The sequence below is a fragment of the Arthrobacter sp. efr-133-TYG-118 genome (genome assembly GCF_030209755.1).
Classification (GTDB): Bacteria; Actinomycetota; Actinomycetes; order Actinomycetales; family Micrococcaceae; genus Arthrobacter.
The window spans coordinates 1-230686 of record NZ_JARVRH010000010.1; the positions used below are offsets into that span (position 1 = coordinate 1).

Below are 230686 nucleotides of genomic sequence, written 5' to 3' on the forward strand. Positions count from 1 at the left end.
CATCACGGTCCGCGAACAGGTCTCGGTCTGGCCCGTCGAAAGCAACTGGCGGGACCGCCAATCGGACCAGCAGCAGTGATGCGTCACGCTGTGGTGCCGGAGCAGGATTCATTAATCGTCACAACGCAGGACCCGAAGGAGGCACAGCCCCATGCTGAGCCGTATTGCTGAATCGCTTTTCTGGATCGGCCGTTACGTGGAGCGGGCCGATGGAACGGCCAGGATCCTGGACGTCCATCTCGAACGCCTGAACCACTTGCCGCTCGAGGAGCAACGCAGCGTGGCAAGGGAACTCCTGGCTGTCATGGGAGCGAGGCCGCAGAGTGAGGAATTCGGCTTGCCGGAGCTGCTCCACGCCCTCGCCTACGACAAGACGAGCGCCACGTCCATTGCCGGCTCCTTGGGGGCTGCGCGTGAGAATGCGCGGCGGGCGCGCGAGACCGTGTCCTCGTCATTGTGGGAGAGCCTCAACACGACGTACTACGGGCTGAACCAGCACCGAAAGGACGTCGTGGGTACGTACCGTTTCTGCAACTGGGTGCTTGAACGCACCGCCATGGTCAGGGGCCTCGCGGACACCACGGTGAGCCACGACGAAAGCTGGCTTTTCCTGGTCCTCGGCCGCTCGCTTGAACGTGCCGACATGACCGCGCGGATGCTGTCCACCCGGGATGTCCTCTCCGCCGGAATGTCCTGGGTGAACATGTTGCGGTGCGCCGGCGCCTACGAGTCATTCCTCCGGACCCGCCGTGCGGCCTTCGGAGACCAGCACGCTGCCGAGTTCCTGCTCCTGGACCGTTTGTTCCCGCGCTCCATTGTTTTCGCCCTGCGTGACGCTGACGAGTGCCTCGCCAAGTTGGATCCTTCCGCGCAGCGGGTGGGCTTCATCAATGACGCCCGCCGGATCGTCGGCCAGGCCCGTACCTTCCTTGAGTTCCATCGCACGGACGATCTCATGTCCGAGCTGCCCGAGCATATGGACCGGGTACAGAAGGCCGTCACGCAGGCCTCCGACGCGATTTCCCGTAAGTACTTCAATCAGGCGGATGAACTGGCCTGGGTGGGAGAAGTTTCATGACCCGGCTGAGCATCGTCCACAAGACGGCCTACAAATACAACCGCCGCGTGACACTGTCGTATAACGAGGCACGCATGACGCCGTTGACCGATCCGCAACAGGTGGTCCTTGAATCCTCGCTGAAGATCACGCCGTCGCAAGCTGCCGTGAGCACCTACCGTGACTATTGGGGCACCCGCGTGACCGCCTTCGATATGCAGATGCCGCACGAACGCCTCGAAGTGGTGGCCACCACCACCGTTGAGGTCCACCGGGTAGAACGGGTGGCCCTGGACGAAGAGATTGTCGGCTGGGAGGTGATGGCTTCCGACGAGATCCGGGACCAGTTCAGCGACTGGTTGCCGCAGTCGCAGCTCAGCGGTCCGGGTGAGGAAGTCCTCGGCATCATTCCCGCCGTCGTCGCCGGCAAGAACCCGCACGAGACTGCCATGGCCATTTTCGAATGGATGCGCGGCGAAATGAGCTATGTGAAAGGCACTACGGGCGTCACGACCAACGCCGAGGAAGCCTGGAACCAGCGTCAAGGAGTCTGCCAGGACCTGGCCCACTTGGCCATCGGTTCGCTTCGCAGCTGCGGAATTCCGGCCCGGTACGTGTCCGGTTACATCCATCCGCGGCCCACGGCCGAAATCGGTGAAACGGTCGCAGGCCAATCCCACGCCTGGCTGGAATGGTGGGACGGCGAATGGCGCAGCTGGGATCCCACCAACCACAAACCTGCCGGAGATCTCCACGTCACCGTGGCGCGGGGCCGGGACTACCGGGATGTTCCTCCCCTGAAGGGCATCCTGTCCGGCGGCGGCGGCTCGGGCCTCACCGTGACCGTCGAGATCACGCGACTCACCTAACGGGCCCGCGGCCCTCCGCCTGGATTTACCAGGGGGAGGGCTTGTAGTCCTTGAGGAAGACGCCGTACTGGTCCTCGCCGTTTTCGCCCATGACGATGGGATCGTAGACACGCGCCGCCCCATCCACCAGGTCGAGCGGTGCGTGGAAGCCTTCCTCCATGAGCCTGACTTTGGTGTAATGCGGGCGTTCGTCAGTGATCCATCCGGTGTCGACGGCGGTCATCAGGATCCCGTCATTGTCCAGCATCTCTTGTGCGCTCGTCCGGGTCATCATGTTCAACGCGGCCTTTGCCATGTTGGTATGCGGGTGCCCGGGGCCTTTGTAGGCGCGGGAGAACTGCCCCTCCATGGCCGAGACATTCACGATGTACTTCCTGTGGGCGGTTGACCGCTTCATCGCCCCGCGAAGCCGGCTGACCAGGAGGAACGGCGCCGTGACGTTGCAGAGTTGAACTTCGAGCATCTCCAGCGGATCAACTTCGTCCACCACTTGGGTCCAGCTGTTGATGGCCGCGAGGTCGGGAACCAGGCCGCCGGCGTCGATCGCGGTGCCCGTCGCGATCCGCGCCAAGGACGCGGAGCCGGTGGACAAAGCGAGCGAGGTAATCGCATCACCCGCCAGGACAGGATGATCGGTGACGCTTTGGGTGATGGCCAGGGGGTGCTTGTCGTGGGCATGTCCGAACGTGACGAGCTCCGGGCCGCCGTTGGCTGCCTGCAGGGCCTCCGGGAGCGGTTCGTCCTCGGCATCCACCAACGGTTTGTACGCATTCCCCGAACGCCGGACTGTTTGGGCGGCGTTGTTGATGATGATGTCGAGGGGGCCGGCTTCGTTGAGGGAGTCGGTGAGGGCCATGACCTGTGAGGGGTCGCGGAGGTCGATGCCCACAATCCTGAGCCGGTGCAACCAGTCCGCGCTGTCCTCCATGGCGGCAAAGCGGCGTGCCGCGTCCTTGGGGAAGCGAGTGGTGATGGTGGTGTGTGCGCCGTCGCGGAGCAAGCGGAGGGCGATGTACATGCCGATCTTGGCTCGCCCACCCGTCAGGAGGGCTCGGCGTCCGCTGAGGTCGGTGCGGGCATCGCGCTTACTGTGGCTGAAGGCCGCGCATTCCGGGCACAACTGGTGGTAGAACGCGTCTACTTGCGTGTAGTGCTGCTTACAGATGTAGCAGGGCCTGGAACGGATGAGGTGACCGGCGATTTCGCCCGTGGCAGAGGTGGCCAGCTTGTTGCCGCGGGTCTCGTCGTCGATCCTGTCAGGGGCTGCAGTCGCCGTCAGTGCGATGACAGCGCGGTCGGCTTCCGCGATCTCGTCCCGTTTGGTGACCCGGCGATGGCGCTTGACGGCCTTGAACATCTTTCCCGTGGCGCGACGGATGGCGACGTAGTCCGGGTGCTCCTCGTCATAGGCGTGGATGGTGTTCAAGACCTTGAGGCAGGCCTGGATCTCTTCAGGCGTCAAATCGGCGGGGCTCATTGGGTCAATTTTACAGGGTCGGACACAGCAAAGCCTCCCGGGCGGCAGAGGCTGGAGGCCTGCTGTCGCCCGGGAGGCGGGGAGCTGCACTGGTTCAGGGGTTTCGGGTCAGACCTCTACCGAGGAAGCCTGGATTTTCGTGACCTGCTCCGCGGAGTCCCTGATGTCGGGGAACTTCTCCGTCGCCGCCTTGATCGCCTCCGGCACTGAGCGCCGGTATTCGGCCGCAAGGGATAGCTCGGAAGCATCCGGCTCCGGCACCACCTGGTCCTTGGCGAGTACGGTGATTCCGGATTCGGTGACCTTGAAGCCGCGGGCCCGGTCGAGGTCGGGATCCAAGCCGATGGTAGCCCCGGCAGGGACTTTCACGTTTTTGTCGATGATGGCTCGTTTGATTACGGCACCTGCACCGATGCGCACCTTGTCCATCAGCACCGAGTCCTGGACCCTGGTGGCCGGTCCCACGTAGACATCGTTGGAGAGCACGGACCCTTCCACGATTCCTCCGGAGATCACAGAGCCACTGGCAACGATGGAATCCAAAGCGGTGCCGACCGTGTTGTTGTCACCCCGGACAAACTTGGCCGGCGGTGAAATGCTCTGCCGCGTGTAGATGGGCCATTCCGAGTTGTACAGGTTGAACACGGGGACCGGCGAAATCAGGTCCATGTGGGCGTCATAGAACGAATCGATCGTTCCAACGTCGCGCCAATAGGTGCGGTCGCGTTCGGTGGAACCGGGAATGTCATTGAGCGTGAAGTCGTAGACCCCGGCCTCACCCTGGGACACGAAGTAAGGGATGATGTCACCGCCCATGTCGTGCTTGGTGTCGAGGCGCTCGGCATCGATGCGAAGCGCTTCCACCAGGGCGTCGGCGTCAAAGACATAGTTGCCCATGGAGGCGAGGAACTGTGTGGGATCGGCGGCGAGGCCTTCCGTTTCAGCGGGCTTCTCCACAAACGCCGAAATCTTCTGGGGATCGTTCTTGTCGACCTCGATCACGCCGAACTGGTTGGCCATGTTCAGTGGCTGGCGGACGGCCGCAACTGTGGCCTTGGCTCCGCTGGCCACATGCTGTTGGACCATCTGCTGGAAGTCCATGCGGTAGACGTGGTCCGCTCCGACAACGACAACAATGTCGGGGTTGGCGTCGTGAATCAGGTTCAGGGACTGGTAAATGGCATTCGCGCTGCCGAGGAACCAGCTCTTGCCCACGCGCTGCTGGGCGGGAACCGAGGCCACATATCTGCCCAGCTGGGTGGACATCCGCCAGGTCTCGGAAATGTGGCGGTCAAGACTGTGCGACTTGTACTGGGTCAACACCACGATCTGGAGGTACCCGGAATTGACCAGATTCGAGAGAGCGAAATCGATCAATCGATACCCCCCCGCAAACGGCACCGCAGGTTTGGCCCTGTCTGCCGTCAATGGCATGAGGCGGTTTCCTTCGCCGCCAGCCAACACAATTGACAATACTTTCTTCAACGCCATGGTGTTTGCTCTCCCTGTACGTCTTTGTAGCCCCCGAAAAAAGCCCGGGTTGCCGGACCCTTTCACACTAGAACACATACTCCGGAAGGACTACGTTAGGTAGCGTGCGCGTAGACATTGTGACTAAAGAGTTTCCACCCGAAATCTATGGCGGGGCCGGTGTGCATGTTGCCGAGCTCAGCCGCGTCTTGGCGAAGCACGTGGATCTGCAGGTGCGGGCCTTTGGCGCGCCCCGTGATGCGGACTTCCACGGGGCAACCGTGACGTCGTATTCCACACCGGATGATCTGGGGGCGGCCAATGCCGCTGTCCAGACCCTCGGGGTGGATTTGCGGATTGTGCCGGACATCGCCGGAGCGGACCTGGTCCATTCCCATACCTGGTACGCCAACATGGCCGGCCACCTGGCGTCGCTGTTGCATGGGATACCCCATGTGCTCAGCGCCCACAGCCTCGAACCGTTGCGGCCATGGAAAGCGGAGCAGCTGGGTGGTGGCTACGCGTTGTCCTCATGGGTTGAAAAGACCGCCTATGAGGCCGCCGCGGCTATCATCGCCGTCTCGGACGGCATGCGGAAGGACATCCTGCGCAGCTATCCGAACGTGGATCCCGCCAAGGTCCGGGTGGTCCACAACGGCATCGACGTCGACATGTGGCAGCCGGACGAAGGCGAAGACGCCATTCGCGCCCTCGGCATCGACCCCGCCAAGCCCAGTGTGGTCTTCGTCGGGCGGAACACCCGCCAGAAGGGCGTCCCCTACCTCCTGAAGGCTGCGGCCAGCTTGCCGGAAGATGTGCAGCTTGTGCTGTGCCTGGGAGCGGCGGATACCCCGGAACTCGCAGCGGAAACGGCCCGGCTCATCGAGGACCTGCAGAGCAAACGCCAAGGTGTCCTGGTCATCGAACGCATGCTTCCGAGGCATGAGCTCATCCAGGTCCTCAGCCATGCCACGGCCTTCGCTTGCCCGTCGATCTACGAGCCCCTCGGCATCGTCAATCTCGAGGCCATGGCGTGTGGCGCAGCCGTGGTGGCAAGCGCCACTGGCGGCATCCCCGAAGTGGTTCAACACGGTGAAACAGGACTGCTGGTGGAACTGGAGCAGGTCACGGACGGTACCGGCACCCCGCTGGATCCCGAAAAGTTCGTCGCGGATTTCGCCGCCGCCCTCAACGAGGTTGTGTCCGATCCCGCGCGGGCCAAGGTCATGGGTGCCGCGGGCCGCGTCCGGGCGGAGGAACACTTTTCCTGGGAGTCGATCACCGAAACAACCCTTGAGGTCTATCGCTCGGTCCTCGCCTCCTGACCCACCAACCAACGAGCCCAACTGACTCGCAGTAAGTGTCGTTTTGACGCCTCATAACGACAACAACTGCGAGTCAGTTGGGAAAGAACCACGACGGCGCCGCACCCCTCAGGAGGAATGCGGCGCCGTCGTCGTTAAAGGATTCGGCAATTGTTCACCGGCCTGTTACGGCAGGATGCTAGCTGGAGTTCCTCCCCTTCAAGGCGAGGAGGGTCTTCTCCTCGGCGGGGGCCGCGCCGCTTGCCCGTTGCGCCCGGAAGTGGCCGCGGGCTTCGCCCTGGCGTTCCTTCTCGGCGCCCGAGGCGATGGACGCCCGTAAGTGCTCCGGACCGTAGCCGAAGGAATCGACCAGGTCCAGGGCGTGGGGACGGATCTTGATGAGCAGCCTGTTGATGTAGGCCCCCACCGTGCGTCCGCGCTGCATGGAAAGGCGGCCGTTCATGAGGTACCAGGACAAGTGCTTTTCGATGAGCGAGAGGCCAAACAGGTCACGGAGCCATGTCAGCACCTTCAAGGTGCCCGGATCACCGACCTTGCTGAGAGCTTCCGTGAACGCTTCCCATTGCAGGAGCTCGGCGTGGGCCTGGGCGGCTTCAATCAAATCGTCCTGATGCTGGTTGAACAGTGCGGCGCCCTGATGCTGCGGAAGCTTGTTTGCGCCCTTGAGCGCAGAGCCCACCTCAGCCACCATGGACTGCACCCGGTCCGTCAGCAGCGTGCGTTGGCCTTCTTCGTCCCTCAGGGCCAAGGCAGCTTTCTGCACTGATCCCGTGTCTGCCACGAATTGCGCCACTTGCCGCAGGCCTGTGCGGTTGATGGCGACGTCCGCCGCCTGGGCCGCAACGAAGCGGGCCAGCACGCCAAAGTCGACGTTGCGGAACTCCTTGGCGTAGTCGGCCAGCAGGCGCTTGGCGACGAGCTGGAGAAGCACGGTGTTGTCACCCTCGAACGTGGCGTACACGTCCAGGTCCGCACGGAGCGAGGCGAAACGGTTTTCGATGAGGAATCCAGCGCCGCCGCAGGCCTCGCGGCACTCTTGCAGCGTGTCGAGGGCGTGCCAGGTGCTCATGGGCTTGAGGGCCGCGGCGAGGGTCTCGAGGTCCTGGCGGTCGGCGTCGGTGTCGTGCCGGCCGGAGAAGACGTCGTCGAATTTTTCGAGCAGCTGCTCGTGCGCGAAGCTCGCGGCAAAGGTGGTGGCAAGCCGGGTGAACAAGCGGCGCTGATGCCGTTGGTAGTCCAGCAGGACTTCCTCGTCCGTGGGAGAGGAGGCGTTGAACTGGCGCCGTTCGGCGGCGTAGCGGATGGCGGTCGTCAAGGCCACCTTGCTTGCGGCGACTGCGGCGCCGTCGAGGGAGACACGGCCCTGCACCAAAGTGCCGAGCATCGTGAAGAAGCGCCGTCCCGGGCTGGCGATCGGCGAGGTGTACTCGCCTTCGGGGGAGACGTTGCCGTAGCGGTTGAGCAGGTTGGCGCGGGGGACACGGACCTCGGTGAAGTGCAGGCGGCCGTTGTCGATGCCGTTGAGCCCGCCCTTGATGCCGTCGTCTTCGCCGCCGATCCCGGGCAGGAATTCTTTGGTGTCCGGGTCCCTCAGCTCGACATAGAACGCGTGGACGCCATGGTTCACGTTGCGGGTCACCAGTTGGGCGAACACGACGGCGGCCAGGCCGTCCTCGGCTGCGTTGCCGATGTAGTCCTTCCATGCGGCACGGAACGGAGTGTTGATGACGAACTCCTGGGTGGCCTCGTCATACGTGGCCGTGGTGGCGATGCTCGCAACATCGGAGCCGTGTCCGGTTTCGGTCATGGCGAAGCAGCCGGGGATTTCCAGGCTCATGATTCCGGGCAGCCATTTGTTCTGGTGCTCCTCCGTGCCGAGGTGCATCACCGCTGAACCGAAGAGACCCCACTGGACGCCCGCCTTGATCTGCAGTGATGGATCGGCAGTGACGAGTTCCTCGAAGCCGGCGATGTTGCCGCCGTGGTCATCCGAGCCGCCCAAGCTGGCGGGGAAAGCCCGGTGCACGGCGTTGTTGTCCACGAGGTACTTGAGCTGTCCGAAAACACGCCTGCGGTGCTCCGTATGCGTCAAGCCTTCGATCTTGTGTACCTCGGGGCGGCCGGCGAGGTCGCGCGCCGTGTGCCGGATGTGGGCCCACTTGCCGAGCAGCAGTTCGCCAAGAGCCGCTACGTCCACCGCAGGGGCGGGTGCGGCAGGCTGTGTGGTTGCAGCCGTTCCCGCGGCCGCCCGGTTGCTGGAGGAGGTGCGGTCCACTACTTCAGTCATGGTGATTCCTTCTTTGGTTCCGAACAACGTGGAGTCATTGCTGATATTCAGAGGAGTTGATCTTGAGTTCCGGGGCGATACCCACGCACAGCCAATCGGTGATTTGGGCCGCCATGGTTTCCTGGTCGGGCTTTGCGGGGGAGGCGGGACTGCCGAGCCACCTCTCGCCGGCGTTGCGGACCAGCCCGATGGCAGCGGTGGGCCAGTAGTCGATCAGTGCTTCCTTGTCCGCCCCCAGGTGTTCCCGCATGGGCCGGGCGATCATGGCACTGATCGACTCGAAGAAGTGGCCAAGGGCTCCCGAGGCGGCGATGGCGTCTTGCGCCGAGGGTTCCCCTTGCGAGAGCCGCGTGATGAACGCGTAGACGGCGGGGCTGGACTCCGCCATCTGAAGGTATGCGGAGACCATCGCGAACAAGCCTTCGCGTGGAGTCTGCGCGCTTTCTGCCGCTTCCTTCATCCGCCGTTGCATTTGGCCCAGCACTACTTCGCCCATTGCCTGTTGCAAGCCGGCTTTGTCCCCGAAATAGCGGTAATACACAGACTTCGAAGTACTGGCCGCGGTGGCGATGTCCTCCATGGACGCTTCGCTGCCCAGCGTATGGACAGCCTTGCGGGCGGCCTTGATGAGGTCGCGCCGGCGTTCTTCGCGGTGGACCTGCCAGCGGGCGGCACGGCCGTCGACGGCGGGAGCCTCGCCGTCCGCAGGCGGCGTGGTCCCGGCGTCGCGCTCGGCAGGAAGTCCTGGGCTGGGGATGTTCACGATACTCAGCGTATCAGGTACGCTGGGTATCAGTAACCCGATGTGATCATAAGGAGAACCGCATGCCTGCAGCAGCACATTCCGCGAGCGCACCACATGAATCCCCCGTAACCCAGGGCACATTCCGCAGGGCCGTGGTGGTTGGCGGGAACAGGATCCCCTTTGCCCGGACCGGCGGCGCCTACACCAAATCATCGAACCAGGACATGCTGACGGCAGCACTGGACGGGCTGATCGCGCGCTTCGGCCTTCAAGAGGAGCGGATCGGCGAGGTCGCCGCGGGAGCTGTCCTGAAGCACTCCCGCGACTTCAACCTGACACGCGAAGCGGTGCTTGGCTCGGCCCTTTCCGCCGAGACGCCTGCCTACGATCTCCAACAGGCGTGCGCCACCGGCCTTGAGACCGTCCTGGGCCTCGCCAACAAGATCAAGCTGGGCCAAATCGACTCGGCCATCGCCGGCGGCGTCGACTCTGCCTCGGATGCCCCTATTGCCGTGAGCGAGGGCCTCCGCGAAGTCCTCCTTGACCTCAATCGCGCCAAGTCCCTGCCCGAGCGGCTCAAGGTCCTCTCGCGGCTGCGTCCCAAGGACCTCGCCCCGGATGCTCCGAACACCGGGGAACCGCGGACCGGCCTCTCCATGGGAGAGCACCAGGCGCTCACCACGGCCCAATGGAAGATCAGCCGGGAAGCCCAGGACGAGATTGCGTTCAATAGCCACCACAACCTCGCCGCAGCCTACGAACGTGGCTTCTTCGATGACCTCGTGACTCCGTACCGTGGGCTCAGCCGTGATTCGAACCTCCGGCCCGATACGTCCATGGAGAAGTTGGCCACCCTCAAACCCGTCTTCGGAAAGAGCCTTGGAGCTGAGGCCACCATGACGGCCGGCAACTCCACCCCGCTCACGGACGGCGCCTCCACGGTTCTCCTCGGCACTGAGGAATGGGCGGACGCCCGGGGCCTGCCCAAGCTGGCCGTCGTCGTCGACGGCGAGGCGGCCGCCGTCGATTTCGTCCATGGGAAAGACGGGCTCCTCATGGCGCCGGCCTTTGCGGTACCGCGACTCCTCGCACGCAACGGCCTCTCCTTCGAAGACATCGACTTCTTCGAAATCCACGAAGCCTTTGCGGGCACCGTCCTGAGTACGCTCGCTGCGTGGGAAGACGAGGAGTTCGGCCGTACCCGGCTGGGGCTGGATGGTGCCTTCGGCAAGATCGACCGCGCCAAGCTCAACGTCAACGGCTCGTCCCTCGCCGCCGGACATCCGTTTGCCGCCACCGGCGGACGGATCGTCGCCTCGCTGGCGAAGATGCTCCACGACAACGGCCCGGTGGACGGCCGTCCCGCGCGCGGACTCATCTCCATCTGCGCAGCCGGAGGGCAGGGCGTCGTCGCGATCCTTGAGGCCTACTCCGCTCCGGAAGGGCGGTAACCGGCATGACGGACAAATACACACAGTTTGTCAGCCACGGGATCGGCAAGGACCTGGCCAAAAAGCTCGGCCTGCCCCAACCTGCTGTGCTTCGGAGGTACAAAGCGGGAGAACCGCTGGTTCCGGGGCCGGTCCTTGTGCTCGGAAGCGGCAACGGCCGAACCGCCGGCTCCGACGAGTTGGCTGCCGCCCTCGTGGGCTGGGGCCTGGACGTTCGGCGTTCCGCCTTGCCCAAGGAAAAGCTGGGGGCGATCATCCTGGTGCTTGACGCCGTCGAGCACCCGGAGGAGCTTGCCGGCCCCGTTCTCACTGCGGCCCCATCGCTCCGCGACCTGGCCCCCGGCGCACGGGTCGTCACGATCTCCCGAACTTCCGCCTCTGCAGCCAACCCGGCTGTTGCCGCCGGTCGTCAAGGCGTCGACGGCCTGCTGCGTTCGCTGGCCAAGGAACTCCGGGCAGGTGCCACGGCCAACGGCGTTCTCCTCGGGGACGGTGCGGGCACCACAAGCCCCAGCACTCTGGGTGCGCTGCGCTTCTTCCTGTCCGGCAGGGCCGCGTTCGTGGACGGCCAGTTCCTGACTGTCACCTCAGGCGCCGGCCAGCTTCCCGCCGACGCCGACAAGCCCTTGGCCGGGAAGGTAGCCGTCGTCACGGGAGCGGCCCGTGGAATCGGCGCGGCGATCGCGCGGACCCTGCACCGGGACGGCGCCCGGCTGGTGGTGGTGGATATTCCCGCTGCGGGGGACCACCTCGCCGCCGTCGCGAACGAGGTGCACGGCACTGCCCTGCAATTGGACATCACGTCCGAGGACGCCGGGAAGCGGATCATCGACCACGCCGTGGAACGCCATGGCGGCCTCGACATCGTCATCCACAATGCCGGCATTACCCGGGACAAGCTTCTGGCCAACATGGATGAGGGCCGCTGGAATTCCGTCATCGGCGTGAACATCGCCTCGCAGTTGAGAATCAACGAGGCACTCCTTGGCTCGGACCAGCTCAACAAAACCCCACGGATCGTGTCGGTGGCCTCCACTAGTGGTATCGCCGGCAATCGCGGGCAGACCAACTACGCTGCTTCGAAAGGGGGAGTGATCGGCATGGTCAGGGCCACGGCGCCCTTGTTGGCAGAACGCGGCGGCTCCATCAACGCCGTCGCGCCCGGCTTCATCGAGACCGACATGACCGCACGGATCCCCTTCGCCACCCGCGAAGTGGCCCGCAGGCTGAATTCGCTGCAGCAGGGCGGCCTTCCCGGGGACGTGGCAGAGGCAATTGCTTTCCTGGCATCGGACGCGGCTGCTGGAATCACAGGAGAAGTGCTCAGGGTCTGCGGACAGAACCTGGTGGGTGCATGACGACGGAACAACCGCTCATCCTGGGGGAGCTGCCGTCCCTCTCGAAGCTGTACGTGAATGCGGCGGCGACGGCGGCACGGCGGAGGGTGCTGGGGTTCCAGGCTGCCTCTGCGCTGCCCCACGGGAGCCATGAGGTGCGGGGAGTGCGGGCCGACGTCGCGAACCTCACGGCTTACCAGCACCTGATCGGCGAGACTGCGAGTGACGCACTGCCGGCCGGCTTCATCCATGCCCTCGCGTTCCCGGTTGCCATGAGCGTGCTGAACCGGGACGACTTCCCGCTTCCGCTGTTGGGGATGATCCATTTGAAGAACCATGTGGGGCAGTTCCGGGCAGTTCAGTTCAGTGAGCCGCTCGACGTCCGGTCCTGGGCCGAGGACATGCGCGGCCACAGGGCGGGAACCCAGCTGGACGTCGTCGCCGAAGTTCGATCGAGCGACGACGGGGCCCTGCTCTGGCGGGGCGTGTCGACGTATTTGGCCAAAGGGGTCTTCCTCCCGGGAGTCGACAAGGCCGCCACGGCCCCCGCTCCGGCTGACTTCACGGCGCCCGCACCAACGGCCGTCTGGCAACTCGGCGTGGATACCGGCCGCCTGTACGCGGCCGTATCCGGCGACTTCAATCCGATCCACTTGAGCCTCCTCTCGGCCAAGGCGCTTGGCCTGCCGCGGTCAATCGCGCACGGCATGTACCTTGCATCCCGGGCCTTGGCCGACGTGGGCTCGGTGAAGTCGGAAGCGTTCCGATGGGACGTGATTTTCGAGGCACCGGTGTTCCTCCCGGCGCGGGTGGCCCTGGAGATCGGCACCATCCACTCCGCGTCGGGGTCGTGGGAGCGATCGGACTACGTCGCCTGGAACCCGCGGAGCGGCAGGAGGCACTTCAGCGGATCCGTGACGGCTCTGTAGGGCGCCGGTTTCGGGGTTCAGGGTTCAAGGTTCAGGAACGGCCACGACGACGGCGGCCACCCACGTGGGGGACCGCCGTCGTCGTCCATCGTGGAGCCGGTTGAGTGTCAGGTTCACTGCCGTGGGTGAATTGCCGGTAATGCAATTTAATAAATGTGATGAACGCCGCAAATTGCACGAAAAGGCAAATTCGGAGTTAAACAAACAAGGCCTGGAATTATCATAATTCCAGGCCTTGCAATTGTGCGCGGAGGGGGACTTGAACCCCCACCCCCTTTCGAGGACTAGCACCTCAAGCTAGCGCGTCTGCCATTCCGCCACCCGCGCAGGTGGTGTTCGGAGCCTTCGTTCTGCGCCTCTCGGCGCTTCTCTTTCCTCCGAAGCAGCGAGAAAAACTCTAACACGGATTCGGGGAAATAAAAAAACCGGAGCCGGAGGGGAGCCTGCCAACCGCAATTGGACCCTGCCATTCCGCGCCAAAACGCGGGAAAGCACGCGGCTAAACGAGCCTGCGGTGGGTAGGCTGAGGGAAGCGCGCGGGAGCGTCCGCACCATGTGCCCACCCGCGGGGTACGTCCATCCCAGCCAGCAAGGAGAGTTCCATGACTGATATCCGACCCGAGGACGAAGTAGTCCGGATCTGCCAGGAACTCATCCGCATAGACACCTCGAACTTCGGTGACGATTCCGGTCCCGGGGAACGCGCCGCAGCGGAATACACCGCGGCGCTTATTAATGAAGTCGGACTGGACGCCGAAATCTTTGAGTCGGCTCCGGGGCGGGCAAACGTCGTCACGCGCATGGCGGGGGAGGACCCCTCGGCCGGGGCCCTAGTCGTCCACGGCCACCTCGACGTCGTGCCGGCGCTCAAGGACCAGTGGTCCGTGGATCCCTTCAGCGGCGAACTCAAGGATGGACTCATCTGGGGACGCGGCGCCGTGGACATGAAGGACATGGACGCCATGATTCTCTCGGTCATGCGTGACTTCGCCCGCACGGGACGCAAGCCCAAGCGGGACATCATCTTCGCGTTCTTCGCCGACGAGGAAGCCGGAGGCAACCACGGCGCGCGCTACGCCGTCGAGCACCGCAGGGAACTCTTCGACGGCGCTACGGAAGCGATCTCCGAGGTAGGCGGCTTCTCGGCCACCATCGGAGGCCAGCGCACCTACTTGCTCCAGACCGCGGAGAAGGGCCTTTCCTGGCTGCGCCTCGTGGCCCACGGCCGTGCCGGGCACGGTTCGCAAATCAACACGGACAATGCGATCACCCGCCTGGCCGGGGCAGTCACCAGGATCGGCGAGTATCGATGGCCGATCGAGCTGACCCCCACCACCCGGCAGTTCCTCGAGGGGGTCACGGAACTGACCGGCGTCGAGTTCGATCCGGACAACCCCGAGACGCTCCTGAAGGAACTCGGCACCGTGGCGCGCTTCGTGGGGGCCACCCTCCAAAACACCTCGAACCCCACGCTGCTGAGCTCCGGATACAAGCACAACGTCATCCCCGAATCGGCGGAAGCACTGGTGGACTGCCGCACCCTGCCGGGCCAGCAGGAGTTGGTCTTCGAAACCGTCAAAAAACTTGCCGGAGACGGCGTGGACGTCAGCTACGTCAACAAGGACGTGTCCTTGGAAGTGCCGTTTGCCGGCAATCTGGTCGACGCGATGATCGACGCCTTGCACACGGAAGACCCCGGCGCCAAGGTGCTGCCGTACACCTTGTCCGGCGGCACCGACAACAAGTCGCTCAGCAAGATCGGCATCACAGGTTACGGGTTCGCCCCGCTGATGCTCCCCGAGGAACTCGACTTCACCGGGATGTTCCACGGGGTTGACGAACGCGTTCCGGCCGATTCGCTCAAGTTCGGATCCAGGGTGCTCAACACCCTGCTCAGCAACTACCAGGGAGAACGCCTTGATCCCTGAGGAGATCCTGCCGGACGAGCTGCTCGACCGCATGCGGGGCCGCGCCGCGGGCTACGACCAGGACAACTCGTTCTTCCACGAGGACCTTGAGGAGCTCGCTGCTGCGGGTTACCTGAAGATCTTTGTCCCCGAGTCCGACGGCGGACTGGGGCTCGGGCTCGAAGCCGCGGCGGCGCTTCAGCGCCGGCTTGCCACGGCTGCCCCGGCCACCGCGCTGGCCGTCAACATGCACCTTGTCTGGACCGGCGTCGCGCATGTCCTGGCGGCCCGCGGCGACGATTCGCTTGACTTTGTCCTCAAGGAGTCCGGGCAAGGCGAGGTCTTTGCCTTCGGGATTTCCGAGCCGGGCAATGACTCCATGCTCTTTGATTCAGGGACCACGGCGGAACCGCAGCGGGACGGCGGGTACAGCTTTACCGGGCGGAAGATCTTCACGAGCCTGTCGACGGCATGGACCCGCCTCGGCATCTTCGGCAAGGACGGCGGCGCGCGGGAGGGGAGTGGAGAGCTGGTTTTCGGCTTCATCCAACGCGACGCGCCCGGCCACGAGACACTAGGTGACTGGGACACCCTGGGCATGCGGGCCAGTCAATCGAACACCACGCTCTTGCAGGATGCCGCAGTGCCACCGGAACGGATCTTCCGGAAACTGCCCGTAGGACCCAACCAGGATCCGTTGGTCTTCGCGATCTTCGCGTGCTTCGAAACGCTGCTTGCCGCTGTCTACACGGGCATCGGGGAGCGGGCATTCGCCCTGGCGGTCGAGGCGGCCAAACGCCGTACCTCGGCCAAATACGGCGGCCGAAGCTTCTCGCAAGACCCGGACATCCGCTGGAAGATCGCCGACGCCGCCATGGCAATGGATTCCATCCAGCCCCAGTTGGCGTCAGTCGCCCGCGACGTGGATGGCCTGGTTGATCACGGGGCGCAGTGGTTCCCTAAGTTCGTGGGGCTCAAGGTGCGGGCCACGGAGAACGCCCGGACCATGGTGGATGTGGCAATCCGGGTTTCCGGAGGCTCAAGCTACTTCCGGGGCTCCGAACTCGAACGGCTGTATCGCGATGTGCTGGCCGGGATCTTCCATCCCTCCAATGACGAATCAGCGCACAACACGGTAGCCAACGCGTGGCTTGGCCCGCTCGAAAGCTGAAACGCTCGAAAGCTGGAGGGAGAACCCGGAATCGCGTCCGCTGCTACACGGTGCGCTGTACGTTGAGTACTCTGCGGCGCAGCCAGAACCGGCGACCGCCGCCGATATAGAGGATGCTCCGCTCCAGTTCCCACTTGCCATATTCGGAGTGTTCCACGAGCCGGCGTCGCGCCTCGGGCAAGGAATCGTCAGGGCTGACGGTCAGTACGAGATACTCGTACTGCCTCGCGTAGTCCCGCTGACGTTCCACTGAACTGCTCAGAAATTGTTCTCTCATCCCTCTCCATTTTCGTCTTTTTCGGGCTAACGTGAAGTCATGAGCATCGATCCGCGTGTCGCGCTTCAGTCATTGACAGCCGCCTTGGAAGAGCACCTGATTGCCGCTTCGGCCCGCAGGGGCGAAGGAGATCCCGCTGTGGAGGCAGCGTTTTTTGCCGTCGCAGATGCCTTTGAGGTGTATGAGGACTCACTATACGAGGCCTACTCGGAAGTCACACCACTTCAGGTGTTTGACGACGATGAAGAAGATGACGACGAGGACAACAGTGAACTCCTCGACGAAGACGAGCTGGAGATCCTCGACCAGTAGTGCGCGGTCAGTAATCGCGCGGCCACTCATGCCGCAGTGACAGCTGAGTCAGATCGTTGAAACGTCTTCCAGTGCCCGGGAAATCTCAGCAGGAAGAGGGGACAGCTGCGCGTCCAGCAACTCCTTGAGCTGGACCGCATTGCGTGCGCCCACCACGGCCGTGGATACGCCTGGGCGGGAGAGCACCCAGCTCAGTGAGACGTCGACGGCGGAACGTCCCAATCCGCGCGCGGCCATTGCCGCTGCTTCGACGATCCGCGCCCCCCGCGCGTCGAGGTACTTTTCGACGTAGCCGCTGAGGCGGCCCTGCGCCGCACGTGATTCAGAGGGAATCTGTCCACGGTATTTGCCGCTGAGCACCCCGCGGCCGAGGGGCCCCCACGCCATGAGGCCGAGGCCGGCATCCTCGATCGCGGGCACCAGTTCGTCTTCGGGCTTCCTGTGCAGGAGCGAGTATTCGGATTGGTTTGCCACCACGGTGAATCCCGCGATGGCCGCAGCCTTGGCGGTCTGCCAGCCGTTGTAGTTGGAGATGCCCACGTACCGTGCGCGTCCCGAGCGCAACGCAAGGTCAAGTGCGGAAAGCGTTTCGTCCAGCGGAACGTTGCCGTCCCAGGCATGCGCGAACCAAATGTCCACGTAGTCGGTTCCCAAGCGGGCAAGGCTGGCGTCGAGTGCGGACAGCATGGAACCGCGGGAGGCATCGACACTGCGCCGCCCGTCCGACGTCGAGACGCCCGCTTTCGTGGAGAGGACAACCTCCGAACGCGCCACGACGTCTCCCAGCATGGAGCCCAGGAGGGCCTCGGCTCGTCCGCCTGCGTAGGAGGCTGCGGTGTCGATCATGGTGCCGCCCGCTGCGATGAACGTATGGAGCAGCTCCCGTGCATCCTGTTCGTCCGTTTCTTCCGCCCAGGACATGGTGCCCAGGGAAAGGGTGGACACCCGAAACCCACTGTTGCCGACGTAACGCTGCTGCATAGCTGATAGCTTACGGGGAGATCGGGTAGATCATGACGTAGGGTCTATTCACGTGAACTGGATAGAAGCAGCCTTCCTCGGCCTCGTGCAGGGCCTGACAGAATTCCTTCCGATTTCTTCAAGCGCACACCTGCGAATTGTCGGCTCGTTCCTGCCCAATGCGGCGGATCCCGGAGCTGCTTTCACGGCTATTACCCAGCTGGGCACCGAGACGGCCGTGATCGTCTTCTTTTGGCGCGACATCGTCAGGATTGTGCGCGCTTGGTTCGGATCGCTGCGTGGCAAGGTCTCCAGGGACGATCCCGACGCGCGGATGGGTTGGCTGGTCATCCTCGGGAGCCTGCCCATCATCGTGCTCGGCCTGCTCTTCCAGGACCAGATCGAATCCGTGCTGCGCAGCCTGTGGATCGTCGCCACGATGCTCATCGTCTTCGGCATGATCCTCGCGGTGGCCGACGCCGTCGGCCGGCAGGAACGCGAGCTGAGCCAGTTGACCTTCAAGCACGGCATCCTTTACGGGCTGGCCCAGGCCATGGCGCTCATTCCGGGCGTCTCGCGTTCCGGCGGAACCATCACCGCCGGCCTCTTGATGGGGTACACGCGTGAAGCGGCCGCACGGTATTCGTTCCTGCTCGCCATACCCGCTGTCTTCGGCAGCGGCCTGTACCAGCTGTACAAGGTGGTGTCGAAGGAAGGAATCACCGGACCTTTCGGCCTGCCGGAAACAGCGCTGGCCACGGTCATCGCGTTCGTTGTGGGCTTCATCATCATTGGCTGGTTCCTCAAATTCATTTCCACCCACAGCTACCGTGTCTTCGTGTGGTACCGGATTCTCCTTGGACTCGCCCTCTATGTATTGCTCGGTTTCAATGTCATCAGCGCCTAGCACTATGGTTGAGGCTGTGAAATCGTGGATCTCCCGCCCTGTGCCTGAACTACCCGGCAGCATGCCCCCGTTGAGGCTGTTCGATACCGCCCTGAGGGCCCTCGTGGAGGTCGAGCCACGCGCGGAGCAATCCATGTACGTCTGCGGCATCACGCCCTACGACGCCACCCACATGGGCCACGCGGCCAGCTACGTCGCCTTCGACCTGCTCAACCGGGCATGGCGGGACAGCGGCCAGCGGGTTGCGTACGTCCAGAATGTCACCGACGTCGACGACCCCCTCCTGGAGCGCGCCACCGCCACCGGCGTTGACTGGCGGGAACTGGCAGCGAGCCAGATTGAGCTATTCCACACCGACATGGACGCCCTCAATGTGCTGGCTCCGAGTCACTACATCGGAGCCGTCGAGGCGATCCCGATGATTGTCCCGGCTATCGAGAAATTGATCGCGGACAAGCTCGCCTACCGCGTGCACGGCACCGGCGGCGAACCCGACGGAGACGTCTATTACGACGTCGAGGCGGCCGGCAAGGCTTCGGACAGCCCGGACGCGTGGACACTCGGTGACATCTCGGGGCTCGGCGAAGTGGAAATGTTGGAGCTTTTCGCCGAACGCGGCGGCGATCCCGGCCGGTCCGGCAAACGGAATCCCCTTGATCCCCTGCTATGGCGCGTAGCCCGCGACGGCGAGCCGGGCTGGCCCGGCGCAAGCCTCGGTGACGGACGTCCCGGCTGGCACATTGAATGTACCGTCATCGCCCAGAAATACCTGCCGGCCCCGTTCACTGTGCAGGGCGGCGGATCGGACCTCGTCTTCCCGCACCACGAAATGGGCGCCGGACACGCCTATTCGCTCAGCGGCATTCCCTTGGCACGCCACTATGCCCACGCTGGAATGGTGGGCCTGGACGGCGAAAAGATGAGCAAGTCCAAAGGAAACCTCGTGCTTGTGTCGAAGCTCCGTGCCGCGGGCGAAGAACCTGCAGCAATCCGCCTGGCGATCCTGGCCAACCACTACCGTTCGGATTGGTCCTGGACCGATGAAGGCTTCGCCCAGGCCAAGGAGCGCCTCAACACGTGGCGGGCCGCGCGGGACATTGCTCCCGAGGGAACAGCGGCGGAACTGCTGACGCGGATGCGTGCCGAACTGGCCAACGACCTCAACGCTCCCGGCGCGGTCGCCGCCGTCGACGCCTGGGCCGCAGCTGCCCTCAGCAACGCGTCCGACACCAATCCCAGTGCGCTGGATTCCGCCCTGGTGAGCGACGCGATCAACGGATTGCTCGGCGTCGAACTCTAATATCTAAACAACGCGGGGTCACTTACGGCCCATAATGTCCCCTTGGACGGGCCGTAAGTGACCCCGCGTTGGGTTCAATGCGCACCGCACCCCCGGAGACAGCCCGTCAGGGCTTGTCTTTGCCCCTGCGCTTGAGATAGCGCTCGAATTCGCGCGCGATGGATTCGCCACTGGCCTCCGGGAGGTCCGCCGTGTCCTTGGCCTCTTCGAGCTGCCGCACGTAGGCGGCGATTTCGGGGTCTTCAGTGGCCAGTTCGTCCACACCGCGCTCCCAAGCCTCCGATTCCTCGTTGAGGGCGTGGGTGTCCAGCGGCACTTGGAGCAGATCCTCGATCCTGTTCAGGATGGCCAGTTGCGCCTTGGGAGAGGGGGGCTGCGCGACATAGTGCGGTACGGCCGCCCACAGCGACACTGTAGGCAAGCCAGCGAGCAGCGCGAATTCCGCCAGTACCCCCACAATGCCTACCGGCCCCTCGTACTGCGACGCCTCCAGGTTCAAGCGCTGCCGCAATCCGCTGTCGTCCGAGGTGGTGCTGACGGGGATCGGGCGGCTGTGCGGGACATCGGCGAGGAGGGCGCCAATCAGGACAACGTAGTCGACTTTGAGCGTTTCGGCGTGGACCAGGAGTTCGGCCGTGTAGGCACGCCAGCGGTAGGAAGGCTCGGTGCCGAGCACGAACACCACATCGACGTTGCTGTCAGGGACGCTGGCCTTGTACAGGCGCGTGGAAGGCCATTTCACCTTGCGCGTTCCGGCCGCCGTGCGTCGTACCGTGGGCCTGGTGAACTGGAAGTCGTAGTAGTCGTCGGCATCAACGGATGCCACTTTCTTTCCTTGCCACAACTTGTTCAAGTAGTGAAGGGAATCACTGGCCGCCTCGCCGGCGTCGTTCCAACCCTCGAAAGCCGCCAGCATCACGGTGATGCGCTGGCCGTCGGCTACAGGCTGGAGAAGGCGCTCAGGCTCGGGTGTTGTGGCCTGTCCGTCAGGGGCTCCGTCCAAACTGTTCATTCACTCACCCTACGTCCAACACCGCCACCGATGCATGGCGTAAGCGGACCGGCGTGGCCAGACTTCGCCCCGGGCGTAGAGCGGCAATTGCCCTGCCTCCTTCCACGTAGACTTTAGGCATGCTTGCTTCAGCCACCCAGCCCCTGCTCAAAGCCGCGCTATGGGACATGGATGGCACCCTGGTGGACACGGAGCCGTACTGGATTGCGGCAGAGCGTACCCTCGTTGAGTCCCACGGCGGCGCCTGGAGCCATGAACAAGCCATGCAGCTCGTAGGGCAGTCGCTGATGCACTCGGCCGGCATTCTCCAAAGGGCTGGAGTGAACCTGGAAAAGCGCGAGATCGTTGACTCCTTGAGCGCCCGGGTCATCGACCGTCTCCGCGTTGAGGTGCCGTGGCGGCCCGGAGCCAGGGAATTGCTTGACGAGCTGTACCAATCGGGCGTCCGTTGTGCCCTCGTGACGATGTCCGAAGGCCCGATGGCGCGGGAAGTCGTGGCCAACCTCCCCAAGCCCTACTTCGAGTTCCTCATCACGGGGGACACCGTCAGCCACGGAAAGCCCCACCCGGAGGCTTACCTCGCCGCCGTCGAGCGGCTCCGGGACACCGACCCCGGGCTGACCGCGGACCACTGCGTAGCACTCGAGGATTCCGTCCCGGGAGTTGCGTCCGCGATCGCCTCCGGCGTGGTCACGGTCGGAATTCCGCACCAGATGCCACTGCCCGAGGACCCCCGCCGGGCAACCTGGGACACCCTCCAAGGACGGAAGGTCACCGACCTTGAAGCACTTGTTGCCGCCCGGGTGTCCGCCAGTATGCCGGCCGGGGCTTTCCATGGGCAGGCAAACTAGGTGAGTACTCCAGGAAACCGCGGCCATAGCACCCGTAGCGCTAAAAAGGACGGGATTCCACTCGGCCGCATCGCGGGAATCCCCGTGTACCTTGCCTACTCCTGGTTCATCATCGCGGCGTTTACGGTCATCGTCTATGGACCAGCGCTTCTCATCCGGAACCACTCCTTGGGAATCGGCGCCTACCTGGTTGCCCTTGCCTATGCGCTCCTGCTCGCCCTCTCGGTGCTCGTCCACGAGCTCGCCCATGCCTTGAGTGCCAAGGCCTTCAAATGGCCCACGGAGAAGATCGTTTTGAATCTTTGGGGCGGGCACACGCAGTTCGAGAGCTTCATCGCGTCCCCCGGCCGCTCGGTAGTTGTTGCCTTGGCAGGACCCGCGGCCAACTTTGTCCTCGCGGGCGGGGCCTGGCTGTTGCTGCAGGCCGGTGTCGTCACCGGGGTAGGGGATACCCTGACGAATATCCTCATGTGGGCCAATCTGCTGATCGGCATCTTCAATGTCCTCCCCGGACTGCCCCTTGACGGGGGCCGCTTGGTGGAGTCCGCGGTGTGGAAATTGACGGGCAGCCAGGAAAAGGGCACGGTGGCGGCTGGCTGGGCCGGACGGATTATTGTCATCGTCCTGGTCGTTTGGTTCGTCGTGCTGCCTTTGCTGAGTGGAGCCCCGGATCTCAGCTATATGCTCATCACCATCCTTGTCTGCAGCTTCCTCTGGATGGGCGCTTCGGGTGCGATCAAGCAGGCGACGCTCCGCGGCCGCCTCCCCTTGGTGAGTGCCGCAGCCTTGGCCGAACCCGCCGTCGGGATTCCGAATTCGGCCACCGTCGCGGACGTCTTGCGCGTGGCACCCTACGGCACTCCCGCCGTCGTGATCTGCGGACCGGATGGCCGGCCGCAGGGCCTTGTCGATCCGGCTGCCGCTGCGGCCGTACCTCCCGCCGAGGTATTCACAACCGTCGTGACGGCGGTTTCGACCCCGCTCGCCGAAGGCGCCTACGTCCCCTGGACCTCCAGCGGCCAGGAACTAATCCAGTATTTGGCGCAGCTCAGCGGCGCCGAATACGCCGTGGTGGACGAAGCCGGTACAGTCATGGGCCTGCTGCGCCAACAGGCCGTAGTGACAGCCATTACAGGTAAAGTAGCCCGACGGAGCGGACGCCCGTAGGACCTTCCCGGTAGAGTTACCTGCCGGCCGTGAATTAACCCGGCCGGCAGTGCGCACCACTAAGCAGTAACTGTGGCAACAAATGACGGCCCAGCCGTACAGGAGCGAGGAAACACCCATGAGCAGCGAAACCGCCGCCAACTACACGGCCACCGGCGCCACCACCGCGATTCAGCCGACTGGTGCAGCACGGCGCCGAGGGCCGTTCCGTGTGGGCGAACGGGTTCAACTCACGGACGAACGGGGCCGGATGAACACCATCACCCTGGAGGAAGGCGGCGCCTTCCATACGCACCGCGGGTTCCTGAACCACGATGAAATCATTGGCCAGGTTGACGGTTCCGTGGTGGCCAACAATATCGGCCAGCAGTACCAGACGCTCCGTCCGCTGCTCTCGGACTTCGTGTTGTCCATGCCCCGCGGTGCCGCGGTGGTGTACCCCAAGGATGCAGGCCAGATCGTCACCATGGCCGATATCTTCCCGGGTGCGCGGGTTGTGGAAGCCGGCGTTGGTTCCGGCGCCCTTTCGATCTCCCTGCTTCGCGCAGTGGGAGACAACGGTTACCTGCACTCTTTCGAGCGTCGCGAAGAATTCGCTGACATCGCCCGGGGTAACGTGGAAACCATTTTCGGCGGTCCGCACCCAGCCTGGAAGATCTCGCTGGGCGACTTCCAGGAGGAAGTTGTCCGCAGCGAGGAGCCCGGATCCGTGGACCGCGTGGTCCTGGACATGCTCGCTCCTTGGGAATGCCTCGACGCCGTAGCGACGGTCCTGGCCCCCGGCGGCGTGTGGATCAACTATGTGGCCACCGTGACCCAGCTCTCCCGTACCGCGGAGGCCATCCGCGCCGACGGCCGTTTCACGGAACCGGACGCGTGGGAGTCCATGGTCCGCGGCTGGCACCTTGAAGGCCTCGCTGTCCGTCCCGACCACCGCATGGTGGCCCACACCGGCTTCCTCTTGGTGACCCGTCGCCTCGCCGACGGCGTGACCGGGATTTCCGTCAAACGGCGTCCGTCCAAGACCGAGTTCAGCGAGGAAGACCTGAATGCCTGGACACCGGGAGCCGTAGGAGAGCGTGCGGTTTCGGACAAGAAACTGCGGCGGGCGGCACGGGATGCGATTGCCGGCACCAACGTCAAGGACGACCCCACGCCGGCTCCCTAAGGAAAGATCACAAACTGGTCCGCATTCCGGATGTCACAGGTTTCCCGACGCTTTTGAGGGCTAAGGTCTATTTATAGAAAGCGGGAAGGAGCTGATGCTTCGTGGATACGTCGAACAATGACTTCGGGCGAACGCCGGAGGAGCCATCGAACAAAGCTGTGGCTGAGGGAAAAGCGGGACACGGGGGTGGGGCAATCCAACCGGTGGACGAGTCCGGCGAACTCACTGTCGCGGAACGCCAGATAAACATCCTTCGAGACAAACTGCGCCACATCGACCGTCAGCTTGCCGCCGCCACCCAGAACAACACCAAGCTCGTGACCATGCTGGAAACGGCGAAGGCCGAAATCCTGCGGCTCAAAGGCGCCCTCGAGCAGGACGGCCAACCGCCGTATAGCTTCGGGACCATCTTGCAGATCAATCCCAGGCGCCAGCCAACGGCAGGCAGCACCGGCCAGGCCGCCACCGAGGAGTCGGTTGACATCTTCAATGCCGGCCGCAAGATGCGCGTCGGCGTCAGCCCGCTCGTGAACATCAACCAGCTGGCTGTTGGACAGGAAGTCCTCCTCAACGAGGCCCTGCTGGTGGTGACCGGCCTGGGCTATGAACGGGCAGGCGAACTCGTCACGCTCAAGGAAATGCTCGGCACCGACCGCGCCCTGGTAGTGGGCAGGGCAGATGAAGAGCGGGTGATCAGGCTTTCAGGCGCCTTGCAGAAGGTGCACCTGCGCGTCGGCGATGCTTTGTCGCTGGATTCCCGCACGGGCTACGCCCTGGAGAAGGTGCCCCGGGCAGAGGTCGAAAACCTTGTCCTCGAGGAAGTCCCTGATATTACCTACGAGGACATCGGCGGCCTGGGCCCGCAAATCGAACAGATCCGCGACGCCGTGGAACTCCCGTTCCTGCACCCGGACCTGTACCGCGAACACGGGCTCAAAGCGCCCAAGGGCATCCTGCTTTACGGCCCTCCGGGTTGTGGCAAGACGCTGATCGCGAAGGCCGTTGCCAACTCCCTTGCCGCCCGCGCCTCCGAACGGGCCGGCAACGTGGACCTGAAGAGCTACTTCCTGAACATCAAGGGACCTGAACTCCTTGACAAGTACGTCGGCGAAACAGAGCGGCACATCCGCCTGATTTTTGCGCGTGCCCGGGAGAAGGCATCCGATGGCAGCCCCGTGGTGGTGTTCTTCGACGAAATGGACTCACTGTTCCGCACCCGCGGCACCGGGGTGTCCTCCGACGTCGAAACAACCATCGTCCCGCAGCTCCTGAGCGAGATCGACGGCGTCGAACGTCTGGACAACGTCATCGTGATCGGCGCTTCGAACCGCGAGGACATGATCGATCCGGCTATTCTTCGTCCCGGCCGGCTTGACGTGAAGGTCAAGATCCAGCGGCCCGACGCCGAAGCGGCCGCCGACATTTTCGCCAAGTACATCACCACCGACCTTCCTTTCCACGCGACGGATCTGGCAGAACACGGCGGGGACGTCCAGGCCACAGTCGACGCCATCATCCAGCGGACCGTTGAAGCCATGTATTCGACGGAGAAATCCAACGAGTATCTCGAAGTGACCTACGCGAACGGCGATACCGAGATGCTCTACTTCAAGGACTTCAATTCCGGCGCGGTTGTCCAGAACGTCGTGGACCGTGCCAAGAAGTACGCCATCAAGGACCTCCTGCTGACCCAGCAGAAAGGCCTGCGGATCGACCACTTCCTGCGCGCCGTCGTCGACGAATTCCGCGAACACGAGGACATGCCCAACACCACCAACCCGGATGACTGGGCACGCATCTCAGGCAAGAAGGGCGAACGCATCACCTACATCCGCACAATCGTCCAGGGCAAGGCCGGCCAGGAGCCCGGGAAGTCGATCGAAACGACTCCAAACACCGGCCAGTACCTGTGACGGCCCGGCCGGAAGGCCTGCCTTCGGACAAGCTTCCCGTGGGCGGGGCCATGCGGGTCATGGGTTCGGAAACTGAATACGGCATCCACGCGCCTTCTGCGCCAGGGGCGAACGCCACGATGATGTCCGCGCGGATCATCCAGGCCTACGCCAACCTGACGCGACAACGGGCGGCGGGGGGCGCTGAAACCCGCTGGGACTACACGGACGAAGAACCCCTGCATGATGCACGCGGTTGGACAGTTGAGCGCAGCGCAGCAGATCCCAGCCAGCTGACCGACAGGCCTCCCGTGCTCGACGCCGAGGCCGTTGCGCTGGCGTACGGGCGGCAGGAGCTGGAAGCCGACGGTGGCGACGAGTCAGGGTCGTTGCTCATGAACATGGTCCTCGGCAACGGGGCCCGCCTGTACGTGGACCATGCCCATCCGGAATACTCCAGTCCCGAGGTCACGAATCCCCGTGACATCGTCGCGTGGGACGCGGCCGGCGACCTCGTCGCCCTGGCCACGGTTCGGAAGGTAGCCGCCGATCCTGACCTGCCGGCGATCAATCTGTATAAGAACAACACCGACAACAAATCGGTGTCCTACGGCTCCCACGAGAACTACCTCATGCCGCGCTCGGTACCTTTCGGAGACATCGTCCGCGGCCTGACGCCGTTCTTCGTCACACGCCAGGTCATCTGCGGCGCGGGGCGGCTCGGCAAGGGCCAGGACGGTTCAACTTCCGGATTCCAGATCAGTCAGCGTGCGGATTTCTTCGAAGCCGAGGTAGGGCTGGAAACCACCATCAGGCGTCCGATCATCAATACCCGGGATGAACCGCATGCCACCGCGGACAAATACCGGCGTCTGCATGTGATCATCGGCGACGCCAACCTGAGCCAGGTGTCGAACTACTTGAAGTTCGGCACGACAGCATTGGTCCTGAGCCTCATCGAAGCCGGCCAGGCTCCGAAGATCGAAGTACATGAACCCGTGGCGGGGCTGCAGGCAATCAGCCACGACACCTCCCTGACTGCCACGGTCAGGCTTCTTGACGGACGGCGCGTAACAGCGCTGGATATCCAGTGGATGTACTACGAGGCAGCGGCCAAACTTGGCCAGGAAACCGGGGTCTCCGATTCCTTCAGTGGCGACGGCCACACCCGGGATGTCCTGGAACGGTGGGAGTCGACGTTGGGGCTCTTGGGGAGCAACCCCGCGGGTGCCGCGTCTTCCGTCGAATGGCTGGCCAAAATGTCCCTGCTGGATGGCTACAGGAACCGTGACGGCCTTGAATGGAACGACGCCCGGCTGGGTCTCGTCGATTTGCAATGGTCCGACGTGAGGCCGGAAAAAGGCCTGTACTACCGCATGCTTTCCCGCGACCGGATGCAGACGATCGTCGACGACGCCACGATCAGCCGTGCTGTCGTCGAACCGCCGTCGGACACCCGCGCATTTTTCCGGGGGAAGTGTGTTTCCAGCTTTGGCAAGGACGTGGTCGGCGCCAGCTGGGATTCGGTCATCTTTGACGTTCCGGGCATCGGGAAACTACAGCGTGTGCCCACCCGGGAACCGCTCCGCGGCACGGAAGCACTCACCGGACAGCTGTTTCGGAAACACGCCACAGCCGGCGCATTCCTCCGTGAATTGCTCGGCCTGGACCCGGCCCCGCCCGCCTGAACGGGCAGTCGACTAAAGGCTGCCAAACGGGCCCTTAAAACCGCAGCGTCGCAGCCCGCCCCGTGGCAGTATGGCATTACAGGAAGTCCCCGTTGCCGGGGATGGACAGAATGGAGAAGGAAATGGCAGCTCAGGAGCAGCAGCAACCGCAGTCGCGGGACGTCGAGGCAGAGGCCGACGCCCCCGAGGCGCCGCCCGCAGCGCCGGAGGCACAGGCCTCGGTCGCCACGCAGGGCGTAGACGATCTCCTCGACGAAATCGACGGTGTTCTTGAATCGAACGCCGAAGAGTTCGTCAGGGCATTTGTGCAAAAGGGCGGCCAGTAGCCAGCCGCCAGCTAAGCCAAGGGCCCGGCCGGCGCGAGGCCGCCGGGCATCGGATGTCAGAGTCGAAGGAGCGCAGCAATGCAGGATCCATCAGCCGGCCACCTGGCCACCCAAGCAACGTCTTCGTTCATAGAGCATCTGCAACGCTCCAGGCCTGAACTCCTTCCCTTTAGTCAAACGCTGCCCGCGGGACAGATTCCGCCGGTGCCCCATGCCACAACAATCGTCGCCCTCAGCTACCCCGGCGGCGTCCTGATGGCGGGGGATAGGCGTGCCACCATGGGCAACGTGATCGCCAGCAGGCATATCGAGAAGGTCTTCCCGGCCGACGAATATTCCGTCCTGGGAATTGCCGGGACCGCGGGCCTGGCCATCGACATCACACGGTTGTTCCAGGTGGAACTGGAACATTATGAAAAGATCGAGGGCACGCTGCTGAGCCTGGACGGCAAAGCCAACAGGCTTGGAGCCATGATCCGGGGAAACCTGCCGATGGCCATGCAGGGTCTCGCGGTGATCCCGCTCTTCGCGGGCTTCGATCAGACAGCCGGCGTGGGACGGCTTTTCTCCTACGATGTCACCGGGGGACGGTACGAGGAATTGGAGCACCATTCGGTCGGCTCCGGTTCCGTCTTCGCACGTGGCGCCTTGAAGAAACTGTGGCGGCCGAACCTCACCGAAGACGAGGCTGTCGCCGTCGCGGTTGAGGCCCTCTATGACGCCGCCGACGACGACTCCGCCACGGGCGGTCCGGACCCGGTCCGGCAACTCTGGCCGGTGGTATATACCGTCAACCGCGCCGGTGCCCGCCGGGTGTCGGAACGGGAGTTGGCGGCGATCGCTGGATCCATTGTTGAATCACGCACAGTTGCCGGACGGGAGGCCTGAGATGACCCAGCAGTTTTATGTTTCGCCCGAACAACTGATGAAGGACCGCGCGGATTTCGCGCGGAAGGGGATCGCCCGCGGCCGTTCCGTCGTCGTGATCAGTTGCGCTGACGGCATCGCGCTGGTCGCTGAAAACCCGTCGCCGTCGCTCCACAAGATCGGTGAGATCTACGACAAGATCGCGTTCGCCGCCGTGGGCAAGTACAACGAGTTTGAGAGTCTTCGGCAAGCGGGTGTCCGCTACGCCGACGTCCGCGGCTATTCATACGATCGCGAGGACGTCACTGCCCGCGGGCTCGCCAGCGTCTACGCGCAGAGCCTTGGCGCGGTCTTCACCGCGGAACAAAAGCCGTTCGAAGTCGAGCTTGCCGTGGCCGAGGTCGGACACACGCAGGCCGACGACCATCTTTATCGGCTGACTTTCGACGGTTCGATTGCCGACGAGAACGGCTTTGTAGTGATGGGCGGCTTGGCCGAGCAAGTAGCCGAGACCGTGGCCCGCGGTTGGAAGGCTGATCTCGACCTGGCCGGCGCACTGCGACTGGCCGTCAAGGCGCTGGCCACGGACAAGGAAGTAGACGCCTTGCCCGGCACCGCGGTCGAGGCCGCCGTGTTGGACCGAAGCCCGGAAAGCGGGCGCGGATCCCGGCGGGCCTTCCGGCGGCTTAGGGCAGAAGAAATCACGCAGCTGCTGGCAGGGGAGGCCTGAGATGGACAAAAGGATATTCGGGATCGAAACGGAGTTCGGTATTTCGTACTCGAGCCCCGACTCACGGCCGTTGGCTCCCGAGGAAGTCGCCAGGTACCTCTTTCGCAAAGTGGTGAGCTGGGGACGTTCCTCGAACGTTTTCCTCACGAATGGCTCCCGCCTCTACCTGGATGTCGGCTCGCACCCGGAGTACGCCACCGCGGAATGCGACGACCTCGCGCAGCTGATCGCCCACGACCGGGCCGGGGAGCTGATTCTCGATGACCTCGTTGACGAAGCGCAGGCGCGGCTCGCGGCGGAGGGCTTCAACGGAACGGTCTACCTGTTCAAGAACAACACCGATTCCGCCGGCAATTCCTACGGCAGCCACGAAAACTACCTGATTCCGCGGCGGGGTGAGTTCTCGCGGCTCGCCGAGATCCTCATCCCCTTCCTCGTGACACGGCAGCTGATCGCCGGTGCGGGCAAGGTCCTGAAGACACCCCATGGGGCCACGTTCGCGTTCTCCCAACGTGCCGACCATATTTGGGAAGGCGTGTCTTCCGCGACGACGAGATCCCGCCCCATCATCAATACCCGTGATGAGCCCCACGCCGATGCCGAGTTCTTCCGCCGCCTGCACGTGATCGTCGGCGATTCCAACATGTCCGAGACCACCGCCCTGTTGAAGGTGGGAACGGTGGATCTGCTCCTGCGCATGATTGAGGCCGGAGTGATCATGCGGGACATGCGCATGGAGAACCCCATCCGGAGCATCCGTGAAATCTCCCACGATCTCAGCGGCAAGGCCTTGGTGCGCCTGGCCAACGGCAGGCAATTGACGGCCCTGGACATCCAGCGCGAATACCTTGCAAAGGTCAGTGCTTTTGTAGCATCGAACGGAGCCCACAATCCGCACGTACCCCTCATCCTGGATCTATGGGAACGGACGCTGGACGCCATCGATAGCGGCGATACCAGCGGAATAGACACGGAAGTGGACTGGGCGATCAAGAAGAAGCTGATGGATGGATACATGCGTCGCCATGGAATCGGCCTCGACTCCTCGCGGATCGCGCAATTGGATCTGACCTATCACGACATCTCGCGCAAGCGAGGGCTCTTCTTCCTGATCCAGTCCCGCGGCGCGGCGCGCCGCCTGGTTGCCGACACGGACATCAAGGATGCCGTGGATGCGCCGCCGCAGACCACCCGGGCAAAACTCCGCGGAGACTTCGTCCGGCGCGCACAGGAACTCGGCCGTGACTACACCGTGGACTGGGTCCATCTGAAGTTGAACGACCGCGCGCACCAGACGATTTTGTGCAAGGATCCCTTCCGCAGCGTCGACGAAAGAGTGGATGCCCTCCTGGACTCGATGAGCTGACTCCCAGCTTCACCGGCTACTCTGGAGGTTGGCCTTTTAACAGGCCTCTACGCGCATGGCCCGGCCATGCCCTCCTTTTGCCCCGACGAAAGTTCAATTTGTGCGACGTCTACTAGCAATTCTTATCCCCGGCCTCTTGCTGATCACCGCCTGCGGCGGAAGTCCGGCAACAACAGCGACCCCGGAGCCCACCAGTCAGTCCGCTGGCGAAGTAGCCAAGCTGGATTCCCTCAAGGTCTCCGACAATGGAGACAAGAAGGCGCCCGGCCTGGAATTCAACAAGCCGCTGGACGTAACGCAGCCGACCATCAAAATGGTCAGCGACGGCACCGGCGACAAGGTGAAAGCCGGACAGGTGGCCCAGATCACCTACATCGCCGTCGACGGCAAGGACGGCAAGACCCTCGAAGACACGTTCCCGACAGGCTCCCAGCCTGTCGAACTCAACGACCAGCTCAAGACCGGCAGCGCGGTGCTTTACAACGCGCTCGTCGGTGCGAAGGTGGGCGCTGACATCGCTTTCGCCGTCCCCGGAACTGCGGCGTCGGCTGAAGCAGCGGCATCGTCATCCCAGCTGGTGGTCTTCAAGATCACCGGCGTCAAGGACGCCGTCAAGCCCCTGGACAAGCCCGAGGGCGACACCGTCACTCCGCCCGCCGGCCTCCCGACGGTAAAGGTCGATGACAAGGGAATTCCGCAAATTTCCGTTGACGGCGCGAAGGCCCCGCAGGCCTTGGTTTCCCAGGACCTCATCAAGGGCAAGGGCGCAGTCGTCAAGGAAACGGACACCCTGACCGTCAACTATGTCGGCGTCACCTTGGCTGATGGCAAGAAGTTCGACTCCAGCTACGACAAGGGCCAGACTGCCAGCTTCGCGCTCAACGGCGTTATCAAGGGCTGGACGCAAGGCCTTGCGGGCAAGACGGTCGGCTCCCGTGTCCTCCTGGTTATCCCCAAGAGCCTCGCATATGGCGACGCCGCCGCAGCACAGGGCCAGCCCGCGGGCGACCTCGTCTTCGTCGTGGACATCCTGGGCGCCCAGTAGCCTTCCGTAAACTTCCATAACACCGTCCCTATCAAATTGAGGAGTACCCATGTCATTTGGTCAGCGTGATTACGACCGCACTAAGCCGGAGATCGACTTCCCGGAGGGCGACGTCCCGACGGAACTCGTTATCAAGGACATCGTCGTTGGTGACGGCGCCGAGGCCCAGGCCGGCGACACCGTCTCCACCCACTACGTTGGCGTTGCCTGGTCCACCGGCGAGGAATTCGACGCATCGTGGGGCCGTGGCGCACCGCTGGACTTCCGCGTGGGAGTCGGCCAGGTCATCCAGGGCTGGGACCAAGGACTCCTTGGCATGAAGGTCGGCGGTCGCCGTCGCCTTGAGATCCCCTCCGAGCTTGCCTACGGCTCCCGTGGCGCGGGCGGGGCCATCAAGCCCAACGAAGCCCTCATCTTCGTGGTGGACCTCGTGGCAGTCCGCTAGGTTTCACAGCATAGGAAGGCGCGCCTGCAGCCGGAGAAATCCGGCCGCAGACGCGCCTTCCGCCTTTGCCGGAGGAATTTAGTAACGTAGCAAGCGTGTCCGCATCACGTACCGAACGACTCCTGAACCTGCTGATCGCCCTTCTGAACACGAAATACGGGCTGTCCCGGGCTGTTCTCAGGCAGAAGGTCTATCACGACGCCGGCGACAGCGACGTCGCGTTCGGACGCATGTTTGAACGAGACAAGTCAGAGCTGAAGCGGTTTGGCTTCGACATCGAAACACTCCTTGACCACGGGTTCGGCTCGGACGACCCCGCGTCGACCCGCTACCGCATCGCCAAGGAATCCAATCGCCTGCCGTATGTGCACCTGACCCCGGCCGAGGGCACGGTCTTGCTCCTGGCTGCGCAGCTGTGGGAACGCGCGGCGCTCGGCTCGGCCGCTGCAAGCGCGCTACGGAAGCTGCAGGCTTCCGGCGACCTCGCCGCCGTCGAACTCCCCGCCGGCGTCCAGCCGCGCATCAAGCCCGCCGGCCAGGCTTTTGACGACATCATCGTGGCCATGAACGGCCAGCACCCCGTAAGTTTCGGCTACCGTGCCGCGAGCACCGGCAAAGACGAACGCCGCATGGTGGAGCCCTGGGGCCTCGGGAGCCGGTTCGGTCAGTGGTACTTGGTGGGCTTCGACCGGGGCCGGAACGCGAAACGCTTTTTCCGGCTGTCCCGGATGACGAGCGATGTCCATGTTGAGACCGGGTTTCATTGCGAGATACCCGCAGGGTTTGATACCCGCGCTGAACTGGACAGCCTCAATGAGCTTCCCCTGCAGGAGGCCCACCTCGACGTGGTCGAAGGCCGTTTGCTGGGTCTTCGCAAGCGCGCGGTGAGTGTCACCCGTGCCCCCGGCGCCAGCGGCCCCCAAGTGGGCAGGGACAGCCTCTCTGTGCCCTTCCGGGATAGTGAGCTGCTCGCCGAAGAACTTGCCTCCTACGGTCCCCACGTGCTCGTGGCCGGACCTCCCGAGCTGCGCGACGCCGTGATCCGCCGCCTAGAAGCTGCCGCTGCGTTCGCGTCGAGCCCCGCCGTCGAGGTCCGCTTCTCCGGCACGGGACCAGCGACGCGGACGCGCAAGCGGACTTCGGAAGACCAACTCAACCGCATGCTCCAACTGGTCCCCTTCCTTGTCCACAACCAGGGCCTGCCCATCCAGGAGGTGGCGGACCGTTTCGGGGTCACGCGTGAGGAACTCGTCGAGGACCTGAAGATCCTGATTTGCTCCGGCCGCCCCGAAGGCTATCCGGATGACTTGTTCGATATCGATTGGGAGAACGAGCACGTCTACATCCGCGAGCACCTGGAACTCAACCGGCCCATTGGCTTCAGCGTTGATGAGGCTTGCGCCCTGCTGACGGGCTTGGCGACCCTGGGCGGACTTCCCGCCCAGGCCGGAATGTCGGAGGATGAGCAAAGCGGAGCCCTGGAGTCCGTGACCCTGAAGCTCACCGGCGCCGCGGGGGAGGCAGGCCGCTTGGCGGCGGCCGTCGCCGGCCCGCCCGTGACCCCGGCCGACGCCGGGGCGTTCGACACCATCACCCGGGCGATCCAGTCGGGTCATCAACTGCGGCTTCGCTACCTCTCACGGCAACGCGATTCGGTTTCCGAACGTGACGTGGACCCTTTCCGGCTCTATTCCTTGGACAACACCTGGTACTTCGAGGCGTACTGCCACAGCAAAGCCGGACTGCGGAACTTCCGCCTCGACCGCATCGAGGAGATCGCGCCCAACGGCCGTCCGGTTTCCGAGAGCGCAGGCGCCGAGGAACGCGTCCCGGTGAAGCTGTACACGCCCAACGACGACGACGTCGTCGTGGTCCTCCAATTGACCCGGCAGGGCGTCGGGCTGGCGGACGACTATTACGCGGAGCGGACGGCTGTGCTCCCTGACGGCGGCTTGCTCGCCGAGGTCCGGTTCGGAAATGCGGACTGGTTGCCGATGTTCGTGGCGCAGCACGGCGGTGCGGCACGCATAGTGCAACCCGCAGGGTTAGCCGACGCCTCGGTAGCCTGGGTGGCTGCTGCACTTGCGCAGTACAAGAAATGAAGGCTGGTTAGACTACTCAAATGCCTTGGTGGTCCTGGATCCTTTTGTGGCTCGCGCTGATTGCGGTGTCGCTGCTCTGCTATGTCCTGCTGGGCATCCGGCTTTTCCGGAAGTTCATGGCCACAGTCCATGAACTGAGCGCGGCGGGGGACCGGCTGGGTCATCGCACGCACCTTCGCGAACATGCTGACGACGACGGCGAGGCGTCGCCGAAAGTGTTTGGCGCGGCCGTTTTTGCCTCACCGGAACAGATACGTCATGATTACGTGACGGCCAAGGCCTCCCGCCAGGAAGTGCGTCGCCAAAAGCGCGTTAAGCGCAAAGCAGAACGGGGCCAACCCCAGTCTCTGCACGACATCGAATTCAGTTAGACGTAGGATGTATTCCAACGAAAGGACTTCCCGTGGGACGACTATTTGATGGCCCTTGGCCAATTGTCATTATCATCATCGTGGCCCTGCTGCTGTTCGCGGCACCCAAGCTGCCCGCCATGGCCCGTAGCCTCGGCCAGTCGATGCGCATCATCAGATCCGAAGTCAAGGAAATGAAGAACGACGGAAAGCCGGCGGCCAAGGACGACTCGGACCCCGTTGAAGGCAAAGTGGTCAACCACCCCGAAGCCAACAAGAGCGGCAACGACACTGACGTTCCGCCTGCAACCCGTAGCTAAGCAGTAGTGGCAACGAAGACGGGCCGCAAAGCCAACCCCGAAGGGCGGATGGCGCTCCTAGACCACCTGAAGGAGCTCAAGAATCGGCTGATCAAGTCTGCCATCGGCGTTCTCGTAGGCGCCGTGGCAGGGTGGTTCCTCTATGAGCCGGTGGTCAACAGCCTGTCGGATCCGTTGATCAAGATCGCCCAGGAGACCAAACGGACCGCGGTCCTGAACTTCGCGAGCGTGGGGGATCCGTTCGACTTCAAGCTCCGTATTGCCATCCAGATCGGCTTGGTCCTCTCCAGCCCCATCTGGATCTATCAGGTCTGGGCGTTCATCACTCCGGGCCTGACCAAGAAGGAGCGCCGCTACACGCTCGGGTACATGGCCGCGGCGGTGCCGTTGTTCCTGGTTGGCGTGTATGTTGCATGGACGGTCATCCCGAACGTCGTGCGCGCGCTCCTGCAGTTCACGCCGCAAAACGGTGCCAACAACATCGACGCATCCCAGTACTTGACGTTTGCCACGCACATGCTTCTTTTCCTTGGCATCGCCTTCCTGGTGCCGGTGGTGTTGGTGGGCGTCAACATGGCAGGCGTCTTGAGCGGCAGGACCATCCTCAAGGCCTGGCGCATCACGGTCTTCCTCGTGTTTGTCCTTGCGGCGGTGGCCGCGCCCGGTGCGGACGCGCTGTCAATGTTCATGCTCGCCGGTCCCCTTTTGGTGCTGTTCTTCGCCGCGATCGGACTCTGCATGTTGAACGACAAACGGCGCGCGCGCCGGCAGTCGAAGATTACCGCCGAGACGGAAGCCACGGCAGACGTCGCCACACCTGCCTCCGATCTGGAGAATCTGTAGTCTCACGGCCACTAGGCTTGAAGCATGTCCTCCAATTCAGGGGCCCTTTCGCCCTCAGAAGCCTTTCAAGCCGCAGCGCAACGGAGTGCTGAGTCGAAAACCTATCTTGGCACCTTCGCCCGGACACTGGAGTTCGAGCTTGACGATTTCCAGCGGGACGCGTGCCATTCGCTCCAGGAGGGCAAGGGAGTGCTCGTGGCGGCGCCCACGGGCGCCGGGAAGACAATCGTTGGCGAGTTCGCCATCTATCTGGCGCTCGAACGCGGGCTCAAGGCGTTTTATACAACGCCGATCAAGGCACTAAGCAACCAGAAGTTCTCCGAGCTCTCGGCGAAGTACGGTGCCTCAAGCGTGGGACTGCTGACCGGTGACACCACCATCAACGGCGAGGCCCCGATTGTGGTGATGACCACTGAGGTCCTGAGGAACATGCTGTACGCGGACTCGGACACCCTGGGGGACCTTGGCTACGTCGTGATGGACGAGGTGCACTACTTGGCAGACCGCTTCCGCGGCGCCGTCTGGGAAGAGGTGATCATCCACCTGCCCAGCGAGGTGCAAGTGGTTTCCCTCAGCGCCACGGTGTCCAATGCGGAAGAGTTTGGCGCGTGGTTGGACACTGTGCGCGGACACACTGACGTGATTGTCTCCGAACACCGTCCCGTCCCCTTGTGGCAGCACGTCATGGTGGGGCGTGAGATCGTCGATCTGTTCGCCGGGGATACCGCGTTTGACGAGATCGCCCCAGGGGCACCAGACGGCGAAGCGCCCGCGCCGGAGGCAATACGGGAGCCGGAGCGCAATCCCCTGCAGAGGGAATTCGAGGTCAACCCGGAGCTACTGTCGATGGCCCGGGCGGAAAGCCAGATGAACTTCCGTGGCCGCTTTGGCCATGGCGGACGCAGCCGCCGCCGGCAGGACCGTCAGCGTGACAACACTGCCGGGGAGCAGCGCAGCCCGGTGCGCAAGGCCAGCCGGCCCCAGATCATTGCGAGCCTGGACCGCCAAGGACTGCTACCGGCCATTACGTTCATCTTTTCCCGTGCCGGCTGCGACGGGGCTGTCGCGCAGTGTGCCGCCGCCGGGCTGTGGCTCACGACGGAGCGCGAACAACAGATCATCGCGTCCCGGGTGGATGAGGCGAGCCGCGAGATTCCAGCCGACGACCTCGATGTCCTGGGTTTTTGGAGTTGGCGTGACGGCCTGCTCCGCGGGCTCGCGGCGCACCACGCCGGTTTGCTGCCGACCTTCAAGGAAGTCGTGGAGACGCTCTTCGCCGATGGCCTTGTGAAAGCCGTTTTTGCCACGGAGACCCTCGCCCTGGGCGTCAATATGCCGGCCCGCTGCGTTGTCCTGGAGAAGCTCGACAAGTTCAATGGCGAAGCGCACGTCAACATCACCGCGGGGGAGTACACCCAGTTGACCGGCCGTGCGGGAAGGCGAGGAATCGACGTCGAAGGCCACGCCGTGGTCCTCTGGCAACCGGGTACCGACCCTGCCGCCGTCGCCGGCCTCGCTTCGCGCCGCACCTACCCGCTCAACTCGAGCTTCCGCCCTACCTACAACATGAGCATCAACCTGATTGCGCAGTTCGGCCGGCCCAGGGCACGCCAAATCCTCGAATCCTCCTTCGCCCAATTTCAGGCTGACCGTTCCGTGGTCGGGCTGGCCCGGCAGGTTCGAAGCCGCGAAGAGTCGCTGGCCGGCTATGCGGAATCCATGAAGTGCCACCTGGGCGACTTCACCGAGTACGCAAAACTCCGGCGGGACCTCGGCGAGGCCGAGCAATTTGCCTCAAGGAGCACTTCGCGGGCCCGCAAATCATTGACCGTGGACTCGCTGGCCCGGCTCATGCCCGGCGACATAGTCAAGGTTCCGGGCGGACGCACGCCGGGTTACGCCGTCGTGCTCAACGCCGATCCCAACTCGCGGGAACCGCGCCCCGCGGTCCTCACGGAAGACAACCAGCTGCACAGGATCGGTGCCCACGAAGTCGAAGGTCCGGTCGCTCCCGTGTCCTGGATCCGGATTCCGAAGTCGTTCAACGCGAAGCTGCCCAAATCCCGTCGTGACCTGGCCTCTGCCATGCGGAATGCCGTGCGCGAGGGACGTCCGCCGGCCCGCGGCACGAACCGGAGCGAGGACTTTGGCCGGGCCCGCTACATGCCGGACCAGGAAAAGAAGATCGCAGACCTTCGCCGCGCACTGCGCGCCCATCCCTGCCACGGCTGCAGCGAACGCGAGGACCATGCCCGCTGGGCTGAGCGCTGGTGGAAATTACGCCATGAGACTGACGGGCTCGTCCGGCAGATCCAGGGCCGTACCAATACGATCGCGAAGACATTTGACCGCGTGTGCGATGTCCTCGCTGCCTACGGTTACCTCCAGACGTCCGACGCCGGCCATGTCACCATCAGCGCGGACGGCCAGCGCCTGCGCCGTATCTATGGCGAAAAAGACCTGCTGATCTCCCAATCCATACGCCAAGGGGCCATCAAGGACCTCGATGCCGCCGAGCTGGCTGCGCTGGCCAGCACGATGGTCTACCAAGCCAAACGGGACGATCGCGGCCTGCGACCCAAAATGCCGTCCGTAGCCCTCGAAACATCCGTGGACATCGTGGTGCGTGAGTGGTCTGCGCTGGAGGACGTCGAGGACAAAAACAGGCTGCCGTTGACCGCCGAGCCAGAGCTGGGACTTGTTTGGCCCATCTTCAAATGGGCGAAGGGCCGCCATTTGCAAGAGGTTCTCAGCGGCACCGACCTTGCCGCAGGCGACTTCGTGCGCTGGGCGAAGCAGGTCATCGACCTCCTGGACCAGATGGCAAAGATTCCAGGGCTTGAACGGCGCCAAACCAAGATGTGCCGCGAAGCGATCGATCTGGTCCGCCGCGGCGTCGTCGCGTACTCCAACGTCTCCTGACACACCACAGATTCCCAGCAAGGAGCATATCCATGACTCATCCAAGCGTGCCTGCCGATACCCGGCCCCGCAAGGTCACGATGTACCGGAACGGCTCCGTTTACACAGCCGCTGATCCCTTTGCGACGGCAATGCTGGTTGACGGAGACACTGTTGCCTGGGTTGGTTCGGAGCAGGCAGCCACGTCGATTGCCGATTCTTCGATGGAAATCATCGATCTCCGGGGAGCCTTGCTCGCGCCCGGTTTCGTGGACTCCCACATGCACCTCACGGAGACCGGAATTGCTTCCGATTCCGTCCAGCTCGCCGGGGTCCGCTCGGCACGGGAGCTGCTCGACGCCGTCGCCCTGGCCTCCAGGGCTCTTGGCACCACCGGTGCCGTGCTTGGCCACGGTTGGGATGACTCGCTATGGCACGAAAAGACGCTGCCCGCGCCGCAGGAGCTCGACCGGGCCGCGGGCGGGCGCAAGGTGTACCTGGCGCGCGTGGACGCGCACTCTGCCCTCGCTTCATCCTCTTTGGCATCCGCCGCGGGCCTGAACGGCCTGGACGGGTACGACGGTTCCGCCCGCGTCCTGAGGGCTGCCCACACCGCGGCGCGGCTGGTCGCCAGGCAGTTCCCCGACACCGAACGCCGCCGATACCAGGAACTGGCCCTCCGCGAGGCTGCGGCCAACGGTTATGTCGCCCTGGCCGAAATGGCGGCTCCGCACATTTGCAGCGTCGACGACCTTCGGATGTCTGCGTCGTGGAACTCCGCATCGTGGAACGACGGCAGCGCGGGCGTCCCCGGGATCCTTCCCTATTGGGGCGAACTAGCGACATCGGCCGAGCATGCCGCGGCCATCCTGGAAGGCTTGGGCGTTTCCGTTCTTGGCCTGGCCGGTGATTTGAACATCGATGGTTCCATCGGTTCGCGAACGGCTGCCCTCAGCGAAGACTACGCAGACGCGCCGGGCCATCGCGGAAGCCTCTATGTCTCCGTGGACGAAGCCGCCACCCACATTGCGGCCTGTTCAGTGCTCGGTATCCAGGCAGGCTTCCACGTCATTGGCGACGCGGGACTGAAGACGGTGCTGGATGCTTTGGACCTTGCCGCGTCGGAAGTGGGGGAGCAACGGGTCCGTGCCGCCGCGCACCGCCTCGAGCATGTGGAAATGGCGGATGCCGGCGATCTCGCCCGGCTTGCGAAGTATTCGATTACAGTGAGCGCACAGCCCGCCTTCGATGCCACCTGGGGCGGGGCGGGAAAACTGTACGAGCAGCGCCTGGGGGCGCGAAGCTTGGCCATGAACCCCTTCGCTTCCTACTACTCCACCGGCGTGCCTGTCTGCTTTGGAAGCGATAGCCCGGTCACCCCGTTGCGCCCATGGTCCAGTGTCAGGGCATGCTTGGAACACAGCAATCCGGATCAACGCATCTCGGCGCGGGCGGCGTTCCTCGGACACACCCGGGCTGGTTGGCGGGCCGGCAAAGAGCGCAATCCGCTCATGGGGCAATTGGTTCCCGGGGCCCCTGCAAGTTTCGCAGTGTGGGAAGTCGAAGAGCTGATGGTGCAGGTGGCCGATGACCGCGTCCAGTCCTGGTCTACCGATCCGCGCGCGCGAACGCCGCTCCTCCCCGCGCTGGACAGCGGTAGCGATCCCGCTTGCCTGCAGACCGTGAGCGAAGGCCAGGAGATCTTCGCGAGTGAAACTTTGCGGTCATAGTTGCAGATAGCTTTGCCGGTTCTGAGGGCCCCTGACCTGCGTGTATAGATAAAGCCCCAGCTCAGACGGCGCTTGACAGGATTTGTGAAGTCCGTAGCATTTAGGGTCAACAGGCTTCCACAGGGAACACCTGGTTGTCTGGCCGCGGTGGGGTCCGCTGCCAAAAACAGTTATCGGACCCGTTTTCCAAAACCGTGGCACTCGTAGTGGGCAGGTCCACTGTGCCGCAGAAAACGGTTCGGCCTCGAGTTCAACACGCGGGCCGGCACTGGACCTGGGCTAGTGGACCTGCCCGCGGCCAAGCACGACCCATGTGGCGGACGCCACAGGTGGCCGCAGGTACGTCAAGTTGTCGTCCTATAATGGAGAGTTGCGCCTGAATGCCAGCCACGCTGCTGCTCCGGCCCACTGACCGCTCCATCAAGGAAAGGCCTCTTCTTGCGTGTCCTGACGATCATCCCCACGTACAACGAGTTGGAATCGCTACCCAAGACCCTCGGACGGCTGCGCGCGGCTGTGCCCGCCTCCGACGTCCTGGTCGTCGACGACAACAGCCCTGACGGCACGGGACAGCTCGCCGACAGCATCGCCGCCGAGGACAGCCAGGTCCATGTGCTGCACCGCAAGGGCAAGGAAGGCCTCGGCGCGGCGTATATTGCCGGATTCAAGTGGGGCATGGCCGCCGGCTACGACGTCCTCGTTGAGATGGACGCCGATGGTTCGCACCAGCCCGAGCAATTGCCGTTGCTTCTGGAGGCGATCAACGACGGCGCCGACCTCGCCATGGGCTCACGCTGGGTTCCAGGTGGCGGCACGGTGAACTGGCCTCTCTACCGCCAGGCGATTTCACGCACGGGCAGCACCTATGCCCGGCTCATGCTTGGGTTGAAGATCAAAGACATCACCGGAGGCTACCGCGCGTTCCGTCGCAGCACCCTTGAGGCGCTCAAGCTTGACCAGGTCGAATCGGTTGGCTATGGCTTCCAAGTGGACCTGGCGTGGCGGGTCGCCAAGCTTGGCCTGAAGATCGTTGAACGCCCCATCACCTTCGTGGAGCGCGAGCTCGGGGCCTCCAAGATGAGCGGCAACATTGTTGTTGAGGCCATGATCAACGTCACCAAGTGGGGGCTCGCTTCCCGTTGGGCCGCGTTGACCGGGAAGAAGGCTCCGGCCTCGAAGTAAGCCAAACAGACAAAGGCCGGGTCCGCGCTCTGGGAAGAGAGACCCGGCCATTTCTGCGGTCCGGCGCTACTTGACGCCGCTATTTCGACCAGTTCGGCCATCTTTGGACGTCAGTGCTTTGTAGCCGCGCCTGCGAACTATAGAGGTTCGGCCCAGCCAGTTCCGGACCCGGCCCGGCTCCGCTTCGGCAGGGTCCGGCGCGGAGATTCCCGGTGCTGGTCCGGATGCCGCCGGCCGGCTCGGACACAGGTCCGTGATCAGTCCCATTCCCGCACATGCCCGCACTTCGCGGATTCCCACCACTGCAGCGCGTTTGGTCTCAAAATCTTTCGAGACCGCCATGACAGTCCCGTCCGCTGCCTTCAGCCGGAACCGGTACCGTTCGCGGGCATCGACAAACAGTTCAAACTTGCCCGCCATTCGCTGACCTCCCCAATAGATACATATGGTCCTCAATCGACCGTACCCGGCAGCCACCAAAAAGCAAAGCACCCTTACTGTTTTAAGTCATGTCCGCGGGGATGCCGATGCAGGCATGTGGTTGCCGGATGAGGTGCTGACGTGTAGTTTTGGCGATGCAAAGCAACCTTAGTAATACCCGCACCGCCGGGTCCGCGGTTCAGCAGGAGGTACAGCAGTGGGTATCGGATCATCCATCTTCCTTATCGCCATTGGCGCCATTCTGGCCTTCGCCGTCCCCGGGGATGTCGTGTCATTCATTGACCTGCATATGGTGGGCTACATCCTCATGGTCGTCGGCGTGATCGGCTTGATCGTTTCCCTCTTCGTGTTCGGCCCTCGCCGGACCCGTCGAATCAGCGAAAGCCGCGCCACAGTAGACCCCGCCACGGGGGAACGCATCGTGACCAGGGACACCCGCGACAGCGGGCTCTAACAACTACAGACAGGCTCAACCCGGACGGCAACCAAACGCGTCGTTGCCGTCCGGCCCGACCGTGGGGGACCCTTGAGGCATGACCAAATACCTCATTTCCTTCCCGAGCGCAGCCCTGGTGCTCACCGACGAGGAGTTCCCGGTTGTCTCCGCCGATGCCCACGCTGTGATCGAGGAGGCGAAGGCCGCAGGCGTCTACGTCTTCGGCGGTGGGATCGAAGAGGAAGTCGATCCCGTACTGGTTTCCGCCGACGGCTCGGTGAGCACCGATATCTATCCCGGCTCCGAACTCAAGGGCGGGTTCACCGTGCTGGAGCTTCCGACGCGCGGGGAGGCGGTCGAGTGGGCGAGGAAGATCGCGGTGGCCTGCCGTTGCCCGCAGGAGCTCCGCGAGTTCATGTACGACCCGCAAAGCTAGCGTTCGTCAGCCCAGGCCCAGGTTCCTAACCGCCATTTCCCTTGCCGTTGCCCTTGTGGCGCCCGGGGGCCGGTACCACAGGAACCGGCCCAACCGGCGTCGATGTCTCAATGCTCGGTGAGGGTGTTGGGGTTGACGTAGGGGCGCCGGGCGTGGGCGTTGCCGCGACGGACGGCTCCGGGGCGGCGGGAGCGGGCGGCTGGAAGGCGCTCACACCACCGACCACCAGGGCGCAGGTAAGAAGTGCGCCGCCGACAGCCCACGCCGATCTGCGCGCGCGGCTTAGCGGTTTCCCCCGCCATTGGCGCCTGCTTCGTACGGGCGGCACGACGACGGTACTCTCGCCTCCGCTTTCGCCCGACGTTGCCACAGGCTGAACGCGCGTCTGGATATTTGCTTTGGCCGTGCGGGGCGGGCGGTCGGGCATACGGGGAAGGGTCTGTGTGGCTCCGTTGGCGCCAACGGGCATCGCCGCAGGGACGCCGGAACTGAGGGCACCCCGGAGTGCCTGCTCAACGTCTCGCGCGCCGGGCCGTGCGGAAGGCTGAGTCGATGTCATCGCGGTGAGCAGGTCAACCCAGCGCGAACCGAGGGCCTCCGGTACACGGGGTGGGCGGTGCAGCCTCGCAACGGCCGACTCGACGCTCGTCCCCGGATATTCGAGCTTTCCGGTGAGGCATTCGAGGAGCAGAAGTCCGAGGGAGTAGATATCGCTTGCCGGTCCGAGGGTGGAGCCGGTGGCCTGTTCCGGGCTCAGGTATGCCGCGGTTCCCACCATGGTGCCCGTTGCTGTCAGGCGTGTTCCCTCGATGATGCGGGCGATTCCGAAGTCGGTGAGCTTGGGCCGGATGGGGGATCCTGCGGGACCATCAGCCAGGAGGACATTGGCGGGTTTGATATCGCGGTGGATGATCCCACGCCCATGGACGTATTCCAGGGCCGAAGCCAGATCCGCCCCGATATGGGCCACGTCCTGGTTCGCCAGCGCTCGGCTCCGCAATCTGGCATGCAGGTCCGGACCATGAATCAGTTCCATCGTGAGGAATGTCCGGGCATGCTCCGGGTCCCGATGGTCGGTACCCGCGTCGAAGAGAGTGACGAGGGACGGATGGTTGAATGTCGCCAGGAGCCGCATCTCGTTTTCATGCCGGGCAAGCTCGTCCGGCCCTCCCATCAGGGGAGCAAAGAGCTTCAGCGCCACATGGCGGCCGAGCCTCTCATCCTGCGCCCGGTACACTGACGCTGTCGCGCCGCGCCCGATCAGGGTTCCCAGCCTGTACCGACCTGCTACAAGGGCATCGCTGTCTCCAGTGACGGGGCCATCCGGCACGCTCACACCTCGCTTTCCTCGAACCGACGGAGCCCATATAGTCTAGGCCCCTTGCCTGGCCATGGACATTCGTCGCCTCTGGTCTGATGTCCCGCTACTTGCTTGTCCCGCTCCGCTCGTCCCTCCTCTCCGCATGGCGGGCCAGCTCAAGGGTTTTCGAAATGACGGCCACGCGCTGCTCCACGGTTGCGTGCGGAGGGGCGGCAACCTTGATTCCCCGAAAATTCCTGCCGCTCGCCGGACCTGCCGCGCGCAAGCATTCCCCCATGCGGTCCACCGTCAGGAGGGACGACGCCTCAAGGACATCCAGGCCCGCGACGGATTCGACGTACGGACCGGCGTGCCTCTCGGTACGGGGTGCAGGAGGAACATGTACATCAGACCAGGCCGGACCGTACCGGGTATCAACCCCTGCGCAGCCTGACAGCACCAACCCTCCGAGGAGGTCACCCCCGCGCAGGAAGTTGATGTGCTCCAGAGCGGCGTCCGGTCTGCGTTGCTCAATGACTGAACGGCCCCAGTTGACGGCAATGCCCATGGACCGGCCACTTGACTCGTTCACGCGGTGCATTGTTTCCGCTTCAACCTCGAGAGGGAGAAATCCCTTGGAGGGGGCCTGGCCGGGGACAAATGCATCACAGTGCTCAAGCACAATCTGCGCTCCGTTCCACTGCCAGTCGGATATTTCCTTCAGCGAGTCGGCCAAGGCGGCCGCAGAAGCCCGTTGTCCGTCTGCCCAAGGCGCCGAATGGATCTCGACGGCAACAACCGCGGCTCGACCAAGGCTCTCGTTGAGCCTTCCGGCGGCATTCAGCGCCTCTCGAATGAAGTCGAATGCCGCCTGGCGCCCGGCACTGGATCTTGAGGCCAGGCCGAAGCCGGGGTCTGAGCCAAGGCGGGCCATGGTCCCCGGAATGGTTGTCACGATGAACTCTGCTTGCCCGGGCAACTGCCGCAAGAACCAGGATTCGTCGTCCTTGTGCAGTTTCCCCGCGAAGGGGACTTCGAGGCCGGCAACGCCGTCCAGTTCCAGGACAGATTTGAGAAACCTGCCTTCAGCCGACGGATCCCATCCGCTCAAACTGGGTGCCGCCGCATAGGCCCCTACAAAGAATGTGCTCATCGGCTGACCGGTTCATGGTTGCCAAGGAGTGGCAGTTCATCGCGCCGGGGGAGCCCCTCCCAGTCGCCGGGTACGAGGCAAACAAAAGCGCCCGTGCTGACGGCTGTCTGAAGACGCTCCTCCGTGCCCATGCCCTCTACGAATTCGGCCAGGTAGCCGGAGACGAAAGCGTCGCCGGCGCCCACGGTATCGAGGGCTTCGATGACGAGTGCGTCCTGTCTGAAAACCTGGCCGTCGACGAATGCCAAGGCGCCGTCTGCGCCCAACTTGATAACCACCTGGCTGGGCCCCATGGCGGCGATGCGTCTGGCGGCCTCTTCGGCGTCGCAGACTGTCCCGACCGCGAGTTCGGCCTCTTCGAGGCCGGCGAACACGATGTCGACGTCCGGGATAATCTCGCGGTAGGCACTTCCGGCGGTTTCGGCGTTCCAGAGCTTGCTGCGGTAATTCAGGTCGAAGGAAACAGGAACACCGGATGCTTTGGCCGCAGCGATGGCAAAGCGAAAAGTGGACGCTGCCTGGGGAGAAAGCGCCGGGGTAATGCCGCTGACATGGAGCAACGCCGCCCCCGCAATCAGTTCATCGTCGACGTCGTCGGGGACAATCCGTGAGCCCGCACTGCCGGAGCGGTAATACGCAACTTTCTGGGCTGAGGGGGTCCGACGTTCCTTGATCATCAGGCCCGTGGGCGCGTCGTCGTCGACTATGGCGCGCACATCCACGCCCTCGGCGCGGATCTCCCGTTCTACAAGCTGGCCGAGGGAATCCGCCCCGATGCGGCCGCACCAGACGGCTTGGACACCCAAACGTTGCAGGCCGATGGCAACATTGGACTCAGACCCTCCGATACCGAGGCTCAAGGTGGACGCATGGGCCAGCGGGCCGGCCTTGTCCGACGCCATGAGCGCCATGGTTTCGCCGAGGGTGACGACATAAGGTTTGGTGGTCATCTCTTCTCGCCACCTGCCTCGTCGACGAGCGCGCGGACCCGCCGGGCCCGTGCGGTCAGTTCAGTCAAGCTCCCGCCTTCGAACGCGTCGCCGAGGAGCGGTCCTCCGAGGCTGACAGCCAATGCCCCTGCGCGAATCCATGCAGGTACGTCATCGATTTCGACGCCGCCGGAAGGGACCACTTGGATGTCGGGGAAGGGGCCGCGCAGTTGGGACACGTAGCCGGGGCCGACTGTGGAAGCGGGGAAGACTTTGACGGCGGTGGCGCCCAGCTTCCAACCGGTGTGGAGCTCGGTGGGGGTGAGCCCACCGGGAAAGACGGGCACGCCGCGTTGAGTGCAGGCGGTGATGACGTCCGGTTCGGTGATGGGCGTAACGATGTACGCGGCACCCAGGTCGAGTGCCGTTTCGGCCTCGCCAAGAGTGGTCACGGTGCCGACGCCGATTTCCACAGACCCGCCGAACCGCTCCTTTAGCAGGGGAAGTTCCTCGAATACCCCCGGCGTGCTCAGCGTCAGCTCGATACTGAGCACCCCGCCTTCCCGGAGGGCTTCGATCACAGGGCCGTAGTCCTTGGCGTGTCTGGCGCGCAGCACTGCAACGACCTTGGAGTCGCGGAGGATCGCGGACGGGGCCGGACGGGAGGCAGTGCCCGGGTTCTCGAGGCGGAGCATTGGATGTCCTTCGTATCTTGGTTGGCTGGCGGGCGTTCCCGACGGCGGCACGCGCCGCCGTCGGGAGACCTTCGGGTGCTATTGGACGTGCTGCGCTTCGGAGGTCACCGGAACAACCCTGCTTTTGCCCTGCGCGGCGTCCTCAGGATCCGTGAGGTCGCGGTTCAGGGTCTCCGGGGTCATCCGCGTGGCGATGAAGCTGATGAGCATGGTCACCGACATGTAGATCGCCACGGGAATCCAGGAGTTGCTGAACATGCCCAGCAGGGCAGCGCAGATCATCGGAGCGATGCCTCCGCCGATGATGGACGAGAATTCGCGGCCCAAGGTGACGCCTGCATAGCGGTAACGGCTGCCGAAGATCTCAGGGAAGTAGCTCATGTGCACGCCCACCACGCCTTGGCAGGCCAGCATGAAACCGATGATCATCACCAGCACGATGGCTACCGGGGAGCCGGTGGTCAGCAGCAGGAACGCGGGGGCAGGGAAGAGGATGAGTGCCCCGGTGATGAGTGAGACGACGCGCCGGCGCCCGATCTTGTCGGAAAGGATTCCGAAGGACACAGCCGCGACGCCGCCGCAGAGCGAACCGATGAGGAGTACTGGAGGAATGAACTTAGGGTCCGTTCCGATCACACTGATGAGGTAGGAGGCCATGAACACCTGGATGGTGTAGGACTGGGTGCTGACGCCGAAGTTCATCAGGATGACGCGCAGGACGTTGGCCTTGCCGTACTTGGCAACTTCCCGCAGGGGTGCCGGGGGTTCCGTGCGGGCCTGCTTGATCTCTTCGAAGACCGGTGATTCGTCCAGCTTGCGCCGGATGACCAGCGCGGCGATGGTGACGAAGATACTGGAGAGGAAGACGAGCCTCCAACCCCACGTGAGCATGTCGTTGGGTGCCAAGGACTGCGCCGCGATCCACACGAGTGCTCCGAGTGCCGTTCCGGCGGCGGCGCCGACCATGATGAGGGACGCCAGCTTGCCTCGGGTTCCAGGCGCGGCGGATTCGGTGAGCAGCGTTGCGCCGCCCGATTGTTCAGCACCGGCGCCGAAGCCCTGCGCTGCGCGGCAGACACAGAGCAGGATCGGGGCAAAGAGTCCGATCTGGCCAAAGGTCGGCAGGAGCCCGATCGCCAGCGTCGCCCCGCCCATGAGAAGCAGAGTGACTACCAGGACCCACTTGCGGCCGAGGCGGTCACCGAAGTGGGAGAAGAAAATCCCGCCGAGCGGACGGAACAGGAATCCGACGGCGAAGGTGCTGAAACTGGCCAGCAGCGCCGCCGCGGGGGAAATGTTGGGGAAGAAGAGCTTGCTGAACACGAGTGCGGACGCAGTGCCGTAGATGACAAAGTCGTAGAGCTCAAGGGTGGTGCCGATGAGTCCGGCGACGGCGGCCTTCCGGACCTTGCTTTGGTCCACCGGCGTGGGCGGGAGGTTTGCTGCTGTGGTCATTTCCATACTCCTTTGAATGGATGTCCGCTGGCCCGTACTTGGGCCGAGTCAGTAGGTGATGAGGACTTTGAGGTTGGTGGGGTCTGTCACCGGGGCCGTGAGTGCGGCCGCGGCGTTGGCGAGTGGATATGTTGCGGTGATGATTGACCGGAGGTCCACTACGCCTGAGGAGGCGAGCTGAATCGCCGTCGGGAACGCGTTGGCGTACCGGAATGCGGTCACCAGATCGATTTCATAACGTTGGAGGAATCCGAGCGGGATCCCGTCGACGGAGGGGCGGGCCTGGCCCACCACGGTGGCCCGGGCGGCCGGGGCAAGGGCATAGATGCCGTCGGCCAGTGCACGGGTATTGCCGGAGCACTCGATCAGGCGATCCAGGTCCTTCAACTCCAAGGCCGTCACTGCGGTGTTGATGGTCCGGGAGGCGCCGAACCGGGCGGCAACAGCCAGGCGGTCGTCGTTGACGTCGGTCACGACGATCTCCGACGCGCCACGGGAGGCCGCCACTTGCGCCACGAGCAGTCCGATCGGCCCCGCGCCCGTGATCAGCACCCGGTGGCCGGCCTTTACCTGTGCCCGTTCAACGGCCCAGACGGCGACGGCAAGCGGCTCGATCGCTGCCCCCACCTCGGCGGGGACGCTTTCCGGCAGAACGTGAAGGGCGGCTTCGGGCACCACTACGTGGCGGGCAAACAGCCCGTCGGTAGGCGGAGAACCGAAGCACGTCCCCGTCGGGCAGAGGTTGTAGCGTCCGGAGAGGCACGTGGGGCAGTTCCCGCACGGCAGCGCCGGTTCAATCACGACGGCGGTGCCCACGGCAATTCTGGCTGCCTCACCGCCCGCGACGACGACGCCCGCACCTTCATGGCCGAGAACCGTGGGCTGGCGAAGGACGTTGGTGCCATTGCGGCCGTCGGCGAAGTAGTGCATGTCGGAGCCGCAGATGCCGCCTGAGCGCATCTCGACCAGGACATCGTTCGGTCCGAGGGGCTTCAGCGATTTCTGTTCGATACGGAGATCTCCTGCGCCGTGCAGGACGGCCGCTTCCGTGCTCAGCGGGAGGGAGGATCCGTCGGCGCGGCGGACTGCTTGGGTGGTCATCGGATGCTCCGGGTCTGTGCGGGAAGTAGTGAGGGTGACTCGGCTGCCGCGTTTGCGGCGGCGAGGGGGCCTTGCCGATGGATGATGTCGATCAGTTCACCGGTGCGGCCGATGAAGTCTCCACGCGTCGCAAGCTCGTCTCCTAGGAGACGGTGTTCGCCGAGTACCTTGGCGGCGAGGTCCTGTCCGGAGGAGGATCCCGCTGCGAGCTCCTGGAGTGTCTTCCGGGCGGGGTCTTGCATCTCGTTGGCGTGGTTGCCGGGGTCGAATCCCCGAAGAGGTGCGATGCACGACAAGTACGCGGCGACGGTGAGTGCGAGGTAGTGGGGCATCGCACCTGTGTCGAGCATTTCCAAGGCTGGAATCGGGATCCGCTGGCGGAGCTTGACGGAACCATCGCTGCCCACCTGGCTGGTCCGGTGCCCCAATGCCGAGTTACGCCAACGCGAGAAGAGTTGCTCCTCGTAGGCCTCGACGTCGACTGCTGCGGGCACCGTCACGCTCGGCAGGTATTCATCACGGAGTACATGGCGGGCGGCGGCTTCGATGTAGTCGATGCCCGTGGCGTCCGGAATGGTGGCTGCACCGGACAGGGCTCCGAGGTAGGCGATCAGCGAATGGGTGCCGTTGAGGAGGCGGACCTTGAGCTGCTCGTACGCCGCGACGTCGTCCGTAAAGATGGCTCCCGCAGCCTCCCATGCCGGGCGGCCAGCGATGAAGTTGTCCTCCAGGATCCACATTGTGAAGGGCTCGGCAGGTACGGGGATCTGGTCGGCGTAACCGAGTTGCTCGGCGACAAGGCTACGGTAGTGGTCTGTCGTGGCGGGCACGATCCGGTCCACCATGGACGACGGGAAGGTGACGTTGGCACCGATCCAATGCAACGTCTCGGCGGCTTCAGCTGTCGGCAACAGTGAGGCGAATTCGCGGACCAGGCGCTGGGTGTGGTGCCCGTTGTCTGCGAGGTTGTCGCAACTGAGGACCGTCACTGCTTTGCCGTGGGTCCGTGCCCGCTGCTGGAGTCCGCGGACGATCTGCCCGATCGGCGTGCGGGGGGCCGAGCCGGTGGCGAGATCGTGCTGAACGTCGGGATCGGCAACGTTCAGGGAGCCTGTTGCCGGGCTGTAGGTGTAGCCGTTTTCCGTAACCGTGAGGGACACGATGCGCGTGCTCTCGTCGCCAATGGCGGCCACAACCCGCTGCGGGTCGTGTGCTGCAACGAAGGCGTCCGTATGCACGCGCGGCGTCGAGAACTTCGATCCGTCGGGCGAGATCTCGACGACGGTGTACAGCATGTCTTGTGCGTGCATGGCATCGGTGATGGCGCTTGAGCGGCTCGAGATTCCGATGATTCCCCAGTCTCCGCCGTGCGCCGCGACGGCTGCATCCGTGTAGACGGCCTGGTGTGCGCGGTGGAAGTTGCCGAAGCCGAGGTGCACGATGCCGGGGGCTGGCGCTGCGGTTCGGCTCAGGACTCCGGGAGTTCCTGCGTTCAGGGGCGGGAGAGTTGGAGTGACCACGATTCACCAGTCCTTCATGGAGCCGTCGAGTTCCCGGGCAATGGGTAGGTAGGCCTGCGTATAGGGGAACCGGGCTGCCGCGTCTTCATCCACGTGGACACCCAGGCCAGGCTCGTCACCGGGGTGCAGGTAGCCGTCTTCGAAGCGGAAGCTTGATTGGAAGACCTCGGACACCAGGGGGTCGTAGCCCATGTATTCCTGGATGGCGAAGTTGCTGGTGGCGAGGCCGAGGTGCAGTGATGCGGACAGGTTGATGGGGGAGACGTCGGAGGGGCCGTGGGGTGCGCCCTTGATCTGGTAAACCTCGGCGAGAGCCAGGATCTTGCGGACGTGGGAGATGCCTCCGGCATGCACGACGGCGGTGCGGATGTAGTCGATGAGCCGTTCAGTGATGAGCAACTCGGCATCCCAGACGGTGTTGAAGACTTCCCCGATAGCCAGCGGAATGGTGGTCTGCTGTCGCAGCGTGCGCAGCAGACGCTGGTTCTCCGCGGGGGTGACGTCCTCCAGCCAGAACAGGTCCACGTCTTCCAGGGAGCGGGCCAGCCGGGCGGCTTCGGTGGGGTTGAGGCGGTGGTGGACGTCGTGAAGCAACTTGAGCTCGGGTCCGACGTGCTCACGCACTGCGGAGAGGATCTTTGGTGCGTGGCGCAGGTAGGCGGAGGTGTCCCAGTCTTCTTCGACAGGTCCGGCGCCGCGTCCGGCGGGTTCGTAGCTCGCGGCTCCCTTGGTGACGCCGTAGACCTTGTCGAGCCCGGGGACACCGGACTGGGCACGGACGGCACGGAAGCCTTGTTCGCGGCGCTGGTCTACCGAGTCCAGCAGTTCCGGCAGGTCCCAGCCGGTGGCATGCGTGTAGGTGAGGATCTTGTCGCGGGCTGCGCCGCCCAGGAGCTGGTAGACCGGAACACCGAGGGCCTTGCCCTTGATGTCCCAGAGGGCGAGGTCGATCGCGCCGATCGCGGCCATGGTCACCGGGCCACGACGCCAGTACGCGCCTTTGTAAAAGTATTGCCAGGTGTCTTCGATGCGGTCTGCGTCCCTGCCCAGCAGGGCTGGGGCAAGGTGATCGCGGAGGTAGCTCGCGACGGAGAGTTCGCGGCCGTTGAGGGTGGCGTCACCCCAACCGACGATGCCGTCGTCGGTGGTGATCTTGAGGGTGACGAAGTTGCGGCTCGGGCTGGTTACCAGGACGTCGACGTCGACGATTTTTCGGGTCATCGGGAAATCACTACATTCTTCAGGGTTTCGTTTTTGGAAAGGCGGGTGATGTTTTCGGCGATCTCGAGTGCGCGGCTGCGGAAGGTCTTTGCGGTGACGCCGGAGGAGTGCGGGGTCATGATGATGTTGTCCAGCCGGCCGAACGGAAGGGCAGATGGTTCGCCGCGGCCGTCGGGGCCCGGGTATTGGTACCAGACGTCGATCGCGGCCCCCGCGATCCGCCGGTCTTTCAGGGCTTCGTAGAGTGCGGCTTCGTCGACGACGGGCCCGCGGGCAATGTTGACGAGCAAGCCGTCCGGGCCAAGGTCGTCGAGTTCAGCCGCGCTGATGATGCCGGTGGTTTGCTCCGAGAGGGGGATGCTGACCACGAGAATGTCCGATTCACTGAGTGCTTCGCCAAGCCGCTCGGTGGTGCCGGCCCAGCGCAGGGAGTTCGCTTCCGCGTCGACGCTGCCGCTGCGGGTGATGGAGATGCCTTCGGCGCCGAAAGCCTTAAGCAGTGCCCAGGCGGCACTGCCGATGTGTCCGAACCCGAGGAACGTCACCACGGCACCGCGGAGTGTTTCGGGCTGCCGGATCTCGGAGGAGTAGACCGAGGAAGACCAGACGCCGCTCCGAAGCGCCGCGTCTTGGCCGATCAGGTTGCGGCGGAGGGCCACCAAAACGGCGGCGATGTGTTCGGCAATGGAACTTTCGTGGTGGAAGGTGTTCGCGCAGACCGCACCGGAGGGCAACGCGGAGGCGTCGATGCCGTCGTAGCCGGCACCACCCACGTGCACGAGCCGCAGATTGCTGGCGGCCGCGCCCATGGCCTCGGTGAAGCGTGGCCCGACGTAGACGTCGGCATCTTTGAGGTCGGTGAGTACTGCATGCTCGCTCCAGCTGTCGTGCCAGGAGGTAAGGGCCCCCTCGGGGAGCGCGGCCTCGAAAGTGGAGCGGTGGGGCATCAGGTTGGGATCTGCGATGACGATTCTCATGGTTACTTTCCCTGGAGGGCTTGCTCTGCGGTGCGCGCAGCAAAAGTGGAGCCACGCACAATGAGTTGTGAGCTGAGGTGGACGGCTTCCGTTGCGGTGGGCTTTCCGGCCATCTGCTCCAGGAGGAGCTCAAGGCTGAGGGCGCCGCTTCGGTCAATGGGTACGCGGACAGAGGTGAGTCCGGGTTCTGCCGCTGCGGCAATGTCGAGGTCGTCGATGCCGACAACGCTGATGTCCTCCGGGCAGTGGTAGCCGAGGGTCCGGGCGCCGGCAAGCATGCCGATGGCGACTAGATCGTTGTATGCAATAACCGCGGTGGCGCCGCTGGCGACCACCGACGCCGCCGCGGCCAGTCCGCCGTCGACGGTTGCATTCTGGTTCCCCACGGTGACGAGTTCGATGCCCCAGTCGGCGCAGAAGCGGGTGATCGCTGCACGCCGCTGGCCGTTGGCCCATGAGGACGCGGGTCCGGGAATGTACGCGAGCTTGCGGTGGCCGAGGGCGTAGAGGTGCTCGACGGCTTGGCGGATTCCTTCGCCGGCCTCCATGAGCACGCGCGACGCATGCTCGGCCTCGCCATTGATGACCACCAGGGGAGCGCCACCGGCGAGATCGTGGATCTGATCGGAAGGCAGGCGGGGCGAGCAAAGGATGATGCCGTCCACGCCTGTCGAGAAGGACTCGAGGTGGGCACGTTCCCGCGAGGAGGATTCCGAGGTGTCAGCGAGGACCATCCGGTGGCGGCCATGCCATGCCTGATCCTGGATGGCCTTGATGAGGGCGGCGAACACCGCATTTGAAATGTCCGGGACGATGACGCCGAACGTCCGGCTGCCAGTTACTCCGGGCACGTCGTAACCCAATTGTTCGGCCGCGGCCATGACCTTCTGCCGCGTTTCGGCTGCCAGGCGGCCGGGGTCTCCGAATGCCCGCGACGCCGTTGCCAGGGACACCCCTGCCAGCTTTGCGACATCCGTGAGTTTTGCCGACATCTGTCCTCCAGTTGCTTCGTTGAAACCTTGTCCTGCAAGTATGGAAAGAGTTGTACAAGTTTGTCAATGGTTTGCACAAGGTCGTTGGGGCTGCCGGGTTGCCCGGACCCGTTGAGCGTCGCGAAGCCGCGGAGTAGGGTGGCCCCACCCACCTCGCACCACCTTTTTGAGGAGCGACCATGTCACATCGCAAACTCCGACTGGCCACCATGACGGCAGTACTCGCGCTGAGCGTGACGAGCGGCGCCGTCGCAAACCCCGCCTTCGCCGATACGCGCCAGACTGAAAAGACCGCCACCGCCACCGGATATGGCGGCGCGGTCAGCACCGTTGACCCCGAGGCATCCGCCGCAGCCATCGAGGTCCTCCGCAAGGGCGGCAACGCAGCAGACGCCGCCGTCGCCGCCGCCGCGACGCTGGGCGTGACCGAACCGTACAGTGCCGGGATCGGCGGTGGCGGCTACTTCGTGTTCTACAACGCGAAGACCGGCAAGATCGGCACCATCGACGGGCGCGAGACCGCTCCGGCTGCGATGCCGCACAATGCGTTCATCGATCCCGCCACGGGGAAGCCGTACAACTTCACGCCCGAGCTCGTCACGAGCGGCGTTTCCGTGGGCGTCCCCGGCACCGCGGCCACCTGGCAACGCGCGCTGGACCGCTGGGGCACCTTGAGCCTTGGCGACGCCCTGCAGCCTGCCATCAAAGTCGCGACCCGAGGCTTCGTCGTCGACCCGACTTTCCGTCAACAAACACTCGACAACAAGCTCCGCTTCGCGGCGTTCAGCTCCACGAGCAAGCTGTACCTACCGGGAGGCGACGCACCCGCCGTCGGCAGCATCTTCCAGAACCACGACCTCGCCGCAACATACCGGCTACTCGCGAAGCAGGGCACCAGCGCCTTCTACCGCGGTCCACTCGCCGCTGAGATCGCAGCAACAGTCCAGGCACCGCCGAAGACCGACACCACCAAGCTGCCCATCCCAGTGGGGCACATGACCCCGGCCGACCTGGCCGCATACGAGCCCCTGGACCAAGCGCCCACCCACGTCGACTACCGCGGCCTCGACGTCTACGGCATGGCGCCCTCGAGCAGCGGGGGTACCACGGTAGGCGAGGCGCTGAACATCCTGGACACCGTCAACCTTTCGGAGATGTCCAAGCCAGCTGCCCTGCACCACTACCTCGAGGCGAGCGCACTCGCTTTCGCGGACCGTGGGAAGTATGTTGGCGACCCTGCGTTCGTTGACGTTCCCACCGATGCGCTCACCGACCCGCTGTTCGGCAAGGAGCGCGCCTGCAAGATCGACCCCTTGCACGCGGCCACGAAGCCCGTCGCACCGGGAGATGTGTCCACGTACGACGGCGTGTGCCCGGCTTCCGCGGCGGCACTTGCGGACGAGAAGGACACCGAAAACATCTCGACGACCAACATGACAGTCGCCGACAAGTGGGGGAACGTGGTCGAATACACGCTCACCATCGAGCAAACCGGCGGATCAGGCATCGTAGTGCCGGGACGCGGGTTCCTGCTCAACAACGAGATGACCGATTTCTCTGCCGTCTACAGCGCGAGCGACCCCAACCGGATCGATCCCGGCAAGCGCCCACGCTCCTCGATGTCCCCGACCATCATCCTCAAGGATGGTAGGCCGTTCCTCGCTCTCGGCTCACCCGGCGGATCGACGATCATCACCACGGTGCTGCAGACCATCCTGAACAGGGTGGACCTGGGCATGAGCATTTCCGACGCGATCGCTGCACCGCGCGCCTCTCAACGGAACACGGCAACGGTCACGGCCGAACCGGCGTTCATCACGGCATACGGGAGCCAACTCACACCGTATGGCCACCAGTTCACGCCATCCGGTGACGCTTTCACTTCGGCGGCCGAGATCGGTGCCGCAACAGCGATCGAGTTCAGGCCCAACGGGCGCATGATCGCGGCCGCCGAGCCGGTCAGACGCGGCGGCGGCTCAGCGAGGGTATTGAACCCGTCCCCATGAGCCGGAACCACCGGACCAAGGTCCATTCGGTCCGCTGTAGTGCTGACGCCAAGGGTGGCCCTGGGGTAGCTTGTCCCCATGGCTACCGAAGCAACTACCCTCACCGTTGACGGGCCGAACGGTTCCCGGGAAATCCGGATCTCCAGTCCCGGCAGGGTTCTCTGGCCGGAGGTGGGCCTGACCAAGCTGGACCTCGCGCATTACATTGTTGATGTCGGGGAAGCATTCATGGCGGCGAACGGGGACCGGCCAGTCTCGCTGCAGCGCTTTTCGGACAACGTCGACGGAGAACAGTTCTTCTCCAAGAATCCGCCGAAGGGAACCCCGGACTTTGTCCGGTCGGTGAAGGTGGTCTATCCGAGTGCGCGCTCGCATCCCCAATTGGTCCTCGACGAGCCAGCCGCGGCCGTGTGGGCCGTCCAGATGAACACGGTGGTCTTCCATCCGTGGCCGTCACGCGCCGAAAACACGGACAACCCCGACCAGTTGCGGATCGACCTGGACCCGCAGCCCGGAACAGATTTCGACGATGCTATTCCCGCCGCGCTTGAACTGAAGAACGTACTTGCGGAGGCCGGGCTGACCACCTTTATCAAGACCTCAGGAAACCGGGGACTTCATGTCTACGCTCCGATTGAAGCCTCGCATGAGTTCCTGGACGTTCGGCATGCCGTGATTGCCGCCGCCCGGGAGCTAGAGCGGCGGATGCCGGACAAGGTCAGCACGGCTTGGTGGAAGGAAGAACGAGGCGAACGGGTGTTCGTGGACTTCAACCAGGCCAACCGCGACCGCACCATAGCCGGCGCGTACAGCCCGAGGGCGCTCGCCCATGCCCCGGTCTCTTGTCCAATCACTTGGGAGGAACTGGAAACTGCCGACCCGAAGAACTTCACCATCCTCACCGTGCCCGGAAGGCTGAAATCCGTGGGCGACCCGTGGGGTGACATGAACTCCAAAGCAGGGAAAATCGACGTCCTGCTTCAATGGTGGGAACGCGACCTCGGCGCCGGGCTCGGCGAGCTGCCGTTCCCGCCCGACTACCCGAAGATGCCAGGTGAACCGCCGCGTGTACAGCCAAGTCGAGCGCGCAAGCATGACTGACTAACTACGCCGTCCAAGCTGCGGCCCAAGGCTCATCGTGAAGATAGTCACGACGGGACAAAGGTGGGAGAATTAGGGCTGGACCAAAACGGCCGGCGGCGCATCTTGCCTGCTGAGACCCAGGTGAGTCCCCCAGTGCGCCGTCGGTCCTGACGTTGTCGGCCTCTTAGGCCGCGCCGGTCCATCTCGGCGCGGCTGACGCCCGCCGGAGTTCCTTTGCGCGGGCGCGGAATCCATCGACCGCCTCGCGCGGTTCGTGACATACCTGGGTACCCGCATTGTGGGGATCCGTGCTCTGACGAACGGTCGCGGCCGGATCGCGTATGACCGCCGCCGGGCAAAGGTCGGTAACCAGTCCCATGCCTGCGCACTCCCGCGCAGCGGCGATGCCGGCGACAACCGCGGGCTTGTCCTCGAACGGCGTCGAAACAGCGATGACCGCCCCTTCAGGTGACTTGATGCGGAACCTGAAAAAGGACTCCCCGTCAATAAACACTTCAAATATGCCGGCCACTGCTACCTCCCGGTCTGCGGACCCTGCTCGGTAGCGACTTCACTACGAGCGGGACGGAGCATCACTGCATTCCTGGTCCGCTGCTCTGGTTGAACAACCACCGTGAATCGTCTTTCACGTGATATTCAGTCTGTGCTGACTGCGTTGAGGCTAACAAGACCGCGTGAGTAAACCCTGTGTAAAACGTGTGCAACCCCCCGGGCGGCTCAGTTGCCGCTGGCCCGGTTCATCAAGTGCTCAAGCAGGGCCAGTTCCGGGAATCCGGGGTGTCGGGCAATGCTGGACCTGAGTTTTGCCCTGAGGTGTTCGCCGCTCGGTTCGGTTCCGCTGAGGACTTCGTCGATGATGCCCTGCGCTTGCTCACGCAGGCCCGCCAGGCTGTCACGGTCGTCCCCGGCAACCAGAACCGGTTCCGGTTCGACGAGCGGGTCTTGAGACTCCAAAGGTTCCGACATTGCCAGCTCCTGATATTTCATCCCGGCTAGCACCAGCTGAGTCCGGAATTCGCCCCCATCCATTCTAGATAGTAATGAGGGCGCCCGGATTGTTCATCGCTTGCGGATCAGAACGATGAATATGGCTTCGAAACGGCGGTTTGTGACGCGAACGCATTGCGGATGGCTGGACCTTTCCTTGGGGCGCCAGCCATCCTGCGTGGTCGGCTAGGAGAACCTGCCGGGGCGGAAGGTGGAGAGCATGGGGTGTTTGCTTCCTGTGAGGATTTCACCCGCCAGCAGTTCGCCTACGATGAGGCCAAGCGTAGCTCCGGAGTGCGTGAAGGCGACATAGCAGCCCGGCACTTGACCGAGTTCGCCGAGCACCGGTTCACCGTCGCCCGGAATGGGCTTGTAGCCGATCTTCCAGGACGCCGGTTTGAGCTCGGGGTTGCCGGCGATGAGTCTGGACCCTTCGTCAGCGAGTTCCTGGACTATGCCATCAGGGATGCTGAAGGAACCGTCCTCGTGCTCGGTGATGTGCTCTTCGTACCAGTCGTGGTCCAGGGCAAAAGTGTTTCCAGGGTTGGGCCGGATGGCTGCACGGGGGGTGTTCATGACGGCCCTCACCTCGTGGTCTACAGGCTTGGTGAGCACGAGCATGGAGACGGGGGAGTCGTTGGGGATGTCGACGCCGAGGGGTGCGACGACGGCAGGGGTGGCGGCACCGCAAGCCACCAGGACGGCATCGGCTTGGTAGGTTTCGCCGGCGACGGTCTCGACGCCGGTGGCACGGCCGCCGTCGACCGCGACGGAAGCCTTGCCGCAGTTCAGGACAAGCTGGCCACCGCGGGCGTGGAATTCTTCCATGAGGAAGTCGATCAGGTCCGGCAGGCTGACCCAGCCTTCGCCGGGGTTGAAAATGGCGCAATCCGGCACCGCGCTTGCATTGATGCCCGGGGTGGCGAATCCAATCTCTTCAGGGGTCAGCAGCTTGGAGTCGTACCCGACCGACTTCTCGTAAGCGTGGCGTGCTTCCGTGACGGCCTGCTCTCCGGCGGCGTTCCACATGAGGCCGCCGCCGAATTGCAGCCATTCACGGCCGGGATCCGCGGCGAACAATGTGCGGTAGCGGTCTACCCCGGTGAGGCGCAGCTGGTGGTACGGAGTGGACCGTTCTCCCGCGGAGTTGAGCCAGGACAGCGAGCGGCCGCTGGCTTCGCTCGCGAGGCCCTTTTCGGTCAGTAGGACAACGGACGCGCCTTCGCGGAGCAGGTGGACCGCAGTGGAGACTCCAAGGATGCCGCCGCCGATGACGACGACATGTTTGGTAGGGGGCGTGGAGGACATAGCTCTCCCTTTCTTTGGGTTGGTTGTTGGCCGCGCGGGGCGGACGATGGCACAGCTGGAAAGATCTGCTACGCGAAGGCGTGGATTCTTTCGATGACTTTGAGGGTTTCAAGTGATTCCGCGGGATCAACGGGCAACGGTCTATGCCCCCGAATGGCAGCCGCGAGTTCGGCATAGAACCGGGGGTAGGCGCCGGTGTGGGCAGGCACGGGCTCACGGTCTCCGTCAGTCCCCAGGACGCCCCATGAACTTACGGGGTCAACGCCATAGGCGGGATCCGACGGCGACAGGCCGGCTGCGAGCGCCGCCTCCTGGCTGTCCAGTCCCCACTTGGTGTAGCCGGCCTTCGAACCCAGGACGTGGAACCGCGGTCCTGCCTGGGCAGCCATGCCGTTCATCCACAGCCTGGTCCGCACTCCCGAGGTGTGGAGAAGGGACACGAAGGCCTCGGTATCGGCGCCCGCCGGGTATTGTCCGTGGTTTGCGGTCTCCCCGTAGCAATCTTCAACCGGACCGAAAAGCTGTACGGCCTGGTCGATCAAATGGGCACCGAGGTCATGGAGGATGCCCCCGCCTTCGGCCAGGGACGCGCTGTCCCGCCAATTGCCGAAGCCTCCGGGTCGCCACCACTCGAATCGCGATTCGAAGCTTCGGACCTCACCCAGGCCACCTTCCCGCAAGACCTTCCGCAGTGTCAGGAAATCGGCGTCCCACCGGCGGTTCTGGAACACCGTCAGCCGCACACCGGCGTCGGACGCTCTGGAGATGAGCTCTTCACCATGAGCGGACGTCGCGACGAAGGGCTTGTCCACCACCACGTCGAGACCGTGGGCGATCGCGGTCGCGGCGAGATCGAAGTGGGTAAGCGGGGGAGTGCCGAGGACCACAAGGTCCAGGTCCGGGGCCAGTGCGAAAAGCGCTTCCGGAGTGGGGACAATCCGCGCGCCGGGGTAAAGTCTTGCCGCTTCCGCGGCACGCTGCGGATCAGCCGTGACGATGACGTCGAGGGAGTAGCCGGGGTCCGCGGCGATCAGGGGCGCATGGAAGACCATTCCGGAAACGCCGAATCCGACGACGGCCGTGCGGATGGGTGCGGGGGCAGGGTTCGGCATTACAACACTTCCGAGAGGAATCGTTGGAGCCGTTCGCTGCGGGGGTTGTCGAAGAGTTCGGCAGGGGTGCCTGACTCCACGACTTCTCCTTCATCCATGAAGACCACCTGGTCGGCAACTTTCCGGGCGAAGCCCATTTCGTGGGTGACAACCAGCATGGTCATGCCGCGCCGTCCCAGGCCGGCCATGAGGTTCAACACGCCTTTGACGAGCTCGGGATCCAGTGCGCTCGTGGCTTCGTCGAAGAGCATGACCTCGGGTTCCATGGCCAGGGCCCGGGCGATGGCGACGCGCTGTTGCTGGCCACCGGAGAGATCGCGGGGGCGGTGGTCCGCGCGTTCGGCGAGCCCCACTTCGGCGAGGCTGTGGCGGGCACGTTCCCTGGCTGCGGCCTTGGACATTCCCTTCACGCTCCAGAGCGCCAGGGCCACGTTCTCGAGGGCGCTGTGGTCGGGGAAGAGGTTGAAGTGCTGGAAAACCATGCCGATGCGGCTGCGCAGGATGTCCGGCTTGACCGTGAGTGCGCTTTCACCGGCCAGGAGGACGTCGCCGCTCTTGGGTTCGTGAAGCCTGTTGACGCCACGGAGCAGCGTCGACTTGCCGGATCCGGAGGGGCCGATGATGCACGTGGTGGTGCCGGGCGCAACGTTCAGGCTGACGTTGCGCAGCACCTCGATGTCGCCGTACGCCATGGTCAGGTTTCTTAGCTCCAGGCTGGAACCGTGGAATGTCTGGACACCGGCGGCGGTGTTGTTGGTGCTCGTGCTGGCGCTCATGTGTTGCTCCCGGTGATCAGCGGCGATGCCGCGTCGAGTTCTGTGACTTCCTTCAGGCCGCTGCTCGGGGCGCTCGGACGACGGCGGCCCGTGCGGAAGCGGCTGTCGAAGTAGTTCACGAGGTGGGTCAGCGGGACGGTGATGACGAGGTAGAACACGCCGGCCATGACCAGCGGTGACAGGTTTCCGGAGAGCACGGCGGCATCCTGGCCCACCCGGAAGAGCTCGCGCTCGCTGACCAGCAGGCCGAGGAAATACACCAGCGAGGAGTCCTTGACAATGGCGATGAACTGGTTCACCAGAGCCGGCAGCACCCGGCGGATGCCTTGCGGCACTACCACGAGCCGCATCGACTTGGCGTAGCTCATGCCCAGGGCACGGCACGCCTCGCCCTGGCCTTTGTCGACGCTTTGGATACCGGCGCGGAAGATCTCACCGATGTAGGCGCTGGCAATAAGGCTCAGCGCGATAATGCCGAGCGGGTAGGGGGACGGGCCGAAGATCGACTGGCTTAGCCGGGCGAAGCCTTGGCCGATCAGCAGGATGGTGAGGATGGCCGGCAGGCCCCTGAACAGATCGGTGTAGATGCGGGCAGGGACTCGCAGCCAGGCGGAGGATGAAATCCCCATGACGGCAACTACCATGCCGAGTGCGACGCCAATGATCGTGGCGGAGATCGAAATGATCAGCGTGTTCAGCAGGCCAACGCCGATCAGTTGCGGCAAGACCTCGGCCATCGCGCCGAAATCGAAGAATGTACGTGTGATGGTGCTTAACCAGTCCATGGTTTGCTCTCAGACTTAGGTGGCTGTTGGGGCGGGCGGACCACGAGTGGACCGCCCGCCCGCTAGACGGTTGGGCTACTTGCTGGGGGCCGGGCTGGCGCTTTGCTCAGCCTTGGGCAGGTACTGCTCCGGCATCGGGGAGCCGGGGAACCACTTCTGGTAGAGCTTCTTCCAGGTGCCGTCTTCCATCGCCGCGGCCAGTCCCTTGTTCAGGGCATCTTTGAGCGCGGTCTTGTCCTTGGCCAGCGCGAAGCCGGCCGGCGCGTCGAAGGAGGGAATATCGGCGGCGCTGACTAGGCCGAACTGCTGTTCGTAGGACTTGGCGGCCTCGTAGTCAAGGAAGTGTGCGTCAGCCGAACCGCTGTTCACTGCCGAGATCGCGGAGTTGTTGTCCGGGAAGCGCACCAGGTTTGCGGTGGGGAAGTTCTTCACCGCGTATGCCTCCTGCAGGGTGCCCTGGACCACGCCGAGCCGCTTTCCAGCGAGGCCGCCGACATCCTTGATCCCTGAGGTCTTGGTCGTCAGGACGGTCAGGTATCCGGCGAGGTAGCCGTTGGAGAAGTCCACGGTCTGCTTGCGCTTGTCCGTGATGCCGATGGCCGCGACCCCGACGTCGAACTGGCCGTTGGCGACCGCCGGCAGGATCGCCGAGAAGTCCTGTCCGGTGAAGACGACCTTGTCCACTCCTGCGCGGTGCGCGACATCCTTGAACAGTTCGACGTCGAAACCGGTGAAGTTTCCGGTGGCGTCCGTGAACGTGTAGGGCTTCGCATCTCCCAGGCTGGCCACGCGGATCGTGGCGGGTTCGATGAGGCCATAAGGGTTTCCAGCGGTCGACGACGAGGCAGGGGTCGACCCGCCACACCCGCTCAGTGCCAGGAGGGCTGCGACAGCAGCCGCGACGATCACCCCTGGGCGGAAGTTCAGTCGTTTAGTCACAGCAAATTTCCAATCATGAGAAGCGGTAAGCGGCCTTGAAGCCTTTCGGGATTCCTCTTGTTGAGTCCGGTCTCAGTGGCTAGGATTGAGACCGGACTCACAAGGGGTTGCGAAAAATGTAACCCAAACCACACGGGCCGTCAAGGCCCCTTCGAAAGGCATCTATGAGCAGCAACAGTTCGAGGCGGCGAGAGATTACCGTTGCCGACGTCGCGAAAGCGGCACAGGTGTCCAAAGCCCAGGCCGCGCGGGCCCTGGGAAATTACGGGGCGGTGAGCGAAGAAGTGCGGGGGCGCGTTCTTGCGGCGGCGGAGGAGCTTTCCTATCGGCCCAACGAGCTGGCGCGCAGCATGAACACGGGGAAATCCAACACGATCGGGGTCGTCGTGGGCGACATCGAAAACCCGCACTTCGGACTGGCGACGAGGGGCATTACGGACACTGCCAAAAAGAGCGGCTACAACGTCATCCTGATCAACACCGACGAGGAAGTCAGTGCAGAGATCGAGGCGGTCCGCGTCTTGCTCGACAAGCGGGTGGACGGACTGATCGTCGCCCCTGCGTCGTCTATTGAAACAGAACATTTACAGCACGTTCACGAATCCGGACGGCCATTGGTGCTCCTCGACCGGAAGGCCGAGGGGCTGGATGTGGAGACCATCGCAGTGAGCATGGCCGAGATTTCCTTCGAATCCACGCGGTATCTCCTCCAGGCCGGCCACCGCCGGATCGCGTTCATCTCCACCCTCAAAACGGAAACCCCGTACCGGACCGGAATGGTGTTGGACTCCTCGCAGATCTCCGAACGTTTGGAGGGCATGCAGCGCGCCTTCACGGAAAGCGGACTGAGCTTTTCCGAAGACCAGGTGAGGCTCAACGCCGGCGACGCGGATTCCATCCGGACCATCACTCGCGGGCTTCTACTCGCGCCCGAGCCCGCCACAGCCATTGTGGCGTCCGACGGCCTCATAGCACTCAGCGTCGTCGAGGCAATCCAGGAGCTGGGCCTCTCAATCCCGGACGACATTTCGTTCCTGATGTATGACGACTTTTCCTGGACACGCTTGACCAGCCCCCCGCTGACCGTCATTGCCCAACCCGTGTACGAGATGGGCGTGGCCGCTGCCGGTGCGCTGATCCGGCAAATCGAGGGCCGGAAGCCCGCGGCCAACGGAGCTGGATTTTCCGCCCGCCTGATCCGGCGGGGATCGGTCGCAATGCCGCGCACCGCGAGGGTCTAGATTAGTTCAGCAACCGGCGACGGCGGCGTTCGGCTGTGCGGTGTTGGCGGTCGCGGTGTTGCGGCCTCAGTCCATGACCAGGTCGCGAGCGGCGGCGGCAATGTGGCGTGCGGAAATACCCGCGGCATTGAGCAAGTCCTTGGGTTCGCCGGAACCCGGCAGTTCCCTTACGGCAAGCAGTGCCAGATGGAGTTTCGGAGTGTTGGCACTCGCGAGGGCTTCGAGGACGGCCGAGCCTATGCCGCCTTGTGCGTAGTGGTCTTCGGCGACGACAATCCTGCCATCAGTTTCGAGGCACGTCCGGCGCAGGGTGTCGACGTCGATCGGTTTGATGGAGTAGAGGTCGATGACGCGGGCTTTGATTCCCGACTGGGCCAGTTGCTCGGCGGCTGCGAGGCATTCGTGGAGTGTGACGCCCGCGCCGATAAGCGCCACTTGGTCATCGGCGCTGGCTCTGTGGACCTTGCTTCCGCCAAGGGGGAACTGTTCGTCCGGCCCGTAAATCACGGGATAGGCTCCACGGGTGGCGCGCAGGTACGAGATTCCGGGCGTGTCTGCCATGGCGCTCACGAGCTGAGCTGTGGACGGAGCGTCAGCCGGATAGAGCACGGTGGAACTGTGCACGGCCCGCATGGCGGCAATGTCTTCCAATGCCATTTGCGATGGACCATCCTGCCCGATTTCAACGCCGGCATGCGTGCCGACGAGCCGGATATTCACTTCTGAGACTCCCGCCATGCGGATAAAGTCGAATGGCCGCGAAACCAGGAAAGCCGCGAAACTTGAGGCGAAAGCCACGTAGCCGCGGACCGAGAGGCCGATGGTGGCGGCGACGAGTTGCTGCTCGGCAATGAAAATTTCGAAATACCGCTCAGGGGCCACCTCCTTGAAGTCCCCGGCATGGGTCGAATTCCCGACTTCGCCATCCAGGACCACCACTTCGGGGCGGACCGCAAGCGCGGAGACGGCGGCACCGAAGGCGGCCCTGGTCGCCACTTTGTCGCCGACTTTCCACTGTGGCAGTGTGACCGCGGCTTCGGCGCTCGGCGTGACTGCTGGTGTGCCGGATTCCGGAAGAAGGGTGGTCACGTGGACACTGCTTGGCCCTCCAAGGGCCGCTATGGCCTTCTCGGCCATGTCCGCCGGGAGGGCTTTGCCATGCCAGCCGTTCTGGTCTTCGATCTCAGGTACCCCTTTGCCCTTGATCGTCTTGGCCAAAATGACCGTCGGCTTGTCAGGTTCGCTCCGGGCCCGGCTCAGGGCGTCGTCGATCTGGCCAAGGTCATGACCGTCGATGATGTTGGCCCGTGCCCCGAAAGCCTCAACCCTCCTGGCGTAGGCCTCCATATCCCACTGAAGTTCGGTAGGGCCGTCCTGGCCAAGCCGGTTGACGTCGACGACGGCGGTGAGGTTGCCGAGCTTGTAGTAAGCCGCCTTGTCGAGGGCCTCCCAGATGGACCCTTCAGCCAGTTCGCTGTCTCCGCACAACACCCAGGTATGGAAGGGCAGCTTGTCCAGGTAACGCCCTGCGAGGCTTACCCCGACGGCGACCGGCAGCCCCTGTCCCAGCGAACCGGTAGCCACATCGACCCAAGGCAGAACCGGGGTCGGGTGGCCCTGAAGCCGGGCACCGAACTGACGGTAGGTGTTTAGCAGCTCATCTTCCTCGACGACGCCCACGGCCCGATACATGGAGTACAGCAGCGGCGAAGCATGTCCCTTTGAGAAAATGAGGTGGTCGTTGTTGGGCAACGACGGTCGTTCCCAGTCGTAGCGAAGATGCCGCGTGAGGAGGACCGCCATGAGATCCGCGGCTGACAACGACGACGTGGGATGACCCGAGCCGGCGTTGGTACTGCACCTGATGGAATCCACACGCAATTGCGTCGCCAGGGCCCGGACGGAATCCGCTTCCTCGGCTTGCGTCGGCGCAGCCCGCATTTCTGGATCTTTCGACATCTCTATTGCCTTTCATACGCTCCGAGCGGACGGCCTGACCCGCGTGTCGGGCCTACAAGATCGTGAGGGGCGGCTCTTCGAAGGGCCGCGAAGGCGGGGAGGGAACGTCCGGGCCCGGTTCGGGGACCGGGGAAGGTCCCGGCTCGGGCAGTGGAACCGGTTCGGGGGTTCCTGGGCGCGGCCTGGGTCCGGGCTCCGGGCCAGGGGTCGGCACAGGTGTCGGTCCGGGCTCCGGCAACGGCACCGGCTCCGGCGTCGGGCTTGGCCCAGGCTCTCGGGTGGGGTCGGCGTCAGGGTCCCGGGTCGGATCGGGAGGGAACTCGCTCATTGTTTACTCCTCGAATCGTCAATCAAGTCTGGGCGGGCTTCCGTGGTGTAGTCGCCTTCAACCCGCTCGGCGGGGAGATCCGAGACGTGCTCCGTGCCGTAGTCGCCCTCGGTGTACTGGCCGACGCGAGTCGCATCACCGCCGCCGGCCGCCTCCGTAGCCGCTGGGGCCGTCAAGTCAGGATCGACGGCGGGCAGCTCCGAAGTGGCAGGGGCAGGGGAGGCTGCTGGCCCTGAGTCGTCGACATCGCCGGCGGCCACGGAGCCTCGCCAGCCGCCGGTCTCGTAGCCGCGCTCTTCGATGAATTTCTTGAACTTGTCGAGGTCGGCTGAAACCCGCAGATCGTCGATGCCCACCAGCGAGCCGGCCTTTTCGGCAAAGCTCTCCGGCTCCCATTCGATCTCCACACTCACGCGCGTACGGTCCGCGCCAAGCGGTTCGAAGCTTACGGCGCCCGCGTTCCTCGGTCCGTCAAAGCTGGCCCAGCTGACCAGTGAATCCGGGACCTGCTCAAGGATTTGGGCGTTGAAGTCGCGTTTGACGCCGCCGACGTTGGTTGAAAAATGCAGGGCGGTCTCGTCGATTTGTTCGACCGCTTCCACACCCTTCATGAATTCCGGGAAAGACTCGAATTGGGTCCATTGGTTGTAAGCCACGGAAACGGGAACTTCTACGTCGATTGTTCGGTTAACGGTAGCCATGTAAGTGCTCCTTGCTTGCGCTTGTACTTGCGGAGGTTGGTGGTCGTTGATGCGATCTAGCCAGCGTCGAATGTTTCGCCGTCGTCGTCCTTCGGGGACTTATCCTCGGGCAGTCCTGTCGCATCGCCCTTCGGCTCGGACGAGAAAGAACGCCCTTCCTTGCTTCCCTCGGAGTTCGAGTCATCCAGTTCGGCATCTGCCGATGGCACCGCGGCCGAACCGTCGTCGACTTCCGGTGTCGACGTGTCTTCCTTGGGCTGATCCGCTTGCTGGCCCCCGCGTCCTGGCATTTCTTGTTCGGGAGTCGGAGTTCCGTAGCCTCCGGCTTCCTCTTCCTCGGCTCTATGCTGCTCGTCCATGTCCATACTGTCCTTCCGTGTTGGTTGAACTTGTTGGTTGAACTTGTTGGTGGAATTCAAGAACCGGCTACTTAAGACGTCTTCCGTCGGCGACCGGGAGGAAGGCCCCAGAGAGGCTGGACCTTGGCCCCGGAAAAGAAGGACACTGACCTTCTTTCGACGGTCGCTTGAGCGTGCTTCCACATCGAAACTAGTAGGCCGGACGGCCCCTTGTCCATGGATTCCGGGAAATTGATCAGTAAACTTACTATGTTGATCGAAAGGGCCTACACTAGCTCGGTTTTTGGGCCGCGGCTTAGCGTTCCGGCTCTGCTTTACTACGCCGGGGAGACCAGGAAAGCAGCGGATACAGCAGCACGAGCGCCGCGAGGGCGACAAGAATACTGCCGCCGGCGGCGAGGCCAGCCTCGGGCCCCACGGCAACGCTGAAGATCAGCCCGGCGCATCCTGCGATCAGCAGGGATACACAGGCCACGACCGCCTTGACGACCATGTCCCCAGCAGCCACCAGCCGATACTTGACGTGATGCTGGAAGAGCCGACGGTGCAGGCTGACCGGAACCAGCATGAGGCCGGTGGTCATGGTCGCCAGGACAACGAGCAGGAGAAACCACCACTTTTGCAGCTCGGTCAGGGTGCCGAATCGCTGCTGGAACGGAAGGGTTAGCAGGAAGCCGCCGATAATTTGGACGCCTGTCTGAAGGACACGCATCTCTTGGAGCAGTTCATTCCAATTGCGGTCCATCCGCTGGTCCTCTGACTCATGCCTGGTGTTGGCAGCGGGCCCGGCGAGTAGGGGATCTTCCGGTTCGCTCACGACGGCCGCGGCAGTTCGCAGCCTGCCACAGGGTTCAGTCCCATGTAGTTCAGGGGGCCGGCAACAATATTCAGGCTAATCGTTGCGAATTGGGAGCACTGCGCGGGAACTGCGCTGAAGTAGCCTCGCTGTCCCGCGGCTACCGCTCCTACGACGAGCCAGATCACCACGATCAGCCCGAAAATCGATCCGAATCGCATGGCCTTCGACCAACCTCTCATCAATTCCGGATATCATCAGCTTACTTATTAAGTGACGTCGACCATAGGCTGGGCGAATGGGAACCCACGTTGGGACGTCGGGGTGGAGCTACGAGCATTGGGAGCACGTGCTCTATCCCGCCGGCACCCCGTCCCGCAACCGGCTCGCTTACTACGTGCAGCAGTTCAACAGCGTCGAGCTCAACGCGAGTTTCTATCGGTGGCCCCGCGACGCATCGTTCGCCAGCTGGCGACGCAGGCTACCTGAAGGCTTCGTGTTTTCGGTCAAAGCGCCCCGTGGGCTCACCCACGCAAAGCGCCTTTATGCCCCTGAAGCCTGGATCGGCAGGATCACTTCGGCGTGGCATGAACTCGGGGACAGGCGTGGAGTGCTCCTGGTCCAGCTGCCGCCGGGAATGGAGCGCGACGACGACCGGCTGGCCTATTTCCTGGACCTCCTCCCCGGGTGGATGAAGGTCGCCGTCGAATTCCGACATCACAGCTGGCATGAAGAGCCCGTCTACGAGCTGCTTGAAAAGCACCAAACGGCCTACTGCGTCATGAGCGGGGCGGATCTCCCTTGCGTCCTCCGAGCCACGGCGCCGTTTGTCTATATCAGGATGCACGGGCCGGATCACCATCACCTCTACGGAGGTTCATACTCCGAGCAGGACCTGCGCTGGTGGGCGGACCGAATTGCGGAATGGGAGACGGCGGGCAAGGAGGTCTTCGTCTATTTCAACAACGACGGCGGCGGCAATGCCGTCCGTAACGCCCACACCCTCCGTTCCTTCCTCGGCAAGCACTAGGCGTGGTCTCGACGGTTGTTGGGTACGGTAGGTTCCATGGTTGAAACCAAGAAGGTCAGGATGCCATCTTCATCCCTTACGACCGTGATCTTGGCTTTTGCGGCAAATATTCTTGTTGCCGCGGCAAAAACTGTCGCCGCCATACTTACCGGCTCCGCTTCGATGATCGCTGAGTCCGCCCACTCCTGGGCCGATACCGGAAACCAGGTCTTCCTGCTGGTGGCTGAGAGGAGATCCTCGAAGAAGCGGGATGTGGCCCATCCGATGGGCTACGGCAGGGAAGCGTACGTGTGGTCGATGTTTGCCGCGTTTGGCTTGTTCACTGCGGGTGCCGTTGTGTCCGTGATGCACGGTGTCCAGCAGCTTTTCGCACCGGAGCCCGCCGGCGATTTTGCGATCGCCTATGTTGTTTTGGCAATATCTTTCGTCCTCGAAGGTGGTTCGTTCGTCCAGGCGTTCCGGCAGGCTCGCAAGTCCGCACGGGAGCTTGAACGCCGCACTTTGGAGCAAGTGCTCAAGAGCTCGGATCCCACAATGCGTGCGGTCTTCGCAGAAGACAGTGCCGCCCTGATCGGCCTGACCCTTGCCTTCTTGGGGATCTTCCTGCACCAGCTCACTGGATCGCCACTTCCGGATGCGCTCGGATCCATATTTGTCGGCATCCTTCTCGGTGTCATCGCAGTGGTGTTGATAGATCGCAATCGTCGCTTCCTCGTCGGTCAAGGCGTTACCCCGGAACTCGAGAACTCGATGGCGATCAGGGTCATGGAACACCGGGAAATCGAGCGCTTGACGTATCTGCACCTGGAGTTTGTCGGTCCGCGCAAGTTGTACCTCGTGGCGGCTGTAGATATCAAAGGTGACCTTCGGGAACATGAAGTAGCCGTCGCCCTGCGCCGCGTCGAACGCGAACTTGAGGACGAGGAGACGGTCGAGGAAGCGGTACTCACCCTCGCCACCCCCGACGAACCGTCCTTGACCTTTGGCGTTCGGCAACCGTCGCCGGCCGTTGAGTAAAACAACATCGGCAATCCGGGGGCGCGGCCCCCACGAAAACAAGTACACGCCACTCGTGCCATGCTTCACGCAAAGTTGTTGACTCAAGTGACCAGCATCCGCGCACTGTCAGGGGACGCCGATCCCAGCTGGCCAACGGCAGGGTCGGTCGAACGATAGGACCGGCACGCCGGATGCACAGCCAAATTTCGAGGGGAGCTGCAGTGGACGGGCAACTATGGATTTGGATCGTAGTGGCGATTGTGATCATCGCGGTGATCGTCGCCGTCGTCGTTTTCGGGCGCCGTGCAAAGAACGCCGCTAACCGCAAGCGCGCTGCGGACCTCCGCGAGAAGGCACGTGCCGACGCCCTCGGAGCTCATGAGCGCAGCGCTGAGGCCGCTCGAGCGGCGGCCGACGCCGCCCGCGCCGAGAGCGAAGCGGAACGGTTGCACAAGGAGGCCACGGAGAAGCAGAGGGCTGCCGAGCGGGCCAACGAAGTCTCCCAGGACAGGTTGCGGCGGGCTGAAGAGCTGGACCCCGATGCGGGCAACCGTTCGGACCCGACGGGAGCGGAAAGCCGTCGGGACAGGGACGACGACGAAACCCGGCGGGAGAGGGACGACGATCAAGGCGACCAGGAGGGGCGCCGATCCCCGAGATCCTAGGCTGCCGTCACACCCCACCTGCGGTGGGTGCGGCTTGAGGTTGCTCTGCCAGTTCCTGCGTGGCGGCCCAGCTCGCGAGAAGGCGCAGGGCGTCTGCCGAGGGGGAACCAGGTTCCGCAGGGTAGATGAACAGGGAGAGGCCCGTGTCCGCTGACAATTCCATCGCCTCGAACAGCAGCCGGAGTTCGCCCACGACGGGGTGATGGAAATGCTTGAAACCGCTGTAGTGGCGGCGCACGTTGTGCGCGGCCCAGCGGGTGCGGAATTCGTCGCTGCGGGTCGAAAGCTCTCCTACGAGGTCGCTCAGTCCGCGGTCGAAGGGGTCGCGGCCAGCCTCGGTGCGCAGGATGGCCACCATGTTGTTGGCAGCGAGTTCCCAGTCCGGGAAAAACCGTCGGGCCCGTTCTTCATCCAGGAAAATGAAGCGCGCGTAGTTGGCCGGCCGGACCGGGTTGACGTACATCTCGGAGTGCAATGCGTGGCCGAGCCTGTTGGCGGCGAGGATGTCCATGCGTGCGTTGCGGACAAATGCCGGAGCGTCAGTGATGGCGTCGAGGGCAAATTGGACGCTCGGTCGAAGATGTTGGGGCGCAGATCGACGCTGCCGCTTGCTTGTTCCGGCGGCGCGGGCCAGATCGAACAGATGTGCACGCTCGGCTTCGTCAAGGTGCAACGCCCTGGCCAATGCTTCCAGGACGCTTTCAGACACTCCCGCAAGGTTTCCCCGTTCCAGCCGGGTGTAGTACTCAACGCTTACCCCGGCCAGGGCTGCGACTTCTCCGCGACGGAGCCCGGGTACTCGCCGGTTGCCGCCCGACGTCGGCAGCCCCGCCTGTTCGGGGGTGATCTTCGCACGCCGGGAAGCAAGGAAATCGCGGGCGTCGTTCCGGTTGTCCATGCGATCAACGATAGTGACCTTTCAGCGCCGTGAGGGAGTCCCTGCCAGTACCTCTATCAACGGAAACTTCCCGGCGGCGGTGATGGCCCCGATGCCGCGCTAAAGGCAACGCCGTCCTAGAAAATGCGGAAGTCGCCGGCGTCTGCGTTCGCGGACGGGTACACCACGGGTTCCCGCCCCAACTCAAGCAGGACGTCGTTGATGCTCATTTGCCCGTCGAGTTGGACGGCCGGGACGAAGGCGGTTTCGGATTCGACTTCAGCGGTCATGGATCGATCTTATGCGCGGCGGGCTCAACGGACAGGTTGAACACGCGGCCTTCCGGCTAAGACGCCGGGCGTCGCTTTGTGGTCAAGGATCACGGCTTCTGGGACGCGGCCGCGGAGGGGGAGAGGTCGGACAGGGTGAGCGGATGTGTCGGAGCCTCCGGGAAAGGCTTGCTTATAGTCACAGCCAGATCCGGATTGACGTGGACCAGCGCGCCGGCGGACAGCGCTCTCCACTCCGGGTTGTCATCCATCGGTTCGGTGGCGATGAGGACGTGTCCGGAACGGGCCAGGTCCTTGCTGTGGGCGCGGATGCGGGAGCTCCGTGCGTCGAGGGGAGCTCCATCGTCCGAGCGGGCAGCCAACCGTTCCAGAATGTGCAGCTCATGCGTGTCCGGGTACCTGACTGCCCAAAGCTCGGTGTCCGTCGTCAGGATGAGGTTCAAGCTGAACACCGGAAGCTCCTTGGCGATCCAGCTGATCGCTTGGGTGATACCTTCGCCGACGTCGCCATCTGCGCGCCGGCTCTCCGCGGTGATCAATGCGAAGAGGCGCTCACTGTCAGTCTGGCCCTTGACCAGATCCGCAACGCCGAACTCAGCCAGCCGCTGATCAAGCCGTTCAAGATCGCCAAAGGCGCCGTTGTGGGCGAACAACCTCCCGTCCTGCTCGAACGGGTGCGTGTTGACCATGGTGTGGGCCCCGGTACTGGCATACCGCACATGGGCCAGGAACGTCGTGCTCTTCAGGACCCGCGCCTCACGCGCAAAGGCGTGGTCCTCCCATGCGGCGAGTGGCTGTTTGGCCACGTGGGCCTTACCGTCACCGTCAAAGGTGCCTATGCCGGCGCCGTCGGGCTCGCGTCGGCTCTGGTCGGCGAGGCTGTCCGGCGCGTCCAAAAGCCAGAAAGTGGCGCGGACTGCCTGCGAACCGGCATGCAAGCCGAACAATCGGCACATGGCACACATCCTTCCTTGAAGCGGCTTGCGTTGAAGGTGCTGGCTAGTGATGGAACGCCTGGGTTTGCCCACCTGAGGGCATCGGTGACGTGAGGCCGTCCAGGTAGGCGACTTCCTTCTTGAGATCGGCCAGGAAACTGGATGCGAGGTCTCGCGTGAAACCGTTGCGGACAACGATTCTTTGGACTGTGATCTCGCTCAATCCCTCCGGCATGGGGTAGGCGGGGACGAGCCATCCATTCATCCGCAGCCGTTCGGACAAGTGATGAAGGTTCCAGTGCTCCGTGTAGCCGTCGGTGAGCTGCCAAGCAAAGACCGGGATGTCCGATCCGTCGCTCCACAAAGTAAACGGCACCATCGCCCCTATTTCACTCGATAGGTAGAGCGCTACGTCCCGGGAGGTTGCCTGAACGGATTTGTATCCCTCGTATCCGAGCCGGAGGAACAGATAGTACTGAAGGAGCACCTGGGCGCCCGGGCGTGAGAAGTTCAGGGCGAAGCTCGGCATGTTCCCACCCAGGTAGCTGACATGGAAGATCAGGTCCTCGGGGAGCGCTTGCTCGTCCCGCCAAATGATCCAGCCCAAGCCGGGATAGACCAAGCCGTACTTGTGGCCGGATGTGTTGATCGAGGCAACCCGCGGCAGACGGAAGTCCCAGACTGTCTCCCGTTGCAGGAAGGGCGCAACCATGGCTCCGGAGGCGCCGTCGACGTGGATCGGGACATCAAAGCCGTGCTTTTCCTGGATCTCGTCCAGAGCCGCCGAAATTTTTTCCACGGGTTCATAGACCCCCGTGTAGGTCACGCCCATGATGGCTACAACGCCAATGGTGTTCTCGTCCACGTACCTGTCCAGTTCGTAGCCGTCGAGCATTTGGTGTTCCTTCGACACCGGGACGTAGCGGGCCTCCACATCCCAGTAGTTGCAGAACTTCTCCCAGCACACCTGCACTGCCGAGCTGAGGACCAGGTTGGGTTTGTCTGTGGAAAGGCCGGCCGCGCGGCGGGCGTGCTGCCAGCGACGTTTCAAGGCCAGGCCGCCCAGCATGCATGCCTCGGAGGATCCGATCGTGGAGGTCCCAATGGACTTGGCGGGATCGGGCGCGTTCCACAAGTCGGCGAGCATCCGCCAGCAGCGGGTCTCGATCAGGGCCGTCTGGGGGTATTCGTCCTTGTCGATCATGTTCTTGTCGAACGTTTCGGCGTACAGTTTCGACGCTTCCGGTTCCATCCACGTCCCAACGAACGTGGCCAGGTTCAGGCGGGAGTTGCCGTCCAACATGGCTTCGTCGTGGACAACCTGATAGGCAGTCGAAGGAAGGGACTCACCGTCCGGAATGGTGAACCGTGGAAAAATACTGGATTCTCCCGGTCGGCTGAACACCGGGTTCAACTCAACTGCAGTGTCGGGTTCATGGGCTGATGTTCGGTGTGACCTATTGATGGTTCGCTCCTTTGACTCGCCGCCGCGCCGGCCGTTGCTGTGGCATGGCCCGCCAAGGGCCCACGCTACCGTGGGCGGCCGCCGTGCCCAAGCCCTTCAAGCCGTCATCGCTCGAGTCGGCGCCGGTGACCATTCCTCTTCCACGCCATGGTGCCAAAGTGGCTGCTGGTGCATAATCGCAGGGACGAAGCTCTCTCACAGCGAGCCTAGGAGGCACCAATGTCGATGCAGGACACTCCGGAAGATCGGCAGCCCGAGGAAACGCAAAGCGTTCCGCTGCCAGGATCAGACAGGGCTCCCGCTCCGGGCGTCCGGGACGTTCTCGGTCCCGTCGACCCTTATCGGCGGATCGAGGCGACGGTCATCCTTCGGCGCCAGGAAGAAATGCCCGAAGTTCCGTCCGCAACGCTTTCGCTGGACGAACTGGCCTCCCGATACGGCGCATCGGCCACAGACCTGGATTTGGCTGTACGCACTTTCGCCAGCCTCGGTCTCGACGTTGTGGAGTCGGACGCCGCCAGCCGCAGGATTCGGCTGGCTGGAACCGTGGAGCGGATGGGCAGCATCTTCGGGACGTCCCTTGACGAGCTGACGAGCCGCAGCCCGGACGGCACGGCTGTCACCCACAGGCATCGCACCGGAGGCCTCCAAGTACCTGCAGCCCTTGACGGCGTCGTGGTCGCCGTCCTCGGCCTAGACGACCGGCCGCAGGCCCGGGCCCAATTCCGCGCCATTCCCTTGGCCGCGGCCAGTATCAGCTACACTCCGCCCCAGCTGGGAAAGATCTACAACTTTCCTGAGGGAACGGACGGAACGGGCCAAACCGTTGCCATCCTTGAGCTGGGCGGCGGCTTCGGACAGCAAGACCTTGACACCTACTTCCAGGGCCTGGGTCTCGCCACACCGAGCGTCACCGCGGTGGGAGTCGATGGCGGGGCGAACCAGCCGGGACTGGATCCGGCTGGTGCCGACGGGGAAGTCCTGCTCGACATCGAAGTAGTCGGCGCCTTGGCGCCGAAGGCCAACATCGTGGTCTATTTCGCTCCCAATACCGACGCCGGGTTCCTGGATGCGATTGTCGCAGCCTCCCATGCAAATCCGACGCCGGCCGCGATCAGCATCAGTTGGGACCAGAGCGAAGACGCCTGGACCGCCCAAGCCCGGACGGCTTTCGACCAGGCCATGGCCGATGCTGCGGCCCTCGGGGTGACGGTGACAACCGCAGCAGGGGACAACGGAAGTGCGGACGGCGCAACGGACAACAAGGATCACGCCGATTTCCCGGCGTCGAGCCCGCATGTGCTGGCCTGCGGAGGAACACGGCTTCAAGCAGACACCGCGACAGGAGTCATCAACGCGGAAACTGTCTGGAACGACGGCCCAAACTCGGCTACCGGCGGAGGATTCAGCGACGTCTTTCCGGCTCCCTCGTGGCAGTCCGGCATCTCGGGACACGCCAAACACAAGCCTGCGCCCAAGAAGGCCGGAAGGGGCGTCCCCGATGTCAGCGGCGTCGCCGACCCGCAGACCGGTTACCGGGTGCGCGTCGACGGGAAAGACATGGTGATCGGCGGAACCAGTGCGGTCGCACCGCTCTGGGCGGCCCTGGTTGCCCGCCTCGCCCAGGCCACTAACAGGCGCTTCGGGCTGATCCAGCCGCTGCTCTACCAAAACGGCACCCAACCGGCGTCGGGCTTCCATGACATCACCACTGGCTCCAACGGAAGCTACCGTGCCGCGACTGGCTGGGATCCCTGCACGGGCCTGGGCAGTCCGGACGGCAGTGCCCTCCTCGCATTGCTCCAAGCCAAGCCCTAGCAGACCTACGGGAACCGTCGCAGTGTCCCAAATCCCGTCGCCCACATGGGTTTGGCTCGGTAGACTTGTTGGTGTCCTTTACAACCGCAGGTTTCAAAGGAGGCTACACAATGGCTGGATACTTTGAGCTGATCGACGGACCCAACGATGGGTACAGGATTGCATTACGCGACGGCGACGGCGACATTCTGGCGATGTCTACAACTTTTGCCACCAAACAGTCGGCTGTCCGCGGGATATCCACGCTCAGGGAGATCGCCGGAACCGCCCTGATCAAGGACAGAAGCCATGGCCGGTGGACCCCGTCCCTTGAGCGGCAGGCCCACCGCTTGCATTTGCTCCACCAACCGGCATGGCGGAAACACGAAGTGAGAAGCGCCGCAGGCCGCTTGTAGCCCCGCATTAGCGCGCGGGTTCGCGGACCGCACCACAGTCCAGACCCACGGTCCTCCCTATTACGGGTTGCACGGGTCGCAATAACGAATGCCAAAATAGCCGTCCGGCGCCGCGTCTCCTCGGCGAAAATCGGCACGCCCCCGCTTGCTTTGGCTGCCCCAGCCGGAGCGGATACGATGGACGATGGCTGGCTGTGGTCCCCGTACGCCACAAGCTATGAAGCCTTATCAATGAATAGGAGACACCCGTGTCAGATGCCCAGCAGATCACCCTCATCGTCGATGGCGAAGAGACCAAGGTGACGGAAGGGACCACCGGCGCGGAACTCTTCTTTGAGCGCCGCGACGTGGTAGTGGCCCGTGTCGATGGCGAGCTCAAGGACCTTGACCAGGTGCTGCCCGAGGGTGCCCAGGTTGATGGCATCACCATCGACTCGCCGGACGGCCTGAACGTCCTGCGCCACTCCACCGCACACGTTATGGCTCAGGCTGTGCAGCAGCTTCGTCCGGACGCCAAACTCGGAATCGGCCCCTACATTACGGACGGCTTCTACTTCGACTTCGAAGTTGCCGAGCCCTTCACCCCTGAAGACCTGCGTCAGCTCGAGAAGATGATGCAGAAGATCATCAACCAGAACCAGAAGTTCGTGCGCCGCGTCGTCACCGAAGATGAAGCCCGCGAAGCCATGAAGGGCGAGCCCTACAAGCTTGAGCTGTTGGGCAAGAAGAACGACGCCGCCGACGCCGGCGAGGGCGTCAACGTCGAGGTGGGCGCCGGGGACATCACCATTTACGACAACGTGGACCGCAAGAGCGGTGAAAGCGTCTGGTGCGACCTTTGCCGCGGCCCGCACCTGCCCAACACCAAACTGATCTCCAATGCCTTCGCCCTGACCCGCTCCTCGGCGGCATACTGGCTGGGCAACCAGAACAACCAGCAGCTGCAGCGTATCTACGGCACCGCCTGGCCCACCAAGGACGCACTGAAGGCTTACCAAGAGCGCATCGCCGAGGCCGAGCGCCGCGATCACCGCAAGCTCGGCGCGGAGCTGGACCTGTTTTCCTTCCCGGATGAGCTGGGCTCCGGCCTGCCGGTGTTCCACCCCAAGGGCGGGATTATCCGCAAAGCGATGGAGGACTATTCGCGCCAGCGTCACGTCGACGCCGGATACGAGTTCGTCTACACCCCGCACATCACCAAGGGACACCTCTACGAAGTCTCAGGCCACCTTGACTGGTACAAGGAAGGCATGTTCCCGGCGATGCACATCGACGCGGAATTGAACGACGACGGCACCGTGCGCAAGCCCGGCCAGGACTATTACCTGAAGCCGATGAACTGCCCCATGCACAACCTGATCTTCCGTTCACGCGGTCGCTCCTACCGGGAACTGCCCCTTCGGCTCTTCGAATTCGGCTCTGTGTACCGTTACGAGAAGTCCGGTGTTGTTCACGGGCTGACCCGCGTACGCGGCATGACACAGGACGATGCCCACATCTACTGCACCCGCGAGCAGATGAAGGACGAACTCACCACGACCCTGAACTTTGTCCTCGGCCTGCTCAAGGACTACGGACTGGACGACTTCTATCTTGAGCTGTCCACCAAGAACGAAGACAAGTTCGTCGGCGAGGACGCCGCTTGGGAGGAAGCCACCCGTACCTTGGCCGAAGTAGCCGAGGCCTCGGGGCTGGAACTCGTTCCGGATCCGGGCGGAGCCGCGTTCTACGGTCCCAAGATCTCGGTGCAGGCCAAGGACGCGCTGGGCCGCACCTGGCAGATGTCCACCATCCAACTGGACTTCAACCTGCCTGAGCGGTTCGAGCTGGAGTTCCAGGCCGCCGACGGCACCCGCCAGCGTCCGGTCATGATCCACCGTGCGTTGTTCGGCTCGGTTGAGCGTTTCATGGGCGTACTGACCGAACACTATGCGGGAGCTTTCCCCGCATGGCTTTCGCCCGTGCAGGTGGTCGGCATTCCGGTCGCCGAAGCGTTCAACGACTACATGTTCGACGTCGTCGGCCAGCTCAAAGCCGCGGGCATCCGTGCCGAGGTAGACATTTCCTCGGACCGTTTCCCGAAGAAGATCCGCACTGCGAGCAAGGACAAGATTCCCTTCGTCCTTATTGCCGGCGGGGAGGACGCGGAGGCCGGTGCGGTGTCGTTCCGCTTCCGTGACGGCAGCCAAGACAACGGTGTACCCGTTGCCGAGGCAGTCCGAAGGATTGTGGACGCCGTCAAGAACCGCGAGAGCTGACGAGTCGGACACCGCGGGGGGCAGGGAACAGTGCAGGAGAACACGGGCGTGACAGCTGATTATCCGGGCGATGCCGAAGTGACTGACGACTTCGGCCTGGCAGGTGTTCCCGATGCCTTCCAGCGCTTGTGGACTCCGCACCGACTGGCCTACATCAAGGGCGGGCAGAACCAGTTCGATAACGAGGACTGCCCTTTCTGCGTGGCTCCGAGCCGCACGGACGAGGAATCCCTCATCGTCCGCCGCGGCAAGACGTGCTACGTGGTGCTCAATCTGTTTCCTTACAACCCCGGTCATTTACTGGTGTGCCCGTACCGTCATGTTCCGGACTACACGGACATCACGGTGCAGGAAACAGCGGAAATGGCGGAACTTACGCAGACCGCAATGCGGGTGCTGCGAAAGGTGGCCAACCCGAGCGGCTTCAACCTGGGCATGAACCAAGGTGTGGCGGGCGGTGCGGGAATCGCCGCCCACCTGCATCAGCATGTGGTTCCGCGCTGGGGTGGGGACGGAAACTTCTTCCCCATCATCGCCCAGACGAAGGCCATCACGCAGACCCTCGGCGAGGTCCGCCAACAGGTGGCCGACGCCTGGCCTGAAGAGTCGGATCTGTCCGGGGAGACGGATGCTTAATCGGCACGCCCGCGGGTTTTTCACCGGGCTGTTCTCGCCCCTTGCCCGGTTCCTGCTCAAGGTGGGCGTCTCGCCCGACGCGGTTACCGTCGTCGGGACCGCCGGCGTAGTTCTCGGCGCCCTGATTCTCTACCCCCTGGGCCAGCTCTGGTGGGGTTCTCTGCTGATCGCCGTTTTCGCGCTGTCCGACGTCGTGGACGGCATCATGGCGAGGGAACAAGGACGCAGCGGCCCGTGGGGAAACTTCCTCGACTCCACGCTGGACCGGTTGGCAGACGGCGCCATATTTGCCGGCGTCGCAATCTGGTTCTTCACGGGCGGCGGGAACGGCGCGATTGCCGTAGCCTCCCTGGCCTGCCTGGTGCTCGGGATGGTGGTTTCGTACGCCCGCGCCAAGGCTGAATCGCTGGGCTTCTACGCCAATGTGGGCATCGCCGAACGCGCGGAGCGACTCATTTCCGTGCTCCTCGTCACCGGCCTGACCGGACTGGGGTTGCCTCCCGTCGTCTTGCTGGTGACCCTTGTCTTGCTCGCGGCCGCTACGGGCGTCACCGTCATCCAAAGGATGGCGGCCGTCCGCGAACAGGCGATGGCAGACGTCGACGGCGGGACACCCGCTTAAGCGGTCTGATCATTTTGCTGCCCCGGCGCGTTTCGTGTCGGGGCACGCTCATGTCCGGGTGGGTCTGAAGTGGCGGTTGCGTCGGGGTGTTTGGCGGGGGTCGAGGTGGGGCGGGGGTTTGAACCATGCGGTGCCGGAGTCGGTGGTGATGGTCCAGTGTTCTTTGTGGATGATGTGGTGGTGGTGGCTGCATTATGCCGATGTCCGGATTATGCCGATAAGGTGCGTCTGGGTGCTGGTCAGTGGGGTTTTGGCCGGGTTCTTATCGGCATAATCCGGGTCCGGGTGGACGCTGGACTTTCCATGGTGGAAAGGAAAGCGCGATGAGTGAAGCATCTGGAGTGGCGATGTCGGGTCCGTTGAGTGGGTCCGCTGAAGCGTTCAAGGAGTATCTGGCAGGGCTGGGTTATGCGCCCTTGTCGATCGTGCTGCGGCTGAGGCTGTTGGCGCATTTGAGCCGCTGGCTGCAGGGCGAGGGGCTTTTGGCGGGAGACTGCGATTCTGATGCCGTCGAACGCTTCGTGCTGGTTCGCCGTGCCACCCATAAGGATCTGGCGGGCCGCGGCGCGTTGGGGCCGCTGTTGACGTTTCTCCGGTCGGCCGGGTTGATCCCTGAGATCACCCCGCAGGGGCCCGCGCAGGATCCTGTGGAGGCGGTTCTTGAGCAATGGGGGGTTTATCTTGCGCGGGAACGTGGTCTGCATCCGGGGACGGTGCGGTACTACCGGTCTTTAGGCCGTCCGTTGATCGCTTCCCGGCTGCGCGGCGGTGAAGTGGATCTCGTGGGTCTTTGCGCCGGTGACGTCAGCGCCTTTGTCAGTGAATGGGTCCCCGGGTTGTCGGTCGGGACGGCGAAGCTGACGATTACCGCGTTGCGCTCTTTGCTCCGGTTCCTGCATGCCAGCGGGCAGGTTACGTCGCGTTTGGACGGGGTCGTTCCGGCGAGGGCCGGCTACCGCGATGCCGGACTGCCGCGCTGGCTGCTGGCGGATCAGGTTGCTTCGGTGATCGCCGCGTGTGATCCGTCGACCGTGGTCGGCCGACGGGACCGGGCGATGGTCCTGATCCTGGCCCGCTTGGGAGTGCGTGCCGCCGAGGTGGCCCGGATCTCTTTGGACGATGTTGACTGGCGTGCCGGAACGATCCGTATCACGGGAAAGGGCGGGTACATCGATCAGGTTCCGCTGCCGGTCGACGTCGGGGCGGCTCTGGCCGCCCACCTCTCGGACGTCCGGCCTGCGGGAGCTTCGGACAGGCGTGTATTCCTGCGGTCCCTGGCCCCGTATCGCGGTCTGAGTCCGGACGGGGTGGCTTCGGCCGTCTTTCATGCAGGAAAGCGTGCCGGCCTTGACCGCCTCGGGGCGCACGTGCTGCGTCATAGCGTGGCAACCGCGACGATCAATGCCGGGGCGTCGTTGGAGGAAACCGCCCAGCTCCTGCGGCACCGCTCGCTGGATTCAACAACGATCTATGCCAAGGTCGACCTCGCCCGGTTGGCAACAATCACCCGGCCCTGGCCATCCGCGTCCGATTCAGGGATTGCGGTCGTTCCCGGAGGCCGGCGATGACCGGCCTGGAGGACCGCATCCGGGAGTATCTGGAACTGAGGCGGGCGCTGGGGTTCAAACTCGAAGACGACGGACGGCTGCTGAACCAGTTCGCTGCCCACCTGGCGGGAAACGGCGCCGGCATCATCACTACCGAAGCCGCTCTGGCCTGGGCGGTGCTGCCCGGCGGCGCTCCTGGCTACCATGGCGCCCGGCTGAGTGTTCTGCGGACGTTCCTGAGATGGTTGAAGGCTTTCGAACCCTCAATCGAGGTCCCGCCCCACGGCCTCTTGCCGAAGGGTTCCGGGCGGGCCGTTCCCTACCATTACACCGATGACCAGGTGCGGGACCTGATGGCCCGTGCGGCCGGGCAGGCAAGATCCGCGCTGAAAGCCGCCACAGATGCGACCTTGATCGGATTGCTGGCCTGCACCGGGCTTCGCGTCGGTGAGGCGATCCGCGCCGATGTCGGCGACCTGGCGGATGGAGTGCTGACCATAGCGGACGCGAAGTTCGGCAAAACCAGACTCGTCCCGTTACACCCGAGCACCTGCAACGCTCTTGAGGGCTACCGGGAACTGGTCAACGCTGAACTGGGCACCGTGTCGACCCCGGCCCTGTTCGTCTCCACCGCCGGGACACGCCTGATCTATCAAAACGTCCAACGCCTGTTTCACCGGTTGGCCGCCCGGGCCGAGATCATGTCCAGCTCCGGGAACTGCCGCCCACGGATCCACGACCTGCGGCACACTTTCGCCATCAATACCATGAGTGACGCTTACCGGCGCGGAGAGGACCCCGCCCGTGTGCTGCCGGTGCTATCCACCTACCTCGGCCATGTCAGCCCCGCCAGCACCTACTGGTATCTCGACGCGACACCGGAACTTCTAGCTCAGGCCGCCGCCCGGCTGGAGCCGGGGAGGGCAGCCCCGGCACAGGACCTCCTTGCAGGAAAGGACCTGCCATGAGTGCGCTGGCGCCGACCCTGGAAAAGTACTTCATCAGCCACCTGCCACGTGTTCGCGGGGCCAGCGGCCACACGACAGCCGCCTACCGGGACACCTGGCGGCTGCTCATTATTCATACCGTGAACCTCACGGGAACCAGCGCCGACCGGCTGCAGATCGATCAGCTCGGCAGCGAGCACATCACCGGGTTCCTCGATCACCTGCAGCACGAGCGCGGCAACAGCATCCGCACCCGCAACGCCCGCCTGGCCGCGATCCATTCCTTCTTCGCCTACGCCGCCCACAGGCATCCCGAGCACGCCGACCTGATCAGCCGGGTGCTGGCCATTCCCGTCAAACGCAGCGAACGGACCGACATCACCTACCTCACCACCAACGAAGTCCAGGCACTGCTGAAGGCCCCGGACCGGACCAGCTGGACCGGCCGCCGCGACCACGCGTTGCTGCTCACCGCTGTCACCACCGGGATGCGGGTCTCGGAGCTGACCGGGCTGACCTGGGCCGACATCCACCTCGATACCGGCGCCCATGCCTGCTGCCAGGGCAAAGGCCGCAAAACCCGTGCCACCCCACTGAGCAAGGCCAACGTCACCGTCCTGCGGGAGTGGAAAAAAGAACAACAACCCGCTCCCGACCAGCCCGTGTTTCCAAGCCGCGCCGGAACCAGGATGAGCACCGACGCCGTCTCCCAACGTCTCACCCTGCATACCTCCGCCGCGGCCCGTGACTGCCCCACCCTGGCCCGGAAAAAGGTCAGCCCCCACGTCCTTCGCCACACCACAGCGATGCGGATGCTCCATGCCGGCATCGACACCTCAGTCATCGCGCTCTGGCTCGGCCACGAAAGCCCTGAAACCACCCAGATCTATCTCCACGCCGATCTTGGCATGAAAGAAGCCGCGCTTGAAAGAGTCCGCCCGCTCAACGTCCAGCCCGGACGCTTCCGGCCGAAACCATCGCTCCTCGCCTTCCTTGAAAGCCTGTGATTATGCCGATAAGAATCCCAGACAAGCCCGCCAAATCAGGCCACAACAGCAAACGTCGGCATAATCCGGACGTCGGCATAATGCGAATTATGCCGATGTCGGCATAATTCGCAGAGCAGGGTGCCGTTGTCGGTTGAGGTGGTGCCGCCGTTGGTCCAGTAGGTGATGTGGTGGGCTTCGCACCAGGGAGCGGGGATGGTGCAGTCGGGGAAGGTGCAGCCTTGGTCGCGGGCGATGATGGCTTTGCGGATGTGGGGCGGGAAGATCCTGGTGGTGCGGCCGATGTCCAGGACGCGGCCCTCGCTGCCGAGCAGGACGGGGATGATGTCGGCGTCGCAGGCGATTTTGCGGATGGCCGTGGGGTGGATCGGGCCGTGGAACGTGGAGGTTCCGGTGCCGGGCCGGGGGTTTGCTGCGCCGGGGTTTGTGGTGCTGGGATTTGTGGTGCCGGGGTTTGGGGTGCCGGGATTTGTGGTGCCGGGGTTTGGGGTGGCGGGGGTGTGGTGTTGGAGGCGGTTGAGCAGGTCTTGGTAGTCGATGGTGACCATGACCTGGGGGCGGAGGCCGCCGTTGGCCGGCAGTTCGCCGGTGGCCAGGGCGATACCGCAGGCGCCGACGAGTCCGTCGAGGAGTTTCTGGGGGCGGGAGCGGCGGTCCAGGCCGGGGTGCGCGCTGTCGCTGTTGCTGTCGCCGCCCGGGTCGGTGTCCCCTGAGTCCGTGCCCTGTGCTCCATCGGTGCCGGTGCCGGTGTGGTGTTGGAGGCGGGGGTTGGCGGCGGTGTTCATGGCGGTGGCAAGGGTTTCGAATTGTTCGGCGGTGGCGAAGATTTCCAGGTGGTGCAGGCCGTGGCGGGGTTTGCGGATGAATGCTCCTTGGCGGTGGCGGAGTTCTTCTTCGCTGGGTTCGGTTCCGTCCTGGTCGATGGCGTCGACCCAGCGTTTGGCCATCCGGTGCACGAAGTCGGGATCGCTTTCCAGGGCGGTCCGGGTCAGGGAGCGTTCCATCTGCCCGGCGGTGTCCGGGTCGGCGTGGTGCCGTATCTGATCCAGGGCCATGCTGATCACCGTGGCCGAACGGGACGGCACGGCGGCCGAGGACAGGGCGGCGGCGAGCACCTGGTGCCGGGCGGGGACGTCCTGCCCGGCGATCCCTGTCTGCGGGAGCACGCTTTCGGCCAGGGTGAGCCGGCGCCGTGCTTCGCTGATGCCGATCCGCAGCCTGGCGCGCAGGAATTCGGCGGCGTTCCGGTACCCGTCGTGGGCCCCGTCGGCGGCTTCGGCGAGGCCGGCCGCGGCTGCCGTGCCGCCTGCGGTGGGTTCGGTCCAGCCGGTCCTCCACCCCGGAGCCGGGGAGGTGTGCCGTGCGGCCTGGGCTTCGCGCCGTGTCCGTTCCACGGCCTGGGCCGCGACGATCTGCAGGAACTCCACCGTCCGGGCGATCTCCTCGACCCGGCCGGCGAAATCCGCGGCTTCAGGGAAACCGAACAGGCGGGTGTCGGCGAGAGCGGTTGAGCGCAGCGCATCCATTACCGCCACCGCCTGATCAAGACGGCCCGCGGGCAGTGGCCCGCGGGCAGTGGCCCGCGGGCGGCCGGGCTTTCGAACCGGGCCAGGCTTTCGAACCGGGCCAGGCTTTGAAACCGGGCGGGGTTTTGGTGCTGCGCAGGGCTTTCGAACCGGGCCAGGCTTTGAAACCGGGCCGGGTTTTGAAGCTGGGCTGCGTATTGGAGCTGGGCATTGCGGGCGGCGACGGGCTTCAGGCGGCGGGCAAGGCGCCCCGGCGACGGGATCCCGCCGTCGGGCGCGGCGGCCCGAGGTGCGGTGAGGTGACCGGTGCCTTCCATGACTAAACCCTGTCACGGGGCACTGACAATTAAGCCCCCACGCTGCCACCCGCCGTCGAGAAAAGCGAAAACAAGGAAAACACGTCCCAAGTACTAGCTGTTGAGGTCCCAATGAACCCGGATCGCCTCGGCGACCGGCCCGGTGTTGCCCTCACAATTGCCGAAGACAGATTCCTGCGCCTTTGCATCGTCAACCAATCCGCTGCCGTCAATGCACCTGAAGTATCCGCGACACGCGTGACCCATATCGCCCGGTGTGCGAAGCCCCGCCGCTCCCGGCGGAACTGCGTGGCCGAGGCTGGTAATCAAGTACGACGGGCACAGCGCAGGGGACTAGTATTGAAGTTACTTGGTCAATGTGACCTGGAAATCCGGTGTGCGCTGTGTGTGGCCCTGTCCGCCTGCGCCCCGGCCAAGGTCTTCTATCTACCCATAGGGGTTTTTGTGTCTACACCTGATGTAAGCAACGAAGCCGGTTCGTCCGCAGCCAGCGTTACGGGCAGCAACCGCGTCAAGCGCGGTATGGCCGAGATGCTCAAGGGCGGCGTAATCATGGACGTCGTCAACGTCGAGCAGGCCCGCATCGCCGAAGATGCCGGTGCCGTGGCCGTCATGGCGCTCGAGCGCGTTCCCGCCGACATCCGCGCCCAGGGCGGCGTGTCCCGCATGTCGGACCCGGACATGATCGATGCGATCATCGCCGCCGTGTCCATCCCCGTGATGGCCAAGGCCCGCATCGGCCACTTCGTCGAGGCACAGGTCCTGCAGTCCCTGGGCGTGGACTACATCGACGAGTCCGAGGTCCTGACCCCGGCCGACTACACCCACCACATCGACAAGTGGAACTTCACCGTTCCCTTCGTCTGCGGTGCCACCAACCTCGGCGAGGCGCTGCGCCGCATCAACGAAGGCGCGGCCATGATCCGCTCCAAGGGCGAGGCCGGCACCGGCGACGTCTCCAACGCCACCACCCACATGCGCCAGATCCGCGCCGAGATCCTCCGCCTCTCCACCCTGCCGGAGGACGAACTCTACGTCGCGGCCAAGGAACTGCAGGCCCCGTACGAGCTCGTCAAGGAAGTCGCCGCGACCGGCAAGCTTCCCGTGGTGCTGTTCACCGCCGGCGGCATCGCCACCCCGGCCGACGCTGCGATGATGATGCAGCTCGGCGCGGACGGCGTGTTCGTCGGTTCGGGCATCTTCAAGTCCGGCAACCCGGCACAGCGGGCCGCCGCCGTCGTGAAGGCCACCACCTTCTTCGATGACCCCGACGTCATCGCCAAGGTCTCACGCGGCCTGGGCGAAGCCATGGTGGGCATCAACGTCGAGGAAATCCCCGAACCCCACCGCCTCGCCGAGCGCGGCTGGTAATTCTCGCTTTGGGGGAGCGCGCCTGACGGCGCTGATCCTCTGCGCAATCTTCCCCGCTCCCGGTTGGCGGACCGGCAGGCCCCGATCCTCTGCGTGCTATTCCCCGCGATCCGCTGCCGCGGCTTTGCCGCGACCCGGGGCGGGGGCCCTTTTACGCACGCTGCGGGATCCGTGCCCGCCTCCATGTAGTGCGGCTTAGTGCGACGCCGGCCGGTCACCTTTCACGGTGACCGGCCGGCGTCGTGCGTTTACCCGAGTAGCTCGCACTTGTTGTCGTTATGAGGCTCCATAACGACAACAACTGCCAGTCAGTTGGGTCGGCCGGCCAGGCTACTCGAGCCCGCGGCGCTTGAGGAGCGGATCCAGGGAGGCATCGCGTCCGCGGAGTGTGCGGAAGGATTCCAACGGGTCCCGGCTATTGCCCCGGGAAAGCAGTTCCGAGCGGAATCGTTCGCCGTTCCCGCGCAGCAGCCCGCCGTTTTCCGTGAACCAGTCCACCGTTTCCGCGTCCAGCACTTCACTCCAGATGTACGAGTAGTACCCGGCTGCGTAGAAGTCCCCGGCGAAGATGTGCTGGAAGTACCCCGTGCGATACCGGGGCGGTATGAGGGAATGCGCCACGCCGGCCGCAGCTAATGCCTTGGCTTCGAAGTCCTGGGCATCCTGAGGAACGCCGTCTACCTCAAGCACGTGCCAGGCCAGGTCCAAAAGGGCCGCACCGAGGTACTCCGTGGTCGCGAAACCTTCGCCCCAGAGCTTGGACTCGTTGAGGCTTTCAACGATGTCGTGGGGGAGCGGTTCGCCAGTGGCGTGGTGCCTTGCGTAGTTGCCGATTATCTCGGGCCACATGATCCACATCTCGTTGACCTGTGACGGATACTCCACGAAGTCCCGGGGGACAGAAGTTCCGGAAAACCGTGGATACGTGACGTTGGAGAAGAGCCCGTGCAAGGCATGGCCGAACTCGTGGAAAGTGGTCCGGACCTCGTCCAGGGTGAGAAGGGTCGGTTCTCCAGCTGGCGGTTTGGAGATGTTCAGGTTGTTGATTACCACCGGCTTGGTACCAAGCAGCGCTGATTGTTCGACGAGCGAGTTCATCCAGGCACCGCCGCGCTTGGAGTCACGCGCGTAGTAGTCGCCAAGGAAAAGGCCAAGGTCGGAGCCGTCCTCGTTTCGCACCTCCCAGACGCGGACGTCGGGGTGGTACCCCTTAAGGTCTTGCCTCTCGTGGAAAGTAACGCCGAAGAGGCTCGTGGCTGCGAAGAACACGCCGTCCACCAGCACCCGGTCCAATTCGAAATAGGGCCGTAGCAGCTGCTCGTCCACCTCGTACCGCTCCCGCCGGACCTTCGAGGAGTAGTACGCCCAGTCCCACGCTTCCAGCGGGTGCCCTGCGCTCTGCGTCAAGGCAGCCGCTTCAGCGTCGGCGTTGCGGATGGCAGCAGGAGCGAGCCGGTTGAGCATCGCCTGAACGGCTGCGAAATCGGGTGCGGTCTGGCGGTCCATGACTAGTTCGGCGTAATTGCCGAACCCAAGAAGGGTCGCCTTCTCGGCCCTCAAACGCGCCATCGCCTTCGCCAGTTCCAGCACGTCCAGGCTGCCGCCGTCGCTGCCCCGCGCGATGGACGCCTCATAGAGGCGGCGCCGGAGCTCGCGGTTCTGCAATGAAGCCAGAGCGGGCTGGTTGCTCGGCTGTATGAGGGTCAGGACGTACTTCCCCTCGTGTCCGGCAGTGCGTGCTGCCTCGGCGGCACTGGCGATGTCGTCCGCTGGCAGGCCGGCAAGTTCCGTGGCGTCATCGACCACAAGCGCGGCGGCCTTCATGGCTTCCTTGACGCGTTGCCCGTACTCCGTTCCCAAACGGGAGAGCTCCGCATTGAGGCTCTTGAGCTTTTCCTGGTGATCTTGATCAAGCTGGATCCCCGACTGCCGGAATTCCCGGAGATACTCCTGCACCAGCCGCATGGATTCGTCGTCAAGTCCTGACGTGTCTATGGCTGCGAATCGCTCGTACAGTCCGCGGTTGAGGTAGACCGCGTCCTGGTGGCTCGCGAAACGGGGAGACAGCTCGGTTTCGAGTTCGCGGATGGCCTCCGAGGCATCGGCAGAAACCAACGTGAAGAAGGATGCCGCAGCCCGTTCCAGCAGTCGGCCGGAGCGTTCCATCTCAACCGCCGTGTTTTCGAAGGATGCGGGCTCCGGATTGTCCACGATGGAATGGATCTCGGCCAGGTGCTCAGCGAGGCCAGCATCTACTGCTTCGGCGTAGTGGCTGTCCTGGATCATTGCGAAGGGAGGCAATCCGAAGGGAAGGGTACTCGGCTCCAAGAGAGGGTTCGTCATGAAGCAACCCTTTCATGCAGGGCGCCCGCCCACAACGCCTTTGCTTGTGTTAGCGCGGCCGCCGCGCGGCATGTTCGCGCGCGAGGCGGGCAAAGCCGTCGTCGGGCGTTCCGGGGACGAAAGTGCCGTACTTGCGTTCGACGGCGGTCCGGATCAGGAAATCGGCGATGGCAGGATTCTTGGGCAGCAAAGAACCATGCAGGTAGCTGGCAACCACATTCCGGTGCCTGGCGCCTTCATGGTTGTCTTTGCTGTTGTTGCCGGCACCCTTGGATACGGTGCCGAGGGGCTCGACGCCGGGACCCAGGGCAGTCTGTCCGCTGTGGTTTTCGTAGCCCATGATTTCCCCGAACTCCGGCGAGGTGAGGGTGACGTTTCCGATGAGGCGTTCGTCGGTGCCGACGGTCTCGACATCCAGGATGCCGATGCCGGGGATGACAGGGCCGGCCTTGGTCTTGAAGAACTTGCCAAAGAGCTGGTAAAGCCCGCAAATAACCAGCATGGGGGTTCCGTCCTCGGCCATCTCGCGGAGCTGCTCGCCGCGTGCCTGGAGATCCTCCTGGATGACTACCTGTCCGCTGTCCTGGCCGCCGCCGCCCACAATGAGATCTACATCTTCGGGGAAGTCGTCGCCCACGTTGTATTCCAGGAGCTCAGGCGTGTAACCGTGCCAGAGCAAGCGCTGCCGCAGGACGAGCGCGTTGCCCCAGTCGCCGTAGATGTTCATGTCACGGGGATACAGCTGGAGGACCCGGATGGTGCCCTTGCTCGCGTGAACGGCGGCGTCGTCGGCCGGGATCATGAGACCACCTCTACTGTGGTGATTTTGGAGAGTTCGCGCCGGATGGCCAACATCGCGGTGTACGTGCAGAAGACGCGTTTCGGCTTGCCCGCCGACCCCCGGATGAATTCAGCAAGGGCGGCGGGGATATCCGTGTCCACCGAACCGAAGCGGACCTCGTCGTACTGGAGGCGCAGGGCCATGTCGTAGGCACGGACGCCGGTGAGGACTTCGACTCCGTCCTCGCGCAGCGATTCGAATTCCACGTCCCAGAGCCACGACATGTCACGGCCGTCGGCATAGTTGTCGTTGATGGCGATCATGGACGCGTAGCCCTTCGCCGGGAATGACTTCAGGCCAAGCCGGAAACCGCTCGGGTTCTTCACGAGCACCAACTCAAGGGGCTGGCCGTCCACCGTCAGGCTCTCCCCACGGCCGAATGCCGGAGCGACCTCGGAGAGCGCCTTGACCAGCTTGGCAGCGTCGCCGGGCCTTCCGCTTGCACCGGTGATGCTCCTGGCGAGCACCAATGCGGCGGCGGCATTGAAGATGTTGTAGACGCCCCGGAGTTTCATGTGCGTCGACACACGGGTTCCGTCGAACTCGAAGTCGGCGTCATCGGTACCGACGCGGCGGAGTACGACGTCGGCCGCCGGGGAGGCGGGAACGTCACCGCGGGGGCTGGTTCCCGGATCCGCGGTCCGCATGTCGTCGTCGTTCGGGAAGGTGCTCCGGAGCGATTCGTCCAATCCGAAGTAGAGCACCTCGGGGCCGCCAACGGCTCCGGCAATACGGGCGACCCGGGGGTCCTCGCGGTTCAGGACCACGGTGCCGGTGGTGCGCTCGGCGATGCGCTGGAGAAGCATCGCGGTGGCGTCGATTTCGCCGAAACGGTCCAGTTGGTCTCGCAGGACATTGAGGAGGAGGCAGTAGCGCGGCGGCACCTTGTTCACGAAATGCACGGCATGTGCTTCGTCGAGCTCCAATACCGCGACGTCGGCGTCCAGCTTGCCGCGCCAGTCCACCTCACCTAGGAGTGCAGCTGCGACGCCACGGGTGAAGTTGCTGCCCGTCCGGTTGGTGAAGACCTTCAGGCCCTGGCTTTCCAGGAGCTCCACCACCATTTTGGTGGTGGTCGTCTTGCCGTTTGTTCCGCTCACCACTGCCACGCCGTGGGGGAGCGAGGACAGCGTCCTCTGCATGAAGCCGGGGTCGATCTTCTCGACCACTAGGCCAGGTAAAGCCGAACCCCCGCCGCGCAGCCGGGACACAGCACGGACCAGCTTGCCGAGTGGAACGGTGAACGAAAACATGCTCTGTAATATATCCCAGTTGGTGCATAAACCACGTGTCGTATGCCTGCCATGGGTTGCCGGGGGAGAGTCCGGCAGCGGCAGCGCATTATGATGGTCGAATGACCAATCCCCCTTCCGAGGCGTCATCAAGCGTGGGCTCGGGCCTGCGCATCGGCGTCCTCGCACTACAAGGCGATTTTCGTGAGCACATCCACGCCGTCGAAGCGGCCGGTGCCACCGGCGTCGGCATCCGGCGTCCGGCGGAACTCGACGACATAGACGGCCTCATCATCCCCGGCGGTGAGTCGACCACCATCGACAAGCTCGCGCGCATCTTTGAACTCGCCGATCCCATCCGCAAGCAGATCGCGTCAGGCTTGCCGGTCTATGGATCCTGCGCCGGCATGATCCTGCTGGCGGACGACATCGCAGATCCCGCCACGGACCTCGCCGGAAATCCCCAGCAGACTTTCGGTGGATTGGACATCACGGTCCGTCGCAACGCCTTCGGCCGGCAGCGCGAGTCTTTCGAAACCGACCTTGATTTCAAAGGCCTCGAGTTCAGCGCAGGCGAGTCCGGCGTCGACCCCGTCCACGCCGTCTTCATCCGCGGACCGTGGGTGGAACGCGTTGGTCCCGGCGTCGAAATCCTTGCCCAGGTGGAACCGCGAAAAGCCACCCACACGGACACTTTGCACGGGTTGGCTAGAATTGTTGCAGTGCGCTCAGGTCGGTTGCTGGCCACCTCCTTCCACCCGGAAGTGACTGGGGAGAAGCGCGTGCATGAATTGTTTATTCGAATGATCAGAGGGGAAGTTTAAAGCATGTCAGGCCACTCCAAATGGGCGACGACCAAGCACAAGAAGGCCATCCTCGATAGCCGCCGGGCCAAGTCGTTCGCCAAACTGATCAAGAACATCGAAGTCGCGGCCCGCATGGGCGGACCGGACCTTGCCGGCAACCCCAGCCTGGAACTGGCTGTTACGAAAGCCAAGAAGACATCGGTCCCCGCTGACAACATCGACCGCGCCATCAAGCGCGGAGCCGGCCTGACCGGCGAAGTGGTCGACTACACGGAGATCATGTACGAAGCCCGCGGCCCGCAGGGTTCCGCTCTTTTGATCGAGTGCCTCACGGACAACAAGAACCGTGCTGCCTCCGAGGTCCGGCTGGCAATCTCCCGCAACGGCGGCACCATTGCCGACCCCGGCTCCGTGAGCTACCTCTTCACCCGCAAGGGCGTCGTCAACCTGCCCAAGAACGGGCTCAGCGAAGACGACATCCTGATGGCCGTCCTCGACGCCGGCGCCGAGGAAGTCAAGGACAGCGGCGAGAACTGGGAAATCCACTCGGAGCCCACCGACCTCCAGGCCATCCGCGAAGCCCTCAAGGAAGCCGGCATCGAATACGAGACGGACGAAGCTGAATTCGTCCCTTCAATGCAGGTGCCACTGGACCTCGACGGTGCAAAGAAGTTCATGAAGCTCGTCGATGCCCTTGAGGATCTCGACGACGTCCAAAACGTGTACACCAACGCGGACATGAGCGAGGAAGTCCAGGCTGCGCTCGAAGCCGAGTAGCGCCTCTTGCAACACAGCTTCATAACAAACAGGGAGGCCCGGACTTGACTCTTCGCGTATTGGGAGTCGATCCGGGCCTCACCCGTTGCGGCATCGGAGTGGTCGACGTCGAACGGAACCGCCGCGCCACGATGGTTGCGGTCTGCGTCGTGGGAACCTCCCCGGAACAATCATTGGACCAGCGCCTGCTGGTCATCGCCAAGGCCATTGATGAATGGCTGGACCTGTACAAACCCGACGTTCTCGCGGTCGAACGGGTGTTCTCCCAGTTGAACGTCAGTACCGTCATGGGCGTCGCACAGGCGTCCGGCGTGGTCATCGCGGCCGCTGCGCGGCGCGGCATCCCGGTGGCGCTCCACACGCCGTCGGAGGTCAAAGCTGCCGTCACGGGAAGCGGCACCTCCAACAAAGAAGCGGTGACAAAACTCATCACCAAGATCCTTCGTCTCGACGCCCCGCCGCGCCCGGCCGACGCCGCGGACGCTTTAGCCCTCGCAGTCACGCACGCCTGGCGGGCCGGCAGCGGTGCCGCAGTTGCTACCACCGGACCAGGGAGCAGTGCATTGACCCCCGCCCAGCGGGCGTGGGCTGAAGCCGAAGCGAAAGCGCGCCGCGCCCGGTAATTGTCCATGGCCCTTGCTAGGGTATTCGTAGATATGTTCGGATAGCCCGCGGCGCAGCATGCACGGGGCAGTACTTCAGGAGCCGGGTCTTGATCAGTTTTCTCCGCGGAACCGTGGCACACGTCAGTCTCTCCACGGCCGTCATCGATCTCAACGGTGCCGGAATGAGCGTCTACGCCACGCCCCAAACCCTCAGCCACCTGCATGTCGGCGAGGAAGCGAAGCTGTTCACCTCGTTGATCGTCAGGGAGGACTCCCTGACGCTTTTCGGTTTCTCGAACGACGACGAACGGGAAGTTTTCGATGTCCTGCTCAGTGTGAGCGGGGTGGGGCCGCGGCTGGCCCTCGCAGTCCTGGCCGTCCATGAGCCCGAAGCGATCCGGGTAGCCGCCCATTCCGGTGACGCCAAGTCATTCACCAAGGTCCCCGGCATTGGGCCGAAGGTCGCCGGCAGGATCGTCCTGGAGCTTGCGGGCAAACTCGTGCCTCACGGCACCGCCCCGGGGCCCGCCCCCGCTGTCGCGGCCGAGTCCGTCTGGAAGCCGCAGGTGGTCGCTGCAATGACGAGCCTCGGATGGTCGGAGAAGGACGCCGCCGGCAGCATCGACAAGGCAATGGCCGATTCCCCGGAACTTGCCGACGCCGGCAATGTCGCCCAGATCCTGCGTGCAACCCTTCGCTGGCTTGGGCAGGACGGCGCCCGCGCAGGAAACCGGGTAGGCAGCCGTGGCTGAGCAGTCCCTCGTTACCGGGGGAGAGGAACCCGAAGAGCGCATCATCGAGGCCGCACTGCGCCCGAAGAACCTGCACGACTTCGTAGGCCAGCACCGCGTCCGAAAGCAACTCTCGCTCGTGCTGGAAGCCTCGAGAATGCGTGGCCGCAGCGCGGACCACGTCCTGCTTTCAGGCCCCCCGGGGCTCGGCAAGACCACGCTCTCCATGATCATCGCCGCCGAGATGAACGCTCCCTTGCGCATCAGCAGCGGGCCGGCCATCCAGCATGCGGGCGATCTCGCTGCCATCCTCTCCTCGCTCTCCGAGGGCGAAGTGCTCTTCCTCGACGAAATCCACCGGATGTCCCGGCCTGCAGAGGAAATGCTGTACATGGCCATGGAAGATTTCCGGGTGGACATCGTGGTGGGCAAGGGTGCGGGCGCCACTGCTATTCCGCTTGAGCTGCCGCCGTTCACCCTCGTGGGCGCCACCACACGGGCTGGCCTGCTGCCTGGTCCGCTTCGTGACCGTTTTGGTTTTACCGGGCACTTGGAGTTCTATTCCGTGGCGGAGCTTGAATTGGTTCTGCGTCGCTCGGCCGGATTGCTTGATCTTAAGGTCAACTCGGCCGGGTTCAGCGAGATCGCGGGCCGTTCCCGTGGAACTCCGCGTATTGCCAACCGGCTGCTGCGCCGCGTCCGGGACTGGGCTTTGGTCCACGGCATCGAGCAGATCGATGCCCGTGCCGCGTCCGCGGCTTTGGACATGTATGAGGTGGACCAGCGTGGCTTGGACCGCCTCGACCGTGCCGTACTGGAGGCCTTGATCCTCAAGTTCAACGGGGGTCCCGTAGGGCTCTCCACCCTCGCGATCGCCGTCGGGGAGGAGCCGGAGACCGTCGAAACGGTCGCCGAGCCGTACCTGGTGCGCGAAGGCCTTTTGGGGCGGACGCCGCGCGGCAGGATTGCCATGGCGTCCGCATGGACCCACCTTGGATATGCGGTGCCGGCAGGAGTGTTCGGGCAGGACCCGCTGGCGTTGTTCGAGGACAGCCAAAACGGGGCCGAAATCATCGATACCGGCCGTTAGCACGATCCATTCAGCTTAACCCTCTAGACTGGTATGACACTCGGCACGTTCGAGTCCTTGGTTCTGTGCCCGCCCGTCGGAGCATTGTGCGGCCAAGTGGGCGAAAGCTCCACGGCCGCCGGATCCACCGGGCAGACATGGCCGTGAAACCAAAAACGTAAGTAAAGAACGGAACTTCCCTGTGGATCCAATGACAATCCTGCTGTTCGCCATGCTCGGCGTCTTCATCTTCATGATGTTCCGCCGCAACAAGAAGACGCAGCAACAGCAGGCCAAGCTGCAGTCCCAGTTCGCTCCCGGCGTTGACGTCATGACCAGTTTCGGACTGTTCGGCCGAATCGTCTCGATGGACGACGCGGAGAACAAGGTTGTCCTTGAACTGTCTCCGGGCAACCTCGCCACGGTGCACCGCCAGGCCGTTACCAAGATTGTTGAGCCCGTCGAGGAGGCCTCGGTTGACGTTCCGGACGACGCGTCGTCGCTGACGGCCGCAGATGCCGATGCATCGGCATCCATGGAGACCCCCGAGGAAACCCTCAGGCGCCTCAACGATGAAGGCAAGAAGGACAACTAGCCCGTACCCGCTCTACAAGCGGGAATAGTTCTACGGCAATGAATCGCCGCCGGCCTGCGCTCACCAGTGCACGTCGGCGGCTGTTCCGTCATCAACAGGAAGATCGAACATGGCACGAACCGGCCACAAAAATGCAGCCCGCAGGGTGCTGATCTGGCTTGTCGCAATATTCGCTGTACTGACAGCAGTCCTCGGTGGCGGCGTCATCACTGGTCACGCCAGCTGGGCCCCAAAGCTCGCGCTTGACCTCGAGGGCGGCACGCAAATGATTCTCGCGCCCAAGGTCGAAGGATCCACCGGCATCAACGAAGAACAGTTGAACCAGGCCGTCGCGATTATCCGCCAACGCGTTGACAGCTCCGGTGTCGCCGAAGCGGAAATCACCACGCAGTCCGGCCGTAACGTCGTGGTAAGCCTTCCCGGGACGCCAAGTTCGGAAACCCGTGCACTGATCCAGGCATCTGCCGACATGAACTTCCGCCCGGTGATCACCACGGGAGACCCTGCGGCCGTTCCGGTCGCATCGCGGACGCCTGACGCAAGCCTGCCCAAGCCCACGGCCGTGCCGACCAACGCCAGCGACAGCAACTGGGTCACAGCGGACGTCTACAAGGCGTTCGAAGCCCTGGACTGCGTCAATCCGGCCCAGGACAAGCAGCCGCGCTCAGATCCCGCCAAGCCGCTGGTGACCTGCGAACCTGCAACGGCCAAAACTCCTGCCGTTAAGTACATCCTTGGCCCGGTCGAGGTGAAAGGCCAGGACATCGTTTCGTCCTCCTTCGATCCCGTCCAGGGCGCACAAGGCTCGGTCACCAATGCGTGGGGCGTGACGATCACGTTCGATGCCAACGCCACCAAGACCTTCAAGGACGTTACCCAGAGGCTCAACCAGTTCTACGTGGCATCGCAGGCGCAGGGAGGTAACGACCCCAAGGCCCAGTTCGCCATCGTCCTGGATGACCAGGTCATTTCCGCGCCGCGTGCCCTCGCCGTCATCACCGATGGCAAGCCGCAGATCACCGGCAACTTCACGCAGGCGTCCGCGCAGGCCTTGTCGGACCAGCTCCGTTACGGCGCATTGCCCATCAGCTTCGATATCCAGTCCGAGGAACAGATTTCCGCCACCCTCGGTGGCGAGCAACTGCGTCTCGGCCTGCTGGCCGGTGTGATCGGGCTCCTGCTCGTGGTGGTCTATTCGCTCTTCCAGTACCGGGCCTTGGGCTTCGTCACGATCCTCTCGCTCGTGGTGGCCGGCGGACTGACGTACCTCGCCATCGCGATCCTTGGCTGGACTGAGAACTACCGGCTGTCCCTTGCCGGTGTGGCTGGTCTCATCGTGGCCATTGGCCAAACAGCCGACTCCTTCATCGTGTACTTCGAGCGCATCCGCGACGAACTTCGTGAGGGCAAGGGCCTCGTGTCCGCCGTCGCGAATGGTTGGAAGCGCGCCAAGCGCACGGTCCTTGCATCCAAGGCCGTCAACCTCCTCGCTGCCTTGGTGTTGTACTTCGTCGCTGTTGGCAACGTCCGCGGCTTCGCCTTCACCCTTGGGCTCACTGCACTGGCGGACCTCCTGGTCGTGTTCATGTTCACGCACCCCACGCTCCAGGTGCTGGCGCGGACCAAGTTCTTCGGGGAAGGGCACCGCTTCTCCGGCCTCGACCCTGAGCGCCTCGGCGCCGTGCCGCTGTACCGCGGTGCCGGCAGGCTCCGCACGCCGACGGAGAAGCCCGCCGTCGTGCGCGCCCGCAACACCGGTGCTGCCGCGGAGGCCGAGCGCCGCATGACCATCGCCGAACGTCGGCTTGCCGAGAAGCAAGCCCAGCTGGCTGGTTCTTCCAACGGCACCAAGGAGGAGAAGTAATGACCACGAGCTTCGCAAAGTTCGGCAACGAGCTCTACACGGGCAAGCGCTCTTACAACTTCGTATCCAGCAAGAAGATCTGGTTCATCATCGCTGCAGTGGCAGTGGCGATCTCCATCCTCCTGCCGGTGGTCAAGGGCGGCTACAACCTCGGAATCGACTTCCGGGGCGGTTCCGAGTTCACGGTGTCCAACGTGAAGACCACCGAGTCGGCCCCGGGCGAAAAGGCAGTCCACGACGTCGTTCCCGGTGCCGTTCCGCGCGTCGCCAACGTCGCTGGCAGCACCATGCGTATCCAGACCGACAAACTCAGCGATGACCAGACCATCAAGATCAAAACGGATCTCGCAAAGGCCTACGGCGTCACCGAAAACCAAGTCACCTCGACCTTCATCGGCCCCACCTGGGGGCAGGATGTCACCAAGCAGGCCCTGATCGGGCTCGCGGTGTTCGTGGGGCTTGCCGCTCTTTTGATGGCTTTGTACTTCCGTACTTGGAAGATGTCGGTTTCTGCGCTTGCCGGCATGCTCGTCACGATGTTCTGCACGGCCGGTATCTACTCCTTGAGCGACTTCGAGGTGACGCCCTCGGCCATCATCGGCTTCCTGACGGTTCTCAGTTACTCCCTGTACGACACCGTGGTGGTTTTCGACAAGATCCGTGAAAACACCTCGGACATCACCACTTCCAGCCGGCGCACTTTCGCCGAGGAGGTCAACCTTGCCGTCAACCAAACCCTGGTGCGTTCCATCAACACCATGATGGTGGCAGTATTGCCCGTCGCCGCGATTCTCTTCATCGGTGCAGGGCTGTTGGGCGCCGGCACGCTCCGGGACCTGTCACTGGCGTTGTTCGTCGGCATCCTGATCGGTACCGCGGCCACGATCTTCATCGCGGCTCCGCTTTACGCCTGGCTCCGCCAGAGCGAACCCGAGTTGCAGAAGCAGGCCAAGAAGGTAGCTACCCGACGCGCGGCAGCCGCCAGCGCGAACTCGGAAGCCGCCGCCGTTTAGCTTGGTTTCCCATTGAAGGGCCGGTCACCGCTGAAGAGCGCTGGCCGGCCCTTTCTGTTCCTGGCTCCGTCATCTGGGTACCGGTTCTTGGACAGGTCACCGGCGGGAATAGACTGGGAGAATTAAGTCAGTCGTGAGAGGTGCTTTTGTGGAGGAACGTACGACGTCGGCGCTGCCGGCGGGCGGAGAGGACGGCCTGAGCCGCGTGCCCGGCACCGCAACTGCAGCTACGGGAAGCACCGTTGATGGTGTTCCCGTGGACAGCCCGGGCGTGCGCCCGACGTTCCCCGGACGGCGCGAACGGACGCGCTCCAGGCTGGCGAAATTGACTGGACGGGGCACGGGCACCTATTCGCCCATCCTCGAACCGCTCCTGCGGACAGTCAGGGCAAACAACCCCAAGGAAGACCTCGATCTCATCCAGCGGGCCTTTACCGTAGCCGAGCGCAGCCATCAGGGGCAGAAGCGGAAGAGCGGCGATCCGTACATCACGCACCCCGTGGCTGTGGCCACGATCCTGGCTGAATTGGGGCTCACCGGCACAACCCTGGCTGCTGCGCTCCTGCACGACACTGTGGAGGACACTCCCTACACCCTCTCTGACCTGACGCGCGATTTCGGCCCGGAAGTCGCTATGCTCGTGGACGGCGTCACCAAGCTGGACAAGGTCCAATTCGGTGAGGCAGCACAGTCCGAGACTGTCCGCAAGATGGTCGTCGCCATGGCCAAGGACATCCGGGTGCTGATGATCAAGCTCGCGGACCGGCTGCACAATGCCCGTACGTGGCGCTTTGTTTCCGCTGAATCATCCGCACGCAAAGCGCGTGAAACGCTTGAGATCTTTGCGCCGCTGGCCCACCGCCTCGGCATGAACACTATCAAATGGGAACTTGAGGATCTCTCCTTCGCCGCCCTGTACCCCAAGGTGTATGAAGAAATCGTCCGGATGGTGGGGGACCGCACTCCGGAGCGCGAGAAGAGCCTCAGTGTCATCCGCAACCAGATTGCCGAAGACCTTCGCGTCGCCCGCATCAAGGCCACCATCACGGGCCGGCCGAAGCATTACTACTCGATTTACCAGAAGATGATCGTCCGGGACAAGGACTTCGACGACATCAACGACCTCATGGGCGTGCGAGTCCTCGTAGACTCCGTCCGGGACTGTTACGCGGCTCTTGGCACCTTGCATTCGCGCTGGAACCCCCTGCCAGGACGGTTCAAGGACTACATCGCCATGCCGAAGTTCAACATGTACCAGTCCTTGCACACCACCGTCATCGGGCCCGGGGGCAAGCCCGTCGAGATCCAGATCCGTACCCACGAAATGCACCGCCGGGCCGAGTATGGCGTGGCGGCGCACTGGAAGTACAAAGACCAGCCCAACCGGACCGCCGTTGGCCCGGGGAGTCCCAAGGACGGCGACATGGGTTGGCTTCGTTCGCTGGTCGACTGGCAGCAGGAAACGTCGGATCCGGGCGAATTCCTGGACTCGCTGCGTTTTGAGATCAACGCCCGAGAGGTGTTCGTCTTCACCCCCAAGGGCGAGGTCATGGCCCTTCCCGCAGGATCGACACCGGTGGACTTCGCCTACGCGGTCCACACCGAGGTGGGTCACCGGACCATCGGGGCTCGCGTCAACGGCAAACTGGTCCCGCTTAACAGCGAACTCAATCACGGCGACTGGGTGGAGATCTTCACCTCCAAGGCCGAGGGCGCAGGACCTAGCCAGGACTGGCAGCATTTCGTCAAGAGCGCCAGGGCCCGCAACAAGATCCGGCAGTGGTTCAGTAAGGAACGCCGCGAAGAGGCCATCGAACGTGGCAAGGACCAGCTGACCCGGGCCATGCGTAAGCAGAACCTGCCCCTGCAACGGCTTATGACACACGACGCCCTGTCCACGGTGGCGGAGGAATTCCATTACGTCGACATTTCCGGCCTGTATGCCGGCGTGGGCGATGGGCATACTTCGGCTCAATCCGTCATGGAAAAGCTCATGGAGCACCTTGGCGGCCATGAGACTCCCGATGAGGACCTGGACGAAGTCAGTATTCCCTCACAACTTCAAAAGACCCGGTACTCGGACTCCGGCGTCATTGTGCGTGGAGTAGGGGACGTGTGGGTGAAGCTGGCCCGCTGCTGCACGCCTGTACCGCCTGATCCTATCCTCGGGTTCGTGACACGCGGTTCGGGTGTGTCGGTACACCGCACGGACTGTACGAACGTCTCGGATCTCCGTGACCAGCCCGATCGCATCGTCGAGGTTGAATGGGCTCCGACCCAATCCAGCGTCTTCCTGGTTGAGATCCAGGTGGAAGCACTGGACCGGAAGTCGTTGCTCTCGGACGTCACCCGCGTGCTGTCGGAAAACCACGTCAACATCCTGGCTGCTTCCGTGCACACATCCAGCGACCGGGTGGCCATCTCCCGCTTCGCTTTCGAAATGGGCGATCCGAAGTACCTGCACCACGTGCTCAGTGCCGTTCGCAGGATCGACGGCGTTTTCGATGTCTACCGGACCACGGGGAACCGCAGGAGAAGCTGAGCTGCAGCAACTCAGGCGGCCGCCTCAGGTGGGAATACCTGGGCCTGCGGCGAGTCAGCGGTCGAAGCCAGCGCGGCGAGCTTGCGCAATGCAGCCTTCTTGTGGGGCACCCTCGCGGACGCCTCCACGGCGAGCGTCAAGAGCCGCAGCCGGACACCCAACTCATCGTTGGAAAGCAGCATTCGCAGCGCGGGAACGGCTCTGTCAGCTTCGACGTGAAGCGCCACGTCCACGGCTGTCCGGAGTGGACTGGTCACGAGCAGCCCGCCGATGCTGACCACATCCAGTTGGCCCAACCGGACTTCGTGCAGAATGCAGCCTCGGGCCGAGCGCAGGCTCGATATACGGTGTTTGGCGTCCACCAGGAGTGAAAGCCTCTCAGGGGCATCTGCGCAACCGTAGATCCAGGCGGCCGTCATGCGGCCCGCAATGACCTTCCTCCGAATGCGATCCGGAACCACCTGGGCGGCCGCGCGGGCGCGGAGCCGAGGCGTGACGTCCAGCCCGGGAGGGGTGAAGCTCCTCTCATAAAGCGGCGTGAGCACCCCGTCCGCGGCCATCGATTGCAGCTCGGCCCAAGTGAACATGGGGCTAGGCGCGTACAGCTCCTGGGAAGGGAAGTCCTGTTGTTGCGGGGGCGGGAATCCTGGGGCCATTCAGCAATCATCGCGTGGCCGTCGCAACGGGAACAGGCCCCGTCCCGGTTATGTGGATAACCGGGACGGAGCCTGTCAGCTCAGGTAGTACTGTCAGCCCATCCAGCGCTAGGCGAGATCACTCGCCGAGCGCTGGATCTGGTCAAGCCACGCCTCGCGGGCTTCCAGGGCCTCGCGGGCATTCTTGATGCGGCGCTGGTCTCCGGCCTTTTCGGCCTTTTCCAGGTCTTCCCTCAGGCCGGCGATGGCCGCTTCCAGCTGCGACAGGGCGCTGTTGGTGCGGGCCTTGGTCTCCGGGTTGCTCCGGCGCCACTTGTCCTCTTCGGCTTCGCGGACGGCGTCCTCAACCTTGCGCAGGCCGGCTTCGATCCTGCCCATGTCGGCGCGGGGGACCTTTCCGGCCTCTTCCCAGCGGTCACGGATCGACTGCAGGGCCTTCTTGGCAGCATTGAGGTCCGTGATCGGCAACAGGGCCTGGGCCTCGACAATGAGCTCTTCCTTGACGGAAAGGTTCGCTGTGTACTGCTGGTCGATCTCATCGTTCGCAGCCTGGCGGTTGCTGAAGAAGACGTCCTGCGCGGCACGGAACCGGAGCCAGAGGGCGTCGTCGTCCTTGCGGCTGGCGCGGGGCGTAGCCTTCCACTGATCCATGAGCCGGCGGTATTCTCCCGCCGCGAAACCCCAGTCCGTGGAACTGGAGAGGGCTTCGGCCTCGACGATCAGCTGTTCCTTGGCGACCTTCGCGGCCGAGTTGGTGCTGTCCAACTGGGAGAAGTAGGCACGGCGGTGGCGGTCGAAGACCGTACGGGCCGAGCGGAACCGCTTCCACAGTGCGTCCTCGTTGCTTCGTCCAAGCCGGATGCCGTTCTTCTGGGCTGTCTTCCAGCTCTCGAAGAGTTCGTTCATGCGGGCGCTCGACGTCTTCCACTGGACCTGGGACGGATCCTGGGAAGCGATGGATTCGGCTTCGGCAACGATCGCCTCGCGTGCCGCGAGCTCCGCGGAGCGGGCGGCGTCGTGCGCGGCCTTCTCGGACTTCTCCAATTCGGAAATCTGACCGGCCAAGGCGTCGAGACGGGCTTCCGCAGTGCGGATATCGCCCACCATGTTGCGCTCGGCCAGCTGCTCGCGCAAGTGCTCGACCGTCTTCTGCATGTCCGTGGCCGGGGCCTTGGACTCCACGCGGTGTTCCATCAAAACGATCTGCGCGACCACGTCGTCGTACTTCCGGGCGAAGTATGCCAGCGCTTCGTCAGTGCTCACGCCCGGGTACTGTCCCACCGGCTGCTCTTCGCCGTCGATGGTCAGGAAGACGTGGCCGTCACCCTCCGCTCGACCCCACTTGGCAGCTTCGGCCAAGGACACGGCCGTAGGCTGAGCCGCCGGCGCGGCCGGAATTACGCTGGCCGCGGCCTTCGGGCGGGCTGCAAATGCCGCGGGAGAAGGTGCATGCGAGGAGGCCGGACGTGGCGCCGGAGAAGCAGGCTTGGGTGCGGGCTCTGGCGCGTCGGCTACCGGGGCAGCGGGCTCTTCCGGGGCAGGTGCGGGCTCTGGCGCGTCGGCTACCGGGGCAGCGGGCTCTTCCGGGGCAGCGGCGGGCTCTGGCGCGTCGGCTACCGGGGCAGCTGCCTCGACGCCGGTTTGCTCAGTTACGGATGCCTGGATTTCTTCGTCGTTGGCCACTACTGCAGTTTCGTCGGATTTCTGACTGTCTGTCACCGCTAAAAGTCTTTCGCTTGGAGGGATTACTAAGGTAATGCGCCGTGGACCGTGGCCCGGGCTAGTTACTTCAGAGAAAACGAGTCTATCGTGACAGCTGCCACAGGGGCGCCGTCGGTGGCGCTGCTACCCGGATTAATACCTGCTTGGGCAATCTTCGTCACGACATCCATGCCACTCGTCACCTTGCCGACGATCGTGTATCCGCCGGCAGAATCCGGGGGGATGACCGTGTCCTTGTACACGATGAAGAATTGGTGTCCGTTGCCGTAGGCATTGTTGCCGGTCCTGGCGACGGCGATGGTTCCGGCCGGGTACGTGTTGTTGGCGGGGGTGTTCTCCAGCGGTCCCCAATGGAAGTTGGGGTCATCGGTGGTGTCCGTCCCCTTGGCTCCGCACTGCAGCACCGAGAAGTTGTCGGCAGTGGTCAGTCGAGGGCATTTGAGCCCGCTGTAATAACTCGCGTCAGTCAGGGATTTGAACACCGCTGCGGCCTGGGGAGCTGTTGTGCCATCCAGTTCGACGCCGACTGCCCCTCCGTTGAGGCTGAGCTGGCCGGTGAACGTCTTACCCGCGGCTGTGTCGGCTTTGGGAATGCCGGTGCTATTCGAGCCTGTCGCCGCGGCGGAAGCGGATGGGTTCGCAGAGGCCGACGGCGAACTCAGCCCGGCCTGCGCCGCTGCGAACTCCGATTCGCTCGGGTTCGAGTTGAACACCGTGAGTTGGAGCACGACGGCGGCAACCAGGGCGGCGGCGCCCACACCGACGGCGATCACATTGTCCCGGCGGCGGCGCTTGCCCTGTGCACGCCGAAGCTCGCGCTTGGCTTCCATCTGCCTGATGCGCCGTTTGGCTTCACGGTTGTCCCGCGGCCTTGTAGACAAGGGTCCTCCTGGTTGTCTGGACAAGCTTCCATCGCAGGCAAGCCAAACCCGGATGCCCGCATTAGATGTGCAGGCGCCGAAAGCATAAACTGGCTGCCGCACATAGTTTATGCATGACTGGCTGGACACCCGCCTAACCTGAGCCGAATCGGCCCGTGGTTCGGGGCCCCGGGTCCCGCCCGCGCAATCATTGAGGAGAAATTTCCACCATGGCCCGTACCGCCTCCCTGTCCGGATTCCCCGAGTGGCTTCCCCAGGAGCGGTTGGTGGAACTGCATGTGCTGGACACTTTGCGCAAGACGTTTGAACTCCATGGCTTCTCTTCAATCGAGACCCGGGCCGTGGAAACAGTCGGCCAACTCCTCCGCAAGGGCGAGATCGACAAAGAGGTGTACGGTCTCAGCCGCCTACAGGAAGACGAGGACGCCCCCGGCAGCGAAAACGGAAAGTCGGACAAGGCTGATCCCAACGCCTTGGCCCTCCACTTCGACCTCACAGTGCCGTTTGCCCGCTACGTCGTCGAGAACGCCGGCTACCTCGCCTTCCCGTTCCGGCGCTACCAGATCCAGAAGGTGTGGCGGGGGGAGCGGCCCCAGGAAGGCCGCGCCCGCGAATTCACCCAGGCTGACATCGACGTCGTTGGCGACGGCGAGCTGCCCTTCCGGTACGACGTCGAGATTGCCCTTGTCATTGCGGAAGCGCTGAGCGCCCTTCCCATCCCGGACTTCCGCCTGCGGATCAACAACCGCAAGCTGGCCGAGGGTTTCTACCGCGGCATCGGCCTCACGGACACCGCAGGGGTGCTGCGCAGCATCGACAAGCTCGAGAAGATCGGCGAAGCGAAAGTTGCCGAATTGCTCAGGACTGAGCTTGGCGCCACGGATGAGCAGGCGGCACTTGCCTTGAAGCTCGCAGGCATCCGCACCGAGGACACGTCCTTCGTGGCGCAGGTGCGAGCCCTCGGTGTCTCGGACGAGCTTCTTGAAGAAGGCCTCAGCGAGCTCGAACAAGTCATCGAGGCTGCCGTGCAGCGTGCCCCTGGCAAGGTTGTTGCCGACCTCAGCATCGCCCGCGGCCTCGACTACTACACCGGCACCGTCGTCGAAACCGTCCTGGTAGGGCACGAGCAACTCGGTTCCATCTGCTCCGGCGGCCGGTACGACGCCCTCGCCAGCAAGGGCAACCGCAAGTTCCCCGGCGTCGGGCTGTCGATCGGCGTGACCCGCCTCGTCTCCCGCATCCTGAGCCAGGAATTCGCGACCGCGTCACGCTCGGTGCCCACGGCAGTGCTTGTGGCCCTGAACAACGATGACAGTTGGTCCGCGGCCCAGGACGTCGCAGCCCAGCTGCGCGGACGGGGGATCGCAACCGAGGTTGCGGCGAAGGCCGAGAAGTTCGGCAAGCAGATCAAGTTCGCTGATCGCCGCGGCATCCCTTTCGTCTGGTTCACGGACGACGACGGCAAGCACCAGGTGAAGGACATCCGCACAGGAGAACAAGTCGACGCGGATCCGGCGAGCTGGGAGCCGTCACCGGAGGATCTCCACGTCCGCATCACCACGCGCTAGGCGTGGACCGGCGCCTCAAGGCGTCAGCCCTGCCGGCGTCAGGCGGGGGCGGGAGGCGCCTCATGGCGGCCACGCTTCAAGCTTGCGGGTAAACTCGAACGGGATCGTTTAGCCATGATCCGCTGAAAATCATTGAAAGGAATGCTGTGCTGCGCACACATGACCTCGGATCCTTGCGTTCCGAGCACATTGGACAGACCGTCACCCTGGCAGGCTGGGTAGGCCGCCGCCGAGATCACGGTGGCGTAGCCTTCGTCGATCTGCGTGACGCGTCCGGTGTCGCCCAGGTGGTTGTCCGCGAGGAAGAGGTCTTCCACGGCCTGCGCAATGAATACGTGCTGCAGATCGTGGGCACCGTAAGCAAGCGTCCCGAAGGCAACGAAAACCCGCACCTCGCCACCGGTGAGATCGAGGTCATTGCCGAGAAAGTGGTGATCCTCAACACCTCGGATCCCCTGCCGTTCCAGATCGATGAGCACGTGGAGGTCGGTGAGGAAGCGCGCCTCAAGCACCGCTACCTTGACCTGCGCCGCCCCGGCCCCGCCCGGAACCTGCGCCTGCGTTCCGAGGCGAACCGCGTGGCCCGCGAACTGCTTCACAGGCAGGGCTACGTGGAAATCGAGACTCCCACGCTGACGCGCTCGACGCCGGAAGGCGCCCGTGATTTTGTTGTTCCGGCGCGTTTGGCCCCGGGTTCCTGGTACGCGCTTCCGCAGTCGCCGCAGCTTTTCAAGCAGCTGCTCCAGGTTGGCGGTTTCGAAAAGTACTACCAGATCGCCCGTTGCTACCGCGACGAAGACTTCCGTGCGGACCGCCAGCCGGAATTCACCCAGCTCGACATCGAAGCCAGCTTCGTTGACCAGGACGACGTCATTGAGCTCGGCGAAGGCATCGTCAAGGCACTGTGGCAGCTGATCGACGTCGAAATCCCGACGCCGATCCGCCGCATGACCTACCACGAGGCCATGGCCAAGTACGGCTCCGACAAACCGGACCTGCGCTTCGGCCTGGAACTCACCGAATTGACGGAGTTCTTCAAGGACACGAACTTCGGAGTCTTCAAGGCGCCCTACGTGGGCGCCGTCGTCATGCCCGGCGGAGCCTCGCAGGCCCGCCGCGCGCTGGACGCCTGGCAGGAGTGGGCCAAGCAGCGTGGCGCCAAGGGCCTCGCCTACGTGCTGTTCAAGGAAGACGGCGAGCTCACGGGCCCCGTTGCCAAGAACCTCACGGACGCCGAGCGTGCCGGCCTGGCCGACGCCGTGGGCGCCAAGCCCGGCGACTGCATCTTCTTCGCCGCCGGCGAGAAATCTCCGTCCCGCGCTCTGCTGGGCGCCGCCCGCGTCGAGATCGGCCACCGCACCGGCCTGATCGATCCCAAGGACTGGGCTTTCGTCTGGATCGTGGACGCGCCGATGTTCGAACCCGCAGCCGCAGCCGTCGCCTCCGGTGACGTCGCGGTGGGTGGCGGACAGTGGACGGCCCTGCACCACGCCTTCACCTCCCCGAAACCGGAGTTCCTGGACTCCTTTGACAAGGACCCTGAATCGGCCCTGTCCTACGCCTACGACATCGTGTGCAACGGCAACGAAATCGGCGGCGGCTCTATCCGTATCCACGAGGCCGATGTCCAGGAGCGCGTTTTCGAACTCATGGGCTTGGACAAGGAAGACGCGCAGACCAAGTTCGGCTTCCTCCTTGAAGGATTCAAGTACGGTGCACCTCCCCACGGCGGCATGGCCTTCGGTTGGGACCGCGTCGTGGCCTTGCTGGCCGGCGTGGACTCGATCCGCGACGTCATCGCTTTCCCGAAGTCGGGCGGCGGCTACGACCCCCTGACCGCTGCTCCTGCGCCCATCACGGCGCAGCAGCGCAAGGAAGCCGGCGTCGACTTCAAGCCTGAGGCCAAAGCGCAGGCAGCCAAGTCAGAGTAGCTTGAAACCCTAGTAGTAGTAGCCGAAGGCCTCCGCAATTGCGGGGGCCTTCGGCGTAGCATGGCGGCGACTGATTTTGAGGAGGACGCGTGGCGCAGGAAATGAGCCTTGGATTGATTGAGGAGCTGATGGACCGGGCATGGCCCGCCCCGGACCGTGAGGACACCGAGGGATGGGTCATGCGGGCCGCAGGAGGTGTCACCCAGCGGGCAAACTCGGTCTGGCCGAGGGAACAGGCGCGAGACGAGGAGTCGGCAGTACGAGCCGCCACGTACTGGTACCGCGCCCGGCGCCTGCCGCTGATCGTCCAGGTTTTCGACGACGAGCGGAGCACGGGCCTCAACGCGGTGCTTGATGCGCAGCGATTCACCCGGCAGTCGGAGACCCTCATCATGGTCCGCCCGGGCGGCAGTCTACCCGGTGCCCCGCGCGATGGCTGGCCGAACGACGTCGAGATCTCCGACGAGCCTTCCGAAGAGTGGCTCAGGCTCTGGTGGTCGGTGGACGGGCGCGGGGGAGACACCGAGCTGGAGATTGCACGGAAGATCCTGGTGTCGTGTCCCTCGGTCTATGCCCTCGTCAGGGACAACGAGGGCGCCCCGGCCGCCGTCGGGCGCCTCGCCCTGGTTGACGGCAAGGGAGGCATCTACTGCATGGCAACCGCGGCCGGACACCGTCGGCAGGGCTTCGGGCGGCGGGTGCTGCGTGCGCTTTTGGAAGCGGGCGGCCACCGAGGCGCGGCCGAGTTCTGGCTACTTGTGATGGCCTCGAATACCGGCGCCCAGGCCCTGTACGAGGGCGCCGGTTTCGCAGAGCATGGCAGGTACCTATACCGGCAGGCACGGCCCCGACGGGCATTGTCCGGCTGCTAGCAAGCGTGGCCGCGTGCTGCCGGTCCCGGGGGCGTTCAGGGGCGTGGTCCCTGCGTTTCTTAGCGCCTGCGTCTCTTTTCCCGGGTTCTGCCCGGTCAGGCGTCTTGGTGCGCGGCGCATTCCGGGAAGGGGTCGTCCACGGGCACTGGCCAGTCCGGATCGTCCATGTCGTCGGCATCGTCGTCGGGGTCGGGCCATGGGTGTGCGGCGGTGAAGGAGTTCCAGTCGGGGAACGGATCCGGGGGCAGGTCGGGTTCGGGATATGCGGGCGATTCTTGGTCCGGCCGGGGGACCAGGTCCGGTGGGGTGCCGGTGTCCGTCTCGGTGATCGGGACATGGTCTGGCCAGCGGGGTGGTTCCCAGTCCTGGTGTTCGCCGGGGTAGTGCCGGTGTGAGGGGGAGGTCCATCCGGGCGGGTGGTTTTTGCCGGCCGGGGTGGGGGTCCATGCGGTGCGGTGTTTGAGGCGGTGGTGTTTGGGGCAGGGCTGGCCCAGGTTGGAGATGCCGGTGGTTCCTCCGTCGGCCCAGGCCAGGAGGTGGTCTGCGTCGTTGTCCAGGGAGTGGTTGTTGCAGCCGGGGAAGGGGCATTTGCCGTCGCGGAGCCGCAGCCATTGACGCATGGCTTTGGTGAGGCGGTAGCTGGTGCGTCCGATTTCCAGCGGCGCCCCGTCGCGGGGGTCGGTCAGGACGCGGTGGAAGGACTCGGCGCCCTCGGCGATGAGGCGCCGGGCCATGGACGGCGGGATCGGCCCGTACCCGTCCAGCATGGCCGGTTCGTCCGTGGCGCCGAGCAGGGACAGGACCGGGACGGTGACCAGGACCTGCGCCCTCGGGGACGGAACCCGCCCCGGTTCCAGACCGCCGTCGGGCAGGCCCCCGGCTCCTGCCCCGCCGCCGCCGTCGGGCGTTGCGGCGCTGGTGCCGGTGGTGTTGCTGGTGTTGGTGGTGGTGTTGGTGAGGAGCCAGGTGGCGGTGATGTCGGCGCGGAGCTGGGCGAGGGTCCGGGGTTCGGCGGGGCCTTGGAGGGCGCGGGCGGCGGCGGTGGTCCGGTCCCAGATCCCTGCCGCGGTCGCGGCGGGGAGGTGGGCGGAGAGCCAGGCCATGCCGTCGCGGTCCGGGAGGTATTCGACCCTCCGGTCCCGGGCTTTGGCGGTGTGGCGTTCTTCGATGCTGACCGGGTGGTGGCGTTCGCGCCAGGTGCGTGCTTTGGCCCGGAACCGGCCGGGGACGAGGTCCCCGGCCGGGCAGCCGCGGGCGGGGTCCGGTGCGTGGGGGTCCAGGAAGTGTGCTTCCAGGGCGGCTGCCGCGGCGGGGTCCAGGCCGGTTGTTTCGTCGACGATGATCCGGGCGTGCTGCCAGGAGATCGTGCCGGCCTCGAGGGCGGCCAGGGTCAGCGGCAGGCCCGTGGCCAGGGCCTGGGATGCGGTCAGGAACGCCGCGGCGGTGCGTTCGCTGACGGTCAGCACGCAGGCGACCTCGGCGATGAGGGCAAGCTCCTGGGCGGTGGCTTCCTGCGGTGAGGCCGCGGGGGAGGCCAGGGCCCTGGCCGCCTGGAGGTAGTCCGCGGCGAGTTTCGCTTTCAGCGCGGCGGTCCGGGCTTCCAGCCGGGCGATTTCGGCGAGGCCGTCCAGGCAACCATCCGCCAGGCCCCGCAGCGGATCGGAGTCATGGAGCGGATCGGTGTTTTCGGAGGAATCAGCGCCGCCGGCGACGGCGGTCAGCGCCGCAACGGACGCGGCCGCCACGGCCGCCCTGCTGTCCGCGCCGTTGTCCACACCCCAGGCTGTCCTTCCATCCATACCCACAGCATCGCAGGAGGCACCGACAATATAACGCCCTCGCCGGTGCACGACTCCGGCGAGGGCTTGGGGCAGCCTAGGGGAGGCGCATGGGCTTGAGTTCCTCGAAACGGTCGCCGGGGCCGGGGTTCTCCGCCGGGGATGAACCTCCGAGCTGGTTCATCACGCCCCACACGGCGTTGAGGCCCGTGGTCACGGCTCCGTCGGCCCAGCCTCCGGTCCAGGAAACGTCATCGCCTGCGAGGAAGATGCCGCGGTGTTCGGGCAGGTGGCCTTCCTGCATGAAGTGGGTGTAGAGCCGTTCCTGGTAGCGGTAGTGGCCTGGGAGGTTGTCGCTGAAGGCGCCCATGAAGTTGGGATCGTCTTCCCACGAGACAGTGATGGGGTCGCCGACGATGTGCGAGGCGATGTCCACCGTGGGGTAGATCTGTTTGAGGGAGTGCAGCATGAGCCGCACGCGCTCGTTGGCATCCAAGGGGAGCCACTTGAGTGCGTCGTCGTTCCAGGTGTAGGACAGGCAGATCAGCGCGGGCTGGTCCGGGCCGTTGTCCAGGAGATAGGTACCGCGGGTAAGCCGGTCCGTGAGAGTGGTGCTCATGACCTGGCGTCCGGTTTCGGGGTCGATGTCCTTCCAGAAAGGCCGGTCGACAACCACGAAGGTCTTGGACGACTGCATGTAGTGGCTGCGTTCGATCGCGGTCCAGAGCTTGTGGCTGAAGAGCGATTCGTCCACGTCGATGCGCGCCGAGAGCAACCAGCTCTGGCACGTGGCGATGACCGCCGGGTATTCCGTAGTCCGTCCCCAGCGGTCCGTGACGGCGATGTCGCCGGGGGCGCCGCCGTCGTTCTTCACGCGCGCGACGGCGGCAACGGCCCCGCGGGGATGGCCGCCATGCAGCGACGCGAGGCTGGTGCCGGCCGGCCAATGGTCCAGGTTTTCGGGAGTGTGGTTCCACAGCCGCTGCGGGAGAAGCTGGGCGCCGCCGATGATCCGGTGCTGTTCGGCGTCGGCGTCCACGTAGACCACGCGGAGGATTTCGAGGAACGAGTCCGGGAAGTTGGTGTCCCAGCCACCGGTGCCGAAGCCGACCTGGCCGAAGGCTTCCCGGTATTCGAACGGTAGCGCGGAGAAAGCCCTGGAGGTGGCGAGGTAGCCGGAGAAGGAGACGTCATCGAATTTCGGGACCAACTCGTTCCAGAGACGCTTGATGGTGGACAGCTCGCGGTTCCGGATGGCTTCCTGCATCGCCGTGAAGTGGGCGCGTTCTTCGAGGCAGTCGTCCCAGGCTGCGGCGACGTCGCCGAAGAACTGCGGAAGATCCGCCGCGGTCTCGGCGTAGTGCGCCTGGCCGCCGAGCTCTATGACGGTGCTGCCCGCTGCCCGGGTGAGCGGGTTGGGAAAGGGCTCGGTTTCGATCCCCACCTTGTCGGCATAGTGGAAGAAGGACCGTCCCGAGCGGGGGAAGCGCATGCCGCCGAGGTCCGCCACGGGGCCGGACTGCCCAGGCTGGGTCCCGCCGCGGAGGCGGCCGCCGATCCTGGAGGATTCGTAGATGACCGGTTTGAGGCCCATCTTCATGAGCTCGTAGGCGGCAACCAGTCCGGAAAGGCCGGCGCCGATGACGGCTACCTCGGTGCCGTGCATGGCCTCGGGGACGCTGCCGATCCCTGCCGGGTGCGCAAGGAAGTCATCGTAGGGGAACGGGAAATCCGGGTTGAGCATGGTGATGGGAGCGGCTGCGGCCGCGGGTGCAGTCGGAGTGCTTGTGGCTGCGATGGTCACTGGTGTCCTTTGTGGTTTGTTGCGGTGGGTTCGTTGGTCATGAAGCGGGCCAGGTAGCCAGTGTCCCGGCGGGCCTGGGCGTGGACCGCGAGGTCCACGTCGGCGAGGATCAGCTCACCTTCGACGGACGCCGTCGCAAGGTGCCGCCCATAGGGGTCGGCGATGGTGCTCAGCCCTGCGAAGTTCGGACCGGCATGGTTGGCGTAGGCGATGAAGAGCTGGCTTTCGAGCGCGCGGGTGGGGACCACCATGGAGGGGATCAGCCGCGTGTCGAGGGGCTGCTCGCCAGCGTCGTCCGCGGCGCGCAGCGGTACCGCCGTCGGCACGCACAGCAATTCGGCGCCCGCCAGGGCGGCGGACCGCACGAACTCGGGGAACTCGACGTCGAAGCAGATGCCGAGGGCGATCTGGACGCCGTTGAAGTCGACGACGGCGGGCGCCTCGGTTCCCGGCGTGAACACGTAGTTCTCGTCGGCGCCGAAGAGGTTCTGCTTCCGATAGCGGGTCAGTTCCGTGCCGTCGGGGCCGAACAGCGAGGCGCTGATGTAGTGCCGGTCTTCCTCGTGTTCCACGGTGGAGGCCACCAGTGCGATGCCATGTTCGACGGTGATGGCCGCGAGCTGCTCGCGCTGCGCGGCACCGTCGGTGCCGTGGACCATGCTTGGTGCGTAGCCGCTGGTGAACAGCTCCGGGGTGACCAGGAGCTGCGCGCCGCGTTGCCGGGCCTCGTTCGCGCCGACGGCGACTCGCCGGAGGTTTTCTGCCATCGAGTCAACAAGACCGGTGGCTTGAAGGACGGCAACACGCAGTCCAAGCTCGTCCGCAAGTGTCATTTCGCCCCGTCCAGGTCTCCACGGCAGAGGCGGGCCACGACTTCGGTGAGCATGTCCACTCCTGCGCAGGCGTCGTCGTCGTGCGTGAACTCGCGCTCATTGTGGGAGATGCCGTCCACGCTGGGGACGAACAGCATGACCGTGGGAACGATGTCCTTCATGTTGATCGAGTCGTGGCCGGCCAGGGTAAACACCGGCGTGTTGCTCAGTTCGAGCTTTTCCGCGCATTCCCGGGCCAGTTCGACGCCGGCAGGCTGGTACGGGTTGATGCCCCAGGCATGGGATTCCTCGACGGCGATCGAGACGTTCGTCTCGGCCTCGATGCGGGAGATTCCGGCCCGGAGCAGCGTTTTGGCTGCTGCCAGCACGTCCTCGTCGGCAGTGCGCATGTCCATGACTAGTTCCACCTTGGACGGAACCACCACAGGGGAGTTCGGGTAGACGGTCAGGTTCCCCACTGAAGTGTGCAGCACGGCTCCCGGGAAGTGGTCTGCGATCTCGCGCAGCAGGACGACGAGCCGCGATGCGCCAAGGAGCGCGTCCTTGCGGTCCGCGATGACTGCCGAGCCGGTGTGGGCTTGCTCGCCATGGACGGTGACGCTGTACTTTGCTGCGGCCCAGCAGGAGTGGACCAGGCCTATCGTGGTTCCGGAGTCCTCCAGGGAACGGCCTTGCTCGATGTGGATCTCGGCGTAGGCTGCGGCCTGGGGGCCGTTGCCGATGCCGAGCTGTCCGATGGCGCACAGCGCCTGGCGTACTGTGACGCCATCGACGTCGGTCATGGCGAGGGCGGTTTCGGCCGGTAGCTTTCCGGTGTAGACGGAGCTTCCCATCATGGAAGGCGCGAAGCGGCAGCCCTCTTCGTTGAACCAGTCCACCACGGCCAGGTTGTATTTGGGCTTCTCCCCGGGAACGGTGGACTCGGCCAGGCGCCGGCCGACGTGCAGTGCGGCAGCCACCCCATAGGCGCCGTCGTACTTTCCGGCTGTCGGCTGGCTGTCCAGGTGGGATCCAACCAGGACGTAGGGCGCGCCGGGTGTCCATTCCAGGAGCGCGTAGAGGTTGCCTACTTGGTCCGTTTCGGTGCGGAAGCCGTACTGGGCAGCCAGGGAGGTGAACCAGGTGCGGGCCTGTGCGTCGGCGGTAGTTGCTGCCTGCCGGTCTACGCCATGGCCTGGGGTCTCGCCAATCGCCGAGAGGCTGCGGAAGTCGCGGAGGAAGGCCTCGGAGGTGGTGACGCCGGCGTTTACGCCGATGGTAGGGGTGCTGCTCATGATGCGGAGCCTTCCGTTCCGTTCTTGGGAGCTGACGGGATGACCGGGAGGACATGGCTTCCGGGATTGATGATGGCCAGTTCGTGCACGCGTTTGCGGACGGCGTACCACCCGGCGATGAGCGCCGGGACAATAATGGCGAGCGATGCGACCGTGTACGTCCCCACCGGAAAGTCGAAGACCATGAGGACCATGACGGCGGCAAGGAAGGCCAAAGTGAGGTAGGACGTCCAGGGAGCGCCAAGCATACGGAACGCGGGCCGGAGCATGAGCCCCTTCTTGGACAGCTTGTAGAGCTTGAGCTGGCACAGGACGATGGTTCCCCAAGTGCACAGGATGGCCAAGGCCGTCGCGTTGAGGGCGATCTCAAAGGCCATGGCCGGAACCACGGCGTTCAGTCCGACACCCAGCAAGGTGATGGCCGCGGTGAAGAGGATCCCGCCGTAGGGAACCCCACCGCGGCTCATCCGTTCCATGAACTTGGGCGCCGTGCCGGTCTGGGCCATGGATCGGTAGATGCGTCCGGTCGAATACAGGCCCGCGTTCAGGCTGGACAACGCTGCGGTCAGGACCACGAAGTTCATGACGTCGCCTGCACCAGGGACCCCAATGGCGGCGAAGAAGGTCACGAACGGCGATTCGCCGGCCTTGTACGCGTTGAAGGGAAGCAGCAGGGCCAGCAGCGCCGAAGACCCGACGTAGAAGATGGCGATCCGGAAAATCACCGCGTTGACAGCCTTGGGCATGACTTTCGCCGGGTTCTTCGTTTCACCCGCTGCTACTCCGATCAGGTCGATCCCGGCGTAGGCGAAGACAATGCCCTGGACGATGATGACGGCCGGCAGGAGCCCGTTCGGCAACAGGCCGCCGTTTTCGGCGATCAGGGAGAAACCGGGGCTGTGGCCTGCGACGGGGAAGTTGCCGGCGAAGAATATGCCGCCCACGATCAGGAAGGCCACCAAGGCACCCACCTTGATGATGGCGAACCAGAACTCGAGTTCACCGAAGAGTTTGACCGAAATGAGGTTGACCCCGGTCACGACTGCCAGTGCGGCCAAGGCCAGGACCCACTGGGGGACGGAACTGAAGGCCGTCCAGTAGTGGAAGTACACGGCGATGGCGGTGATGTCCACGATCGCCGTGAGCGCCCAGGAGATCGCGTACACCCAGCCGGACACATAGGCAGCCTTTTCGCCGAAGAACTCCCTTGCGTATGAAACGAAGGAGCCCGACGACGGGCGGTGCAGGACGAGCTCGCCAAGGGCCCGCAGGACGAAGAAGGCGAAGACGCCGCAGATCGCATAGACAACGGGAAGGACGGGACCGGCCGAGGCAAGCCGGCCCCCGGCGCCAAGGAACAGTCCGGTGCCGATCGCACCGCCCATCCCGATCATCTGCACCTGCCTGTTGGACAGGCCCTTCTTATATCCGGACTGCTCGTCGGAGCGGACAGCCGTTGGCCGCTCCTCGACAGGGATGTTGGTGGTCATCGAAAACTCCTGGCCTAAGAAATGTGACTGCCGCCATGAAAACGGCTGACATCGATCGTCCCAAGCAACGGTGGCGCGGCCAATGACAACATCACCTCAAATCAGGGCCAATTAATGTACGAAGGTACAAGCGGCTTTTCCTCTTCGGGAGGCATGATGAAGGAGGACGGTGGAGGTGCCATGACGGACGATGAGAAATGGCGGGGCGTGGTTGCGGCATTGTCGGAACTGCTCCCTGGCATGGTGGATACATTCATCGGGAAAATCCTCCAGGATCCCGTGTACAGCGAGTCCGGGCTGACCATTGAGGACCTTCGCCGCAGCAGCCACGATTCCTTGGTGGCCATTCTCGACGTGCTGCGGGGCGGGGGAACCACCATGGACAGCCTTGAGTCCATCGCGGGAGAACTGGGCAAGCGTCGCGCAAGGCAAGGGCTCCCCCTGGACAGTCTGGTGCGCGCCATCAGGCTGGACTTTTCCGTGGTGTGGGATGCGTTGTCCGCATCCGCGCTGGCGGTGGATCCTGCGCTGCTGGTCAGCAGGACCGAACTCGTCTGGCGCACGGTGGACACCTTTGCCTCACGGGTCCAGGCACGGTACGTGGCCGAACTGGAGGATATCGAGCGGGCCAACGCCGATCTGCAGCACCAGTACCTCTCGCAACTATTGGCGCCCTCGGAACCGTCGGAGTCGGATCTCGCCCGGATCGCCGGAGCCCTGCGCGTCGACGTCGGCGCACGGTTCCTTGTGGCAGCGGTCAGCAGGGAAGACAGTCTGACTGTGCAACGCCGCCTGCGTCACCGGGCCAAGAGGTTGGCAGCCTTCTTTACCTTCGACCAAGAGCACCACACCTTGGTCGTCCACAAGCGGGGCGGGCAGGGTCACGCGGAGCATAGCGACGCGCTCAGCTATGACGAGTCAGTCCTCTTCGATGGCATGGCGGTAGCCGTGGCGCCACTGGCTGAAGGGCTCGGCAGTGTGAGAACCTCAGCTGCCGCCGCCCGCGAAGTCATGCGCGATTTGCCCATGGGAAGCGTTGGTGTCTTCACCCTCAGGGACAGGTGGTTGTCCATCACCAGGCACAGATTGTCCCAGCTCGGCTGCGATCCGGGACAGCTCGTGTTCCCCAGGCTGCAGGACTGTGCACCACAGGAACGGGCACGCATCCTCGAAGCGGCCACGACGTTCCTCGGGACAGGAAGCCTGGTGGAGACGGCGCGCAGGCTCTTTTGCCATCGGAACACGGTGGTGAACCGGTTGGCGGCTTTCGAACGGTACACCGGGCTGGACCTCCAGAAACCCACCGATCTTGCATTGGCGGTGTTGGCGCTGCACGCAACTACAACGGATCCGTGACCTCGATCCGCACGGCACAGGCATCTGTCGCAGCCCTGCGAAGCACGGTTGCGTTGGGGTCGTCAACTGCGAGGAACGCGAGCCTTATCCTCGACGCGTACGCCTTCAACGCCTTTTCTTCCAGGACCGCCGCGGACAGCGCGGCGTCGCCGCCCAGAACGAGATACTCAATACTGTGTCCGGCGAACACGCCGGCGGCATAACCCGCCACAGCTTCCGTCAGCGCGTTGGCCTGGTTCTCGCGGCGACGGGCAAAGCGCTGCTGCGAAGATCCACCTGCCGCCGAGCGTGACTGCACGTAGCGGGAACCCGATTTGGACGCGGACACTTTGCCGCCGCTCACGACCCCCACGGCATAGCCGCCCCGGCGCACCAAGATGATGCCGAGCCGCCGTTCCTGCGAAGCGAGCGACGCTAAACGCTCAACTGTGGTGGTGCCCTTTCCGGGCCGTCCATCGACGGGCCACGGGGCTCTCAGTAGCGCCGTCGCGCCGTCGGCCGCCCGTAAAAGGGTGCCGCCGTCGTCGAGCTCTTCCTGAACGGCGCCATGGCTCGCGGCGAAGCGGTCCACCCAGCCGGGCAGCCGCTCACCGGATATGAAGGCGGTACGCTGCTTTTCGTTGGGGCCGGACGGCCGGGTCTCCACGTCGATGTCTCCTTAGCTGGAATCATGAGTAGCCTATCCATGTGGAAGATCTCTTTGGTGCCGACGCGGACAACGACGACGATGCCGGCAGCCAGGCGGCGGATTCGGACCGTTCCGGGACGGGACGTGCGCGCACGGGACGTCCGTCGTCGCCGCGGAGCCCTTTGGCTGTCCGAATGAGGCCCCGGACCCTCGACGAGGTTGTGGGCCAGCAGCATTTGCTGGGCCAAGGGTCTCCTTTGCGGCAGCTTGCCGCGGGGGCCGACGCCGCCGGTCCTGCCGGCCCGAGCTCGGTCATCTTGTGGGGACCTCCGGGCACGGGCAAGACCACGCTGGCGCACGTCATCGCCCGGGGACCGGGCCGGAAGTTCGTTGAATTGTCCGCCATTACCGCGGGCGTCAAGGATGTCCGCCTGGTCATGGAAAACGCCTTGACTGCCCGGGATCTGTACCGGACCACAACAGTGCTGTTCCTGGATGAGATCCACCGCTTCAACAAGGCCCAACAGGACGCCCTGCTTCCCGGGGTCGAGAAGGGTTGGGTGGTCCTGGTGGCAGCTACTACCGAAAACCCTTCGTTCTCGGTGGTCTCCCCGCTGCTTTCCCGATCGCTGCTGCTTACCCTGAAACCGCTTACCGACAGCGACATCGAGGGGCTTCTGCAACGGGCGGTTGCCGATGCCCGCGGTTTGGCAGGGGGAGTGGAGCTCACCCCGGAAGCCCTTGAGCATTTGGTCCGCTTGTCCGGGGGAGATGCCCGCCGCGCGCTCACTGCGCTCGAGGCCGCTGCCGGTGTGGCCTACGGGGACCGGAATGACGACGGCGGAGACGCCTCCGAAGAGCCCGGGCTCGCGGGTGACGGGCCCCCGGAGGCTCCGGTCGTCGTCGAGCTCCGCCATACGGAACGGGCCCTGGACGCTGCCGCTGTCCGATACGACCGCGCGGGCGACCAGCACTACGACGTCGCCAGTGCGTTCATCAAATCGATCCGGGGTTCCGACGTCGACGCAGCCCTGCATTACCTGGCCCGCATGCTCGAAGCCGGCGAAGACCCGCGCTTCGTGGCCCGCCGGATCGTCATTTCGGCTGCCGAGGACATCGGCATGGCAGATCCGACCGCGCTACAGACCGCGGTCGCCGCGGCCCAGGCAGTGCAGTTGATCGGCATGCCCGAGGGCCGGATCATCCTCGCCGAAGCCGTGGTGCATTTGGCGACGGCGCCCAAATCCAATGCCGCCTACATGGGCATCAACAAGGCGATCGCCGATGTGCGTGCGGGGATGGGGGTCGGGATTCCCGCGCATTTGAGGGACGCGCACTACCAGGGAGCGAAGGGCCTTGGCCACGGCCAGGGCTATAAGTACGCCCACGATGCCCCGCACGGCGTGGCCACCCAGCAGTATGCCCCGGATGATCTGGTCGGAAGGGACTACTACGAGCCCACAGCAAACGGTGCTGAACGGGATATTGCTCCCAGGCTCGAGCGGCTGCGCAGGATCATCCGGGGCAAGTAGGCGTCATGGTAGGCTAGATGCTTGTCTGGCAAGGCCTGGCGCACAATCCATCAAAATCCAGGTTTTGATGCTGTGCCCTGCGCCCCGTAGCAAAAGGCAGCGGTTGGCCGATGCTCTCCCTCATGGAGGCCAGTAACACTGACACACCGCAGATATTGGAAGGACACAAGTGGCTAACAACACTCGTGCTCGCCGTACCGCACGCCTTTCGCGTGCACTCGGCATCGCTCTGACTCCCAAGGCCGCCAAGTACATGGAGCGCCGTCCGTACGGCCCCGGTGAGCATGGCCGCGCCCGCAAGAAGCAGGACTCTGACTACGCTGTACGTCTGCGCGAAAAGCAGCGTCTGCGCGCCCAGTACGGCATCCGCGAAGCCCAGATGACCCGTGCATTCGAAGAAGCACGGCGCACCAAGGGCCTGACCGGTGAAAACCTGATCGAACTGCTCGAAATGCGTCTCGACGCCCTCGTGCTGCGTGCCGGCTTTGCCCGCACGATCGCCCAGGCCCGCCAGCTGGTTGTGCACCGCCACATCCTCGTTGACGGTATCCGCGTGGACCGCCCGTCGTTCCGCGTTGCCGAAGGCCAGCTCATCCACGTTCACAGCCGTAGCGAAGTCATGGCTCCGTTCCAGGTTGCAGCTGCCGGCGCACACGTTCTGAACGTCGTTCCGGCTTACCTGGACGTCAAGATCGACGCCCTGCAGGCACGCCTGGTTCGTCGCCCGAAGCGCTCCGAGGTCCCCGTGACCTGCGAAGAGCAGCTCGTGGTCGAATTCTACGCTCGCTGATTTCCAGCAAGCACATACAAAGAAGCCCGTGGCACGCGCCGCGGGCTTCTTTGTATGTAAGGTACTTGGGGAAGCCACGCCGGGGTGCCTGTGTAGAACCACATGGCGCACCAGCGGCAACGCAACAAATGCTAGGAGATGAGAGTCCATGACTGGTGGCGATATTGCAGGCCTGATCGCGGCCGGAGTTTTCGCGCTCCTTGTGGTGCTGTTGGCTGTGCCGATCCTCAAACTCGGGCGCGTCTTCGATGAAGTCCGCACCTCCATCCGCTCCTTGAGCGACGGAGCGACGCCCCTCATGGACGAGGTCACCGCGACGGTTTCCACCACAAACCAGCAGCTGAAAAAGGTGGATGGGATCACCTCCAACGTTTCCGACGCCTCCGCCAACATCTCTGCTTTGTCCTCACTGGTGGCCGCAACAGTCGGTTCGCCGCTCATCAAGGTGGCAGCGTTCAGCTATGGAGTGCGCACGGCTTTTGCCGCCCGCCGCAAACCGGGCAGTGGCCGCCGCAGCCGCTGAGTCCATTCGTAAGCCACGATCGTCGTATGTCAGGAAAACTGTGAAAAGAATCGTCTGGATGGGGATCGGCGTGGCAATCGGCGTCATCGCCTTCCGCAAGATCACCCAAGCACAGGCCGCTATTGGTCCCGACGGCCTGAACCGCACCGTAGCGCGACTGGCCGATGGCGTGTACGACTTCGCCGACGCCGTGCGCGCCGGAATGAATGAACGCGAAGTCGACCTCAGGTCCGCGCTCGGCATCGCAGAGTCCGACGCCGGCAGCCGTTAGCAGCCGCGGTACAACGCGCCGCGGTTCGCCCAAGCGGCCGTCAACAGGGCAGAATTAGAAGCTGCGGCAATGGCACATGCCAAAACCGCGCACAAACTCATGTGCAGTGAATTGAGAAGGGTAAGTAATCAGCTAATGAAGTCGCAGGAGATCACCAAACGCTGGGTGGACTTTTTTGTCAGCAAGGGCCATACCGCCGTCCCCTCAGCGTCGCTCGTATCCAGCGACCCTTCCCTGCTCTTCACTGTGGCCGGCATGGTTCCCTTCATTCCGTACCTCACCGCCCGCGAGGAGCCGCCCTTCGACCGCGCCACGAGCGTCCAGAAATGCATCCGCACCGGCGACATCGAGGAAGTGGGCAAGACCGCCCGCCACGGGACGTTTTTCCAGATGTGCGGAAACTTCTCCTTCGGGGACTACTTCAAGGAAGACGCCATCAAGTTCGCGTTCGAACTGCTCACCAAGAGCGTCGACGACGGCGGCTACGGGCTCGACGTTGAGCGCCTCTGGGTGACCGTCTACGAGGAAGACGACGAAGCCCAGGATCTGTGGCTCAAGAACACCGGCATCCCCGCCTCGCGCATCCAGAGGATGGGGAAGGCGGACAACTACTGGTCCACCGGGCAGCCTGGTCCCGCCGGCCCATGCTCGGAAATCTACTACGACCGCGGCCCGGCCTATGGCGCCGAAGGCGGTCCCATCGCCGACGAAAACCGTTATGTCGAAATCTGGAACCTCGTATTCATGCAGTACCAGATCGAGAACGTCCGCTCGAAGGTGGACTTCGACATCGCTGGCGAGCTGCCTAAGAAGAACATCGACACCGGGCTCGGCATGGAGCGCCTCGCGATGATCCTGCAGGGCGTCGAGAACATGTACGAAACGGACCAGGTCCGTCCCGTCATCGACAAGGCTGCAGCCCTGTCCGGCAAGGAGTACACCTCCGCCGAGTCAGCTGATGACCCTCACCACACGGACGATGTCCGGATGCGCGTCGTTGCAGACCACATCCGTTCGGCCCTGATGCTGATCTCGGACGGCGTGTCCCCGTCCAACGAAGGCCGCGGCTACGTCCTGCGTAGGCTTATTCGCCGTGCCGTCCGCGCCATGCGCCTCCTCGGGGTCGAAGAAGCTTGCCTGCCGCAGTTGCTTCCGGCTTCCCGCGACGCCATGAAGGGCGTCTACCCCGTGGTGGAAACCGACTTCGACCGCATCAGCCGCATCGCCTATGCCGAAGAACGAGCCTTCCTGCGCACCATCGCCTCCGGCACTGCCCGCCTTGAAGAAGCCGTGGTGCTCTCCAAGGCGGCTGGCAAGCCGCTGTCAGGCGAAGATGCCTTCGCCTTGCACGACACTTACGGGTTCCCGATCGACCTCACCCTCGAAATGGCCGAGGAAGCCGGTTTGAAGGTTGACGAAGCTGAATTCCGCAGCCTCATGCTCGAACAGCGTCAGCGTGCCCAGGCGGATGCCAAGTCCAAGAAGGGTGGACACGCCGATGTCTCAGCCTTCCAGGAGCTCCTGGCCGAAGGCGAGACCGTCTTCACCGGCTACACCGAGCTGGAGGGCGAGGCCCGTGTCCGCGGCATCGTCAGCTCCGGCCGGCGTGTTGCCCACGCATCCACGGGCGATGAAATCGAGCTCGTGCTCAACGAGACGCCGTTCTACGCCGAAGCCGGTGGCCAGTCCGCAGACAAGGGCCTCATCACCGGTGACGGCTTCGTCGTCGAGGTCCTCGACGTCCAGCGCCCCGTGAAGGGCCTGAGCGTCCACAAGGCAATCGTCCGCGAAGGCGAGATCGCCTCGGACGCTTTGGTGCGCGCCGCCGTCGACCGCGAACGCCGCCACGCCGCAGAGCAGGCCCACACGGGCACGCACATCGTGCATGCCGCCCTGCACCAGATCCTCGGCCCGGAAGCCACCCAGCGTGGCTCTTTCAACAAGGCCGGCTACCTGCGCTTCGACTTCGCCTGGGGCGAGGGATTGAGTGCCGCCACGAAGTCCGAGATCGAAGAGGTCTCGAACATCGCCATCCGCAACAACTTCCGGGTGGACACCAAGGTGATGGGCCTTGCTGAAGCGAAGGCCCTCGGCGCCATGGCCCTCTTCGGCGAGAACTACGGCAGCGAAGTCCGCGTTGTGGAGATCGACGGCGCCTGGTCCCGCGAACTCTGCGGTGGCACCCATGTGGCGAACACCTCCCTCATCGGGAGCCTATCGCTGCTCGGCGAACAGTCCGTCGGTTCGGGAAACCGCCGCGTGGAAGCCTTCGTCGGCCTTGACGCCTTCCGGCACCTCGCAGCCGAGCGCGCCTTGGTCACCGAGCTCACGGAAATGCTCAAGGTCCCCTCGGGCCAGTTGGCAGACCGGATCTCCAGCACCTTGGCCAAGCTCAAGGCGACGGAAAAGGAACTCGACCGCCTCCGTAAGGAACAGCTGACGGCAGCCGCCGCGAACCTCGTTGCCACGGCCCGGGATGCCGCAGGCGTCCGGGTAGTGGCGCACGACGCCGGCCAGGTCGGGGGAGCGGACGACCTCCGCAGCCTCGCCATGGACCTGCGCAGCCGGCTCGGCTCCGACGCTTCCACGGTTGCCGTAGCCGGTGTCAGCAACGACCGTCCCGTCATCATCGTGGCCACCAACGAGGCAGCGCGTGAAGCGGGCGTCAAGGCAGGCGCCCTCGTCCGCGTGGCCGCGGGAATCCTCGGCGGCGGCGGTGGCGGCAAGGACGATGTCGCCCAAGGCGGCGGAACCGACGCCGCGAAGATCGCACCGGCCCTTGCGGCCGTTGTGGACGCGATCGCCAAGCGCTGATTTTGGAGGCCACTGCGAGCAACGACGACTACCCCCGGGGCATCAAACTGGGGGTGGACGTCGGCACCGTCCGTGTGGGAGTTGCCATCTGCGACCCGGACGGGATCCTGGCCACGCCGTTCAAGACGGTAAGCCGGGACGCCAAGAAGAATTCCGACGTCGGGGTCATTGTCCGGCACGTCGCGGAGCTCGCCGTAGTCCAGATCTTCGTCGGGCTGCCGCGCACGATGAAGGGTGAGGAACACGCTTCTGCCGTTATGGCTACCGACTACGCGGAGTTGCTGGCAACCCACTTGCAGCGCCGCGGACTCGACGTTCCAGTCAACATGGTGGACGAGCGGCTCAGTACCGTGACGGCCCACCGCAATCTCCATGAAGCTGGCATGAGCAGCAAGGATCATCGTAAAGTGGTGGATCAGGTTGCCGCTGCCGGAATTCTGCAGCACGCGATCGACATGCAAAAAGCCAGAGGTGCGGATGTGGGCAGGCGCGTGCAGGCGCCCATGCCACCCCAACACATTGACGGTGCCAGTGCGCCGCTGCCGGCCTCCGGCATTGATCCACACTCTCCAACGAGGGGAAGACAATTGTGAGCCCGGTCAACAACGACCCCTCCAACGACGCAGCAGAAGGCCGAAACCGGCCCCTGACTCGTCGTGAAATCCGTGCCAGGGAACGCTTCCTGGAGACGCAGAACCAGGAGGTACTGCCACCACCTGTGCCTGTCCACTTTGAACCTGTCGCAGTCCCGAAGCCACAGCCTGCATATGTCCCGGACTACGCATCGGCCGCCCCGGACGCGGGCATCCACGCTACTGACTTCCACGACGACGGCGTTCTCAACGAAACCGCTCCTTCGCATGCCGCGCCTTCGCACGGCGAAACGGTTCAGCCCGACGAGGACGTTCGGCAGCACGATGCTTCGCATGACGACCTCCTGCAGCACGCTGACACCGTGCAGCCAGACGTCGAGCACTACGACGTGGTGCATCCAGACATTGTTGAGCACGATGCTTTGCACGATGACTCTGTTCACAGCTACGACGTCGCCCACGGTGACGAGTTCCACGAACTGCAGGCCCATGCCGACGGTTTTGAGCACCACGATTCCCAGTTCGACTTCGAAGTCCATCATGAGCACGACGCCCATGACCTCATGGCAGCTGCGACTCCTGTGCCAAAGGTTCCCTCGAAGAAGGTCCGCAGGCGCCGTCGTCTTCTCGCGCTGCTGCTCACCCTCACAGTGTTCGTCGCGGCGGTTGCCGTTGGGGCGCAGTTCCTGAAGCCACTGCTCGGGATGGACAAGGTCAGCGACTACCCCGGCCCGGGTACGGGCTCGGTCACCATCACTGTGGCCCCGGGCTCCGGCCCCAAACTTGTCGCGACCAACCTTCAGAGCCAGCACGTCATTGCCGACGCGGATTCTTTCGTGGCGGCTTTCACTGCTGCCGGGGGTGAACTCTCACCCGGTGATTTCACCTTCAAAACGGAAATGAAGAACTCCGATGCGGTGAATGTGCTCCTCGGCAAGGATTCTTCCAAGGTCATGTATTTCGCGCTGAGTGCAGGATTGCGTATCGGTGAATCCCTTGATGCGATCTCCAAGGGCTCGGGCATACCTTTGTCCGAATTGAAGGCGCTCAGCGACTCGCCGGCCCAGTTTGGCATCCCTGCCCCGGCAAAGAACCTGGAAGGCTTCCTGGCACCGGGGGAGTACCGTTTCCCCCTTGGAACGCCTGCCAAGGACATCCTCCAGAAGCTCGTCACGGCCACCACCGACGAGCTCAAGGCCCAGGGCGTCACGGATCCCGCCAAGCAGTACCAGGCCATCACGGTGGCCAGCATCGTGCAGGCTGAAGGCGGCCAGGCCGACTACGGCAACGTGGCTGGCGCCATCTACAACAGGCTCAAGCCGGGCAACACCGAGACGAACGGGCTCATCCAGTCGGATGCCACGGTTACCTACGGCCTGGGCACCAAGACCTTCCACCTGACCGATGCCCAGAAGGCTGACAAGAGCAACCCCTACAACACCTACGCGAACGTGGGGCTTCCGGTCGGGCCCATTGGTTCACCAGGCAAGACGGCGATCGATGCTGCCGCGAAGCCGACAGCCAACAATTACCTTTACTGGGTAACCATCAACCTCGACACCAAGGAAACCAAGTTCTCCAGCACGCTGGCGGAACACCTCAAGTACGTTGACCAGTACAACGCGTGGTGTGCGGCCAACGCGGGACGGTGCGTGTGAGTAGACGTGCTGCCGTCCTGGGGCACCCCATCAGCCACTCGAAGTCACCAGCACTCCACCGCGCGGCCTATGCGAAGCTCGGGCTCGACATCGAATACTCGGCGATCGACGTAACAGTTGAGCGGCTCCCGGCCTTCATGGCGGGCCTTGAGGCCGGCGACGACTGGTGCGGTTTGTCGGTTACCATGCCGCTCAAGACCGCCATGGTGGACGAAGTCGACGAGGTCCGCGGAGCCGGCGCGTACTTGGGTGTCATCAACACGGTTGCGTTTGAAGACACCGGGCACGGCGTGCGGCGGGTCGGCCACAACACGGATGTGGCCGGCATCGTGGAAGCCGTGAGGAATGCAGGAGTCACAGAGCAGCCGAACTCCGCGATCCTTGGTGGCGGCGGGACATCCGCAGCGGCTATTGCAGCGCTCCGCGAGCTCGGCTCGAAACACGTTGACATCTTCGTGCGCGACGCCGGACGGGCCGCCGAGGCGAAAGCCGCGGCAGCCGCCGTCGGGCTTTCCATTCACCTCCGGCCGCTGGCCGAAGCCGCTGAAGGCATGGCGGGAGCCGATCTGGTGATCTCCACGCTTCCGCCGCGGGCAGCGGACGGCATCGCGGCGCAGCTCGAGCAGCTTCCCGACGCCGACAAAGTTCCCCACGATAACTGGGGTGTCCTGCTCGATGTCGCCTACGATCCTTGGCCCAGCCGCATTGCCGAAGCATGGCATTCGCGGGGTGGAGTAGTGGTTCCGGGACTGGAGATGTTGCTCTACCAAGCCGTGGAGCAGATCCGTTTGTTTTCCGGAACCGACGTCACCGCCGATGTCATAGATGTGATGTGTGACTCAGTCGGGCTTCCCCGGCGGGTCTAGTAAGGGCCTTACATGGCAGGATTGGATATATGTTGCGTTGGTTGACTGCCGGTGAATCCCATGGCCCGGCACTGCTCGGAATTATTGAAGGCGTCCCCGCCGGTGTGGAACTCACCAGCGAGGAAATACGCGACGCCTTGGCGCGTCGCCGTCTCGGCTATGGCCGCGGCGCCCGGATGAAGTTCGAGCAGGACGAAGTGAGCATCCTTGGCGGCGTCAGGCACGGCGTGACGCAGGGCGGTCCCGTCGCGGTCCAGATCGGCAACACCGAATGGCCCAAATGGGAGCAGATCATGTCTGCCGACCCCGTGGATCCCGCGCTTCTCGCAGACCAAGCCCGGAACGCGCCGTTGACCCGTCCGCGGCCCGGCCATGCAGATTTCACCGGCATGCAGAAGTACGGGTTCCCTGAGGCCCGCCCTGTCCTGGAACGCGCCAGCGCCCGGGAAACTGCCACGCGTGTCGCTTTGGGTACGGTTGCTTCGCAATTCCTGAAGCAGCTTGGCATCGAGCTCGTGAGCCACACGGTGTCCATCGCGAGCGTGACCGTGCCCGAGGGCCGTCCACTGCCTCTGCCGTCCGACGTCCTGGCCCTCGATGCCGATCCTTTGCGTTGCTTCGATCGAGAAACCTCGGACGCCATGGTGGCTGAGGTCGACGCGGCACACAAGGAAGGCGAGACCCTCGGCGGTGTTGTCGAAGTTCTGGCCTACGGTCTTCCCCCTGGACTCGGAAGCTACGTGCACTGGGACCGTCGCCTCGACTCCCGCCTGGCTGCTGCCCTGATGGGGATCCAGGCGATCAAGGGCGTCGAAGTCGGCGACGGCTTCTTGACCGCGGCACGCCGCGGCTCCGCCGCGCACGATGAGATCGTCAAGGACGAGACCGGCCGGATCGTCCGCAGGACCAACCGTGCCGGTGGCATTGAAGGTGGCATGAGCATCGGCGAAGTCCTGCGTGTCCGCGCCGCAATGAAGCCCATCGCCACCGTCCCGCGTGCATTGAAGACCATCGACGTCAGCACCGGTGAGGCGGCCAAGGCGCACCACCAGCGCTCCGACGTCTGTGCCGTTCCGGCGGCGGGTGTCGTGGCCGAGGCCATGGTCGCCCTGGTGTTGGCCGAGGCCGTTGCTGAGAAGTTCGGCGGTGACTCGGTCGCCGAGACGGCTCGGAACCTTCGGGGTTACCTGGACAGCATCCCGGCAACCCTGGACTCGGTCGGCCACTAGTGGTCCGCGGTACCTCGGGCGCCGGTCAAGGGCGCGCGATCGTTTTGGTGGGGCCGATGGCCGTTGGAAAATCGGTCATCGGCCAGCAGCTCGCCCAGCAATTGGGCGTGCCGTTCGTGGACACTGACGCCGTCATCGTTGAGCACCACGGCACTATCGCGGATATTTTCGCCGGTCGTGGAGAACATGCATTCCGGGAGATCGAGGCCAGAACGGTGGCACGCTCGGTTGAAGCTGCGGACATCAACGGAGCGGTGGTTTCGCTGGGTGGTGGCGCAGTGCTGGATTCCGGCACCCAGCAACTGCTGGGTGCCTGCACCGTGATCTACCTTGAGTGCGATGCGGAGACAGTCGCTGAGCGCATCGCCCGCAACACGGGCCGGCCACTGCTGGCCGGTGACGCCATGGCCCGCTGGGAGACCCTTTTTGCCGCCCGGCGTCCTGTCTATGAACGCCTTGCAGACATCACTGTCGACGTCCGGTCCGGGACCGTGGCGGAAATCGCCCTCCACGTGGAGGAAAGACTGCGTGAATACGCGGCCTTGAAAGAGGAAGTGCAAAAGTGAGCAACGAATCAACTGTCATCAAGGTCAGCGGCCAGTCCGCCAACGAGAACTATGACGTCGTCGTCGGGCGCGGCCTCTTGGAGACCCTTCCCTCGAAGCTGGGGGAGCGCGTCAGGCGGGTCCTCGTGGTCCATCCGCGTGCCCTCCGCCTCACGGGCGATACGGTCCGTGCCGAACTCGAGGCAGCCGGTTTCACCGCCCTAACCGCTGAGATCCCCGACGCCGAAGAAGGCAAGCACATCCAGGTTGCCGCTTTCTGCTGGCAAGTGCTTGGCCAGAACGACTTCACCCGCTCCGACGCCATCGTGGCGGTCGGCGGCGGCGCGGTCACCGACCTCGCCGGATTCGTCGCCGCCACGTGGCTGCGCGGCGTCAAGGTCATCCACATGCCTACGAGCCTCCTCGGCATGGTGGACGCTTCCGTGGGCGGAAAGACCGGCATCAACACGGCGGAAGGCAAGAACCTGGTGGGTTCCTTCCACCCGCCCGCGGCTGTCCTGGCGGACCTGGACACCCTCCAGACGCTGCCCAGGAACGAGCTGATCTCCGGAATGGCAGAGGTCATCAAGTGCGGCTTCATTGCCGATCCCGCCATCCTGGAACTCGTCGAAAACAAGCCGGAGGAAGTCACTGATCCAGGGTCGGCGGTGCTCCGCGAGCTCATCGAACGTGCCATCGCGGTGAAAGCGAAAGTGGTCTCCGAAGACCTCAAGGAATCCGGCCTTCGTGAAATCCTCAACTACGGGCACACGCTCGGCCACGCGATCGAACTCGTGGAACGCTACTCGTGGCGGCATGGCGCAGCGGTTTCTGTCGGCATGATGTTTGCCGCCGAACTCGCCCGCAGCGTCGGCCGGCTTTCCGACGTCGACGCCGACAGGCACCGCACCATCCTCGAGGGACTCGGGTTGCCTGTCACCTACCGCCGGGACCGCTGGCAGGGCCTGCTCGACGGCATGCGCCGCGACAAGAAGTCCCGCGGAGACCTCTTGCGTTTCGTGGTGCTCGACGGCGTGGCAAAGCCCGGAATACTCGACGTGCCGGACACCTCGTTGCTCTTCGCTGCCTACCAGGAGATCGCATCATGACCACCGAGACCTTCAGCAGCATCAGTGATTGGCCCACGGGTGGATTCCCCGGGGTGCGCACGAACCCGGATACTCTCCTGCCGGCCATCGTCAATGAGGAAGCCATGCAGTTGGCACTCGCTGAGTCCAGCGATCCCGCCGACCGCATCATGGCGCTCATGCTCGAAGGCCACCCGGGCGAAGCCGCGGAATTGTTGGCCGAGGCGCGCTACAACGATCCCGAGTCGTTCAAATTGCGGATCTTCGAAGCCGAACTGCACCGTGCCACCAACCGCTTTGACCGTGCGGTGGAGCTGTTCCGCCAGCTACTGGGCGAAGTCCACGGAACCGCCAAGGAACCGGTCGTCCACCAGTATTTGGGGCGGGCCCATTTTGTGGCCGGCAATCACGTCGCTGCGGCGGAGTCGTTCACCAAGGCCTTGGACCTGCGCGTGGCCTTGGCAGCCGACGCTTCGCTGATCTATTCCTCTGCTGTGGCCCTGCAACGCGCCCGGAACGTCCTCGAGTTCGTTTCCTGACAAGGGCGGGGGCAGGCACCCCGCATTTTGCCGGTAGAATGGACTTTGGATTTTTGATAAATACGCGCTGGCTGCCTTCAAGGCATGCCTGCTTGGCATAGTCGGCTGGAAGCTAAACCAGTAGCTAAAGCAGTAGCTAGCACCAGTGAGAGAAACCAGAGGATACTAGTGGCAACCACAAATGACATCAAGAACGGAACCGTGCTGAAGCTCGAGGGCCAGCTCTGGAACATCATTGAGTTCCAGCACGTCAAGCCGGGCAAGGGCGGCGCGTTCGTGCGCACGAAGATGCGCAACGTCATGTCGGGCAAGGTGGTCGACAAGACCTTCAACGCCGGCCTCAAGATCGAAACTGCCACGGTTGACCGCCGCGATTACCAGTACCTGTACCAGGACGGCGCGGACTTCGTCTTCATGGACACCCAGGACTTCGACCAGATCACGGTTTCCGGTGCCACGGTAGGCGACGCCACCAACTTCATGCTGGAAAACCAGATGGTCAACATTGCCATCCACGAGGGCACTCCGCTCTACATCGAACTGCCCCCGAGCGTTGTCCTTGAAATCACCTACACCGAGCCGGGCCTGCAGGGCGACCGCTCCTCGGCTGGAACCAAGCCAGCTACCCTTGAGACCGGCTACGAGATCCAGGTGCCCCTGTTCGTTGAGAACAACACCAAGGTCAAGGTAGACACTCGCGACGGCAGCTACCTGGGCCGGGTCAACGACTAGTGAGCGCCCGTGGTAAGGCCCGTAGCAGGGCCCTCGAGGTACTGTTCGAGGCGGAGCAGCGTTCCGCTTCCGCTTTCGAGGTCTTGAAGGCCCGCCGGGAAATGACCGACCTCGTGGTCAACCCGTACACGATGGACATCGTGGAGGGCGTGGTTGCCATGCAGCCCACCATCGACGAGTTCCTGCAGACCTACGCCCAAGGCTGGACCTTGGAGCGGATGCCTGCGGTCGACCGCATCATCCTGCGGATCGGCGCCTGGGAACTCCTCTACAACGACGACGTTCCGGACGGCGTAGCCGTCAGCGAAGCGGTGGCACTGGCCAAGGTCATGTCCACCGACGAATCTCCTGCGTTCATCAACGGCCTCCTTGGACGGTTGCAGACGTTGAAGCCTTCCCTGCTCGCGTAGGCGGCATTGGAAGGATCAGCCCAACTGACTGGCACTTAAGGTCGTTATGAGCCTTCATAACGACATCTGCTGCCAGTCAGTTGGGCTGAACTCAAGAGACCCCGGGGCAGCCGAACATCGCCTGCATGACTGTGAGCTAAAACGCATTGCCCTGGCCCGGAGCGCGCCAGCCGGGCGCCGCCCCTGTGGTAATTTTGAAGAGCAAATGTTCCTTTTTTAATTCCGTCCCGTGAGGCGGGGAAAGGGGAGACGAGCGATGACTGAAGTCACTGCGCCGGTGCCGTCCCGGGTTGTTCTCAACCACGCGGACATCGACCGTGCGCTCACTCGTATCGCCCACGAGATCCTCGAAGCCAACAAGGGTTCCCAGGATCTGGTTCTTTTGGGCATCCCACGCCGCGGTTATCCGCTAGCCGTGCGGCTGGCGGACAAAATCGCCGCCGCGGATCCGTCCGTCAACGCCTCCGCAATTGTCGGCCAGCTGGATGTCACCATGTTCCGTGACGATCTTTCCCATCAGCCCGCAAGGCCTCCTTACCCCACCAGGCTGCCGTTGTCCGGAATCGACAACAAGGTTGTTGTCCTCATCGATGACGTCCTGTACTCGGGCCGCACCATCCGGGCAGCCCTCGATGCGATCATCGACCTCGGCAGGCCGCGCATCGTCCGCCTGGCCGTCCTCGTGGACCGCGGGCACCGCGAGCTGCCGATCCGCGCGGACCACGTCGGCAAGAACCTGCCGACGTCCTCCTCGGAAAAAGTCCGGGTCCACCTTGAAGAATTCGATTCGGTGGACGGCCAGCCGATCAATGAAGTAGTTATCGAGGCAGGCGCATGAAACACCTGCTCTCCACCGAGAACCTGAGTGCCGCGAACGCCATCCGGATCCTGGACACCGCCGAAGAGATGGCGGCGGTAGGGGACCGGGAGGTCAAGAAGCTGCCCGCCCTGCGCGGCCGCACAGTGGTCAACCTCTTCTTCGAAGACTCCACCCGCACGCGCATTTCCTTCGAGGCCGCAGCGAAGCGGCTCTCCGCCGACGTGATCAACTTCGCCGCCAAGGGTTCATCGGTGTCGAAAGGCGAGTCCCTCAAGGACACCGCGCAGACCCTCGCAGCCATGGGGGCCGATGCGGTAGTCATCCGCCACTGGGCTTCCGGGGCGCCGCACCGCCTGGCTGCCACCGATTGGATCGACGCTGCCGTCATCAACGCCGGGGACGGCACCCATGAACACCCCACACAGGCCCTCCTGGACGCGTTCACCATGCGCAGACACTGGTCCAAGTTGCACGGCTCGGCGTCGACGGGCGCCGACCTCACGGGTATGCGCGTCGCTATCGCCGGCGACGTCCTGCACTCACGCGTCGCGCGCTCCAACGTGTGGCTACTGCGCACTCTTGGAGCGGAAGTAACGCTCGTGGCTCCGCCCACATTGCTGCCGATCGGCGTCGAACACTGGCCTTGCAAGGTCAGCTACAACCTCGACGAGACCCTCGAAGCCGGAGTGGATGCCATGATGATGCTGCGCGTCCAGGGTGAGCGTATGAACGCTTCCTTCTTCCCCTCCACCCGCGAGTATTCCCGGCGCTGGGGCTTCGACGATGCCCGCCTCCGCGCCCTCGACGAACTCGGGCTCAAGGACACCATCATCATGCACCCGGGCCCCATGAACCGCGGGCTGGAAATTTCTTCCGCCGCCGCCGATTCGCCGCGCTCCACTGTCCTGGCCCAGGTCCGGAACGGCGTGTCGGTCCGGATGGCCGCGCTGTACCTGCTGCTCTCGGGGGATTCCCGTGAAGCCGCCCCCACGCCGGGCTCCGCCCGTTCCGATAAGGAGAGCAACTGATGACCGAGACCGCAACAGGCACAGCAAGCGGTGTCTACTTGATCCGCGGCGCGGCCATCCTGGGTGGCGACGCCGAGGACCTGCTGATCCGCGACGGGGTCATCGCTGAGCGCGGCGCCGGCCTTTCCGCCGAAGGTGCCACCGTGATCGAGGCCGCCGGCCTCGTGGCACTTCCCGGCATGGTCGACATCCACACCCACTTGCGTGAACCCGGCCGCGAAGACGCGGAAACCGTGGAAACGGGTACCCGCGCCGCAGCCCTTGGCGGCTACACCGCGGTCCACGCCATGGCCAACAGCAACCCCGTGGCGGACACGGCCGGCGTCGTCGAGCAAGTCCACAGCCTGGGCCGCGCCGCCGGATGGGTGGATGTGCGTCCGGTGGGTGCCGTCACGGTCGGGCTCGCCGGCGAGCAGCTCGCCGAACTCGGCGCCATGGCCGACTCGCGCGCCCAGGTCAGGGTCTTCTCCGATGACGGTATCTGCGTCCACGATCCCGTGCTGATGCGCCGCGCCCTCGAGTACGTCAAAGCGTTCGACGGCGTCGTTGCCCAGCACGCCCAGGAACCCCGCCTCACCGCGGGAGCCCAGATGAACGAGGGCGCCGTTTCCGCGGTTCTCGGCCTGGCCGGTTGGCCCGCGGTCGCCGAGGAGAGCATCATCGCCAGGGACGTCCTCCTGGCCCAGCATGTCGGCTCGCGCCTCCACGTCTGCCATGTATCCACCGCCGGATCGGTGGAGATCGTCCGCTGGGCCAAGGAACGGGGGATCAACGTCACCGCCGAGGTCACCCCCCACCACTTGTTGCTCACCGACGAACTGGTCCGCAGCTACGACCCCGTCTACAAAGTCAACCCTCCCTTGCGTACCGACGCGGATGTCCAGGCGCTCCGTGCCGGGCTCGCAGACGGCACCATCGACGTCGTCGGCACGGACCACGCCCCGCATCCGAGCGAGCACAAGGAGTGCGAGTGGGCCCAGGCCGCGATGGGCATGACGGGGCTGGAGACTGCCTTGTCGGTAGTCCAGGAAACGATGATCGAAACCGGGCTCATGACGTGGGCCGACTTCGCCCGCGTCACATCCACAGTGCCCGCGGCCATTGGCCGCGTGGCAGACCAGGGACGTCCGCTCGACGCCGGCGAGCCTGCCAACGTGATCCTCGTGGACCCGGCTGCCCGGTGGACGGTGGATCCGCATAAGATGGCGACCATGGGCCGGAACTCACCCTTTGCGGGCAAAGAGCTGCCGGGCGCAGTCGTCGCCACCTTCTTCAAGGGCCACCCGACCGTACTGGACGGCAAGCTCAACACGCCGTACCGCTACGCAGCGGATCCTGCCGGCGCCGGCAGCAACTGATGGACAACAAACTTGCTTCCCTGCTCCTCGTTGTGGTCCTCGCCGCGTTCGCGGCCGGACTCATTGCGATAGGTTGGCGCGGCAGGCTCAAGCGCCAGGCAGGCCTCGGGCAGCTTCCGGGAGTGCCTGAAAAGCTCAGCCCGGCGGGCATCGTGGCTGAAGGCCAGTACGTGGCCACGACGACGGCGGGAGACTGGCTTGACCGGGTCGCCGTCCACGGGCTTGGCTTCCGCGGGAACGCGGAAATGAGCGTCCATCCGGAAGGCGTCCTCTTCGACCGGAAGGGGACTGCGCCATTGTTCGTTCCGGCGGAAGCCGTGACCGACTGCGGCAGCGCCAACGGCATGGCAGGCAAGTTCGTAGAGAAGGATGGACTCGTGGTCTTGAGCTGGATGCTCGGAGAACATGAACTCGATACCGGATTCAGGACCAGGCGCGCCGCCGACAAGCAACCGCTCCTCGAAGCACTTCAAGAATTGATCTCTGCAGCCCCCCAGGCAGATGCCGATAGTGGAAAGTAACAAAGTGACGGATAGCAATGCAGTAGCAGGCAATACCAACCCAGCAGAGTCCTCCGCGGCCGTGCTGGTCCTCGAAGACGGCCGCACGTTCCGTGGCCGCAGCTACGGCGCCACAGGCGTGGCCCTGGGCGAGGCGGTCTTCGCCACCGGCATGACCGGCTACCAGGAAACCATCACGGACCCCTCCTACGCCCGACAGCTGGTGGTCCAGACGGCTCCGCACATCGGGAACACCGGTGTGAACAAGGAAGACGCTGAGTCCCGCCGCATCTGGGTGGCCGGCTACGTGGTCCGCGACGCCGCCCGCCGCCCCTCGAACTGGCGCTCGGAGCGCAGCCTTGACGCTGAGCTCGTTGAACAGGGTATCGTCGGCATCCAGGCCGTGGACACCCGCGCCATCACCCGGCACCTGCGCGAACACAAGACCATGCGCGCAGGAATCTTCTCCGGCGAGGCAGCCAAGGCCACGGACAAGGAGCTCCTGGACACCGTCCTGGCCAGCGCTCCCATGGAAGGCGCCCGCTTGGCCGAGGAAGTGAGCATCGAAGAGGCCTACGTCGTCGAACCCGCGGACCACGGCTGGGAGGGCGAGCCGAAATTCAGCATCGCCGCGATCGACCTTGGCATCAAGGCCATGACCCCGGTCCGCTTTGCCGAACGCGGCGTACGCGTCCACGTCCTGCCGGCAACCGCAACGCTGGAAGACGTCAAGGCAGTCAATCCTGACGGCTTCTTCATGTCCAACGGCCCAGGCGACCCCGCCACGGCGGACGCGCAGGTGAAGCTGCTCCGCTCCGTGCTCGATGAGAAGATGCCGTACTTCGGGATCTGCTTCGGCAACCAGATCCTCGGCCGGGCCCTCGGCTTCGGTACCTACAAGCTCAAGTACGGCCACCGCGGGATCAACCAGCCGGTGATGGACCGCCGCACGGGCAAAGTCGAGATCACCTCGCAGAACCACGGCTTCGCCGTCGACGCTCCCATGGACGGCGCCACCATGGCTCCCGAAGAGCGCTTTGGCCGCGTGGAGGTCAGCCACGTGAGCCTCAACGACGACGTCGTCGAAGGACTCGCCTGCCTCGACATCCCGGCCTTCTCGGTCCAGTACCACCCCGAAGCCGCGGCCGGACCGCACGACGCCGCCTACCTCTTCGACCGCTTCATCGACCTGATGGAGAGCACGAAGAACGGCCAGGACTCCGCACAGGCCGCCGACACTCAGACATCGAACTCCGCGAAGAACGAGGACACCAAGTAATGCCAAAGCGTACAGATCTCAAGAGCGTCCTCGTTATCGGATCCGGCCCGATCGTCATCGGCCAGGCAGCCGAATTCGACTACTCCGGAACCCAGGCCCTGCGGGTGCTCAAAGAGGAGGGCCTGCGCGTCATCCTCGTGAACTCCAACCCGGCCACGATCATGACGGACCCCGAGTTCGCCGACGCCACCTACGTCGAGCCCATCACTCCCGAGGTGGTCGAAAAGATCATCGCCAAGGAGCGCCCGGACGCCGTCCTGCCCACCCTGGGTGGACAGACGGCCCTCAACACGGCCATCGCCCTCGACAAGAACGGCGTGCTCGAGAAGTACAACGTCGAACTCATCGGTGCCAACATTGCCGCGATCGAACTCGGTGAGGACCGCGAAAAGTTCAAGGGCGTCGTGGAACGCTGCGGCGCCGAGTCGGCCCGCAGCCACATCATCCACACCATGGATGAAGCACTGACCGCAGCGGAAGACCTCGGCTACCCGATGGTTGTCCGTCCGTCCTTCACCATGGGCGGCCTGGGCTCGGGCCTGGCGTACAACGAGGACGACCTGCGCCGCATCGTGGGCCAGGGCCTGCAGTACAGCCCCACCTCCGAGGTCCTGCTGGAAGAGAGCATCCTCGGCTGGAAAGAGTACGAGCTGGAGATGATGCGTGACAAGAACGACAACGTCGTTGTTGTCTGTTCCATCGAGAACTTCGATCCGGTAGGCGTCCACACGGGCGACTCCATCACCGTTGCCCCGGCCCTGACCCTGACTGACCGCGAATACCAGCGGCTGCGCGATATCTCCATCGCCGTCATCCGCGAAGTCGGCGTCGACACCGGTGGCTGCAACATCCAGTTCGCCATCGAACCGGACACCGGACGCGTCGTCGTCATCGAAATGAACCCGCGTGTTTCGCGTTCCTCGGCGCTGGCGTCCAAGGCCACCGGCTTCGCGATCGCCAAGATCGCCACCAAGCTCTCCCTGGGCTACACCCTGGACGAAATCCCCAACGACATCACGCAGAAGACGCCGGCTTCGTTCGAGCCGACGCTCGACTACGTCGTCGTCAAGGTTCCGCGCTTCGCGTTTGAGAAGTTCCCGGCCGCGGACAACACGCTGACCACCACCATGAAGTCCGTCGGTGAAGCCATGGCCATGGGCCGCAACTTCACGGAGGCCTTGCAGAAGGCCCTTCGCTCCCTTGAACAGAAGGGTTCGCAGCTGGACTTCAGCCACGTGCCCGAATGGGAAGTTCCGGAGCTCATCGAGAAGTCCAAGCGTCCGACGACGGACCGCCTCCACCAGGTCCAGCGCGCCTTGCTCGGCGGTGCTTCGGTTGAGGACCTCTACGCCGCGACCAAGATCGATCCGTGGTTCCTGGACCAGCTGCAGCTGCTCAACGAGATCTCCCACGAGATCCGCAAGGCCGGCGCGCTGACGGAAGACATGCTTCGCAACGCCAAGCGCCACGGCTTCTCGGACGAGCAGATCGGCGCCTTGACCCACAACCCGGAGGCAGTTGTCCGCGGCGTCCGCCAGGCCCTGGGCATCCGTCCGGTCTACAAGACGGTGGACACCTGTGCCGCCGAATTCGCCGCGTACACCCCGTACCACTACTCCTCATATGACGAAGAGGACGAGGTCGGCCTGCACGCCAAGCCGTCCGTCATCATCCTGGGTTCGGGCCCCAACCGCATCGGCCAGGGCATCGAGTTCGACTACTCGTGCGTCCACGCCTCCATGGCGTTGCGCAAGGCCGGCTACGAAACCGTCATGGTCAACTGCAACCCGGAAACCGTCTCCACGGACTACGACGTCTCCACCCGCCTGTACTTCGAACCGTTGACCCTCGAGGACGTCCTCGAAGTCATCGCGGCAGAGGAGCGCACGGGCGGCGTCATGGGCGTGTTCGTGCAGCTCGGCGGCCAGACCCCGCTCAAGCTCGCACAGCAGTTGGCGGACGCCGGTGTGCCGATCCTGGGCACCTCCCCGGAAGCGATCGACCTTGCCGAGCACCGCGGCATGTTCTCCCGCGTGCTTGACCAGGCCGGCCTGATCGCCCCGAAAAACGGCACTGCCGTGTCCTTCGAGGACGCCAAGAAGATCGCCGACGAAATCGGCTACCCAGTACTCGTCCGCCCGTCCTACGTGCTTGGCGGCCGCGGCATGGAAATCGTCTACGACGAAGCCAACCTCTCGCGCTACATCGCCAACGCCACGGAAATCACCCCGGACCACCCGGTGCTGATCGACCGCTTCCTCGAGGACGCCGTCGAAATCGACGTCGACGCGCTCTTCGATGGCACGGACATGTACCTCGGCGGCATCATGGAGCACATCGAGGAAGCCGGCATCCACTCCGGTGACTCCGCATGCGTCCTGCCTCCTATCACCCTTGGCAGCAACGTGATCGAACGAGTCCGCACGGCCACCCGGGCCATCGCTGAAGGCGTAGGCGTCCGTGGCCTCATCAACATCCAGTTCGCGCTGGCGTCCGACGTGCTCTACGTGCTCGAGGCCAACCCGCGCGCTTCCCGCACGGTTCCGTTCGTCTCCAAGGCAACGGGCGTGCAAATGGCCAAGGCTGCGGCCCTGATCGGTACGGGCGTCACCATCAACCAGCTGCGCAGCGCCTACAAGATGCTGCCGGAGACGGGCGACGGTTCAACCCTGCCGCTCGACGCGCCTGTCGCGGTGAAGGAAGCCGTGCTGCCGTTCAGCCGCTTCCGGACCCCGGAAGGCAAGGTAGTGGACTCGTTGCTCGGCCCGGAGATGCGCTCCACCGGTGAGGTCATGGGCATCGACAAGCACTTCGACACTGCTTTCGCCAAGAGCCAGGCCGCGGCCAACAACGCGCTGCCCACCGAAGGCAAGATCTTCGTTTCTGTCGCCAACCGCGACAAGCGCTCGGTGATCATGGGCGTCAAGCGCCTGTCCGACCTCGGCTTCGAGATTGTCTCCACGGGCGGTACCGCAGATGTCCTGCGCCGCAACGGCATCCAGGCCACCCCGGTCCGCAAGGTCGCAGAAGGCAGCAGCGCAGAAGGCGAAGGAACCATCGCGGACCTCATCATCGCCGGTGAGATCGACATGGTCTTCAACACGCCTTCCGGCGGCGAAGCCCGCAGCGACGGCTACGAACTCCGCGCGGCCGCTACGTCCATCGGCATCCCCTGCATCACTACCGTTGCGGAGTTCAACGCCGCCGTGCAGGCCATCGAGGCACTGCGCACCTACGAGTGGTCGGTGACGAGCCTGCAGGAGCACGCCGCGGCGCTGTCAGCTTCCAAGGCCGCGGCAGCCGAGGCCGTCAATGCCTGAGTCTGCCGCAGCCGGGCAGCGGGCTGTTCTTAGCTCGGGGCCCCGACAGCCGTTCGGTTCCCGCCTGGCTGCCGCGATGGCCGCCCGCGGCCCCTTGTGCGTCGGCATCGACCCGCACCCGGGGCTCTTGGCGGACTGGGGATTGAACGACGACGTCGCCGGCCTGGAGCGCTTTTCCCTCACCGTCCTGGAGGCCGTGGCGACGCTCGCTGCCGCGGTAAAGCCGCAGGTGGCCCTCTATGAGCGTCACGGCTCAGCAGGCATGGCGGTCTTGGAGCGGACCCTTGCGGCCGCATCCGATGCCGGAGTTTTGAGCATCGCCGACGCCAAACGCGGAGACATCGGCTCCACAATGGCTGCCTATGCCGACGCCTGGCTGCGGGATGGCTCCGCCTTGGCAGCAGACTCGGTCACGCTGAGCCCGTACCTCGGCTTCGAGTCGCTGCGCCCGGCGCTCGACTTGGCGGCCGAGTCCGGCCGCGGTGTTTTCGTGCTCGCCCTGACGTCCAACCCCGAGGGCAAGTCCGTGCAGCATGTTGGCGGTTCGGAATCGGTGGCTCGGCGGATTGCCGAGGCCGCGGCCGCGGAAAACCGCCGCTATTCCGGCACTCCGGGTTCGGGAGGCATGGGGCTTGCGGGGCTGGGCTCGGTTGGACTCGTGGTGGGCGCCACGATCGGGGGCGCCCTCGTGGAACTTGGGCTGGACCTCGATGCCGTTCATGGGCCCATCCTGGCGCCCGGCCTGGGCGCGCAAGGAGCCACTCCGGCGGATCTGCGTGCCACTTTCGGCGCGGCATACCCTGCGGTCCTGGCGACGTCGAGCCGGGGAATCCTCGCGGCCGGTCCGACGGTTGCCGGACTGCGTTCCGCCACCGAGGCAACCCGCGACGGCTTGCTGGAAGGCTGAGCCTGATCTTGGTGGGTCCAATGCATTGCGCTCCGCACTGACCACGCGATAGCTTCGGGATCAGTCCAATCCGCTACGCACTCGATGCCGGCCAAAGGGGGATGTGTCAGTGACCTTAAAGGCTCTGTCGCCAGAGGAACGTTCCGATGCCTTGGAAAAGGCAGCGAGAGCCCGGGCAAGACGGGCTCTCGCGAAGGAACAGCTCAGGTCGGGCGAACTCAGCATTGCCCGGCTGATCAAGTCGGCGCAGACTGACGAGGCCATCGCCCGCATGCGTGTTTCCGAGATGATCGAGGCTGTCCCGGGCATTGGCCCGGTCCGGGCAGCGGCCATCATGGTGGAGATCGGGATCGCCCCTTCACGCAGGCTCAGGGGCTTGGGAATTCACCAGTCCCGGTCGCTGATAGATTTTATGGAAGACAAATACAGCGTTTAAACGACGACAGCGTTTATGAAGAAATGCCGCGTTTAAGAAGAAATGCAGCGTATATAGAATCTCCACGAAGGACGATGTGAGCAAGAATCCGGGACTGACCGTCCTCGCAGGCCCCACTGCCGTTGGCAAGGGAACAGTATCCACGTATATCCGGGACAATTACCCCGAGGTCTGGCTGTCAGTTTCAGCCACCACCCGTGCTCCGCGGCCGGGGGAGAAGGACGGTGTCCACTACTACTTCAAGTCCGCCGAAGAATTCGACGCACTTGTTGAGGACGGCCAGTTGCTTGAGTGGGCCGTCGTCCACGGAAAGAACCGCTATGGCACGCTGCGCAGCACCGTGGACGCTGCCATCGCCGAAGGCAGGTCCGTGCTGTTGGAGATCGATTTGCAGGGCGCCCGCCAAGTCAAGGCGGCAGTTCCGGATGCCAACTTCGTGTTCCTCGCTCCGCCTAGCTGGGACGAAATGGTCCGCCGCCTGGTGGGGCGCGGCACCGAAACTCCGGAGGAACAGCAGCGACGGCTGGAAACCGCTAAACTGGAACTTGCCGCTGAACCGGAGTTTGACCACACCGTCATCAATGACGACGTACGCCGGGCAGCGGACGAGCTTGTTTCACTCATGGGGCTTACCCCGCACCAGCGCTAAGCGCTAGCACTTGTCAGCCCGTTAGAATTTGGAGAATTCGTGTCCACGAACCTTGAAGGCATCATCAACCCGCCGATCGACGAGCTGCTTGCTGCTGCCGATTCAAAGTACGGCCTGGTGATTTTCGGCGCCAAGCGCGCGCGCCAGATCAACGCGTACTACGCGCAGCTGCACGAGGGCCTCTTCGAGTACGTTGGCCCGCTGGTCGACACGAAGCTCAACGAGAAGTCGCTTTCCATCGCCCTGCGCGAGATCAACGAAGGCCTGCTGGTTTCCACTCCCATCGAGCCCGCAGAGTAAAACAGACTGCCTGTTGACGGAGGTCACGTGCGCATAGTCCTCGGAGTCGGGGGAGGGATCGCAGCCTACAAAGTTGCATCCCTCCTCCGGCTTTTTACTGAGGCCGGACACAACGTCACGGTCATTCCCACGGAGGCGGCCACCCGGTTTGTCGGCGTGGCTACGTGGGAGGCCCTCTCGGGCAATCCGGTAAGCAACAGCGTCTTTGACGACGTTGAGAAGGTCAATCATGTCCGTCTCGGTCATGAGGCGGATCTCATCGTGGTCGCCCCGGCGACGGCCGACCTGCTGGCCAAGGCAGCAACCGGCCAAGCAGGGGATCTGCTGACCAATACACTCCTCATGGCCCACGGTCCCGTGCTTTTCGCTCCCGCGATGCACACCGAAATGTGGCACAACCAAGCCACCCAGGCGAATGTGGAAACACTGCGCAGCCGGGGCATTACCGTCCTGGAACCCGCAGTGGGCAGGCTGACAGGCGCGGACTCCGGGCCAGGCAGACTGCCCGAGCCGGAAGCGATCTTCGCAGCCGCCATGGCTTTGGTCGATGCCTCAGCGCCCTCAACCCGGCTCCCTGGCCCGAAACCCCTGGCCGGGCGGACCATCACGATTTCCGCCGGCGGCACCCGGGAAGCCCTGGATCCGGTCCGGTTCCTCGGGAACAGGTCCTCCGGCAAGCAGGGTGTTGCGCTGGCCGCCGCGGCCCTTGACGCAGGCGCCCATGTCAGGTTCCTCGCTGCGCACATGGACGTCCAGGCACCCGCGGGCGTCGAATTGATCCAGGTTGAATCGGCATTGGAGCTCCGCGACGCCGCGCTGGAAGCCGCCGTCGGCTCCGACGTCGTGATCATGGCCGCGGCCGTGGCGGATTTCCGCCCCGCCGAGGTTTCAGGCACGAAAATCAAGAAGGTCAACGGCAACGACGCCCCCGTAGTGCGCCTTGTGCAAAACCCTGACATCCTGCATGAGCTGGTGGTGCGCCGCGACTCTGCGGCATCCACCCAGTTGATCGTCGGCTTTGCAGCCGAAACCGGAGACGAGGACGGCAACGTCCTGGAGCACGCCACCGCCAAGCTCAAACGCAAAGGCTGCGACCTTTTGGTGGTCAACCAGGTCGGCGTCGGGCGCGTGTTCGGCCAGGACCAGAATTCTGTGATCATTCTCTCCGGCCATGGCGCGGCGCCGCAGTCGGCGGCAGGTTCCAAATCCGACGTCGCCGCCGCCGTCATTGACCGTATCAGCACGGAACTGAGCCGAGTGCACCCGGCCACCTAGGCGCCGGGTGAGGCTCGTTCCTTAGCTGGTCCATCCTTAGCATAGGGACATACGGCGGAAGCCGGTCGCCCCCAACCGAGTAAGGTAGTCGAGTGACTTTACCGCTGCACCATGAATCCCACGGCATCCCGTCCAAGCTCCGGCTCTTCACCTCAGAGTCGGTTACGGAAGGGCACCCGGACAAGATCTGCGACCAGATCAGCGACGCCATCCTTGACGCGCTCCTGGCGGCAGACCCCGAGTCGCGCGTGGCTGTTGAGACCATGGCCACCACCGGATTGGTGCACGTGGCCGGTGAAGTCACCACGGATGCGTATGTTGAAATCCCGCAGATCGTCCGCGAGACCATCCTCGGAATCGGCTACGACTCGTCCGCCAACGGCTTCGACGGCGCCCGTTGCGGCGTGTCTGTTTCCATCGGACAGCAGTCCAACGACATCGCCGGCGGCGTCTTTAACTCGCTCGAAGCCCGCGAAGGCCGCCAGGAGGACGACTACGACCTCCAGGGCGCCGGCGACCAGGGCATCATGTTCGGCTATGCGAGCGACGAGACCCCCTCCTACATGCCGACGCCCATTTGGCTCGCCCACCGGCTCTCCGAGCGTCTCACCGAAGTCCGCAAGAGCGGCGAGCTGGCCTACTTGCGCCCTGATGGCAAGACCCAGGTGACGGTCGGGTACGACCGCGACCGTCCGGTTTCCGTTGAAACGGTGGTCATTTCCAGCCAGCACGCCGAAGGGACCCACCTCGATCGCTTGCGCGCCGATCTCGCCTCGCATGTGATCGACCCCGTCCTGGCTGTGTCCAACCTGGATATCTCCCACGTCGCGAATATCCTGAACCCTGCCGGTGCCTTCGTCATCGGCGGCCCCGTCGGCGACGCCGGGCTGACAGGCCGCAAGATCATCGTTGACACCTACGGCGGCATGGCCCGCCACGGCGGCGGCGCCTTCTCCGGCAAGGATCCGTCGAAGGTGGACCGTTCGGCGGCCTACGCGATGCGCTGGGTAGCGAAGAACGTCGTAGCAGCAGGCTTGGCCAAGCGGGCCGAAATCCAGATCGCCTATGCAATCGGCCAGGCGCGTCCGGTAGGCACGTACGTCGAAACCTTCGGTACCGAGACTGTTGACCCGGCCAAGATCAGCGAAGCGATTGCGGAGATCTTCGACCTCCGTCCGCGCGCCATCATCGACGCCCTCGACCTCAAGCGCCCCATCTACGCAAAGACCGCTGCGCATGGCCACTTCGGCCGCGAAGAGCCGGATTTCACGTGGGAACGATTGGACCGCGTGGACGAACTGAAGGAATTCTTCAACGCCTGACCGGGCTGCGCCAGGGCTTCGACTGCCGGGGGCGTGATTGTCGGTGGTGTGTGTTTGGCTTGACCCAAGAGCCGAACCAGGGAGGTGGCAAGCATGAGCGATGGTTCATTGCTTCCGTTTGCCATGGCGTCGCCGTCGGCGTCCCATCAGCCGTCCTTGTTGCAGGGCTTCCCTTCGCGCGGGAGCGACGCCGCCGGGCCACCCATGGCGGCCAGCGATCCGGTGGCCCGGGTCTTGATCGAATCATCCTTGCCGCATCTCGACAGGTCTTTCGACTACAGCGTCCCGGCCGAGTTCGACGGGACCGCTCTCCCAGGCGTCCGGGTCAAAGTCCGCTTCAGCGGCCAGGAACTCAACGGCTACGTTCTGGAGCGCATGGAATCGTCGGAAGCCGGGCATGCCCTGACTCCGCTTCTCAAGGTGGTCTCAGCCGTCCCGGTGCTGACTCCGGGGTTGCTGGAGCTTGCCTCCAGCGTCGCTGCCCGCTACGCCGGGACGCTCAGCGATGTCCTCCGTACCGCCATTCCGCCCCGTGTCGCGCGCCTGGAGAAGCAGTTCCTGTCCGGCGATTCCCTCCTGGACGAACCGGAAGGGCTGGACGAGCCGGACACGCTGGACGGGCACGGCGGGGCTGCCCGGGGCTCCGCGTCCACGGGCACCGCTTCGCGGGCCCAAGCGGCGTGGTCTTCCTACACCAACGGGGCGCCGTACTTGCAACACCTGGCCGGAGGTGGCTCACCCCGTGCCGTCTTGACTGCGACACAGGGTTTTGGATCCGCCGGCTGGCCCGGGCTTGTGGCGTCTGCGGTGGCGGCAGTCCGCTCCTCAGGGCGGGGCGCCGTCGTCGTCGTTCCCGACTATCGTGATCTCGACCGCATGGAAGCGGCCCTGCGCGCTGTGCTGCCGTCAGGCGACGTCGCGCGGTTGACGGCCGACGACGGCCCAACCCCGCGGTACCGAAGCTACCTCCGGCTCCTCAGCGGCGCCGCAAAGGTGGCCGTCGGCACTCGCTCCGCAGCTTACGCTCCCGTGCAGGACCTGGGGCTGGTGGTGTGCTGGGACGACGGCGACGACCTCCACATTGACCAGCGTGCTCCCTACGCCCACACCCGGGAAGTCCTGCTTTTGCGTTCGGAACAGGAATCGGCGGCATGCCTCATGGCTGCGCATAGCCGCAGCACCGAGCTTCAGCGGCTTGTCGAGGGCGGCTGGGCGGTGCCCGTGGAAGCACCCCGGCCGGTGGTCCGCGCCAGCACGCCGCGGGTGCTCAATACGGCTGACAGCTTCGAGCAGGAACGCGACCCGCTGGCAAGGATTGCACGATTGCCCGGCGCCGCTTGGCGGGCGGCCAAAGAGGGGCTGGAACGCGGACCTGTCCTGGTGCAGGTGGCCCGGGCCGGCTACGCCCCATCCCTTGTCTGCGAGGATTGCCGCGAAACCGCCAGGTGCAACAACTGCCAGGGGCCCCTCGCAATCCCAGGCCAATCGGCTGTGCCGCAGTGCCGTTGGTGCTCCACTCCCGCCCCGGAATGGCGTTGCCGTCATTGCGGCGGAGGCCGACTTCGCAGGGGGGCCGCTGGAGTGCTGCGGACCGCGGAAGAACTAGGCAGGGCTTTTCCAGGCAAAGCCGTCGTGACGTCTTCCGGGGACCAGGTCAAGGCCACGGTATCCGATGCCCGCGCACTGGTGGTGGCAACCGTGGGTGCTGAGCCGGTCGCAAGCGGCGGCTACGCGGCGGCGCTGCTCCTGGACGGCAATTCGCTCCTGCGGAGGGAAAACCTGCGTGCCGGTGAGGACACCGTACGGCGATGGTTCAACGCGGCAGCCCTCGTGCGGCCCGCGAATGAAGGCGGGCTCGTTGTCATCACTGCCGACGACACCACCGCGACGGGCGCGTTATTGCGCTGGGACCCCGCGGGACATGCCTCCCGCGAGCTGGCACTCCGGCAGGAACTCCAGTTACCGCCCGCAGTCCGGATCGCCTCAGTGACAGGCAAGCGCGCCGACGTCGTGCACTTCACCGAAAGCCTGGCCGAAACTATCCAGCTGCGCACCGCGGGCCCCGCGCCGGTCTCCCTCACGCTGTCTGCGCAGCGTGCGGGAGAACAGGAACGCGATCCGGACGTCCGGACACTGATCTTCATTCCCTACGCACAAGCAATTGCTGCCACCCGTTCCATGCGGGCCGTCAAAGCAGCCAGCGCGGCGAAGCGCACCTCGGGACCAGTGCAACTGCGGCTCGACGGCGTCGACGTCCTCTAGCGCCGCTTGCGGCTCCGCATCGCAACGATCTCTTCGGCCACGGCCAGCAGTTGGCGGGCCGATTCGTCCCAATTGAAATCAGCTGCGCGTTCCACAGAGCGGCGTGAGCGCGCCTGCCACAATTCCGCATCTTCAAGGGCTTTGACTGCCGCGGCGAATTCGCCCGGCGATTCGGCGTGCACATAGCTCGCGGCGTCCCCGCCGACCTCACGGAAGATGGGAGTGTCACTGGCGATCACGGGAGTGCCAAGTGCCATCGCCTCGACCAGGGGCAGGCCATAGCCTTCCGCTTTGGACAGGCTGACGAGGGCGGTGGCCCGGAGCAGGAGGGAATCGTATTCGGCATCCGTGACGCCGTTGTGGAACTCGACCCGTGCTCCCGGCGGGACCAAAGGCTCCAGCTCGGCGCGGCGCTGGGGGGTGATCCTGCTGAGCAGATGCAGCGTGAATCCGGGCAATTCGGCCATTCCCTGGATCATGGTTTCCACATTTTTGTAGGGCATGAACGAGCCCATGTAGAGCAGGGATCTCTCGGCGCCGGCTGCGGGATCTCGCGGCGTCTGGCCCGGCTGTGGCGCGTTGCCCACGATCCGGACCGGACGGCGGGTCAACTTGAACTTCGCCATGAGCGACTCGGTGGTGTGGCTGATGGTGGCAACGATGTCGGCCCGGTTGAGAAGCAATCGCTGCGGCCAGTAGGCCTTGTGGTAGAGCCGCCAGAGCAACCGGACCGGTGCGGGAAGGAAGCCCGGAGGGGCCGGGTGCTCATAGTAGATGAGGTCGTGCAGGGTCAGGACCAGTCCGTACTTGCGGCCCCAGGTGCCCATCGTCTGCATCGGGCAAACCACAACGTCGGCCCCGAGCTTATTGACTTCGCGAGCCACGAACAGTTCGCAGGGGGACAGCGGGCTGCTGATGTGAACGTAGGGGACATCCGGGAGGAGCGCCAACTGACGCTTGTCGCTAATGAGCATCGTGACATCCGCGATCTTGGACGTCGCCGCAATGAGGCTCGATCCGTAGCGGCTGATCCCGTCATGATGGTCCGTGCGGGTGAAGCGGGCATCTATGACGATTTTCACGCGGGGTGTTCCTCCAGGAAGCTGCGGATGGCGGCGGCGGCCGGCGCCGGTGTCTCGTAGTGGATCAAATGCCCGACGTCGGGAATCACTTCCAGCGCGCCGTCCGGCAACATCTCCAACAGCTTGTGCTGGTCCCGGAGCAGGGCGATCTCGTCTTTCTCGCCGGCCACCAACAACACCGGAAGGTCCAATTGCGCGGCGACCTCGGCCACATGGCTGGACACCGAAGCCCGGAACGACTCGAGGAGGCTCGCGCGGTCGGCGAACGCGGAGAAGTACGCATCGTGCTGGCCATGGACAAAGGCCCGGAGTTCCCTGTCCCGGGTCTTGGCCATCGCTGCGCTCATGACGCGGACAATGAGGCGGCTGCGCAAGACGGCGAGTCCCAGCCTGCGCGGGAGCTTGGCCGAGACCTGGTAATACAGCACTGCCAGCTTGGTCATGAGCCCTTTGGGGCCCTCAAGCGCGGGAGCGGCGATGGGATTGACCAGGATCAGCGGACGGATGGCTCCCGGGTTCGCGGCGGCGAAGTGGCTGGCGACAATGGATCCGAAGGAGTGCCCCAAGAGAACCGTGTCAGGTCCGAGGCCCAGGGCCGCCATGAAACCGGTGATGAACTTCCCATAGCGTTCCACGGTGTGGGGGTCTCCGGCGAAAGGCTCCGAGCTGCCAAAACCGGGAAGGTCAGGCATGATGACCCGCATTTCCGGCAGATGGTCCACGACGCGGAGCAGGCCGTGGTGGTCGCCGCGGAAACCGTGGATGACCAGTATGGTCCGGGTATCCGCGGTCACCGTGACTGGCTCGTAGCACCAATATGCGACGTTACTGCCGTCGAGGTCGATGTCTGAGGCACTCGTCCGGGCGGCCAAGGCCTTGCTGAAGAACTCCCGTGGGGAGGCTGGTGCGGGTTCGGGGGAGTGGTTGGTGTCCACTTGTTCCATTCGGCAGGTCCTAGTTGACGTTGTCCGGGTGTGACCCGGTGCGGTGGTGGCGTTCGAGGGCGGCCAAGCCGTCCATGTCGTCGGCATCCAGCTCAAAGCCGAAGACATTGAAGTTCTCCTGGATGCGTGCCGCGCTGCTCGCTTTCGGGATGACGATATTTCCCAGCTGGAGGTGCCAGCGGATGATGATTTGCGCAGGTGTCTTTCCATATTTGTCCGCGAGCGCCCGGACTGCCGGATCCTGAAGGACCTGGCCGCGGCCCAAAGGGCTCCACGCCTCGGTGCGGATGCGCAACTGCTCGTGGAGGGTCCGGAGCCGGGCCTGCTGCAACCATGGGTGCAGTTCAATCTGGTTCACCGCCGGAACCACTTCGGCTTTTTGCATGAGTGCTTCGAGATGGGCTGGCTGGAAGTTGGAGACTCCGATCGCGCGCACCCGGCCTTCGCGGTACAGGGTTTCCATTGCCCGGTAGCTTTCCTGGAACAATCCACGCCCTGCGCAAGGCCAGTGGATCAGGTACAGGTCGACGTAGTCGAGGCCGAGATTGGCCATGGATGCATCGAAGGCGCGGAGGGTGGAGTCGTAGCCTTGGTCGTCGTTCCAGAGCTTGGTGGTGACAAAGACGTCTTCGCGGGAGAGACCGTGAGTGCCCTCCCCGGAGCCTCCCGTGTTGCTGTCCACGCCGGGCGGGGGTATGACCGCACTGCCGATGCCGCGGCCGACCCCGGTCTCATTGCCATACATGGCGGCTGTATCGAAATGCCTGTAGCCGGCACCGAGCGCAGTGGCGACCAAAGACGTGGCATCCGCCGGTGCCACCTTGTAAAGCCCGAACCCCAACTGGTCAATCAAGACACCGTTGTTCAGACTGAGCCTAGGCGAGGGTTTCATAGCCAAGACTCTACCTACCTCGATGCCGGGAATGTTTCAGGGACCTCCAATTATTCAGGAAGGGCTGCCGAAACTGACCAGGCGCTTCGCCGTGGCCTCGTCCAGGATCAGGTCCGTTGCCAGCTTCGCTTCAAGTGCTCCGCGAAGTCCGTTGATCTTGGATGCACCCGACACGACGCAGATGCGGCGACGGACCTGCCTGAGTTGCTCGTGGCTTGGGCCGGTCGACCGCTCGTTGAGGGTGATCCCGTCGGAAGAGCCGTCGGCGCGGAAGAAGACGGTGGCAACATCGCCCACGACGTCCGAGCTGGCCAGCAGGTTCAAGTCCGTTTCATCGAGGTAGCCGCCTGCGTACACGTGGCTGGGGTAGTCCGAATGCACCGAGCCGACACCGAAGATGGCGATGCTCATCCTGGCTTGGAGGTCGAGCACGCGCTGGACGCTGCGCTCATTCCACATAGCGGTCTTCGTCGAGGCATGGTCGAAGAATGCGGGCACCGGGAACTGTTCCACCCGTGCACCGTAGGCGATGCCGAAACGGCGCATGATGTCGCTCGCGTAGGTGATGCCGGTGGTCTGCATGTTCCCCGCGCCGTTGAGCTGCACGATAGTGCTGCCGTGCGTGATCTTGCGCGTCAGGTGCCTGCTGACCGCGCTGATGGTCGCACCCCAGGCCACTCCGATGATGGCATTGGAATCGACCAGGGGACCTATGGTCCGTGCGGCCTGCGTCGCCACCCGGTCAAGGGTTTCCGCCTCGTTCAAGGTGTCCAGGACGGGCACCACATGGACATCGACGCCGTAGTGGTTGCGGATCATACGCTCCAGTTCGGGAGCGGAATCCAGTGGACTGCGGATCTGGATCTGGACCAATCCCGACTCGCGGGCCGAGGACAGCAAACGGGAGACCGTTGAACGCGAGGTCCGAAGTTCGCGGGCAATGGCGTCCATCGTGAGGTCCTGGAGGTAGTACATCTGTGCTGCCCGGAGGGCTTCTGAATGTCGTGATCGCGGCATCTCAATTCCATTCTGCACGTTTGTGCAAGTAGCTTGATTTCATTTTCCATTCCTTCGAAGAATAGTTGTGCAAGGTGCGACGTCAAGTGATGCAGCGCACACACCAAAGCCCAAGGGAGCAGTTTTGGGATACACCAGCAATTCCGGTTCCGCAGCAGGAGCACCACGTCGGACCCCGGTTTCGGCACTTCGCGAACGGCCGCACGCCCAGGTGCTGATCATCGGAGGCGGCATCAACGGCGTCGGAACCTTCCGTGATTTGGCACTGCAAGGCGTGGACGTCGCCCTCGTGGAACGCGGTGATTACTGCCAGGGCGCCAGCGGAGCCTCATCCCACATGATCCACGGCGGCATCCGCTATCTCGAGAACGGGGAATTCCGCCTCGTTCAGGAATCGGTGGTCGAGCGCAACCGGCTTTTGAAGATCGCTCCCCACTACGTCAAGCCCCTGCAGACAACGATCCCCATCTTCAGCACCTTCTCCGGCATACTTTCCGCACCCACACGCTTCCTCACGCACAAGCAAGGCAAGCCGAAAGAACGCGGCGCCTTCCTCATCAAGCTCGGACTGAGCATGTACGACTTCTTTTCCCGCGACGGCGGCAGCGTCCCCCGCCATCAGTTCCGTGGCAAGGCGAGGGCCTTGGCTGAGCTGCCGCGATTGCACCCAGGCATCAAATACGCGGCCACCTACTTTGACGCGTCCGTGCACAACCCGGAGCGCCTGACGCTCGATGTGCTGCAGGACGGCGAAAAGGCGGGCATCGGGAGCGGCTTGCCGGGCGGCAGCGCCCGAGCCAGCAACTACGTTTCCCTTCTCTCGACTGACCCCGCCGCCGAATCAGCTGGCCCAGCGGGCGCTGTTTTGCTGCGCGATGAACTCACAGGCGAGGAATTCAGCTTCCAGGCCGACGTGATCGTCAACACCACCGGTGCCTGGGTCGACCTCACCAACGCGGCAATGGGTGCCGAGAGCCGCTTCATGGGCGGAACCAAGGGCTCCCACATTGTTCTGGACCACCCGGAATTGCTCGCAGCGTGCGGCGGCCGCGAGATTTTCTTCGAACACACGGACGGGCGGATCGTGCTGATCTACCCGATGGGTGACCGTGTCCTGGTCGGCACCACCGACGTCGAGGCCGACATGGCCCAGGATGCCGTGTGCACCGAAGGCGAGATTGACTACTTCTTCGACCTCGTCGGTCACGTCTTCCCCTCCATCAAGGTCGAGCGCAGCCATATCGTCTACAGCTTCGCCGGCGTCCGGCCGCTTCCGCGCCACGATGACACCCAGCCGGGCTTCGTATCCCGCGACTACCGCATCGAGCGAAGCGAGCGGAAAGCCTCCGGCGTTTCGGCCGCCCAAGGCGGCAAGGCCGCCGTCGTACTTTCATTGATCGGCGGAAAGTGGACCACTTTCCGGGCCCTCGCCGAACACCTGAGCAACGACGTCCTCCGGGAGCTGGGCATGGAGCGGAAGACCTCGACGGCGAAGCTCGCCATCGGAGGCGGCCTGGGCTTCCCGGACAGCGAAGACGGAATCCAGGACTGGGTCAAGATGCACATGGCTCCCGGCCTCAGTGCCGATCGGGTCACCGGCTTGCTGACCCGCTACGGCACCCGCGCCGAGGACGTCATTGCCTACCTCGAGGCAGGCGAGGATCGGAAACTGCGCTCCACGAACGAGCTCAGCGTCCGGGAGCTCGAGTTCATGGCCGTCAACGAACAGCTCGGGCACCTTGTGGATGTCCTCATCCGCCGCACCTCGCTGGCCTTCCGGGGCCTCGTGACCGGGGAGCTTTTGAACGAAATCGCCGAAGTCCTCGCCGCCCAGCTTGGCTGGGATGCAACGAGGCATGAAGCGGAAATCCAGCATGCCCAGGAGGTGCTTCTGCGTTTTCATGGCGTGACTGTTCACAGCCTCGTCGCATGAACGTAATGTACGTCACATCAGCTTGATTGTTCCGGCCCAGAAGCCAGGACACAAGGGTTGCGGTGTTCCGCTCCGTAAGGGAAGACAGCAACCGGGACGGCCCTAACAGACGCCGGCCCAACGGCCCCAACAAAACCTGCAGGGCTGACAACAGAAGAAAATGAGGAGTCAAAGATGTCTCTCGGAATTGTTTTCCTTTCCGAAGTGTTCGGAACCGGCATGCTTACCCTGCTTGGCTGTGGCGTTGTGGCAAACGTCGCTCTCAAGGGCACGAAGGGTAACAGCGGCGGGTTCCTGATGGTGAATTTTGGCTGGGGCATCGCTGTATTTGCCGGCGTATACGTGGCGGCTATGTCCGGCGCGCACCTGAACCCGGCCGTCACGCTTGGTCTCTTGGTTGACGGCAAGGCCGAGTTCGCCCCGGGGGTGGCCGTGAGCGCGGCATCCACGTTCACCTACTTCGGTGGAGAACTGACCGGCGCCTTCCTCGGCGCCATCTTCGCGTGGCTCGCCCACAAGCAGCACTTCGACGCCGAGCCGCTGGCAGCCAGCAAACTCGCCGTATTCTCCACGGGACCGGCTATCCGCTCATACCCCTGGAACCTTGTCACCGAAGTCATCGGCACGTTTGTGCTGGTGTTCGTGATCCTGACCTTCGGCGGAACTCCCTCCGGCCTGGGACCGCTCGCGGTGGCATTACTCGTCGTCGGCATTGGTGCGTCCCTCGGCGGCCCTACGGGCTATGCGATCAACCCCGCCCGTGACCTCGGTCCGCGTATCGCGCACGCTATTCTGCCGATCAAGGGCAAGGGCTCCAGCGACTGGGCCTACTCCTGGGTTCCGATAGTCGGCCCGCTCCTGGGCGGAACCATCGCCGGACTCGTCGCCCACTCAGTGCCGATTATGGCAACCATCGCCAAGTAGTACACCGCCCACACACAGCTCGCATCCGCACATAAGCAACCAGACAAGGACGTCACACAATGTCGCAATACGTCATCGCCATTGACCAGGGAACCACCAGCTCGCGTGCCATCGTGTTCGATCACACGGGCAACATAGTCTCCTCGGGCCAGATGGAGCACGAGCAAATCTTCCCTCAAGCCGGCTGGGTAGAACACAACCCGGTGGAGATCTGGGACAACGTCCGTGAGGTCATTGGCTCGGCGCTCTCGAAAGCGAACCTGACCCGGCACGACATCGCCGCTGTCGGCATCACGAACCAGCGCGAAACCACCGTCGTGTGGGACAAGAACACGGGCGAACCCGTCTACAACGCCATCGTGTGGCAGGACACCCGCACGCAGCCCATCGTCGACGAGCTTGCCAGCGACGGCGGCCCGGAACGCTTCAAGCAGAAGGTCGGATTGCCCCTGGCGACCTACTTCTCCGGTACCAAGATCAAGTGGATCCTGGACAACGTAGAAGGCGCCCGCGCACGGGCCGAGGCGGGGGACCTGTTGTTCGGCAACACTGACTGCTGGGTCCTGTGGAACCTGACGGGCGGCGTCGACGGCGGCGTGCACGCCACTGACGTCACGAACGCCTCGCGAACCATGTTCATGGACCTCGACACACTGGCTTGGGACCAGGAGATCCTGGACGCGTTCGGCGTGCCGGCGTCCATGATGCCCGCCATCAAGTCCTCCTCCGAGGTCTACGGCACTGTGCACACCTCCCAACTGCTGCGCGAAGTGCCCGTCGCGGGCATCCTCGGTGACCAGCAAGCGGCAACCTTTGGCCAGGCGGCGTTTCAGGCCGGCGAAGCCAAGAACACCTACGGCACCGGCTGCTTCTTGATCTTCAACACGGGCGAGGAGATAGTCCACTCGAAGAACGGCCTCCTGACCACGCTCGGCTACAAGCTGGGCGATGCCAAACCGCACTACGCGCTGGAAGGTTCCATCGCCGTCACGGGTTCACTGATCCAGTGGCTGCGCGACAACCTTGGCTTGATCAGCTCCGCTCCTGAGGTGGAAACGCTGGCGGCCGGCGTCGAGGACAACGGCGGCGTGTACATCGTGCCCGCGTTCTCCGGCCTGTTCGCCCCGTACTGGCGCGCTGACGCCCGCGGCGCCATCGTTGGCCTGACCCGTTTTGCCAACAAGGGCCACATCGCCCGCGCGGCCCTGGAGGCCACCGCTTTCCAGACCCGCGAAGTGCTCGACGCCGTCAACGCGGACTCGGGCGTTCCGTTGACCGAGTTGAAGGTCGACGGCGGCATGGTCGCCAACGAGGCGCTCATGCAGTTCCAGGCCGATATCCTGGGCGTGCCCGTGGTCCGTCCGAAGGTCGTGGAAACCACGGCCCTGGGTGCTGCCTACGCGGCCGGACTCGCCGTCGGCTTCTGGAAAGACCTCGGCGAACTCAGCGCAAACTGGGGCGAGGACAAGCGCTGGGAGCCACAGCTTCCGGCCGAAGAGCAGGAGCGCCAGATGCGCCTGTGGAAGAAGGCTGTGACCAAGTCCATGGATTGGGTGGACGAGGACGTTAAGTAGGCCTCACCTCGGTTGAGGGAGGCCACCTCACCTAAGCTAGGGGCCGCCTCGCCTGTTTCGATGGGGCGGCCCCTGCCCCGCCCGCCGAGTTAGTTCTACTCGCCCCGAAAAGGGGCCGGTAACTCCCGCCCGCCCGTCCCCAGCTGCTCCCAAACGCTCGCAAGCTCGCGTCGGGACCCTCGCAGCTGTGGCCCCATCGCGGTGCCCGCCACACCATGGCGGGGAGTCACCGGCCCCTTTTCTAGTGCGCCTGCTCACCGGCGCGATGTGCGGCGTCTGTTGCGTGTTTGCACACTACACATAACAAAGCGGTAAGGTGGCTTTATGCGTGCGATCCTTCTGCTTAGCTAGCCGCCCGGTATACGTCGATCTAGAGCATCGCGAACCGAGCGGCCGCCCCTCCTTGCCGAGGGGCTTTTGTGTGTCCGGGACCTTCCGGGATCCGGAGCAGGAGGCAAAACCGTCATGGAAGAACAGAAGAGGGCAGCAGTGAGCGTTCAGCCGGAGACAGAAACCGGAGCACAGTCAACAGTGGCAGGCGAGACGCCCGAGGAGGGTGTCTACAGCTTCGCCTCCATGGAGGCCAAGTGGCCGCAGGTCTGGGAAGACCTCAAAGTCTTCACCCCTCTTGACGACGGCTCCCGCGAGCGGCGCTATGTGCTGGACATGTTCCCCTACCCTTCAGGCGACCTCCACATGGGCCACGCCGAGGCCTTCGCGATGGGCGACGTCGTGGCGCGGTACCTCCGCCAGAAGGGTTTCGACGTCCTGCACCCCATCGGTTGGGACTCCTTCGGCCTGCCGGCAGAGAATGCCGCCATCAAGCGCAACGCCCACCCCAGCGAGTGGACCTACGCCAACATCGATACGCAGGCCGCATCGTTCAAGCGTTACGCGATCTCTGCCGATTGGTCCCGCCGGCTACACACCTCGGACCCGGAGTACTACCGCTGGACGCAATGGCTGTTCAAGCGCTTCTACGAGCGCGGGCTGGCCTACCGCAAGGATTCCCCGGTCAACTGGTGCCCGAAGGACTTGACCGTCCTGGCGAACGAACAGGTAGTCAACGGCGCGTGCGAACGCTGCGGGACCCCTGTCACGAAGAAGTCCCTGAACCAGTGGTACTTCAAGATCACCGACTACGCCGACCGTTTGCTGGACGACATGTCCGAGCTCCAGGGGCACTGGCCCGAACGTGTGCTGGCAATGCAGCGCAACTGGATCGGCCGCTCCGAGGGCGCACACGTCCGTTTCGCGATCGAAGCCACGGACGGCCGCGCCGAGCGCGAAGTGACTGTCTTCACCACCCGCCCGGACACCCTGTATGGCGCAACGTTCTTCGTTGTCGCCGCGGACGCGCACCTGGCGCTGGACCTGGTCACGCCCGAACACCACGACTCCCTCATGGCCTACCGCGAAAAGGTCAAGGCCCTGTCGGACATCGAGCGCCAGTCCACTGAGCGCGAGAAGACCGGCGTGTTCACCGGCCGCTACGCCGTCAACCCGCTCAACGGAGAAAAACTGCCCGTATGGGCAGCCGACTACGTGCTCGCCGACTACGGTACGGGCGCCATCATGGCAGTGCCCGCGCACGACCAGCGCGACCTCGACTTCGCCCGCGCCTTTGACCTGCCCGTGCGTCCGGTCCTGAACACCGGAGGGGAAGACCCGGCGGAAACCGGTATCGCAACTGCCGGCGAGGGCACTCTGATGAACTCCGGCGAACTGGACGGTTTGTCCAAGGCCGAGGCCATCCCGGCAGCCATCGACATCCTGGAAAAGCTGGGCACAGGGGAGAAGTTCGTCAACTTCCGCCTGCGCGACTGGCTCCTGAGCCGCCAACGCTTCTGGGGTACCCCGATCCCGATCATCCACTGCGCCGAATGCGGCGAGGTGCCGGTGCCGGACGATCAACTGCCTGTGCGGCTGCCCGAAAACCTGCGCGGCGAGGCGCTGTCTCCCAGGGGCACGTCTCCTCTCGCCGCGGCACTGGAATGGGTCAACGTCGAGTGCCCGAACTGCGGACGGGCGGCCCAGCGCGACACGGACACTATGGACACGTTCGTTGACTCGTCCTGGTACTTCCTGCGCTTCGTTTCCCCGCACTACACCGAGGGACCGTTCGATCCGGCCAAGATCAACGACTGGATGCCGGTCGGCCAGTACGTGGGCGGCGTCGAGCACGCCATCCTGCACTTGCTCTACGCCCGCTTCTTTACCAAGGTCATCCACGACATGGGTCTGCTCGCCGCGGACGAGCCCTTCAGCGCCCTGCTCAACCAGGGGCAGGTCCTCAACGGCGGCAAGGCCATGAGCAAGTCCCTCGGCAACGGCGTGGACCTTGGCGAGCAACTGGACAAGTTCGGCGTCGACGCCGTCCGCTTGACCATGGTCTTTGCCTCCCCGCCCGAGGACGACGTGGACTGGGCAGACGTCTCGCCGTCCGGCTCCGCAAAATTCCTTGCCCGCGCCTGGCGCCTTGGCCAGGACGTCGCAAGCGAGCCCGGCGTCGATGTCTCCACCGGTGACCGCGCGCTGCGCACCGTGACCCACAGGACCATCGCCGACGCCGCTGAGCTGTTGGACAACAACAAGTTCAATGTCGTGGTGGCCAAGTTGATGGAGCTGGTCAACGCGACCCGCAAAACCATCGATTCCGGTGCCGGTGGCGCAGACCCTGCCGTCCGTGAAGCCGTCGAAGCCGTGGCTGTCATCCTGAGCCTCTTCGCGCCGTACACGGCCGAGGACTTGTGGAACCAGCTGGGCCACCCGGCCTCCGTGGCGAACGCCGGTTGGCCCTCCCACGATCCGTCGCTTCTTGTCCAGGACACCGTGACGGCCGTCGTGCAGGTCCAGGGCAAAGTCCGCGACCGCTTGGACGTCTCGCCGGACATCAGCGAGGACGCCCTGCGCGAACTTGCCCTGGCCAGCGAAAACGTACAGCGGGCGCTCGATGGCCGCGGCATCCGAACGGTGATCGTGCGCGCGCCTAAACTGGTGAACATCGTCCCGGCATAGCCGGGAAACGGCCGCCGGCGCTTGCCGGCGGCCGGCCACCAGCTCCAGGAGGCTCCCTTGACGGACCGCGAACCACCCGCTTGGTTGTGGCTCAAGGAACGTTTGGCCCGCCTGCGCCAGTCCACAACGCCGGGACGCACCGGAACTGAGCCGGCGCCCGTCGTCGTGCGCACCGCCGTCGTCACCGACTCGGCTGCCGCACTTCCGGCCGAATGGGTCAAGGCGTTCGTTGCCGACGGCCGCCTCGCCGTCGTGCCGATGCCCGTCATGGTGGGCGACGAGATCTACGGCGAGGGGGAGGACGACATCACCCAGACGCTCTCGCTTGCACTGGCCGCGGGATCGTCCGTGAAGACGTCGAGGCCCTCCCCGGGCCAGTTCGAACAGGCCTATCTCGCCGCCCAGCACCGCGGTTTCGAAGCTGTCGTCTCCATCCACATTTCCGCAGGGCTGTCCGGCACCGCGGACGCCGCAAGGCTGGCTGCGCAACGCGTCTCGATCCCCGTCGAAGTCATTGACTCCCGCACCGTGGGAATGGCGCAAGGCATGGGTGTCCAAAGCGCGCTGGTTGCCGCCGCAGACGGCCGTTCGGCAGCCGAAGTCCGTCGCTTTGCCGAGGAGCGATTGGGCCGCACCAAGGTCTACTTCTATGTGCCGAGCCTTGAGCAGCTCCGGCGCGGCGGCCGAATCGGCACTGCTGCGTCTTGGCTAGGGACAATGCTGTCCATCAAGCCGATCCTCGCGGTCGACGACGGCAAGATCGTTCCGCTCGAGAAGGTGCGCTCGGCCGCCAAAGCCGTTGCCCGGCTTGAAGAAATCGTTGCTGCCGACGTCAATTCCCGGCCAGTAGGGCAATCGCGGCTCGCCGTGCATCACTTCGGCAACCTGGCAGAGGCAGAGCGGCTCGCGGCCCGGCTGGGAGAGATCTGTCCCGGTTGCCCCCCGGCACAGATCAGCGCGCTGCCTGCCGTCCTCGCGGCCCACGCCGGGCTCGGCGTTTTGGCCGTGGTTGTCGGGGAAAGCAGTACCCCCGGCGCCACGACGCTCCTGCGTGACAGCGCGGATGCGACAACGGATCAGGCGAACACGAAGCGGAGCCACCCGTAGCCGCGGGCGCGGGACCGCCGGTCTGAGTTCGGTTAAATGTCGGAGCCTCCTGGCAGAGTGTTTCCATGGAAGCGATCGGATACTTCGACAAGCGGCAGGGCTTTGCGTCCCGCGGGCTTTCCGGGGTGTCCCGTCATGCCCGTTTTCCGCGCTTTGCCGCGGTCCCGGGCTCGGTTCCGGGCGGGCTGGCGTTGGTGGAGCCGGGGGATCGGGGCGGCCGGCAGGCCGTGTTGGACGGGGCCGTGGCGGCGCTGAGGTCGCTGGCCGATAAGGCGGCCGACGACGTCGGAGGCCCGGGTTTCCAGGAGGCCGTCGCGTTCGCGTCCGGGGTGGAGGAACTTTCCCGGACCCTGGATTATCTCCAGCTGCTCGCCGCAGCCGGGCTGGACACGGCCCGGAACGATGAACCCACGAGCCCGCCGGGCTGGACCACCGGCTGGGCAACCGACGCGGGGAGTGAGTCAGGTGCGGACACAGGCTCCGGCGCGGGCTGGACGTCCGGGACCACGGAGGGCCCCGCGGAGGCGCACGATGGTGCCTCCGGCGCGGTGCAGGGGAGCGCGCGGGGCGGGGAGTTCCGGTCCAGGGCCGAGCATCTGCGGTCCTTGCTGCGGATCAGTGCCGGCGAGGCCAGGCGCCGGCTGGCGCTGGCCCGGGAGCTGCTGCCGGGCCGCGGGCTCAGCGGGCAAACGGTCCCTGCCCGGCACGGGGAAACCGCAGCGGCGCTGGCGTCCGGGGTGATCGGCTCCGGTGCGGCCGGGATCATCACGATGGCCGTGGCGAAGGTGCGTCCGCTGTGCGCCCCGGAGAAAGCTGCGGAGATGGAACACGCCCTGGCCCGCACCGCGGCGGAAAACGACCAGGACTTCCTGGCCAGGGTGGCCCGGCGCTGGGTCGACGCGATCGACCAGGACGGCCCGGAACCGTCCGAAGAATCCCTCCGCCACCATCAAGGGGCGTTCCTGCGCCGCCCCAAGCACGGGCTCGCGCACGTGGAGATCTTCGCCACCACCGAGCAATACGAACACCTGCTCACGGTCATGAACACCGCCGCCAACCCCCGCACCCGCACACCACAAGGCACAACACCCAGCGAAACAGCACCCCAAGCCACGGTTCCTGCCTGCGTGGAACCTTCCGGCGGTTTCTCCGCCGATCTGTCCGGCGATCCGTCCGGCGATCCGTCCGGCGATCCGTCCGGCGGGGCGCCGGAGACTGCCGGGCCGCTGGACCGGCGCTCGAGGGCGCAGAAGCTCCTGGACGGGTTGGTCGGCGCCTGCCGGCTCGCCCTGGCCACGGGGTCCCTGCCCTCCACCGGCGGCCACCGCCCGCAGATCCTGGCCACCATCGACCACCGCGGACTCTTCCCCCAAGACAGCCCGGATCCGCAGTCCGGGCAAGTTTCACAGTCCGGGCGGCCTGACCTGTTCAACCGGCCCCGGCAGGGCAGCGGCACTGGGTCCTTCAGCGGCATGGGGTCCTTCACGTTCACCGGGCCCGTGCCGGCGGCGACGTTGCGGAAGATCGGCCGCGACGCCGATATCATCCCCGTGGTCCTGGGCGGCGAGGGCCAGGTCCTGGACATCGGACGGGCCTCACGGGTCTTCCCCGCCCACATCCGGAAGGCCATCACTGCCAGGGACAAAGGCTGCGCGTTTCCTTCGTGCACGATGCCGGCCCCGTGGTGCGAGGCCCACCACATCGAGTACTGGTCCCGGGGCGGACCCACCAGCACCGCGAACGGGACGTTGCTCTGCAGCCATCACCACCACCTGATCCACAAGGAAGACTGGCACATCCAGGTCCGCAACGGCATTCCCTGGTTTATCCCGCCACCCCATACCGACCCGCACCGGAAACCCCGAAGAAACCACTACTTCCAGATATGAGTCCGGAGTTGGCCCGATCCTGCGCCCACCGATCCTCCACAGGCACTCTGCTGCGGCTCTGTCCACATAGCGCCGTTCCGAGCTGCTGCCGCGGGTTCGGACGTTCTAGGCTCGTGGATATGCCACGCAGGAATCGAGCCTCACCCTCGGACGATGCTGCGAGTGCCGCCCGGCTCCGATTCGCTGTTCGTCTTGCACCGCCGTCGGGCCGGGAGGCCGCCAAGCAGCCGGGCCACGACAACACAATGGAACCTCTGCTTCCATTGCAAACCTTGATGACATCCGGCTCGGTTGTGGCCGTTGCGGGGGAGCAGTGCGGCACCGAAGACCTGTCCGAAGAGGCAGGCCATCCATCGAGGCTCCGGTGGCGCACCTCGTGGCGCGTAGCCGTGTTGTTGGCGGTGCCCTGTTTTTTGCTGGTCGTGTGGCTCTTCTGGCAGTCCTGGTCCGGGCAGCCGACGATTGAGCCACTCGTGCGAAGTTCACATGCGGGAGGAACTGCAGAAGCGGGTACGGGAAGTGGGAGAGGCGGTGTCAACGAGGCTCCGGAACCACAGAATGGAGGAGCCCAACTGCTTACTGTCCACGTTGCAGGTGCCGTGAAGAATCCCGGGATTGTCAGGGTGCCCGCCGGAGCACGGGTGTTTGACGCGATCGCTGCTGCCGGTGGTGCGGATCCTGCAGCCGAGCTGAACGGCCTTAACCTTGCGGCGGTGGTGCAGGATGCCGCGAAGATCCACGTTCCGCGGACAGGGGAGGAGGCTTCGTCGCAGCTTGCGGGGCCTGTCGGCGGTACTCCAACGGCCGGTAACACGGGAGCGGGGACTTCTGCTGGCGGAAAAGTGAATCTCAACACCGCCACGGCTGAGGAACTCGATGCCTTACCGAAGGTTGGCCCCGTCCTGGCAAAGCGGATCGTCGAATGGCGCCAGCAGCACGGTCCGTTCGCTTCGGTGGAGGACCTCGATGCGGTGGATGGTGTCGGTCCCAAGATGATGGAATCCTTGCTGCCTTTGGTGACGGTTTAAGGTGCATGTGGCCAAGGTGAGCCCGGGCCGCCTGGATCTTCGGCTGGCCCCCTCTGCCATTCTCACGTGGGCTGTTTCCCTTGGGGCCGCCTATCTGCCTCCGCTGTGGACGGGAGTTGTGTGCGCGGCTTTGGCCGTCGCCGCGTGTCTCCTTTTCGCCGCTCGGGCCGGGGTCCCTCGAAGCCGGAGGACGTTTCCTGCAACTCTGGCCGTTGCGTTTTTGTTCGGTGCGGCCGTGGCCGCCCACGCCGCAGCGGAAGCCGGACCGCGCCAGGACGGGCCGGTTGCCGACGCTGCGGCGGCGCGCGACTCGGTTGTCATCCACGTGCTGATCGTGGGTGATCCTCGCGAACTAGGCACGGACTCACGTGGATCGGGACGGTGGGCCGTACCGGCCGAAGTGATCGATATTGCGGCCGACGGCATGCTCATCCGTTCCCGCACAAGAATTCTGCTGACCGGAGGCGAAGGCTGGGACCGAGTCGTCACGGGACAGGAGGTAAGAACCGCCGGAAAACTGAAGCCGGCAAAACCAGGACAAGTCGAGGCCGGTGTTCTTGCCGCCGCCACCCCACCCATGCGGCCAGACTCGCGGCACAAGCCGGAAGCACTTGGCAACATTCCCCAGGGTCCAGCGCAGTTGAAAAAGCAATTCCGCACCGCCGCCGAATGGTTGCGGGGCGACGCAGCCGGACTCCTACCCGGAATGGTCACGGGCGACACCACCAGCTTGGACGAAGGCCTGGAGGCGGCGATGAAAACCACCGGCACAACCCACCTCACGGCGGTCAGCGGGGCGAACTATGAAGCCCCATATGGGTGAAACGCCAAATGTTGTGAGATGGGTGGGCGCCGGAATGTGCCGACAGCCATGGCACTTGCACCCCGGGCCCACGCCAAATTCCTGACGGGTCGTCCTGTTCGCTCCCGCGATGGGGACGTGGGTGCATTGGCCTATCGGAGCCCGAGCTCAAGGCTGAGTAGTGCTCAGCCAACCTCGGGCTCGTCGTCGCCCCACACCGGCACATCGCCGTCGAACGTGATGACTTCCTCGTCATCGTCAATGATGAGCGGCGTGAACCCTCCGAGAGCCGCGGGGGACAGGCACGTCACACAGCCGGGGAGTCCGAAGTGCACTGTCTCCAATAGCGTGTCCCGGTCGTGGCCCGTGTGCCAATCACCCGTGACAGCATCCGGACCTGGAATCACCCCGCAGTACGGCAGCAGGTCGCCGGCGTTGACGTACAGGTGATGCACGACATCGCGGGCAGTAGCAGGGGACGAGGGCGAAGAGGGCTGCTGCGCTGGCATCCCCTCATGGTGTCACTTTCGAGAGTTTTGCACTCGAATCCGAATCGAATCGCCTTTACCACGATTCGGGTGATCATGTCGACAGCAAATTCGAAGCTGTGTTTGAATGGACGCAGAAACGCACAAGACGCACACCGAACAGCAGGACGAATACCAGGGGGATACGGACCATGACCACCACGAACAAGCGACGCGGAACGCCCGCCCTGGCCATAGGTGCTGTCGCGCTGATGCTCGCACTGGCCGGCTGCAACGGTGGATCCGCAACCGGAAGCTCGAAGACAGAGTACGTCGCGTCGACGGGGAGTGGTGGCGGGGCGCTCGGAGTGATCACCGTCGACGGCAAGCAGGCTTCGATGCAGTTCTACTACTGCAATGGCACAACCCGAGTCGCCGGCGGCAGCTTGACACCTGGAACGGGTGAGCTCGACGACAGCCGCACCCACGTGACCTGGACGACAAAACCGAACATGGCAGACAACATGGTTGAAAGCATGACGGTCACCGATAACTCGGTCTCATATTCCGGCTCGGCATACGCCAAGCGCGGCAGCGACGCCGCCAAGGCTACAGAAGCCAATCTTGGCTGCAAGCTCTGAGCCAACAGAGCACAGCGCCAAAGAAGAACCCCCGGTGGAAAATCCACCGGGGGTTCTTCTGTATCGATTCTTAGAGTCAGCGCTTGCGGTCATCCTTCCGTGAAGGATCCTGGCGACGCGACTCACGCGTCGAAGTCACCTCCGCGACCTTGCCCCGCTGCACCGCTGCCGGCCTGCCGGTCGGCACCTTGCCAGGGATCGCTGGCAGTGCCTGCTGCGGCTTCGCGGGCAGCGACTGCCCCTGTCGGGGAGTCTGGCCCTGCCGGGGACCGGCGTTGCGAGCCGGGAGCGAACGCTGGGGAGCCGAAGACAGAGCCTTCTGCCCACCAGCACGCGGCCGCGACGGTCGGCCAGTCAGCTGGCTCTGCTGGCCACTGGGCTGACCCGTGGTCGGCACGCGGCCTGCACGTTGGTTGCCGCTTCCCGCAAGCGTACGGCCGTGGCTGCCCTGGCTCTGCTGACCGTTGGGCTGGTTGGTGTTGACCCTGCCGCCGGTGGTCTTGCCGCCGGTCCCGACACTGCCGATACCGAGCGGCGTGAGACCACCCTGCTGCCCAACGCGCTGAGCGAGCTGTCGGTCGTCCAGGGAACGAGCACCCTGGCCCGCGTGGTCCGAGGCGTTGATCGTCGAACCCTGATCGGCCGTGCTTCCACGGCCGTTGCCGCTGGTGGGACCAGCATCAGGACCGCCCGGTGCGGAGCCGTCAGCACTGTTCCCGGTGTCGCCACCACCGGAGCCGGAGCCGCCGGGCAGGGCCATCGCTGTGCCGTTGGAACCTGGGCCACCCGGAAGACCGGGACCACCAGGTGAACCGTTCAGGCCACCGGCGTTCCCACCGTCATCGGGGTTGCCACCGGTCGTGCCGGCTCCCAGCTCGCCCTTCTGCTGACCGCCCTCGATCGAGGTTCCATTCGTGCCGCCGACATTCGTCGACTGCCCGCCAATCTTCGACGTTGGATCGCCAGTCTTGCCCACGTTGCTCATGGACGAGGAGCCCCTGCCGCCGCCCAGGCGGCTTGCCATGGCACTGCCTGCACCCGCACCCAAACCGCTGGCCATCGCAGGCATGAGCCTACCGCCGGCCTTCGGCGGCGTGTTCGTCTCGAGGAACCGGTCCACGAGTTTGGTCACGGCCTCATCCATCGCCTTCAATACCGAGCCACGCACCCGAATCAGCGTGATCGTGATGCCCAAGATGAGCAGAATCGACACGAGAGTCATGACGACGACCAGCACCGGACCCAGCGTCGAGCTCGCGAGCACGTTGACGAAGTTGCCGTTCGAGGGCTTCAGCAGGTTCGCGATGGGGTTTTCGATGAGCTGCGGCAGCGAGATCAGCAGCTTCGAGACGAACTGGTACACGAAGACCGTCACCAGCACCTCGAGGATCATCGCCGTTGCATAGATGATGACCTTGGCGATGCTCGCGATCGAGCCCAGGGTCGCAAACGGTACCGCGACGATGGTGCTGAAGCCGCGCTTCAGCGACGCGGTAAGCATGCCCAGGCCGTAGGTGATGCCGAGCAGGGCGATGCACAGCAGCAGCACGAAGGCGTTGGCCCAGTACATGAAGGCTGATGCTCCGGTGCCGACCTGGGCCACCGAGGAGTGGAACGACTGAGTGAAACCGGATGAGGCTCGCTGAGCAGAGTAAATCGTCATCGAGTCGGCGTTGAACTCCGTGTTCTGATAGTTGTACGCGGCCAGGGGAGACAGGTTGCAGTCACCCGGAGTCGCCGAAACCGGCTCGACGACACGGAATCCACAGTCCACCACGCCGCCGGACGTGAACGAAGTGCCTCCACCGTCCACGGGCGACGCCGTCAGGCCAGCACCCTTCGTAGCGAAAAGCGGGTGCATATTCGGCGACACCGGATTGTTGCCCTCGCCATAGTCCTTGGCAACAGGGTCACCCTTGAAGCTCTGCCCCATGAACCAGTTCTTCTTCGTTTCCCAGCTCACGGCATCCTTCGGGATGTCCGTGATCGACGCCTGGATCTTCGACTCGAAGTCTGATGCGCTGACCGTCTGGTGGCTCATGTACCGCCAAAGCATGTCGATGATCATGCCAGCGCCGGATGCGTCGGACTGCTGGGCCTTCTCGCCGTTGATGTTCGGCGTGTTCGCCCAGACCGACGATGCGCTGCTGTTCTTGTCCACCGTCGCGACGCTGAGGTTTGCAAACTCGCCAGAGTGCACCTGCTTGTTGATCGCCAGCGCTGTATTCCTGACTGAGAACGTCGAGATGGGCAGCGCGTGACTGGTCTTCTCGTCCCAGGTGATCGAAGCGTTGTCCGGCACATGGAGCCGGTCCTTGTTCATCCAGCCTTCGAAATCGACGTACGTCGAGGCGACGACCTGTGTGGGTCCGCTGTTCTGCGTGCCGAGGTCTTCACTGAACTGCGTCAGGATCGAGGTGTACATGCCGCCGAAGATCGGCAGCCCGAACGCCAGGAAGAGCACGCGCACCAGGATTTTCTTAACTGCCGAGCCCCGGTCCATCTTCTTGAAGAAGACCAGGCCGATCAGCAGGAAGCCAATGAACAGAGGCAAGAGCACACCCCAGGACATTGAGACCAGCGTGCCATACCAATCAGAGATGAAGCTCTCCAGCCCTGAGAGACCAGACGGTGCAGCGTGCACCGTCTCCTGACCGTTCGTGTTCGTCGTGACCATGCCGTCGGCGAAATTCCTGTACGCCGGCGACACGGCGGCCAGTCCCTTGTGGAACCACAGGAACGGATTCATGAACTGCAGGATCTGGATGAACCCCCAAAACAGCAGCCCCACGCCGATCGCCAGAATGTAGACCAGCCACATCAGCGCGCCGCCGACACCGCGGATGATCGGATCGAAGCCCGCGGACGAGAACATCTTGTCCAGGCCGAGATCGGCGTTCGCTGCGCCGAACTGGGCGTAGCTCTTCATCCCCGACGCCTTATCATCTAACGCTGAGTACTTGATCGTGTGCGATGCGCCAGAGACCTTCGAAAATAGCCAGTTGACCACGTTGCCGTCATCGGGATATCCCATCATCGATCCAGCCTGCGCCGGATTTGCAGCGACCTTCATCCAGTCGCCCTGCACACCCATGCCGTCCTGATCCGGCGAACTCTTCAACGTGAAGTAGACATTCGCGTTTGACGCGAGATGGTAGAGCGAGTAATCCTTCTGGTCTTGATTGTTCTGATCAGCCGCATGCGCCAGCGGCGTAGCCATGAAGAACATCAGTGGCACGAGCAGTGCCAACAGCAGCACGCCGGTAAGCTTGCGCACCCAGGTCGGCTGCGCCGCGGCGCGAGTGCGCAGTGCTGCGAGGCCTTTGCTGCGGAAGCCCATGATCGCCCCCACTGGGCTCATCGCCAGTCCCGTCTTCTGCGTCATCGTGCACTCCCGTCGTCTCGTCGCGTGGTCATCGTCATCTGCGGCCCCTCCTTCGTCGCCTCCCGCGAGCGTGTGGCGATGCTGGCCTTGCCCGCAGTCGCGAGCGTCTTCTTCCCGGATGCCTTGCGCATGCGAACAGGCAGCGCGCCCCGCTGCGCCTCAGCCTGCTTGCGGTCCTCGTTGCTGCCGCCGCCACCAGTCGTGTTCGCACCGGGGACCGGCTTCTCGGTCATCACCGCAGCCAGCCGCTTGCTCTCCTCGAGCTGCCGCGCCTTGCGTTGCATCTCCCGGCGCTGCTTCTCGCGGTTCGGGTTGATGCCCAGGGCGAGGTCCAGGTGGAACACCACGTTGGAATGCCCGCGGCGCAGATACGAGAGGTTCTCGCCCTTGCGGGTGATCAGCTTGGCCAGATCCTTGGGGATCTCCTGATGCAGCAGCTTCTGGTAGTCCTCCACCGTCTTGTCGCGCATCGTGCCGAAGATCGTGAAGTCCGCGGCGTCGAACTTGTTGAACTCCGCGTCCTCGAGCATCTTGTCTGTGTCGTTGTAACTGAACACGACCCGGCCACCGCGGTGGAACAGGTGCTCAAACTGACCCTGGATGTACTCCTTGACCCGCTCGTCGATGTGCTCGGCACCGTGGATGATCACCGTGTCGCCGTGCTGGAGCTTGCCGATCGCGAAGCCCACGATGTTCACCAGCTGCGCCATCGCCACACCTTTGCCGCGGCGCATGAGCCGCGAGAAGTCGTAGACGACGCGCTTGGCGTCACGAACGCCGTCGACGGCCTCAGCCGTGAAGTTGTTGAAGAGGTCGCCGTTGGTGTTGAGCAGATTGCGGGCGACACCGGTCAGCACCGTCAGTGCGTCCAGCGTGGACTGGTTGTTCTTCGAGGAGTTCTCGCGCTCCTTCAGGGCCGTGTCCAGGTAGGACATGAACATCTGCAGGCGCGGCACCTGGTCGTGGGGGATACCCACCAGGCGCAGGCGGGAGCGGTTCTCCTTCGCGTTGCGCACCCACATCCGCTGGTCGACGTAGAACTGCTCGGCGATCGTCTCGAGGTTGTCGCGGATGATCGAGTTCATCCCCGCATCCCGAGCCTCGTAGAGCTGCTCGAACATGAGCGTGAGCTTCTTCATCTGGGACGAGAAGATCGACAACTCATCATCCTCGTCGCCGAACATCTCGAACATGTTCACGTCGCCACTGTTGAGATCGACGCGGGCCGTGAGGCCATCGAACCTCGGTCCGAGCTTGTCGAGGTTCGCACCGTCGAGCACCAGGTGCACGACCGAGCCGTTGGCCAGCAGGCACGACTGCGAGAGCTTCGAGCCCCACATATTCGCGACCCGCTCCCGGCCCAGGTAATCCGAGACGGCGTTGTCGGCGACGACCACGTGGTGGCTGTACCCGTTGGTGTCCATGAGCACGGCGCTGTTGTTCACGTCGCCGATCATGAAACCCACGTATTCGCCCGAGTAGTCGTTGAGACCGTTGGTCACCAGCGAGTAGGAGCCGGCCAGCTCGGTCGAGGTGAAGTGGAATCCGGGCCCGCGCTTCTTGTCGTTCTTCTTGAACAAACCCGAGAGCTCCTGACGCTGCTCGCCGGCGTACGGAGCCGCCTTGATCGTTCCGAAGCGGTCGATGTAGAGCCGTGAGATCCGCTCGATCGTCTCCTCCAGCGTGACCAGATCCGGAGCTTTGAGCAGCAGCCGGTTCTGCACCGAGAGGTACGCCGCGCCGTCCTGCAGCTCACCGATCACCGTCTCCATGTCGCCGGCGACCTTCTTGGCCTTGCGACGCGAGGACGTCGTGCCGCTCTCGGCCTGCTCGCCGCTCTCCAGCTTGTCCAGCTTCTCGGACTGCTTGGTGTACTGGTCGATCCACTTCTGGTCCCGTCGGACAATCTGCTCGAGCACGACCGCGGTCACGCGATCGTCGAGACCGTCCGGGATCCGGCCGATGCCCCAGAACGCCGCGAAGCCGTCCTGCGCCGCCGAGTCGTGGAAGAACGACAGCACGCAGCCGACCGAGGAATCAACCTCGAAGTAGTCCGAGCGGAAGACATGCCGCTCCTTCGGCTTCAGAGCCAACAGGTGCGGGTAGTGCTCGAACTTGCCCTCGAGCTTCTTCATCTCCTGGCGGCGCTGCCACCAGTTCTGCTTCGGTGCAGCCTGCTCGTCGTCGACTGCTCCGTTCGCGGTGTTGTCCGCGCCCTCCGAGAGAACGGCCTCGGCTATCAGGCTTTCGCTGTCGCCGGTCGAACTCGTGCTCTCATCGAGCGTCGACTCCTGCCGCCTCCCGCGAGCGTACGGCGGTGCCTGCTCCGACGCGGGCCCGCTGCGCCCCCGGCGGTCTCGGATCTTCGTCATCAGTGCCATCTGCATCTCCGGCTCGTCGTCTTCGTGAATCTGTCGGTTTTCCTGAGCCCTCCGGCAAGCCTGCGGGCGATGTTCCTGTGCTGCCCCCTGCTCATGCCCCATCTACGCCCTGGTAGAAAACCCGCAGCATCTGGTAGCTCTCCTCGCGGTCAAGCACCGTGGCCTCCTTGACCATCAGCGAGGACTGCTCAACCTCGGCCTGCAGGATCAGATGTGCTTGCCGCAGCGCCTCGGAGCTCTTGCCCTTGAGCAGCACGTACTGGTGGATGGAACTGAACTTCCCGCCGACATGTTCGGTGAGGATGTCGTGCTGCTCGTTCTGCAGCTCCAGCAGATGCGGGTCACGGATCTCGAGGGCCTGGTTGCGGCGCTCAAGGTTCGCGAGCTGGTGGTAGATGCGCTGCGGTTCCTTCGTCGTGATGAAGTCGTACTCGCACGTCGTCTGCACTTTGCGCCAGAACGAGTCGACGCGGTCCAGGATCGCGACGCGGTCCTCGTCGAAGAGCAGATAGCTCGCCGAGCCGACCACCAGATAGATCTGTCCGACGCTGCGGTCGGCATAGCGGATCTCTCCGTCATCGGTCACATCGTCAATGCCGACGATTGAGTAGAACTCGCTCGGGTCCGCGTTGCGACGGGTCACGACATGCCTGGCGCGCTTCGGCGCGTACGCCAGAAAGGCAGGCACTGTCCTGAAGCGCAGCTCGCGGGTCTTCGTCAGGCCACCGAGGTAGAACACCGCGATGAAACCCCAGATCACGAACAGCGCGATGAGTCCGGGGTTTGCATCCTTGATGAACGTCGTCATCGCAGCCCAGACCACGACCAGCATGCCGCCGCCGAGGAAGACAAGCTGCTTCAGTGGCGTCGCCGGGATCTGCCAGCCGAAGATCGGGAACGAGATCTCATGGTCAAGGTAGCCGCGGTTGAGCGGTGTTGTGATGCGATACGAACTTTTCGCCATCGGGATCGTCCTTACTCCTTGGTCTTGTCGTGAACTCCTATGCGAATGACCTGAAAGACGAGTCAATCACGACTCCAGACTACCGTATTAAAACAATTCGATTCACGTGTCGAATGGTGTATTGAATGACGAAACCCCGTGCCCTGATCTCTCCAGGCACGGGGGTCAGCTCCCGCCGGAAGTGCGGCCAGCTCTACTGACGCACGTCCTCCAGCTGCGGCGCGTCGCCAGTTAAATCGAGCATCGCAAGGCTCCCCGGCATCCGCTCGCGATCAAGGATCTCCTGGCGGACCGGGAGTGAAACGACCTCGCCATCGCTCAGGCGCTCCAGGATGGCGCGCTCCGAGTGACGGAAGTGGTAGTGGCCGCTCACCAGCAGAGTCTCCTTCCCTGGGTCAAGCACCGAAAGAACGCGGGCTGTGTGTTCCCTCTGTGCCATGCGCGCGTACTGCAGATCCTGCGGGTTCCAGCCGAATCCGTCGCCGAGTCGCGCGAGCAGCACCGGCGTCGACAAAGCTTCGTGGGCGAGCACCACGTCCGGCGCGACCGCTGACGACAACAGCGCCTGCGCCTGCTCATCAGTGGTCAGCTCCGCCTCCCACCAGCTCTCACCAGGCAGGCGTACCCCGCGGTCGATGCTTGCGGCTCCAGAGAGCCAGCCCACCATGTGAACGGTGTCGAGCAGGCCACCTCGACCAGCTGCGATCATCCCGGACCGGGGGAGGAGTCCGATATGTGAGAAGAGCCGCGCGACGCCGTGATCGTTACGCGGCAGTGCGTCGATCAGGTCGTAGTTCTCGTGGTTCCCGAGCACCACATAGAGCGGCAGCCCCAGGGCGGTGAGTACATCGTTCAGCTCAGCCAGGGCCCTGGTTTCAGCCCGGGTGCCGCGCCAGATCAATCCGAAGTCGCCGAGCTGGACCAGTGACGTGCAACCCTTCGCGGCCAGCAGCGTCGCTGCACTGCGCAGGAACGCAGCATCACCGTGGACATCACCCATCAAACCGACACGTCCGCCCAAGGCGGGGGTCATGTCCACAGTGCGCGGTCGTGTCGCGGTGGTTGCAGTGGACGTCATCGCCATGAATCGCATCCTTTCGCCTGGTAATCGAACTGAAGTCAGGTAGCCAGTCTACGCGCTATCGGAATGCGACTCCATAGGGCATTTGAATGGTATCCGGATGCAACAAGACCCGTCCGCAGAGCGCATCGCTCCACGAACGGGTCTCCGGTCGCGTCATCGTCAGCCGAACGATGCCGTTGCTGATCTGCGATCAAGTTCAGCGACAAATCGCTGCACATCGACCTCGACCGTGTCAAGGTCCGAGAGTCGGAGCAGCGCGAAGCCGTTGGCCTTGGTCCAATCAGTCTTGATCTGATCTCGACGCTGAACCCCGCGAAACGCACGCTCAGCCGCGGCGGCATCCATACCCGGCCACCGCACGGGCTCGAAGTGTTGCGGACCATCGAACTCAATTAATGCCATATGGGCGAGCAAACGGAAATCGAACGGGAGGGGCTTCTTGTCCCGGCAGGTCGTGTGACTCCACTCCCTCACGAACGGAACATCGAGTTCGACCAGAACCCGCACGACCGCCATCTCACCTCTTGACTGACAACAACCCGGACAACCGCAGCCATTCAGGTGAGATGACGCCCGCTGTACGAACGGACCGTGGTCAGGGCAGATGATCTGCACCTTCACGTCATTGGTCGTATACACGAGCTGCGAGTAGTCGTAACGATCACCGTGAACAACGCGGGCCCGCTCGATCCATTCATCGGTCGTTGGCGATCGATCGGCACACGACGGGCAACGCCGACCGCCTCGAGTGTGACTGATTGGGTTTTGCCAGAAATCTCCGTGTTCATGGCACACGATCAAGACCTTCTCGAGCGAGTGCGTGTACCGCACCTTCGAGTAGTCGTAGGTCGATCCGTGAACAGATCGAGCCTGTTCGATCCAACTTTTAGTGGTAAGCCGTCTGCCAATGCCACGGCGCGCTGTTGCACAAGCCCAGCAACCGTGACCCCGGGATGAATGCTCAATTGGCTTCTGCAAGAACTCTCCATGATTGGGGCAGATAATCAGCACCAACGTGCTCTTTTTCACATACTCGACCAACGAGTAGTCATACCGGTCACCGTGGGTGGCGCGGGCCCGCGCCACCCACTCATCGGTCGTCAACCGTTTCGGCATCAGCCGAACGAGGGCACGAGCTTCTTCGCGCCCTTCTCCTCCTTCCACGTCAACTTGCAGCTGAACGACTTTCCGGTCTTCTTGGACACGAAGCCGGCCCCCTCGATCGTCTTGCCAGCGGCGAGGTCCCTGCGCTGCGATTCCGTAAGCTGTACCCCGCACCAGGACATCGGCGGCCCGTCTCCGCTCGTGCCGAAGTCCGGAACGATCTTCTGTGTCTTCGCGTCCCAGCTCACCTTGCAGCTGAAGTTGTTGCCGGTCTTGCTGCTGACGAAGTCGCTGGCCTCGACGGACTCGCCTGCCATGAGCTTCTGGATCTCGCCTGGATTGAACACGTGCCCGCACCAGTCCTTCGGTGGCAGGACAGCACCGGACGCGTCACGGCGTCCGAAGCCGAGCTTCTGGAAGCCCACGAACTTCTTGCCCTTAAAGGTGCCCTCGCCCAGCTTGCCGAAGACGTCGTAGGTCTTGCCCTGCTGGCTCGTGGCCTGGAAGTCGATCGTCTCGCCGGCCAGCAGCTTCCCGACCTCCTCATCACTGAAGCGGTGTCCACCGAACTCGCGCGCGAACGTCACCTGCCTGGTGCCCCAGGTGCCCGAAACCCGTTCCTTCTGCGCCACGCCCTCCTCCTTCAGGCCCAGCGCGGATCGCACGGACGCTGCGTTCTTGGTCATCGTGATGATGTCATTGCGCACCCACTCGGCGACGATGGCCAGCCGCTCCTCGGCGGTCGCCGTGCCCGCGGCGATGTCCTTCATGTCCTCGTAGACCTTCTCGGTCAGCGCGAGATCGCCGATGTGCGTGCCAGGCAGCAGCAGCCAACTCATCTCTCCGGCCTCAGCCAGGGTGAGCTTGCGCCCCTTCTCGATGAGCAGCGGATACTTCGTATTCGTGCTCGTTACCTCCGAGTACGTCGAGGTACGGGTCGCGCCGGTGCCCACATCGCGTTTCTCGAGCTCTTTCATAAGCCACTTCATGCTCGGATGCTCGGGCCGCTTGTTCGCGCCCTCGAAGATGAACGGCTCGGCGTTCAGGCCCAGCCCCTTGGCTGACTCACTGGCATCGCCATCGTTCGAGCCGTCTTTGTCGGCGGGATCGTCGCCCGCGTTGGGATCGAAGACCGCCTTCCAACCGGCACTCTGCGGCACGTTCGCGATACCCACGAACTCGGGGTAGCGCTGGACGTGACCCTTCTGCTGCTCATAGACATAGTCCTCGGCGATCGTCGCCAGATAGTTCTTGCCCAGCGTCTCGTAGATCAATCGCCCGATCGCACCGAACCGCTGCTCAACCTCGGCCAGCGAGGCCGGCACCTTCGGTCCCGGGCGGTTCGCACCGTGCGCACCCTGCGGCTTGACGTGCGTCTTGCGCGGCGTGCGATGCGTGAGAAGCGTCACGTCGACTCCGACCACACATGCGATCTTGTCGACCAGCGGTGCGAGCTCGTTGAACTGCTCCGGCGTGATGGTCTTGTCCTCCGTCCTGGGGTACGAGACCACCTGCGCTTCGTACATCTTCTGATACGTCTCCAGGACGAACTTCGCCTTCACGCCCTTGCCGACCAACAGGGCAGCCAGCGCCGCGAGGTCGAGCAGTTTAGGGGGCGCAGTCTGCTTCATCGTCTTGCTGTCGAGCACGACGGGGGAGGCCACATACTGCTGGGGCACCTGGCTCTTCTGGTCGAACCGCGGCTCCTCCGGGTTCGTGTACATCACGTCGTTCTCGTCGCGGAACCGGTTCTGGAAGAACGGCATCTTGACGTAGTCGTTGAAGGCCTTCAGCTGGTCGCCGACCAGCTGCGTCATCGCGGACTTCAGACGGCCCTGCCGCAGGACGGTGTCCTTGCCGGACGAGCGTGCCATGTTGGTGGCGGCCCGGCTCCACTGCATCGACAGGAAGTCGAACTGCGTTCGGTACATCGCCTTGCGATAGTCGCCCTCGTCCTTCATCGACTTCACCGGCCGGCGCGAGGTGAACGCCTTCTGGATCGAGGCCGCGGCCTCGTCCATGAACTCCATGCGCGAGAAGCGCTTGTCATGGAAGCCGAGCTCGTCGATCGCCTCCCAAAAGAGCAGGTCGCCCTCGCCGGAGGGATCCAGATCGGTGGCGATGACAATCTCGTCACCGCGCTGCACGGCGGCACGCAGGTTCTTGATGACGTCGCCGACGTTCTGCTGAGGTGCGCGCTTCCATGTCAGGTCGTCCGGGTCCCAGGGAAGATTCCCGAGATCCCACTTCTGGTACTTGTCCGCGAGCGACGGATCCACCATCTTGTCGGGAGCCACGAACTCGTAGAGGTGACCCCTCAGGTTCGTGATCTCGTAGTCGGTGCCCTGGTACTGACCCTTCGGGCCTCCCAGTGCCGCCGCCATGGCCCGTGCTGCACTCGGCTTCTCTGCAACGATAGTCGCAACCATGATGCACTCCTCTCGATAGGCGACTCGTATATGAATGGAAGTCTATCTGAAAGGCATTATGAATGGTCTATCGAATGGCGGACAGGGTGCGGGCTTCCGCTCCCGTGTTGTACCCCGACGGTGCGCAGCGTAGTCTAGATATTCGAACATATGTTCGAGGAGGAGCTTCACCCGATGCGCGCTGTACCCGTAGCGCCGCTTGTGCCCGATCAGCCCGTCATGCTGCCGTTCGCGCCAGAGGCGGTCCAGTGCGGCTTCCCGTCTCCCGCCCAGGATTACTTCTCGGGTGATCTGGACCTCGCCGAGCACCTGATCCGGGACCGGGTCTCCACCTACATCTGGCGCGCCGCCGGCGATTCCATGATCAATGCCGGCATTCACGACGGTGACCTGCTCCTGGTCGACCGAGGCATCACTCCGGTCGCTGGACACATCGTCATCGCAGTCATCGACGCGGAGTACGCCGTCAAACGCCTCGATCTGGTGCAGGGGCGGCCAGTACTCCGTAGTGAGAATCCGGCCTACCCCGATCTCACCCTGCATGAATTGTCGGAATTGACGATCTGGGGCGTTGTCACCTGGGTCTTGCACAAAACCGATGTCAGTCGCCCTACCTATGCTTCACACCGTGACGATCCGACCAGAAGTTCCGACCTCCATCGCACTCGTTGACTGCGTCTCCTTCTACGCCAGTGCTGAACGGGTCTTCGATCCGTCGCTCCGCGATCGACCGATTGTTGTGTTGAGTAACAATGACGGATGCGTGGTCGCGGCCGACCCCCTGGCCAAACAGATGGACCCTGAAATCATGGGCAAGCCCTGGTTCAAGGTCGAGTCCTGGTGCCGGGCCAGGGGCGTCAGTGCGCGGTCATCCAATTACGAGCTCTACGGTTCGCTTTCGGCCCGCGTCGCCACGATCCTGTCGCGATTCTCGGCGTGGCAGGAGGTCTACTCGATTGACGAAAGTTTTCTCCAGCTCCGCGGCACACCTGAGGACCTCGAGGTCCTCGGCCATGAGATCCGCTCGACGGTGATGCGCCTGACCGGTGTCCCGGTGCGCGTCGCGATCGGTCCGACGAAAACCCTCGCCAAGGTCGCCGCGCTCGGCATCAAGAAGAGCCCCGCGATGAATGGCGTGCTCGACCTGGGCAGGTACCCGGCAGAACAGCTGGATCGGATCCTGGCCTCGATCCCCGTGCAGGACCTCTGGGGCGTCGCCGGGCGCACGACGAAAAGGCTCGCCCCGATGGACATCCATACGGCGAAAGACCTGCGTGACGCTGATGCGAAGTGGATCAGGAAGTGCTTCTCGGTCGTCATGGAACGCACCATCCTGGAGCTGCGCGGCATCAAGTGCATCGAGCTCGAGCTGCAGCCGCCGACGGCAAAAGACCAGCTCATCTTCTCGCGGAGCTTCGCCAAGAAACTCACGGATCCCGACGACATGGCTCAGGTGCTCTCGATCTACGCCCAGCGTGTGTCCGCGCGACTCCGGTCACAAGGCTCAGTCGCCGGGCATCTCTCGGCATGGGCGTCGACCGGCTGGGCCGATGAGGGCACGGTGGCCCACAGCGCGCACGTGGCCGTGCCGCTGCCGAACCCGAGCGATGACCCGATCACGCTGACCAAGGCTGCACGTGCACTGCTCCCGGAGCTGTTCCCTGTGCCAGGGATCCGCTATGCACGGGCCGGCGTCGTGCTCACGGATCTCAGAGCAGCCGACGGCACACAGGTCCTGCCGCTGTTCCAGCCGGAGTTCGAAGGCAGGGGAGTAGGGCAGGTGCTCGATGCCATCAACCGAAAGCTCGGCGGCCAGGCAGTGGGTGTCGGCCTCGGCGGTCTGAAGACACCGCAGAGCTGGGAGATGAAACGGGCAATGCTCTCGAAGCGATGCACGACGAATTGGGACGAACTGCCCGTCGCCGTCGCATAGCGCGGCCAGAGGGTCCAAAGCGACAAATGGGAGAATCACCACTATGCAAATCACTCTCACCATCGGACCGCTCACGGACCCGAGCGAGCAAGACGATCCGGCCTCGTATCAGAAAGTGAAAGCCGAGGGTCCCGACTACGACACGGCGCTCCAGAATGCCCGCGGCCTGGTCCCTGATGGATACCGCGTCCTGAACATCCGCACCGATTGAGTGCCTGAAACCGACGGCTGAATCAGCGCCGCGGCTTCGGGTCATATAGTCATGAGCTTCACGGGACGACCACTGACCTCACTCGGTGCGATCTCCCGCATTTGAATCGCCCTGAGCCGTTCGAAGCTGTCAAACCGAGATATACGCGAATCCGACTGTACGACGTCAGCGATCCCCACGACCTCCCAGACGGTTCCTGCGGGCAGAACCAACTCGTTCTCCTTCAATACATGGATATTCACAACATTGCGCGCCTGCTCGTCGATGTAGACGCCTTGTCGTGGTGCAAGTTCAAGACGCAAGCCTGTCTCCACGCCGTCCGAGTTCAACCACCGCGGTGTCGGATGCAATGAGCCGAACCACCAAATTTTCGTCGTCGCACTACGAATGTGGTTGTACTGCACAACATCGCCTACTTCAAGGGCAAGATGCATGGCAAGAGCGGGCGGACCCGTAGTCCGGGCACCAATCTGGTGATAGACGACAGTTCCAGATGGAACCTCCAGATCAACATCAGGATCGGCGAGGACACCGGCCATGCCGGAACTGCTGTGTCCGGTTTTGTGATTGACAATCGCTTTTGCATGTCGGACGAACACGGGCAGATTCGTCCGCTGCTGTTTCCGCAGCTTGGTGATCGAATTTTCGTCGTCCGCCCGATGCATGTCCACAGGCAGAAACGGTGCCTGTGTCCTCTGGTGGGTCGCCTGGAGTTGTCGCGCATAGTGATCCATCCACGGCAACAGCCGGTAACCAAAGGAGCGCCCAGATTCCGTGTTGGGCGGATTGCTCCATTCAGTCAACTTCAGCTCGGGGAACTCCTTGGCCCACTGAGCGAACAGCCAACCATCCGGCGGCAATCTCCACGACGGCCGATTGCCAAATTTGCGCCAGGCGGCGACGCCGATTGGGATCCATAGGATTACAGCAAAGTCACAAATCTGCCGTTGCTCGTCGGAAGCAGCATCACGCGCGCGCCAAGACCTTGAGTGATCAACTCTGATGTGCTCCAGCTGTTGATAGCGCCACCAGGCATTCGGCCACCACAATGCCAGTTCCGGAGATGGCTCTGTGTCCAATGGATCTGGCAAAGTGCGACGCCCCGGCCATCGCCCATGAACCCAGCACAGTCCCTTGGTGGTAATCCGCGTGCAATCCAGCGTCAGGCATATGCGCGACTGACCCTTCTTTCGACGCACCGGCCGTACCTCCCGTCACAACCGCTCAGCCACTGTCAAGCGGATCGATTTCCAAAGCCGGATCCAGGCATTGGGCAAAGCCGTGAAGTTGTGGCGTTACAAGAGCCCAAAATAGTCGACTGACCCGCTGATACGACGAATGCCGCGCCCAGTCCGAGGTAAGTCATGATCAAAGCACCAATCACACAGCGTGGCCGGCTCGCCGGTTCATTTCGCGTACGCCCGATACTGCTTGGTCACCCAGCGCACCACGGCGTGCAGATATCGCTCGCGATCCGGCACCTGCACCGACCAGCGCTCGTCCGTTCGCGTGTTCCAGAGGACGCCTGAGTCGAATCCTCCTACGACCAGGTAGAGCGCGAGCTGCAGGGACATCACGTATGACAGCTCAGAGACGAATTTCAGCTCATACACCTGACCCTGGTGCACCGCATCGGCGACGCCTGTGAACACGATCGGCGTCGAACGGCCCCGCGTCTGCTCGACGGTGCCAGCCAGTTCCAGCGGCACCTGCGAGGCGCAGTTCCGGTGGAGTCGCATCGCCAGCCTGGCTACGAGGGCATCGCGGACAACGTCGGATCCTGCGAGTCACCTGATCGGCACACCGCAAGGGACCCGAAACTGCAATATGGGTGCGAGAACTGCACGATGCGATCGGCGAATCGCTCTTACAACGCCTGCGTGCGTGAGGGGAGACTTAGCAGGCGGCAGAAGGACTACCGTGGAGCATGAGCGCCGGTCATTCCAGAGCGCTGGGCGGGCCCTTCGACCTCGCCCTCGCCAAGGCTGTGCCCACGATCCCGGACCGACCGCAGATGCTCTTCGAACCCAAGTTCGATGGCTTCAGGACCGGGACTGTCATAGAAGACGGCAGGGTGCGGATCTGGTCCCGGAACGGCACCGACCTCACTTCAAGGCTGCCCGAGCTAGAACAGGCTGTGGCTGAGCAGGTTGACGAAGGCTTCGTGCTCGACGGCGAGGCGGTGATTTGGAACGGGGAACAGTTCGACTTCGACGCGCTGCAGCGCCGCATGGGAGCCGGAGCTGCCCTGGCGCGCCGGCTCGCGGCCCGGCAGCCGGCTTCTCTGGTGGTGTTCGACGTCTTGGCCGTCCTCGGCCGCGACGTGCGTTCCCTGCCACTCGCGGACCGGCGGAGGCTCCTCGAGGAACTTGCCACGGATTTCGCCCCTCCTTTACAGCTGTCCCCGGCAACGCATGATCGGGCCGTCGCTGTGCAATGGTGGGACGACCTCGCCCACACAGGTGTGGAAGGGGTCATGGCAAAAAGACTGGACGAACCATGCAGGGGAGGGGTGCGGGCGTGGTTCAAGGTCAAGAGACGCGACACGACAGAAGCCGTCGTGGCCGCTGTGATCGGCTCGTGCTCGAGGCCGACGATGCTGGTCCTCGGCCTGCACGACGACTCGGGGCGCCTCCGCTTCGCGGGTCGTACGGGATCGCTCTCATCGGATCAGGCAGCCAAAGCCGCGGGATTCCTAAGGCCGCCGGCAGGGGAGCACCCTTGGCCGGAGGAAGTCCCGTCGACGTGGCTCGACCGCTTCGCCAAGGAGAAGCGTCTGGTGCACCTGACCCTCGTGGAACCTGTCGTCGTCGAGATCTCGGCCGACGCGGCCCGCTCGGGGCTGGCGTTCCGCCACAGTGTGAGGCTGGTTCGTTTCCGGCCCGAGCTGGACCCCGGGGACGTCCGGTCGGTCTAGGCTTCGCCAAATCGCTTCCCTCGCTTGTGAACACGGACCCGCTGGCCAGAGACATGCCTCAGGGCCCGCCACACTTCTTACACCGCGACGAGGCCTTACGAAAGCCCTGACAGAAGGAATATCAGCGGGCGAAGGCGCCCGTTAAGCGGTCGATCGCCGTGCTGCGGTACCCCGCAGACCCGGCCCGCGCAATTGCTGGTCAGGGCGATGTACGTATGACTCTCACGATGAAATGCACACCTCAGCCCACTGCAGGACGCAGAGTTGATTTCGGCGTATGTATACATAAATGGAGGAATATTGCCAAAATGAAGAGTTGTTGCCATCTTAACACCTTATAATGTATACATTAAGAGGTGGTCGTGTCCATGACACCCAACCATGCTGCGAAGACCGAAGTCTGAAGACCGTGGCGGGGTGGCTCATGTGATCACCCGGGATTCCGACAATCGCAACAGAAGCCAGCCCCACCGCGGTCTTTGAAACGGAAGGCTTGAGGAAGTTGGACATGGCGAAACAAAAGGAAGTGCTTGATGAGGGCAAGTGACCGCGCATACAGGTATGACTGCCCTAAATTCCGTCCGCGTCTATAAGAGCGAAGAGAACCTTGCCCGTGAGGAGTTGAAGGCCACAGGAACGCAGGAGGCGCAGGTGGAGAACATGCTGACCCGTGCGCGGCTCTATGACCTCGTGGACTACGAGGCTTACAACCACTGCGGCACGAGCGTTTTCATGTACCAACTGACCCCCACCCATCCCGCACTTCCGGCTTCGGCCGGCAAACAAGCACAAAGAAACGAAGGAGTTTCAACATGGCTGAAAATGAGATCAAGAAAGGCCTGGCCGGCGTCGTGGTTGACTATACCGCGATCTCCAAGGTCAACCCGGACACCAACTCGCTGCTGTACCGCGGTTACCCCGTGCAGGAACTCGCCGCCAAGTGCAGCTTCGAAGAAGTCGCCTTCCTGCTCTGGAACGGTGAGTTGCCCACGCCGGAGGAACTTGCAGAGTTCACAGCCCGCGAGCGCGCGGGCCGCGCCCTTGACCCCGTAGTGAAGCAGGTCATCGACACGCTGCCGACGACGGCCCACCCCATGGATGTCTGCCGGACGGCCGCTTCGGTGCTGGGAGCACGGCACCCGCTGGCCGAGGATTCCACGCCGGAAGCCAACATGGCCAAGGCCATTGACTTGTTCGCCGCCATGCCCGCGGTGGTCGCCTACGACCAGCGCCGCCGGCGCGGCCAGGGCGTCGTGGAACCCCGCGACGACCTGGGCTACTCAGCGAATTTCCTGTGGATGACCTTCGGCGAGGACCCGGTGGACGAGGTCGTGAAGGCATTCAACGTCTCGATGATCCTCTACGCCGAGCACTCCTTCAACGCGTCCACCTTCACGGCCCGCGTGGTCACCTCCACCCTCTCGGACCTGCACTCCGCGGTCACCGCGGCGATCGGCGCCCTCAAGGGCCCGCTGCACGGCGGCGCCAACGAGGCCGTCATGCACACCTTCGAGGAAATCGGCATCCGCACCGAAGAATCCCTGGAAGAGGCCGCCGCCCGGGCGAAGACCTGGATGGAACACGCCCTGGCACAGAAGAAAAAGGTCATGGGATTCGGGCACCGCGTCTACAAGCACGGCGACTCCAGGGTGCCCACCATGAAGGCCGCACTGGACAAGATGATCGCCCACTACGGCCGGCCCGAAATACTGGGCCTGTACAACGGCCTCGAGCAGGCCATGGACGAGGCCAAGGCAATCAAGCCGAACCTCGACTATCCCTCGGGCCCGGCTTATCACCTCATGGGCTTCGACACGCAGAGCTTCACTCCTGTTTTCGTGGCCAGCCGGATCACCGGCTGGACAGCACACATCATGGAACAGACCGCTTCCAACTCCCTCATACGCCCCCTCAGCGCCTACAACGGCGTGGAACAGCGGTCTCTATGACCGTGGCCGAGGACGGCCAAGGATCCGTAGTGGAGCACCGGATGGTCAAGGGCCATCGACTTTCGCAACGTTCGGGTGCCACTCCTGGGCGCACCCGCATTCATGTTTCCAACTGCTATTCCATGTGGCTGGATACTTCAAGACCGACAAACGGATAGGAGGAGTCTGTGGACCTTCACCTGCAATCGGACTGGCATCGCGCTTTGGGTCAATTCGTAGAGATACGGCTGATTGGTCAGACTCTCCGAACCGGAGTGGTCGAGGCCGTAATGCCAGACAATTCGATACTTTGGATTTCTGCCGACGGCCCGTTCCCTCGAGAAATGGTCGAACGGGCTGACGGCAAACAGGTGTTTGCCCGTTACTCATGGAATCCTCCTCCCGGCTCATCCCTTCCTCCTCTCAGTCCGAAACTTCCCCTTTTGACTCATGAGTTCAGTGCCGCCAAGGTTTTGGCTCGTCCCGAGGACTTGCCGGCTGCAGCCAGATGATTCGACTACGACGATATCGGAGCAGCTGACACGGATTATTGAGAGTTACCCCACCCACCCCCGAGACTCGAAGGGCATCCTTAAGATGAGAATGTTGATTATTGGACCCCCCGGTTCCGGCAAGGGCACGCAAGCGGAACGCCTCTCGGATCGGCTCGGCGTTGCAGCGATCTCAACCGGTGACATCTTCCGGGCCAACGTCCAAGGTCGGACCCCTCTAGGTGTCCGGGCCAAGAAGTACATGGACTCTGGAGACTTCGTCCCAGACAGCGTTACCAACGAGATGGTGCGCGATCGGCTCAGTGCTCCCAACGTCGACGACGGCTTCCTCCTGGACGGCTACCCCCGGACCACCGCGCAGGTCGACTATCTCGACAACATCCTCGCGACCCGCGAGCAGAAGCTCGACTTCGTCCTGACGCTAACGGCCGACGATGAAGAGCTGATTTCCCGCCTCCTAGGACGGGCCGAGAAGGCGAACCGGAGCGACGACAAGGAAGCCGTCATCCGGCACCGCCTTCATCTGTATCACGAGCAGACAGAGGCCGTAGTGGCCAGGTACTCCGAGCGCGGCATCCTCAGACAGGTCGACGGCATCGGTGCAATTCACGAAGTCACCGATCGCGCTCTCTGTGCCATCGACTCCGGCGCCACGGTCTCATCACTGATCCCGCGATGACTCCCCGTTTCCTACATCCACGTGACTGGTCCGCAGTCCGGCGTATCAAACAGGACTCAGAAAGCGTCGGAGCCAAGCCGGGCGGGGACCCCAGTTGCGAGTGAACGGATTGATCACAATCGTCAGGGAGCACAGTCGGGGTAGACCAAATGCGCCCGCTCAACGCCCCCGGGCCATGAGCACTCCATCGCGGTTTGTACGGACTGGTAAAGAAGTTTGCCAGCACCGGCGAGCTTCCTGTGGTCCTGCTCGCCGCCGGCGGCACAGCCACCCCGGCCGCCCCGGCAACATGTGCAATGGCGAGATCTAAGTGAGGACCCCCTGGGACACGGACTACAACACGCTCCTCGGATGTGCTCGGCGTTTGTGAGGAAGCAGCGGCCTCCCACCGGACTGCGTTGGATACCGTGGTCGACGCTGTCCCAACGTTAAGATGCGATCAATTCAACACCAGCGGTATCTCGGCCAAGCGTCGGTCATTCCGGGAACCGTTCGCGTGACCAGAATAAGAAGAAGTAAAATGGCATAACTACTACCAGAGGACCCTTAGCGCCACAGGGGAGGGGGTGAACTCGTTGGAGGGTGTCACGACTCCAGACGGTCCACTAAACCTCAGGCCAGAAATCGCACTGTCTTGGAAGCGTTCACAGATTGCGGGCGTCTCGCCGGGCAGCCACCTCCAGGGCCTAGAGGTCATTGACTTCGAATCCTCAAGTCGGCTGATCCAGGCTGCCGTACCTGTCCTGGACAGAGTCGCGTTCGATCTCACCGGTTTGCCATACTCATTGCTGCTGGGCGATTCAGACAGTTGCATCGTCGGGCGGTGGTTCGATAGGCCCGAGGTCGATCAAGCGCTTGAACGAGCCGGCGCAGTCTCGGGGGCCAAATGGAGAGAGTCCGATGTGGGCACAAATGGCCTCGGGACACCGTTAGAGGTTAGAAGCGGCATCTGGATCCGGGGCGGGGAACACTTCGCGCGGATCCTCAGTCCATTCACTTGCTACGGCCAACCCATTGTGCATCCGATTACTCATCGGTTGGAGGGCGTCCTGAACATTACGGTTCGACCAGGAGACGCCCATCCGTTGTTCGCCCCTATGCTCATCCGGGCAGCTGAAGACATCCAGGTGCGCCTACTTGAATCTTCGCGAGCATCCGACACCCAGTTATTCCGTGCATTTCAAGAGGCTGGCCGAACCGGGCGGACGGTCATCGCGCTGAACGATAATGTGATGCTTGCGAACAACGCCGCATTGGGCCTCGTCGACGAAAGCGATGTCACGATGCTCCGCGAACTCGCTTCCGATGGCTCTGTCACACCTGATGGCGCGACCCGCACAATAAGCCTTGGGTCCGGGGCTCAACTCGAGGCGCAGATCGAACGACTGACAGGAGCCTCGAATGGAGCGATCATACGGCTCACACCCCGCCGCCCCTCCGCGCATGCCAAACTACTCACCGGAGGAATCCGCTACGACGTCGCTGACGACGAAGGAGAGCGCCCCGCCGCAGCCGTCGCTTCCTTCCACCACATTTACGTCGGGGGCGAGACTGGAACAGGCAGAACCACCACAGCGCACGCGCTGGCCCAAGGCAGGCCAGTTACGTCCATGGATGCCCGAGACTCACTCGCCGACGGATCCGAACGTTGGGCCCAGAGACTTTCCAGCGCAGCCAAAGAGCAGGTCGGCACCTTGGTCGTCGAGAGTGTTCATGTGCTCTCGCCCGAACTCATCGAGTTCGTCGAAGGCGTCCTCGGTGCGGCTCCTGACAAAACGATCGTTCTAACCGGGCACGCCGATAAGTGGCTTCCTCCCCACATGCGGGGCCTACTGGCAAGATGCGATCACGTCATAAGCCTGTCCCCACTCCTCGGACGTCGCAACGACATCCCAGCTCTCGCAGCATCAATGCTTTCGACCATCGATCCGGATCACGACAGACGACTCAGCCCCGCAGCGACCCGAATCCTCATGGCTCAACCATGGCCAGGAAACCTGTCCGAGTTGAAGAAAGTCCTCCGCACTGCCGTGTCGCAGCGGACCGTCGGCGCCATCGAGGTAGGGGATCTACCCCTGAACTACCGCTCCCGCCCCACTCCAAAGCTCGCCGGACGCGAGCAGGCCGAACGTGAAGTGATCATCGACGCGCTACGGCGATTCAACGACAACAAGACGCATGCCGCGAAGCATCTGGGGATCACTCGAACCACACTCTACAACCGCATCCGGGCCCTAAAGATCACTGATCAGACCGTCTAATTTTTGAACAGTTTCTCGTGACCTGAGCCACTAATGTCGATCTTGCATCGAAAAGAGTGCCAGTGGGAGTCCCCGGCAATCGTAGGGCAAATCGACCATCACCAAGCCGCCGTCGACGCCGGAATTGGTCACGGTTGAGTTGGCAGTTACGGGACTCCACGCCTAGAAGGAGAAATCAGAGTGGGTATTAGTTTCAGTCTCAGCGAAGAGCAAGCACAGCTTAGGGAGGGTGCGCGCCTTTTCGCAGAAAACATCCTCTCCAAAGTGGAAGCTGCCATAGCTCCTTACGGAACTCCGGAGGAGCGCTTCAACCAGCTCAAGCCGTTCTATCAGGACATGGTCGACGCCGGCTTCGTGAACGCGCTGGTGCCAGAATCCGATGGGGGCACGGGCATGTCCTCGTTGTCTTTTGCACTGGCGTGCGAGGAACTCGCACGGGTAGACGTCAATGTTCCGAGCGCTATTCTCGGCACCGGGCTTTCCCTTCAGCCGATCATCCACTTCGGTACCCCTGAGCAGAAAAAACGGTTCTTCTCGCCGTTCCTCAGTGGGCAACCAGCCCTCGGCGCCTTGGCGTTCACTGAGTCGGCGGGCGGGGCAAACTACGCCTCTCCCGAACCAGGCGCAGGTGCTCAGACGATCGCCACAAGGGACGGTAATGAATGGGTCATCAACGGCAAGAAGAGTTACACCACCAACGGGACCGGCTGGAATCGTGAAGGTGTCGAGCTCATGACTGTCCTTTGCCGTACGTCTGCAGACCTCCCGCCTGACGAGTCCCTCGCCGTAATCATCATTGAAAAGGGCACACCCGGCGTAGAAACAGTCGGGATTATCGACACTATGGGCCATAGGGCAGTAATTTCTCCGCAGATTGTATTCAACAACGTGCGCGTCCCAATAGACAACATGATTGGCGTTCCCGGACAGGGTCAAGAAATCATGGAGACGACGTTCTCATGGACAGGAGCTCTCATTGGCGCCGCATGTGTCGGGCGAATGCGCGCCGCGTTTGACGCGGCCTATGCGTTCGCGAAAGCCGAAAAGCGGTCCGGCCCTGTCCCGATCATTGATTACCAGAATGTCGGGTACATGTTGGCCGATATCAAGATGAAGATCGAGGCCGCGCGTTATCTCGCCTGGAAGGCAGCCGACCAGTATGACAAGACAGGCGGCCGTGATCGCGAGCTCGCCAACATCTCCAAGGTGTTCAATTCGGAGCTCTCAGTCCAGGCCGTGTATGACGCGATGCGTCTCATCGGGGTCGATGCATACTCTGACCTCTCACCGATCCCGGCAATCATGCAAGACGTGCTGTGTTTCCCAATTTACGACGGAGGGAACATGGGCGTCCGGCGACGTCAGATGCACGAAATGATGCGGAACACCAATTACGACCCGGTCGCGGTGGCCGCTGGACTTAACTCAATTCACGATTAGGGGCTTTCGTCACTACCCACCCCTATGAGTTCCGCCTCGCGGAATCACTTCGCGGGCATTCTTCCCGCACGCCAAATTCTTGAGTCTAAAGGAATTATCATGACATCTACAGTCCATTCGCCGTTGGCGGCTATCTTGCCCGAGGTCGCAAGTTTTCTCAGTCGACCCGTCAGCCACCTGATCGACGGGCAAAACGTTCCTTCGGCATCTGGTGAATCCTTCACCACCTTCAATCCGTGTGACGGCGAATCGCTCGCGCAGGTTTCGTTCGGTGGCACCGAGGACGTTAACCGTGCAGTGTCGGCGGCCCGGAGGGCGCTCGACGGCCCTTGGGGTCGAATGAGCCCCTCCCAACGGAGCAAGATTCTGTGGCGCGTCGGCGACCTTCTGGAGGAACGACTGGAGGAGATCGCTCTCGTTGAAGCGCTCGATAACGGAAAGCCGCTGGCTTATGCGCGTTTGGTCGATGTTCCCCTCGCAGCCGACTGGTTCCGTTACATGGCGGGATGGCCCACAAAACTCGAGGGCAGCACCATCCCGGTTTCGGCGGTCGCCACCCCTGGCGACTACTTCGCATACACGGTCCGGGAGCCTGTCGGTGTCGTTGCGGCGGTCGTGGCATGGAACTTCCCTCTTCTGCTTGCTGCGTGGAAGCTGAGCCCTGCGCTGGCCGCAGGCAACACCGTCATCCTTAAACCGGCGGAACAGACCCCACTCAGCGCCGCTTTGCTGGGCGAGATTCTGCGTGACGCCGGGGTCCCGGACGGTGTCGTGAACATCGTTCAGGGTGATGGCGAGAACGTCGGCGCTGTACTCGCCGCCCACCCCGGCGTCGACAAGATCTCCTTTACCGGATCAACAGAGGTCGGCCGCAAGATCGTTGCCGCGGCGCGCGGGAATCTGAAGAAGGTAACCCTCGAGCTTGGCGGCAAGTCGCCAAACGTGGTCTTCGCGGACGCGGATATCGACGCCGCGATCGAAGGAGCGGCAAACGCGATCTTCTTCAATCAAGGCGAAGCATGCGAGGCAGGTTCACGCCTATACGTTCAGTCGAAGGTTTACGATCGGGTCGTCGAGGGCGTGGCCAAGATCGCTTCGGAAATGAAGGTAGGCGACAGCCTTGCGCCTGACACGCAAATGGGTCCGCTCGTCTCTGAGCAGCAGCTCAACACGGTTCTGGGCTACTTGGAAAGCGGCAGGAGCGAGGGGGCCACCGCTGTCACTGGTGGACGTCGCAAGGGAGATGTCGGATACTTCGTCGAACCAACGGTACTTGTTGATACCAAACCGTCAATGCGTGTGGTGAAGGAGGAGATCTTCGGACCCGTAGTCACCGCGATGCCATTCAATGATGTCGACGACATCATCCGCACTGCCAACGACACTAACTACGGTCTCGCTGCAGCGGTCTGGACCTCCGACGTATCGAAGGCCCACAACGTCGCATCAAAACTCAAAGCCGGAACCGTTTGGATCAACAGCTACCACATTCTTGACCCGGCTTTGCCGTTCGGTGGCTACAAACAGTCCGGATGGGGCCGCGAGCACGGCGCCGCAGTCCTTGACGCTTACACAGAGACGAAGACCGTGATCCTGAACAAAGGGTAACCCGACGGTCCGGGCGCACCGCCATGACCCGAACAGGCCCAGCGCGTCCCGCCCTTACACAAGAGCTAGGGGCGGGACGCCAACCCATCATCAGCATGTTTATCTACAGGAGACACGAATGCCGTCATCCACCCTCACCGTTGAGGCTGTGATCAGCAAATACGCCACTTCCGATGCGTGTGCCGCTGAGCTACTTTGCGACGGGCACGACCCGGACGCCGTTGCCTTTTCCATCATCGAAGCCGACCTCAGCAGCGAGGACATCACTTACGGTCAGCTGCGCGAGCGTTCAGAACGGGCGGCAGCCGCACTGGCCGACCTGGGCGTCGGACCGGGTGACACCGTCGCCACATTAATGGGCAAGTCCGCCGACCTTGCCGTCATGCTCCTGGCCATTTGGCGCCGCGGAGCCATCCATGTGCCCCTGTTTACTGCATTCGCCTGGCCGGCCATCGAGCTGCGGCTTATTGCCTCCGGTGCAAGAGTCGTTATAACTGACGCAGATCAACTCGAAAAACTGAAGGACTCTGCTGCCACCATCCTGGTCGCCGGCGACCAGGCCAAGGCACCGGCCCTGGCCCTCACCCCGTTGCTGGCTGCCCAGCAGCCAGGCATCCCTGCCGAAGCCGTGGGAGGCGACGGCACACTGGTGATGATTTTTACCTCCGGAACCACGGGCACGCCCAAGGGCGTGCCGGTTCCGCTCCGAGCCCTGGCGGCATTCCGGCAATACATCGAGCTCGGTCTCGACGTCCGCGAAGATGACGTTTTCTGGAACGCGGCGGACCCGGGCTGGGCCTACGGACTGTACTACGGCATCCTCGGACCGCTCGCGGCCGGTAGGCGCAGCCTGCTGCTGCACGCGGGGTTCTCTCCCTCGCTCAGTTTCGCTGTGCTGGAACGGTTCAAGGTCAGCAACTTCGCAGCCGCCCCGACGGTCTACCGGACGATGCGTTCTCAACCCGAGAACCGGCCGAAGAACCTCATGCTGCGCCGGGCTTCCTCAGCCGGCGAACCGCTGACCCCGGAAGTGATCTCCTGGGCCGAAGAGACATTCGGTGTGCCCGTACGCGACCACTACGGACAGACCGAGCACGGCATGATGATCATCAACGCCTGGCACGATGATACGAGACAAGAACTAAGGCCCGGTTCGATGGGCCACCCGCTGCCGGGCTGGACCTGCCAGGTCCTGAAGGACGGATCGGATGAACTGGCAGCCCCCGGCGAAATGGGACGGGTCGCCGTCGATGCCGCCGCAAGCCCGATGATGTGGTTTTCCGGCTATAAAGACGCTCCCGAAAAAACAGCTGAACGTTTCAGCCAGGACGGCCGCTGGTACATCACCGGGGACGCGGGCAAGAAAGACGCGGACGGGTATTACTTCTTCTCGTCCCGGGATGACGATGTCATCATCATGGCGGGATACCGCATCGGCCCGTTCGATGTGGAAAGTGTTTTGTCCACTCACCCAACCGTGCTCGAGAGCGCCGTTATCGGCGCCCCGGATGAGCTCCGCGGGGAAGTCCTGGAAGCGTACGTCGTGCTCAACGAAGGCGTTAGAGGGGATGACACCCTAGTTGCCGAACTCCAGAAGCTGGTCAAGACCCAGTTCGCTGCCCACGCCTTTCCCCGACGGATTCACTTCATCGAGGCACTGCCCAAGACACCTTCGGGCAAGCTCCAGCGCTTCATCCTCAGGAAACAGCGCGCCGCTGCCCAGTAAGGAAACCGCAGGCGAAGCCTGATCACCGACCAGGTTCTTGCCGCGACCTCCCGGCAACGTCAACACCTGATCTCGCAATAACGAAGGACTACAGCAGCATGGGAATCAACAGCACAGAAGCATTCGCCCCCAGTCCCGGTGACGTCGTCATTGTCGGCTGTGCACGGACGCCGCTGGGCCGTCTCAACGGCCAACTTGCCAGTTTCAGCGCTGTCGAACTCGGTGCCCTAGCCGTGGCCGGCGCACTCGAAAAGTCCGGGCTCAGCCCCGACCTCATTGACGCCGTGATCATTGGACAGGTCGTACAGGCGGGTGCCGGACAGAACCCGGCACGGCAAACCGCCCTGAAGGCCGGTATCGCCTGGGACGTACCCGCAGTAACGATCAACAAGGTCTGTCTGTCCGGACTCGCTGCCGTCATTGATGCTGCCCGCCTCATCCGTGCCGGTGATGCCCAGATAGTTGTGGCTGGCGGACAGGAATCAATGAGTCAGGGCCCGCACATCCTGCCCGGCTCGCGGCAGGGATGGACTTACGGCAGTATCGAGGTTGTGGACTCCGTGGCCCACGATGGTCTCACGGACGCCCACGGCAAGGAATCAATGGGCTCATTGACCGAGCGCGGTAACACCAACCTCGGGATTGGGCGTCTCGAGCAAGACGTGGTAGCTGCTGCCTCCCACCGGCGGGCTGCGCAGGCCGCCGAAGATGGCCTCTTCAAGGACGAAATTGTCCCCGTCACGGTGAACCGCCACAAGGGTGAACCGCTGGTTCTCTGCACGGATGAGGGCGTCCGGGCCGACACCACCACAGACACGCTTGCCGGCCTGCGCCCGGCGTTTGCAGCCGGAGGGACTATCACTGCCGGCAATTCGTCCCCCCTTTCGGACGGCGCCGCTGCTCTGATACTCACCAGCCGGGCCAATGCGGAAAGGTTGGACCTGGATATTATCGCGGTCGTCGGAGCCCCCGGGCAGGTCGCGGGACCGGATAATTCCCTGCATTCCCAGCCGGCCAATGCTATTAGCGCCGCACTTACCCGCGCGGGCTGGGATGCCGAGGATCTGGATTTCGTCGAAATCAACGAAGCATTCGGCGCCGTCGCGGTCCAGTCCCTAAGGGAACTGCAAATTCCGCTAGAACGGTGCAACATCCACGGGGGTGCTATCGCATTGGGCCACCCGATCGGTGCTTCCGGCGCCCGGCTCGCTCTGCACGCAGCCAACGGGTTGAAGGTCCGGGGATCGGGCCGAGCGGCGGTTGCGCTCTGCGGCGGCGGCGGACAGGGCGAGGCACTCCTTCTCTACCGCAACTAGTCGACGCCGATTTCGCCGACGATGAGGTCGACCGGAGCGTTATAGGCTTCCGCGTCACTCAATCCGATGCTTTCGGATATGTTTCGCTCTTGGATGCTCACCATGACGGAGGAAACGACCTCAGAAACGAACACCGAATGAACATTTTTGACACGCACGGGAGCGCCAACCTTGCGCAATCCGTATTTCAACGCACTGAGGCTTGGTGGCCAGGCCGCGGAAAGGCAATGATGATTCCCCTCATAGAAGAGTTGAAGACATCGATCCCGTCGCATCAGGGCTCGGTACCATATCCGGAAGCCGATCTTCTCTTCCTGAAAGACCTGCTTTCCGAGGAGGAGCAGGAGCGGTTCAGTTCGGCTCGACGGTTCTTCCAGAACGAAGTACGTCCCATCGCCGTCAAATATTGGAACCGCGCCGAGTTTCCTTTCGATCTGCTCCCCAAACTGGCAGCTCAACAGCTGGCAGGAGGCAAGCCTCCGAGCCACCTGCTGTCGGGCCTCATCCAGATGGAACTGACCAGAGCAGACACCTCCATCTCGACATTTCTTGGCGTCCACCACGAACTGTTCGCCGCTGCCGTTGAACACCTTGGTTCGGACGCGCACCGCGAACAGCTGCTTCCCGACTTGTTGAGGTTGAAAAAGATTGGCGCTTTCGCCTTGACGGAGCCGTTGCACGGCTCTGACATCTCCAGGGAGATCGAGACCACGGCCACCCGCGACGGAGACGAATGGGTCCTGAACGGATCAAAGCGATGGATCGGGAACGGGACCTTCGCGGACTACGTCCTGATCTGGGCCAGAGACACCGAGGACGGTCAAATTAAGGGATTTATTGTCGAAAGGGAACGCGAGGGATTCCACGCTCAACCCATTGCCAACAAAATCTCGGTCCGCATCGTCCAGAATGCCGACATCATCCTGCGGAATGTACGCATACCCCTGACCAACTGGCTGCCTGGGACCAAGACGTTCCGGGACACGAACACGCTCCTGATGAACTCACGGGTCTGGGTCAGCTGGCAGGCAGTCGGCCAGCAATTTGCGGCGTTTGACGTGGCGCGGACATATGCCCTTGAACGGAAGCAGTTCGGCAGGCCGATTGCCGCCTTTCAGCTCATACAAGACCAACTAGTAAGGATCTTGGGCAACGCGACCATGTCCCTGTCACTGATGATCCAGCTCGCAAGACTGCAGGAGTCCGGCCGGCTGACTATGGACCACGCGGCCTTGGCGAAGGCAACCTGCACCGAAAAGATGCGAGAGTCCGTGGCGCTGGGCCGGTCCATTCTCGGAGGGAACGGGATCAGCACTGATTTCGAAATGGCAAAGATTTTCGCGGATGCAGAGGCCATCTACTCCTACGAGGGAAGCCAACAAATCAACACCCTCCTCGTCGGACGTGCCCTGACCGGAATCTCGGCCTTCGCCTGAGCAAGACGCTCCAGACCACGGAGCCCTCTACCACTATCGAATCGACGCCGCGGCCTATCGCTAGCGGCGCGGCCACAGAGGCCGTGTGCCTCAAAACTAGGAGTTCCAATGCAGATTGAGAATACGGCAGCACTAGTCACGGGGGGAGCCTCAGGCCTGGGGTCAGCCTGTGCCCAGGCCTTGGCCAAGCAGGGTGCTCGCGTCGTGGCCGTCGACCTCGCCGCCGCAAACGAAAAAGCCGAACGGATCGACGGCGTCGAGTACCTGGAGGCTGATGTCACATGTGCCGAGGACATCCGGCAAGCCGTCGCAACTGCCTCCTCGGGAAAGCCTTTGAGGATTGTCATCAACTGCGCGGGCATCCTCCCCTCCCAGCGAATTCTCAGTAAAAGGCGAGTCCACGATCTGGCTTTGTATGCCAAAGTCATCGAAGTAAATCTTGTGGGAACGTTCAACGTCCTATCAGCCGCCTCAGGTGCCATCGCTGAAACCGAGCCTGACCAAGACGGCCAGCGCGGAGTCATCATCAACACGGCATCTGTTGCCGCCTTCGAAGGGCAAATTGGCCAGGTTGCTTACGCTTCGTCGAAAGCCGGGGTCGTTGGGATGACGCTCCCCGCGGCAAGGGACCTCGCACAATATGGAATCCGTGTAAACACCATCGCCCCTGGAATCGTGGAAACACCCATGATGGAAGCCGTCAGCGATGAGATTCGCCAGAGCCTGGCCGACGGAGTCCCCTTCCCCAAACGACTTGCCCGCCCTGACGAGTTTGCCCAGCTTGCCCTAGCCATCATCGACCACGACTACCTGAACGGGGAAACATTCCGCATGGACGGTGCCCTGCGAATGGCTCCGAGGTAGTAAGCGACAAATGCAATCCGGACTTTCACATGCACGCATACAAACTAAAAGGTTCGGGCGAAACGGTCTTTGCCGCCGGATCGGCTATCCGCGAAATGGCTAACACGTCCGAGAACGAACCGGAGCGTGCTACCGCGCGAAATGCAGGAGCTAAGACTGGCTTTGCCCACGGCAACTCGGGACTTCGCCCAAACGGGTCATCGCCGCATCCTTCGGCCGACGCACAGCAGAAGGACTGCTCATCGAGTGCAGACGTTCCGTCCAACCTTCGGCACTGAAGATGCCGGGATCGGCACGCGCGCTTTCCTGGTCACGGAGGAGCCGCTGTCCGCCGGACGGTGAAATGTCGAGAGAGTGAAGGGATCTCAGGCAGCGGACGCTCCTTTTATGCGGGCTGCGTGATCATCAGTCGCCGGACCACGCCATCGGGAACAGGAACGCGCCTTTGGGCATCTTCGTTCCCTGACTCCAATGGTAGTCGACAGGGTCGACGTCCTGGCTCGGCCGTCGTTGCTACCGTCCGGACAGCGTTACTCATCCGGGACACCTTCCTGCACGAAGCACGAAGCCTTCAATCTTCACGAAACGTCTGCGTTTAAGGAGCAGCTGTCGACGTTTAAGGAGCAGCTGTCGGCACTGGGAATTGGGACCTCTCGTCCGGTCTGCCAGTGGTCTGGGACCCACGGGCCTTTGCGCACGGGCGCCGGCACAGCCAAAATCGAGGCGAGCGAATAATGGACCTCGGGGCCAACGACGATGAACCCATTTGCGAGGTGAGATGTTTAGGAGCTTTGCCCCGCATGACACACATGGCATCTTTGGGCCGTTCTAACGTCCCAAAAGGGCCAATTCTTCAAGGATGGCTTCCGCTGAATCCAGATCCTTTCTCTGATCGCGGTCAGAATCATCCTGGGGCAATGACAGGGCCAGCTCGTATGCATCTGATGCTGCGCGAGAATGCATGTCCGATGGCAAAAGTCCCCGCTGCCGCAATAGACGGGTCGCGATAATGAGCTCACCGGCGACTACGGAACGATAGCTGTGAACAGCTCTCTCCAACTGAACAACTCCCTCGCTCGCAAAGCTCGCGTCCTCCTCCGTCCCTCGCGACAGAACCACCGTAGCTAGGCTGCTAGGGTGGGCGGCTGTATGTATTGCCCCATAGGCGCTGGCCACTACATATTCAATGGTCATAATGCCTGAAGCGCTGTCGGCCCCGACCGCTAGGAAAGGATTTAATAGCGTATATTCCGGATCAGTCATCATCCGAATTCTGGACATACTCAGGGGAATGGTCTGTGCCAAAGCAATCTTGACGCCGTCGAGAGCCAACGACAAGGGAGCCTGATGGAAGCCGGCGCTGTGCTCAACAGATGCACCCCTGCCGTTTTCGTCGTATACGAAGAGAGGGTTCTCCTGAGCCGCGACAATGAGTCGCGAAAGTAATGCTTCGATTTTGTCCAGAGCATTAATTAGACCAATGGTGGAGGGCAGAAATGCACGCAACCCGTATGGATCTTGGATGCGCGACGGCGTATGACCTGAGCCAAGAATGTTTCGCATTCTCTGAGCAAATTCGTCCACATCTTCGGCTGCGGTGCCCTTCGCCGCAGCCGCGCTAAACGGAGAAGGGTTGCCCGAGAGGCCGGTGAAGGTGAGAACGTAGACCATAAGTGCCGCATCAACTAACTGACGGAGATCATGAGCTGCAAGGACCGCACGGCCGATGGTCAGAGCGTTGCTCGAGACGAAGGGTAATGCGCTGTCCTTTCCCCACGGGGCCATTGGATCGAGCGGGCCGGTGGCGGCGCGCTCACCGAGTAGCGTAAGGGCCGTACCGCAAAGTGCTGAAAGGTCGGCAGTGCCAATGGATCCGAACTCCCGGATTGTGGGGAGTGAATTGGAGTTAAGCATGGTGGCGAGGGCTGGCAATATACGGTCTTCAAGTCCGGCTCCTGGAGTGCAAAGCTGTGACAGGCGCACTGCAAGCATCGATCGGACGGCGTCTTCGGCTAGTGCCGTTCCGGAATCGACTGCGCTACTTCTAAGCAGCCGCATGCCATGCTCTAGGTCATTCCCGTCGACTTGGGTCGCTTTGTTGGCACCAAAACCAGTCGAGCGGCCGTATGTCGGGATCCGTGCCGAAAGGGCAGCCGCTTCCTCATGCGCCAACCGGATCGAACCGATGACATCGGATGAGATCGCCACACCTGCTCGTCGTCGCGCGATGGCGACGATTTCAGCGGTTGTGGTTGACCCGGAAAGGACAATCATGTGGCTCCTCTACTCGTAATCGAATGCGCCTGTCACGGCTAGTGGATGCTATCTGAGCGACTCTGTCTACGCCTAGCATCAGTTGTTCGCCCCATACGGCTGGTAGAGCTTTTCGTATCACTGGACCTTCATCTTTTGTTCTACGGGAGGCAGAGACGGTATGCCATCCCCAGAGGAAAACCGGGGGTGCTCTTGACACGGAGGAGCCCGTGCCTGGCTGCTCCGAACAGTGCGGCAGGACTGGTCAGTCCTTTCGTAAAGCTCCGCTACTAGGCTAGGCGGCCCGATCGCATCGTCTATATGTTTAGTACGAGTTTGTCGCCGACACACCTTGAGACGCAGATCATCATCGTTTCTCCTGCTGCCCGCTCTTCGGGGCTCAGAACCGCGTCCCGATGATCTGGAATGCCCTCAATGACCTCTGTTTCGCAAGTTCCACAGGTTCCTTTGCGGCAGGAACTGAGCGTTCGGACGCCGACACGATCCAAAGCGTCGATGATGGTTTCGTCGGCGGCGACCTCTACTTCCGCACCATCGGAGGTTTCGACAACAAACGAAAGGCTGTCTTCGAATTCAGGCACTGGCGAGGCAGCGCTGTCGAAGAGCTCATGGTAGTACTCGCCATGGGTCCCATCCCGGTACAGCTCCCCGAGTTCGGTCAGCATTCGGAACGGTCCGCAGGCATAGGTCGAAGCAGCGGATTGAAGCCCCAGTCGTCCGACAAAGGCGGTCAGGTTCATCGCACCGCTTTCGCTCTTCGCATGCGCGCGGATCCTGTTTCCGTACTTCTGCAGCTCGGTCAGAAACGGCATAGAGCTCCGGTCCGATCCGAGGTAGAGGAGGTTCCAATCCGCCCCTTTCCTGTCAGCCTCTCGTAGCATCGGTAGCAGCGGTGTGATCCCGATGCCCCCGGCAATGAACTGAATCGGCCCTGCGAAGTCCCTTATGGGAAAGTGGTTCTTTGGACCCCTTACTTCAAGGCTGTCACCGGGTTGTAGCGCTGTGTGAATGTATCGTGAGCCGCCGCGTCCTTCTTTGTCGAGCAGAACTGCAATTCGCCAGGCGCTATGATCGTCAGGATCTGAAATCAGGGAGTACTGTCTCAACATTTGGTTCGGGAGCATCACATCAATGTGGGCCCCTGGAGTCCATTGGGGGAGTGCCGATGACTCGATCGGGGCTAGGAGCACGGATGAAACACCTGCAGCCTCCTGCTGGATGTCTCGGACTTGGAGTGTGAAGAAGTCTTGCAGCAAGTGCCCGGGGGCGTGCAGTGTTTGCTCACTCATTTCCGGTACCTCGTAGGGTCTTAAGCATCATCGGAACTGAGATCAACGCTCGTTGTGGAAATGGATCGTGTGGGGTCAGGGGTGTTGGGGGAGTCACCGATGGTGTTGGTGGTTCAGTCAGCATCGAGTGCCTTTCGAGTATTGATCGTCGGAGATAGAGATTCGAGACTCAGAGATAGATTTTCGGCTGCTCTATTTAGGGCTTTCAGGGCAGAAGTCACCCAGGTCTTTGACCCGCAGCGCGCTTCCGGCCCAGCAACGTTCAGGGAACATACGACTTCTCCGCTAACAAACACGGGGACTGCAACGGATACTGAGCCGGGGTCCAATTCGCCGCGCGAAATGGCCCAGCCAGCCGACCTGATCTGAATGAGACTTGAACGAATTTGATCCGCGTCCAGGGTGTTCTTGGTGAAACGGATCAGTTCTCCATCAAGCACTTGTTTCGTGACGTCCGGCGGAGACCAGGCAAGTAGCAGGCGTTGCCCGGCGCCGGCGTACAACGGCAGCAACTCGTTCACGGCAAACGTGTACTTAAAAGCCTTATCCGTTTCGGCGCAGCGAAGACACATCGCGCTGGCTCCGACGCGAATAATCATCACCGCAGTTTCACCGACATTCTCGACGATGCTGCGCAGGACTGCCGTGCCGACTTCAGCAAGGTGGTTCTGGACGGAATACTGACCGCCGAGAGCCAGCAGCGCCCGACCGGGCCGGTAGGCGCCTGCATCCTCGACAATGAAGCCTCGGGCCTTGAGCGTCTTGAAGTACCGATAAGTCGAGCTGACGGGAATTCCCAAGCGCGAGGCGACACCCTCGACTGTCGTGTCAGCGCCGCCAGCGACTTCAGCGAGAATCGTAAGCCCCCGTTCCAATGACGTGTTAGCCATCGTGACCTCCTCAGTGCCTCGTTCTTCGATGGTGCAGGTTCCGATGCGACGAACCAATTTGCATTCCCGCAAAATGAGAATGCTGTTAGTTCATTGTCCCGCTTATCGATACTTTGATCGTGCCCAAAGATTCTCAGCAACCTAGGATTCATTATGAAGATGACGCTATCGGGTGCGGATGTTGTCTCGCTTCCGGACGACCCCTATTCCGACGAGAACCTGACAGATCCTTACCCACTTTTTGAGCGCATGCGTTCTTCCGGGCCGGCTGTTTGGTTGGAGAAGTACGGAGTCCTGGCATTTAGTCGCTACGATGAGTGCCGCGAGATCCTCGACGACTACCGAACATATATCTCGGGAGCAGGCGTTGGTCCCAAAAACCTGCACGACGACCCGCCGTGGCGACCTCAGGGAATCCTGGAGCTGGATCCTCCGATCCATACGGCCATGCGCACCGCGATGAGCGGTGTCATATCCCCACGAGGAGTTCGATCCCTCCGAACCGGTTTTGAGGCCTTTGCCGAAGAACTGGTCGACGATGTTCTCGCGAAGGCCGAGATTGACGGCGTAACCGATCTGGCGGAGATTTTCCCCATCCGCGTCTTTGGCGATGCCGTCGGTATCCCCAGGGAAGGGCGGGAAAAGAATCTTCTTCCTCACGGCGCAATGAACTTCAGCGCATTCGGCCCAGAGAATGACCGTCACCAGCTGTACTTTGAGAAGGGCGCCGGAACCCATGAGTGGGTCATGGAGATGACTTCTCGCGAGAACCTCGCCCCCGGTGGTCTTGGTGAGCAGATTTGGGATTTTGCCGACCGGGGTGAAATATCAGCAGACCAAGCACCGTTGCTGGTTCGCGCGATGCTCTCCGCAGGTCTGGACACGACGATCTTCTCGATCGGAAACACCTTGGTACCTTTGGCCAGCGATCCATCGCAATGGGAGGCACTTCACGCAGATCCCAGGCTTGTGAAGTTCGCCATCGACGAGGCGTTAAGGTTTGAGTCGCCCTTCCAGTCCTTTTATCGAACCACCTCGAGCGATACTTCATTCCGGGGCATCAACTTGCCTGCTGCAACCAAGGTCCTGTTGTTTGTTGGATCTGCCAACCGAGACACCGCTCATTGGGGCCCGGATGCGGCCCAGTTCCGCCTCGACCGCCAGGCTGCCGGACATTTGGCCTTTGGCATGGGAATTCATCAGTGTGTTGGGCAACCGATTAGCCGACTTGAAATGGAAGTACTTTTCACGGCTTTGGCTAGGCGAGTCAAGAGCATCGAATTGACAGAACAGCCCGTCCCCCTGCTGCACAACACCCTACGAGGCTGGGAATCCATCCCAGTCCGCCTGATACCCGCGTAAGGCAGCGTGGCGTCCGTCGGAAGTTGTGATTTGGCAACCCGCTAGGACAAACTCGCTCCCAATTACCGCGGCGGAGCCGTTCTTCGAGCCGTCAGAATCTGACTGGCCTCTTTAGGAGACACTCCCCACGGGTCAGGGCTGCACTCGATACGCTATGCACCTGACGGAAATCCGGTACGGCATGCCTCTAACGGCTCAGCGCGTATGCGTCGGTCCGGAGAGTGGAAGGCTTGGATTCGATAATGTCCACCAGCATTTCGGCCGAGCCGCAGGCCATAGTCCATCCGAGATGACCGTGGCCTGTATTTATGTAGAGGTTTCGCGGCCTTCCTCTGCCGATAATGGGCGGTCCGTCGGGCGTCATGGGCCGAAGCCCCACCTTGTAAGTGGCACGGTTGTAGTCCAAGACCCCCGGGAAGAGTTCCTCTCCGGCCTTGAGGATCCTGCTGAAGTCCTTGGCTAAGTATTCCAAAGAGTATCCCGTGAACTCGGCCGTGGCAGACATCCGCAATTGATCGCCGAATCGCGACCAGGCCACGAGCGATTTTTCGTCAATTCCCCCCAGTTGTGGGGCCAGGGCGCCTGGGGTTACCGGCGCCGTCATGCTGTATCCCTTGGCGGGGTAGATGGGGAGGCGGATTCCTATCGTGCGGGCAAGCCGGGCGCTGTCAGGGCCGCTGGCGAGAATGTAGCCGTCGGCGCGGAAATCCGATTTTCCACTGCTGAGCCCGGTTACGCGGTCGCCGTCAATATTGATGGACTGGATGGTCGTGTCAAAGGTGAACTGTGCCCCCATCTCCTCGCACCGTTTCCGGATTTCCGAAGCAAACAATGCAGGATTCCCGGTTGCGTCGGTGGCATCACGAACGGCTCCGACGAAGGGAACTTGACTTCTGGTCAATGCCGGTTCGAGATGGAACAGTTCGTCCTTGGACAGGACGTTCTGCTGTTGTCCGTTCTCGCGCATGATCCGTCCGTGCTCAATCGCCCGGCGCAGTGCTAACTCGTCACGGTAGAGGTATAAGACGCCGCCCGCGGAGGGTTTGAAGTCCATGCCCTCATCGGCGACGATCTGGTTGAAGAGCTGCTGGCTGCGCTGAGCGAGCCCGAGCTTGGCCAGGGTGTTGTCGTGCGCCCGCGACGGCGTGCATTCGCGCAGGAACTTCAACCCCCAGGAGATGAGTTCGGGATCGAAACGCGGCCTGACCCGAATTGAAGTATCGGAGGTGAACAGGGATTTCAGGAGTTCCATGGGGGCTGATGGCGAAGCCCAGGCAAAGGAATGGCCTGGGGCGATTAGTCCCGCGGTTGCGTCACTGGTCGCACGGGTTTCTCCGGCTTCCCGGTCAATGACCTGGACCTCGTGCCCGCGCCGTGCGAGCTCGTAGGCCGTTGTCACTCCGATGATGCCCGCCCCGATCACGAGCAGCCTCATTTCTCTCGCCCCGCGTCCGCTGAGCTGCTTCTCTGTAGCCGGGCGATCGCTTGCACTTCGACGAGAAGTCGCTGATCGAGGAGCTGGGCAACAACTGTGGCCCGGGACGGCCGATGCCTTCCAAAAGCGGCGCCCCAGGCAGCATTGAAGGACTCTGCCAGGCTTGCGTCCTTAAGGTACACGGTGCATGAAACGACATCGTCGAGGGTCGCTGCGTAGACTGCGAGGACACGAGCGAGCCTTGCCACCGAGTGTCGGGTCTGGGCAGAAACATCCCCTTCGCCGTGGATCCGTCCGTCGTCAGTAAATGACACCTGGCCAGAAACATAGACTGTGTCACCCACCCGGGTTGCTGAAGGATAGAGCGAGCCGGCGGTCGTAATACCCTCCACGTCTACCGTACGGCCGGGGCTGGAAATTGAAGTCATGGGTCTCTTTCGGAAGAAAACGGGCAAAGGTGTGCTTACGCCGGACGCAGGAGCGGGCGTGCCGGAGGAAATAAGGGGAAGCCGTTACCCGTCGGTCTTGTAGGACCGAAGGAAGGCCTTCGTGCGATCTTCGCGAGGGTTGTCTATGACCTCGCTCGGATGTCCCTGCTCGATGATGTGGCCGCCGTCGATGAAGACGATCTTGTCCGATATCTCCCGAGCAAACGGCACTTCGTGGGTGACGATCACCATGGTCATTCCAGAACGGGCCAGGCGCCGCATGACGGCCAGGACGTCCCGGGTGGATTCGGGATCAAGGGCCGATGTCGGTTCATCGAAGAGCAAAAGGCTTGGTCCGAGCGCCAATGCCCGGGCGATGGCCACGCGCTGCTGCTCCCCGCCGGACATCTGTTCGGGGAATGCCAGGGCCCGGTGTGTCAATCCGACCTCCGCTAGGAGTTCGAGGGCAGTTTCAAGAGCCTTCTTCTCCGGGATTTTCAATCCCTTCATCTGGGCCAGCATCACGTTTTCAACTGCGGTGAGGTGGGGGAACAGGTAGAAGCGCTGGAATACCATCCCCACGCGCTGCCGGAGCTTGGCCAGGTCCTTGCAGACGGTCTTGTCGCCGGAGAACACAGGCTCGCCCTGCAGGGTGATGAAACCTGAGTCGGGTTTCTCAAGCAGGTTGATGCAGCGCATCAAGGTGGTCTTGCCGCCGCCGCTTCGCCCGATGATGCTTACGATATTTCCTGGCTTGACTGTGAAGTCGACGTTGTCCAACACGGTGCGGCCGGAGAACGACTTTACAAGGGACCTGATCTCTACCACTGGAAGGGTGCTGGTCACCGCAGAGCCCTCCGATTCAATCTTTCCGATAGTCATGGCTTTACCTCCGAGTATGGCTTGGTTTCTGCCGCTGCCAACAATGCCCGCGCATGGGCAAGCCGGCGATACCGCCGCAGGGACAGGGGTGCGCCCGCCTGGACCCGGCGCTCGAGCCGGAGAACGAGCTGCGAGAGCGGGTAGCAGACTACGAAGTAAATCGCCGAGATCACGACATAGACCTCGAGAGCCCGGAAGGTTTCGCTCGCGATCAGCTGGGCCTGGGACATTAGTTCGGCCGCCGAGATGACCACAAGCAGTGACGTCGACTTCAGCAGATCCACCAGCATGGTACCGGTGCCGGGAAGTGCCAGCCGAAGCGCCTGCGGGAAGATAATGCCTGTAAACGTCACCACGGGCCCCAGCCCCAGGGCCTGCCCTGCCTCCTGCTGCCCTGCATGGACTCCGAGGAGCGCCGCCCGGAAGATCTCCGAAAGGTAGGCCCCGTAGAAAATGACCAGACTCAGGGTTCCCGCCTGGAAGGCATCCAGCCGGAGGCCGACGGATGCCAGTCCGAAGTACGTGATGAAAATGATGGCCAATAGGGGGACATTCTTAAACAATTCCGTATAGATGGCCGCAGGTATGCGAAGTAGCCGCCTGGAGCTTATCCGTAGGAGTGCGACGGCGAGTCCGACGGCGGCTGCGCCGACGAACCCGGCGGCGGTGTAACCGAGGGACTTCAGCAAGCCGTCGACTAGTGCCGGAAGGTAGTCCTGCCATGGCACCTGAAAGAGGCCGGGTGCGGGGTTCATTGTTGTTTCCTGTCTTGGGGTGAGCACATGGATCAGGACGGCGTCAGTTCGACGGGGCCTTCCAGTCTGCGGGGCGGTCCGTCGCCTGCCGCTCACTGGTCATGGACAGCGACGGCTTGAGATACTGGTCGGGATCACCGCCGTACTTCTTGATGAGGCTGGCCAGTTGTCCGTTCGTGTACATATCGCGGATCGCCCCGGAGATCGCCTTTTCCAGCTTTGGCTCTTCCTTGGGGACGTAGAAGCTGGTCATATAAGGCTGGAAGTACGCGAGGTCCGGGGATTTCTTGACTTCTTCGTCCGTGGGCGGCGTCAGATACTTGGTCTGCAATCCAAGGTCTGGCCGCTGGGCCTGTGTGTAGGAAATCAGCAACGGATCAACGAACCCTACGTCCACGCGGCCCGCGGCGATGTCGGCGAAGAGCCCGTTGGCGTCCGGGTACGAACTGAGCTTGGCATCCGGCACCGCCTTGATGGACTTTACCCAGACGTAGCCCGTCACGGTTCCGAGACTCTTGCCTTGGAGATCAGCAAGAGTCTTCACGTCTTGGGAGCCTTTGACAGCCATGGCAGGCGGGGAGTAGTAGGGAGGGTCGGTAAACAGACCAGCCTTGGCGCGTTCCTTGGTCCAGGCGATGCCCCCTATGGAGATATCGACGCGCCGGCTTTGAACACCTCCCAGCATGCCGTTGAAGTCGGTGACCTGTGGCTCGATTGTCAGGTTCAGTTTCTTCGCTGCGGCTTGGAGGATCTCCGCGTCCAAACCAACCATTTGGCCGTCTTTCATTGCGGTATACGGCATGTAGGGCTCGATCGCTACTGTCAACTTGCCCGGCGTGATCGTATCCAGGGCATCACTGTTTGATGCGGCGCCGCTGCCGCCGCCGCAAGCGGTCAAGGCCAAGGCCACGACGACGATTGCCGCCAATGCCGTTTTGCGAAGTGGTTTATCGATGCGACTAAACATAGTTTCCACCTTTCGATGGATTATCGCTTTGGCAGAACACCTTCTGCGGGTCCGGCTTTGTGCCGCTTAACATCAACCGTAGGCTTGGGTGTGACGAAAGTCATTGGACTATTCGTCCAGCTTGTGGCCAATTTTTGGGTCCCCAGATGTACGAAAAAACTAATCGGAGGTGTCATGGCGGGGGAAAGCAGTACTCGTGCGGCGGCAGGGGCACTAACCCCTGCCCTCGCGCAGCAGATTGCCGGTGAAACCAGCGCGATCGTGGGGTTTAACATCCTCATCACCGATGTCCGCGGCATGGTGATTGGCAGTGGCGACACCAGCCGGGTAGGCAGTTTCCATGAGGCTTCCTTGGACGTAATCCGAACCAAAGAGCCTGCCACGCACTCGGCGGCAGAAGCCCGGGCCCTTCATGGCGTCAAGCCCGGAGTCACACTCCCCATCCTGCTCAACGGGCACGCAGTGGGCACCGTTGGCATCACCGGCTCGCCCGTGCAGGTGACCCGATTTGGCTTGATGGTGGAACGCCAGACGGAAATCCTGCTGCATCAGGCATCGCTCCTGCGCTCGACTCTCCAACGCGAACGCGAGCTTGAGGACCTAGTCCGGGAGATCCTTGCCTTCGATCCCCTCATGACCGAGGCTGAAGCGCTCCTCGACCAGGCGAACGAGCAGGCGGTTGACCTGGCGGCAAGCCGAGTGGGGATCGCCGTCCAGGTCCTTGGCCGGACCACGAGCCCTGCGACCACCACGGAGTGGCTGCCCCGAGCCCTTGTCATGCTCCGCGAGAGCTTCGCACATCGGCATACCATCGCCGTTTCGATCGCAGCCAACCGCTATGTTGTCTTTGCACACCCCACCGCGGAGGGGGTGCCCGGAATTGTGGCGCAGGCCGGACAGTGCGTGGAGCAGTTCCGCACGCATTTGGCCTCCGACGTCGAGATCGGAATCGGAACGGTGGCCGCGGGGCCGGCCGGGCTACGGAACTCCTACGAAGACGCCGTCGATTCGCTCCGGCTGGGCAGACGCATTAAGCAGCGAAGCATCACCACCATCAATGAAGTCCGCATCGAGCAACTGCTGTCAGGCGTCGGCCTGCGGGCCAGGCAGCGGTACACCACCGCCGTCGCCGACAGACTCTTGAGGCTGGGCGACTGGCCCACCGTCCAGGCGACTGTAGTGGCGTGGTGTGAAAGTGGCTTCTCCTTGGTGGGAGCTGCACGGCGGCTCCACATCCATCGGAACACGCTCATCCACCGGCTTGAGAAAATTGAGCAGCTGCAAGGTTGGACAGAACGGAAGAGTGAAGCGTACTTGGCCCTATATCTCGCGTGCAAAGTGACCGAACTCGATCTCGACGGCGGCCAGTCTAGGAGCGCCTAGCCGTTCAAGAGGGCCAACCCGTTTGGCGGATTAGGCGCGGCAACCTGGTTCCGTCGCCCGACGCTAATCCATTCCCTATCAGCGCCCGGTACAAGGCCGGGCCGGATGTTCTCATGAACTGAGAATCTGCATTGCTGAGCCCGAGGACCGAGTGTACGTTTCCAGCAATGGAACCCACATTACAAATTGATAAGCATTTGAGGCTCCACTGCGCAGCTCGACATTGCATGGGCTCGAGAGTTCCGTTCACCGTTGCGCGGATGTACCGCTCAACTCACGCCGACCCGGCCACCGCCCGCCCTGCAACGGCCCTCCCCAGAGAGAATTGACATGAAAAAGTACCTGACTGGTTTCGCCCTGGCGGCAGCCACCGCCATCGCCCTGAGCGCTTGTGGCGGTGCAAATCCCATGAGCTCCTCCAACAACAATTCCCAGGCCGCAGGATCGACGGACAGCATCATCGTCGGCTCCGCGGACTTCCCCGAAAGCCAGCTCATCGCGAAGATCTACGCCGAGGCCCTCAAAGCCAAGGGCGTCCAGGTCACGGAAAAGCCCAGCATCGGCAGCCGCGAAGTCACCATCCCCGCACTGAAGGACGGTTCCATCGACCTCATGCCGGAATATGGCGGGGCCCTGTTGCAGTACCTTGATCCCTCCACCAAGGCGGTCACCTCGGAAGAGGTCACGAAAGAGCTGAACACCAAGATCCCGTCCGGACTCACCCAGCTGACAGCATCCAAGGCACAGGACAAGGACGTGTTGGCCATCAAGAAGGAAACCGCCGACAAGTACAACCTCAAGTCCATCAGCGACCTCCAGCCTGCTGCCAAGGATCTCGTTCTCGGCGGCCCGCCGGAGTGGAAGACCCGCATTGACGGGGTTGTTGGCCTGAAGTCGGTCTACAACCTCGACTTCAAGGAATTCTCAGCGCTCGACGCCGGCGGCCCGCTCACGCTGAACGCCCTCCTTTCCGGTCAGGTACAGGTTGCAAACCTCTTCAGCACCGACCCCGCCCTGACCGCCAACAACCTGGTTGCCCTCGAAGACAACAAGAGCCTATTCCTCGCCGAGAATATCGTCCCAGTCATCAACCAGAAGAAGGCCAGCGACACCGTCAAGAGCGTGCTGGACAAAGTCTCCGCCGCGTTGACCACCGATGACCTGATCCAGATGAACGGCAGGACCGCTAAGTTCGAGGACATGGGACAAATCGCCCAGGACTGGCTCAAGTCCAAGAACCTGGCGTAGTTCCAGTAAGACGAAGGAATACGAAAAGGTTGCCAGCGTAGCGGCTGATGGCCACGCCGTGCAGCGGCGAAGAATCCATCAACCACCGGAGGCTAGCCCTGGCGGAATACGACGGTCCCAGTGTCCGGCGCCGGAAGTTCGAATGCGACACACGAATCCACCACAGCCCTCGGCCGACTCCAGCAGGGCGTCCGATAATCCGCCCCGGGGATGTCCGGTCCCGACCCAGCGCACTTCAGTCCGGACGGAGACTTCAGCCAACAAGGCTGAGACGGGACACAACGGCCGTTCGGTCTCACCTTACGGAACACGTTCTGCGTTCAACCTGTCAGTTCCCCTCGGAGCTGACGACCAGGGAGAAAGAGATGCAGAACCACGTCGAGACGCTGGCCATCGCGTGGGCGGAGCACGACGGCCTCGAGAGCTGGGCCGGTTGTTGTTGGGGCCGAGGTGTAAACGGCAAACAGGGCGCTGGTGGCATTCGTGTCGTTCGCCAGGTAGCCGGCGACGGTCCGAGCATAAGCGCGTTCGCCGCCTGCGTGCTTGGGCAGATCCACGCGGAGGGTCACGCGAATGTGGTTGGTGTCCAGGGTGATGCACGCGAGGCTTTCCTGCGGCCAGAAGCCGAGGGTGTGGCCGAGGAAACTGAGGACATCGGCAGGGGTTTTGATGGTGAGCGTTTCCATGAGCTCTCTCTCAGATGCGGCGTCGGCCGTGGGCGTCAGGTTCCGGCGTCGTTCTGATACGGGGACCGCTGCTGGGCATAAGGGGCCGGAGCGCAACTTGCGTAACCGGCAATGATCCAAAAGTTCGGGAGGAAATAAGTGGAGCGCCGAGCGAAGTTTTGGATCGGGGCCGGCGCAAAAGCGACTTGGTTGCGCGGAGGTCCCGCCCGGCGATGATCGAGCATCAGAATGGCAAACAGCGAAGATTCTTCTGGCTGCCCGTGGTCAACGTCATGCGGCCCGGCACGACACCGGGGTCCTGCGCCCTTCGCGGGACTCTAATGCCCGACATGAGTGCCAGAGCGCGCCCATCGAGGCGAGTTCGGCGAAAGACAATGTTCCGCGCTCGACCGGGACGGCGGGACCTCGATCGATGTAAGGTCGACGCCAGGTGGCGGGTGCGAACCCGTCGGTATCACGCCCCTCCAGCGCTTTGCTGCGTGAACACGGAAGCGCCGCATCCCCTGATCGACCGGCTAACGACTATGACTTTTGCCACACGCGCATGCCAAACTCACGGTCGCAAGAACTTATGGCAGTCATAATGACGACGTGATCATGTTCGTGAAAGTCCTCCAGAACATCCTCTTTGTTGGCGGCTTTATAGCCATCTGTGCTCTCGCTACAGTGATCAGCGCTTTCGGCAAGCCGGAGCTGGGACTAAGTGTCCTAATCGTTGCCTCGGCCCTGGCTTTGATGCTGGCGGTCGCTACAGGCATCGTGAACACGCGCCATAAGCGGGCCCTCAAAGCAGCGCAAAAAGCTCAGGCCGCCCGCGCTTCCGCTCCGCCAAGGACGTACAGCGCGCAAACGACAGAGACCTTTGATCACGACCCTGAAACGGTGTGGGCGCTTATTCGGCCCGCCGAGAGCGCTGTTCTGCTCTCAGACGCCCAGCGTGCCTTCACCGTCCCCGGAACACCAGCCGGGGTAGGGGAGCAGCAATGCTTCATCGGACGCGACGGTGCTGTGTCCATCATCGAAATCATTGGTGAGGAAAGCCCGAGGTGGGCCGCGACAAGGTCTGTCACGCCCGACAAGACAAACAGCCGCTCCACCTACACGCTGGAACCGACGCCAACAGGATGCACCATGACAATGGGGATCGTCATGGAACTGCCGGCAGGCTTCAAATTTGCCGAAGACCCGGAGCAGTGGTGGGAGCCCCACGCACGCACCTACCTGAAGCGAGTGAAAGAAGTCCTTTCCGCCCGACAGGGATGACCTTCTCCGAGGCTTCGTTCGAACTGGCCGACGCCGCCTTTCTCAACCCACCGCTGGTGGCTTAGGCGAAATGAATGAAAAACACCTCGTTGGATGAGAAGCAAGACCAGCAAAAGGCCCGGCGGCCTGAACCTCCGGTGCTTAGAAGGGCAGTTCAGGGGAAGCACGCGAGGGTTTTGCCGTGGTGACGATCCCGCGTGTCGTCGCCTTGCGCGTTCGCATGTGATTTTTGAAGCTCAGCCAAGGTCATGCGGCATCGGAGACCGTCGACCATGAAGGATCAGTTGGGGGCTGTGGAAGTCCTCTCGGCGGACAAGAGGAATGCGGTGGCTAGCTTTGGTGACAGACGCGGGCTGGTGGGTTCTTACGGGGGACCGCAATTGCAACCGACTCACCTTTAACTCACCTTAATCAGCGGCAACCAATGACAAATCATCGCCCATCGTTGCTTGCAAAACTCCTAGATTCCGGGAGAGAGCGACCGTATTCCTAGCGCACAAAGGGGTCTGGGCCTAAAGCTGCCTTAGCATCAAACACCGGTGGGAGACCTTCCGCTTTAGGCAGGGCGGTCGGTTCAAGGAAGTGGGTAGATCTCATGGCCACCGGCGGGCATTTTCATCGCCCACGCTAACACCGACTCTCCGTGGTCGGAGGCAATCAGAAATGCAGGGTTGTCAGTCGGGAAATTCACCTGCGGCGATCCGCTCCGCGGTTCGCCGGTACGCATCGGTGATGTAGGCCTCAAGGTCGTCGCGGCCGATCCGCCAGATCCCCCTCCCGCCGATCTGGAATGCCCGGAGATCGCCTCGCTTGATGAGCCCGCGCACTGTGGATTCGTTCACGACGAGGATCCCGGCTACCTCTGCGATGGTCAGGAAGCGCGGCTCGGTCATACCTAGACTCTAGCGACCGGCTACTGCCGCCACCGCAGCCTGAGCCAGATCGCCTCACCGCGCGCCGCCCTTCGAGACAAGGAATTCCCGCCCAGCCGCCGATCGCGCCGAACCAATGGGAATCACGGCTGCCCCATCCGATGGCTCAAGGTCATACGGCAGGCACGACACGCCAAGCAGCGGCGTCGCCGGTGAGGCGTCCGGGTCGATCCATGGCGCAACCCAGAACTCCCTCCCGTCCACCGCGGTGAACCGTTCCAGATGGCCTGTCCGGTGCAGCCCGTCGACGCTCATCCCAAGCAGGACCCGCGGTGCCTTCTCCCAGTACGGGCATTCGTCTTCCTCGAGCCAGGCAGCCACCTCGTCCAGCGAAGGGGCAGCCAAGACTCCCAGCGTGCTGCGGGACACGATCGCGCCCAGCAATCCGGCCATCATCGCCGTCAGCGGCCTGCGGACACTGATACGCACCAGCCCTGCCCTGCCGCCGTCTTCCCCGTCCTCTGCCAATGAACCGTCTCCGTTCGCCTTGAAATGCCTTCTTGCCCCTTAAGGGCGCACCCGCGGTCAAGTGCGAACTTCGCAGTTGAACCGAAGTTCCCCCTTAGGAACAGAGGCCGCCAATCGCGGCGGCCCGCACCCACCTATCAGGAGGAAACACATGAGTCTTCTGGACTCTGGCGGGCCCGCAGACGGCGGATCCCGCACCAAGGACCGGCCACGGGCCGGGAAACGAACCACAGCCGCATATCTGGCCCTCGCAGTACTGCTCGGCGGAGGCGGAGCCGCTGTCATGGGCATCGCGGCGGCACCAGCGGCCCACGCCGCCACCGACGCTCCCGGGATGCACGCCTACGGCATCACCGTCCAGGCACCCCCGGCCGGTTCCTTCGGCGACTGGGGCATGTGGCTCGGGTCGATGAACCTCAACGGCACGGCCGGCGGCGGCACCGCCTGGTGCTTCGACATGGGCACCGTCGCCGGGCCGGTCGGATCCGGCGCGGTGGGATCGCTGGGCAATCCTGTGCTGAACTACGCGATCCAGAAGTATCAGTCAGATCCGGCAAACCACCCGGCCCTTGCCTACCTCGCACATCAGCTCGCCGATCCCAAGTTCAACAATCCATGGAACGGTAGCGGCGACCCGTACCCGAACCTCAGGGACTCTACGGACCCGCAACTTGCTGGTGTCCGCGCGCAGGCCGCAGCGATGCTCTCCGATGCCCAGGCCAACTCCGGGCCGTACTCGACGCAGCCACAGCTCTCGATGGACGCGAACGGTCGCGGCGGCACGGTCACGTCGACGGAGCTGGTTTCCTCGGCAGGAAACAGGCTGACTGGCTTCTCTGCCCGCGCCGTCCTGAACGGCCCCGCCGTGTGGGCCGGGACGAACTCCCAAGCAGTGAATCTTCATACCGGAGACCGGCCCGGCTTCACGGCCACCGGAAACGGAACCGTGTCCGTGACGCTGACGATCGACGCCCCTGGAACTGCGGCAACGACCTACTCAGTGCCCGGGTTCCAGAACCTTCTCGTCGGCGGCGGGGCGCAGCCTGTCGCGGGAACCTCGGCCGACGCCAAGGTCATCTTCGATTTCCAGCCTGTAGCAACCTCGAATGCTGGACAGTATGTGGAGACCGGCCAGACCCTGGTCGACGTCCTGCACGTGAACACATCCAGCGGAAACGCCAATGACTGGGCGTTCGTGAACGGCGCGGATGTTCCAGCCCGTTTCGACGTGGACTGGTACTATAGCCCGATCAGGCTCGCCCCGTCGGTCGGTGTCCCGACGTCGATTGTGAAGGTCGCTTCCGGCACGGGCACGGCAACGGGACCGGGTGACGTCACAGTGACCGCCGACAAGAAAGCTGACAAGGCCGGCTACTACTACCCGGTGGCGCGTTTCTCCAAGGCGGCCCAGCCTAACGAGCTGCAGCAATACTTCCGCGCCGACTGGACCGCTGGTTTCAACGACCCGGGCGAACAGACAATCCAGAGATACCAGCCCGAAGTAGTGACCAAGGCATCGGTCATCGAAAACGGCAAGGTCTTCGACGTCATCACGGTCACCGGCAACGAGCCCGGCAAGGAACTCTCCGTGACAACGGATCTGGTCCTCACTTCCTCTGCCCCCATTGCCGGCGGCACCGACACGGCTCCGGCTGATGCCGAAATCATCGGTACCGTCACCACGAAGGTCACCGGCACCGGCGAATTCAAGACCGCAGCCGTTGATGTCCCGTGGGAGAAGATTGTCGCCGAGAAGTGGGCGAAGGGCCTGAAAGCCAATCTGTACTTCTCCGAGAAGATCGCAGGTACCGAATCCACCAAGGCCTGGGACGGCAAGGAACTGCTGCCCAACGAAACCGTCCCAGTCGAGAAACCTTCGATCGTCACCAAGGCCTCCGAGAACGGCACCGTGCCGCTCGTGGCACATGACACGGGTGTTGTCTCCGGTACGATCCCGTCAGGGACTGGCGTCAAGGTCACGACGAAGGTAGCGCAGTACAAGTTTGACGACTCGACCGATGGTTCTGCCCAGGCGGTGTGCGTCAATCCATCCTGGACCTCTGCGGAGCAGGACGTCACCACAACCGGTGAGATCACCTACCCGTCCCACACCATCGCCCACAAAGGCACCTACGGGTACGTCGAGGAAATGAACCTCACAATCGACAAGGGCCAGGGCAAGGAACCATTCACCGCGCAGTTGCACAAGGGCAACTGCGGCGAAAAGAACGAAAGCGTCATCGCCTTCCCCAAAACCGTCACTGTCACCCCGGATAAGCCGGCTTTGATGATCAACGCCGGTTTCGCTCCTAACCCTGATTCAGCACAGGAGACCGGGCCGAACGTGCCGTTGCTGATCGCGGGCGGCAGCGCCCTCGCGGTGGCTCTTCTGACCGGAGCAGGGCTGTTCTACCGCAAACGCTTCGCCAACAACGGAGCTGAAGCGGTCAGCGTCCACACGGACGAGCCCGCTCACTAGAACGCCCTGACCGGCACCGCCCAATAGACGCGGGGCACCCGGATCCAGCCACCCCCAGGCTGATCGATCCGGGTGCCCCGCGCCGTATCCCTCGCTTCTTACCCGAAGGAAAACCATGAACACCGGAAGCGTTCTGCGACGCACCTCGGCCAGGGCCCGTCGAAGGACCCGCGTAGCCATCACAGCCATGTTCCTTCTTGGCCTGACCGGGACGACCGCAGGTGTCCTGGCTTTCACAGCACAACCAGCCCTCGTACCCGTGCCGCAGGCTCCGGTCCTCAAGCCCTTCGCCGACACCGGTCCGGACACCTACGCGGGTCCTGTGGAAATTCCCGTTCTTCCGCCGGATACGCTCTCCATCCCCGCCGTCGGCCTCGAAGTAGGCATCGTGGGGGAGGACCGTGACGCCTCCGGCTACTTGGTCATCCCGGAGTCCTCCAAGGCTGCCCGGTACACCGGCGCGGCTGCCGTCTGCGCCACGAAGGGAGCGACCATGCTTGCCGGTCACGTGAACTTCCCTGACGGGACCCCTGCCCCGATGGCTTCTCTGGCCCGGGTGACCAAAGGCATGCCGCTGTATGTTTCAGACAAAGCCGGGATGACCTGCCGCTACAGAGTCACCAGTCTGGAATCCCTGGCGAAGACGTCTTTGTCTGCCGATACCTTCGCTGTCGACGGCCCGCCAGTGCTGCGTCTCGTGACCTGTGATCCGGCCAGCCCCTTCGTCCCCGTTGCCGGGCACACCCAGTTCGCCAACAACACCATCGCTACTGCCATCCCTTGGCCATGAGACCCCATCACGCCAAGCTGATCACGCGGCAGGACTCGTTTTGTGGATATCTCGGGGCGCAGGACTTCACCTTCCACGGTTTTGAAGCCGGAGGACACCGCGGCTCAGTGGTTTGCAGGTTTCACGTCACTGAGCCGGCGCAGCCCGGCTATGGCGAGGCTGGCAGTAAGTACCAGCAGCAGCACCCAGATCAATAGACCAGGGAGGTCGTGGACGGCCATGGCCGGGATGCGGCGTGTGGGCACGACAACGACGCCGACAAATGCTCCCGGAAGACCGAAGTAGCTGCCCCTCATCAGGCTTCTGTGTGTGCCTTGATCCTGCCCTTCCGCGCAGCCCACAGTCCAAGACTCAGGGTACAGAACGTCAGAACGGACAAAACATCGAGTACATGGCTTGTCGTGTGTACCTGCTGGTCGTTGACCTAGGCGTCATGTCAACGGTCCTCCTGATCCTCCCGAGGGGCTACCTTGCTCGATCATGCTTATTCCTCTTTGCAAGGATGCGGTCCGTCGCAGCGTCGCGTATCGGGACGTAGTTCCCCTTGGGAGGTATGCCTCTCAGCGCCATGTGACTGTCGAACCGCGCCGGCTCGCGCAGCATCACCGGCGGGAATATCCCCTTGCGGAGCTGTGGCGGCCGCCCCAGGTACTCGTAGGTCAGGCGTCCGGCGCGCTTCATCCGGACCGAGAACGTCGACCAGGCAAGGATTACGAAGAACACCCAGGTAAGGACAACGACTGAGCTCAGGACGCTCAGCCAGAGAGGCATGGCCTGCGACATCATCGCGATGAATGCCATGGCAATCGTAACGGCGCCCGAAATGAAGAAATACCGCACATGCTGATAGGCACCCTGCCGCATCCGGGCCGCCTCCTTTCCGATCCTCGGATCCCACTCATCATCGGGTTCTGTGATACTCATTGCCGTTCATCCGAGCCTTGGATGGGGAGACGCGGGACCCATGCATTTTGCCGTTGGTTTCCTTTCGCGCTGGGACGGTCTCCGTCGGAAGGACTGTTTATTTTGTTCCTTCAACGCCACCGGATTTGAGTTCGCGTGCTGAAGGCCAGGTCGTATACCCGAGGCGTCGTTCAGCGTTGTAAGGACGGGCGGCAATTATGCAGACGACAATAGCGGCGGACGCGGGAGCCAAGAGCAACGCAAGGACCGCCCACAGCAGCCAGTCAGCGGGTCTTGCCACGGTTATCGAGGAGATCGCCAGAATCACCAACGTACCCATGGCGGCAAGCACCACGATCCCGAGGCGTCTCACAATCCGCCACCAGTAACCGGCGGTTGGCTGGATCGGCAAGGTGTCCCATCCGTCTGGTGGAACAACCTTTACTTTCGAAGTGCCATCGTCGTGGATCATTGGAATAAATTCCCAGCGTTGTGCCGCGTAGGTTCCTGTTTCACCAGGGAAAGATAACATTGCTGGCCATCAAGATGGACATGCAAAACAGCACGACACCGAAACCCACTGAGAATATCGACATTGCTTTCAGAAATCCTCTCTCCTGCATATTGACGGCAGGGATCTCATGCACGACGGCGTACAGGAACTTCCCGACAAAATTGCGGGCCAAGATCGAGAACAGCGCCACTGCGCCAAGCGCAATGATGGGAATGGCTCTCATGCTCCCCGACCGATTTCGCCGAGGATAGCGATCGCCAGCCCAAGAATCACGAAGACGAGTGCCATAATGCGAAGCACCCACCCATTCCTGCTGATGAATGCCTGCTTGTCCAGCTTCTGACCAAGCTCGATGCGAATTTTCGCTGACACCGCGCTCAAAGGACGCGAAACTGCGAAACACACACACCCGAGCGCCACTATGGCAAGTCCGAACACCAGTCCCGGGTCCATCTTGTTTCCTCCTCTTGCGAAGCTGAGCCTCCGCTCAGGGTACTCCTGGGTCAGGTGCGTTCTTCTAGCGCATCCCGAGGTGGACGGTACGCCGACTCACCGGATTGCCGTTCACCATTCCGAACCTTGTATGGAACGCAGAGGCTAGGTAATGATGTTCCGGCGTCTTCGGCGCATTATCAGAATTCGGGCGAATTCTACGAGGATGAATACCGAGATGATCACCGCGACGCCCGCTCCAAACCCGGGGTCACTCGGAGGAACCATCAGCGACATCACGAAGATTGCGACGCCGATCGTCACCAGGACACCAATAGCCGATCCTATAATTGCTTTCATTTCAGCTTGTTCTCCTACCCGGTACAAAACAGGGGTTCGGGCGTGAGGGCCACTCGCCCAACGGCCTGCGCGGCCTTCACTTCCATGTGCCGGCGTTACGACAGCTGGCACATCTTTCGATGCGGACTGAGCGGGCAACGTGGTTGACGCATTCATCGTGGCTGCTATTGCCGGTGGGGTGAACCCTGCAATAAGCAGCGCAAGGCTAAAAAGGCCGCAAAGAACCGCCCGAACAGCACGCATGCTGACTCCCAGACATTCGGTGTACCCCAGATTAAGACCGGGCCCAACAGTGGGTCCAAGGTGATAATCGGACCTCGAAATGGCGATGGCAAGAGGGTGAGGTACCCGTCTTTGCGGGGCACGCGAGACTCGGGTATTCCAAAAATCAAATTGACATACAAAAAGTTGGATTTACTTGCCGGACGCATGACAATTCCCAGCGAATCGGCTTGACGAAAACTGAATATCGTCCAGCGGAAGCATGGAGCCAGTTGAAGCCCCCATCGAGAGTCCGGATCCCGAAAGAACTCAGGACGACGACATACATGTCCGCGACCCAGATCCGCCCGATGATCTTGTGGATCTGGCCACCCTTCCGGCGCTGCAGCAGTTTGACGGCACCGAAGATCAATGAATAACCCGCGGCGACGGCATGAAGATGATCAGAAGGGTCCAAGGAGAAGGCACAACGCAAGCCTAGATTTGTCGGGCCGGCAAGGGGACACCAGCGGAAACAACCAAGCTTCGGCCATCCACAGGAACCCGGTACGCCAACCGCAGTCCACTCATCGGCTGCGCAATCAGCGATCGTCGCCACTCAATTTCAAGGTCAGTGGACACTCAATCCCGGCATTTCACCACTCACCAGGGTCTGGCGTGCCTGATCCTGAAGGAAGGGGGAGAGCGCACCGAAAGAGCCCCAGCGACAAGCCGCATGCCGGCCTACCCGTCATGCGATCTGGAGGGAACCCATGAATACGCAGCTGATTGCCCGTCACTATCCGGCTGTCTTGAAGTACCTCGGAATTACTGTGGCCTCCTGCTCGGCCATCTCCGCAGGACTGCTCTGGGCTGCGCCCCCTCCCGACGGGCTGAGAGTCCTGGACCCGGTGGCCACGAAAGCCACCATACTCATACTCCTGGCCTTGCTGGGAGTACTGCTGCCTTTGGCGGCCGCCCTTGTCCCAGGAAAGCATCTGAGGTTCGCCGGCACGGTTTTTGCGTCCTCTGCCATGGCCAACGCACTCGCCCTCAGCCCCATGATTGTCGTCCCGTTCCAGAACGCGACGTCGCTCGTCGCCGTCATCGGCGCGATCGCGCTGGCCGTCGCCGGCACGCCCGCCCTCCATGATCCGATCGAGGACCGGGACCCGGAGCTCTAGTGTCCGGGACGTACCTATTGAGCAGATGGTCCGGGAGCAAGGATCAGCAGGTCGCCGACCTGACAGTTTCAGTCCCTCGCAGATCGCAGTCAGTGTGGAAAAGCGGATAGCCCGGCCCGATCGCTTTTCAGCACACGCAGATTCACCTGGCTGATGCCGGTCTTCCGGCTGAGCTAAGCCAAGGTCATTTCCTTCTCTGCCAGGAGCTCTCTCATCCCGACCAGGCAGCGTTGCATGGCCAGAATAACGAGCACTGCGGCAACACGGACCGACCAACAGCGTCAGCCCCCAACCCCCACTCACGTAACCCTGTTCATTCAGCTGCAGCGATAGACCGTCAGGGTGTCGTAATCGATTCCCTTTGAGAAAGCCGCCCCTGTTGTCCTGCCGAAAACTCCCAGCACGACGTCCTGGTGCTGGTAGCTGTCCAGTGCGGTGCCTGTCACGGTAGCCACCGCCGAGCAAGCAGCTGTGAGCGGGACAAAGCCCGGCACACCGCTGGCCACGCGATGGCTGTTGATGGACGCGTAGGACTGGTTCAAACCTTCCGTGCGTCCCACAGGAGGAGCCGGAACCGGCGCAGGTGGAACGTACGGCGCTGCGACAGGTGCAGGCGGAACATACGGTGCGGGTGCGGGCGCTGCTGGCTGCTGCGGTGCGACAGGTTGAGGAACGGCCGGTGCGGGCCGGGCAGCTGTAGGCGCAGGCTGGCCTGAGCCGGCATCTGTTGCGGCCTCGGGAACGTCCGGGGCGGGCATTGCGGCTTCCCCGCCACCCGCTGTCGGCTCGCTCGGTACAGACGCGGGCTCCGGATCACCAAGACTCGGAGTTGCTGAGACGCTGGGTGTGGACGTAGGACTCGGACTGAGCACGGGGTTGGCTGAAGGAGACCCGGCGGCCACCGGTGCCGGATTTTCGACTTTGCCGGGGCGGGTGGCGATCGCCACCGCGGGAATCCCGATAAGAATGACTGCCGCGACAGCAGCTGCCCAGATGACCCTGACCCGCAAGGGCAAGGTCCGGAATCGTGCAACCAGGCGCTTTGGTCCTGCAGCGGCCTCCTGCGCTGGATCCGTGGGAGTAGGTTCGTTCATGGTGGGATGTCCTTTCGAAAAATCATCTGTTATGCAATTCGTGTCTTCTTCGGGTGGATCCTGCTCCAGACCAGCTCCTCCGGCGCGGCTCCGACACCAGGCAGCCCCAGAGTCAGCGTCTACGAAGCCCACGCCGCCCAAGGGGCGAGACTGAGCCAGAGGAGCTCTGAGAACCCATACTGTGATTGCCACTCGGCCCGGGCTTCTGCTGTGCTCAAGCCCTGCGCCCTCAATCCCAGGTAGCCCCGCTCGTCGAGCAGGGCCCGCGCCACCGCGGACCGCCGGGTCGTGGGAAGCATTGTCAGCCGCTGTCGCAGCGCCTTTGTCGAGGCGCGACCGCGGCATCCGTCCATGTACGTGACTAGCTCGTCAACGCAGGCCTGGGCAATTTCCGCAGGCCAGCAGGCCTCCTCGACAAGCAGCATCTCGAGCTCCATATACAGCCGGCAGTTGCCTGCGACAGCAGCCGATGCAGGAGCGTCGGCAGCAAGGTCATAGGGCTCCAGCGGAGAGGACACACCCGGCCTGGAGCTGGCCGACTCCCACGCCGCGGCCGAGCGCTCCAGCTCGGCCTTCACCGCTGTACAGAGCCACCCGGCCCAACTGACCGGAGCAGCCTTCGTCGTCTTCAGGATCAGGAAGGCCTCGGTCAACGTGTCAGCGCCGTACTTGGACACCAGCGGGGCCAGAAGCTGCGCCAAGCCGTCGAACAGCTCCGTAGCCAGCGCGTCATCCCTGCCTGCGGAGCGCCACGCGTCCACCAGGGAAGCCAGGTCGGCATTAGGTGTCATCAAGTTCATGACAGAGACTCCCTCAGCAGGACCCCAAGCCCCGAAAGATCCCGAACCATGGCGTCCACCCGCGCCAGAGCATCCCGTGCCCGAGGCGACCTGCCTGATACCTCGGCCAGCACTTCCCGGGCGGATACGGCATCCACAGCCCCGCGTACGGCATCTTCAACCGCCCGCAGGGAAGCCGACAGCGGGTCCCGTGCCATCAGGATCTCCTTCACATCCGCGCCGACCTGCTTGTCCGAGACACCCAACACGACGGCGATCGCCCGGTTCGACATCGCCCCGCCGGAGCGCTGCTTCAACATCTCCACCACTTTGATCCGCTCAGGCACACCAAGACGGGGAGCCTTCAACTGATGCTCCTCGACAAGCGCAGCCCAAGACGCCCCGCGGGACTTCCCGCGGCGGTCGAGCCACAGCTCTGCCACTCTGAACACCCACGACCCGGCGTCCTCCAGGGCCGGATCTGGATTCTGTGCAGGAGCGGTGACGCCGGGAGTTTCAATTGCCGTCATCGGATCGGTCTCCCGTTTTTGTCCCGTTCGAACTTCGCGCGCTTCCTCGTCTCTTCGCGGACCTTGTCGCGGACGAAGATCGCGTCCTTGTGCGTGAACGGCGCTTCGTGGATGTTGTGCGAGCCGCGGAGGAAGTTCTCCGTCTTGTCCGCGATCGAGTATGCGATCGCCTGCTCGATCGCCGCGCTGGTCTCATGTACGACCTGCAGGGCATCCTGGAGTCGCTGCAGCTGCGCGCTGTGCTCGTTCTCCCGGTATTCCAGTGCGTCCATCCGCTCTACCGCGGAGCCCAGGAGCGGGTCCTGCGATCGGAACAGCTCGGCAGCTGTCTGCGTCGCCTGATCCGTGTTGATCCGCACGTCGAGATGCGCCAGCAGGAACGCCGCCACGAGGGCCGGCTGGCTCAGCCGCTTGCTGAACGCCTTCGCGGTGCTGTCGCTGACCCTGCGCTCCCGAACGGCGGCGGTCCTGAGATGCTCGCGCATCGCCTCCATCAGCGGGAAAGGGAGATTGCGCACCATCAGCTGGCTCTCGGCACCGAGGAGCTTGAAGCCGGACTCGGGAAGCGAATCACCGGTGCCGTTCGCAGCACCACCCTTCACACCCGATGCCGCCGCCTGGATCGCGTCGCGCTGGTCGCTCTTCCGACCTGCCGAGATGTCGCGTACGCGATCACGTTCCCGGCGTTGCGCGTCTTCGATGTCGAGCATTTCGTCCAGCTGCGCTTCGAGGTCGGCGTCACCGCCATCACTGTGAGACGGTGGCGGGGAAACAGGAACCGGTGCCATGCCATCGTCCTGAACGGGATGCGCTGCTCCTCCGCCCGGCGCAGCTGTAACGTTCCCGGAGCCGCCCCGGCTGCCCGCGCCTGACGATTTGGGTTCGTCCGACTGAAGCATGTCGTCATCTCGCTCGCGCTCGTCGTCGCGATCGCGCTCACCGGTCTCCGGCTCCTGCACCGACACCTGGTCGTCGACAATCTCCGGCCTGTCCTCTTTTGCCGCTTCCGGCAGGCGTTCGACGGTGACCTCAGGCTCAACCGCATCCTGCTCGAGTGCCAGCTCTTCCACCTGCCGGTGTGGAGCTGCGCTGTCCTGTCGCCCCTTCGGGACGGTGCCCGTCCTGCGGTACTCGTCGAGAAAAGAGGTGTCGACCTCGGCGGGCTCGCTCGTCTTGGCATCCTCGAGCAGGTCGCGGAAGCTCGTACCGGTCATGCCCATCAGAGCTCACCGTCCTCGTCGAGGAGATAATTCGAGTCGCCGCGCGTCAGAGAAATCAGCGAGTCGAACCCGGCGGTGATCACGCGCTCGAGGTTGGCCTGGTTTGTCGACAGCGCCTTGACTTCGTCGACGAGCTGATTGAGCCTGGCGATCTCCAGCGTCGGAAGGTCGTAGTCGAGATTCTCGCGGCGGATCTTCTCGTCCACCGCATCAGCCATGTACTCGTTCACCGAGGAGTAGCCACGCTTCTGCGCCCAGTACTCCGCGCGCTGCTTCATGTCACGGCCCAGCCGGAGCACCGCGCGTTCGCGCTTGTCGGTATTGACGGTGGTCGTCGAGGACTCAGTCATGTCTGACCCCGCTCTCTGTCTCTCACTTCGCATTCGATTGGTATATGAATCCATTCTACTCATCATTCAATACGATTGTGCAAGTGGTTCGATACGTTCTATCGAATCGTGTTACCGTCGGACTAGATTCACGAGATGCCTCCGCTTTGCACGCCTCCCCCGAGCGTACGGCTGGGGTCCGCGCGGTGCACGACTTCCACTCTTCCCCCTGAGGGCGGCGTCCACTGCGCCGCGCGGATCGCAGCCTCACCTTCCCTTTCACACACGAACGCCCCGGCTGAATGCGACCGGGGCGTTCTTCATCTCACAGCAGCTCAGGCGCTTCGCAGGCAGCCCGACATCATGCCTGTGAACGACGTGAAGGTCCACAGCTGTTTGACTTTGCCAGTCGCAAGGTGCTCGACCACCGATCCGGAGCCGAGGGGTGCGCCGCCCACGAAGAAATGCAGCGATCCGGCCGAGAAGCCCGCGTGCAGCGCCGCGTCGCTCAGGCATGAGCCAGCGGCCGCGATCTTCGTCTTCTGCTCGGGGGTCTTTGTGAATGACGAGAGCATTGAGACGAGCCCTCGCCTGATCTGCGAGACCGAGGTGATCTCATCCTTCGGCTTGCTGTTGTAGACCGCGGTGAGATTCGGCGCGGACGCCGGGGGAAGCAGGCGCTGGGTGTACGGGTTTTGATGTCACCAGGGGGCCCGCAGTCGTCGTCGTGGCATTCGATAGGCGAGGCCGGTCGGGATCGACGAAGTCGATCCGGGGTGTTCTTTGAAGAGAGGCGGGTCATTCGTTCCCACTGTACGCCTGGCGTGCTTGACCGCCCTCCGGCGGGCCGCGTGGTGAAACCGACACAGCGCCGTCTCTTGCGCCTGCTGCTCGCCTCCCGCGAGCGTACGGCGAGAACCGACTACTGACCTGAGGAGCACTTCCGATGTCACACAGCGACAACACCGCTAAGAGCCCTTTGCCCGATGGCGCTCTGTCCAACGGCACAGCCACGGACCCGGCCCTGATCACGATGACCCTGCCGATGAGCCTCGACGGCGAGTTATGGCACGACATCGAGTTCGAGGGAGAGACGGCACGATACGTCGACCAGCAGGCAGCCGCCTACGTCATCGCCTATCGGGATCGGATGCACTTCGGCGTCTGCGAGAGCGTCCGCTGGACGGACTTCCCGGCGACCTATCACGCGATTTTCCTGGAGGCGTACGCCCCGGCACACGAGCACTTGTTCATCTGAGACAGAAAGCCACCATGTCATGACCCAGTACCTCGCAAGCGCGCTCCCTGTCTCCGGCCTCCCGGTCCGCTCGCCCTCCGGCGAGCCTACGGGCGGAGCGTACGGCCGGCACAGCGCGCTCACGATCCTCGTCGGCCTGACCGTGATCTTTGCCCTCACCGGCTGCCAGGGCGTGCCGAGCCAGCCCGTCTCGACCAACCAGACCATCAGCCCGGTTGCTCCGGCCCAGCCGGAGGCGACGCCCACCCATTCAGCGGCCGGGGCGCAGGCCAAGGCTGTGAAGACCACGATCGTCCGTGTCGTCGACGGCGACACGATCGAGGTTCAGGTAATCACCGATCTGCAGCCCACCAACGACGCCGGGACCCAGCACATAGTGAGGCTCCTGGGCATCGATGCGCCGGAGATGAACTACGGCAAGGGTGCACCGCCGGAATGCGGTGCACGGGCCGCGACTGATCATCTGACCGAGCTGCTGCCCAAGGGCACCGAGGTCACGATCACCCACGACCAGGCTCCCGGCGTGGATCGCACCGACCGTTACGGGCGATCCCTCGCGTACGTGTCCACGGCTGCGATTCCCGACGTGAACCTGGCCCAGCTGAAAAGCGGCTACGCCGAAGCTTGGATCCCCAAGAGCGCGGCTCAGCCCGAGCGATGGAACGACTACCTCTCCGCCGCCGAGCTGCCCAAGTACGCCAAGACCGGCGCATACGGAGCACCGGAGCACTGTCAGAGCCTCGGCCGCAAATAAAACAGAGTCGGCACAGCCGACTCGGGAACATCATCGACAGAGTTCGAGGCTCGAGAAGACGAGCGAGAACTCCGACCGGACCGGCTTACGCCGGACGAGGGACTGAGCTGCCAGCGGCCGGTAACAGGCACACAGCACAGTCCACGTAGCAAGAGAGCTTCGCACCCGTGGTCACTGGAGGGCCGCTCGTCCAATCTCGCCTCCGTAGGCTCGCCGCTCCTCCGGCGAGCCTACGGACGGAGAGCATACGACGACAAGAACCCGCACGGCGAGCGAAGAGACGACGAGCGCAAGACGAGGCATGACCTCTGAGCGCGGATCCGAATGCTAGGGGAATCGGGGTAGCTCCCCGACGCTACGAGGCGGCCAACGAACTGCGAAACCGGACAGGCGGCGCTTGCTCTCTCACACTCTTCTGAAGCCCGAGCTGCGACTATCGCGTTGCGGGCATCAGGACCAGCCGGGGAAAGTACCCCGGCGCAAGGGTCTGTGGCTCAACGGCACAGCATCAGGCGTTCTGACTCACCGGGGTTCGACTCCCCAGGCACCAGCGGCAGGTGAGACCCGGACGACAGGCGCGGCAGCACAGCGCGACGCACTGAAAACGCAGGTTCGAATCCTGTCGGACCCACCAAATGCGAACGGTTCGATTCCGTACTGCAGGAGGCTAGCGCCTGCAGACCTCATACTCGCGAGGCCGAGGTCCCCTGGACGGGGCGCGTCATCAACTTCACTGCCGCTTGGTCACCACCAAGAGAAGCCCCGATGCCAATGGCGTCGGGGCTTCTCTTTCATGTGACGGCTCCGGCTCCGCCGGTGTTCTTCGGCCTCCCGCAAGCGTACGGCCGTACCCAAAACAGACCAGACCAGACCGTCGACATTTCCTGGCGCGGTGCAGAATGGTCAGCGTGTGCGGACGCTAGGTGATGAGCCGGGCCACCGGAGACCTCCTGAGCTAAGCCGCACTCTTGCGCGGTTTCGTAATTCCTAGTAAGGCGAACCCGTGGTTTGCACAGTCGTTGTGTAGGAGGCGGGGCCGGCTCCTGTTTGCGCGTTCCAAACCCGGAACCTTACCTGGTCGCCAGAAGTCAAGACATAAGGATTCCCGTATTGGCCTGTGAATCCGGCAATCGTAAAGGCGGTGTCGGTCCAACTTGTAACCCGAATTGTGACCAAGTCGACGGCGGACTCTTGGGCGGTGCCACAGGACGCCCCGGTGTCTGTGCCGGGCGCGTACGAAGGATCGCCGTGCCCGGCGTTCCACCCAGCCGTCAAGTCAGAAACTTCAATACACGGGAAGTCACCGTTGAACGGAGCCTGATTCCCAAACCCGCTTCCCGAGATGATGACGGTCTGCGTCTGTGATGGCGAAACCTTGCTCACCGACGTGATCGTGACAATGGCCGCTCGTTTTCCCGGGACCGGATCAGAGGGAGACCGGTCTGTGTAGGTACCCTTGATGCCTGCGATGGGGGATGCGTTGGCCGCTTCGGGCTTGACGGCGCCGACCGCAGCATTGGTGCCGTTGATCGTCCGCAGAAGGTTCATGTGGAAGCACGGGTTGGTTTTACCGAAGACGTGCCCGATGAAACCGTCTTTTACGGCCCCCAATGTGGGGCCAAAGGCTTGAAGGAAAGTGTCGCCTCCATCCGCTCCTGCCGCCAACGCGAAGCCGCATGATTCGTCTTTCACTGTTCCGCTTCCAGCGGAGGCAGAATCATTGGCGACGATGACATCACCTCCGTTGATTCCGGGCCCGTCAGTTCCGGCGCCGAACAGTGAAATCCCTCTAAACATGGTGGAACCTTCGACCGCAGTGACATGGACGGTGGACGGCCAAGCGGCCAAAGCCTGAAGTTGCGGGGAACCAGAGCGCAAGGCTTGGCCTGCATCCGAGTCGAATCCTGTGATGAAGGACGGAAGATTGTCGCACGGGAAGGTCAAGTCCGTAGTGCTGTGGGTCATCTGACGTCCGCATATGTAAGTGATGATCCACGCGGCTAGGGCGACCCCGCTGGCGACGTTGGGACGGGTCAGATTTGAGGCGGCTCCGTTGGCGATCGCCTTCGCTGCCAATGCTGCAACAGCGGAGCCGGTGTTGGGCGTTCCGAAGGTGACGACCTGACTGACGCGGTCCTTGATCGCCGGCCCCTTGGTTGCCTTCTGGTCTAGGGCGAAGCGTGCGGCGAGTCCACCCATCGAATGCGCGATGATTTCAGCTTTGGTGCCGTAGAAGTCGGTAAGGCATTCAATCGCGGAAGCGAGCCGTGGTCCGATATTCGAATCATTCACCCATCGGTTCGAGTACTGGCTGTAGTCAAAGTTATAGATCGCCAAACCTGGAATGTTTTCCAGCTGGCCGGTAAGGGAGAACGGCAATTTTACGCCGTCTCCGCCGTCCCCGCCGTCGGCAAACAGATCGATGGGCTGGGTAAACGTTCCGGTCGAGCCGTTCCACCCATGGACCAAAATTACCGGAACAGGTCTTTTACCGTCGACAGGCTTCGACACGATGGGCTGACCTTTCGCGTCTTTGTCTGCGTCCGGTGCCGCGGTCACACCGTATTGGCTGCAGGTGTCCGTGCGAAAGTTGGCGGCAGTGCTCAAACCTGCCGGGGGAGAGGGAGTTTCCGCAGCGGCTAACGGGACTGCCATTACACCCATGAGAACGAGAGCAGCCACTGTTAACGCGGCAGACAGCAATCGCGCGCGGTCACCTTTCATCTTGTCACCGGTACCGTTGCGAGGACTTTCCACTTGCCGTCTTCCAGAACCATCATGGCGGCGTACGTTTGATCAGCTTGGTTGGGCTTGCTGATTTCCACCTGAACGAGGCCCTGCGAGGCCCCCGACGTCGACCAGCTGTTTTCGACCACATGGGTTTTTGTGCCCGGCGGAAAGGCTTGACCGTACTCTGCCCGGACCGGGCTCTGTGTCGAGACGTATTCTGCCGGATCCGCCGGCAAGCTGCTGATGGCGTCCGCAACTTCAGTTGGGACGGGCGAACTAGTCCGGGAAGCGGACGACCCGGTGGCAGACGCCGTCGCCACCGGCGGGGTCGGCGTTCCGCGTGCTCCGGCTAGTACCCACCACGAAAGCAAACCGACCACAAATATTGCGATGGCCGCTCCACCGCTGATGAAAATTGTCCGTCGGCTCATGTAAAGCTCCTTGCCCGTTTGTCACCGTAAGTGAGAACCGTTGACTCACGCCACTGCACCGGAAGATGCCCTCCTTTGGGCGGCTCCGGGCTTAGCCGGCAGATCCGATCGTCCATTGTTTAGACGTCCAATCAACGGCGTTATCAATTGAGGAAGAGTTGTTGCGGTTTGCTTTTTTCCCCTCACCCAGGCCTGTGACCCCGCAAAAAGTGTTGACTGCCTGAACAACGCCGACAGTGTTTCCCGGGCCATACTGTTTGAGTTTGTGCAAAGCAAGGAGCGATTTCAGTGTCGACTGCTTATCGTCATAGGACCTGGCAGCGTATTGATCGCACGTCCGGTTGCCGGAAGCTGAACAGCCTGGGAGGCGGTTGTAAGTATTACGAACGCCATGGTCGGTTTGGAGACCAGGGAGCACAAAGGGTGCGTTGCTGGTTGAGGGTGCAAAGTTTTCGTCCTTCCATCGTTTAATACCGTTCAGGGTCCCCTTTCGATGATGAACAGTTTGCGACCTTGCCCATGGGACGGGCGTGCTTTTCGCCTGAGGCTTCTCTCCCGTCAACGTCGGCGCCGCCTGCAAGAAGAACGATCTGTCACGTTTTTACCGCTCATTCGCCTGGATGGCTGTGATTGACGCTTCGACGTTCCCGGGAATCTGAAGTGTGAAACTGCCGGCTGGTATTGTCACGCCACGTTCTGCGAGGCTTTTGAGCCGTTCCAATTCAAAGCGCTCCGCGACGGTAAACGGGACCGATATCGAGGCCCGATGCCAAGCGATCATGGCCGCAAGCCAGAGTGCCAGCTTCGGAACGACGACGCTTCGACCACTCCATAGCTCGATACCTGCTAGCCCCCGGGATGTTCGAACCATGATGTCTATGTAATGGTCGGCCCCGCCAATCAGCGGTTTTTGCTCTCGCAGAACCACACTTTCGATCCATTCGTGCCTAATGTTTCCGATCGCGACAAGTCCCGCACTTCGTCGTTTTGCACGGGCTTTGCTCACCGCGTTCGCTGTGAGTGCAACTGCAAGCCCGACTGCTCCAAGCCCCACCCATCCTCCTCCTTTGTCAAAGTCCATGGTGAGAAATGCAATGCGGCGATCAGTGACAATCAGAGTGGTCCCGTCCGGCAACTTCCAGCTGGCAGGCTTGAGCCCGGATACCTGGCAACTACACGTGAACTGAACAGACTCGCCGGCTTCGAGCTGCAAGCGTGAGCCGTCCGGACTGCCGACAGCCCAGTAGGGTTGTACTTCGCTTCCGACTTCCTGAAGCCCCAGAAGCTGGTCTGGAAAGGTCATTGCGTGACTCCTACAGTTGTGCGGGCATGACGCTCGCAGACGGCGCTATTGCCTTGTGACGCAGCGTTGGGACCGGTCTGGCCCAACAATTCATATATCCATGAACGGGATGCCGGTAGAGTGCCGGTTACTTGGTTCCCGCTTCATTAATCCGGCCACACAGTTTGGGATTACCCGTAACGTGCTCAGCCTGGATGTCACGTCGCCAAGCCGTGCTTTCACCGTCGGCGATGATCGCCAGCCCGCACGTATCAGCAGATGCCCTGCTCTGAATGCCCGGCGCTGAACTCCTGTAATTCCCGCAATGCACGCCGTCGACGAGCGCATGGGGACGGGGGAGAAGGGCCGGTTTCTCCAAAAATAGTCAGCTCGTCAAGATGCCGAAGAGGCGTCGGTGCTTCGTTCGTGTGACGGCTCCGGCTTCGCCGGTGTTGTTTGGCCTCCCGCAAGCGTGCGCCGGTGTGTCAAGCAGGACAAACCAGGCCAGCAGAGCTGGCCCGGGATCTTCATCGACAGAGACATCTCTCTGTACCGGAACACACCTTCACGAGGAGTCCAACATGGCCCAGCTCGCTGACCTCCACGACGCCGACAAGCGCATGCGCGATCCGCAGGTCCGCGCGCTCGCGGCGAAGCTCACTATCCCGCACCCGCTGAACAACGTCCACGCCGACGGTATTTCCCCATGCCGGCATGGACGGAACCACGCCCGGTTCCAGTTTTGCCGGCAGGCGATACGCGTCATCCGCATCCTTCCAACGAGCCACATCTCATGACCACCCGCTTGTAAGGAGCCACCACGCCATGTTCACGATGACCCCCGCCCAGAGCTGGGCGTCCATGCTTCTGGTCTTCATCCTCGTCGGCCTGGCTGTGCATCTCATAGTCACCTTCGACACCTGGCTGACCCTCCGTCAGCTCAGGCGCTCGACGGCGGAGAGCACGGCCGTAACAGGCCTGGCTCCCGAAGGGCCATTCGCAACAGTGCACGACCTGGCCGAGGCCAGGACTCGCCGGGCCGAGCTGCACAGGGCCGAAACCCTGAATGCCGACCCGAATGCGATGAGGTCTACGACTACGCCGTTCACGGGCTCTGACACCAGAAAGCACAAGGCACACGCCATGCCCATCACTCTGCCGGGCCTCTCGCGCCCAGCTCGTGACCGGAAACGCCGCGTTTCCACCCACGCCCGATCCCAGGAGACACCATGACCCTCAGCGAAGCGCCCCGCCTCAACGTCGTCGCCGAAGCGGTCACCATTCGGTTCTGCGGCGGCTCGCTCGAGCTCACCGGCAAGCTGCTGTTCGACCCGCGGACTGCCGTGCTTGTCCTCGGCACCGAGGATGGCGAGCCCGAAGAAGTGCTCACGGTGAACCTCGCCGTGTACGGGCTGTTTCCCGAGACCGCTGACGAAGTCCTCGTCAAGGACTGGTCCGAGGGAGAGGGCACAGCCCAGAGCCTCATCGACGCCGGCGTCGTAGTGTTCGTGAGAGAGCACTTCGTCGGCCCGTTCTCCTCCCGCGCCGTCCGGCTGCGGCTCATCACGAAGGAAGGCTGACCATCATGGCAGAATCCGAGCAACAGCATGACGACGGCGAGCTCCTGACCTGTATGACCGCGCTGCCGCCTTTCGAGGAGACAGAGCAGGGGCGTCGCGAACTCGAGGCAAAGCCGGGCTTCACCGGCACGCTGCAGGAATACCTCGACTGGCTCGACAAGATGCTCATGTACGGCGGCCGCGTTGAGCAGGGTCTGCTCGGCTTGATGTACTGGGAGTCCAGCCACAGGGGCGGATTGTTCATCTTCCAGATCCCGCAGGACGCACTCGACAGCGAGCAGGTCCTCGAGTGG

General features: G+C 63.4%; 209 protein-coding genes, 1 tRNA gene and 1 pseudogene (1 of these 211 cut by a window edge). 123 read left to right on the forward strand and 88 right to left on the reverse strand.

Going from position 1 to position 230686, the window contains the following annotated elements; genetic code table 11:
- The first annotated feature begins 151 nt into the window (after positions 1-151).
- Complete coding sequence (locus QRN59_RS08895) at positions 152-1078, forward strand: alpha-E domain-containing protein (RefSeq protein ID WP_078108851.1); 927 nt, start codon at positions 152-154, stop codon at positions 1076-1078.
- A complete protein-coding gene (locus QRN59_RS08900) occupies positions 1075-1926 on the forward strand; it encodes a transglutaminase family protein (protein WP_284982163.1) in 852 nt (283 codons plus the stop codon). The genes QRN59_RS08895 and QRN59_RS08900 overlap by 4 nt, the downstream gene beginning before the upstream one ends.
- Before the next feature lie 25 nt (positions 1927-1951).
- Here QRN59_RS08900 and QRN59_RS08905 read toward each other — a convergent pair whose 3' ends face one another.
- Positions 1952-3403, reverse strand: a complete 1452-nt coding sequence (locus QRN59_RS08905; RefSeq protein ID WP_284982164.1) for an SDR family oxidoreductase — start codon at positions 3401-3403, stop codon at positions 1952-1954.
- Between the two features lie 108 nt (positions 3404-3511).
- Positions 3512-4894, reverse strand: coding sequence for a glucose-1-phosphate adenylyltransferase (gene glgC / locus QRN59_RS08910; RefSeq protein ID WP_284982165.1), 1383 nt, complete (start codon positions 4892-4894; stop codon positions 3512-3514).
- A gap of 104 nt (positions 4895-4998) precedes the next feature.
- On the opposite strand from glgC, the gene glgA reads away from it, so the two are divergent.
- Complete coding sequence (gene glgA, locus QRN59_RS08915) at positions 4999-6198, forward strand: glycogen synthase (protein ID WP_284982166.1); 1200 nt, start codon at positions 4999-5001, stop codon at positions 6196-6198.
- A 178-nt stretch (positions 6199-6376) separates the two neighbouring features.
- Here glgA and QRN59_RS08920 read toward each other — a convergent pair whose 3' ends face one another.
- Together QRN59_RS08920 and QRN59_RS08925 are read right to left on the reverse strand one after the other, a co-directional pair.
- Positions 6377-8485, reverse strand: coding sequence for an acyl-CoA dehydrogenase family protein (locus tag QRN59_RS08920; protein ID WP_284982167.1), 2109 nt, complete (start codon positions 8483-8485; stop codon positions 6377-6379).
- 34 nt (positions 8486-8519) lie between these two features.
- The gene (locus QRN59_RS08925; protein WP_284982488.1) at positions 8520-9242 is read right to left on the reverse strand and encodes a TetR/AcrR family transcriptional regulator; all 723 of its coding nucleotides are present in this window, start codon (positions 9240-9242) and stop codon (positions 8520-8522) included.
- 68 nt (positions 9243-9310) lie between these two features.
- Here QRN59_RS08925 and QRN59_RS08930 point away from each other — a divergent pair, with 68 nt between their 5' ends.
- The 3 genes from QRN59_RS08930 to QRN59_RS08940 are packed head-to-tail and all read left to right on the forward strand — an operon-like array spanning position 9311 to position 12947.
- A complete protein-coding gene (locus tag QRN59_RS08930; RefSeq protein WP_284982168.1) occupies positions 9311-10681 on the forward strand; it encodes an acetyl-CoA C-acetyltransferase in 1371 nt (456 codons plus the stop codon).
- Between the two features lie 5 nt (positions 10682-10686).
- Entirely contained in the window at positions 10687-12039 is a 1353-nt protein-coding gene (locus QRN59_RS08935; RefSeq protein WP_284982169.1) for a 3-oxoacyl-ACP reductase, read from the forward strand.
- The gene (locus tag QRN59_RS08940) at positions 12036-12947 is read left to right on the forward strand and encodes a MaoC family dehydratase (protein ID WP_284982170.1); all 912 of its coding nucleotides are present in this window, start codon (positions 12036-12038) and stop codon (positions 12945-12947) included. Before QRN59_RS08935 ends, QRN59_RS08940 begins: the two co-directional genes overlap by 4 nt.
- 244 nt (positions 12948-13191) lie before the next feature.
- Here QRN59_RS08940 and QRN59_RS08945 read toward each other — a convergent pair.
- A tRNA-Leu gene (locus QRN59_RS08945) sits at positions 13192-13274 on the reverse strand.
- Between the two features lie 275 nt (positions 13275-13549).
- On the opposite strand from QRN59_RS08945, the gene QRN59_RS08950 reads away from it, so the two are divergent.
- Entirely contained in the window at positions 13550-14875 is a 1326-nt protein-coding gene (locus QRN59_RS08950) for a M20/M25/M40 family metallo-hydrolase (RefSeq protein WP_284982171.1), read from the forward strand.
- Positions 14865-16025, forward strand: a complete 1161-nt coding sequence (locus QRN59_RS08955; protein ID WP_284982172.1) for an acyl-CoA dehydrogenase family protein — start codon at positions 14865-14867, stop codon at positions 16023-16025. The genes QRN59_RS08950 and QRN59_RS08955 overlap by 11 nt, the downstream gene beginning before the upstream one ends.
- A 43-nt stretch (positions 16026-16068) precedes the next feature.
- Here QRN59_RS08955 and QRN59_RS08960 read toward each other — a convergent pair whose 3' ends face one another.
- Positions 16069-16302, reverse strand: a complete 234-nt coding sequence (locus QRN59_RS08960; RefSeq protein ID WP_059389241.1) for a DUF5703 family protein — start codon at positions 16300-16302, stop codon at positions 16069-16071.
- Positions 16303-16341: 39 nt separating this feature from the next.
- On the opposite strand from QRN59_RS08960, the gene QRN59_RS08965 reads away from it, so the two are divergent.
- Positions 16342-16614 (forward strand): hypothetical protein, encoded by a 273-nt coding sequence (locus QRN59_RS08965; protein WP_284982173.1) that lies wholly within the window; start codon positions 16342-16344, stop codon positions 16612-16614.
- Between the two features lie 48 nt (positions 16615-16662).
- Here the strand turns inward: QRN59_RS08965 and QRN59_RS08970 are convergent, their stop codons facing one another.
- Positions 16663-17595: an aldo/keto reductase gene (locus QRN59_RS08970; RefSeq protein WP_284982174.1), complete on the reverse strand. Its 933-nt coding sequence runs from the start codon at positions 17593-17595 to the stop codon at positions 16663-16665.
- A 52-nt stretch (positions 17596-17647) separates the two neighbouring features.
- Here QRN59_RS08970 and QRN59_RS08975 point away from each other — a divergent pair, with 52 nt between their 5' ends.
- The gene (locus tag QRN59_RS08975; protein WP_078108894.1) at positions 17648-18481 is read left to right on the forward strand and encodes an undecaprenyl-diphosphate phosphatase; all 834 of its coding nucleotides are present in this window, start codon (positions 17648-17650) and stop codon (positions 18479-18481) included.
- 16 nt (positions 18482-18497) lie between these two features.
- On the forward strand, positions 18498-19781 hold the full coding sequence (gene mshC, locus QRN59_RS08980) for a cysteine--1-D-myo-inosityl 2-amino-2-deoxy-alpha-D-glucopyranoside ligase (RefSeq protein WP_284982175.1): 1284 nt from the start codon (positions 18498-18500) through the stop codon (positions 19779-19781).
- 106 nt (positions 19782-19887) lie between these two features.
- Here mshC and QRN59_RS08985 read toward each other — a convergent pair whose 3' ends face one another.
- Positions 19888-20793, reverse strand: a complete 906-nt coding sequence (locus tag QRN59_RS08985) for a PAC2 family protein (protein WP_284982176.1) — start codon at positions 20791-20793, stop codon at positions 19888-19890.
- A 119-nt stretch (positions 20794-20912) separates the two neighbouring features.
- On the opposite strand from QRN59_RS08985, the gene QRN59_RS08990 reads away from it, so the two are divergent.
- The 18 genes from QRN59_RS08990 (at position 20913) to QRN59_RS09075 (ending at position 41766) form a co-directional block, all read left to right on the forward strand.
- Positions 20913-21644 (forward strand): HAD family hydrolase, encoded by a 732-nt coding sequence (locus QRN59_RS08990; protein WP_284982177.1) that lies wholly within the window; start codon positions 20913-20915, stop codon positions 21642-21644.
- A complete protein-coding gene (locus QRN59_RS08995; RefSeq protein ID WP_284982178.1) occupies positions 21645-22811 on the forward strand; it encodes a site-2 protease family protein in 1167 nt (388 codons plus the stop codon).
- Positions 22812-22929: 118 nt separating this feature from the next.
- The gene (locus QRN59_RS09000) at positions 22930-23979 is read left to right on the forward strand and encodes a tRNA (adenine-N1)-methyltransferase (RefSeq protein WP_284982179.1); all 1050 of its coding nucleotides are present in this window, start codon (positions 22930-22932) and stop codon (positions 23977-23979) included.
- Positions 23980-24080: 101 nt separating this feature from the next.
- Positions 24081-25892 (forward strand): proteasome ATPase, encoded by a 1812-nt coding sequence (gene arc, locus QRN59_RS09005; protein WP_284982180.1) that lies wholly within the window; start codon positions 24081-24083, stop codon positions 25890-25892.
- Between the two features lie 50 nt (positions 25893-25942).
- On the forward strand, positions 25943-27559 hold the full coding sequence (dop, locus tag QRN59_RS09010; protein WP_284982489.1) for a depupylase/deamidase Dop: 1617 nt from the start codon (positions 25943-25945) through the stop codon (positions 27557-27559).
- 122 nt (positions 27560-27681) lie between these two features.
- Complete coding sequence (locus QRN59_RS09015) at positions 27682-27885, forward strand: ubiquitin-like protein Pup (RefSeq protein WP_234749319.1); 204 nt, start codon at positions 27682-27684, stop codon at positions 27883-27885.
- Between the two features lie 78 nt (positions 27886-27963).
- On the forward strand, positions 27964-28773 hold the full coding sequence (gene prcB / locus QRN59_RS09020) for a proteasome subunit beta (RefSeq protein ID WP_284982181.1): 810 nt from the start codon (positions 27964-27966) through the stop codon (positions 28771-28773).
- A 1-nt stretch (position 28774) separates the two neighbouring features.
- Positions 28775-29482: a proteasome subunit alpha gene (prcA, locus tag QRN59_RS09025; RefSeq protein ID WP_284982182.1), complete on the forward strand. Its 708-nt coding sequence runs from the start codon at positions 28775-28777 to the stop codon at positions 29480-29482.
- 1 nt (position 29483) lies between these two features.
- Positions 29484-30848 carry a Pup--protein ligase gene (gene pafA, locus QRN59_RS09030; RefSeq protein ID WP_284982183.1) on the forward strand — a complete coding sequence of 455 codons (1365 nt, stop codon included), beginning with the start codon at positions 29484-29486 and terminating at the stop codon, positions 30846-30848.
- A 100-nt stretch (positions 30849-30948) separates the two neighbouring features.
- A complete protein-coding gene (locus QRN59_RS09035) occupies positions 30949-31893 on the forward strand; it encodes an FKBP-type peptidyl-prolyl cis-trans isomerase (protein WP_284982184.1) in 945 nt (314 codons plus the stop codon).
- 49 nt (positions 31894-31942) lie between these two features.
- Entirely contained in the window at positions 31943-32338 is a 396-nt protein-coding gene (locus tag QRN59_RS09040) for an FKBP-type peptidyl-prolyl cis-trans isomerase (RefSeq protein ID WP_284982185.1), read from the forward strand.
- Positions 32339-32433: 95 nt separating this feature from the next.
- On the forward strand, positions 32434-34440 hold the full coding sequence (locus tag QRN59_RS09045) for a helix-turn-helix transcriptional regulator (RefSeq protein WP_284982186.1): 2007 nt from the start codon (positions 32434-32436) through the stop codon (positions 34438-34440).
- Positions 34441-34460: 20 nt separating this feature from the next.
- On the forward strand, positions 34461-34811 hold the full coding sequence (locus QRN59_RS09050; protein ID WP_284982187.1) for a hypothetical protein: 351 nt from the start codon (positions 34461-34463) through the stop codon (positions 34809-34811).
- 32 nt (positions 34812-34843) lie between these two features.
- A complete protein-coding gene (tatA, locus tag QRN59_RS09055) occupies positions 34844-35110 on the forward strand; it encodes a Sec-independent protein translocase subunit TatA (RefSeq protein WP_284982188.1) in 267 nt (88 codons plus the stop codon).
- 48 nt (positions 35111-35158) lie between these two features.
- The gene (gene tatC / locus QRN59_RS09060; RefSeq protein ID WP_284982491.1) at positions 35159-35953 is read left to right on the forward strand and encodes a twin-arginine translocase subunit TatC; all 795 of its coding nucleotides are present in this window, start codon (positions 35159-35161) and stop codon (positions 35951-35953) included.
- A 24-nt stretch (positions 35954-35977) separates the two neighbouring features.
- Positions 35978-38875, forward strand: a complete 2898-nt coding sequence (locus QRN59_RS09065) for a DEAD/DEAH box helicase (RefSeq protein ID WP_284982189.1) — start codon at positions 35978-35980, stop codon at positions 38873-38875.
- Between the two features lie 32 nt (positions 38876-38907).
- Entirely contained in the window at positions 38908-40584 is a 1677-nt protein-coding gene (locus QRN59_RS09070; RefSeq protein WP_284982190.1) for an amidohydrolase, read from the forward strand.
- A 438-nt stretch (positions 40585-41022) separates the two neighbouring features.
- The gene (locus QRN59_RS09075; RefSeq protein WP_284982191.1) at positions 41023-41766 is read left to right on the forward strand and encodes a polyprenol monophosphomannose synthase; all 744 of its coding nucleotides are present in this window, start codon (positions 41023-41025) and stop codon (positions 41764-41766) included.
- Positions 41767-41832: 66 nt separating this feature from the next.
- Here QRN59_RS09075 and QRN59_RS09080 read toward each other — a convergent pair whose 3' ends face one another.
- Entirely contained in the window at positions 41833-42186 is a 354-nt protein-coding gene (locus QRN59_RS09080) for a YegP family protein (RefSeq protein ID WP_284982192.1), read from the reverse strand.
- Positions 42187-42403: 217 nt separating this feature from the next.
- On the opposite strand from QRN59_RS09080, the gene QRN59_RS09085 reads away from it, so the two are divergent.
- The gene (locus QRN59_RS09085) at positions 42404-42661 is read left to right on the forward strand and encodes a DUF6458 family protein (protein ID WP_284982193.1); all 258 of its coding nucleotides are present in this window, start codon (positions 42404-42406) and stop codon (positions 42659-42661) included.
- Positions 42662-42740: 79 nt separating this feature from the next.
- Entirely contained in the window at positions 42741-43079 is a 339-nt protein-coding gene (locus QRN59_RS09090; protein ID WP_284982194.1) for a YciI family protein, read from the forward strand.
- 25 nt (positions 43080-43104) lie between these two features.
- Here QRN59_RS09090 and QRN59_RS09095 read toward each other — a convergent pair whose 3' ends face one another.
- The 10 genes from QRN59_RS09095 to QRN59_RS09140 all read right to left on the reverse strand — a co-directional run bounded on the left by QRN59_RS09095 (position 43105) and on the right by QRN59_RS09140 (position 54422).
- Positions 43105-44415: a serine/threonine-protein kinase gene (locus QRN59_RS09095; protein ID WP_284982195.1), complete on the reverse strand. Its 1311-nt coding sequence runs from the start codon at positions 44413-44415 to the stop codon at positions 43105-43107.
- 88 nt (positions 44416-44503) lie between these two features.
- Positions 44504-45532 carry a DUF4862 family protein gene (locus tag QRN59_RS09100; protein WP_284982196.1) on the reverse strand — a complete coding sequence of 343 codons (1029 nt, stop codon included), beginning with the start codon at positions 45530-45532 and terminating at the stop codon, positions 44504-44506.
- A complete protein-coding gene (locus tag QRN59_RS09105; protein ID WP_284982197.1) occupies positions 45529-46482 on the reverse strand; it encodes a sugar kinase in 954 nt (317 codons plus the stop codon). Before QRN59_RS09105 ends, QRN59_RS09100 begins: the two co-directional genes overlap by 4 nt.
- On the reverse strand, positions 46479-47156 hold the full coding sequence (locus tag QRN59_RS09110) for a bifunctional 4-hydroxy-2-oxoglutarate aldolase/2-dehydro-3-deoxy-phosphogluconate aldolase (RefSeq protein ID WP_284982198.1): 678 nt from the start codon (positions 47154-47156) through the stop codon (positions 46479-46481). The genes QRN59_RS09105 and QRN59_RS09110 overlap by 4 nt, the downstream gene beginning before the upstream one ends.
- A gap of 78 nt (positions 47157-47234) precedes the next feature.
- Positions 47235-48611 carry an MFS transporter gene (locus QRN59_RS09115; protein WP_284982199.1) on the reverse strand — a complete coding sequence of 459 codons (1377 nt, stop codon included), beginning with the start codon at positions 48609-48611 and terminating at the stop codon, positions 47235-47237.
- A 48-nt stretch (positions 48612-48659) separates the two neighbouring features.
- On the reverse strand, positions 48660-49712 hold the full coding sequence (locus QRN59_RS09120) for an NAD(P)-dependent alcohol dehydrogenase (protein WP_284982200.1): 1053 nt from the start codon (positions 49710-49712) through the stop codon (positions 48660-48662).
- Positions 49709-51232 (reverse strand): mannitol dehydrogenase family protein, encoded by a 1524-nt coding sequence (locus tag QRN59_RS09125; protein ID WP_284982201.1) that lies wholly within the window; start codon positions 51230-51232, stop codon positions 49709-49711. The genes QRN59_RS09120 and QRN59_RS09125 overlap by 4 nt, the downstream gene beginning before the upstream one ends.
- A gap of 3 nt (positions 51233-51235) precedes the next feature.
- Entirely contained in the window at positions 51236-52453 is a 1218-nt protein-coding gene (manD, locus tag QRN59_RS09130; RefSeq protein WP_284982202.1) for a D-mannonate dehydratase ManD, read from the reverse strand.
- Complete coding sequence (locus QRN59_RS09135; protein WP_284982203.1) at positions 52450-53430, reverse strand: 2-hydroxyacid dehydrogenase; 981 nt, start codon at positions 53428-53430, stop codon at positions 52450-52452. Before QRN59_RS09135 ends, manD begins: the two co-directional genes overlap by 4 nt.
- A 2-nt stretch (positions 53431-53432) precedes the next feature.
- Entirely contained in the window at positions 53433-54422 is a 990-nt protein-coding gene (locus QRN59_RS09140) for a LacI family DNA-binding transcriptional regulator (RefSeq protein WP_284982204.1), read from the reverse strand.
- A 179-nt stretch (positions 54423-54601) separates the two neighbouring features.
- On the opposite strand from QRN59_RS09140, the gene ggt reads away from it, so the two are divergent.
- Entirely contained in the window at positions 54602-56428 is a 1827-nt protein-coding gene (ggt, locus tag QRN59_RS09145) for a gamma-glutamyltransferase (protein WP_284982205.1), read from the forward strand.
- 78 nt (positions 56429-56506) lie between these two features.
- On the forward strand, positions 56507-57529 hold the full coding sequence (gene ligD / locus QRN59_RS09150; RefSeq protein ID WP_284982206.1) for a non-homologous end-joining DNA ligase: 1023 nt from the start codon (positions 56507-56509) through the stop codon (positions 57527-57529).
- 166 nt (positions 57530-57695) lie between these two features.
- Here the strand turns inward: ligD and QRN59_RS09155 are convergent, their stop codons facing one another.
- From QRN59_RS09155 to QRN59_RS09185, 7 genes are all read right to left on the reverse strand, one after another.
- Positions 57696-58043: a YegP family protein gene (locus QRN59_RS09155; RefSeq protein WP_284982207.1), complete on the reverse strand. Its 348-nt coding sequence runs from the start codon at positions 58041-58043 to the stop codon at positions 57696-57698.
- A gap of 206 nt (positions 58044-58249) precedes the next feature.
- The gene (locus QRN59_RS09160) at positions 58250-58498 is read right to left on the reverse strand and encodes a hypothetical protein (protein ID WP_284982208.1); all 249 of its coding nucleotides are present in this window, start codon (positions 58496-58498) and stop codon (positions 58250-58252) included.
- A gap of 207 nt (positions 58499-58705) precedes the next feature.
- The gene (locus tag QRN59_RS09165; protein ID WP_284982209.1) at positions 58706-59827 is read right to left on the reverse strand and encodes an NAD(P)/FAD-dependent oxidoreductase; all 1122 of its coding nucleotides are present in this window, start codon (positions 59825-59827) and stop codon (positions 58706-58708) included.
- A 68-nt stretch (positions 59828-59895) separates the two neighbouring features.
- Positions 59896-60939, reverse strand: coding sequence for a Gfo/Idh/MocA family protein (locus tag QRN59_RS09170; protein WP_284982210.1), 1044 nt, complete (start codon positions 60937-60939; stop codon positions 59896-59898).
- Positions 60939-61715 (reverse strand): amino acid ABC transporter ATP-binding protein, encoded by a 777-nt coding sequence (locus QRN59_RS09175; RefSeq protein WP_284982211.1) that lies wholly within the window; start codon positions 61713-61715, stop codon positions 60939-60941. The genes QRN59_RS09170 and QRN59_RS09175 overlap by 1 nt, the downstream gene beginning before the upstream one ends.
- Entirely contained in the window at positions 61712-62500 is a 789-nt protein-coding gene (locus tag QRN59_RS09180) for an amino acid ABC transporter permease (RefSeq protein WP_284982212.1), read from the reverse strand. The genes QRN59_RS09175 and QRN59_RS09180 overlap by 4 nt, the downstream gene beginning before the upstream one ends.
- A 75-nt stretch (positions 62501-62575) precedes the next feature.
- Positions 62576-63439, reverse strand: coding sequence for an ABC transporter substrate-binding protein (locus tag QRN59_RS09185; RefSeq protein WP_284982213.1), 864 nt, complete (start codon positions 63437-63439; stop codon positions 62576-62578).
- Between the two features lie 164 nt (positions 63440-63603).
- Here QRN59_RS09185 and QRN59_RS09190 point away from each other — a divergent pair, with 164 nt between their 5' ends.
- Positions 63604-64680 (forward strand): LacI family DNA-binding transcriptional regulator, encoded by a 1077-nt coding sequence (locus tag QRN59_RS09190; protein WP_284982214.1) that lies wholly within the window; start codon positions 63604-63606, stop codon positions 64678-64680.
- Positions 64681-64746: 66 nt separating this feature from the next.
- On the opposite strand, the gene QRN59_RS09195 is transcribed toward QRN59_RS09190, so the two are convergent.
- From QRN59_RS09195 to QRN59_RS09215, 5 genes are all read right to left on the reverse strand, one after another.
- Positions 64747-66639, reverse strand: a complete 1893-nt coding sequence (locus QRN59_RS09195) for a transketolase (RefSeq protein WP_284982215.1) — start codon at positions 66637-66639, stop codon at positions 64747-64749.
- A gap of 324 nt (positions 66640-66963) precedes the next feature.
- On the reverse strand, positions 66964-67668 hold the full coding sequence (locus QRN59_RS09200; protein WP_284982216.1) for an SRPBCC family protein: 705 nt from the start codon (positions 67666-67668) through the stop codon (positions 66964-66966).
- Positions 67669-67724: 56 nt separating this feature from the next.
- The gene (locus QRN59_RS09205; RefSeq protein ID WP_284982217.1) at positions 67725-68027 is read right to left on the reverse strand and encodes a hypothetical protein; all 303 of its coding nucleotides are present in this window, start codon (positions 68025-68027) and stop codon (positions 67725-67727) included.
- 295 nt (positions 68028-68322) lie between these two features.
- On the reverse strand, positions 68323-68844 hold the full coding sequence (locus QRN59_RS09210; protein ID WP_284982218.1) for a DUF6328 family protein: 522 nt from the start codon (positions 68842-68844) through the stop codon (positions 68323-68325).
- On the reverse strand, positions 68841-69044 hold the full coding sequence (locus QRN59_RS09215) for a hypothetical protein (RefSeq protein ID WP_284982219.1): 204 nt from the start codon (positions 69042-69044) through the stop codon (positions 68841-68843). The genes QRN59_RS09210 and QRN59_RS09215 overlap by 4 nt, the downstream gene beginning before the upstream one ends.
- 77 nt (positions 69045-69121) lie before the next feature.
- Here QRN59_RS09215 and QRN59_RS09220 point away from each other — a divergent pair, with 77 nt between their 5' ends.
- The 3 genes from QRN59_RS09220 (at position 69122) to QRN59_RS09230 (ending at position 71517) form a co-directional block, all read left to right on the forward strand.
- The gene (locus QRN59_RS09220) at positions 69122-69853 is read left to right on the forward strand and encodes a DUF72 domain-containing protein (protein ID WP_284982220.1); all 732 of its coding nucleotides are present in this window, start codon (positions 69122-69124) and stop codon (positions 69851-69853) included.
- A gap of 36 nt (positions 69854-69889) precedes the next feature.
- Positions 69890-70870 carry a cation diffusion facilitator family transporter gene (locus QRN59_RS09225; RefSeq protein ID WP_284982221.1) on the forward strand — a complete coding sequence of 327 codons (981 nt, stop codon included), beginning with the start codon at positions 69890-69892 and terminating at the stop codon, positions 70868-70870.
- 233 nt (positions 70871-71103) lie between these two features.
- Complete coding sequence (locus QRN59_RS09230) at positions 71104-71517, forward strand: hypothetical protein (protein ID WP_284982222.1); 414 nt, start codon at positions 71104-71106, stop codon at positions 71515-71517.
- Between the two features lie 7 nt (positions 71518-71524).
- On the opposite strand, the gene QRN59_RS09235 is transcribed toward QRN59_RS09230, so the two are convergent.
- From QRN59_RS09235 to gad, 4 genes are all read right to left on the reverse strand, one after another.
- On the reverse strand, positions 71525-72415 hold the full coding sequence (locus QRN59_RS09235) for a helix-turn-helix transcriptional regulator (protein ID WP_284982223.1): 891 nt from the start codon (positions 72413-72415) through the stop codon (positions 71525-71527).
- 116 nt (positions 72416-72531) lie between these two features.
- A complete protein-coding gene (locus QRN59_RS09240; RefSeq protein WP_284982224.1) occupies positions 72532-72684 on the reverse strand; it encodes a hypothetical protein in 153 nt (50 codons plus the stop codon).
- Positions 72685-72773: 89 nt separating this feature from the next.
- Positions 72774-73640, reverse strand: coding sequence for a class II glutamine amidotransferase (locus tag QRN59_RS09245; RefSeq protein ID WP_284982225.1), 867 nt, complete (start codon positions 73638-73640; stop codon positions 72774-72776).
- 43 nt (positions 73641-73683) lie between these two features.
- Complete coding sequence (gene gad, locus QRN59_RS09250) at positions 73684-75084, reverse strand: glutamate decarboxylase (RefSeq protein WP_284982492.1); 1401 nt, start codon at positions 75082-75084, stop codon at positions 73684-73686.
- Between the two features lie 219 nt (positions 75085-75303).
- Between gad and QRN59_RS09255 the strand changes: the two genes are divergently transcribed.
- From QRN59_RS09255 to QRN59_RS09290, 8 genes are all read left to right on the forward strand, one after another.
- Positions 75304-76902, forward strand: a complete 1599-nt coding sequence (locus tag QRN59_RS09255; protein ID WP_284982226.1) for a S53 family peptidase — start codon at positions 75304-75306, stop codon at positions 76900-76902.
- A 110-nt stretch (positions 76903-77012) separates the two neighbouring features.
- Positions 77013-77297: a YegP family protein gene (locus QRN59_RS09260; protein ID WP_284982227.1), complete on the forward strand. Its 285-nt coding sequence runs from the start codon at positions 77013-77015 to the stop codon at positions 77295-77297.
- Positions 77298-77545: 248 nt separating this feature from the next.
- Complete coding sequence (gene thrS / locus QRN59_RS09265) at positions 77546-79555, forward strand: threonine--tRNA ligase (protein WP_284982228.1); 2010 nt, start codon at positions 77546-77548, stop codon at positions 79553-79555.
- A 30-nt stretch (positions 79556-79585) separates the two neighbouring features.
- Positions 79586-80191: an HIT family protein gene (locus tag QRN59_RS09270; RefSeq protein ID WP_284982229.1), complete on the forward strand. Its 606-nt coding sequence runs from the start codon at positions 79586-79588 to the stop codon at positions 80189-80191.
- Positions 80184-80813 carry a phosphatidylinositol phosphate synthase gene (gene pgsA, locus QRN59_RS09275; RefSeq protein WP_284982230.1) on the forward strand — a complete coding sequence of 210 codons (630 nt, stop codon included), beginning with the start codon at positions 80184-80186 and terminating at the stop codon, positions 80811-80813. The genes QRN59_RS09270 and pgsA overlap by 8 nt, the downstream gene beginning before the upstream one ends.
- A gap of 323 nt (positions 80814-81136) precedes the next feature.
- A complete protein-coding gene (locus QRN59_RS09280; RefSeq protein ID WP_284982231.1) occupies positions 81137-82381 on the forward strand; it encodes a tyrosine-type recombinase/integrase in 1245 nt (414 codons plus the stop codon).
- Positions 82378-83328 (forward strand): tyrosine-type recombinase/integrase, encoded by a 951-nt coding sequence (locus QRN59_RS09285; protein ID WP_284982232.1) that lies wholly within the window; start codon positions 82378-82380, stop codon positions 83326-83328. Before QRN59_RS09280 ends, QRN59_RS09285 begins: the two co-directional genes overlap by 4 nt.
- Positions 83325-84314 carry a tyrosine-type recombinase/integrase gene (locus QRN59_RS09290; protein ID WP_284982233.1) on the forward strand — a complete coding sequence of 330 codons (990 nt, stop codon included), beginning with the start codon at positions 83325-83327 and terminating at the stop codon, positions 84312-84314. Before QRN59_RS09285 ends, QRN59_RS09290 begins: the two co-directional genes overlap by 4 nt.
- 35 nt (positions 84315-84349) lie before the next feature.
- On the opposite strand, the gene QRN59_RS09295 is transcribed toward QRN59_RS09290, so the two are convergent.
- Positions 84350-85840, reverse strand: coding sequence for an HNH endonuclease signature motif containing protein (locus QRN59_RS09295; RefSeq protein WP_502871041.1), 1491 nt, complete (start codon positions 85838-85840; stop codon positions 84350-84352).
- Positions 85840-86157 carry a hypothetical protein gene (locus QRN59_RS09300; protein ID WP_284982508.1) on the reverse strand — a complete coding sequence of 106 codons (318 nt, stop codon included), beginning with the start codon at positions 86155-86157 and terminating at the stop codon, positions 85840-85842. The genes QRN59_RS09295 and QRN59_RS09300 overlap by 1 nt, the downstream gene beginning before the upstream one ends.
- 444 nt (positions 86158-86601) lie before the next feature.
- Here QRN59_RS09300 and pdxS point away from each other — a divergent pair, with 444 nt between their 5' ends.
- Positions 86602-87528 carry a pyridoxal 5'-phosphate synthase lyase subunit PdxS gene (gene pdxS, locus QRN59_RS09305; RefSeq protein WP_284982234.1) on the forward strand — a complete coding sequence of 309 codons (927 nt, stop codon included), beginning with the start codon at positions 86602-86604 and terminating at the stop codon, positions 87526-87528.
- Between the two features lie 330 nt (positions 87529-87858).
- On the opposite strand, the gene QRN59_RS09310 is transcribed toward pdxS, so the two are convergent.
- Genes QRN59_RS09310 through QRN59_RS09320 form a run of 3 tightly spaced genes read right to left on the reverse strand, consistent with a single transcriptional unit; the run spans position 87859 to position 91965 of the window.
- Positions 87859-89871, reverse strand: coding sequence for a M3 family metallopeptidase (locus QRN59_RS09310; RefSeq protein ID WP_284982235.1), 2013 nt, complete (start codon positions 89869-89871; stop codon positions 87859-87861).
- 49 nt (positions 89872-89920) lie between these two features.
- The gene (locus QRN59_RS09315) at positions 89921-90673 is read right to left on the reverse strand and encodes a type 1 glutamine amidotransferase (RefSeq protein WP_284982236.1); all 753 of its coding nucleotides are present in this window, start codon (positions 90671-90673) and stop codon (positions 89921-89923) included.
- Complete coding sequence (locus tag QRN59_RS09320; protein ID WP_284982237.1) at positions 90670-91965, reverse strand: Mur ligase family protein; 1296 nt, start codon at positions 91963-91965, stop codon at positions 90670-90672. Before QRN59_RS09320 ends, QRN59_RS09315 begins: the two co-directional genes overlap by 4 nt.
- 101 nt (positions 91966-92066) lie before the next feature.
- Between QRN59_RS09320 and pdxT the strand changes: the two genes are divergently transcribed.
- The 9 genes from pdxT to QRN59_RS09365 all read left to right on the forward strand — a co-directional run bounded on the left by pdxT (position 92067) and on the right by QRN59_RS09365 (position 101946).
- Entirely contained in the window at positions 92067-92768 is a 702-nt protein-coding gene (gene pdxT / locus QRN59_RS09325; RefSeq protein WP_284982238.1) for a pyridoxal 5'-phosphate synthase glutaminase subunit PdxT, read from the forward strand.
- A 3-nt stretch (positions 92769-92771) separates the two neighbouring features.
- Positions 92772-93527, forward strand: coding sequence for a YebC/PmpR family DNA-binding transcriptional regulator (locus tag QRN59_RS09330; RefSeq protein ID WP_269998696.1), 756 nt, complete (start codon positions 92772-92774; stop codon positions 93525-93527).
- 44 nt (positions 93528-93571) lie between these two features.
- Positions 93572-94150, forward strand: coding sequence for a crossover junction endodeoxyribonuclease RuvC (gene ruvC / locus QRN59_RS09335; RefSeq protein WP_078108969.1), 579 nt, complete (start codon positions 93572-93574; stop codon positions 94148-94150).
- An 89-nt stretch (positions 94151-94239) separates the two neighbouring features.
- Positions 94240-94884, forward strand: a complete 645-nt coding sequence (gene ruvA, locus QRN59_RS09340) for a Holliday junction branch migration protein RuvA (RefSeq protein WP_284982239.1) — start codon at positions 94240-94242, stop codon at positions 94882-94884.
- Positions 94877-95953: a Holliday junction branch migration DNA helicase RuvB gene (ruvB, locus tag QRN59_RS09345; protein ID WP_284982240.1), complete on the forward strand. Its 1077-nt coding sequence runs from the start codon at positions 94877-94879 to the stop codon at positions 95951-95953. Before ruvA ends, ruvB begins: the two co-directional genes overlap by 8 nt.
- Positions 95954-96143: 190 nt before the next feature.
- On the forward strand, positions 96144-96527 hold the full coding sequence (gene yajC, locus QRN59_RS09350) for a preprotein translocase subunit YajC (RefSeq protein WP_284982493.1): 384 nt from the start codon (positions 96144-96146) through the stop codon (positions 96525-96527).
- A 109-nt stretch (positions 96528-96636) separates the two neighbouring features.
- Positions 96637-98391 carry a protein translocase subunit SecD gene (gene secD / locus QRN59_RS09355; RefSeq protein ID WP_284982241.1) on the forward strand — a complete coding sequence of 585 codons (1755 nt, stop codon included), beginning with the start codon at positions 96637-96639 and terminating at the stop codon, positions 98389-98391.
- Positions 98391-99404, forward strand: a complete 1014-nt coding sequence (secF, locus tag QRN59_RS09360; protein ID WP_234754246.1) for a protein translocase subunit SecF — start codon at positions 98391-98393, stop codon at positions 99402-99404. Before secD ends, secF begins: the two co-directional genes overlap by 1 nt.
- 148 nt (positions 99405-99552) lie before the next feature.
- Positions 99553-101946: a RelA/SpoT family protein gene (locus QRN59_RS09365; RefSeq protein WP_284982242.1), complete on the forward strand. Its 2394-nt coding sequence runs from the start codon at positions 99553-99555 to the stop codon at positions 101944-101946.
- Between the two features lie 11 nt (positions 101947-101957).
- Here the strand turns inward: QRN59_RS09365 and QRN59_RS09370 are convergent, their stop codons facing one another.
- From QRN59_RS09370 to QRN59_RS09380, 3 genes are all read right to left on the reverse strand, one after another.
- On the reverse strand, positions 101958-102533 hold the full coding sequence (locus tag QRN59_RS09370) for a type IV toxin-antitoxin system AbiEi family antitoxin (protein WP_284982243.1): 576 nt from the start codon (positions 102531-102533) through the stop codon (positions 101958-101960).
- Between the two features lie 177 nt (positions 102534-102710).
- Positions 102711-104321, reverse strand: a complete 1611-nt coding sequence (locus QRN59_RS09375) for a DUF349 domain-containing protein (protein ID WP_284982244.1) — start codon at positions 104319-104321, stop codon at positions 102711-102713.
- Positions 104322-104386: 65 nt separating this feature from the next.
- On the reverse strand, positions 104387-105154 hold the full coding sequence (locus tag QRN59_RS09380; protein WP_502871045.1) for a peptidylprolyl isomerase: 768 nt from the start codon (positions 105152-105154) through the stop codon (positions 104387-104389).
- A gap of 260 nt (positions 105155-105414) precedes the next feature.
- Here QRN59_RS09380 and hisS point away from each other — a divergent pair, with 260 nt between their 5' ends.
- From hisS to QRN59_RS09395, 3 genes are all read left to right on the forward strand, one after another.
- On the forward strand, positions 105415-106773 hold the full coding sequence (gene hisS / locus QRN59_RS09385; protein ID WP_284982246.1) for a histidine--tRNA ligase: 1359 nt from the start codon (positions 105415-105417) through the stop codon (positions 106771-106773).
- A gap of 146 nt (positions 106774-106919) precedes the next feature.
- Positions 106920-108704: an aspartate--tRNA ligase gene (gene aspS / locus QRN59_RS09390; RefSeq protein ID WP_284982247.1), complete on the forward strand. Its 1785-nt coding sequence runs from the start codon at positions 106920-106922 to the stop codon at positions 108702-108704.
- Positions 108705-108805: 101 nt separating this feature from the next.
- Entirely contained in the window at positions 108806-109576 is a 771-nt protein-coding gene (locus tag QRN59_RS09395) for a GNAT family N-acetyltransferase (RefSeq protein WP_284982494.1), read from the forward strand.
- Positions 109577-109671: 95 nt separating this feature from the next.
- Here QRN59_RS09395 and QRN59_RS09400 read toward each other — a convergent pair whose 3' ends face one another.
- The 5 genes from QRN59_RS09400 to QRN59_RS09420 all read right to left on the reverse strand — a co-directional run bounded on the left by QRN59_RS09400 (position 109672) and on the right by QRN59_RS09420 (position 116755).
- Complete coding sequence (locus tag QRN59_RS09400; RefSeq protein WP_284982248.1) at positions 109672-111375, reverse strand: HNH endonuclease signature motif containing protein; 1704 nt, start codon at positions 111373-111375, stop codon at positions 109672-109674.
- 76 nt (positions 111376-111451) lie between these two features.
- Positions 111452-113158: a flavin monoamine oxidase family protein gene (locus QRN59_RS09405; protein WP_502871042.1), complete on the reverse strand. Its 1707-nt coding sequence runs from the start codon at positions 113156-113158 to the stop codon at positions 111452-111454.
- Positions 113155-113991, reverse strand: coding sequence for a nitrilase-related carbon-nitrogen hydrolase (locus QRN59_RS09410; RefSeq protein WP_284982249.1), 837 nt, complete (start codon positions 113989-113991; stop codon positions 113155-113157). The genes QRN59_RS09405 and QRN59_RS09410 overlap by 4 nt, the downstream gene beginning before the upstream one ends.
- A complete protein-coding gene (locus QRN59_RS09415) occupies positions 113988-115265 on the reverse strand; it encodes a M20 family metallo-hydrolase (protein ID WP_284982250.1) in 1278 nt (425 codons plus the stop codon). Before QRN59_RS09415 ends, QRN59_RS09410 begins: the two co-directional genes overlap by 4 nt.
- Positions 115262-116755, reverse strand: a complete 1494-nt coding sequence (locus QRN59_RS09420; protein ID WP_284982251.1) for an amino acid permease — start codon at positions 116753-116755, stop codon at positions 115262-115264. The genes QRN59_RS09415 and QRN59_RS09420 overlap by 4 nt, the downstream gene beginning before the upstream one ends.
- Before the next feature lie 180 nt (positions 116756-116935).
- Between QRN59_RS09420 and QRN59_RS09425 the strand changes: the two genes are divergently transcribed.
- On the forward strand, positions 116936-118111 hold the full coding sequence (locus tag QRN59_RS09425) for an RsbRD N-terminal domain-containing protein (protein ID WP_284982252.1): 1176 nt from the start codon (positions 116936-116938) through the stop codon (positions 118109-118111).
- Here QRN59_RS09425 and QRN59_RS09430 read toward each other — a convergent pair.
- Positions 118095-118757, reverse strand: coding sequence for an acVLRF1 family peptidyl-tRNA hydrolase (locus QRN59_RS09430; RefSeq protein ID WP_284982253.1), 663 nt, complete (start codon positions 118755-118757; stop codon positions 118095-118097). The two genes, QRN59_RS09425 and QRN59_RS09430, sit on opposite strands and share 17 nt — an antisense overlap.
- A 41-nt stretch (positions 118758-118798) precedes the next feature.
- On the opposite strand from QRN59_RS09430, the gene QRN59_RS09435 reads away from it, so the two are divergent.
- From QRN59_RS09435 to QRN59_RS09565, 27 genes are all read left to right on the forward strand, one after another.
- On the forward strand, positions 118799-120271 hold the full coding sequence (locus tag QRN59_RS09435) for a replication-associated recombination protein A (RefSeq protein WP_284982254.1): 1473 nt from the start codon (positions 118799-118801) through the stop codon (positions 120269-120271).
- Positions 120272-120440: 169 nt separating this feature from the next.
- Positions 120441-121061 (forward strand): 30S ribosomal protein S4, encoded by a 621-nt coding sequence (rpsD, locus tag QRN59_RS09440; protein WP_028267147.1) that lies wholly within the window; start codon positions 120441-120443, stop codon positions 121059-121061.
- A gap of 148 nt (positions 121062-121209) precedes the next feature.
- Positions 121210-121584, forward strand: a complete 375-nt coding sequence (locus tag QRN59_RS09445) for a DUF948 domain-containing protein (protein WP_284982255.1) — start codon at positions 121210-121212, stop codon at positions 121582-121584.
- A gap of 58 nt (positions 121585-121642) precedes the next feature.
- A complete protein-coding gene (locus QRN59_RS09450; RefSeq protein WP_284982496.1) occupies positions 121643-121855 on the forward strand; it encodes a hypothetical protein in 213 nt (70 codons plus the stop codon).
- Positions 121856-121990: 135 nt separating this feature from the next.
- Positions 121991-124669: an alanine--tRNA ligase gene (gene alaS, locus QRN59_RS09455; protein ID WP_284982256.1), complete on the forward strand. Its 2679-nt coding sequence runs from the start codon at positions 121991-121993 to the stop codon at positions 124667-124669.
- 2 nt (positions 124670-124671) lie between these two features.
- A complete protein-coding gene (ruvX, locus tag QRN59_RS09460; RefSeq protein ID WP_284982257.1) occupies positions 124672-125262 on the forward strand; it encodes a Holliday junction resolvase RuvX in 591 nt (196 codons plus the stop codon).
- On the forward strand, positions 125259-126920 hold the full coding sequence (gene mltG, locus QRN59_RS09465) for an endolytic transglycosylase MltG (protein ID WP_284982258.1): 1662 nt from the start codon (positions 125259-125261) through the stop codon (positions 126918-126920). Before ruvX ends, mltG begins: the two co-directional genes overlap by 4 nt.
- Complete coding sequence (locus tag QRN59_RS09470) at positions 126917-127786, forward strand: shikimate dehydrogenase (RefSeq protein WP_284982259.1); 870 nt, start codon at positions 126917-126919, stop codon at positions 127784-127786. The genes mltG and QRN59_RS09470 overlap by 4 nt, the downstream gene beginning before the upstream one ends.
- A gap of 29 nt (positions 127787-127815) precedes the next feature.
- Positions 127816-129015, forward strand: a complete 1200-nt coding sequence (aroC, locus tag QRN59_RS09475) for a chorismate synthase (RefSeq protein ID WP_284982260.1) — start codon at positions 127816-127818, stop codon at positions 129013-129015.
- Entirely contained in the window at positions 129015-129581 is a 567-nt protein-coding gene (locus tag QRN59_RS09480; RefSeq protein WP_350225226.1) for a shikimate kinase, read from the forward strand. Before aroC ends, QRN59_RS09480 begins: the two co-directional genes overlap by 1 nt.
- The gene (gene aroB / locus QRN59_RS09485; protein ID WP_284982262.1) at positions 129578-130669 is read left to right on the forward strand and encodes a 3-dehydroquinate synthase; all 1092 of its coding nucleotides are present in this window, start codon (positions 129578-129580) and stop codon (positions 130667-130669) included. The genes QRN59_RS09480 and aroB overlap by 4 nt, the downstream gene beginning before the upstream one ends.
- The gene (locus QRN59_RS09490; protein ID WP_284982263.1) at positions 130666-131187 is read left to right on the forward strand and encodes a tetratricopeptide repeat protein; all 522 of its coding nucleotides are present in this window, start codon (positions 130666-130668) and stop codon (positions 131185-131187) included. Before aroB ends, QRN59_RS09490 begins: the two co-directional genes overlap by 4 nt.
- A 168-nt stretch (positions 131188-131355) precedes the next feature.
- The gene (efp, locus tag QRN59_RS09495; RefSeq protein WP_028267136.1) at positions 131356-131919 is read left to right on the forward strand and encodes an elongation factor P; all 564 of its coding nucleotides are present in this window, start codon (positions 131356-131358) and stop codon (positions 131917-131919) included.
- On the forward strand, positions 131919-132329 hold the full coding sequence (gene nusB / locus QRN59_RS09500) for a transcription antitermination factor NusB (RefSeq protein ID WP_284982264.1): 411 nt from the start codon (positions 131919-131921) through the stop codon (positions 132327-132329). The genes efp and nusB overlap by 1 nt, the downstream gene beginning before the upstream one ends.
- A gap of 256 nt (positions 132330-132585) precedes the next feature.
- On the forward strand, positions 132586-133167 hold the full coding sequence (gene pyrR, locus QRN59_RS09505) for a bifunctional pyr operon transcriptional regulator/uracil phosphoribosyltransferase PyrR (protein WP_284982265.1): 582 nt from the start codon (positions 132586-132588) through the stop codon (positions 133165-133167).
- On the forward strand, positions 133164-134177 hold the full coding sequence (locus QRN59_RS09510) for an aspartate carbamoyltransferase catalytic subunit (RefSeq protein WP_284982266.1): 1014 nt from the start codon (positions 133164-133166) through the stop codon (positions 134175-134177). Before pyrR ends, QRN59_RS09510 begins: the two co-directional genes overlap by 4 nt.
- The gene (locus tag QRN59_RS09515) at positions 134177-135535 is read left to right on the forward strand and encodes a dihydroorotase (protein ID WP_284982267.1); all 1359 of its coding nucleotides are present in this window, start codon (positions 134177-134179) and stop codon (positions 135533-135535) included. Before QRN59_RS09510 ends, QRN59_RS09515 begins: the two co-directional genes overlap by 1 nt.
- Positions 135535-136056: a PH-like domain-containing protein gene (locus QRN59_RS09520; RefSeq protein ID WP_284982268.1), complete on the forward strand. Its 522-nt coding sequence runs from the start codon at positions 135535-135537 to the stop codon at positions 136054-136056. Before QRN59_RS09515 ends, QRN59_RS09520 begins: the two co-directional genes overlap by 1 nt.
- Positions 136037-137314 carry a glutamine-hydrolyzing carbamoyl-phosphate synthase small subunit gene (gene carA, locus QRN59_RS09525; RefSeq protein ID WP_284982269.1) on the forward strand — a complete coding sequence of 426 codons (1278 nt, stop codon included), beginning with the start codon at positions 136037-136039 and terminating at the stop codon, positions 137312-137314. Before QRN59_RS09520 ends, carA begins: the two co-directional genes overlap by 20 nt.
- The gene (carB, locus tag QRN59_RS09530) at positions 137314-140634 is read left to right on the forward strand and encodes a carbamoyl-phosphate synthase large subunit (protein WP_284982270.1); all 3321 of its coding nucleotides are present in this window, start codon (positions 137314-137316) and stop codon (positions 140632-140634) included. The genes carA and carB overlap by 1 nt, the downstream gene beginning before the upstream one ends.
- Positions 140627-141541: an orotidine-5'-phosphate decarboxylase gene (gene pyrF, locus QRN59_RS09535; RefSeq protein ID WP_284982271.1), complete on the forward strand. Its 915-nt coding sequence runs from the start codon at positions 140627-140629 to the stop codon at positions 141539-141541. The genes carB and pyrF overlap by 8 nt, the downstream gene beginning before the upstream one ends.
- A gap of 109 nt (positions 141542-141650) precedes the next feature.
- On the forward strand, positions 141651-141977 hold the full coding sequence (mihF, locus tag QRN59_RS09540) for an integration host factor, actinobacterial type (RefSeq protein WP_284982272.1): 327 nt from the start codon (positions 141651-141653) through the stop codon (positions 141975-141977).
- Between the two features lie 76 nt (positions 141978-142053).
- Positions 142054-142626: a guanylate kinase gene (gene gmk / locus QRN59_RS09545; protein WP_284982273.1), complete on the forward strand. Its 573-nt coding sequence runs from the start codon at positions 142054-142056 to the stop codon at positions 142624-142626.
- A 39-nt stretch (positions 142627-142665) separates the two neighbouring features.
- Positions 142666-142926 (forward strand): DNA-directed RNA polymerase subunit omega, encoded by a 261-nt coding sequence (gene rpoZ, locus QRN59_RS09550; protein WP_028267125.1) that lies wholly within the window; start codon positions 142666-142668, stop codon positions 142924-142926.
- A 27-nt stretch (positions 142927-142953) separates the two neighbouring features.
- The gene (gene coaBC / locus QRN59_RS09555) at positions 142954-144201 is read left to right on the forward strand and encodes a bifunctional phosphopantothenoylcysteine decarboxylase/phosphopantothenate--cysteine ligase CoaBC (RefSeq protein ID WP_284982274.1); all 1248 of its coding nucleotides are present in this window, start codon (positions 142954-142956) and stop codon (positions 144199-144201) included.
- Between the two features lie 92 nt (positions 144202-144293).
- Positions 144294-145523: a methionine adenosyltransferase gene (metK, locus tag QRN59_RS09560; RefSeq protein ID WP_284982275.1), complete on the forward strand. Its 1230-nt coding sequence runs from the start codon at positions 144294-144296 to the stop codon at positions 145521-145523.
- A 93-nt stretch (positions 145524-145616) separates the two neighbouring features.
- Positions 145617-147785 carry a primosomal protein N' gene (locus tag QRN59_RS09565; RefSeq protein WP_502871043.1) on the forward strand — a complete coding sequence of 723 codons (2169 nt, stop codon included), beginning with the start codon at positions 145617-145619 and terminating at the stop codon, positions 147783-147785.
- Here QRN59_RS09565 and QRN59_RS09570 read toward each other — a convergent pair.
- The 4 genes from QRN59_RS09570 to QRN59_RS09585 are packed head-to-tail and all read right to left on the reverse strand — an operon-like array spanning position 147782 to position 151720.
- Positions 147782-148867, reverse strand: a complete 1086-nt coding sequence (locus tag QRN59_RS09570) for a glycosyltransferase family 4 protein (RefSeq protein ID WP_284982276.1) — start codon at positions 148865-148867, stop codon at positions 147782-147784. The genes QRN59_RS09565 and QRN59_RS09570 overlap by 4 nt on opposite strands.
- Positions 148864-149811 (reverse strand): alpha/beta fold hydrolase, encoded by a 948-nt coding sequence (locus tag QRN59_RS09575; protein WP_284982277.1) that lies wholly within the window; start codon positions 149809-149811, stop codon positions 148864-148866. The genes QRN59_RS09570 and QRN59_RS09575 overlap by 4 nt, the downstream gene beginning before the upstream one ends.
- 10 nt (positions 149812-149821) lie before the next feature.
- On the reverse strand, positions 149822-150703 hold the full coding sequence (locus tag QRN59_RS09580) for an aldo/keto reductase (protein WP_284982278.1): 882 nt from the start codon (positions 150701-150703) through the stop codon (positions 149822-149824).
- Between the two features lie 54 nt (positions 150704-150757).
- The gene (locus tag QRN59_RS09585) at positions 150758-151720 is read right to left on the reverse strand and encodes a sugar-binding transcriptional regulator (protein ID WP_284982279.1); all 963 of its coding nucleotides are present in this window, start codon (positions 151718-151720) and stop codon (positions 150758-150760) included.
- A gap of 124 nt (positions 151721-151844) precedes the next feature.
- On the opposite strand from QRN59_RS09585, the gene QRN59_RS09590 reads away from it, so the two are divergent.
- The 8 genes from QRN59_RS09590 (at position 151845) to QRN59_RS09625 (ending at position 164016) form a co-directional block, all read left to right on the forward strand.
- Positions 151845-153653, forward strand: a complete 1809-nt coding sequence (locus QRN59_RS09590; RefSeq protein WP_284982280.1) for a glycerol-3-phosphate dehydrogenase/oxidase — start codon at positions 151845-151847, stop codon at positions 153651-153653.
- Between the two features lie 174 nt (positions 153654-153827).
- Positions 153828-154577: an MIP/aquaporin family protein gene (locus tag QRN59_RS09595; protein ID WP_284982281.1), complete on the forward strand. Its 750-nt coding sequence runs from the start codon at positions 153828-153830 to the stop codon at positions 154575-154577.
- 59 nt (positions 154578-154636) lie between these two features.
- The gene (gene glpK, locus QRN59_RS09600; protein ID WP_284982282.1) at positions 154637-156151 is read left to right on the forward strand and encodes a glycerol kinase GlpK; all 1515 of its coding nucleotides are present in this window, start codon (positions 154637-154639) and stop codon (positions 156149-156151) included.
- A 489-nt stretch (positions 156152-156640) separates the two neighbouring features.
- A complete protein-coding gene (gene leuS, locus QRN59_RS09605; RefSeq protein WP_284982498.1) occupies positions 156641-159169 on the forward strand; it encodes a leucine--tRNA ligase in 2529 nt (842 codons plus the stop codon).
- A 57-nt stretch (positions 159170-159226) separates the two neighbouring features.
- Entirely contained in the window at positions 159227-160276 is a 1050-nt protein-coding gene (locus tag QRN59_RS09610) for a DegV family protein (RefSeq protein WP_284982283.1), read from the forward strand.
- Positions 160277-160341: 65 nt separating this feature from the next.
- Positions 160342-162165 (forward strand): HNH endonuclease signature motif containing protein, encoded by a 1824-nt coding sequence (locus QRN59_RS09615; protein ID WP_284982284.1) that lies wholly within the window; start codon positions 160342-160344, stop codon positions 162163-162165.
- Between the two features lie 572 nt (positions 162166-162737).
- Positions 162738-163193 carry a ComEA family DNA-binding protein gene (locus QRN59_RS09620; RefSeq protein ID WP_284982499.1) on the forward strand — a complete coding sequence of 152 codons (456 nt, stop codon included), beginning with the start codon at positions 162738-162740 and terminating at the stop codon, positions 163191-163193.
- Positions 163194-163311: 118 nt separating this feature from the next.
- On the forward strand, positions 163312-164016 hold the full coding sequence (locus tag QRN59_RS09625; protein ID WP_502871046.1) for a DUF4131 domain-containing protein: 705 nt from the start codon (positions 163312-163314) through the stop codon (positions 164014-164016).
- Positions 164017-164180: 164 nt separating this feature from the next.
- Here the strand turns inward: QRN59_RS09625 and QRN59_RS09630 are convergent, their stop codons facing one another.
- Positions 164181-164504 carry a hypothetical protein gene (locus QRN59_RS09630; protein ID WP_284982285.1) on the reverse strand — a complete coding sequence of 108 codons (324 nt, stop codon included), beginning with the start codon at positions 164502-164504 and terminating at the stop codon, positions 164181-164183.
- A gap of 170 nt (positions 164505-164674) precedes the next feature.
- Here QRN59_RS09630 and QRN59_RS09635 point away from each other — a divergent pair, with 170 nt between their 5' ends.
- Positions 164675-165103: a hypothetical protein gene (locus QRN59_RS09635; RefSeq protein ID WP_284982286.1), complete on the forward strand. Its 429-nt coding sequence runs from the start codon at positions 164675-164677 to the stop codon at positions 165101-165103.
- A 76-nt stretch (positions 165104-165179) separates the two neighbouring features.
- Here the strand turns inward: QRN59_RS09635 and QRN59_RS09640 are convergent, their stop codons facing one another.
- From QRN59_RS09640 to QRN59_RS09665, 6 genes are all read right to left on the reverse strand, one after another.
- On the reverse strand, positions 165180-168488 hold the full coding sequence (locus tag QRN59_RS09640; protein WP_284982287.1) for a hypothetical protein: 3309 nt from the start codon (positions 168486-168488) through the stop codon (positions 165180-165182).
- Complete coding sequence (locus QRN59_RS09645; RefSeq protein ID WP_284982288.1) at positions 168485-170971, reverse strand: hypothetical protein; 2487 nt, start codon at positions 170969-170971, stop codon at positions 168485-168487. Before QRN59_RS09645 ends, QRN59_RS09640 begins: the two co-directional genes overlap by 4 nt.
- Positions 170961-171833, reverse strand: a complete 873-nt coding sequence (locus QRN59_RS09650) for a hypothetical protein (RefSeq protein ID WP_284982289.1) — start codon at positions 171831-171833, stop codon at positions 170961-170963. The genes QRN59_RS09645 and QRN59_RS09650 overlap by 11 nt, the downstream gene beginning before the upstream one ends.
- Positions 171834-172026: 193 nt before the next feature.
- The gene (locus tag QRN59_RS09655) at positions 172027-172917 is read right to left on the reverse strand and encodes a metallophosphoesterase (RefSeq protein ID WP_284982290.1); all 891 of its coding nucleotides are present in this window, start codon (positions 172915-172917) and stop codon (positions 172027-172029) included.
- Between the two features lie 159 nt (positions 172918-173076).
- A complete protein-coding gene (locus QRN59_RS09660) occupies positions 173077-174081 on the reverse strand; it encodes a DUF723 domain-containing protein (RefSeq protein ID WP_284982291.1) in 1005 nt (334 codons plus the stop codon).
- Complete coding sequence (locus QRN59_RS09665; protein WP_284982292.1) at positions 174033-176450, reverse strand: DNA topoisomerase; 2418 nt, start codon at positions 176448-176450, stop codon at positions 174033-174035. The genes QRN59_RS09660 and QRN59_RS09665 overlap by 49 nt, the downstream gene beginning before the upstream one ends.
- A gap of 174 nt (positions 176451-176624) precedes the next feature.
- Here QRN59_RS09665 and QRN59_RS09670 point away from each other — a divergent pair, with 174 nt between their 5' ends.
- Genes QRN59_RS09670 through QRN59_RS09680 form a run of 3 tightly spaced genes read left to right on the forward strand, consistent with a single transcriptional unit; the run spans position 176625 to position 178594 of the window.
- Positions 176625-177122 carry a LexA family protein gene (locus QRN59_RS09670; protein ID WP_284982293.1) on the forward strand — a complete coding sequence of 166 codons (498 nt, stop codon included), beginning with the start codon at positions 176625-176627 and terminating at the stop codon, positions 177120-177122.
- Entirely contained in the window at positions 177079-178383 is a 1305-nt protein-coding gene (locus tag QRN59_RS09675) for a Y-family DNA polymerase (protein WP_284982294.1), read from the forward strand. Before QRN59_RS09670 ends, QRN59_RS09675 begins: the two co-directional genes overlap by 44 nt.
- A gap of 43 nt (positions 178384-178426) precedes the next feature.
- Positions 178427-178594, forward strand: coding sequence for a hypothetical protein (locus tag QRN59_RS09680; RefSeq protein ID WP_284982295.1), 168 nt, complete (start codon positions 178427-178429; stop codon positions 178592-178594).
- A gap of 41 nt (positions 178595-178635) precedes the next feature.
- On the opposite strand, the gene QRN59_RS09685 is transcribed toward QRN59_RS09680, so the two are convergent.
- Positions 178636-179673, reverse strand: coding sequence for a hypothetical protein (locus tag QRN59_RS09685; RefSeq protein WP_284982296.1), 1038 nt, complete (start codon positions 179671-179673; stop codon positions 178636-178638).
- A 327-nt stretch (positions 179674-180000) separates the two neighbouring features.
- Positions 180001-180333 carry a hypothetical protein gene (locus QRN59_RS09690; RefSeq protein ID WP_284982297.1) on the reverse strand — a complete coding sequence of 111 codons (333 nt, stop codon included), beginning with the start codon at positions 180331-180333 and terminating at the stop codon, positions 180001-180003.
- A gap of 188 nt (positions 180334-180521) precedes the next feature.
- On the opposite strand from QRN59_RS09690, the gene QRN59_RS09695 reads away from it, so the two are divergent.
- From QRN59_RS09695 to QRN59_RS09735, 9 genes and pseudogenes are all read left to right on the forward strand, one after another.
- Positions 180522-181511 (forward strand): ATP-dependent DNA ligase, encoded by a 990-nt coding sequence (locus QRN59_RS09695; RefSeq protein ID WP_284982298.1) that lies wholly within the window; start codon positions 180522-180524, stop codon positions 181509-181511.
- Between the two features lie 615 nt (positions 181512-182126).
- Positions 182127-182255 (forward strand): annotated as a pseudogene (locus tag QRN59_RS09700) (methylisocitrate lyase); the annotation flags it as partial.
- A 68-nt stretch (positions 182256-182323) separates the two neighbouring features.
- The gene (locus QRN59_RS09705; RefSeq protein ID WP_284982299.1) at positions 182324-183460 is read left to right on the forward strand and encodes a bifunctional 2-methylcitrate synthase/citrate synthase; all 1137 of its coding nucleotides are present in this window, start codon (positions 182324-182326) and stop codon (positions 183458-183460) included.
- Between the two features lie 582 nt (positions 183461-184042).
- Positions 184043-184630, forward strand: a complete 588-nt coding sequence (locus tag QRN59_RS09710; protein ID WP_284982300.1) for an adenylate kinase — start codon at positions 184043-184045, stop codon at positions 184628-184630.
- A 566-nt stretch (positions 184631-185196) separates the two neighbouring features.
- Positions 185197-186891, forward strand: a complete 1695-nt coding sequence (locus QRN59_RS24635) for a sigma-54-dependent Fis family transcriptional regulator (protein ID WP_502871044.1) — start codon at positions 185197-185199, stop codon at positions 186889-186891.
- A gap of 180 nt (positions 186892-187071) precedes the next feature.
- Positions 187072-188331, forward strand: coding sequence for an acyl-CoA dehydrogenase family protein (locus QRN59_RS09720; RefSeq protein WP_284982302.1), 1260 nt, complete (start codon positions 187072-187074; stop codon positions 188329-188331).
- A gap of 99 nt (positions 188332-188430) precedes the next feature.
- On the forward strand, positions 188431-189939 hold the full coding sequence (locus tag QRN59_RS09725; protein ID WP_284982303.1) for an aldehyde dehydrogenase family protein: 1509 nt from the start codon (positions 188431-188433) through the stop codon (positions 189937-189939).
- A 118-nt stretch (positions 189940-190057) separates the two neighbouring features.
- Positions 190058-191665: an AMP-binding protein gene (locus tag QRN59_RS09730; RefSeq protein WP_284982304.1), complete on the forward strand. Its 1608-nt coding sequence runs from the start codon at positions 190058-190060 to the stop codon at positions 191663-191665.
- Positions 191666-191763: 98 nt separating this feature from the next.
- Positions 191764-192981 (forward strand): acetyl-CoA C-acetyltransferase, encoded by a 1218-nt coding sequence (locus QRN59_RS09735; protein ID WP_284982305.1) that lies wholly within the window; start codon positions 191764-191766, stop codon positions 192979-192981.
- Here QRN59_RS09735 and QRN59_RS09740 read toward each other — a convergent pair.
- The gene (locus tag QRN59_RS09740; protein WP_284982306.1) at positions 192978-193115 is read right to left on the reverse strand and encodes a hypothetical protein; all 138 of its coding nucleotides are present in this window, start codon (positions 193113-193115) and stop codon (positions 192978-192980) included. The two genes, QRN59_RS09735 and QRN59_RS09740, sit on opposite strands and share 4 nt — an antisense overlap.
- A gap of 93 nt (positions 193116-193208) precedes the next feature.
- On the opposite strand from QRN59_RS09740, the gene QRN59_RS09745 reads away from it, so the two are divergent.
- Positions 193209-194417: an acyl-CoA dehydrogenase family protein gene (locus tag QRN59_RS09745; RefSeq protein ID WP_350225227.1), complete on the forward strand. Its 1209-nt coding sequence runs from the start codon at positions 193209-193211 to the stop codon at positions 194415-194417.
- 108 nt (positions 194418-194525) lie between these two features.
- Entirely contained in the window at positions 194526-195281 is a 756-nt protein-coding gene (locus QRN59_RS09750) for an SDR family NAD(P)-dependent oxidoreductase (RefSeq protein ID WP_284982307.1), read from the forward strand.
- An 828-nt stretch (positions 195282-196109) separates the two neighbouring features.
- On the opposite strand, the gene QRN59_RS09755 is transcribed toward QRN59_RS09750, so the two are convergent.
- The 3 genes from QRN59_RS09755 to QRN59_RS09765 form a co-directional block, all read right to left on the reverse strand.
- Positions 196110-197555 (reverse strand): aromatic amino acid lyase, encoded by a 1446-nt coding sequence (locus tag QRN59_RS09755; RefSeq protein ID WP_284982308.1) that lies wholly within the window; start codon positions 197553-197555, stop codon positions 196110-196112.
- 296 nt (positions 197556-197851) lie between these two features.
- Positions 197852-198844, reverse strand: a complete 993-nt coding sequence (locus QRN59_RS09760; protein ID WP_284982309.1) for a PDR/VanB family oxidoreductase — start codon at positions 198842-198844, stop codon at positions 197852-197854.
- Between the two features lie 113 nt (positions 198845-198957).
- Entirely contained in the window at positions 198958-199734 is a 777-nt protein-coding gene (locus tag QRN59_RS09765) for an IclR family transcriptional regulator (RefSeq protein ID WP_284982310.1), read from the reverse strand.
- 153 nt (positions 199735-199887) lie between these two features.
- Between QRN59_RS09765 and QRN59_RS09770 the strand changes: the two genes are divergently transcribed.
- Positions 199888-201096 (forward strand): cytochrome P450, encoded by a 1209-nt coding sequence (locus QRN59_RS09770; RefSeq protein WP_284982311.1) that lies wholly within the window; start codon positions 199888-199890, stop codon positions 201094-201096.
- A 187-nt stretch (positions 201097-201283) separates the two neighbouring features.
- Here QRN59_RS09770 and QRN59_RS09775 read toward each other — a convergent pair whose 3' ends face one another.
- The 5 genes from QRN59_RS09775 to QRN59_RS09795 all read right to left on the reverse strand — a co-directional run bounded on the left by QRN59_RS09775 (position 201284) and on the right by QRN59_RS09795 (position 205563).
- Positions 201284-202531: a D-amino acid dehydrogenase gene (locus tag QRN59_RS09775; protein WP_284982312.1), complete on the reverse strand. Its 1248-nt coding sequence runs from the start codon at positions 202529-202531 to the stop codon at positions 201284-201286.
- Positions 202528-202959, reverse strand: a complete 432-nt coding sequence (locus QRN59_RS09780; protein WP_284982313.1) for a RidA family protein — start codon at positions 202957-202959, stop codon at positions 202528-202530. Before QRN59_RS09780 ends, QRN59_RS09775 begins: the two co-directional genes overlap by 4 nt.
- Positions 202960-203043: 84 nt before the next feature.
- Positions 203044-203841, reverse strand: a complete 798-nt coding sequence (locus tag QRN59_RS09785; RefSeq protein ID WP_284982314.1) for an amino acid ABC transporter ATP-binding protein — start codon at positions 203839-203841, stop codon at positions 203044-203046.
- On the reverse strand, positions 203838-204596 hold the full coding sequence (locus QRN59_RS09790) for an amino acid ABC transporter permease (protein WP_284982315.1): 759 nt from the start codon (positions 204594-204596) through the stop codon (positions 203838-203840). The genes QRN59_RS09785 and QRN59_RS09790 overlap by 4 nt, the downstream gene beginning before the upstream one ends.
- A 43-nt stretch (positions 204597-204639) precedes the next feature.
- On the reverse strand, positions 204640-205563 hold the full coding sequence (locus QRN59_RS09795; protein ID WP_284982316.1) for a substrate-binding periplasmic protein: 924 nt from the start codon (positions 205561-205563) through the stop codon (positions 204640-204642).
- Positions 205564-205737: 174 nt separating this feature from the next.
- Here QRN59_RS09795 and QRN59_RS09800 point away from each other — a divergent pair, with 174 nt between their 5' ends.
- Both QRN59_RS09800 and QRN59_RS09805 read left to right on the forward strand, forming a co-directional pair.
- Entirely contained in the window at positions 205738-206946 is a 1209-nt protein-coding gene (locus QRN59_RS09800; protein ID WP_284982317.1) for a CdaR family transcriptional regulator, read from the forward strand.
- A 330-nt stretch (positions 206947-207276) separates the two neighbouring features.
- Positions 207277-208194 carry an ABC transporter substrate-binding protein gene (locus QRN59_RS09805; protein ID WP_284982318.1) on the forward strand — a complete coding sequence of 306 codons (918 nt, stop codon included), beginning with the start codon at positions 207277-207279 and terminating at the stop codon, positions 208192-208194.
- A 320-nt stretch (positions 208195-208514) separates the two neighbouring features.
- On the opposite strand, the gene QRN59_RS09810 is transcribed toward QRN59_RS09805, so the two are convergent.
- A complete protein-coding gene (locus QRN59_RS09810) occupies positions 208515-208880 on the reverse strand; it encodes a DUF4192 family protein (RefSeq protein ID WP_284982319.1) in 366 nt (121 codons plus the stop codon).
- A 531-nt stretch (positions 208881-209411) separates the two neighbouring features.
- On the opposite strand from QRN59_RS09810, the gene QRN59_RS09815 reads away from it, so the two are divergent.
- On the forward strand, positions 209412-210143 hold the full coding sequence (locus QRN59_RS09815; RefSeq protein WP_284982320.1) for an SRPBCC family protein: 732 nt from the start codon (positions 209412-209414) through the stop codon (positions 210141-210143).
- Positions 210144-210817: 674 nt separating this feature from the next.
- Here the strand turns inward: QRN59_RS09815 and QRN59_RS09820 are convergent.
- Both QRN59_RS09820 and QRN59_RS09825 read right to left on the reverse strand, forming a co-directional pair.
- Complete coding sequence (locus QRN59_RS09820; RefSeq protein WP_284982321.1) at positions 210818-211036, reverse strand: helix-turn-helix domain-containing protein; 219 nt, start codon at positions 211034-211036, stop codon at positions 210818-210820.
- Between the two features lie 54 nt (positions 211037-211090).
- The gene (locus tag QRN59_RS09825) at positions 211091-211543 is read right to left on the reverse strand and encodes a hypothetical protein (RefSeq protein ID WP_284982322.1); all 453 of its coding nucleotides are present in this window, start codon (positions 211541-211543) and stop codon (positions 211091-211093) included.
- Positions 211544-211694: 151 nt separating this feature from the next.
- Between QRN59_RS09825 and QRN59_RS09830 the strand changes: the two genes are divergently transcribed.
- Both QRN59_RS09830 and QRN59_RS09835 read left to right on the forward strand, forming a co-directional pair.
- Positions 211695-214022, forward strand: a complete 2328-nt coding sequence (locus QRN59_RS09830) for a hypothetical protein (RefSeq protein ID WP_284982323.1) — start codon at positions 211695-211697, stop codon at positions 214020-214022.
- A gap of 115 nt (positions 214023-214137) precedes the next feature.
- Positions 214138-214812, forward strand: coding sequence for a class F sortase (locus QRN59_RS09835; protein ID WP_284982324.1), 675 nt, complete (start codon positions 214138-214140; stop codon positions 214810-214812).
- Between the two features lie 104 nt (positions 214813-214916).
- On the opposite strand, the gene QRN59_RS09840 is transcribed toward QRN59_RS09835, so the two are convergent.
- Together QRN59_RS09840 and QRN59_RS09845 are read right to left on the reverse strand one after the other, a co-directional pair.
- A complete protein-coding gene (locus tag QRN59_RS09840) occupies positions 214917-215108 on the reverse strand; it encodes a hypothetical protein (protein ID WP_284982325.1) in 192 nt (63 codons plus the stop codon).
- A 169-nt stretch (positions 215109-215277) separates the two neighbouring features.
- Positions 215278-215736 (reverse strand): hypothetical protein, encoded by a 459-nt coding sequence (locus QRN59_RS09845; protein WP_284982326.1) that lies wholly within the window; start codon positions 215734-215736, stop codon positions 215278-215280.
- Positions 215737-215933: 197 nt separating this feature from the next.
- Here QRN59_RS09845 and QRN59_RS09850 point away from each other — a divergent pair, with 197 nt between their 5' ends.
- The gene (locus tag QRN59_RS09850; protein WP_284982327.1) at positions 215934-216104 is read left to right on the forward strand and encodes a hypothetical protein; all 171 of its coding nucleotides are present in this window, start codon (positions 215934-215936) and stop codon (positions 216102-216104) included.
- A 123-nt stretch (positions 216105-216227) separates the two neighbouring features.
- On the opposite strand, the gene QRN59_RS09855 is transcribed toward QRN59_RS09850, so the two are convergent.
- The 3 genes from QRN59_RS09855 to QRN59_RS09865 all read right to left on the reverse strand — a co-directional run bounded on the left by QRN59_RS09855 (position 216228) and on the right by QRN59_RS09865 (position 217021).
- Positions 216228-216452 (reverse strand): hypothetical protein, encoded by a 225-nt coding sequence (locus QRN59_RS09855; RefSeq protein ID WP_284982328.1) that lies wholly within the window; start codon positions 216450-216452, stop codon positions 216228-216230.
- Positions 216449-216682: a hypothetical protein gene (locus QRN59_RS09860; protein ID WP_284982329.1), complete on the reverse strand. Its 234-nt coding sequence runs from the start codon at positions 216680-216682 to the stop codon at positions 216449-216451. Before QRN59_RS09860 ends, QRN59_RS09855 begins: the two co-directional genes overlap by 4 nt.
- Before the next feature lie 144 nt (positions 216683-216826).
- Positions 216827-217021 carry a hypothetical protein gene (locus QRN59_RS09865; protein WP_284982330.1) on the reverse strand — a complete coding sequence of 65 codons (195 nt, stop codon included), beginning with the start codon at positions 217019-217021 and terminating at the stop codon, positions 216827-216829.
- Positions 217022-217995: 974 nt separating this feature from the next.
- Here QRN59_RS09865 and QRN59_RS09870 point away from each other — a divergent pair.
- Positions 217996-218406, forward strand: a complete 411-nt coding sequence (locus QRN59_RS09870; RefSeq protein ID WP_284982331.1) for a hypothetical protein — start codon at positions 217996-217998, stop codon at positions 218404-218406.
- 317 nt (positions 218407-218723) lie between these two features.
- On the opposite strand, the gene QRN59_RS09875 is transcribed toward QRN59_RS09870, so the two are convergent.
- The 6 genes from QRN59_RS09875 to QRN59_RS09900 form a co-directional block, all read right to left on the reverse strand.
- On the reverse strand, positions 218724-219500 hold the full coding sequence (locus QRN59_RS09875) for a hypothetical protein (protein ID WP_284982332.1): 777 nt from the start codon (positions 219498-219500) through the stop codon (positions 218724-218726).
- Positions 219501-219619: 119 nt separating this feature from the next.
- The gene (locus QRN59_RS09880) at positions 219620-220300 is read right to left on the reverse strand and encodes a hypothetical protein (RefSeq protein ID WP_284982333.1); all 681 of its coding nucleotides are present in this window, start codon (positions 220298-220300) and stop codon (positions 219620-219622) included.
- The gene (locus QRN59_RS09885; RefSeq protein ID WP_284982334.1) at positions 220297-220809 is read right to left on the reverse strand and encodes a hypothetical protein; all 513 of its coding nucleotides are present in this window, start codon (positions 220807-220809) and stop codon (positions 220297-220299) included. The genes QRN59_RS09880 and QRN59_RS09885 overlap by 4 nt, the downstream gene beginning before the upstream one ends.
- Positions 220806-222029: a hypothetical protein gene (locus QRN59_RS09890; RefSeq protein WP_284982335.1), complete on the reverse strand. Its 1224-nt coding sequence runs from the start codon at positions 222027-222029 to the stop codon at positions 220806-220808. Before QRN59_RS09890 ends, QRN59_RS09885 begins: the two co-directional genes overlap by 4 nt.
- Positions 222029-222379 (reverse strand): hypothetical protein, encoded by a 351-nt coding sequence (locus tag QRN59_RS09895; RefSeq protein WP_284982336.1) that lies wholly within the window; start codon positions 222377-222379, stop codon positions 222029-222031. Before QRN59_RS09895 ends, QRN59_RS09890 begins: the two co-directional genes overlap by 1 nt.
- Before the next feature lie 314 nt (positions 222380-222693).
- Complete coding sequence (locus tag QRN59_RS09900) at positions 222694-222933, reverse strand: hypothetical protein (RefSeq protein WP_284982337.1); 240 nt, start codon at positions 222931-222933, stop codon at positions 222694-222696.
- A gap of 371 nt (positions 222934-223304) precedes the next feature.
- Between QRN59_RS09900 and QRN59_RS09905 the strand changes: the two genes are divergently transcribed.
- On the forward strand, positions 223305-223616 hold the full coding sequence (locus tag QRN59_RS09905) for a hypothetical protein (RefSeq protein ID WP_284982338.1): 312 nt from the start codon (positions 223305-223307) through the stop codon (positions 223614-223616).
- A 19-nt stretch (positions 223617-223635) separates the two neighbouring features.
- Complete coding sequence (locus QRN59_RS09910) at positions 223636-224370, forward strand: thermonuclease family protein (RefSeq protein ID WP_284982339.1); 735 nt, start codon at positions 223636-223638, stop codon at positions 224368-224370.
- Between the two features lie 987 nt (positions 224371-225357).
- Here the strand turns inward: QRN59_RS09910 and QRN59_RS09915 are convergent.
- The 3 genes from QRN59_RS09915 to QRN59_RS09925 all read right to left on the reverse strand — a co-directional run bounded on the left by QRN59_RS09915 (position 225358) and on the right by QRN59_RS09925 (position 228834).
- Positions 225358-226881: an esterase/lipase family protein gene (locus QRN59_RS09915; protein ID WP_284982340.1), complete on the reverse strand. Its 1524-nt coding sequence runs from the start codon at positions 226879-226881 to the stop codon at positions 225358-225360.
- Positions 226882-227090: 209 nt separating this feature from the next.
- Complete coding sequence (locus tag QRN59_RS09920) at positions 227091-227531, reverse strand: hypothetical protein (RefSeq protein WP_284982341.1); 441 nt, start codon at positions 227529-227531, stop codon at positions 227091-227093.
- A 601-nt stretch (positions 227532-228132) separates the two neighbouring features.
- Positions 228133-228834, reverse strand: a complete 702-nt coding sequence (locus QRN59_RS09925) for a hypothetical protein (protein WP_284982342.1) — start codon at positions 228832-228834, stop codon at positions 228133-228135.
- A 560-nt stretch (positions 228835-229394) separates the two neighbouring features.
- On the opposite strand from QRN59_RS09925, the gene QRN59_RS09930 reads away from it, so the two are divergent.
- The 4 genes in view from QRN59_RS09930 to QRN59_RS09945 are tightly spaced (at most 28 nt apart) and all read left to right on the forward strand, a layout consistent with a single transcriptional unit that may run on beyond the window.
- Positions 229395-229610 carry a hypothetical protein gene (locus QRN59_RS09930; RefSeq protein WP_284982343.1) on the forward strand — a complete coding sequence of 72 codons (216 nt, stop codon included), beginning with the start codon at positions 229395-229397 and terminating at the stop codon, positions 229608-229610.
- A 28-nt stretch (positions 229611-229638) separates the two neighbouring features.
- Complete coding sequence (locus tag QRN59_RS09935) at positions 229639-230046, forward strand: hypothetical protein (protein WP_284982344.1); 408 nt, start codon at positions 229639-229641, stop codon at positions 230044-230046.
- Complete coding sequence (locus QRN59_RS09940; RefSeq protein ID WP_284982345.1) at positions 230043-230393, forward strand: hypothetical protein; 351 nt, start codon at positions 230043-230045, stop codon at positions 230391-230393. Before QRN59_RS09935 ends, QRN59_RS09940 begins: the two co-directional genes overlap by 4 nt.
- Positions 230394-230398: 5 nt before the next feature.
- Positions 230399-230686 carry the 5' portion of a hypothetical protein gene (locus QRN59_RS09945; protein ID WP_284982346.1) on the forward strand. 231 nt of this gene lie beyond the right edge of the window, so the window shows 288 of its 519 coding nt (coding positions 1-288); the start codon lies at positions 230399-230401; the stop codon falls past the right edge of the window.

What these genes read in the sequence shown, in the direction of transcription:
- QRN59_RS09890 (WP_284982335.1), bottom strand. Translation starts at nt 222,029, where the DNA reads ATGGGCATGACCGGTACGAGCTTCCGCGACCTGCTCGAGGATGCCAAG.
- pgsA (WP_284982230.1), top strand. Translation starts at nt 80,184, where the DNA reads ATGCTTAATCGGCACGCCCGCGGGTTTTTCACCGGGCTGTTCTCGCCC.
- prcA (WP_284982182.1), top strand. Translation starts at nt 28,775, where the DNA reads ATGACCCAGCAGTTTTATGTTTCGCCCGAACAACTGATGAAGGACCGC.
- QRN59_RS09895 (WP_284982336.1), bottom strand. Translation starts at nt 222,379, where the DNA reads ATGACTGAGTCCTCGACGACCACCGTCAATACCGACAAGCGCGAACGC.
- QRN59_RS09635 (WP_284982286.1), top strand. Translation starts at nt 164,675, where the DNA reads ATGACCACCACGAACAAGCGACGCGGAACGCCCGCCCTGGCCATAGGT.
- QRN59_RS09855 (WP_284982328.1), bottom strand. Translation starts at nt 216,452, where the DNA reads ATGAGAGCCATTCCCATCATTGCGCTTGGCGCAGTGGCGCTGTTCTCG.
- QRN59_RS09580 (WP_284982278.1), bottom strand. Translation starts at nt 150,703, where the DNA reads ATGAAACCCTCGCCTAGGCTCAGTCTGAACAACGGTGTCTTGATTGAC.
- QRN59_RS09220 (WP_284982220.1), top strand. Translation starts at nt 69,122, where the DNA reads ATGGGAACCCACGTTGGGACGTCGGGGTGGAGCTACGAGCATTGGGAG.
- QRN59_RS09300 (WP_284982508.1), bottom strand. Translation starts at nt 86,157, where the DNA reads ATGGAAGGCACCGGTCACCTCACCGCACCTCGGGCCGCCGCGCCCGAC.
- QRN59_RS09920 (WP_284982341.1), bottom strand. Translation starts at nt 227,531, where the DNA reads ATGAGCCGACGGACAATTTTCATCAGCGGTGGAGCGGCCATCGCAATA.
- QRN59_RS09225 (WP_284982221.1), top strand. Translation starts at nt 69,890, where the DNA reads ATGGTTGAAACCAAGAAGGTCAGGATGCCATCTTCATCCCTTACGACC.
- pyrF (WP_284982271.1), top strand. Translation starts at nt 140,627, where the DNA reads ATGCCTGAGTCTGCCGCAGCCGGGCAGCGGGCTGTTCTTAGCTCGGGG.
- QRN59_RS09805 (WP_284982318.1), top strand. Translation starts at nt 207,277, where the DNA reads ATGAAAAAGTACCTGACTGGTTTCGCCCTGGCGGCAGCCACCGCCATC.
- QRN59_RS09885 (WP_284982334.1), bottom strand. Translation starts at nt 220,809, where the DNA reads ATGACGGCAATTGAAACTCCCGGCGTCACCGCTCCTGCACAGAATCCA.
- QRN59_RS09370 (WP_284982243.1), bottom strand. Translation starts at nt 102,533, where the DNA reads ATGTTCACTTGGGCCGAGCTGCAATCGATGGCCGCGGACGGGGTGCTC.
- QRN59_RS09310 (WP_284982235.1), bottom strand. Translation starts at nt 89,871, where the DNA reads ATGACGAACCCTCTCTTGGAGCCGAGTACCCTTCCCTTCGGATTGCCT.
- QRN59_RS09120 (WP_284982200.1), bottom strand. Translation starts at nt 49,712, where the DNA reads ATGACCACCCAAGCAGTCCGCCGCGCCGACGGATCCTCCCTCCCGCTG.
- QRN59_RS09090 (WP_284982194.1), top strand. Translation starts at nt 42,741, where the DNA reads ATGACCAAATACCTCATTTCCTTCCCGAGCGCAGCCCTGGTGCTCACC.
- QRN59_RS09380 (WP_502871045.1), bottom strand. Translation starts at nt 105,154, where the DNA reads ATGGAAGCCAAGCGCGAGCTTCGGCGTGCACAGGGCAAGCGCCGCCGC.
- QRN59_RS09650 (WP_284982289.1), bottom strand. Translation starts at nt 171,833, where the DNA reads ATGGCGAAAAGTTCGTATCGCATCACAACACCGCTCAACCGCGGCTAC.
- QRN59_RS09925 (WP_284982342.1), bottom strand. Translation starts at nt 228,834, where the DNA reads ATGACCTTTCCAGACCAGCTTCTGGGGCTTCAGGAAGTCGGAAGCGAA.
- QRN59_RS09165 (WP_284982209.1), bottom strand. Translation starts at nt 59,827, where the DNA reads ATGTCCTCCACGCCCCCTACCAAACATGTCGTCGTCATCGGCGGCGGC.
- QRN59_RS09875 (WP_284982332.1), bottom strand. Translation starts at nt 219,500, where the DNA reads ATGAACGAACCTACTCCCACGGATCCAGCGCAGGAGGCCGCTGCAGGA.
- QRN59_RS09680 (WP_284982295.1), top strand. Translation starts at nt 178,427, where the DNA reads ATGCAAATCACTCTCACCATCGGACCGCTCACGGACCCGAGCGAGCAA.
- QRN59_RS09245 (WP_284982225.1), bottom strand. Translation starts at nt 73,640, where the DNA reads ATGTGCCGATTGTTCGGCTTGCATGCCGGTTCGCAGGCAGTCCGCGCC.
- QRN59_RS09630 (WP_284982285.1), bottom strand. Translation starts at nt 164,504, where the DNA reads ATGCCAGCGCAGCAGCCCTCTTCGCCCTCGTCCCCTGCTACTGCCCGC.
- alaS (WP_284982256.1), top strand. Translation starts at nt 121,991, where the DNA reads ATGAAGTCGCAGGAGATCACCAAACGCTGGGTGGACTTTTTTGTCAGC.
- QRN59_RS09645 (WP_284982288.1), bottom strand. Translation starts at nt 170,971, where the DNA reads ATGGGGCATGAGCAGGGGGCAGCACAGGAACATCGCCCGCAGGCTTGC.
- QRN59_RS09315 (WP_284982236.1), bottom strand. Translation starts at nt 90,673, where the DNA reads ATGATCCCGGCCGACGACGCCGCCGTTCACGCGAGCAAGGGCACCATC.
- QRN59_RS09750 (WP_284982307.1), top strand. Translation starts at nt 194,526, where the DNA reads ATGCAGATTGAGAATACGGCAGCACTAGTCACGGGGGGAGCCTCAGGC.
- dop (WP_284982489.1), top strand. Translation starts at nt 25,943, where the DNA reads ATGCGGGTCATGGGTTCGGAAACTGAATACGGCATCCACGCGCCTTCT.
- QRN59_RS09850 (WP_284982327.1), top strand. Translation starts at nt 215,934, where the DNA reads ATGCAGACGACAATAGCGGCGGACGCGGGAGCCAAGAGCAACGCAAGG.
- QRN59_RS08970 (WP_284982174.1), bottom strand. Translation starts at nt 17,595, where the DNA reads ATGCAGCAGCGTTACGTCGGCAACAGTGGGTTTCGGGTGTCCACCCTT.
- QRN59_RS09565 (WP_502871043.1), top strand. Translation starts at nt 145,617, where the DNA reads ATGAGCGATGGTTCATTGCTTCCGTTTGCCATGGCGTCGCCGTCGGCG.
- QRN59_RS09065 (WP_284982189.1), top strand. Translation starts at nt 35,978, where the DNA reads ATGTCCTCCAATTCAGGGGCCCTTTCGCCCTCAGAAGCCTTTCAAGCC.
- QRN59_RS09810 (WP_284982319.1), bottom strand. Translation starts at nt 208,880, where the DNA reads ATGGAAACGCTCACCATCAAAACCCCTGCCGATGTCCTCAGTTTCCTC.
- QRN59_RS09710 (WP_284982300.1), top strand. Translation starts at nt 184,043, where the DNA reads ATGTTGATTATTGGACCCCCCGGTTCCGGCAAGGGCACGCAAGCGGAA.
- QRN59_RS09665 (WP_284982292.1), bottom strand. Translation starts at nt 176,450, where the DNA reads ATGGTTGCGACTATCGTTGCAGAGAAGCCGAGTGCAGCACGGGCCATG.
- pyrR (WP_284982265.1), top strand. Translation starts at nt 132,586, where the DNA reads ATGACTGAAGTCACTGCGCCGGTGCCGTCCCGGGTTGTTCTCAACCAC.
- QRN59_RS09935 (WP_284982344.1), top strand. Translation starts at nt 229,639, where the DNA reads ATGTTCACGATGACCCCCGCCCAGAGCTGGGCGTCCATGCTTCTGGTC.
- QRN59_RS09110 (WP_284982198.1), bottom strand. Translation starts at nt 47,156, where the DNA reads ATGCTCCGCCTCGAGAACCCGGGCACTGCCTCCCGTCCGGCCCCGTCC.
- QRN59_RS09235 (WP_284982223.1), bottom strand. Translation starts at nt 72,415, where the DNA reads ATGGACAACCGGAACGACGCCCGCGATTTCCTTGCTTCCCGGCGTGCG.
- QRN59_RS09445 (WP_284982255.1), top strand. Translation starts at nt 121,210, where the DNA reads ATGACTGGTGGCGATATTGCAGGCCTGATCGCGGCCGGAGTTTTCGCG.
- QRN59_RS08985 (WP_284982176.1), bottom strand. Translation starts at nt 20,793, where the DNA reads ATGAACAGTTTGGACGGAGCCCCTGACGGACAGGCCACAACACCCGAG.
- QRN59_RS09295 (WP_502871041.1), bottom strand. Translation starts at nt 85,840, where the DNA reads ATGGATGCGCTGCGCTCAACCGCTCTCGCCGACACCCGCCTGTTCGGT.
- QRN59_RS09905 (WP_284982338.1), top strand. Translation starts at nt 223,305, where the DNA reads ATGTCACACAGCGACAACACCGCTAAGAGCCCTTTGCCCGATGGCGCT.
- QRN59_RS09800 (WP_284982317.1), top strand. Translation starts at nt 205,738, where the DNA reads ATGGCGGGGGAAAGCAGTACTCGTGCGGCGGCAGGGGCACTAACCCCT.
- QRN59_RS09400 (WP_284982248.1), bottom strand. Translation starts at nt 111,375, where the DNA reads ATGGATGGAAGGACAGCCTGGGGTGTGGACAACGGCGCGGACAGCAGG.
- QRN59_RS08895 (WP_078108851.1), top strand. Translation starts at nt 152, where the DNA reads ATGCTGAGCCGTATTGCTGAATCGCTTTTCTGGATCGGCCGTTACGTG.
- aroC (WP_284982260.1), top strand. Translation starts at nt 127,816, where the DNA reads ATGTTGCGTTGGTTGACTGCCGGTGAATCCCATGGCCCGGCACTGCTC.
- QRN59_RS09770 (WP_284982311.1), top strand. Translation starts at nt 199,888, where the DNA reads ATGAAGATGACGCTATCGGGTGCGGATGTTGTCTCGCTTCCGGACGAC.
- QRN59_RS09735 (WP_284982305.1), top strand. Translation starts at nt 191,764, where the DNA reads ATGGGAATCAACAGCACAGAAGCATTCGCCCCCAGTCCCGGTGACGTC.
- QRN59_RS09395 (WP_284982494.1), top strand. Translation starts at nt 108,806, where the DNA reads ATGAGCCTTGGATTGATTGAGGAGCTGATGGACCGGGCATGGCCCGCC.
- QRN59_RS09725 (WP_284982303.1), top strand. Translation starts at nt 188,431, where the DNA reads ATGACATCTACAGTCCATTCGCCGTTGGCGGCTATCTTGCCCGAGGTC.
- QRN59_RS09180 (WP_284982212.1), bottom strand. Translation starts at nt 62,500, where the DNA reads ATGGACTGGTTAAGCACCATCACACGTACATTCTTCGATTTCGGCGCG.
- QRN59_RS09105 (WP_284982197.1), bottom strand. Translation starts at nt 46,482, where the DNA reads ATGACCACCAAACCTTATGTCGTCACCCTCGGCGAAACCATGGCGCTC.
- QRN59_RS09080 (WP_284982192.1), bottom strand. Translation starts at nt 42,186, where the DNA reads ATGGCGGGCAAGTTTGAACTGTTTGTCGATGCCCGCGAACGGTACCGG.
- QRN59_RS09765 (WP_284982310.1), bottom strand. Translation starts at nt 199,734, where the DNA reads ATGGCTAACACGTCATTGGAACGGGGGCTTACGATTCTCGCTGAAGTC.
- yajC (WP_284982493.1), top strand. Translation starts at nt 96,144, where the DNA reads ATGACAATCCTGCTGTTCGCCATGCTCGGCGTCTTCATCTTCATGATG.
- QRN59_RS09880 (WP_284982333.1), bottom strand. Translation starts at nt 220,300, where the DNA reads ATGAACTTGATGACACCTAATGCCGACCTGGCTTCCCTGGTGGACGCG.
- QRN59_RS09775 (WP_284982312.1), bottom strand. Translation starts at nt 202,531, where the DNA reads ATGAGGCTGCTCGTGATCGGGGCGGGCATCATCGGAGTGACAACGGCC.
- QRN59_RS09865 (WP_284982330.1), bottom strand. Translation starts at nt 217,021, where the DNA reads ATGAAAGCAATTATAGGATCGGCTATTGGTGTCCTGGTGACGATCGGC.
- QRN59_RS09510 (WP_284982266.1), top strand. Translation starts at nt 133,164, where the DNA reads ATGAAACACCTGCTCTCCACCGAGAACCTGAGTGCCGCGAACGCCATC.
- carA (WP_284982269.1), top strand. Translation starts at nt 136,037, where the DNA reads ATGCCGATAGTGGAAAGTAACAAAGTGACGGATAGCAATGCAGTAGCA.
- QRN59_RS09140 (WP_284982204.1), bottom strand. Translation starts at nt 54,422, where the DNA reads ATGTCGGCAAAACTCACGGATGTCGCAAAGCTGGCAGGGGTGTCCCTG.
- QRN59_RS09690 (WP_284982297.1), bottom strand. Translation starts at nt 180,333, where the DNA reads ATGCGACTCCACCGGAACTGCGCCTCGCAGGTGCCGCTGGAACTGGCT.
- QRN59_RS08905 (WP_284982164.1), bottom strand. Translation starts at nt 3,403, where the DNA reads ATGAGCCCCGCCGATTTGACGCCTGAAGAGATCCAGGCCTGCCTCAAG.
- QRN59_RS09820 (WP_284982321.1), bottom strand. Translation starts at nt 211,036, where the DNA reads ATGACCGAGCCGCGCTTCCTGACCATCGCAGAGGTAGCCGGGATCCTC.
- QRN59_RS09135 (WP_284982203.1), bottom strand. Translation starts at nt 53,430, where the DNA reads ATGAGAATCGTCATCGCAGATCCCAACCTGATGCCCCACCGCTCCACT.
- QRN59_RS09205 (WP_284982217.1), bottom strand. Translation starts at nt 68,027, where the DNA reads ATGGACGAGCAGCATAGAGCCGAGGAAGAGGAAGCCGGAGGCTACGGA.
- QRN59_RS09040 (WP_284982185.1), top strand. Translation starts at nt 31,943, where the DNA reads ATGTCATTTGGTCAGCGTGATTACGACCGCACTAAGCCGGAGATCGAC.
- QRN59_RS09190 (WP_284982214.1), top strand. Translation starts at nt 63,604, where the DNA reads ATGAGCAGCAACAGTTCGAGGCGGCGAGAGATTACCGTTGCCGACGTC.
- QRN59_RS09705 (WP_284982299.1), top strand. Translation starts at nt 182,324, where the DNA reads ATGGCTGAAAATGAGATCAAGAAAGGCCTGGCCGGCGTCGTGGTTGAC.
- ggt (WP_284982205.1), top strand. Translation starts at nt 54,602, where the DNA reads ATGTCACATCGCAAACTCCGACTGGCCACCATGACGGCAGTACTCGCG.
- QRN59_RS09795 (WP_284982316.1), bottom strand. Translation starts at nt 205,563, where the DNA reads ATGTTTAGTCGCATCGATAAACCACTTCGCAAAACGGCATTGGCGGCA.
- QRN59_RS09930 (WP_284982343.1), top strand. Translation starts at nt 229,395, where the DNA reads ATGGCCCAGCTCGCTGACCTCCACGACGCCGACAAGCGCATGCGCGAT.
- QRN59_RS09745 (WP_350225227.1), top strand. Translation starts at nt 193,209, where the DNA reads ATGATGATTCCCCTCATAGAAGAGTTGAAGACATCGATCCCGTCGCAT.
- QRN59_RS09285 (WP_284982232.1), top strand. Translation starts at nt 82,378, where the DNA reads ATGACCGGCCTGGAGGACCGCATCCGGGAGTATCTGGAACTGAGGCGG.
- QRN59_RS09070 (WP_284982190.1), top strand. Translation starts at nt 38,908, where the DNA reads ATGACTCATCCAAGCGTGCCTGCCGATACCCGGCCCCGCAAGGTCACG.
- QRN59_RS08990 (WP_284982177.1), top strand. Translation starts at nt 20,913, where the DNA reads ATGCTTGCTTCAGCCACCCAGCCCCTGCTCAAAGCCGCGCTATGGGAC.
- hisS (WP_284982246.1), top strand. Translation starts at nt 105,415, where the DNA reads ATGGCCCGTACCGCCTCCCTGTCCGGATTCCCCGAGTGGCTTCCCCAG.
- QRN59_RS08940 (WP_284982170.1), top strand. Translation starts at nt 12,036, where the DNA reads ATGACGACGGAACAACCGCTCATCCTGGGGGAGCTGCCGTCCCTCTCG.
- pdxT (WP_284982238.1), top strand. Translation starts at nt 92,067, where the DNA reads ATGACCAATCCCCCTTCCGAGGCGTCATCAAGCGTGGGCTCGGGCCTG.
- manD (WP_284982202.1), bottom strand. Translation starts at nt 52,453, where the DNA reads ATGACCCGAAAAATCGTCGACGTCGACGTCCTGGTAACCAGCCCGAGC.
- QRN59_RS09730 (WP_284982304.1), top strand. Translation starts at nt 190,058, where the DNA reads ATGCCGTCATCCACCCTCACCGTTGAGGCTGTGATCAGCAAATACGCC.
- carB (WP_284982270.1), top strand. Translation starts at nt 137,314, where the DNA reads ATGCCAAAGCGTACAGATCTCAAGAGCGTCCTCGTTATCGGATCCGGC.
- QRN59_RS09595 (WP_284982281.1), top strand. Translation starts at nt 153,828, where the DNA reads ATGTCTCTCGGAATTGTTTTCCTTTCCGAAGTGTTCGGAACCGGCATG.
- QRN59_RS09280 (WP_284982231.1), top strand. Translation starts at nt 81,137, where the DNA reads ATGAGTGAAGCATCTGGAGTGGCGATGTCGGGTCCGTTGAGTGGGTCC.
- tatC (WP_284982491.1), top strand. Translation starts at nt 35,159, where the DNA reads ATGGCGCTCCTAGACCACCTGAAGGAGCTCAAGAATCGGCTGATCAAG.
- QRN59_RS09670 (WP_284982293.1), top strand. Translation starts at nt 176,625, where the DNA reads ATGCGCGCTGTACCCGTAGCGCCGCTTGTGCCCGATCAGCCCGTCATG.
- QRN59_RS09900 (WP_284982337.1), bottom strand. Translation starts at nt 222,933, where the DNA reads ATGCTCTCGTCATTCACAAAGACCCCCGAGCAGAAGACGAAGATCGCG.
- QRN59_RS08930 (WP_284982168.1), top strand. Translation starts at nt 9,311, where the DNA reads ATGCCTGCAGCAGCACATTCCGCGAGCGCACCACATGAATCCCCCGTA.
- QRN59_RS09940 (WP_284982345.1), top strand. Translation starts at nt 230,043, where the DNA reads ATGACCCTCAGCGAAGCGCCCCGCCTCAACGTCGTCGCCGAAGCGGTC.
- QRN59_RS09320 (WP_284982237.1), bottom strand. Translation starts at nt 91,965, where the DNA reads ATGTTTTCGTTCACCGTTCCACTCGGCAAGCTGGTCCGTGCTGTGTCC.
- QRN59_RS09200 (WP_284982216.1), bottom strand. Translation starts at nt 67,668, where the DNA reads ATGGCTACCGTTAACCGAACAATCGACGTAGAAGTTCCCGTTTCCGTG.
- QRN59_RS09000 (WP_284982179.1), top strand. Translation starts at nt 22,930, where the DNA reads ATGAGCAGCGAAACCGCCGCCAACTACACGGCCACCGGCGCCACCACC.
- secD (WP_284982241.1), top strand. Translation starts at nt 96,637, where the DNA reads ATGGCACGAACCGGCCACAAAAATGCAGCCCGCAGGGTGCTGATCTGG.
- QRN59_RS09290 (WP_284982233.1), top strand. Translation starts at nt 83,325, where the DNA reads ATGAGTGCGCTGGCGCCGACCCTGGAAAAGTACTTCATCAGCCACCTG.
- QRN59_RS09330 (WP_269998696.1), top strand. Translation starts at nt 92,772, where the DNA reads ATGTCAGGCCACTCCAAATGGGCGACGACCAAGCACAAGAAGGCCATC.
- glpK (WP_284982282.1), top strand. Translation starts at nt 154,637, where the DNA reads ATGTCGCAATACGTCATCGCCATTGACCAGGGAACCACCAGCTCGCGT.
- QRN59_RS09115 (WP_284982199.1), bottom strand. Translation starts at nt 48,611, where the DNA reads ATGACCACAGCAGCAAACCTCCCGCCCACGCCGGTGGACCAAAGCAAG.
- QRN59_RS09410 (WP_284982249.1), bottom strand. Translation starts at nt 113,991, where the DNA reads ATGACACTTGCGGACGAGCTTGGACTGCGTGTTGCCGTCCTTCAAGCC.
- QRN59_RS09050 (WP_284982187.1), top strand. Translation starts at nt 34,461, where the DNA reads ATGCCTTGGTGGTCCTGGATCCTTTTGTGGCTCGCGCTGATTGCGGTG.
- QRN59_RS09015 (WP_234749319.1), top strand. Translation starts at nt 27,682, where the DNA reads ATGGCAGCTCAGGAGCAGCAGCAACCGCAGTCGCGGGACGTCGAGGCA.
- QRN59_RS09450 (WP_284982496.1), top strand. Translation starts at nt 121,643, where the DNA reads ATGGGGATCGGCGTGGCAATCGGCGTCATCGCCTTCCGCAAGATCACC.
- QRN59_RS09870 (WP_284982331.1), top strand. Translation starts at nt 217,996, where the DNA reads ATGAATACGCAGCTGATTGCCCGTCACTATCCGGCTGTCTTGAAGTAC.
- QRN59_RS09490 (WP_284982263.1), top strand. Translation starts at nt 130,666, where the DNA reads ATGACCACCGAGACCTTCAGCAGCATCAGTGATTGGCCCACGGGTGGA.
- QRN59_RS09830 (WP_284982323.1), top strand. Translation starts at nt 211,695, where the DNA reads ATGAGTCTTCTGGACTCTGGCGGGCCCGCAGACGGCGGATCCCGCACC.
- QRN59_RS09785 (WP_284982314.1), bottom strand. Translation starts at nt 203,841, where the DNA reads ATGACTATCGGAAAGATTGAATCGGAGGGCTCTGCGGTGACCAGCACC.
- QRN59_RS09640 (WP_284982287.1), bottom strand. Translation starts at nt 168,488, where the DNA reads ATGACGCAGAAGACGGGACTGGCGATGAGCCCAGTGGGGGCGATCATG.
- QRN59_RS08935 (WP_284982169.1), top strand. Translation starts at nt 10,687, where the DNA reads ATGACGGACAAATACACACAGTTTGTCAGCCACGGGATCGGCAAGGAC.
- QRN59_RS09910 (WP_284982339.1), top strand. Translation starts at nt 223,636, where the DNA reads ATGACCCAGTACCTCGCAAGCGCGCTCCCTGTCTCCGGCCTCCCGGTC.
- QRN59_RS09845 (WP_284982326.1), bottom strand. Translation starts at nt 215,736, where the DNA reads ATGAGTATCACAGAACCCGATGATGAGTGGGATCCGAGGATCGGAAAG.
- QRN59_RS09420 (WP_284982251.1), bottom strand. Translation starts at nt 116,755, where the DNA reads ATGACCACCAACATCCCTGTCGAGGAGCGGCCAACGGCTGTCCGCTCC.
- QRN59_RS08965 (WP_284982173.1), top strand. Translation starts at nt 16,342, where the DNA reads ATGAGCATCGATCCGCGTGTCGCGCTTCAGTCATTGACAGCCGCCTTG.
- ligD (WP_284982206.1), top strand. Translation starts at nt 56,507, where the DNA reads ATGGCTACCGAAGCAACTACCCTCACCGTTGACGGGCCGAACGGTTCC.
- glgC (WP_284982165.1), bottom strand. Translation starts at nt 4,894, where the DNA reads ATGGCGTTGAAGAAAGTATTGTCAATTGTGTTGGCTGGCGGCGAAGGA.
- QRN59_RS09260 (WP_284982227.1), top strand. Translation starts at nt 77,013, where the DNA reads ATGGCTGGATACTTTGAGCTGATCGACGGACCCAACGATGGGTACAGG.
- QRN59_RS09835 (WP_284982324.1), top strand. Translation starts at nt 214,138, where the DNA reads ATGAACACCGGAAGCGTTCTGCGACGCACCTCGGCCAGGGCCCGTCGA.
- QRN59_RS09755 (WP_284982308.1), bottom strand. Translation starts at nt 197,555, where the DNA reads ATGATTGTCCTTTCCGGGTCAACCACAACCGCTGAAATCGTCGCCATC.
- prcB (WP_284982181.1), top strand. Translation starts at nt 27,964, where the DNA reads ATGCAGGATCCATCAGCCGGCCACCTGGCCACCCAAGCAACGTCTTCG.
- QRN59_RS08950 (WP_284982171.1), top strand. Translation starts at nt 13,550, where the DNA reads ATGACTGATATCCGACCCGAGGACGAAGTAGTCCGGATCTGCCAGGAA.
- QRN59_RS08900 (WP_284982163.1), top strand. Translation starts at nt 1,075, where the DNA reads ATGACCCGGCTGAGCATCGTCCACAAGACGGCCTACAAATACAACCGC.
- QRN59_RS09780 (WP_284982313.1), bottom strand. Translation starts at nt 202,959, where the DNA reads ATGACTTCAATTTCCAGCCCCGGCCGTACGGTAGACGTGGAGGGTATT.
- QRN59_RS09760 (WP_284982309.1), bottom strand. Translation starts at nt 198,844, where the DNA reads ATGAGTGAGCAAACACTGCACGCCCCCGGGCACTTGCTGCAAGACTTC.
- QRN59_RS09175 (WP_284982211.1), bottom strand. Translation starts at nt 61,715, where the DNA reads ATGAGCGCCAGCACGAGCACCAACAACACCGCCGCCGGTGTCCAGACA.
- QRN59_RS09100 (WP_284982196.1), bottom strand. Translation starts at nt 45,532, where the DNA reads ATGAGCACATTCTTTGTAGGGGCCTATGCGGCGGCACCCAGTTTGAGC.
- QRN59_RS09575 (WP_284982277.1), bottom strand. Translation starts at nt 149,811, where the DNA reads ATGGAACAAGTGGACACCAACCACTCCCCCGAACCCGCACCAGCCTCC.
- QRN59_RS09170 (WP_284982210.1), bottom strand. Translation starts at nt 60,939, where the DNA reads ATGCCGAACCCTGCCCCCGCACCCATCCGCACGGCCGTCGTCGGATTC.
- QRN59_RS08960 (WP_059389241.1), bottom strand. Translation starts at nt 16,302, where the DNA reads ATGAGAGAACAATTTCTGAGCAGTTCAGTGGAACGTCAGCGGGACTAC.
- pafA (WP_284982183.1), top strand. Translation starts at nt 29,484, where the DNA reads ATGGACAAAAGGATATTCGGGATCGAAACGGAGTTCGGTATTTCGTAC.
- QRN59_RS09160 (WP_284982208.1), bottom strand. Translation starts at nt 58,498, where the DNA reads ATGTCGGAACCTTTGGAGTCTCAAGACCCGCTCGTCGAACCGGAACCG.
- QRN59_RS09515 (WP_284982267.1), top strand. Translation starts at nt 134,177, where the DNA reads ATGACCGAGACCGCAACAGGCACAGCAAGCGGTGTCTACTTGATCCGC.
- QRN59_RS09425 (WP_284982252.1), top strand. Translation starts at nt 116,936, where the DNA reads ATGACGGACGATGAGAAATGGCGGGGCGTGGTTGCGGCATTGTCGGAA.
- QRN59_RS09215 (WP_284982219.1), bottom strand. Translation starts at nt 69,044, where the DNA reads ATGCGATTCGGATCGATTTTCGGGCTGATCGTGGTGATCTGGCTCGTC.
- QRN59_RS09520 (WP_284982268.1), top strand. Translation starts at nt 135,535, where the DNA reads ATGGACAACAAACTTGCTTCCCTGCTCCTCGTTGTGGTCCTCGCCGCG.
- QRN59_RS09255 (WP_284982226.1), top strand. Translation starts at nt 75,304, where the DNA reads ATGTCGATGCAGGACACTCCGGAAGATCGGCAGCCCGAGGAAACGCAA.
- QRN59_RS08920 (WP_284982167.1), bottom strand. Translation starts at nt 8,485, where the DNA reads ATGACTGAAGTAGTGGACCGCACCTCCTCCAGCAACCGGGCGGCCGCG.
- secF (WP_234754246.1), top strand. Translation starts at nt 98,391, where the DNA reads ATGACCACGAGCTTCGCAAAGTTCGGCAACGAGCTCTACACGGGCAAG.
- QRN59_RS09695 (WP_284982298.1), top strand. Translation starts at nt 180,522, where the DNA reads ATGAGCGCCGGTCATTCCAGAGCGCTGGGCGGGCCCTTCGACCTCGCC.
- QRN59_RS09860 (WP_284982329.1), bottom strand. Translation starts at nt 216,682, where the DNA reads ATGGACCCGGGACTGGTGTTCGGACTTGCCATAGTGGCGCTCGGGTGT.
- QRN59_RS09415 (WP_284982250.1), bottom strand. Translation starts at nt 115,265, where the DNA reads ATGAGCAGCACCCCTACCATCGGCGTAAACGCCGGCGTCACCACCTCC.
- QRN59_RS09840 (WP_284982325.1), bottom strand. Translation starts at nt 215,108, where the DNA reads ATGAGGGGCAGCTACTTCGGTCTTCCGGGAGCATTTGTCGGCGTCGTT.
- QRN59_RS09195 (WP_284982215.1), bottom strand. Translation starts at nt 66,639, where the DNA reads ATGTCGAAAGATCCAGAAATGCGGGCTGCGCCGACGCAAGCCGAGGAA.
- QRN59_RS09790 (WP_284982315.1), bottom strand. Translation starts at nt 204,596, where the DNA reads ATGAACCCCGCACCCGGCCTCTTTCAGGTGCCATGGCAGGACTACCTT.
- QRN59_RS09615 (WP_284982284.1), top strand. Translation starts at nt 160,342, where the DNA reads ATGGAAGCGATCGGATACTTCGACAAGCGGCAGGGCTTTGCGTCCCGC.
- QRN59_RS09240 (WP_284982224.1), bottom strand. Translation starts at nt 72,684, where the DNA reads ATGACCGCTGAAGTCGAATCCGAAACCGCCTTCGTCCCGGCCGTCCAA.
- QRN59_RS09585 (WP_284982279.1), bottom strand. Translation starts at nt 151,720, where the DNA reads ATGCCGCGATCACGACATTCAGAAGCCCTCCGGGCAGCACAGATGTAC.
- QRN59_RS09655 (WP_284982290.1), bottom strand. Translation starts at nt 172,917, where the DNA reads ATGGCGATGACGTCCACTGCAACCACCGCGACACGACCGCGCACTGTG.